Raw genomic sequence first — 176,047 nt, 5'->3', positions numbered from 1 at the left:
AACGAGGTGCATCCGCACCGCGCTTTGCGCTATCGATCACCCCGCGAGTTCATCGCGCGAACCTGCGAGGCCCTGTCAGGCCTTTAGGGGGCAACAACAGCTCGCGCCATCCATGCCAGCCTCCTGCGCCGGCAGGAATTCAGAATCAGAAAACCGCAGCGACGGGAATCCCCTTATGATTCAGCCCGGTGAGAAACCGCTCTAGCATGGCGCGCAGAGCTTGTGGATCAGATGGAAGGTCGGCCTCGGGCAGCATTGCGGAGTAGCGCAACGAGCCGCTTACGCCGCATCAACCGGGCCGTTTCGAGTCCATCGCGGCTGCCATGGACCCGACTTTAGTCTGCCCCCTCGAGCAGCGCCGCCATTTGCGCGGCCGTCAGCCGGATCACGCCGTCGTGGATACCTGGCGAAGAAAAATCGCGCTGCTCGAGCCGTTTATCATCAGTGAAAGGCCGGTGGCGTTCCACCAGCCCAGCTTTACCCGGTCCGCATTCCTTGCCTACAAGGCATAGACCACGTCCAGGAACGGGGCGGCACCGTACTAAGCCCCCACCATGCCACGAACGGGTCTGCACCATCTGCAAAGTCCACCGGCACGGTCATCACCATGAACCGAGCGTTGCCGTCGGGGCCCATCAACGCAGCACTATCAAGGCATCGATCACCGCGGGGATGGCGCTGGCATCGACATCACGTCCGATCTTCACCGCGACACCATCGATCTCCACCTCAACAATGCCATCGGCGCGCGTTTTTCAGGCATGGCGTCGGACCAATCGCTTTGGAATAGCGGTGACGAAGCTGCTCGATGACCTCGCGCACGAATTTTGGTGCTGCCGCCTCCATGGTTTTGCGGGCCTCCCGCCGCAAGGTGAACGGTTGCGATGGGCGTAGTTCGTGGCGTTAGCCACCGCGTTAACGCTCACAAGCCCCGCGTAGCTCTGCGCTATAATTTAACCCTAGGTCTTGTCTGCCCACTCCGAATGCCAGCCCGCTTTCGTAGATACCTAAAACCCGACCGGCTTAGTGCACGCATCGTCATATGACATCGTCATGGCTGTGGGCATTCCTCCCCTTTAGAGGGCAAATTCGTCCACGCTCACGCGACCATCAACAAGGTTTGGGCATACGGCGCTGAGCGCTTATTAGCTGGTGGCCCAAACAATATTCGGGTGTGTCTCGCAAGAGCGTCAAACCTTTTAGAATAACGGCGTAACCCCGAACTTATGCTGTCGTTGCTGTTACGCATTGAGCAGTTGCTGCCATAGATCGATCCAGCCTTCCGCGTATGGTGGTGCTGGAGGTGGAGTTGAAACAGGCCCCCAAGGTGCCTGACCTCGCGCGGCTTTGACGATAGCGTCACGCCAACATAGCGGCTGATCTGATGGTAGAAAGGCGACAGCGTCGTACGTTCCCACAGTTTCACGGGCATATGGCTCATCCGCGACTAGTATCGGCCGATTAAATTGCTTGGCCTCAGTAATTGGCAACCCCCAAGTTTCAACGCGAGAGGGAAACAGCAATGCATCGCACCTAGCATAGTGCCACGCCATCTCAGCACGCGATTGGCGTCCAATAAAACGCACACCCGGCACATCGCGGTAACGATCCAGAATGAAGCGAGCGTAACGGTTCTCTGTCCCGTCGATCGTCACGCAAAGCTCAGGACGGCGTGGCAGGTCGGCCGGCAAATTTTGCATAGCCTCACAGAGTAGTTCGATGTTTTTGAAGCCACGCGGAACGGTTGGATAGAATAGTGACAGTATGCCCGGATCGCGTGGTACGTCCTGGGAGATCGGTAAGTCTACAATATCCGGGTGTGCTACGATTACCCGTTGCACCCCAAACCTGCGCACGAATTCTTGGCGAAGCCATTCCTGCTGAACTACCACCGCTGCGTTGCTGTGGATGTTGAATTGGTAGAAAAAGCGGTAGGCGAGGCGGAACGCTAAGAGCGTGGGATCAAGCTGAGCGTCGCGTAGCGTCGGGCGGAAGAAGGGGATGGGATTATGGCAGTAGACAGCTTGACGCACACCTGAGAGGCGCGGGCTAACATCGTGGAGCGACAGCCAGAAATCAGGTGACAGTTCCCGTGCGAGCTTGCCGAAACCACGGTACTCTAAGTTGATCCGGCTAAGCCACGACGACTTGACCGTGGGAAACTCCAGCAAGCGAATGCCAGGCGTTTCGATCAGTGCGGCACGGTGCACCAGTGCCACGATTTCCGTCTCCGGCGGCAGCGAGGCACGCGCTGCGGCCAGGCAGTCGCGCAGCACGGTAAGTGGACCGCCTTCCGAGAAATTAACGGCTGACACGACGATCCGCATCACCGTGTTGCCTTTTCCCAGCGCGCGCTGCTCGGATCGAAGTGGCGGATGACCCTTGCCGGTACGCCCGCAACGACCGCGCCCGCCGCAACATCGCGCGTGACCACTGCTCCGCCCCCGACAATTGCGCCCTCGCCGATCGAAACGCCGGGCATGATTAAGGCGCCTTCCCCGATCCACACCCGCGCTCCTATCGTCACCGGTCGCACTGATAGCGGTCGGCGCGCGGGCGGCACGTTCGGGCCGTTGTCATGCTCTGAGCCGTCGAGGTCCCCGTGATTGTGATCGCTGATGAACACCCGACTGGCGATCAGCACGTCATCGCCAATGATCACTGAGCGAACCGCAGCGATGTGGACGTAATCGTTGATCTCAACATTGTCTCCGATACGCACCAAGGGTGTACCTTTTCCGCTCCCGAATGCGTCAATCCTGAGCCCCACGCCCACCGTTAATCGCCGCCCGAACGCCATACGGTTCCGGCCGCGCAGAGACCATGGCCGTCGGACTATACGCGCGCCGGGAAACAGCAACCGCGTTGCCAAAAGGTCAATTGCCAGTCGTGCGAGCCCGAACCATCCATAGGTAGCGAGTATACCGCCGCGCAGTGTCTCCACTGCCACCGTATCATCTGTGCTTTTCGAGATCATGAGAGCGACTTGTATTCATAGAAAGTTGCGTGAGCATAGGTGCGCTGGCGGAGGTTGCTAAGCCGTCCGGTCAGGCGCTTCACGCCCTGCTCCGCATAGGTCGCGCGGAGCAGCATGGCGGAGCAGGAGTTAAAACGTTTAATAATGCGATCGCTGACAATCACGTCGCTCTTAACGCGCAGGAACCCATTGCTTGGACCGTCAGCGGCGACCAAAATATCCATTCCTTCGACCGTCAAGAGTTGATCAACCAGCACACACGTTTCGTTCGCCCGGTTGAAGGTCACCGCTAAAACAGAGGCGGCGGGGGCATTTGCTGACGCACTCGTGGACATGGCAACCTTCTGGAATGCTACGGTCGTTTGCATTTCTGCTGCGGCATACGCGTCATCCCGGAGGCATGCAACGCGGTGTCGCCACCTAGTTACCGGTGATAGCCCTTCGCTTCTAATTGCGACAGCATACGCTGTGTTCGCACCTCCAGCGTCGCAACCTCATGGAGCCGGATGAGTGCTCGATAAGTCAGTTCCGTATAATTATCGATATTCGCCAGAATGTGCTCGATTTGGCCAGCCGGGTCGCCTTCGTCGACTGCTATAACAGGATCAAAACCAAACAGGTCGCGTAGCTCTATCGGACAACGACCAAGTAGAATGCAGCCGGACGCTATCGATTCTAGATAGCGCTGGGTCAACGTTTCTACGTTTCCCGAACGGGCCGGATGCGTAACGGATGAGGGAAAGCAGATAGATAACTTGCTGTCTGCCAGTCCAGCGACGAGCTTGGCACGCGAAGCAAAAACGATCGCTCCTCGCTCTTTTTCGAAGAGATGCACATAAGGTCGACGAGAGGAAAGGTCCCTTATCGAGGCGTGATATGCATCGTTTTTACGCCCTAGTTCCAAGACATCAATGGTTCGGTCGCGCAGCGGCTTTTGAGACGTGAAGTCAGTTGGATCAATGCCTTCCGGAGCCCAGATCGCCTGAAGCCCGGGCACGTTTTGCTCCATGTAAGCGGCAGACTGACGTGCCGAGAAGAAAGCGACCTTAGGCTCCAGACGTTGCAGCAGATCCGTCCATTTTTCGTAATCAGGCTCCCAGCAGTCGAAACAATCTGGAATAATTTCCTGCCACATGGCGCGAGGAAAAGCTCGATAAGCTGTCAATTGTGCCAACTGAACTATAGAAGCCTCACTTCCGCCGTGCATAACCTTGCGGAAAATGCCGGCCTTGTTAAGGGTCTTACCGATTATGCGTAATAAAGGCCCAGCGCCAGTGACGCGATGTATGCCCGCTGAGACAAATGAATTTTCTATTGGATGCAACCAGTCGCTCGTCAGACCTTGCTCTGGAACGTGCGTTATTGTTATCCGCTTTGAATATTTATCATTCATATACGTTCAACGACATGGCCAATATTATTAGTTATAATTAATTTCAGTTGATTGTCGGTATCTACTGACTCACGGAGGATGCTCTGTGGGCCGATGTGGACTGGTTTATACGTTCGATATCAATGTGATCGACCGACTTTGCATTAGAGTCAAAACCGTCAACGTAGCGGGCCAAAATTCGGCGCAGGGTCGGTAGGTCGCGTGCCGCAAGGGTAGTGTTGAGGTCGTTCACCGCGTTGGATACTTCGTCCCAGCTCCACATCCGCTCGCGGGCCTGGATGATCCGCTCATGTTCGGTCGGCTGATCGTTCTCGCCAATCAGCAGTTCCTCATAAAGCTTTTCACCCGGGCGCAGGCCAGTGAAGACGATTCCAATGTCGCCGTCAGGCGTCTCGTCGTCACGGACACGCGCGCCCGAAAGTTCAATCATTCGTCGTGCGAGGTCGACGATGCGAACTGGTTCGCCCATGTCCAGCAGGAACACTTCGCCTCCGCTGGCCATAGCCCCGGCCTGGAGCACGAGCTGTGCGGCCTCGGGAATGGACATGAAGTAGCGCGTAATGTCGGGATGCGTGACCGTCACCGAAACGCCAGCGGAAATCTGCGCACGGAATAGCGGGACGACGCTGCCACTGGACCCCAGCACGTTGCCAAAGCGGACCATGGTGAAAACGGTGCCGTTTCCACCCTCATGCGCGGCAAGCGCTTGCAGCACGATCTCTGCCATCCGTTTCGAAGCGCCCATGATGTTGGTCGGACGCACTGCCTTGTCGGTCGATATGAGAACGAACCGCCCCACCCCTGCCGAGCGTGCCGCCTTGGCAACGACGAGCGTGCCCAATACGTTGTTGGCGACCCCTTCAAAGGGGTTGTGCTCGACGAGCGGAACATGCTTGTATGCCGCGGCATGGTAGACGACGTTTGGTCGCCACGTTGAAAAAATGTCGCTAATGCGTGCTGCATCGCGCACGTTCGCCAAGAGGGAGATCAACTTCGTCGGCGATCCGGTACGCTCGCAGACGCCCTCCAACTCGCGATGAATCGCATAAAGCGCGTATTCGGAAAGATCGGCGAGAAGCAGTTTGGCTGGCTTAAGCGCCAGTATTTGGCGGCATAGTTCGCTTCCGATGCTGCCGCCTGCTCCAGTAACGAGAACTACGTGGTCGGTGATGTCGTGGGCTAAGCGCCCGCTGCTCGATGGTACCGGAGCGCGCCCCAACAAATCCTCGATGTCGAGTTCGCGGACTGCAAGCTCGATGTTGCCATTGGCGAGTTCGTCGACGCTTGGCACGGTGCGCACGTGCGCGCCGAACGGGCGTAGCCATTCGAGAATGTCATTGCGACGCGAACGCGATACGTTAGGCACGGCCAGCAGCACGCCGTCGATCTGTTCGTCCCGCAGCTTCTGTTCGGCTTGGATGCGCGAGAGGACGGGCAGGCCGAACACCTCGCGTCCCACTTTACGCGGATCGTCGTCGATGAATCCGTGCACGTTGGTCGCGCGGTTGAGGCGCAAAGCGGACAGGGTTTGGATTCCACTCATGCCTGCACCGTAAACCAGTACGCGTTCCGCATCGGGGCCAGCTGGTTCGCCGAAACGGGGCAGCAGCAGGAAGCCGAGGCTGCGCGCCGCCAGCACGCTCCAAGCAAACAGCGCTGGCTGGATAATTGCGACCGTGCGTGGCACGTTAGGAAAAGAAAAGGCCAGGACGCACGCGCCGAAGACGAGCCCGTAGATCGTCACCGCCCGCGCGACCGCGACTGTGGCGCCAAACGAGCTGTAGCGGAATACCGCACGGTAGAGCCCGCATCGCACGAAGATAGGCGGAACCAGTACCGCCGCCAGCGCGAAAATCGTAACCTGGCGCCAGTCGAAGAACAAGAAGACGGTGCTGAACCGCAGAGAAAAGGCAATCCACAGGGTCGCAAGCGCCAGGAAGATATCGATCAGGACGAAGGTCGCCTGCTTCTGCAAGACCGACAGGCCGGTCAGCCTTGTAAATAGCGAAGAGACGATCATGTACGCACCACACAAATTTTTAATGGGCCTGATTAGCGCACCGCCTACCGCTACGCTACCCAATCAACGGCGCGTAGATCCCGCGATAGTGTCGGCTAGACCGGCGTCGAGTGTCATCGGCGGACGCCAGCCGAGCGCAGCACGCGTGGTACTGTCATCGACCTCGAGCGAACCTAAGAGACGCGTGGCGATGGCTGCGCGACCCGCACCGCGCGCGGCAGCCGATAGCCATTGCGGGGGCAGTTTCGCCAGCCGTACTTTCTTCCCTGCCGCATACGCCATTCGCTGTAGCAGTTCGGGCGTCGAGGGACTTTCGTCGTCACGGATCAGCATGACTTTGGGCAATGGACCGGGATGAGCGACCACAGCAGCGATCATGTCGGCGAGGTTGTCCACGTGGACGAGGCTGCGCCTATTCTTTACCGCTCCCAGGGGAAGGAAGCGCAACGGCCAGCCGCGAGCGGCAAGGCGGGCGAAGCTGGCCATGTTGCCTTTCACGCCCGCACCATGAATGAGGACGGGGCGAATGGCGACGGTTTCCATGCCGTTGGCGTCGCCGATTTGTGAAAGCGCGACTTCTGCCTCGTGCTTCGAGACGCCGTAGGGATCGATCGGTGCGGGCGCGTCGTCCGGCGCGAAGGGCATTCGGTCGTCGGTGTGCTCGCCATTAACCTTGATCGAGCTGATAAAGAGAAAGCGTCTGACGCCTGCTTGCGCCGCAGCGTTTGCAAGCGCACGCGTGCCTTCAACATTTACATGGCGGAATACGGCCAGTGGATTGCGCTCGCGCTCGTGCATGACATGCACTCGCGCCGCGGCATGAACGACGATATCTGCGTTATGGACGATCGACGACCAATCGGCGTCGGGACCCAGATCGGGTGCTACGCACTGGTTCGCACCCGGGAAACAGCCAGGCTGTCGGGTTGCAGCAACGACATTGTGCCCTGCGGCCACGAGCCGCGCGACGATACGCTGCCCTACAAAGCCACTGGCGCCGGTAACGATAATCCGCATGCCGGGTGCTATCGGCGTCATTGACCGGGCTTGCAATGAGAAGATTTCATTCGCGCGGGCGGACGCAATCCTATCAGGTACAAGAAGGTAATGATGACCAAGACCGCCCTTGTGATTGGCATTACCAGACAGGTCGGCAACCTGGGTGCCAAGCGCGATTATAGCCGTCCGCGTGAATATGTGCTTGGTGAGAGGCTAATGGTTCGGCAGGACGAAGCCAATGATTACGTCTTAGCGACCGAGGTGGCGACGCCAGCTCCGTAAATGAGATCCTTTTGCCAAAGTCAGTTAGCGCCAACATGGGTAATTGATCGTCGACATCATGACCATCACATGAGTTATCTTATGTCTGATCACGCGTTTTCATCGCCTCAATCAGTTTTTTGACTTCCTGGCTGCGCCCTCGCGGCATGATTAGCACGTCATTGCCGCTGGCGACTACGATCAGATCTTCGACCCCGACCAGCGAAACGCGAATGCCGTCGCTACGCACAAAGCAACTCGTAGTATCGATCGCCAGCACAGCGCCGTCGCCGTGGCTGCGGTGCGCGTTGCCGTCGCCGTCGGTGTCGCTGATCGCGTGGAGCGCGTCCCAGCTGCCGACGTCGTTCCAGCCCATCGCGACCGGCACGACCGCGACCCGGTCGGCTTTTTCCATGACCGCGTAATCGATCGAGTCATCGGGCGAGGCGGCAAAGGCGGCCGCGTCGGGGTAGATTCGCGTGCCCTCGGTACGCGCCTTGTCCATCGCCTCCTGCGTGGCGGTCAGGATGCCCGGATCAAACTCCGCGAGGGCCTCGAGATAGGCGTCGGCGAGGAACAGGAAGATCCCGCCGTTCCAGGCGTGATCGCCGCTCGCCAGCATCGACTGCGCCTTGTCGAGCGGGGGCTTTTCGACGAACCGCGCGACACGGTTGACGCCGGGCTGGAGTTCATCGCCGATCTGGATCCAGCCGTAGCCGATCTCGGGCGCGTCGGGTGCGATGCCGAACGTGACGAGCCATCCTTTTGTGACGAGCGGCATCGCCGCCTCGATCGCTGCATGGAACGCGGCAACGTCGCCGATGACGTGGTCCGACGGCATCACCAGCAACGCGTCGCCGCCACCACCTGCAGCGATTGCTGCCAGCGCGATCGCCGGCGCCGTATTACGACCAGCGGGTTCGAGGATCAGCGCCTGCGGTGCGGCACCCGCATCCGCGAGTTGCTGCTCGACGAGGTCTGCATGGCGCGCATTGGCAACCACGATCGGCGCGGCGAAGCGCTCGCCGAACGCGCGGCCCGCGGTCAGTTGCAGCATCGTCTCGTCCGCCGTCAGCGCGAGCATCTGCTTGGGCATCTCGGGGCGCGACATCGGCCAGAGGCGCGTGCCCGAACCGCCAGACAGAATAACGGGAACGATCTTACGTAGCGACATGCTTCCTCCTGAAGAGGTCGACCTATAGTCGGCCAGCCCGACAAGCCAACTGCCGTTCCGGCTTTGGTTGTTACCCAACCCAAACGGCCTGTGTCCGATAACTGTAATTCTCGGACGTACGGGTGGCGCGCTGAGAGCGAGCATGGCACACACCCTTTAGGGTCGCTTCACACACTCTGGGACTCACGCCGGTTGATCCCGACCATGTCCAAGCGCCAGCACCGCTCGTTATTGTCGACCCGGATCAACCGATGTTGCCGGCACTCCTTCACGAAAAGATCGAGCGGGCTGCCGCGTATGCCAAGGCAGCTCGCGCCGGTGCGACCCGGCGTGCGTATGAGTCGGATTGGGCGATTTTCACCGCATGGTGCGTGCAGCACGGTCTGATATCGCTGCCGGCAACGCCGGAGGTCGTCGCTGTCTTCGCCAGCGATCAGGCGACCGCCTAGCGATTGTTCGTCATCATTCTGAGGATGCTGCCGTCTCGGCAGGCGTACCCACGTCAAATGCGCCTGCCAGATGCGACGATGACCCCAATGTTGCCCTGTGCGTATTCGCACTGCGGCAGCAGGCTATTGAAGCGTCGGTATTTTTCTCAACTCGAAACGCGCGCGTTACCGCTCACATTTCCGGCGAGAGCGATCGCAAACAGTTAGCGCTAGGAGTCCGTCGGAGTTTTCCGTGTAATAGCACGAAGTCTCCCTCGCTGGTCGTCCGGCTCATACCACAGTCCTGGGTTTTCCTAGTAAAGGAGCAGAACCGCGCGGATTTCCACGAGTTTGTATCTGAATTGCGGTGCTTCCCTGAAGATAGGCCGTCTGTACACGTTTAGCGTCGGTCTAGTCCCTCGAACGTTCGTGCTATCGCACGGAAAACCCCTTTTATCAGCATGCCGTCGTCTCGGCGCTCCGACACGCGCCACGCCTACTCCATGGCGACGCGCGTTCTCCTCGGCACTCCGCTCGAGGGAAGGCTCATGGTCGCGAGTTCCGCCTGGTCTCGCGATAGTGCGGTCCGCACGAAGGCCGCCGGTCGCCGCGGGTCCGTTGCGCCTTCCAGCCTCGCCCCATCGGAGATCGAGGAATGGCAATTTCTGCTCGAGCGTCGGCTCGTGCTGTTCTCCGAGGTCTTCGTCTGAGAGCAGGTCGCATGCGTTCGAGCCCAAGCTCCGGACCACGTCCCGCTGCGCCGTCCAACGAGCGCGCGCGCCACGGGTCGAAGAGGTTCAAGCACCCTAGGATCGCAGCAACGCACGGCACCCGTCTTCTCTCCTTCGGACCAGTGCCACACTTGTACCAACCGCTGCGATTGCGATTTCCGCCCGGGTCGCGTCCCATTCTTGACGTTGGCAGGGTCCGGCATGGCCGCCGTCAGAACGGCGATCCCCTGTGACCGCCGTTCGAACCTCCCCGAGCGATCTCTCCTGTCGAGCGGCCGGTGAAGCTGGAATCCGTCTTGCGGAATGACAGTCAAGCGATCAGACGTCTTCCATTGTAGATCATACAGGACCCTCGGCATGTCCCGCTTCCTTACATTCGCACTAGCGTGGATCGTCGCGACGCTCGGGGGCTTCTTCGTCGTCGCAGGCGGCGTGCTGGTGGCGAACAGTGGGTCGCCCTATTATCTCATCGCCGGTCTCGCGATGATCGCGAGCGGTGCGCTGATCGGCCGCGGCAATCCCGCGGGCCGCGGCGTCTTCGTCGCGATCTGGGTCGGTACGCTGATCTGGGCGGTGTGGGAGGTCGGCTTCGACTGGCTCCAGCTCGTGCCGAGGGTGGTCGCACCGACGGTCCTGCTCGTTCTCGTCCTGCTGACCGGTCTTCGACGCGGTCGCGGCTCGGTCCGTTCGCACGTGATGCCGGCCGCCGCGGCGGTCGCCGCGCTCGTGTTCGCCTGCGGCCTTCTCCTGCATGGCCAGAATGCGTCCGCGCGAGACGCGACGTCCGCCACCAGCGCCGCGCCATCGGCGACCGGAGAGGCGGACGGCGACTGGCGCGATTACGGCGGCACGCTGTCGGGTCGCCGCTATTCGGCGCTCGGCGACATCACGCCGGCCAACGTCGGCAAGCTCGAACTTGCCTGGACGCAGCGCACAGGCGACTTGCCGATGCCCGCGGAGTCCAAGGAGCATCTGCGCGAATATCATTCCGAGGCGACCCCGATCCATATCGGCGACACGCTCTACACCTGCACGCCGCACTCGTTCGTCCAGGCGATCGACGCGACGACGGGCAGGACGAAGTGGAGCTGGCACGAGAACGCCGAGGTCAAGGGCAACAACTATCTCGTGTGCCGCGGCGTCGTCTACTACGAGGCGCCCGCTGGCACGCCGTGCCCGCGTCGCATCTTCGCGCCGACCTTTAACGCCCGGCTGGTCGCGCTCGACGCCGACACGGGTCGGCCGTGCCCGAGCTTCGCCGATGGCGGATCGATCGACCTGCGAGCGAACATGGGCGTCTCGACGCCCTCCGACCAGATCGCGACCACCCCGCCGGTGGTCGTCAACAACCGCTTGATCGTCGGCGAGCGGATCGTCGACAATGTCAATCGCAACATTCCGAGCGGCGTCGTGCGCGCCTACGACCCGGTGTCGGGCCGTCCGGTCTGGGCCTGGGACGTGGGCCGCTCGCAGGACGCGATCGCGCCGCTGCCCGACGGTCAGAACTACACGCGCGGCACGCCTAATGTCTGGGGGGCGATCACCGCGGATGCCGCCAACGGGATCGTCTATCTCGGCACCGGCAATGCTTCGCCAGACTACTGGATCGGGTATCGCCGGCCGTTCGACGACCGCTTCGGCACCGCTATCGTCGCGCTGGACGTCGCTACAGGCAAGCTGCGCTGGGTGCGCCAGCTCGTCCACCACGACATGTGGGACATGGATCTGCCGATAGGGCCGTCGCTCTTTGACTATCGCGCACCCAACGGTCGCGTCATCCCCGCGCTCATCCAGACGACCAAGATGGGCCAGGTGTATTTCCTCAACCGTCTGAACGGCGCGCCGCTCGCTGCGATCGCTGAGCGCCCAGTGCGGACCGACGGCGCGACGCCGGGGGTGACGGTGTCGCCTACGCAGCCCTTCTCGATCGGAATGCCGTCGTTCACGCCGCCCGCACCGACCGAGAAGGCCACATGGGGCGCGACGCCGATAGACCAGCTGATGTGCCGCATCGACATCCGCCGATCGCAGGGCGCAGGCATCTACCAGCCGATCGGGTTGAAGCCGATCATCGGCCATCCCGCGTTCGACGGCGTCACCGACTGGGGCGGTGCGGCGGTCGATCCGGTCCGCGGCATCATGACCGTCAACACGATGGAGATGCCGTTCAAGCTGTGGCTGATGCGCCGCGACGATCCGCGCGTCGGGCCGCTGATGGCGCAGAAGAAGGGCGGAGAGAACGCGATGCAGGCGCAGCTCCAGACGCAGTACAACACGCCGTACGTGGCGGTCGTGCAGGCGTGGGTCGGCATCTTCGGCGCACCGTGCGTCGCGCCGCCTTGGGGACACCTGACCGCCGTCGACCTGAAGACGCGCAAGGTGCTGTGGCGGGAAGTGCTGGGCACCGCGCGCGATACGGGTCTGTTCGGCTCGCATCTCGGCGTCCCGATCAAGACCGGCGTGCCCAACCTGGGCGGGGCGATCATCACCGCGGGCGGCCTCGCGTTCATCGGCGCCACGACCGACCAGTATCTGCGCGCGTTCGATCTCAGGTCCGGCAAGGTGGTGTGGAAGGCACGGCTGCCAGCCGGCGCGCAGGCGACGCCGATGACCTATCGGGGGCGCGATGGGCGCCAGTATGTCGTCATCACCGCAGGCGGGCATGGTGCGCTCGGCACGCGCTACGGCGACTACACCATGGCGTTCGCACTGCCGCGGACATGAGTTCGAGCAAGATCGCGTGGCTTCGTCCTGCGGTCTGGCTGCGCGAGGAAGCGAACCCATGACTACCGCTAGCCTAGTCTCGTAGACCCCCGTCACGGGAAAGTGACGGGGGTCGGCATCCTCAACTTCGGCTCGTCGGCTGTGAAGGGGGGTGAGCGCCGATACATGTGCCGTCGCACCCCGAGGTCGCCCGTCGCGGGGAACTCCAACCGAGGGAGTGAACCGCTGCCTGCCTAGACGGAGGCTGCTGCGCGGACCACGGGTGATCGAAGCACGTGGGATCACGTCCTGACGAGACGGTTGCTGAACGCCCCCCAAGCCGCCGGTCGGGCAGCAACCCTACAGTTCGCCGCCGATCTGCTCGCGCGAAGTTCCTGCTTGCCCGAAACTGCCAGGAAGCCATCGTCCGGCTGAGCCGTCAGTTCTGGCATGCATCTTCGATGTCTCCGAGAACACGATCGGCCTCGATCAGTTCAGCGACGCGACCTTCGACACGAAGCGGGCATTCGCCTCGTCGATGGCGCGGTCCACTTCGAGCCCCGCCTGTCCTTCCGCAAAGTTCTTTTTCGCCTTGCTGCTGAAGGCGGTGGCGGGAACGCGAAGCGCCTCTGTTGGCGAATGGACGCTGCGGACCGACAGGGGCTTGCCGGCCACGTCCGCCTCGATGTCCACGACGAAGGGCGGGTTCCCGTTGGTGGTCTCCGCAGGATCGAACCAACCGTCCGGCGTCTTGTCGCGGCTGCATTTGGGCGCGGCGGCACTTCGACCGACGAAGCCCGCCCCACCGTTGACCGAAGCGACCCCGATCGAGAGCGCCTGGTCCATCTGCGCCGCCGCGGAGTTGAAGAATACCTGATACGACCTGACCACCACCGGCCGCTGCTCCAGGCGTCGCGCCGACGACGAAGCGCGGAGCGCGGCTTCCAGAGCGTCGAGCCGCTTCCGGGAGCGGCCATCGTCGCTGAGGACCCGGATGCCATAGCTGCAGGAGAAGACGCTGGCCGACAGGTTGCGCTGACGGTCCTCGCCTGCGGGACGACGATCGACGATCAGTGCCCTCGGAGCCTGTGCCGGTGCGGCGCTTGCCGAAGCGACCACCGCAAGAGCGGCGAACCTGTATGCGATCATGATGACTTCCCCTTCGTTGGCACCCTACGCCGCCCGCACCCCGTTGCAACCCGGCCGACGCATCCGGCCGCCCTGATCCTGGACGTGGTGGTGCAATCCGCTCCACAATCATGATCGGCGGTCTGCGGAAATCCGTGCCCTTTGCAGCCTGACCGGCCGACACGGACGATCGGCGCGCGTTGACGCCGCGGAAAGCCGGGATAGCTGGCGCCACGATCGTTCTTCCCTTGCGCTTGAGGTGGTGTTCCATGCTGCTTTCCGTATTGCTTCTCGCGTCCCCGGGCGCCGCGACCGCGGCTTGTCCCGTCGGCGCTCAGTGGAGCATGCGTCCCCTGGCCATGCGCCACAAGAACGTCGTCCGCATCTCCGATGGCGAACTGGCGTTCAACGGAGCGCGACTGTCGGACGATCTGCTGCGCCAGTATCTCCAGGCCGACGCTCGAACGTCGCCACGGCCAGGGCTCGTCATCGATACGACGGACATGCCGTGCGCGGTCAAGATGCGGATCGTCGCTCATGCGGAAGCGGCCGGCGGATGCACTCCCGAGACCTGCAGCGTCTTCGCGATGGGGCACGGACCCCCTCCGCCAGCGCTTCCACCTCCCGGCGGCAAATGGCCGTGACGAATCCAATCACAATCGAAACATCGTGAGCATGGGCGCGAGCATCGGGCAGTCGAACCGCAAGCGTTTGATCGATCCGCACGCTACGCACCAGATGATCCGGTCCCGCTGCGTAGCGCACGGCTCGCCTCTGGCGACAAGGGTCGAACAGTATTTGGGTGGGGTCTACGATCCGCAGACCATGAGACCCCGCCCCTTCCAGATCGTGGCGCCGACGCTTACCTTCAGATCGGCAGCCTGCTCGATCGTCTCGCCGCCTTTCCGCATTGCGCGCCCGACGGACGCGACGCTCACGGCGACGCCGTCGCCAGACCAGCGATCATGGGTGAACGGGAACAGATCGCGCGCGTCGGCGGCGGGCCGAAGCACCACGACGCCCGACGGAAGCCGAACCACCGCATGATCGTCCGCTGCGGCGAAACGTATGCGACGGTCCTTCGCCAGAGACCAGGAGCAACCCGTTCCGGACGCTTTGGCCGCCCCGATCTGCGCGGAGGTCAGCGGCAACGCGCCGGCGACCCTTTTCGCATCGGCCGCGCCGGGGGATCCGATCGCCGCCTGGGAAATGCCCGCCAGCATCGCGACGACCATGACGCTCCCCATTACGAGGCGCGCGGGCCTCGACGTGCCGATCGCGACGCTCCAGGGCTTCAAGCTATCTTCCATGCTCGACGCCATCAGAACGCACCCCGTCTGGCCGGCGGGGAAAGCCTGTCCGCCGCCGCCTTGACGGCGGCCTTGTCGGCGTCGCCGGCCTGCTGGCCGCGCGTCCCCAGAATCTGCATCGAGCTTCCCGACAGCGACGTTCTGATCGCCGGACTGGTCTCGAGTGGGCTGCAGGGCCCTGAGCACCAGGCGCCGTTCGCGGCGGTGCCCTTCGTAGGTCTGCCGTATCTGGTCTCGATCTGGCCGACCAGGGCTGCGGGATCGACCCTGTTGGTGGGGATCGAAAGCTGGAAACGGTCCACCACCGGTCCCGATGCCGTTTGCGCCATGCTGACGCGCAGGCTCTCACCCGTCGGACCGTCGCAGAACAGATCGCCGACGCCCGTCCCCTGCGGCGGAAAGCCGAGCCCCCCTCCGTGGCGCTTGGCCACTTCCAGGTCGACCAGCTGCTGGAAGGTCTGATAGCCCTTCTCGCGGCGGCACCTGTATGTCCCGGCCAGCGCGCCTTCCGCGGCCGCCAGCGACATGCCCAGATGGACGCCCGCTACGTCCATCGCCAGCGGTCCTCGTCTTGGCGGCGAAGCGATCGGCGCTGCCCGGTGGGTGGTCTGCGCCTCGGCCGCTCCTGCGCATGCCAGCGCGGTCAGGGCGAGGACGATGGTGATGGCTTGCTTCTTCATGGATGCTTCCTTTCGGCGGCGGCCTCGGCCGCGCGCGCGCGAATGTTGAACGGACCGTCGGGCTCGATCGGGGCTTCTGGCGGTCAGCGAGGCATCACCCGCCAGCCGTCGCTCTCCAGCACCAGCGGCAGCGTGGCCTCCTTCGGCTCCGCCATCCGCGCCTTGTCCTTGTCCGGCACGATGGAGAGGGGCTCCACGCCCCTGAAGCGATACGTCACCTGCGAGACCCGCCGTCCGCCAAGGTCGACCGGCTCGCTCCACCGCACGATGTCGACGAGCTCGCCTTTCGCGGCGCAGACGGCCGGAAACGACAGCATCCCGACCCCCGTCTTCCGCTCGACCGAGCGGAAGTAGGGAGCGGCTCTGTCTGTCGGCGCATACGTGACGACCGGCTGGCGCGAGGCCGGAAGCGAGACGCCGCGCTTCTTGACCGGCATCTCCGCCGCGGTCCTCTTCAGGAAGCCGGCACGGGACGCGTCGTCGAGCATGGCGACCATCGACGCGTAGGTCGTCGACCCGAACATCGGAGGCCTGGCGGGCACGGTCAGCGGAAAGACGGCGGCGTCATCGGTCCGTCCGTCGGCCAGCATGATCGGCAGATCGATCGTCTGGCAGAATGCGTCGCGGACAACCGGCTCGAGGACGGACCGAAAGTTCGCGTCGCTCACTCCCTTGTGGTCGCTGCAGCCCGACGCCAACGCGCCGATTGCGAGAAGCGCCGTAGGGACGGCTCCAGCACGCGATCGGTCCTTCGTGGTCTTCGAATTCGCGTAGAAGGGCGGCTCTTCGCCGCAGGTCATCCAACGCATCTCGTGCGCACTCCCGTTTCCGGGCGCCGCAGCTTTTCCAGCCGGCGGCACCGCCCTGTTGTCGGGGCGATGCCGGCCCGTGAGCCGGAAGTTGAGAACTCGCGATTAGACGAGCGCGAACGCCTTTAGGCCCGGAGGCCTTGGACATGCGCGTCCGCCTCCCGGCCGAAACTGGTTCGACCGGGCATACGGCTACTAATCGCGGGGTTCTCACGCCCCGGTCCGCCTGTTGGCGAACGAGAAAGGTCTACGCGGTACGGGCCGAAACAATCAATCCTGCATTCGCCGATGTGGCGACTTTGGATCTGATCCGCGGATCACTAACCGACCAGCGGCTTCTGAATGCCGTCTCAAAAGGCCTTACAGGAGACCGCACGCGATCTCTAACCCACACGGTCAGAAACCTTTTGCATCACGGGCGACAACCACAGAAGTCCTAACCATAAGGCGGGCCTAATTGCATCGGCCCGAAAGCCGGACCCCTTCGCCCAAAACTGGACGGCGTCGAAACGTTCGTCGGTGGTCGCATGGGGGATATCGATCAAAGGCCTGTTGTCACGCAAGAGCCGGCCTCCGCGCTGAACCCGGTCGTGCAGGGGTGCCGAAGCTCGGCGGGACCATTGCCGATCAGGCCAGAGCCTGTAGCCGCTCCAGACAAATTTGTTCGACAAGTCCTTGCAGCGCCCGCACTCGCTGGCCCAGCCATGCGAGTTCTTCGTCGGTAATGGCGTAATGCGGAGAATAGCGGGCGTTTACATAGGCCTGCCGCAGTAGTTCGAAGCAGCGCCGCTCGAACTTGGTCTCGCGCGGCCAAGCGGCAACCAAGCGCTGATCGACTTGTTCGCACCGCGATCGAAGGAACATCAACTTGTGCGATTTGGGGCTGTAGAGGCTCAAAACGAGGAGAACGCAGTGGTAGGCGCGCTCGGCAGCTTGATGAAATAGGAACGCTGCGTCTCGTACGACGCCGTCCGCGATACTTACCTCAGCAAGCTTTTCCGCGTGAAGAGACAATGGAAACCAGTGATCAAAATGTTTCTGCGCTTCAGCTCGCGCTTCATCTGACGGGAGTTTTGTTGGCGTAGCGAGACCGAACCCTTCAGCCTCATACAGCGCGATGCCGTCTCGAGCGATGTCGACGAAGAATGGCCGTCCACGCTCAAGCTGCTTGTTGAGGTCGGTCAGTGAATGCACGATAAAGTTCACCGGCGCGGATAACGTATGGGTGATCGTCACGTCACGAACCAGCCGGTCTTCCGCAGCTGCCCAATAGTCGACGACATCGGTCAGTTGCTCGTCGTTGACGATGACCAGGATATCATAGTCCGACCGGTACCCGCCGATAGGGTCATCTACCCAGTCGCCCCGCGCATAGGAGCCGTACAGCACGAGCTTCAGGATACGCCCGGCTTTCTTCGACGGCTTCGTGGTACCGCGCAGCCGCGCTTCGAACTCCTCGAAGAGGATGCGGACGACCGCCTGCAACTCGCGCTGTGCAGCGGGCGGGAGATCTTCGAGGGCGGAGACGGGTTTCACGCGCTTATGGTTCGCTGCAAACGGAGCGTTTGCCAACCCCTGACGGTGGGGCGAGCCCGAACGACATCAACCATCGTTACCCCATATGACCCGGCGAAGCTCGGCGCTGCCGCAGGCGATACCCGCCATGCGATCGACCGGACTGGTAAACGGCATGGGGTCGCTCGGAATCAGGCCGCTGCGGCCGAGAACCACCGCCCGGTGACGGCTGTCGTTCGGTACGAACGCCGGTGCGCGTCTGCGCATCGTCCAGAACAGCAGGTTATGGCAATGCTCGGTACGATCGATTGCGCGAAAGACGACATCGAACCGGATCGGATGCGGATCGTCCTTGCCGCGCAAACTCACCAGAAGCACATCCGCCTCCATTTCCCGTGCGACCGTATCTGCCGCGAGCAGAGCGAAGGCGATCGGGCCGTCAGCCGCGGCGAGGACGCAGTTGCCACGCGGCAGGTACAAACAGCCGGGCGGCAGGTGAGAGGTTTCGCTCGGCAACAGCACGAGCGGTGGTGGCATGTGCGGTAGCAGACCGATGAGCGCGCGTACGAGAGGTGAGACAAAGCTCAGATGGTCTAGGAGGGGATTCATGGGGAACTCGATTTTGATATGAAGGGGGAGGGGACCGCACCTGCGGCACGGTCGGCTCATCCGTGTTTCTCGAGCCAATCGCTCCAGAGATCGCCGGCCAGTGCCTTGCCGTCGGGGCCGAGCAGATCGGTCACGAAGTCGGCGCAATGCGAACCGATGATCCGCCGCGCTGAAATCAGCAGGTGACAATGCGGCTTGCTGCGCCGTCCGGCGATCTGCGGCACGTGGAATGCCGCCATCACCGGGGTCTCGCGCTCGAGTGCGAAGTGCTGGAGCGCGAAGCCACGGGCCAACTCCCAGCCGCGATGAAGCAGGCTCTGCTGGGTAAAGCGCAGCGTGATCAGCACCGCCAGATCCTGTTGCGCCGGCATGCGATGCAGGTCGATGAACCGTGCCAAGGCCTGCGGATCCTGGCAGACATCTGGTGCGTGCGGCGGAAGCAGCACATCCCAGCGTGCGCAGGTCGGTTGCCACTGATCGCGCATCGGCAAACCGAACTGCACGAGCCGGCGGTGGACGACGTCGAGCATTCTGTTCGGTCTGTCCTTGTAGCTGCAACCGATGATCCCGAAGCTGCCATCGGCATTCTGGAACGGACCCTGACTGGCGTAATCGCGCACGATGCCGGTGGCTGTAGGAGAGGGACTGGTCTCCGCGTCATCGACGATGGCAGCAAAGGGTGGAAGCTGGCTGGACGTCGCGCCTGCGGCCGAACGTGTCACCCCGATGGCGGGTTTGCGTGACATGCTCAGCACCCCCGTACGCTGCGGCGGATCATGCGGTCGGCGCGGCGAAAGCCGGCGTCGCGCTCGGGGGGTGTGCGGGGCGGTTCCTTCGCGCGGCGGACCGTGCCGCCTTCGATGCGGTACGCAGCACGGCCTGGTTCGGCCGGCAGGAATGCGCTGTTGCCTTCGGTACCGAGCCAGAGGCGGTACCCGGTATGCGACGTCGTACGTCCGCCACCGTTAGTGACGATCTCGAACACCGGACGCGGCAGGCGGCCTTCAGGTACGGCCGTCGCGACGATGCAGGCATCTCGTTTGCCGATGATGGTTCGCATCTGATCCCTCGGCAGTTCGATGTACTCGGTTGCGATCGTGAACCAGGCGTTGCCGCGGCGTTTGAATACCGAGTTGATCATCACGTTGCCGTCCCCATCGGGGGCCAGCAGCAGTTGATGGGCTGCTCGCGTATCGTGGACGAGCGCCGGCGTGATCGTGGCAATCACGGCTGCGGTCTCGGTGTAGGAATGGGGCACAGGAAAACCTCGTATTGGAGCCTGTCTCGCGCCCGGGCCTGATCCTTTTTCATCCTGCCCTTCGGAGACATCCAGCTTCCCCCAATCTCCCGTCTTCTTGCCCGTGCCTGGCGTTTCACCGATCTGGCTGCCCATCATTGCACCTCCCCCAGCGGCAGGAGGCTGGCGATGTCGGCACCGGCACGCAGGATGCCCGAAGCGCGCTCTTCCAGCGTGTGATAGGGCGGGACGAGTTCGAGGCTGCATCCCTCGAAGGTCAACGACACCGCCGGGCCGATCCCCAGGGGAACGAGCCAGGTGTCGCCGTCCGGGCCGGTCCACACGGCCAGCTCGTTCATCGACCACGGCGCGCACGGCAGCAGGCCGAGCGTCAGGTCGACAGAGAGTTCGATAACGTCGCAGGGCTTGCGCGTAACGCGGGTCAGCACAACGTCGTACTGCGCGTCCGTCGCGAGCGTCTCGACGGTGTCACGCAGCGCTGGCGCCGGTTTGCTGGTGACACTGAGAACGATCCCGCGATCTTCGACGTGGACGGTCGCCTCGGGCAGGCCGGCGGTATCGATGAAGTCGTAGCGCTGATGGACGCCAAGAGCGTGCAGCAGATAGCCAAGGACGGTGCCGGCGACGTCGGTCGTCTGCGGATAATGTGTGATCATGTGTGAAAGGCCTTGAACGTCGTTGTCGCGGACCTCGTGGTCCGGACGAGCCCTCCCTGTTTTCATCTGAACTTCGGGGCTCAAGCCCACCCCTCACTGACCTCGAATCTAGCTGTTCTACCGTTCTGCAGTCGCCCGCTCGCAGGCAGGCGAAGCTTGCGCACGGTTGTACGGAAGTCTAGCGTCATACCATGGCACGCCCGAACTCTGCCGATCCCGATGCGACCCGCGAACGCATCCTCGAGGCCGCCGTGACCCTTTCGGTCCACGACGGTTTTGGCGGCTTGTCCGCCCGGAGCGTCGCTCTGGCATCCGGCGTTTCCGCTACGACTGTGTGCGCGCTGTTTGGCGGCATGTCGGGTTTGCACGAAAAAGTGATCGAGATGGCGTTTGTACATTTGCTCAAGGCGTTCAGCGCTATCGACCATAAACCGTCGATGAGCGTGTTCACCGTAGCTACCGGACAACTGTACGAAAGCGCGATGCTCGCTGGTCTCGTGACTCAGATCGCAGCGTTTGCGGGGCTTCGCCAAGGCCGGCATCGTGCTCTTGCCGAGCAGATCGATCGATCCTGGGACGTCGTCCGAGATCATTTCGCGACCGTCGAAGTTCCGAACAGCTCGCTACGCGGCAAGGGTGACCCGTTCGTTATAGCCGAACGGATTATCGCGATCTATTTCGCTGCCGCGTTTCATCTTTCGCGCGATCCGGGCCTCGATCGCGACCGCCTGCGGGCCCTTGTCGGCGAATAGAGCCAAACGGCTCTGGCCGTTACAGGATAGTCAGCGACCCTCGCTGTGACCCTTGCCAGGCGGACCGACCGGAAATTGTGCTTCCGTGTCCGTCGGCCCTTTTGCCTTGGCCTCGTTTTCTGGCTTTTCGACATTGCTCGCGAGATCGAAAAGCCCTCCAGGTTTTGGACCGGCAACATCACGTGTGGACCTCTCTCGGGAACGCTTTCTTTCGGCGGCAGGTTCGGATGCGGCTCGTTGAGACATGCGCGGTATTGGAGGGCCGCTTTCATCAGGACCGTCAGGGCGACGTCTAGTGTTTTGCGCAGCTGGAATTGTATCTAAATCGAGATCCGTGTCTGTCGGCGGCAAGATGCTGGCAATCGCTACCGCCGAGTCCACTACCGAGACGGCTTGGTTCTTGAGGTGGTGGCTGACTTCGACCGCACGGCGCCTGACAAAGTCGGGGTCGTTCAAAACCCCGCTCAATCCGTGGGCTTTCGCCAGAGTATATACCCGTTCGCGGAAAGCAGCGCTGCCGCTAACCGACACCTTGCCATCGAAATTCCAGGCAGCCAGCCTGAGCGCGCCTAACAGTGCCGCATCATCATCGGCGATTACGTCGATGCGCGGGCCGCGATCGAGAAAGGCTGTTGGGGCTTGGGGCCCTCGCGCATACCGCATGCCATCGGCGCAAGGATAGCCCGTATAGCCTTCGATCACATGCGTAGAAACCGCGCCGGCGCGCCGTCCACCGTGTAGCGACGGGAAGCCGCTCACCCGGTGTCGATGCGGCCATCGCTCTGCCAAGACCCCTTCGCCGTGCGCATAGTAAAAGCTCTGCAGGTCAGGAGGAGGCCGCTTGACCTTGCCCGCTTTCGCCGACGCCTGTTCCCGGGCCGCCGCCCGCGCGATGGTCGTCGCGGTCACGGGCTTGCCAATCTCCGTGGTGCGCCCTGCACGGGCCTTGCGCTTGTCATCCTGAAGCTTTCGCCACTGTTCGCACGCCGCACGATATTCCTCGGCGCGCAACGCCTCTGTAAAACGGTCGTCATCAACCAATCTGGTAACGAGCGGGATCGCCGCATCACGGGGTTGGAACCCACCAAGTCGTTTTTCCAGCCGCGTGCGAGTGATGGCCCGATCTACGATCGATGCCTTTACCCGCTCATTACCGACACCGATCGTCACACCATTGGTGCCTGTCAGGTCATAGGTGGTGCCGACGCCTGCAAGCGAAGCGTGAAGCTCGGCCCAGGACCTTGCCGCCCTGATTCTCGGCAGCGCGTCATCCTGCGCGATCCGCTGCGCCGAGCGATAGCCGGTCCGATTCTCGAAAGCGGCTGCGGCCGGGCGGATCGATTCCCGACCGTCCTCGATGCGTGCAAGCGCACTTGCGGTCAGGACCGGACGGCCGTTCCCAACTTCGTATCGGGCATCTTTCTCGGCCTGCCATCCGAACCGATCGACGATGAGTGCGACCGCTTGGTGGGCTGCCTCCAGTGTAAAGCCGTCGTTTATCTCGATCATCCGACGTGTGGCGCAATCGTATCGGTTCAAGGCGAGATGAACATGACGGTTACGGGTATCGCCGTGGCAGGCGTAGATGCAGGGCTGGTCGGCAACGTCCAGATGTTCGACGAACAGCGCAACCACCGCATCAACCTGATCGGGTGTGGGGAGTTCATCCTCACGCCAACTCAGCAACCAATGGTCGACAGGGTTGGGGCTACGGCGGGCCTCCTGGGCAACGGCGATCATTTCGGCACGTTGTCCTTCGATCGTTTTGCTAACGAAACCTCTGGCGCCGATGTGGAACAGGCGTTCTGTCGACGGGTCGGCGAGTTTCTGGCTCAGCATATATTCAACCAGATGCGCCCGCTCTGCGCTTTCCTTGTCGGGCAGCCTTAGGTAATCGACCAGCCGCCGCGCATGTGTCGCGCGCTCGATGGTGGCATTCCTGCCTGCAGGCCGGGCGGGGATTTTCTTGACGATCATGACACCGTGTCATCGTCCGCATCCGCGCTGGGAATGTCCTTGGATAGCCGCGCGATGGCCGTGCGGACTTCGGTGAGCGCAGCGGCGGTCTGCCCAACGTCCATGCCAGGATGCTCGGTCAGCATCTGCAGGCGGCGCCCGATCAGATGCAGGGCGGCGATTCTGCGCAGTCCGTCGCGGCTGCGAATACCCCCGCCGAACACACGTGCCCGGACAAGCGTGGAAATACCGATGTCGCCCGCCTCGAGATGAAGCGTATCCCATTCCTCGTTGCTGACGCGGAAGACGATTTTTTTGCCGCTATCGGCGCGGCGTGCACGGCTCAAACGCGGCTTTCGCTTCGGTTGATCGGGGGTCTGATCCGCCACTCTACCCTCCTGCGACAAGCCCACGGCGCGGAGCAGGTCTGCGATAGCAGAACGTGGTGTCATACACCACCCATCCTGCTTCATCGCTATTACCTTGTCATGCCTTCCTCTTACCTTCTTTCCTCCCCCGACGGCACAGGCGTAGGCCGGAGTTGCTCCATTCTTGCTACTACCTTATGACTGCCGTTGCGCAGTTGTGTGGGTCAGGCGGTTTCCGGCGTCGCTGCTCCGGCTGTCGCTCGAATAGGCGACGATAGTGCCCGTCATCGATCGCCAGCAGACGATCGTGCGAGCCGTCCTCCACGATCCGCCCCGCTGCGAACACGAGAATTCGGTCGAGCTCGCGGACGGTGTAGAGTCGGTGCGCGATGACGATCGCGGAGCGGCCGACCATTAGCCGCTCCATCGCCTACTGGATCGCGGCCTCGGATACGGAGTCGATACTGGAAGTCGCCTCATCCAGGATCAGGATCCGGGCATTGACCAGGAAGGCATGAGCGATTGCTACCCGCTGGCGTTCACCGCCCGACAGCTTCATACCCCGTTCGCCGACAAGCGGGCGATAGGCTTCGGCAGCGCCACGATGAAATCATGTGGGTTGGCAAGCCCGGCCGCCTGCTCGATCTCCGCGTGGCTCGCGTCTGGGCGCACATAGCCGATATTCTCGGCCAGCGTGCGGTGGAACAGCACTGGCTCCTGCGGCACGATTGCGACCTGCCGACGTACCGACCCCTGCGTTGCGAGAGAACGTCCTGCCCGTCGATCGTCACGCGACCACCATCGACGTCGTAGAGCCGCTGGATCAGCTTCACCAAGCAGGTACTGCCCGGCCTGACCAAACCGACGCACTGCCCGGCCGGAATTGTGACGGTCAGATGCTGGTAGAGCGGGCGGGCTTGCCCGGCATAGCGGAAGGTCACGTCCTCGAACGGATCGCCCCCCGGGTGCCGCCACTGCTCGAAGCAGTGATCCGTGCCCCCAATGCCTGCCCGCCGCGACGGCAGAACAGGCGATGTGGGGTACGCGACGGTCCTCGGAGCCCTGTCCGTCAGACGGTCCTCTGGCGGCCAGCATGAACATGTCTGTCAACGCTGGACCTGCGATAGCGACTCGGACAAGAATACAAATCGATGGGAAAACGGACAGATCGGGACCGACCGTGGCGCTGATCGGATACGGCCCACAAACGCTCGATTTTTGAGCCAATTTCACACTGCTGGGATTACGCAGCCTGCGTTGCAGGGACGTTAATAGGCGTCCCCCGAGAAATTAAGTAAGTGCAAAACTTAGGCATTCAATTCCATCTGATCGCGCTGCCTTAATTTAGCCGCAATAGAAAAAAGAGCCAATAAAGAATATGTCGAATAGTACGGAAGAAACCTCGTGTCAGACTCTGTTGCTGCGAAAATAATATAACAAAAGACCGAAATTATTGGATATATAAAGTGCCTAGAATTTTTATTTATTGATGAAACACAAATTCCAACGGCGGTCGCAAAAAATAGAAATATCCCAACAATTCCATTATTGTACAATATCATAATGTAAGAACTATCAGAAGTAGAAGGCATTCCACTACTTTCAGCTCTTTGAACAAAAATAGGGTCTTGAGCTGCTGTCAAGCCGCCCTTTCCAAAGAATATATCTTTACCCAAATCGTCTAAAAACCACGACCAAATTCTTGCTCGCCCAGTAAAATCAATTAAACCAAGATTTACTTGGTATATAAGTGCTGAAGATATTACTATAAATGTAAACGCAAATAATATGCAGGTAACCAGCAGTGTTGTTTTTGCCTCTCCACGGCCACGCCATGACATATTTACTGCAAACAGAATGATGGCCGCAGCGCCAATAATCGCAATGGCAGCTTTCCCTTGCGACATTACAAGCATAAAAGCTGTCAAAATTAGAGTAAACAAGGAGGATATTGGAGTAAGACGCATGCCAAACATTAGAACCGGTATCGAGAAAAGGCAAAAGGAGGATAAACGGTTTTTTTGGGTAAACAGCCCGCGCCAACCATCTGCGCCGATTGAAATACGAAATACCGGATCACTGATGCAAAGTGCTAAGCTAATCAACAGAATGGCAGAAATCGACCACGAGAATGCTCTAAAAGCAGATTTAGCGTCAAGCTGTCTCAGTGCGCAATCTAAGGCATTGACATAAATAACCGCCTTTAACGTTAGAACAGCCGTTGAGCTGATAGTATTGGACCAGGCTGATGAAATAATCAGCCAACTTAAAACGGGCAATAACATCAACAATATAGGCGCGGGCTTGAATGGAAATCTCAACACTAAGACAAACGCGCAGGCAACAGATCCAATTGTGCCCAGTACAGTTAGAGGATTCGCAAGATCACTATCAGAAGCTTGGGTATACCAACCTCTATTCATAAAATCAGCGTAATTTTGCCCAGAATAATATCCAGCGGCGCTTGACGAAAAAATAATCAAGAAAATGATAATTTGCCAGACAAGCGGCGGTATGGAACCAACTATCTTGGACATTATCTCATTTCAACCCAATGCGATTTGAAAACGATTTCCGCTTCATCATGACATCGCTCAACAATCACTTATGATTGCACAATATATTTTGATATATTCCGATGTACGACGCCGCAACGTTTGTTGCTGAGAATCGCGCCTTTACATCCTCGTGCGAAGCTTTTTGTAGATCATAATAGCGTACTTGATCTGAGATAATGTCCTGTGCCGCTTGCGCAATCGACGCTGAGTCTTCAACATCACATAACACCCCAACCTCACCGATCGCATCTAATGTGCCCCCGGATTTGATACCGGCGATTGCAGGCACTCCACGCATCTTCGCCTCGGCTATAATCACGCCAAAAGTTTCAAGCCGCGAGGGGTGGATCAGAACTGTGGCATGTCTGGCCAAAAAATGCATTAACTCACGGTGCTCGACGTTACCGTGAGCTATCACGCCCCGGCGACCATGCGCGGGCATATAGCTCTCGTCTAATCCTGGTCCAAATAGATGCAACTCGGCTATAGGATTGATTTGGCGAATCACATCAAAAGCGGCAATTGCCGAAGTAATGTTCTTGATGGTGTTTGGATTACCGACCGCTACAAAAATAGGCGTATCTAGCGATTTGGGCTGCCAGTTTGCAGGACCAATCGGATTAGGTACGAGATGGGCTTTGCCACGGAATCCATACTGCCACGCCTTATTCAGCATGAACTCACCTACCACTGTTAAATTTCGGACACGTACCATTACCCGGTACTTCATTATCAGCCGCATTAGGCGGTAGGTGTCTCGAAACTTAAGTAGATAATCCCAGCCAAGATCATGCATCGTGATAAGATAGGGCTTGCCACTACGCAGCGCTGCTTCGGCATGCTCGTAAGTCCAGTGTGCGTGCACGATATCCGCATCGCTTCGCGCTATTACACTTGAAAGGTGAGCAATCTCTGCGGCGAAAAGATCTTTCATCCGATGGCGCGCTTTGAACCGAGGGGCGCCCCGCAATGGGCAAAAAGTAACACACAAACCTTCGCGCTCGAAAGATTGCACCTCGTCGATTAAGGGATCGAGCGTGACTATGTGTACGTTATGTCCGGCGGAGATCAAGGCAGCCGCCAGTGGGGCAATCGGGGTCTGCACGGTGCCTCGCGGCAAGTCAGTCAGATCGATGCCGGTGGCATCGGCAACTGCCGAGGTCATCGAGGGTCCGGAGATCAAAATCTTCATTTTTTTCGACTGCCATCTCTTACACCGCGCTGGCTGCTTACTGCGATGCAGGGCGACCTCGCTGAGTACCCAGCACTTGGAACACCATGTCTCGATCGACTACTAAGAGCGTGATTACAAGCGATACGCCGCATATAGCGACCTGACCGGTCAAAACCACAAACATCGTGTACCCCGTGAGCAGCCAACCCACAGTGCTAGCCGAAACGAAAACCACTCCCGCGGACGCAATGGAAGGCATTAGAGCGCGGCCTATCGCCTGCCAACTCGACTCGATGATTGTCCGCGACAGCCAGAGCGAAAGTCCGAAGCGAGCGAGCGCCGTCGCCGCGAGCCCATAGAGCGCTGCACTGGCACCGATCTGGCCAAATCCAACGATAGCTAGCACCGCCGCAACGTTGTCAATTAATTGGATCGCCATCTTTTCCCGAAATCGATGTGCAGCGTCTGCTAACGTCCCGGTTAGCACACACATCAAGCTGAAGGCCGAGAACAAAGCGACTGGTACAACCATGGGCCCCACAGCCAACCATTTTGATCCCAATACTACCGCGGTAAATGAAGCGGAGCTGGCAGCGATTCCGACAGCGACGGGGAAGCATATGACAGCTATCAGGCGAAGCTGGCCCAGAAACGTATTCCGCAATGCGCTCTGGTCACGGATCGATAGCGAAAAGCCTGAGATCAAAACCCGCGAGATGGAATTTGTGGCCAGTTGCAGCGGAAGGCCAATGATAGCATTGGCACGGTTGAAAAGGCCGGTCGTCACCACCCCGAACACCGAACCGAGAAGAAACGGGGGTGATTGAACCGCCATCATTTCAAGTCCCGAAACTGATCCTATCGAGCGGAACAACTTCCAAATACGACCAAATCCCTCCATCCGCCAGCAGAACAAACTTAGCGGCTGACTGCTGATAATAACCGCCGTGATTATTACTACTGAAAGAAGCTGTCCCCAAGCGAGCGAGATTGCGCCAAAGCCTAAGTAAGCCAGGAGCATTGAGAGGCAAAGCTGCCCCAGCAACTGCCCCGAAAACTCGCCAGCGACAATTCTCCCGAAACGGATATCTCTCCGAAGCATGGCCCGAGGAACAATCGCTAGTGCATTGACTGCCTGAGTCAAAATCAGCATACATGTAATAGAGAAAGATAACCCTTTGTACCCGAAACTATCCGCTAGTGTGTATCCGATTAGCGGGAGCAATGCGGCAATTGCCACGATTGATATGACCGGCGCAAACGCTCGTTCAGCATCATTGCTACTTTCAAGCAGAAGAAGGGCGCGCTCCGTAGCGGATGCTGCAAACTGCAAGGTCACCGCGTTCAACGAAAGCGAGATCGCAAAGACGCCATAGTCAGCAGGGGACAGTAAACGGGATAACACCGTAAGACCAATAACTTGAAGAATGCCGTTCGCAATAGTACCTAGGAAAGTAACCTTCGCGCTATTACGAATCTTTTGCTGAACAGTCTGATTCATAGCCAAACTGACCAACTCTTATCAACTGCAAAATAATATCCTTGGCGTGGTCGAGGACGGCTCGCGAACGGCACTCCCCCCGCTGTCGGCGTCCTCGGTTCTGCCAAAGACATTTTCTAACGCCTACGTAGCGGAGCTATGCCGTAACGAATTAGGTCGCTGCTACGTTGTTTGAGCGCTAGGCACGCCGCCAGATCTTCTAGTAAGTAATTGGGACAGATACCATCGTCTCCGATTGGAATACCGCGAAACTTCCATTTCTCTTCGGCATTTTCTGTCTGAGCAAAAAACGCGGCCGCGGCGCTGGTCAGGCTGCCTTCGGCACGTTGTAAGGGTTCACTTCCCCATACTGCGCCGACCCCGCCCAGCGGTTCCAGATGTGGTTCATACCAGCCATACCGAGCACTAGATAGAAATACTGCCCAAATGCTGAAACTCGATACCGAGCAAACTACGAAATCGCTGTAGGTCAGCGCTAGCATGTCTGATATGTCAGTCATATTTTGATATTTCGTGGTGACGACATTGCCGCTAACTGAATAAAAAATAGACAAGTCTTCTTCAGGCGCATCGGATACGATAAGAAAATGAACGTGATTGCCGAAATATTCAACTAAGTTACGCATAACCGCTAAATACCAGTCCATTGGTAAAGCCACATTGAACTTTCCCCGAACAGCCGAACCACTTTGTGGCGCGTTGAAATCCCCACGACGGACATGCATAGCAACGCGCAGGCGGTCTCTTGGAATGGCAGCATCCAGAGCGTAAAGGTTGCTGGCCGTGCTGCGCGAGGAAAGCAGGTGGGCGAGCAACGGCAGTCGGGCATTCGATAGCATATCCAGTCCGCCCCATAGGCCGTCGACCAGCAATAGGTAGTGCGATCGGCTCTCTAGTTTGTTCGTGACAGCAAATGCCTGTAACGCTTGGCCGTAGTCGCCGCCGCCATGCGCATAGTAAGCCGCTTCGTCAAAGCGCAAGGTCGGCATCACCTTTTTAAGCATCCGATAGGCAACGAAATCGAGTCGGGAAGTGCCGAAAAATCTGTGGTAGCCACGCGCATTGGCTCCCCAAGCGGGGTGAAGCGCATTGGCGTTTAGGATGTGTCCGGCAATAATACACTTAGCCCATACAATAAGTTCGTTGCCGAGACCCGCGCCGCGGCCCACCGGATCCGGCATGACAATTTTCAACGGCTTATTATCCCAACTCTAAGGGTTTGACATAATTGAATTGCGCTATTGGAATCAGTAATACCTTATCGAGGCCGCCATCCTAACGCGCGCATCACGTCCTGACGCGGAAAATTTGTCGCCGTATCGATATAGGCGTCTCCCGGACGCACAGGCGGCCATAGTGCATATGCAAAGCCTTCGCGCTGTGAACTGTGACTAACCATTTGCAACCATCGTACGACGTCAGGTAAGATCTTTTGTGTATCGGGGCTACTCTTCAGCGTCACTCCGAACTCGCCCACCAAGATTCGCCGACGAGCGATACCTTCGCTATCGGCCCATACCCCAACTTGGCTAATTCCCTGCGCGTACCATTCGGGGCTCCTATTGTCGCGCAAATAAGCTTCTAGTTCGGTTAAGGATCCCGGCATAATCTGCTTGGCTGGCATCGCAAAATATTTGGACAGGCTCGTGATCATCTTTGGCGCGAGTTTCTGTGGTGTCGCGGGAAAGGGGACTCCACGGAAAGCAGAACCGCGATAGTAGGTAGCTTGGTGCGTGAAAATGAAAGGCTCGTAGAAATGGAACGAAAAAATAACGTTGGGATCATTGCGATACTGGGCAACGTCGAGCTCCATAAGATCGTTTATGCCATCGTTGCACCCCTTGAGAATCAACGGCAGCGTGGGAGCTTCTCGCCGCAAGGCGCGGTAAATTTGCAATTGTAACTCGGGCCACTGCGTCCCATCCATGAACTTGCAGGCTGGCTCGTTCAGTAGCTCTAGCCCGATGCTTCCTGCCGGCCTGACCTGCAGCTGCGGGGCAATTTCCAACAGCGCGCGAGAAAAGCGCTCCCGCTGGCTTACGTCGTTAACCAGCGCGGCCGATTGACGGGCCGGATCGCCGGGCGGCCAAGTATGCAGGTCGACAATAACACGGAGCCCTGCGGCGCGGATCGTATCTACTACTTTTAGAATCTGCGCCGTCGAGGCTACGCGCGTACCTCGATCATCCGACAACAGGGGTATAGGATTGGTAACAAGCCGAATTAAACCGACGCGATGGATTGCAAGGCGCTTTAAGAATGCGCCACCTACTTGACCGCTTGTGACGGCATAAGAGATCGCACCGGTAGAAGACTTGGTTACGTTCACCAGTGCCGAATTTGAAACCGCCCGAGGATTAGCCATTAGCGTGTTAGCCGGCCCCACTTGCGCCGGCGCCGGGACTGGCGCGCCGCATGCGGCCGTGCCTAACATCCCGGTAACAGCTAGTCGCTTAGCGATGCTTCTGAAAAAGCTCATGCTGTGTTTTCCCAGCTAAAAGAAGTTGAGCCGCTTCGTGAGCGAATAGCGCCGCGCCGAAATTGCTCACATGGCGATAGTCGTAAAACAGCGGCAACGTCCCCCGGTTCGCTGGGCACTTATTATCCGCGCAGTATGTTAGTAGCGGATCAGCGTAAGGGATGCCGTGCGCATTCGCCATCGGCTTGAGTAGGCGGTTGATCGCTTCCGCCGAATGCAACCAATGCGATCGTACGTAGAGCTGCCGCGGCGCGCTACTGCAACAGGCTGGGCCAACAATGGCCCCGGGCACGTCGTAGCCTGGTTCGACCATAGGTCCGACTAACAACGTTGTGACACCAATCTTCTTTAATTCACCGATAGTTCGCATGAGTTGCTGCGCCATTGCCACGCGGTCATCACCATGAATCACTTGGCCTTTATTATTTGGCACAACGAAGTCATGAACAAAAACGCCAATCCAGCGGCTGTGCATAACCACGATGGTGATATGTTCTCGTTTAATGAAATCTACCACCGCCCGGTTGGTATCTTTGCAATGGAAATCGGAGCCCCGCGAAACATCGTCAATACCGAGTATCGGTGGACAGCCTCCTTCACCCACATAAGCTCCCGCAAGGTGCGTCTTGCGTCCGGCAATGTCAAACGCATTGCGTAGCGCCTCTGCGTGCGAATCTCCCCAAAGCAAGTACTGCACTTGCTTACCCGGTGCTCCCATATGACATACTCGACCTGCCTCGATATCCGCAATGGTGCGCGCTCTAGGCGAGCTGGTAGTGCCCACGAAGCAAGTCTCGCGATCTGGATTGCTCCAAGTATCTCGCTCGATCATGTGCCAGTGCTCAGAGGATCGACGCTGTGACCAGCCGCCTGATATGAAAATTACGCCAGCGCAGGCCATCAGCAGTACTACGCCCGCTGCGGTCGGCGCGAGAAGTCTCAGAGGGCGAGAAAACGAAAAACTGCGTTGCGCTCGGTCTTCGAGAAGGCGTGTCGAAATCCAAGCCACGGCGACGGATAAGCCGACCAACCCCAATCGCCCCGGCAGCGATACGTCGCCTCCCACCAAATGACGACCGAACACCAAAATTGGCCAGTGCCAGAGATATAGCGCATATGATAATCCACCAAGCCAAATGAACGGCCTGCTTGCAAGTAATCGACCAGTTGCGGTGCGCCCATGAAGATCGGCCCAGATCGTGGTAACACCACCTAGAACCGGCAATGCGGCGGTTGCTCCAGGGAAACTCATGGTAGCAGAATAAAATAGGATGGAGCCAACAATCGAGGACAGCCCCACAGCGGCGACGACCTCTCTAACACGGCGGGAAGCCGGTAGTTGAGGACCAACGATACCAACTAGACCGCCTGCTAAGAACTCCCAAGCGCGCTGAGGCATTAGGTAGAATGCCGCAGTGGGGGCATAGGCGACCGTCACGACAGCGGCGACGAAGGATGCGATTAGCAGGGCAGCCATGGCATAAGCATAGCGGCTGCCGAACATACGCCAGAGTGCCCAAACGGTAAAGGGAACGAGCATGTAAAACTGCTCTTCAATACCCAATGACCAAGCATGAAGGAGTGGTCGAGTTTCCGCCGCCGTGTCGAAATACCCTGACTTCGTATAAAAGAATATATTCGCCGCGAATAACATGGTCGCTAGCATGCTTGCGGCGAGGGTCTTCAAATCTACCGGAGAATAAATCATTACTCCCGCTAGCAAAACAAACGTCAGCATTGGCAACAAGGCAGGCATTAGTCGACGGATACGGCGAAAATAGAACGCCCTAAACCGGATGCCATCCTTTTGCAGATCCCGATCCAATCCGCTAATAATGAGAAATCCGGAAATGACGAAGAATAGATCTACGCCAACAAAACCGCCAAGTGGAAATGGAAATTGCGCATGGTAGCCAACCACAGACGCGATTGCGAGGCACCGAAGACCATCGATATGGGGAAAATATCCGCCGCGACTTCGAGAAACCTGACCCTTTATACATACCGAAGCCGCGACCATTAGAATAATACCTTTCGGTATGGTGCGAGAAAATGGATCGGTAGCCAAATGCCCGAGTAACGTCGTGTCAGCAGCCACCAGCTTTTTGGCGGGATGCCGCGATGCGAGGTCATTTTGCGCCAGCGTTCGCGTAACGGGCCTCGGTTGTAGAGGACTGGTGCATTGGCATTACACATCCCCAGTGTACCGGGAAGCACCAGAATAGGAATTCCCGCTGCTTTTGCGCGTAGACCATAGTCGATGTCACCCATTGCGTGCAGGAAGCCCGGGTCGTTGATGCCGATGCGCTTGACTGTCGCCTGACTGATAATCACGATGTTACCGTTAAAAGTCTCGGCAGCCTGTATCTTATCCGCCAGCGGCAGGCGTTCAAACTTCAGTGCAACGGGGCTGGGTATCCTGCGCTGGCCGCCGTAACTGAGGCGGCCGGCATCGTCATGCGTAGCGCCCACTAGGATAAATGGGCAGCCGGCCCCGCCCTGCGCATGCCATTGCTGCGACAGGCGCGCCATCGCATCCGCATCGAGCACAACATCGTCGTTGAGCCACAGATAGCCGTCGACCTCCAAATCAAGCGCGTAGCTCCAGGCCTTATGCATGCCCCCGTTCCAGAAGCAGGCGCCATTCCCCTCGACTACGGTCGCACCCGGCCATGCGGCGAGCGCTGCCTCAGCAGTACCGTCAGTGGAGGCATCGTCGAGCAGAACGACGGTAAGATCGAAATGGTCGGTGGCTGATCGCAACGACTCGAGCGCGCGCACGGTCATAGCACGCCGATTGTGCGCGGCAAGCAGCACCGCGATCCGGGGCAGCGGCGCGCTCGTCATGAAGCAAGAGCCTTCAACACACCGCTGGCGAAGTTCTGCGCCATCGCTTCAATCGAATAGCGCTCAGCCATAGACCGGGCTGCTGCGCGCATCCGGTCAAGCGCCGGCCGATCAAGCAGCAGCGCCGCCACTTCGGCCGCATAGGCTTCAGGATTCTCCCAATCGGCGACTTTTAAGCCACTAACGCCTGGTTCGAGATAGGCAATTTCGGGACTGTGCCATGGAAAGTCAGTCGTTGCTATAGCAAGACCTGCCGCCCCGGCGTCGAGTATTGCTAATCCTATTAGCCCGGGCATCATGAACACCTGGCCCAACAGCATGAGATCGACCTTATCTTGCCCGAAGCGCGGTCCGGTAACGTGGATCCAAGGACGATTTTCTGCAAGACTTTCTATAACCGACAAATCCGAACCGCCACCAACAACAATCATTTCAAAATCTGGAATCCGACTGCGAATGTGGTCAGCCGCGGCCGCGAGGAAGGCCATACGTTTGTCTGGATATATTCCGCCAACAAAAACTCCAACATGTTTGCCGTAAAGGCCAAGATCCTTTTGTATCGCTAAAAGTCTACTTGGGGTTGCTGTGGCGATCTGTGCGCGAAGCTCAGAGGTATCAACTGAATTATTGAAGACCGTAATTCGGTTTGCTGGGAACCCCAAATTTTCTACATGGATACGAGTTTCGTCAGTGTATGCGAACCACCAGTCGACACGTAGGGCGAGAAATCGCTTCAGTCGCTCTCCTAAGCTGTCGGGCCTGCGAGATTGAAAGTTGCGACCATGACCAAAGAATGCAACCTTCTTCAAGCTAAGCATCGAAGCAGCGTTAAAAAGATAATTTGCAAGCAGTTTGTTTTCCTGCTGCACGATCACCAGATCATGTTTTGTCGACTCGCGAAGAACATGTTGATATTCTCCACCCTTGATTCTTGTGAGTGGAACCTTTTTACCCCATTCAATATCGACAGTATCATTTTTAAAGCGATTCTTTGCGCCAAGATCTGAGTAGTAAACGACGTAATTAACGCCATTTTCCGCAAGAATCTGCCTCAGCCGTTCATGAAAAGGTGCCCTATAATGATACGAAGGCGGGTATATGAAACAGACACTTTTCATGATGGCCTCGAATTAAGGGGTGTTTAATCTTCTATAAATAGAAACTTACATTATTGGCATTCTGAGTAATTATCAGTTTATCGAAGTCAATAATATCCTGAAATAATGAAGAGAATCCTCGTTGTTTATTACTGATTGTGGTTGATTTAATTAATAGTTGATATTCAGGGAGGCCATGTTTCATTACCAAACTCGCTTATATCTTTACAACCATGATGGAGATTGGACGATGGCCGCAACCGTAGGCTTGCTGAATTGTTTAAATATCAAGGCCATCAGCGAACATCTAAATAAATAGTTCTACATCTAGTTGTTGGCTAATGATTAACGCTATATTTTAACGCAGTTTTACCGTTTCCAATGCAGGGCACTTCCTAACGTCAAAATAACGAACTTCGGAGCCAAAACCAGATACCGGCGCCACAGGCGGCGTGGCTCGCTGATCAGCCGATGTAGCCATTCCAGTCCGCTGCTGTGCATCCAACGAGGCGCGCGTTTTACGTCGCCGGCATAGAAATCGAATGCTGCTCCGATGCCGATAAGCGTCGCTCCAGGAATCCGGCCGACGTGATCGCGCATCCAATACTCCTGCTTGGGCGTCGACAGGCCTACCCACACAACGTCGGGCTGCATCGAGGATATCTCAGCAACTACTGCCTCGTCTTCCTCGGGTGTCAGTGCGCGGAAGGGCGGTGTGCTGGAGCCTATGACCTGCAGTCCGGGAAACTTCTCGGTTAGGGTGGTCGCCATGCGTTCGGCTACCCCGGGTTTCCCACCGTAAAGATAATGCCGCGTACCGACCGACACCGATGCGCGGCTCAAGGCCGCCACGAGGTCTGCGCCGCAGACACGCCCTGCATCGCGGTACCCGCGTGCCTTGAGCGTCCACGCCAGAGGCATCCCGTCCGGCGTGATCAGACCGGCACCATGATGGATCGCCATCAGCGGCGGATCTTCCTGGGCGCGCATGATCCCGTGGACGTCGCGCACGCAGACATACTGTGCATTGCGATGCTCAACCCAGTCCAGAATGGTCCGGACCGCAACGCCCATGTTAATCGTGCTGATCGGTACGCCCAGCACCCGTGTTGCCGGAACCCCCGCCACAGTGCTGGTCGCATGCGTGTCGACTTTGGAAGTCTGCGGAAACACGATACCCGTGGCTTTCATACACAAAAAAACCTCGTTCGATGCGCTTTGGGATTCAAGACTGAAGGCGGGCTGTAAAACCTGCAACTGCCCGAACACCTTCTTCAAGCCGTTGCTCGGACGTTTTGACATGATGATCGAGAAACCATTGGTAGGTTTCCAGAACACCCTCAGCGAGCGGGACCCGGGCTTTCCATCCCATAGTGTTGAGACGGCTCGAGTCCATCAACTTACGCATCGTGCCGTCTGGCTTTGAGGTGTCGAAGCTGACCCGCCCGGTAAAGCCGGTGACGTCCGCGACCAGGTGCGCGAGGTCGGCAATCGTCACGTCTTCGCCATAGCCGACGTTGATGTGGCTGAGCATGGGCTGCGTATTCTCCTCGTACGTTTCCTTGTCGAGATCGAATACGAACAGCGAGGCTTCGGCCATGTCGTCGACATGCAGGAATTCGCGGTACGGCGTGCCCGTACCCCAGATCACGACCTCTTCGGCGCCGTTCGCGGCAGCCTCGTGGAAGCGGCGGATCAAGGCCGGCATCACGTGACTGTTTTCCGGGTGAAAATTGTCGCCCGGGCCATAAAGGTTGGTCGGCATCACGCTGCGATAGTCAGTGCCGTACTGGCGATTATAGCTCTCGCACAGCTTGATCCCGGCGATCTTGGCGACCGCGTACGGTTCGTTGGTGGGCTCGAGAACGCCGGTCAGCAGCGCGTCCTCGCGCATCGGCTGTTCAACGGCGCGCGGGTAAATGCACGAGGAACCAAGGAACAGCAGGCGCTGCACCCCGGCAACGTATGCCTGATGGATGGCGTTCGCCTCGATCATCAGGTTCTCGTAGATGAAGTCCGCGGGGTAAGTGTTGTTGGCGTGAATGCCGCCCACCTTGGCAGCTGCCAGCACAACGCCGTCAGGCTTCTCGCTTACAAAGAAAGCACGCACCGCCGCCTGGTCTGTCAGGTCGAGTTCGGCGTGCGTGCGCGTGATCACCTCGGCGCCGCGCTCGCGCAGTTTGCGCGAGATCGCTCCACCGACCATCCCGCGATGGCCCGCCACATAGATGCGCATGGGATGTTGTTCCATCAGCCTTCTACCGAAACGGGAATATCGTAGCCATGGATCTTGAGAAGCGCATGGCGCTTAGCGGTGTGAAGGTCGGCTGCGACCATTTCCTGGCACATCTCCTGCACGGTAATTTCAGGGACCCAGCCGAGCCTGTCCTTGGCCCTGGTAGGATCGCCGAGGAGCGTTTCCACTTCGGCAGGGCGGAAATAGCGCGGATCGATACGAACGAGAATGTCACCCGCCTTGACCGCCGGAGCATCATCGCCCTCGACCTTGTCAACGATGCCAACCTCGTCGACGCCTTCGCCTTCGAACCGCAGCGTGATGCCGAGGTGGGCAGCCGACCAGGTGATGAATTCGCGCACTGAATACTGCACACCAGTCGCGATGACGAAATCCTCGGCCTGCTCCTGCTGCAGCATCATCCACTGCATGCGGACATAGTCCTTGGCGTGACCCCAATCGCGTAAGGAGTCGATGTTGCCCATGAAAAGGCCCGTCTCCAGGCCCTGCGCGATGTTGGCGAGACCGCGAGTGATCTTACGGGTGACGAACGTCTCGCCGCGACGCGGGCTCTCATGGTTGAACAGCACGCCGTTGCAGGCGTACATGCCATAGGCCTCACGATAGTTGACCGTAATCCAGTACGCATAAAGCTTGGCGACTGCGTAGGGCGACCGCGGATAGAACGGCGTCGTCTCCTTCTGCGGGGTTTCCTGTACGAGACCGTACAGCTCGGACGTCGAGGCCTGGTAGAAGCGCGTTGTCTTCTCCATCCCCAGGAAGCGGATCGCCTCGAGCAGGCGCAACGTGCCGATGCCATCGACGTCGGCGGTATATTCGGGCGCCTCGAAGCTGACCGCGACATGGCTCTGCGCGCCGAGGTTGTAGACCTCGTCTGGCTTCACCTCGCTCAGGATGCGCGTGAGGTTCGATGTATCCGACAGATCGCCGTAGTGCAGCTTGAGGTTAGGCTGCGGCGCATGCGGATCCTGGTAAATGTGATCGATGCGCTGCGTATTGAACAGCGAGGCCCGCCGTTTGATGCCGTGAACCTCATAGCCCTTCTCAAGCAAAAACTCAGCCAGATATGACCCGTCCTGCCCTGTGACTCCCGTAATAAGAGCTACTTTTTTATCACTCAACGTTCTTCCCCTTGGCCTAGTTTTGCGTCCGCAAAATATTAATCTGAACCAAACAAGTCGCGCGTGAAAACCTTAACTCTCACATCGTTGAGCTCGTCTGACATACGATTTGCCACTATAACGTCGCAAGTTTGTTTAAAAGCGTTGAGATCTCGAAGCACGCCGGAACCGAAAAATTCGTTATTGTCCATTGCCGGTTCGTAAATCACGACCTCAATGCCTTTGGCCTTGACCCGCTTCATGATACCCTGGATCGAAGACTGTCGGAAATTGTCGGAATCCGCCTTCATCGCTAATCGGAAAACTCCCACCTTATTGGGGTTCCTTGCAATTATCTGATCGGCCAAGAAGTCCTTGCGGGTGCGATTTGCGTCGACAATCGCGCGAATTAGGTTTTGCGGCACCTCGGAATAGTTCGCCAGCAGCTGCTTCGTATCCTTGGGCAGACAATAGCCACCATAGCCGAAGCTGGGATTGTTGTAATGCCTGCCAATGCGTGGATCGAGGCCGATGCCGTCGATAATCTGGCGCGTGTCCATAGCTCCAGCGATCGCATAGCTGTCGAGTTCGTTGAAGAAGGCGACGCGCATGGCGAGATAGGTGTTGGCGAACAGCTTGATCGCCTCCGCCTCGTTGGCATCGGTGAAGAGGATTTCGACATCTTTCTTCTGCGCGCCACTCAGAAGCAGGTTGGCAAAGATCCGGGCTCGCTCCGAACGCTCGCCGACGATGATTCGAGAGGGGTGCAGGTTGTCGTGGAGTGCCCTTCCCTCACGGAGGAATTCAGGACTGAAGATGACTTGGTCGGTGCCGAAACGCGCTCGTACGTCATTCACGAAACCGACCGGGACGGTGGATTTTATCACGATCGTCGCGTCCGGATTGGCATCGGTCGTCGTTTGGATCACGGCCTCCACCGAGGACGTGTCGAACTTATTGGTGTCTGCGTCGTAGTTTGTCGGCGTGGCGACGATCACGTAGTGGGCTCCGGCAAGTGCCGGCCGCGCATCTACCGTCGCGGTGAGGTTTAGCTGCCTGGTGGCGAGAAAATCCTCCAATTCGGCGTCGACAATCGGTGACTTACGGGCGTTGAGCATCTCGACGCGCGCAGCTGTAATGTCGACAGCAGCCACTTCGTTGTGCTGCGCCAGAAGAACGGCGTTAGAAAGTCCAACATAACCAAGACCAAAGACGGCGATCTTCATAGCGATTTGATCCGTTCGAGATCATGCCAAAATGGCGCGAATGCCCTTTGTTGTATTCCTGAGCCTTTGCGTATTCTGATCATGTGGCCCCCGCCGCGTGGTAGCGTCGTCATCTCCATTAAGTTGAGACCCGTCAACGCGTTTATGCTGCATCTGCACAATGAAACGTACGTTCGTTCTTTCCAACCGACGAAAAATAGCAGCTCGGGGAAGACGGGCATGTCAGTCGCGGCGATCGCGGCTACATCTTATAAATTTCCTTTATCAGATGTATATCGTGGATAAGTTCCTCGCACGCCACTGCACTGGCAAGCATCGGGCGTGGGCCGCGGACAGCGGCTTTCGGGCGGTGAGCCAAGGTGGCGGTGGCCCTCCCGGCACTGGATCAGTGAGTTGCTGACGGCTGACTGTAGGCTATTATGAGTCTCAATTGGTCCGACTCGCGGACCTCGGCGGCGTCGAAACGGAGTAATTTGCCTATCAAAGTATCAGGCGGTGCACGGCAGGCACCGGTGATCGGTGGGGTGAGCGGCGATCAGCGGTTCTTCCTCGCTTATGCACAGGCGTGGCAGGCGAGATTGCGCGAGGGCGTGGCCCGCGTGCGGTTGCCTACCGATCCCCACTCGCCGCCCTTCTACCGGGTCAACGGAATCGTCTGGAACGTTGACGCTTGGTACACGGCGTTCGGCATGAAGCCCGGTGATGCGCTTTATCTTGCCCCCGCCGACCGGTACATATCTGGTGAATCTGGAGGGCGCGCAGCAACTCTGCGCACCCTTTTTGGCCAGCGGTAAGCTTTAGCGATCAACCAGTCCAGCTCAGCATTCTTGTCGTTTCGGGAGAACGATGCGATCTACGTTCATAGTCTCGCTGGTGTTGATTGGTGGTCAGCAAATGGACAGCGGAGACCTAGAATGTTCACGTACGTTCGCGATATGTCCTTATGGTGCAAGGCGGCTCAAGGAGACGACACAGTAGCAAGTTCTCGTTTACACCGAGAATGTCGGCGGTTCGAGCCCGTCATCGTCCACCACCTTCTATAGCTCGCGGACTAGTCGCACCGCGACTGCGATCCAGGCGGGGTCGGCGATGGTCAGCGACTGGGTGCCGGTGTCCGGCGGGAGGACGGTAACGCCGCCGTCGCATCCGGTGAGCCGGCCGAACGCGAACCTTCCTGCCGGTTGCGGGACGAGGACGTCGCGGTTTAGGGCGGTTGCGAAATCTTCGGGTTTCAACATCGACGTCCAGATCACGTCGCCCGCGCGGTAATCGCCGGTGCCGTTCGCGACGGTGATTGCGATTTGGCCGGGTGCGACCTGAGGCGGTGGTACGGTCGTGGTTCGGCGGGGGGCATGGGTGCCGCGGCTGTCGAGTATTGCGGCGACCGGGAGGTCGGTGCGGTCCGGCAGTGTCACGAGATCGCTTGCCTCGACGCCCAGTGCCGCGGCGATCCGGTTGAGCCAGCCGATCGAGACGGTGCGCGTGCCCGTCTCCAGCCGCCCTATCGTCTGCGCGGTGGTGGGTGGATCGCAACGCCTGGCGACGTCCTCCAGCGTCAGCCCCTTGGCGCGCCGGACTTCGCGAATGGCGGTGATCATTGAAATGCGATCATCGAACGGCTCCAAACCAGATGGGTTATTCCTCTGTCCTACAACCGTGCGAATATGGCAACCGCCAAGCGCAACGGGAGATGGCGGATGCGCGAATTGGTAGAGCGGACAATCGATTCGGAGGGTGTTCCACAACCCGCCGGCATGCGTCGCGGCCGTACGGTCACCGTGAACCTAGCGGAGTCGCCGCTCGGCTGGTTGCGGTCGCGTGCGTTGATCGATGTGCCGCAGTTCGAGGCCGGGGAGCGGTTGCGTGCGGATTACGAACGCGCGTCGATCGCGCCAAGCGTGACGATGCGCTGGGTCGAGCGGGTCGATGGCGGCGGTGGTGACGGACTCGACCCGACGTCGGCGCAGATCGCGGCGAAGCGTCGGTTCGACGGGGCGCTGGCGGCGGCGGGGCCGGGGCTGGCGGATATCCTCTGGCGCGTTGTTTGCGCGGGGGAGGGGCTGCCGGTGGCGGAGAAGGCATTGCAATGGCCGGCGCGGGCGGGGCGGGTCGTGCTGACGCTCGCGCTCGATCGGTTGGCCGCGCATTACGGGATTGGTTAGGTGCTCGCATTGGTCCGCAGGCGTGACTAAGTGTCGAGCATGCGCTTCGACCTTATCAAATGCCACGGTTCCGGTAACGACTTTCCACTGATCGACGCACGCGCGTCGGCGCTTGGCGATGCGGCTTGGGCGGCCGTCGCGCGGGCGCTGGCGGATCGCGGTGGGCCGGTTGGTGGCGATGGGCTCCTGCTGCTGACCGGCGGCGGCGAGACACACGCGTTCGGCATGCGGATGTTCAATTCGGATGGTAGCGAGTCGGAGACGTGCCTCAATGGCCTGCGCTGCGTCGCGCGCGCTGGATTCGCGGCCACGGGCTCTGAAACTGCTATGGCGCTGCTGAAGACGAGCGACGCGGCCGTGAAGCGCGACGCCGATATTGGCGAGGGCGTGTTCACCGTGCGCGAGATCGCTGGCCCCGCGTCTCTGGATATCGAGGCGTGGCCGATGGCGGTCGGGACCGATCGCATCGTCGATACGCCGATCGCGCCCTTGCTGACGGATCGCGCCTTCACGGCGGTGGCAATGCCGAACCCCCATCTCGTGACGTTCGTGGATGCCGTCGACGAAGCCGAACTCGTCCGCGTCGGCGAGGCGTGCGAGGCGGCACCCGACTGGCTACCCAATCGCGCGAACGTCAGTTTCGTCGAAGTCCGTGGCCGCGATCTGTTCGTGCGGACATTCGAGCGCGGCGTCGGGCTTACCGACAGTTGCGGCAGTGCGATGGCGGCGTCGACCTATGCCGCGTGCCTGACTGGGCGGATTGCGTACGACACGCCGACCACCGTCTTCAACAAGGGCGGGCTGGTCCGCGCCGAGGCGAGCGAGGCGGCGATGGTGACGCTGTCGGGCAATGCGACGTTCGAGTGGACGGGCACAATTAAGGTCGATCTCGGCACGGCGACCGCGAGCGACCTAGTCGTCACACGGCGGCATGACGACGAGATCGCGGCTTGGGCGGGGCTGCTCGCGACGATCTGAACGCCGGCTGCGTCCTTATCCCGGCGGGCGCGTATCTCCCCGCAGTGGCGCCGCACACCGGCTCCGCACGCAGGAGAGAAGCCATGAACCACTTCATTCGTACCGCGATCGTCGCGGCCGCCGTTGCCGTCAGCGGCAGCGCCATCGTCGCAGCCCAGACCAACCCGATGGTCGGCGGCGCCGCGATGTATCCGACCAAGACCATCGTCGAGAACGCCGTCAATTCGAAGGATCACACGACGCTGGTCGCCGCGGTCAAGGCCGCCGGCCTTGTCGAGACGCTGTCGGGCCCGGGTCCGTTCACCGTGTTCGCGCCGACCAACGCCGCATTCAAGAAGCTGCCGGCCGGCACCGTCGACACGCTGCTCAAGCCCGAGAACAAGGCGCAGCTCGCCAGCGTCCTGACCTATCACGTCGTCCCCGGCACGATCACCGCCGCCGACATCGCTGCCAAGGCGAAGGCCAACGGCGGTACGGCGACCTACATGACCGTGCAGGGCGAGCCGCTGATGTTCAAGAAGGTCGGCACCGGCTGGGGCATCATGGACGGCAAGGGCCACAAGGGCCGGATCACGATCGCCAACGTCATGCAGTCGAACGGCGTGATCCACGTGATCGACACGGTGATGCTGCCGTAATCGGCGCTTCCACGAGATAGCTGCCTCGTTTTCCCCCCGCGAGGTGGTTTGCGTCGGGCCCGTTGCCGAAAGGTGGCGGGCTCGATTGCGTTTCAGCGCGCCGCGTTATCCCAGTTCCGTCATCCTGACGAAAGTCAGGATCCAGGGTAACAAACGACACCCTCGTGGCTCTGGATCCTGACTTTCGTCAGGATGACGGAGAGGGATTATCCGATCAGCAGGCCCGCGAGTGCTGCGGACATCAAGTTCGCCAAACTCCCCGCCGCCAGCGCGCGCAGGCCCAGCTTGGCGATCATAGGGCGCTGGTTCGGCGCGAGGCTGCCGGTCACCGCCATCTGGATCGCGATCGATGAGAAGTTCGCGAAGCCGCAGAGCGAGAAGGTGATGACCGCGATCGTCCGCGGGCTAAGCCCCTGTTGCGTTCCGAGCGAGATGTAGGCGACGAATTCGTTCAGCACGATCTTCTGCCCGAACAGCCCGCCGGCGATCCCCGCCTCGCTCCACGGCACGTTCAACAGGAACATGATCGGTGCAAAGACATAGCCGAGCAGCCCCTGGAAGCTCAGTCCCGGTAGCCCGATCGTGTTGCCGAGTCCGCCGAGCAGGCCATTCGCGAGCGCCACCAGCGCGACGAACGCCAGCACCATCGCGCCGACAGCGACGGCCAGGCGCACGCCGGTCTGCGCGCCCTGGGCGGCGGCCATGATCAGATTGGCGGGCTTTTCCTCGTCGTGCGTGGCTTGCGGCATCGGTTCGCCCGCCGACGATTCACCCGGCAGATCGCCGAGTGCGAGTTCGCCTTCCGGCGGCGTGACGCGGTCGGGCATGATGATCTTGGCCATCAGGATGCCGCCCGGCGCGGCCATGAAGCTTGCCGCGAGCAGATAATCGATGCGGATGCCCATCGACGCATACGCTGCGAGGATGGTGCCCGCGACGCCGGCCATGCCGCTGGTCATCACGGTGAAGAGCTGCGCTGGGGTAAGGCCCGCGAGATAGGGCCGGATGACGAGCGGCGATTCGCTCTGGCCGACGAAGATGTTCGCCGCCGCGCACAGCGATTCGACCTTCGAGACGCCGATGACCTTCTCGATCCCGCCGCCGACCCAGCGCACCACGAACTGCATGATGCCGAGATAATAGAGGATCGAGACGAGGCTGGCGAAGAAGATGATCACCGGCAGCGCGGCGATCGCGAAGCTCTGTCCGCCGATTTCGGGGGTCGCCATCTTGCCAAACAGGAATTCGGTGCCCTTCTGCGAATAGCCGAGCAGGTTGGCGACCCCGCCGGACATCTCGCCGAGCACGACCTTGCCGAAGCTCGAATACAGCACGAGGACGGCGATCCCGGCCTGCAACGCGAACGCGGCGCCGACGATACGCAAGCGGATCGCACGGCGGTCGCTCGACAACAGCACGGCGATGCCCAGGATGACGGCGATGCCCGCCAAACCGATGACTAGTCTTTCCATGGACGCCCTGCATTTTTGACTGACACGCGCCGCCCCCCGGCCGCGCAAGCGACCGACATGACACGCGAGCGGCGTCGTCGCTAGTCATTTGACGGCGCGCGCGATTTCGCTAGCGTCCCCGGCGATGGATCAGCCTCTTCCCGCGTTTCCGCGTTCGCTCTTCGTTTTTTCCGTTTTGTACGGCGGCATGGTGTGCATCGCCGGCGTGCTGGGGGTGAAGCAGGTCGCGCTCGGCCCGCTCGCGGTCGAGGCGGGGATCTTCGGTTTCCTGCTGCTGGTGGTGCTGAGCAGCGCGATCGCCGAGCTGCACGGCCAGAAGACCGCGACGTTTCTGGTCCGGCTCGGGTTCATTCCGCTGCTGGTGTCGGCGGCGCTGATCCACCTGGTGCTGGCGCTGCCGCACGATCCGGGAATGTACCCGCCCGCGGTCAACGCGTTTCCGGTCGTGGTCGGCCAGAGCTCGCGGATGATGATCGCCGGGCTGATCTCCTACGGTATCTCGCAGACGCTCAACGTGCTGATCTTCTCGAAGCTGTCGGGACAGGTCGGCAGCGGTGAGGGCAAGCTGGTGTGGCTCCGGGGTATGATCGCGAGCATCATCTCGCAGATCATCGACACGATTTTGTTCATCACCATCTCGTTCCTGGGGGAGCGGCCGATCATCGCGTTGATGGAAGGGCAGATGCTGACCAAGGTCATACTGTCGATCGTGCTGGTGCCGTTCATGATCACCTTCTTCGTGAAGCTGGGACGGCGGCTGGACCGGGCATAATGTTAGATTTTTCCGTTCGTGCCGAGTAGAGACCGAGCCTGTCGAGGGCTCGTATCGAGGTACAGGTCTCTCGATACGCCATCTCGACAAGTGCTCGATGGCTACTCGAGACGAACGGAAGTTTAGTTGACCGATCACACGCCCGATCCCGCCCTGCTCGCCAAGGCGGAAACGCTCACCGAGGCGCTGCCGTATCTGCAGCGCTACGCCGGCAAGACGTTCGTCGTGAAATACGGCGGCCACGCGATGGGCGATCCGGAATTGCAGCGCGATTTTGCCGAGGACATGGTGCTGCTCAAGGCAGTCGGCATCAACCCGGTCGTGGTTCACGGCGGCGGCCCGCAGATCGGCGCGATGTTGAAGCGGCTCGGCGTCGAGTCGCGCTTCGTCGACGGCCTGCGCGTCACCGATGCGGAGACCGCGCAGATCGCCGAGATGGTCCTGGCGGGCTCGATCAACAAGGAAATCGTCGGCTGGATCGGCCAGGCGGGCGGCCGCGCGGTCGGCATTTCGGGCAAGGACGCAGGCCTCGTCCTCGCGCAGAAAGTCGGCCACGGCCGCGAGCCCGACAAGCTTCAGGGGATCGAGCGGCACGTCGATCTCGGCTTCGTCGGCGAACCGATCGCGGTCGACCGGACGATCCTCGACACGCTGATCGCCGCCGACATCATCCCGGTGATCGCACCGATCGGCATCGGTGCGGACGGCCACACCTACAACATCAACGCCGACACGATGGCGGGCGCGATTGCGGCTGCGATGGGCGCGGCGCGGTTTTTCCTGCTGACCGACATCGTCGGCGTGCTCGACAAGGAAGGCGAACTGCTGACCGACCTCGACCCTGCGCGGATCGCCGAACTGCGCGCCGATGGCACGGTGACCGGTGGCATGATCCCGAAGCTCGACACCTGTGTCGCGGCGGTCGAATCGGGCGTCGATGCCGCGGTGATCATCGACGGCCGCGTGCCCCACGCGATGCTGCTGGAGATCTTCACCAAGCAGGGGGCCGGGACGCTGGTGAGCGCCAACGGGCGCTCGCGGTAAAGGGGGTACCTCCCACGCCCGTCATCCTGACGAAAGTCAGGACCCAGAGCCACACAGGGTAACGTTTGCGGCTCTGGATCCTGGGGCAAGCCCAGGATGACGGAGACTTGAGGGCAAGGGTGCTGCTCAAATCGTCGCGCGCAGGCCAGCGACACCACGGGGCTTCTCGTTCTCCCCCCGCCCCCTTATATCGGCAATACACCAGCGGAGACCCTTGCCTTGATCGCCCTTCTTCAGATCGTCCAGTTGCTGCTCACCGTCATCTGGTGGATCATCGTCGTGCAGGCGATCCTGTCGTGGCTGATCGCGTTCAACGTCATTAATACGCACAGCGATTTCGTCCGCACCGTGTGGACCGCGCTGCAGCGGATGACCGAGCCGATGTATCGCCCGATCCGCCGCGTGCTTCCCGATTTCGGCGCGCTCGACCTGTCGCCGCTGGTCGTGCTGCTGATCCTCTACATCCTCAGCAACATCGTCATTCCGAACATCGCGCAGAATTATCTCGTCGCGACCTATTGAGCGAGAAGGCCGCTTGGCGAGCGCTGGCTGACGGCTTGGCGATCGCCGTTCGGGTAACGCCGCGTGGGGGTCGCGATGCGCTGACCGCCGGGACTGAAGAGCATTTCGTCGCGAGGTTGGCGGCGGCGCCGGTGGACGGTGCCGCGAATGCTGGGTTGGTGGCGCTCGTCGCGAAAACCTTCGGCGTACCCAAGCGTGCCGTGACGATCGTCGCCGGCGAAACCGCTCGCCTGAAGCGTCTGCACATTGCCGGCGACGCCACTACGCTGGCGGAAATCGCGTCCGCGCTCTATGGGCCGCGGGCATGAGCGCGACCATCATCGACGGCAAGGCCTTCGCCGCCGGCCTCCGGGCCCGTATCGCAGACGGCGTCACCGCCTTTCGTGCACAGGCAGGCCGCTCGCCAGGCTTGGCTGTGGTGCTGGTCGGCGAGGATCCCGCCTCCAACGTCTATGTCCGCTCGAAGGGCAAGGCGACGCGCGAAGCCGGGATGGAAAGCATCGAGCACCGGCTCCCTGCCGACGTGCCAGCCGAAGAGCTGCTTGCGCTGGTCGCTACGCTCAACGCCGATCCGACGATCGACGGCATTCTGGTCCAGTTGCCTCTGCCAAAGCATATCGACGAGCAGGCGGTCATCTCGGCGATCGACCCGGACAAGGACGTCGATGGGTTCCATCCGATCAACGCGGGGCGGCTCGCAACCGGGTTGCCGGGGTTCGTCCCCTGCACGCCGTTCGGCTGCGTCATGCTGTTGAAGAGCGTGTTGCCGAGCTTGAGCGGGCTCGAGGCGGTCGTCGTCGGCCGCTCGAACATCGTCGGCAAGCCGATGGCGCAGTTGCTGCTCCGTGAGAGCTGCACCGTGACCGTCGTGCATAGCCGCACCAAAGACGTTCCCGCGCACATTGGTCGCGCGGACATCGTCGTCGCGGCGGTCGGCATCCCGCAGATGATCAAGGGCGACTGGCTCAAGCCCGGCGCGACCGTCATCGACGTCGGCATCAACCGCACCGATGCCGGCCTTGTCGGCGACGTCGATTTCGCCAGCGCGGTCGAGGTGGCGGGTGCGATCACGCCGGTGCCGGGGGGTGTCGGGCCGATGACCATCGCCTGCCTGCTCCGCAACACCTTGGTCTCGGCAGGTCGCCGCGAAGGCGTCGCGATCGAGGAGTCGAGCCTGTGATCGAACTCTATATCTCCTCGCTGATCACCTTCTTCGTGGTCATCGATCCACCCGGCTGCGCGCCGATCTATGCCGGGCTGTCGGCGAGCGCCTCGCCGCTCCAAAAGCGGGCGATGGCGATCCGCGCGGTCGGCGTATCCGCGCTGATCCTGTTCGTGTTCGCGCTGTTCGGCGAGGCGTTGCTCAAGGGGCTCGGGATCAGTCTGGCCAGCTTCCGGATCGCCGGCGGCATCATGCTGTTCTTGATCGCGCTCGAAATGGTGTTCGAAAAGCGCACCGAACGCCGCGAGGACCGTGCCGCCAAGGTGGCGAGCGATCCCGAGGTGGAGGACGTCTCGATCTTCCCGATGGCGATGCCGATGATCGCCGGCCCAGGCTCGATCGCGTCGGTGATGCTGTTGATGAGCCGCAACAGCGGGATCGAGCGCTCGCTGGTGGTGCTGGGCGCGATGGTGACGATCCTGCTGCTGACGCTCGTCGCACTGCTCGCGGCGGGGCCGATCATGCGGATTCTCGGCGCGAAGATCGAGGCCGTGATCACGCGATTGCTCGGCGTGCTGCTGGCTGCGCTGGCGGTGCAGTTCGTCCTCGACGGCCTGTCGGTCGTGCTGCGCTGAACCCCAGAATATTAGCCGTCATCCCCGCCTCCGCGGGGATGACGGCGGTGTGGTTCAATCCACCTTGAACAACCGTAGCGGAGACCTCGCGGGCAGCGGTAGCGGGGTCAGCCACGTCGGCACCTCGTTCTTCGCCAGCTCGGAATAGAACCCCTTCGGACTGCGCGCTTTGTAGTTGGTCGATTCCGCCGCGTTCGGACACAGCAGCAGCATCGTCGCGCCGTGGCGCTTGATGATCGCATGGGCTTCGTCCGCAGACCGCCCGAACGCATGCTGGACGTCGAGGATCGCGTCGCCGTTGCGGTGATACGGGCCCGCAATCGCGTCGTGATGCGTGATCGTGATGAGCCGCGGTCCCATGTCGACGAAGGTGAAGATCGTTTGCGCGGGATATTTGTTCAGCGCGAGCAGCACCGTCGTGCGCAGGCAGTCGCCGGTCGCCATGTTGACGCGTTTTTCATACGGCTTCGGCCGGTCGATCGGCAGGTATTTGAGCACCATCCCGGCGAACATGCCCGAGACGATCAGGAACGCAGCAGCCGTGCCCAGCACGCGCACCAGCACCGATTGGTTGCCGAGCAACCGCGGGATGATCAGCCAGGCCAGCGCGGTCGCTCCCGGGATCGCCAGCATCTGCGCGGCGGGTCCGGCGCGGACCTGCCACAACAGCATCGCGCAGGCGAAGGCGGTGAACAGAGCGACCGCCGCCCAACCGACCGCGCTCGGATCACGACGCGCACGCCAGGCTGCGATCGCCGCCCCGATCAAGCCGATGATCGGCAGCGTCGCCAGCGCGAACCCGACGCGGAAACTATGCTTGTAGATCGGCTTGGCCTCGCGGACATTGTTCAGCCAGTTGCGCTGCAGCTCGGGTGAGATGCCCTCGGGTCGGCCCAGGCACTGCGGGAAGACGAGGGCAAAGCCGGCGACGATCGCCGCCCCGGCCGCGACCGCGAGCACCAGTCGCATTCCTCGCGACGCCGGTCCGAACCGCGCGAGCAGGAACAGCAGCATCCCCGCCGCGATCATCACGCTCAACCACACCGGCGTCAGCGCATCGCAGCGCATCGCCTGGTTGGCGTTCGACGCGAACAGTGCGAACCCGAGCGTGCTGCCGCCACCCAGCGTCAGCGCATAGATCGACAGCCGATCGGCCTCCGACCGATCCCATACCCAACGCAGCGCGATGATCGCCCCTGCCATCGCCGCATACGGCAACAGTTCGAGCCCGATCGACAGCGACACCGCGCTCGCGATCCCGACCATCGCACCGCCACGACGCCCGTTCGCATCGCACAGCCCCGCCACCGTGAGGCTCAGCATGGCGAGCTGCCAGCCATGATGATCGATCCGCTCGGGCATGAACATCAGCATCGTGCCGGTCGCACCAACCATGAACACCACCGCCAACGGCCAAGCGTAAGGGCTGATCAGCCGTCGCACGGTCGCGCCGATGCCGAGCATCGCGATCGACAGCGGCAGCAACGGCGCGATCCCGCACGCCAGCCGCTCCGCCCAGCTGTTGCTGGTGAACAGCCGGAAGAACAGGATCAGCCCGGCGATCGGCAGGTCGACGATCCGGCTCCAGTGGATGTCGAACCCGACCGGCGGGTTCATCCGGTAGTTGCGCAGATCGTACCAGCCCTGCCCGTCGAGCAGCGCACGGACCTGCATCAGGCGCATGTTGTCATCGGTATCGCCGAGCGACAGCCAGCGGATCTGGCCCCAGCGATCGACCATCGACCACGCCGCCACCGCCACCCAGGCGAGCAGCGTCAGCGCGATCCAATGCCGATCGAGTTCGTCCAGCAACGTCCGCCGCTGAAGTGGTGCCTGATCCAAAACGCTTTCCTCCGGCCCGCACGCGCTCTAGATGCGCGGGCTTGTCTTCGCGGCCGCTCTATCGCGGTGCGGGTAAAGAACAAGGCGGGCATGCAGGCGATTTGGCGACAGGTGGAGCAGATGCGGGCGAGCGGCGTGCTCGGCCAGCTCGTGCGCTTCGGCATCGCCGGCGGGATTTCCAGCGTCGTGTATTCGCTCGTCTACCTGCCGCTGACCGCGTACGCGTTTCCACCACGCCAGGCGGTGGCGGCGGTGCCGTTCGCGTTTGCCGTCGCGGTGGTGGTCGGGTTCTTCCTGCACAGCCGCTGGAGCTTCAAGGGGCATGCGAAAGAACCGGGGGCGGGGCGGCATGTGAAGTTCGTGATCGTCCAGGGCTCGGGGCTCGCGCTCAATGCGGTCATCACCTGGATCGGTACCGCGCTGCTCCATCTGCATCCTTGGATCCCGCTGATCCCCGCCGTCTTTCTTGCCGCGATCGTGACGTTCGTGCTCAACCGTTTTTGGGTTTTCAACTGACATGAATTTCAACCGCAGGGCCGACACTTAATGGACCGCATCGTCTACGACCGGATGGCCGCGCATGATTCCACCCACTGGTGGTACCGCGCCCGCCGCGACATCCTGGCGGATTACCTGACACGCTACGGCGCTTTGCCGAAGGATGCGAAGATCCTCGAGATCGGCTGCGGTACCGGGCATAATTTGCCGATGCTGGCGGAGTTCGGCGAGATCGATGCGATCGAGATCGACCCGGCCGCGCGAGAGATCGCCAGCGAGCGGCTCGGCAAGCCGGTCGGCGCGGCCCCCTTGCCCGAACTCCCCGGCGTACCCCGCGCGCACTACGATCTGATCGCGGTGCTCGATGTGGTCGAGCATATCGAGGACGACGTCGCGGCGTTGAAGGCTATGGCCGATTGCCTTGCTCCGGGGGGCAAGATCCTGATCGCGGTCCCGGCGCATGCGTGGCTGTGGAGCGCGCACGACGTCGTGAACCATCACCATCGCCGGTATTCGAAGGCGACGTTGCAGTCGGCGATCGAGACTGCCGGGTTGAAGCCGGAGAAGCTGGGGTATTTCAACTCGCTGCTGTTCCCGCTGGCGGCGGCGGCGCGGATTGCCGGGCGGATGACGGGGCGCGACGACAGCGATGATTCGCCACCGCCGAAGCTGGTGAATGCGCTGTTCGAGAAGATCTTCCGGCTTGAGCGGCATCTGGTCGGGCGTGTGCCGATGACGCCGGGGGTTTCGATCGTGACGCTGGCGGTGCCGCGGTAAGCCTGCCTCGTGATCTTCCCCGTTCCCTAACCCGTTCGTCCTGAGCGAAGTCGAAGGGCAGGCCTCGCGCGCAGGTGCTTCGACTTCGCTCAGCACGAACGGAGGGGGGATCTTAGGCGCATCTCCAACCACCACCCCGGCGAAGGCCGGGGCCCAGTTGGGGAACGTTGCTGACGTCGGGCGCGCTTCGTCACTGCGACCTTGCCAACTGAGCCCCGGCCTTCGCCGGGGTGGTGTTGTGATCGGCAGGCGCGTTCGTTATTCGGGGTGGGAGGGAAGGGACGCGTTAGGCAACCGCACCACGTCCACCGGTTCCGCACGAAACCCCAAGGTCGCCTTGCCCTGGATCGGCCCCGCAACGTCGGCGACGATATACAGCGGCCGGCGTTTCGACTCGACGTACAGTCGTCCGAGATACTCGCCGATCATCCCCAGCACGAACATCTGCACCGCGCCGAGGAACACGGTGACGAGCATCGTCGAGGTCCAGCCCTGCACCGCGCTCCCCGATAGCCAACCAATCGCGATATAGACGAACAGCAGCAGCGACACGCCGGTCAGCGCGAGCCCGGCGTGACTGGCGAAGCGCAACGGCGCGGTCGAGAAGCCGGTGACTGCGTCGAACGCGAGTCGGATCATCTTCGCCAGCGGGTAGCTCGTCTCGCCCGCCAATCGCTCCGCGCGGTCGTAGGGAAAGGGGACCTGCTTGAAGCCGATCCAGGCGACCATGCCGCGGATGAAGCGTGCTTGTTCGGGGAGCGACAGGAACGCATCCAGCGCGCGTCGGCTCATCAGGCGGAAGTCGCCGGTGTCGAGCGGGATCGGCGTTTCGGTCATCCGGGTTAGCAGGCGATAGAAGGCGGCAGCGGTGGCTTTCTTGAACACCGTCTCGCCCGCCCGCTGGCGGCGGACGGCGTAGACGACGTCCGCTTGGCTCGCCGCCATCGCCGCGCGCATGTCGGACAGGAGTTCGGGTGGATCCTGGAGGTCCGCGTCGATGATCAGGATCTGCTCGCCGGCGCAGAGATCGAGCCCGGCGGTCAGCGCCAGCTGGTGGCCGTGGTTGCGGGACAAATTGATCGCGACCAGCCGCGGATCGGCGGCGGCGAGGCGCTGCATCACCGGCCAGCTGTCGTCGCGCGAGCCGTCGTTGATCAGGACAATTTCGTAATCGTCCCCGACCGCGACCTTTGCCGCGCCGGAAATGCGTGCGTGCAGGATGTCGAGGCACGCCGCCTCGTTATAGCAGGGGACGACGATCGAAAGGGACGGACGGTTCATCTGCCCCGTCTAGCGTCCGTCGCGCCCGCCGTCATCGTCGGATGTTTCTAGACCCGCTCCACGGTATGCACCGCATCCGCCGCGCGCAGGCCCGCCATCAGCCGCATCAGCTGCTGCACGTCGTGGACCTCGACGTCGATCTCGTTGGTGTGGAAGCTCTTGTCGCGCGTATCGAGCCGCAGGTTGATGATGTTCGCCTTGTGCCCGCCGATGATCGACGAGACGATACCGAGCGAGCCGGGCTCGTTCTTCACCATCACCGATATGCGTGCGACGGCGCCCTCGGTCTCATCACCCCAGGCGACGTCGACCCAGTCGGTCTCGTTCTCGGAACGCTCGGCGAGCTCTCCCAGCACGCGGCAGTCGATCGCGTGGACCTCGATCCCCGCATCGGGCCGACGCAAGCCGACGATCCGGTCGCCCGGCACGGGATGGCAGCACGTCGCCAAGTCGTAGGCGACTCCGGGGGTCAGGCCCTTGATCGAGATCGCGCTCGATTGCGGCGCCAGCGCATGCGTGACGTCGGCGCCGGCCGAACCCGGCATCAGCGCCTCCATTACAGCAGCATCGGACAGCGTCCGCCGCGCGATCGCGACCATCAGCGACGAATCGTCGGGCAGCTTCAGCCGCTTCAGCGCGTGGCTAAGCGCATCGGTGCCGATCTGCGCGGGCAGGCGGGTGACGATGTCGTCGTACAGCGTGCGGCCGAGCGCTATCTGCTCGACGCGCTCCTTCTGGCGCAGGTGCCGGCGGATCGCGGCGAGCGCCTTGCCAGTGGTCGCGACGTTGAGCCATTGCGGCTGCGGCGACTGGCCCTTCGAGCGCAGGATCTGCACTTGGTCGCCATTCTCGATCACCGTCGACAGCGGCACGACGCGACCGTTGACCTTCGCGCCGACCGCCTGGTCGCCGAGATCGGTGTGCACCGCATACGCAAAGTCGATCGAGGTCGCGCCCTTGGGCAGCTGGATCAGTTCGCCCTTCGGCGTGAACGCGAAGATGCGATCGGTGTACATCGCCATCCGCGTGTGTTCGAGCAGTTCTTCCGGGCTCTCGGCGGTGTCGAGGATCTCGACCAAGTCGCGGATCCAGCTGACCTGCCGGTCGCTGCCGTTGATCTGTTGCTTGTACGCCCAGTGCGCCGCCAGCCCGAACTCGGCCTGTGCGTGCATGTCGGCGGTACGGATCTGGATCTCGATCCGCGCGCTGTCGGCGTGGATCACCGAGGTGTGCAACGAGCGATAGCCGTTGCGCTTGGGCGTCGAGATGTAATCCTTGAACCGGCCCGGCACCATCGGCCAGCGCTGGTGGATGATCCCGAGCACGCGGTAGCAATCCTCCTCGGTCGGCACGATCGCGCGGAACGCCATGACGTCGGACAGCTGTTCGAAGCTGATGTGGCGCTCCGACATCTTCCGGAAGATCGAATAGGGATGCTTCTCGCGCCCCGAGATTTCCGCTTCGACGCCGGCGCGCGACAGGACCAGCTTGAGGCCGGAGGCGATCTTGGCGATCCGGTCGCCATCGCCCTTCTTCAGCTGTTCGAGGCGGCGGTTGATCGATTCGGACGCTTCGGGTTCGAGCTGTTCGAACGCCAGCGACTGCATCTCGCGCATGAACTCGTACATGCCGATCCGCTCCGCGAGCGGCGCGTAGATGTCCATCGTCTCCTTGGCGATGCGACGGCGCTTCTCGGGCTTGGCGATATGGTGGAGGGTCCGCATGTTGTGCAGCCGGTCGGCGAGCTTGACCAGCAACACGCGGATGTCGTCCGACATCGCGAGGAGGAATTTGCGCAGGTTCTCCGCCGCGCGCTCGTTCTCGGTCTGCGCCTCGATCTTGCTGAGCTTCGTCACGCCGTCGACGAGACGCGCGACCGAGGCGCCGAACAGTCGCTCGATCTCCTCGGGCGTGGCGACCGTGTCCTCGATCGTGTCGTGGAGGATCGCGGTGGCGATCGTCTCGGCATCGAGATGGAGGTCGGTCAGGATCCCGGCCACCTCGATCGGATGGCTGAAATACGGATCGCCGCTCGCGCGCTTCTGCGACCCGTGCGCCTGCATCGAGAAGACATAGGCGCGGTTCAGCAGCGCCTCATCGGCATCGGGATCGTAGTCGAGGACGCGATCGACCAGTTCATATTGGCGCAACACGGCTTATAGATGGGGCCGGGTTGCGATGCATTGCAACAAATTCCTCGTTATTTCGCGTGGTTGTTGCACGTGGCGAGCGCGTCGGCGTCATAGGCCTTGCCCGCGACCGTGAAACTGGCGAGCGGCCCGACGCGCTTGGCGACCGCGGCGCAGAGGATCACGTCGCGCTGCGGTGCCTTGCTGGAGACGAATGCCGCATTCTCCCAGCGCCACGGCGTGCCGTTGGTGATCAGCCGGGTGGAAGTGGGCGCGGCGGCAGGGACGGCTACATAATAATTGATGGGGGTCTGGGCCGATGCCGGTGTCGCGACCAGTGTGGCGAACCCCGTCGTCAGGGCGGGAACGGCGGTCAGAAGGGCGCGGGTGATGACGGACATCGGTAGACTCCTAAAAGGTTTCTAATCGAGACCTATTCCGATTAGTTGCGAGTTGCAACTGAAATCGGAGGACCATTTCGCTTCGGCCTTTTATGCGGTACCGTTGCTGTCCAATAAGGAAGACGCCGTGGGAAAATTGCGCGAACCCCTGCTCGAATGCAGCCTGCCCGCCGCGCTGGAGGCGATGGGCGAGCGCTGGTCGTTCCTGATCCTGCGCGCGTCGTTCAATGGTCTGCATCATTTCGAGGAGTTCCAGTCGGAGCTGGGCATTGCGCGCAATATCCTCGCGAACCGGCTGGCGCGGCTGGTCGAGCACGGGATCCTGGAGCGGCAACCTATCCCGGAGGATCGACGCAAGATCGCCTACGGTCTGACCGACAAGGGTTTCGCATTGCTGCCGACGATGATCGCGCTGCGGCAATGGGGCGAGCGGTGGGAGACGTGCGTGCCGGCGTTCCCGATCTTGGTCGACGCGCGCGATCGGCGGCCGTTGCAGCCGGTGTCGGTGCGGTCGCATGACGGGCGCGTGCTGGGAAAGGGGGACCTGATCTGGGCGCTTCCGGGCGAGGTCGCTGGGGATGGGGTAGAGGCCGAAGCTCAGGCGGGGGAGTAGGCCTCCTTCTGCTCCCCTCCCTGGAAGGGAGGGGCTGGGGGTGGGTCGGCTTGGGGCTGGTGCTATTGCTCGCCAACGGGCCGACCCACCCCCTACCCCTCCCTTCCAGGGAGGGGGGGGTGTTGCGTTAGCGGGTAGGTAGCGCTTCCAGCACCGTGCGGATCGCATTTGGGAGTGCCACCGGGCGGCCGGTCTCCAGGTCGACGTGCACGCTGACCATCGTGATCACCGTGTGCAATTCCCCCGTCTCCGCATGTGCAAGTTCGAACCGCTTCGTCAGGCTCGTCGTGCCGATCTTCTCGATCCGCACGAACGCCTCGACCGTATCCCCAAGGCGGAACGGCTTGAGGTAGTCGATCTCGGTCCGGCGGACGTTGAACTCGGTGGTCGGCCAGACATCGGGCAGCGCCTCGGCGATCCCGGTCCATTCCCAGAACTCGGTGACCGCGACGTCGGCATATTCGAGATAGCGCGAGTTGAAGACGATGCGCTGTCCGTCGATCTCGGCATAGCGGACGCGGAACCTAGTCGAGAAGGCGAACCCCGGCCGCATGTCAGAAGATCAGCTTCACGCCGATCAACGCCAGCACGGTCGCGAGTACTGGGACCAGCACCCGGTCGGAGACGCGCGTCGCGATCAGGCTGCCGACGATGATGCCCGGTATCGACCCGATCAGCAGCGACACGAGCAGGTCGACGTCGACCGAGCCGAGGATCCAGTGACCGATCCCGCCGAGCAGCGTCAGCGGCACCGCGTGGGCGATGTCCGATCCGACCAGCCGGTTGATCGGCAGCGTCGGGTACAGGATCAACAACGCGGTCATGCCCAGCGCGCCAGCGCCGACCGAGGTGAGCGAGACGAGCACGCCGAGGACTGCGCCGAGCAGGATCGTCAGCATCGCCTGCCGCTCGCCGCCGACCGTGCCGATCCGCGGGGTAAGCCACGCGACGATCTTACCGCGGAAGAAGGTCGCGACTGCCGACAGGATCAGCGTGACGCCAAGCACCACGGTGATCGCGTGGCCGGTGTCGGACGATTTCTCGCCGAGATGGTTGAGCACGAGCAACGTCGCGATCGCGGCGGGGACGCTGCCGGTCGCGAGCCGACGTACGACCTTCCAGTCGACCGTGCCGCGCCAGCCATGCACCGTCGTCCCGACCGTCTTGGTCGCGGACGCGTAGAGCAGGTCGGTACCGACCGCGGTGGCGGGGTGGAAGCCGAAGACGAGCACCAGCAGCGGCGTCATCAGCGACCCGCCGCCGACACCCGTCAGCCCGACGATGAGGCCGACGAGCACGCCGGCCACCGAATATAACGGATTGATATCCACGCTGGCGGGTTAGCCGGCGCCACGCGCGGGCGTGTTGACGCCCATCGACTGGAGATATTTCTTCACGTTGCGCGCCGCCTGGCGGAGCCGCTGTTCGTTCTCGACCATCGCGATCCTCACATAGCCCTCGCCGTTTTCGCCGTAGCCCACGCCTGGAGCAACGGCGACGTGCGCGTGAGTCAGCAATTGTTTGGTGAACTCAAGGCTACCTAAATGCGCGAGCGCGGGCGGCAATGGCGCCCAGGCGAACATCGACGCGCGAGGGGAGGGAATGTCCCAGCCGGCCCGGCCGAAGCTCTCGACCATGACGTCGCGGCGCTTGTGATACAGTAGGCGATTGCGCTCGACGATGTCCTGCGGACCGTTCAATGCGGCACAGGCGGCAGCCTGGATCGGCGTGAATGCGCCGTAGTCGAGGTACGACTTCACGCGCGACATTGCAGCGATCAGCGTCTTGTTGCCGACCGCGAAGCCGATCCGCCAGCCTGCCATCGAATAGGTCTTGCTGAGCGACGTGAACTCGATCGCGATTTCCTTCGCGCCCGGCACCTGCAGGATCGAGGGGGTCGGGTTGCCGTCGTAATACAGCTCCGAATAGGCGAGGTCGGAGATGATCCAGACCTGGTTCTCCTTCGCCCACGCGACGAGGCGCTCGTAGAAGGCAAGATCGACCGCCTCTGCCGTCGGGTTGGACGGATAGTTGACGACCAGGATCGACGGGCGCGGGACGGTGAACGCCATCGCGCGCTCGAGGCTTTCGAAATACGCCTCGTCGGGGGTCGTCGGCACCGCGCGGATCGTCGCGCCGGCGATGATGAAGCCGAACGTGTGGATCGGATAGGACGGGTTGGGCGCGAGCACGACGTCGCCGGGCGCGGTGATGGCGGTGGCCAGACTCGCGAGGCCCTCCTTCGAGCCCATCGTGACGACGACCTCGGTCTCGGGATCGACGTCGACGCCGAACCGCCGGCCGTAGTAATTCGCCTGGGCTTTCCGCAGGCCGGGAATGCCCTTCGACTGCGAATAGCCGTGCGCACCGGGTTTGCGTGCGACTTCGACGAGCTTCTCGATGACGTGCTCGGGCGGCGGCAGGTCGGGATTGCCCATGCCGAGATCGATGATGTCCTCCCCGCCCGCGCGCGCCGCCGCCCGCATCGCGTTCACTTCGGCGATGACATAAGGGGGCAGGCGTTTGATGCGGTAGAAATCTTCGGACATGATCAGCCTCAAGCTGGAGGAGCAGGTGCTGTACCGCAGGTAAGGGGAAGCGTCACCCACTCCGTCATTCCGGGCATCGAAGCTGTCGTCATCCCCCGTAGTCGCTACCGTGACCAACCCCGTCGCGGCGTTGCGACCGTCACGCTGAGACGGCCGTGACGTCCGTCATCGCGTCATGCCCGTCACCACCGACCGCCGTCGCGCTCAACCCCCGTCGCCTGATCCCCGTCACCACCAACCCCGTCACCACCAACCCCGTCACCACCAACCCCGGTCACCATCAACCCTCGTCGCCACCAACCCTCGTCACCCAACTTCCGTCACCCAACTTCCGTCACCCCAGCGAAAGCTGGGGTATCCCGGTTCGGGTCGCACCCTTCGACAACGGGGATACCCCAGCTTTCGCTGGGGTGACGGGGGGTGGGGTTGGTGAGGGACGGAGTCAGGGCAGATGACGGGCTCGTCGCAGACGACAGAATCGCGGCAGACGGGAATCGTGACGGTACGTCGTACAGGGCAGTTAGCTTCCGCTAGCCGCGCGACTGCGTTAAGCAACCGAAAAAGCAGAGGATGCCATGGCCGATACGCCTTCCGACGCCCCGACCCTTCCCGATCTCCAGCACTGGACCTGGGTGATGGGCCGCGCGCAGCAGTTGATGATGGAGCAGGGCCTCGCCGCGATGCAGGCTAAGCCTGACGGCCTCCCCGCAATCCCCGGCTTCACCGATCCCGCCACCCTGGAGCGCGCCCGCGACTTCTGGACCGAGAGCCTGACGCTGTGGCAGCGCTTCCTCGATCCAACCAAGGCGCCCGGACCCGCGCCGATAACCGATAAGCGCTTCAAGGCGCCGCAGTGGCGGGAGCCCGTGTTCGACCTGATCCGCCAGAGCTACGAACTGATCGGCGACCACATGCTCCGCGGCGTCGAGGCGGTGGACGGGCTCGACCCCAAGCAGAAGGAGCAGTTGCGGTTCGCGACCAAGGGGTTCGTCGATGCGATGAGCCCGACCAATTTCGCGCTGACCAACCCGCAGGTGATCGAGAAGACGATCGAGACCCGCGGCGAGAATCTGCTGAAGGGCTTGCAGAACATGATGGCGGATCTTGCCCGCGGGCAGGTGACGCACACGCCCGACGGCGCGTTCGAGCTCGGGCGCAACTTGGCGATGACGCCGGGCAAGGTGGTGAAACGTACGCCGCTCTACGAGCTGATCCAGTATAGTCCGACCACCGAGAGCGTGCTGGCGACGCCGCTCGTCATCTTTCCGCCGTGGATCAACCGGTTCTACATCCTCGACCTGACGCCGGAGAAGAGCTTCATCCGCTGGGCGGTCGAACAGGGCATCACCGTGTTCATGGTGTCGTGGAAATCCGCCGATTCGAGCATGAAGGACGTCGTCTGGGACGATTATGTCGGTGCGCAGGTCGAGGCGATCGACACGGTGCGCGCCGCGATCGACGTGCCGGCGGTGCATACGATCGGATATTGCGTGGCGGGGACGACGCTGGCTGCGACGCTGGCGCTGCTGGCGGCGCGGGGGGAGGCCGCGAAGGTGGCTAGCGCGACGTTCTTTACCGCGCAGGTCGATTTCGCGCAGGCCGGCGAGCTGCAGCATTTCATCGACGACGAGCAGCTGAAGATGGTCGCGTCGCTGTCGCCCGAGGGGTTCCTCGACGGGCGCTACATGGCGACGACGTTCAACCTGTTGCGCGGGCGCGACCTGATTTGGAACTACGTCACGCAGAATTACCTGCTGGGGCAGGATTACGTGCCGTTCGACTTGCTCCACTGGAACGGCGACACGACCAACCTGCCCGCGAAATGGCATCTGAGCTATCTGACCGACCTGTACCGCGACAATTTGCTGGTGACCGGCACGATGACGGTGGACGGTACGCCGATCGACCTCACCAAGGTCTCCACGCCGAGCTATGTCCAGGCGGGGCGCGAGGATCATATCGCGCCGGCCGAAAGCGTCTGGAAACTCACGCACTTGTTTGCCGGGCCGCTGAAGTTCGTGCTCGCGGGCTCGGGGCATATCGCGGGCGTGGTCAACCCGCCGGCTGCGGGGAAGTATCAATACTGGACCAATCCGGGCGCGCACACGACGCTCGAGGACTTCGTTGCCGGCGCGACCGAGACGAAGGGTAGCTGGTGGCCGGACTGGGTCGAATGGTTGCGTGCACTTGGCGTCGAGACGGTCGCGGCGGACGGCGCGCGGCTGCCGGGCAAGGGGGCGCTGAAGGCGCTCGGTGAGGCGCCGGGCGAGTATGTAAAGAGCCGATAGCGCCACCTTACGTGCGCGTCATGGTGCAGTGCACAATTTTATTGTGCGGCGCGAGAATTGGTGTATGAAGACCGCGACATAACTCCGAAGAGAGGTGCGTGGATGGTGGATATCGTGAAACGGACGGCCAAGGCCGGTTCGAAGCCTGCCGCCATCGCGAAGGCTCCTCGGACCGTCGCCAAGCCGGCGAAACCGGCATTCGAGCCGATCGCCAAGACGCCGGCACCTCAACCTCTCGCGGCTGCTTTTGTATCGCCGCACACGGACATTCCCGCCCCGATTCAGGCCGTTGCGCCAACGGGGATCCCTGCCAGCGAAACAAAGGACGCCATAATGGACACGATCCAGAGCATCACCGAGAAGACCAAGGCCCTCTTCAGCGGCGCGAACACTGCCGAATTCAACGAGCAGGCCAAGGGCGCGATGGAGAAGTCGGCGAAGATGGCGGAAGATTTCGTCGCATTCGGCAAGGGCAACGTCGAGGCGCTCGTCGAGTCGTCGAAGATCGCCGCGAAGAACGTCGAGGCGCTCGGCCAGGAAGCTGCCGACTACGCCAAGACCTCGTTCGAGAGCGCGACCGAAGCCGCCAAGACGCTCGCCGCCGCCAAGTCGCCAACCGAGTTCATGAAGCTCCAGGGCGATTATGCGCGCACCGCGTTCGACACGATGATCGCCGAGGGCTCGCGCTCGACCGAGCGGATGCTGAAGATGTTCGGCGAGTTCGCACAGCCGATCTCGAACCGCGTTGCGGTCGCGACCGACAAGATGAAGATCTCGGCCTAAGTCGACAGCGCGCCACCTTCGGGCAGTGCGTTACGAAAGGGGCGGCCGTCACGCGACGGTCGCCCCTTTTGCGTTTGCGGTTTTCGCGCGACGTGTGCCGGCGCCCCCTTGCCCTTGCCCCCCGGCATGCCATATTTTGGCAGCATGCTTTTGACCCCTGAAATGACGACTCCCCAGCGGACGGGCGAGCAGATGGCCGAGCGCCGCGACGATAATGGCGAGGACGGCCATGATGGCACCGGGGGCGGTACCGGCGCCGGCATCGCGACCAAGACGCGCGCGAAGACCAAACAGCCGACGCCGTACCGCGTGCTGATGCTCAACGACGACTATACGCCGATGGAATTCGTCGTGCTGTGTCTCCAGCGCTTCTTCCGCATGGACATGGAGGCCGCGACTCGCGTGATGCTGCATGTTCACCAGAAGGGCGTCGGGGTGTGTGGTACGTTCAGCTACGAGGTGGCGGAGACCAAGGTGTCGCAGGTGATGGATTTCGCCAAGCAGAACCAGCACCCGCTACAGTGCACGCTGGAGAAGGCTTGACCTGATCTCTCCTACCCTCTGACGGGGTAGGATCGAGGTTCACCGCGCTGGCGGCAACCAGCGCAGGTCGAGCCCTTCGAAGCGGTCGATGTAGTTCGCCGCCTGCGCCAGTTGCACCTCGTTGAGCAGCGTGACGCGGCCCATCTCGCGGCGGATCAGGCCGTCCTCTTCGAGCTGGCGCAGCATGCGGTTGACGTGGACCGCCGTGAGGCCGGTGGCGTCGCCGATCTCCTCCTGCGTCAGACCGAGCGTGAAGCTGTTGCCCATAGCGCGATCGCGCATCCGGAGGCGGTTACGCATCTCAAGTAGCAACGCCGCGATCCGCGCCTTAGCCGAGCGCGGCGAGCCGGTCGGTCAGCGCGACCTTCTCCATCTGGTTCATGACCATGATGAGCGCCGACAGCCGTGGATGATCGGTGACCAGCCCGGTCATCGCCGAGCGATCGAATGAGCACACCGTGCAGTCGGTCAGCGCGACCACCGTCTCGGGCGAATCGCGGTAGACCAGCGCGGAGACCGCCAGCATGTCGCCGGCATAGAGAAAGCGGAGAATCTGGCGGCTGCCGTCGTCGAGCAGCACATAACTCATCGCCATGCCGCGCTGCAGGATGAAGAGTTCGGCCTGCGGATCATTCTCGCGCACGAGGACGGCACCGCGACGCAAGTCTCGCGGGCGCTCCTCCAACCGCGCTAACGCAGCCTTCTCGTTCATCGACAGGTCGATGAGATCGCCGACGCGGTCGGCGAAGCAGCTGTCCGGCACTCTGTAATGGTCCCCAATGTTCGAGAACCACAGAGCAAAGCTAGGATTTCCGCGCATTAAAGTCGATCAAGCGGGGTGTGTTAGCGCTTCGGATGGCGCGCCCGGTCCCGACGCGGGACTCGACCCCCGGCCAGCATCCGCCTGTCGCCCGATCGATGCGCGGCCCTTGCGCAGAACGCCAGCCGCGATAGACACCCGGGATGGACCGTATTCTCATTCGCGGCGGCAATCGCCTGTCCGGGCGCTTGCCCATCTCCGGCGCGAAGAACGCCGCGCTCACGCTGATGCCGTGCGCGCTGCTGACCGAAGAGCCGCTGACGCTGCGTAATTTGCCGCGGCTGGCGGATGTCGACGGCTTCGGCCACCTGCTCAACCAGCTTGGCGCGTCGACCGCGATCCAGGGCACGCGGCCGGAGGATTTCGGCCGGGTGATGACGATCCGCGCGGGAAACCTCACCTCGACCGAGGCGCCGTACGACATCGTCCGGAAGATGCGTGCATCGATCCTGGTGCTCGGGCCGCTGCTTGGGCGCGGTGGCGAGGCGACGGTGTCGCTGCCGGGCGGCTGTGCGATCGGCAATCGCCCGATCGACCTCCACCTGCGCGCACTTGAGGCGATCGGTGCCGAGCTCGAGATGGCGGCGGGTTATGTGAAGGCGATCGCGCCGGGCGGACGTCTGCCGGGCGGACGTTATCGCTTCCCGATCGTGTCGGTCGGCGCGACCGAGAACGTCGTGATGGCGGCGGTGCTCGCCAAGGGAACGTCGGTGATCGAGAACGCCGCGCGCGAGCCGGAGATCGTCGACCTGTGCAACTGCCTAGTCGCGATGGGCGCGTCGATCGACGGGATCGGCACCGAGACGCTGACGATCGAAGGCCGCGATCGGCTCCACGGCGCGACCTATGCGGTGATGCCCGACCGGATCGAGGCGGGCAGCTATGCGTGCGCGGCGGCGATCACCGGCGGCGACCTGGAGCTGGTCGGCGTGTCGATCCCGGATATGGGCGCGACGATCGATGCCCTGGTGGAGGCGGGCGTGTCGGTGACGCCGACCAAGGACGGCGTGCGCGTGGCCTCGGACGGCGGGCTGCAACCCCTGACCCTCTCGACCGCGCCGTACCCCGGGTTCGCGACCGACATGCAGGCCCAATTTATGGCAATGCTTTGTATGGCCGACGGCGCCAGCATGCTGACCGAGACGATCTTCGAGAACCGCTACATGCACGTACCCGAACTGGCACGAATGGGCGCGGACATTCAGGTCCATGGCCGTACCGCGATGGTCCGCGGCGTCGACAAGCTGGTCGGGGCGCAGGTTATGGCGACCGACCTGCGGGCTTCGATGAGCTTGATCTTGGCGGGGTTGGCGGCGGATGGCGAGACGTCTGTGGGCCGGGTGTATCACCTCGACCGTGGGTATGAGCGTCTTGAGGAGAAGCTGAGCGCGGTGGGTGCGGATATCGAGCGCGCCAGCGACGGATGATTGGGGCTGGGGCGTCGGTTGAGCCGGGGTAGCCTCTCCCCTCCGGGGAGAGGGTTGGGTGAGGGGTAGCCAAGCAATGCTGCGCTTGGAACAGCCCCTCACCCCGACCCTCTCCCCGGAGGGGAGAGGGAGTAGGTTGCCGAGCGCTTCGTTGGCTTCCTTGCTCGCCGCGGACGCTGTGGCGTTCGGTGTAAGCAGCGCTACTCGTTCCCCCGCGAAGGCGGAGCCCCAGGATCAAGCAATACTGTGCTTGGTAATCCGGTAGACATCTATTCAGCGCCGCCGGCAAAGCCGTCGTCGGACGGGTTCGGTGAACCGACCCGCCGGCCGTGCCGGGCGCTGCCCGCTTCGCTTTTGCTCGCGGGCATCGGCTGCGCTTTGTGCTGCCTGCGCCCGTCAGTACATGTGCTGCCCGCCATTGATGCTCAACGTCGACCCGGTGACGAACCCGCCCTCCTCCGAGCACAGGAACGCGACACCGCGGGCGATCTCGGTCGCCTGGCCCAGCCGCCCGACCGGGATCTTCGCGACGATCTTCTCCAGCACGTCGGCCGGCACTGCCGCCACCATGTCCGTATCGATATACCCAGGCGCGATTGCGTTGACGGTTACGCCCGCACGCGCACCCTCTTGCGCTAACGCTTTCGTAAAGCCGTGGATGCCGGACTTGGCCGCAGCATAGTTCACCTGGCCGTACTGCCCGGCCTGCCCGTTGATCGAGCCGATGTTGACGATCCGTCCCCATTTGCGCGTGCGCATGCCGGGGAATACGGCCTTGGCCATGTTGAAACACCCGCCTAGATTGGTGTCCATCACCTCTTTCCAATCCTGGTATGTCATCTTCAGGATGGTGCCGTCACGGGTGATGCCCGCGTTGTTCACGACGATATCGACATCGCCCAGATCGGCGGCGACCTGCGCGCAGCCGGCCTGGCACGCGTCGTAGTCGGCGACGTCCCACTTGTACGCCTTGATCCCGGTGCGCTCGGTGAATTCGCGGGCGCGGTCATCGTTGCCGGCATAGGTGGCCGCTACGGTCAGGCCCATGTCCTGTAGCGCGAGACTGATCGCTTCGCCGATTCCGCGCGTACCACCGGTTACAATTGCGACGCGTGCCATCAGTCTCTCTCCTCAGTGTTTTGCCGAAAGCTAGCCAGCCCGCACCCATCCTTCAAGCTCGCGTGCCAAAATGCTGCGCAACATTTCCACGCCGACCGGGCTGTCGTTGAGGCAGGGGAGATAGGCGAAGTGCGTGCCGCCGGCTTCCTCGAAGCTCTCGCGGCCTCGGATCGACAATTCCTCCAGCGTCTCCAGGCAATCGGCGGAGAAGCCCGGCGCGAAGATCGCCACCTTGGTCTTGCCCGCCTTGGCCAGCGCAACGAGCGTCTCGTCGGTTGCCGGCCCCAGCCACTTCTGCGGCCCGAACCGCGACTGGAACGCGATCGTCAGCTCGCGCCCCATCCGCTCGCCGAGCAACCGCGCGGTCTTCTGGCAGTGGCAGTGATACGGATCGCCCTGCTGCAACGTGCGCTTCGGCATCCCGTGGAAGCTGGCCACGATCGCGTCGGGCGTGAAATCGAGCGCGGAGAGCGCCTCTTCGAGCGAGTCCGTCAGCGCGTCGATATAGAGCGTGTCGTCATAGTAAGGCGGCAGCGTGCGGATCGCCGGCTGCCAGCGCAAACCGGCGAGATGCTTGAACGCCTTGTCGTTCGCCGTCGCAGTCGTTGCTGCGCAATATTGCGGGTAGAGCGGCGCGAGCAGGATGCGTTCGCAGCCCGCCGCCTTCATCGCCGTCAGCCGGTCCGACATCGACGGATTGCCGTAGCGCATCGCCCAGTCGACCAGCACGTCCGGCCCGAACGAATCTTTCAACGCGGCGGCCTGCAACCGCGTGATCGCGGCGAGCGGCGAGCCATCCTCGCGCCAGACCTGCGAATAAGCGTGCGCGGACTTTTTCGGGCGCGTGTTGAGGATGATGCCGCGCAGGATCGGCTGCCACGCGATCTGCGGGATTTCGACGACGCGCGAATCGGACAGGAACTCGCCGAGATAGCGCTTTACCGATTTCGCATCGGGGCCATCGGGCGTGCCGAGGTTCATCAGCAACACGCCGATCTTGGGCTTCGGAATCGGGGGATGATCGGGGGGCAGGGTCATGGCGCTGGTCTTAAAGGCAAATTGCGGATGCGGAAGCCCGTTGACGCATAGAGCGCGTTGGCGATCGCCGGTGCGACCGCGGGGACGCCGAGTTCGCCGACGCCGCCGGGGGCTTCGTCGCTGCGGATGACCTCGACGGTGATGTCGGGCGTGTCGGCGAGCCTTGGCAGGCCGATCGTGTCGAACCCGCGCGCGTCGGCGAGACCGCGGGTGAAGCCGGTCGAGGCGCCGAGTGCGGACGCCATGCCGAAGATCAGCCCGCCCTCGATCTGCTGACGGACGATGTCGGGATTGATCTGCGCACCGCAATCGACCGCGGCGACAAGGCGGTCGACCACCGGGCGCTGGTCCGCGCCTAAATGCGCCTCCGCCATGACGGCGATGTAGCTACCGCGGAAGGCGTGGGCGGCGATGCCCTGGCCGCTGCCGGCGACGCCGCCATCCCAGCCGCCGAGCGCCGCGGCGGTCGAGAGGCAGCGCGCGAGTCGCGGTTCGCCGCCGAGCATGGCAATGCGGAACGACATCGGTTCGGACTGGGCGGTACGCGCGAGTTCGTCGAGAAAGCATTCGGTGAAGAACGCGGTGTAGCCATGCGCGCCGCCGCGGAGGTGGCCGGTCGGGATACCGATCTCGGCGGGGTGATGCTCGACCGTATAGGCGGGGATGCGATAGACCGGCGTCGCGCCCGCAACGGCGTAGCGGTCGCCTTTGACGCCGATCAGCGCGGCTTCGGTCGCGAGGCCCGGCATCATCCGGCGTACCATCTCGGCGCCGGTGGATGGGGCTGCGATGTTCGCGCTCCAGCCCATGATCGCGCCGTTGGGGGCGAGCCGTGCGGCCATCTTCGCGACGGCGGGCGCCCGGTAGTGGTCGTGGAGCGAGTCTTCCCCGCGCGACCAGACTAGGCTGACCGGGCGGCGGAGTTTGATCGCGAGCACCGCCGCCTGTTCGGCGACGTCGTGTTCAAGCGCGGCGCCGAACGATCCGCCGATCAGCATCGGGTGGACGACGACGGCATCCTCGCTGAGGTCCGCCGCGTGCGCCGCTGCCGATCGTGCGAGCCCCGGCGCTTGCGTTGCCAGCCAGAGTTCGAGGCGGCCGTTGGAGAAGGAGGCGGTTGCGCTGCGGGTCTCGATCGCTGCGTGCAGGCCGAGGCCGGCGCGGTAGGTCGCGGTGACGAGCTTGGCACCCTGGAAGGTTGCGGCGACATCTCCCGCGGAGGCCATCTGCGTGCCGGGACGGGCTAGCGCGACGTCGAGTGCTGCGTCGATCGACCTGGTATCGGGGAGGGGCGCGTCGTTCTCGAATCGCGGGGCGAGGGCGTCGAGCGCCTTTTGTGCGGCCCACCCTGTTGTCGCCACGGTCGCGACCCAGCGCGGGTTCTCGACCACCGACAGAACGCCGCGGATGCGGTCGGCGGCGGCGCGGTCGACCCTTGTCAGGCGACCGCCGACGGGGCCTTGGCGGATTGCGGCGTGGACCATGTCGGCAAGGCGGACATCGCCTGCGAAGTTGGCCGAGCCGTCGACTTTCGAGGGCGTATCTAGGCGTGGGACCGACTTGCCGACCAGCTTGCCTGCGCCTTGGATGCCGAGCGGGAGGGGATCGGGGAAGGTGAACTTTGCGGCCTCTTCGGCGAGTTCGGCGAAGCGGATACGCTTGGCGCCGTACGTGCAGAAGCCGGCGTCGACGTTTACTCGGGTCCAGTCGGCGTCCCAGCGTTTGGCCGCGGCCATGCAGAGCAGCGCGCGGGCGCCTGCGCCGGCTTCGCGGCAAGCGTGCTCGAACATCCGGATCGAGCTCGATCCGCCGGTGAGCATTGGTTGTTCGAGGCTGTTTGGGAGGCGGTCGAACAGGCCTTCGAACAGGTCGTGTGTGCCGATTGGGTTGGCGTAGAGCGGGTTAAGCGGGGCGGGCTCGACGCCGATCGTGCGCCAGTCCGCGCCGAGCTCGTCCGCGACGATCTGGGGGAGGGTCGTGTAGACGCCCTGACCATGCTCGACCTGCGGGACGGCGACGGTGACATGGCCGTCGGTGCCGATCTTCAGCCACGCGCCGAACGGGGTTTCGCCTGGGTTGGCGACGAGATTGGGGGCGTAGCTGCGTGGCCAGAGACCCCACGCGACGACGAGGCCGATCCCCGCGCCGCCGCCGACGAGTATGCTGCGCCTGTTGATCATCGGTGCGCTCTAATCCTTCTCCCCCACGGGGAGAAGGTGGCGCGGAGCGTCGGATGAGGGGAAGTGGGTCTCCGGGGCCGTGCCGGGAGTCTCACTGCCCCTCTCCCTTCCGTCGCCAATTGGCTCCTCCCTCCCTCTCCCCGGAGGGGCGAGGGAATTTAGGCCAGCGCTCGATACGTGGCCTTGAGCGACACCTTGTCGATCTTCTCCGTCCCCAGTCTTGGCAGCGGCTCTTCCGAAATCCAGATGCGCTGCGGTATCTTGAACGCGGCGATGTGCTGGTGGAGGAACGCGGTCAGGTCGTCCGGGGTCAGCGTCTCGCCGTCCTGCGGGACCACTACTGCGCCGGGGACTTCGCCGAAGCGTTCGTCAGCCAACCCGAAGACCGCCGCCTCCGCGACGGCTGGGTGCTCGTACAACGCCGCTTCCACCTCCTGGCACGAGATGTTCTCGCCGCCGCGGATGATGATGTCCTTCTTGCGGTCGACGATGAACAGATAGCCGTCCTCGTCGAGGTAACCGATGTCGCCGGTGCGGAAATAGCCATCCGCGGTGAACGCCGCGGCGGTCGCATCCGGACGGTTCCAATATTCCTTGAAGTTGCAGATCGTGCGGATGCAGACCTCGCCGCGTTGGCCCTGGTCGAGCGGGTGGCCGGCATCGTCGAGGATCGCGAGATCGACCAACGGCGCGCCGGGGCGGCCGGCGGAATTGGGCTTGGCGAGGTAATTGCCGCGCCAGTTGCCGGTGCCGACCGCGTTGGTCTCGGTCAGGCCGTAGCCGATCAGCGGTGCGCTTCCGCCCATCTCCTCGTCTATGCGGCGGACGTGATCGACCGGGCGGGGTGCGCCCCCCGCGGCGAAATCGGTGACGGTCGACAGGTCGTAGTTCGCGCGATCGGGGTGGTTGAGGATCTCGAAGCTCATCAGCGGCACGCCGACGAAGTAGGTGACCCCCTCCGCCTCGATCAGCCGCATCGCCTCGCCTGCATCCCATTTTGGCATGAGCACGAGCTTGCGCCCCATCGCAAAGCTCTGGAGGAAGACCGGCACTTCCCCGGTGATGTGGAACAGCGGGATCGTCAGCAGTGTGACCGGTTGGCCGACCGGCGGATTGCCTTGCGCGGTGGCGATGCCGACCATCATCATCGCCTGGCCGAGATAGTTGAAGATGCCCTGCACGACCGAGCGGTGTTCGGACAGCGCACCCTTCGACTGGCCGGTCGAGCCCGAGGTGAACAGGATCGTCGCGTGATCTTCAGGCCCGAGCAGCGGCAGGTCGGCGGTGTGATCGTCCTTTGCAAACACCGGCGCGAGCGCAGCGTCGAGGACGCGCGAATCGTCGATCTCGACTACCGGTGCGGTCAGCCCGGCGATCTGCGCCAGACGCTTCACCCGGGGCGGGTCGGCGAACACGAGCGCGCAGTCGACCTCGCCGATCGCCGCCTCCAGTTCCTCGGACTGCCACCAGCCGTTGAGCAACGTCGCGACGCCGCCGGCGATGATGATTCCCATGTAGAGCACGATCCACGACGGCGAGTTGCGCATCGCGATGCCGACGCGGTCGCCCTTCGCGATCCCGTACCCGCCGACCCCGTGACTGCCGACGAGGGCCCGCGCGGTGCGTTCGGCCGCCGCGTAGACTTCGCCGAACGTCAGTCGCTCGTTCCCTGAGACGAGGAAGACGGTGTCGCGGTGCTCGTTGGAATAGTGCGCGAAATAGTAGCTGAGCGCGGGCGGGGCGGCGGCGATCGTCGGCAGCGTGACGCCGAACCGCTCGGCCGATCCGAGCGCGAGCATGCCGTCGGGCGCGGTCAGCGCGGCCATCGTCGAATCCATAGCCAGGTCCAGCTCGGTCCGCATATCGCTCTCCTACTTGGTCTTATCGTTATCGGTCTTTATGCAGGGGCGAACGCGTGGGGAAAAGCCTTTGATCCTGTCGACCATCACCGCCGCTGCGGGTGCCGTAGCGCCTGCCGTCGGCAATCACGTCCGCTTCGAGGATTTGGGGCTGCACCCCGACGTCTTCTCGATCGGCTTCTTTACGCTGCGCTGGTACAGCCTTGCCTATATCGGCGGGATCCTGCTCGGCTGGTGGTATCTGCTGAAGCTGCTCGCCCAGCCCGGCGCACCGATGGCGCGGCGGCATGCCGACGACCTGGTGTTCTACGCGACGCTCGGGATCATCCTCGGCGGGCGGCTCGGCTATGTGATCTTCTACGCGCCCGAAATGTTCCTGCATCCGCTGCGGATCTTCCGCCTCTGGGACGGCGGCATGTCGTTCCACGGCGGCGTCATCGGCACGTCGATCGGTCTGATCCTGTTTGCGCGCAAGCACCAGCTCAACTGGTTGCGCGTGCACGATTATATCGCGTGCTGTGTGCCGTTCGGGCTGTTCTTCGGACGGCTGGCGAACTTCGTGAATGGCGAGCTGTGGGGCAAGCCGACCGACGTCGCGTGGGGGATCATCTTCGAGCGCACCGTGCCGTTCGGGATGGTCGAGCCGGCGCGGCATCCGAGCCAGCTGTACGAGGCGGGTCTTGAGGGCATCGTCCTGTTCGCGCTGCTGTGGTTCGCGTTCTGGAAGACCAAGGCGCGGTACGATCCGGGCAAGCTCGTCGGGTTGTTCGTGCTCGGCTACGGGATCGCGCGGTTCACCGTCGAGTTCTTCCGCGAGCCGGATTCGCAGCTGCGCGCGTTTGCCGAGCATACCGGGCTGCACATGGGGCAGTGGCTGTGCGTGCCGATGATCGTCGGCGGCGCGTATCTGGTGGCGACGTCGGCCAAGCGGCGGGTGCGGGTCGAGTCGATCGCGGGGACGGCGAGCGTCGCTTAAGCTAAGTTTTTGATTAGAAGCACCACCCCGGCGGAGGCCGGGGCCCAAGTGGAACGTCCGTAGTGACATGCGTTGCGCGTCGTTACATCGACCTTCCCAATTGGGCCCCGGCCTCCGCCGGGGTGGTAGAGAGTTTTAGATGACCGACACAGCCCTTCCCGAACGTCTCGCCCGCGCGATTGCGCTCGCGGGTCCGATCCCCGTTGCGCAGTATATGGCGGCGGCGAACGCGCAGTATTATGCGACGCGCGATCCGCTGGGGGCGGGGGGGGACTTCACCACCGCGCCCGAGATCAGCCAGATGTTCGGTGAGCTTGTCGGGCTGTGGTGTGCCGATCTTTGGGACCGCGCGGGGCGGCCGGATGTGGCGTGGGTCGAGCTCGGGCCGGGTCGCGGGACGCTGGCCGCCGATGCCGCGCGGGCGATGGCGAAGGCTGGGCTGGAGCCGCCGGTGCATTTCGTCGAGACCAGCCCGGCGTTGCGGAAGGCTCAGGCCGAGCGTGTGCCGGCGGCGACCTCGCACGACGCGATCGACACGCTGCCGACCGATCGTCCGCTGATCGTCGTCGCCAACGAGTTCTTCGACGCGCTGCCGATCCGGCAGTTGGTGAAGCGCGAGCAGTGGCACGAACGCCTCGTCGCAGCGCAGGACCTGCTGTTCCTGCCGATCGCCGGCAAGCCGCTCCCGGATGCCGTCATCCCCGAGCCGTTTCGGGACGCCCCTGCTGGCTCGATCCTTGAAACCTCGCCAGCCGCCGTGACGATCATTCGCGGTCTCGCCAAGCGGATCGCGGCGCAGGGCGGTGCGCTGATCGCGATCGACTATGGCTATGAGGGGCCGGCGCTCGGCGACACGTTGCAGGCGGTGCGCGGGCATGCGTTCGCCAATCCGTTCGAGGCGCCCGGCGAGCACGACCTGACCACGCATGTCGACTTCACCACGCTCGCTGCGGCCGCCCAAACGGAGGGCGCAGTCGCGTGGGGACCGGTGACGCAGCGCGACCTGCTCGGTGCGCTCGGGATCGATTCGCGGACGTCGGCGCTCGCCAAGGCGTCGCCTGCGCGAGCGGAGGCACTGGCAGCGGATCGGAGGAGGTTGATGGACGATATGGGTACGCTTTTCAAAGCGCTCGCGATCACCGCGCCGAATTGGCCGACACCGGCGGCGTTTGCGGGCTTTGGTGCATGATCGCCTATCGCAACGCCGTGGCCGCTGATGGCGCAGACCTCGCTGCGATGGCGAAGCGGTCGTTTACCGACACGTTCGGGACGCTGTATCGCCCTAAAGATCTTGCCGCGTTTCTCGAACAAACGTTCGGCGAGGCGGGGCTGCCGGCGCAACTGTCCGATCCTGCCTTCACGGTGCGCGTCGCGGTGGACGAATCGGGTGAGATCGTCGGGTTTGCCAAGATCGGACCCGTCGCATTCCCTGGCGACTGGCCGGCGACGGCGATCGAGCTTCACCAGCTTTACGTGCGGGGCGACCAGCATGGTGCGGGTGTCGGGCCGGCGTTGATGGACTGGGCGATCGATGTCGCACGTGTTGGGGGGCGGACGGAGATGATCCTCAGCGTCTATGTGGACAACCACCGGGCGCACCGGTTCTATCAGCGTTACGGCTTCGTCGAGATCGGGCGGTATGTGTTCATGGTCGGTGAGCAGCCTGATGATGACCGAATCATGCGGCTTGAGCTGTAATGCTTGATGCCTCCAGAGATATCGTAGCGAAAGGCCACCACCCCGGCGGAGGCCGGGGCCCAATTGGAAAGGTCGCAGTAACGATGCGCAGTCCCCTGTCAGCAACATCCCCCAATTGGGCCCCGGCCTTCGCCGGGGTGGAGCTATGGGAAGGCCGGTCGCTATGACCATCGATCCAATCCGCGCGAAGGCGCTTGGCGACATTCAACATGGTTTTCTCGGCCGGCGTGGCGGCGTCTCGACCGGCGCGTATGCGAGCCTCAATGTCGGCATCGGGTCCGACGACGACCCCGCCGCCATCGCGGAGAACCGCCGCCGCGCCACCGAAGCCGTTCTACCCGGTGCGACACTCGTCGGTCTGTACCAGGTCCATTCCGCCGACGCGGTCACCGTGATCGAGCCGTTCGACGACGCGATCCGTCCGCATGCCGATGCGCTGGTCACCAACCGCCCCGGCCTTGCGCTCGGTATTCTTACCGCGGACTGCGCGCCCGTATTGTTCGCTGACCGTGAAGCCGGCGTCGTCGCTGCCGCGCATGCCGGCTGGAATGGCGCGCTCGGCGGCGTCACCGATGCGACGATCCTCGCGATGGAGGCGATCGGCGCGCATCGCGATCGGATCGTCGCTGCAGTCGGGCCGTGCATCGCGCGCGCCAGTTACGAGGTCGACGACGGCTTCATCCGCCGGTTCTGCGAGGCCGATCCGGAGAACGAACGCTTCTTCGCAGACGGTCGCGCCGTCGAGAACAGGGGCGATCATTACCAGTTCGACCTGGAGGCCTATGTCGTCAGCCGGCTCGCGGTCGCCGGGATTGGCCGGATCGAGGCGCTCGGGCTCGACACCTATGCCGATGAGGCACGCTTTTTCAGCTATCGGCGCGCGACCCATCGTGGCGAGCCCTCCTATGGGCGCCAGATCAGCATCATCGGCCTGTAACGGGAGGCCGTAACGGCTCCCAAAGCCCTTGCCGGTCGTTTAGGCTCCGCACATCGGCTCGCATAAGACGGGCCGCGCAGGAGCATATTGATGTCCGATACCCCCGAAAACGCCGGCGCAGTCCCCGCCGAAACCGAAGCGGACCTGACCGGCGTCGCCGCGCGCGTCGCGCCCAAGCCCGAGGTCGAGAAGATCGGCGGGCGCAAGCTGAAGCCGTCGACGCTGATGATGGGCCACGGTTACGACCCCGCGCTGTCGGAAGGCTCGCTGAAGCCGCCGATCTTCCTCACCTCGACCTTCGTGTTCCCCAATGCGGCGGCGGGCAAGCGTCACTTCGAGGGCGTTACCGGCAAGCGTCCGGGCGGGGCCGAGGGCCTCGTCTATTCGCGCTTCAACGGGCCGAACCAGGAGATCCTCGAGGATCGCCTCGGCGTGTGGGAAGAGGCGGAGGACGCGCTCGCCTTCTCGTCGGGCATGTCGGCGATCGCGACGCTGTTCCTGGCGATGGTCAAGCCGGGCGACACGATCGTCCATTCGGGGCCGTTATACGCGGCGACCGAGACGCTGATCGGCCGCGTGCTCGGCAAGTTCGGGGTCAAGTGGCTCGACTTTCCGGCGGGTGCGACGCGCGAGGAAATCGACGCGGTGATGACCGAGGCGGCGACCGGTAACGTCGCGCTGATCTATCTCGAAAGTCCAGCGAACCCGACCAACGCGCTGGTCGACGTCGAGGCGGTCGCGGCCAGCCGTGACGCAATCTTCAAGGGTGAGAAGCCACCGATCGCGATCGACAACACGTTCCTCGGGCCGCTGTGGTTCCAGCCGCTCAAGCATGGTGCGGATATCGTCGTCTACTCGCTGACCAAATATGTCGGCGGGCATTCGGATCTGGTCGCGGGCGGCGTGCTGGGGTCGAAGGAGCATATCAATACGATCCGGACGATGCGGAACACGATCGGGACGATCACCGATCCGAATACCGCCTGGATGTTGCTGCGATCGCTGGAGACTCTGGAACTGCGGATGAGCCGTGCGGGCGAGAATGCGGCCAAGGTCTGCGGATTCCTGCGGCATCATCCGAAGGTCGAGCGGGTCGCGTATCTCGGCTTCCTCGAGGACGAGCCGGGCATGGAGCGGCAAGCGGACATCTATCGTCGCCATTGCACGGGCGGCGGCTCGACGTTCTCGCTGTATCTCAAGGGCGGCGAGCGTGAGAGCTTCGCGTTCCTCGATGCGCTGAAGATCGCTAAGCTGGCTGTGTCGCTGGGTGGGACCGAGACGTTGGCTAGCCATCCTGCGGGCATGACGCATCTGTCGGTGCCGGACGCGCGCAAGCAGGCGCTGGGGATTACGGATAACCTCGTGCGAATTTCGATCGGTGTGGAGGATCCGGACGATCTGATCGCCGATTTCGAGCAGGCGCTGGATACGATCTAAGCTGCTAGGATAATGTCCGCTTCTTGTTCTCCCGCGAAGGCGGGAGCCCAGACTAGGTCCCCGCCTTCGCGGGGAAACAAGATGGTGATGCGGCGGGTTTTGGGTGAAGTCTTCGCCCTGACCCGCTAGCATCCGACCGATGCCGATCTTTACCCCTATTCGACAGCACGAGTTCGTCGCTGCCGTGCACATCCTCGCCGCCAAGCTCGTCGAGGATACCGAGTGGAAACCCGACTACATTATCGGCATCGGCCGTGGCGGGCTCGTGCCGGCGGTTTTCCTCAGCCATGCGATCGGGTTGCCGACGCTGTCGGTCGATTATTCGAGCCAGGTGAAGGACTTTGCCGACGAACCGCTGGTGAAGCTTGCCGCGCGGACGCGAGGGGGCGAGCGGCTGCTGTTTGTTGACGACATCAATGATTCGGGGCGGACGATCACGCATCTGCGGCGTGCGCTGGCGGCGGCGGGTGCTGTCGAGGGATCGGTGCGGTTTGCGATGTTGATCGACAATGTCAGTTCGGCGGAGCGGATCGAGTATTGCGCGTGGACGATCGACCGGGCGGTGACGAAGGACTGGTTCGTGTTTCCGTGGGAGGCGGTGGCGCCTGATGCGGCGATTGCCGAGGACGCCGCGGAAGTGCCGGAGCGGACCGCGTAATTTCTTGTTCTCCTGCGAACGCAGGAGCCCAGGGTTGCGGGCGCTGGGTTGAGTAAACCTGGATTCCTGCGTTCGCAGGAAAGCGATAGATGAACAAAGGGCCGGCTCCCGTACGGGAAGCCGGCCCTCGCCCTCGATACGCTACGCGAGGGAACTGGGAAACTGGTGTGGCCTAAGCCGGGCGCGACGTCGGCAAAGCCGTCGTCGGTCGGGTTAGGCGATGCCTGCCCGCCGTCCGTGCCGGTGCTCGCTTTAGCGAGCACCGGCACGGGCTTTGCCGGGCTTACCGCCGGCAATACCCGGGGTTATCCGACTTATCGATCGCGTTGCCCGCCAGGCCACCACCGGCCGCGCCCAGGACTGCGCCGAGCGTCCGGTCACCACGACCGGCGATGGTGTGACCGAGCAGGCCGCCGGCGAGGGCGCCGATGATCGTGCCACCGGTGTTGTCGCACCCGCGACGGCTGCGGGCGTTGTAGCGGCGGTCGTTGCCGCGATACTCGCGGTAGTCGCCACGATAGCCACGATCGTAGCCATTGTCGCGGTAGCCGCCACCCTGGTAGCCGTCGTAACCACGCTCGTAGCGCGAGCCCCAGCGCTGCGCATCGGCGGCGGCGGGAACGAGGGCGGTCGCACCCAATGCGAGGGCACTGGCGGCGAGAGTAAAAGTCTTGAACATCGTGCGTCTCCCGTTGGGGATTTCGGCGGCGGCGTATGCCGTGCTTCCATCCTCGATGAGACGCTTATGGGTGATTCGCATTGAGCTAAGCCTGAATGCGTCCGTTATCCGCTGTTCATGCTTCCGCGGATCGTCGGACACCCTATGAGGGACGCGATGCGGCGCCTGATCACTGTCCTGTTCGTCGCCGTGAGCGTCTGCGCGATCGTGCCGACCTGGTCGGGCGAAGCGCGGCTCGACCTGCTCGGCACGCGTGCCCAGCTGACCGCGACGCGCGTGATGCTCGACCGGAGCAATCCGCGACACGTTCGTGTCGGCGGCCTCACCTATCTGGGCGGGGTGGCGCTCGCCAGTCGCGATCCCGCGTTCGGAGGATTCTCGTCGCTCGACGTCACGCCAGCCGCGACCGGGAATCGCTTCACGATGCTCAGCGACGGCGGCAACATCGTCCAGTTCGACATGGGTCCCGACTGGCTCCCGCACCGTGTCGTGTTCAAGAATCTGCCTGCGGGGCCCGGCATCGGCTGGGAAAAGCGCGACCGCGACAGCGAATCGATGGCGATCGATCCGGTCACGGGAAAGATCTGGGTCGGCTTCGAAGATGACAATTCGATCTGGCGCTATACCGCGGGGTTCGCGCGGTACGAGGCGCGGGTGATGCCGGAGTCGATGCGGAAATGGCCGTCGAATGGCGGACCCGAATCGATGGCGCGGCTGCCCGATGGGCGATTCGTCGTGATCAGCGAGGAGGCGCATGTGCGTCGGCCGGACTGGTCTGGGTCGGACGAGGAACGGTTGCACACGCGGCAGGCGCTGATCTTCGCGGGCGATCCGACCGGAGCAGGGGGGCCGGAGCGATTCGCGTACGAACCGTTCGGGCGTTATGATCCGTCGGACGTCAATGCGCTGCCGAATGGCGACCTGCTGGTGCTCGATCGTGGTTTCCGGCTGCCGTTCACGTTTTCGGCGCGGATATCACGGGTCGCGGCGCGCGACGTGGCGGCGGGGCGAATCGCACGCGGCCGGCTGATCGCGACGATCGATGCGCCGCTGATCCACGATAATTTCGAGGGGATCGACACGACGGTCGAGAACGGCGCGACGATCGTGTGGATCGTGTCGGACGACAACCAGATGTTTCTCCAGCGCACGCTGCTGCTGAAGTTCAGGCTGGACCGCTAACCCCACAAACGCCGACGGCCCGCCCTGCGAGGTGCAGGGCGGGCCGCGGTGATCGCAATACGACGTCGCTGTTAGGCGGCGACGGCCGATTCTGCGATCTTCTTGACGACTTCGCGCTTCAGGCGACGAACGCGGAGCGACAGCTTGTCGTCCGAGACCTTCACCAGCCAGTTGTCGAGGCCACCGTTATGCTCGACGGTACGCAGGCCGTGCGTCGAGACGCGCAGCTTGACGCCCTTCTCGAGCGAATCGGAGAGCAGCGTGACGTTCTGCAGGTTCGGCAGGAACGTGCGCTTGGTCTTGTTGTTGGCGTGGGAGACGTTGTTCCCGACCATCCGGCCCTTGCCGGTCAGTTCGCAGATGCGCGACATGTGATTACCTATTCAAGTGTCGGGAGGAACCCCGGAAAGGCGCGCGGATAGCTGGCACGCCGGCTTTCGTCAACCGATTCACGTCAAACGTGCCCGCGGTTGTTCGCAATGGGCATTGTGCAACCCACAGCGATCGACGACGTTGTTACGCTATCGAACTGTTCAATAAAAGGGGATGTCCCATGCGTACGCTCTTGTCTCTCGTCGCAATCGCCGTGCTGGTCGTGGTCGGCCTGATGTATTTCGGGATCATCAACATCGACCAGACCCGCCAGGGCGTCGTTCAGGCGCCGAAGTTCCAGGCGGACGTCGCCAAGGTCACGCTCGGCACCGAGAACAAGACCGTGGCGGTGCCAACGATCAACGTCGAGAAGCCGGGCAACAGCCAGGCACCGAACTGATCTTTACGCGGGTGTTTACGCGGGGCGGGCGGCGGGGCAGGGCCTGAGGCCATGTTCCCCGTTCCCGAACCAATGCGCCGTGCGCTCTACGCGGCACGCGATGCGGCGTTGGCTGGGGAAGTCCCGGTTGGCGCCGTTGTCGTTAAGGACGGCGTTATTATCGCGACGGGGGCGAATGCGCCGCGGGCGTTGTGCGATCCGACTGCGCATGCCGAGATCCAGGCGATTCGCGCTGCTGCATTGGTTCTGGGTAGCGACCGGCTCGAGGGGTGCGATCTCTGGGTGACACTGGAGCCGTGTGCGATGTGTGCCGGGGCGATCGCGCATGCCCGGATCGCGCGGCTCTATTATGGGGCGGCGGATGCCAAGGGCGGGGCGGTCGAGCATGGGCCGCGGTTTTTCGGGCAGCCGACGTGTCATCATCGGCCTGAGGTTTATGCCGGGATTGCAGAGACCGAGGCGGCGGGGATCCTGCGGGAGTTCTTTGCCGCGCGCAGGTAGGGGCAGCGCGTTTCTGTGATCCTCCCCCGCAAGGGGGAGGTGGCGCCGAAGGCGACGGAGGGGGGGACGCCGCAATAGCGGTAATCACTTTCCTCCCCCTCCGTCCGGCAAGTGCCAGACACCTCCCCCTGGCGGGGGAGGATCAGATCGGTTCAGCCTTCGAGGCTCTTCGACGCCTGCTCGAACACATCCTTCGACAGCCCCGGCGTCCGCACGATCCGCTCCAGTTCCGCGCGCATCAACCCTGCGCGCGCCGCGTCGAACCTGCGCCATCGCCCGAGCGGCGGGAGAAGCTTCGCAGCGGTCTGTGGGTTCAACCGGTCGAGCGCGATCAGCTGGTCCGCGAGGAACCGGTATCCACTCCCGTCGGCAGTGTTGAAAGCCCGCTGGTTCGCCCCGAACGCGCCGATCAGCGATCGCGCGCGGTTGGGGTTGGTCAGCGTGAAGTCGGCATGCTCGGCGAGCCCCGCGACGATCGCGCCGGTATCGTCGCGCGACGACTGCGCCTGCGCCTGGAACCACTTGTCGAGCACCAGCGGATTGTCGCAATATTGGCTGTAGAAGATGTCGAGCGCGGTGGTGCAGATCTCGGACTCGCTGCTGACCAGCGTCGTCAGCGCGCCCATCCGGTCGGTCATGTTGTCGGCCAAATCGAACTGCGCGAAGGCGAGGTCCGCAGCATCCGTAGCGCCACTTGCCGCTATATAGCCGAGTGCGACGGTTCGCAGGCGACGCAGGCCCTTGCCCTCCGGCGTATAGGCGTAGGGCTGACCCTCGCCCCCCGCATACGCCTGCCGCCATTGCGCCTCCAGCCGCGTACCGAGATCGCGGCGCAGTGCTTCGCGGGCACGGAAGATCGCGTCGGGATCGACGACGGCCATCTGGTCGCCGATGAAGCTCTCCGACGGCAGCAACACCGCCTCGGCGACGAACGCCAGATCGAGATCGGTATTGGCGAGCGTGTTCGCGACCGCGGCGATCACGGCCTCGTGATCCGCATGCCCGCCCGCCGACGCGACCAGCGTGTCGAGCATCAGCTGCTGCATCGCCTCGTAGCGTGCGAACGGATCGTCGTCGTGCGCGCTGAGGAAGGCGAGGTCGGCGGCGGTGCGGTCGCTTTCGACCACCACGGGGGCGGAGAAGCCGCGGTTGATCGACAGCACCGGGCGTTCGGTGAGGCCTTCGAATTCGATCGTGTCGAGCGTGTCGTCGAACAGGACGAGGCGCTCGTCGGTTAGCGCCGCACCCGATTCGGCACCGAACAGCTTCACCCGCAGCGGCAGCACCATCGGCGACTTCACCGGCTGGCCGGGCGTTGCGGGTACCTGCTGGGCGAGCCGCAAGGTCGCACGGTCTCCCTCATGCGACAGGCTTGCCGAGACGCGCGGCGTGCCCGCCTGCGAATACCAGAGGCGAAACTGGGTGAGGTCGACCTTGCCGCCTTCCTCCATCGACGTGACGAAATCCTCACAGGTCGCCGCAGTCCCGTCGTAGCGGTCGAAATACAGGTCGGTGCCGGCGCGGAAGCCCTGCGGTCCGAGGATCGCGGCCATCATCCGGATCAGCTCGGCGCCCTTGTTGTAGATCGTCGCGGTGTAGAAGTTCGAGATCTCCTGGTAGGATTCTGGCCGCACGGGGTGCGCGAGCGGGCCCGAATCCTCGGGGAATTGCGACGCGCGCAGGCCGCGGACGTCCTCGATCCGCTTGACCGCGCGCGAGCCCTGGTCGGCGGAGAAGCCCTGGTCGCGGTAAACCGTGAAGCCTTCCTTCAACGACAGCTGGAACCAGTCGCGGCAGGTGATCCGGTTGCCCGACCAATTGTGGAAATACTCGTGCGCGACGACTGCGGCGATCGCGTCATAGTCGTAATCGGTCGCGGTATCCGGGTCGGCCAGGATGTAGCGCGAGTTGAAGATGTTGAGGCCCTTGTTCTCCATCGCGCCGAAGTTGAAATCGTCGACCGCGACGATGTTGAACACGTCGAGATCGTACTCGCGGCCATAGGTCGTCTCGTCCCACGCCATCGCGAGTTCGAGTGCCTTGAGTGCGTGGTCGGTCTTGGGGAGGTCGGCCTCGCGCACCCAAATGCCGAGCGACACCTCGCGCCCCGACATCGTCGTGAAGCTGCTGCGGTTCACCGCGAGATCGCCCGCGACCAGCGCGAACAGGTAGGAGGGTTTCGGGAAAGGGTCGTGCCACGTCGCCCAGTGGCGGCCGTCATCCGAGTCGCCTTGTTCGACCGGGTCGCCGTTCGCGAGCAGCACCGGGAAGTGCTTCTTGTCGGCGGTCATCCGGACCGAATAGACGCTGAGGACGTCGGGCCGATCGGGGAAATAGGTGATGCGACGGAAGCCCTCGGCCTCGCACTGCGTGCAGAGATTGCCGCCCGAGGCATAGAGCCCCATCAACTGCGTGTTGCGATCGGGCGCGATCTCGACCTGCGTCTCGACGACGTGGGCGGCGCCGGCGAGCGGGATGACGAGCTGTTCGCCGGCGATCCGCCAGTCGTTGATCGCGACGCCGTCGACCGTGACCGACAGCGGCTTCTGCCCCGCGCCGTCGAGCCGTAGCGGTGCGGCGTGATCGCCGTTGCGCTGGACCGACAGCGTTGCCGTTACGCGGGTGGTGGAGGGATCGAGGTCGAACGCCAGTTTCGTCTCGGGGACCAGCCACTCGGGCGGGGTATAGTCCTCGCGGCGAATGACGAGCGGGTGGGCGAGACTGTTCTGGATGTCGAGCATATGTTTGCGAATATAGGGCCGCGCCCGCCTATCGCCAGCCAAAGCTTGCGCGGGTGACGGTGGATGCTACGCCGCTGCAACACGTTCCCTTTGCAAGGATTTCCGGATGTATCGTCCTATCGGCGCGCTCGCGTTGCTCGCGCTTTCTACCTCTGCGCTTGCACAGACTATGCCCGTTGCGGCTCCGAATACTGCCGAGTTGAACGCCAAGCTCGCCGCGCCGCTGCCGGCGGATCAGGCGGCGATGAAGGCGCACGTGCTGTTTCTCGCGTCGGATGCGATGAAGGGTCGCGAGGCTGGCAGCCCCGAGTTCGATATCGCCGCGCAATATGTCGCCGCGCAATTCTATGCGGCAGGTCTGCGGCCGGGTGGCGATCAGGGCGGGTATCTCCAGACCGTGCCGCTCGTGTCGTACAAGGCGGCGAGCAAGGGCGATTTCGTCTGGACCGGTCGCGGGCCTGCGCAGCCGCTCGTGTTCGGTCAGGACTATGTGCCCGCGGCGAACGGCGCGAAGGCGGAGACCAGCGTTTCAGCGCCCGTCGTGTTCGTCGGCTACGGCATCGACGCGCCGCAATATGGCCAGGACGATTACAAGGGCGTCGACGTGCGCGGCAAGATCGTCGCGTATTTCGGCGGCTCGCCTGCGCGGTTCGGCGGCGAGGAGCGCGCGTTCTTCGGCTCGGGCGGGACCAAGGCTGCGATCGCGCAGGCGAAGGGCGCAGTCGGCGTGATCACGCTGGAGAGCCCGCGCTCGGCGAAGGTACGGACGTTCGCCAAGCTGGCGGACTCCTACGCGACGCCGCGGATGACGTGGGCGAACCCCGACGGCACCGGCAAGGTCGATGCGCCCGGCGCGCCGTCGCTCGGCACGGTCAGCATGGCCGGCGCGGCCAAGCTGTTCGCCGGTGCGAAGACGCCTTGGAGTCGGATCGTCAAGCAGGCGGACAGCGACAACGCAAAGTTCAAGTCGATGCCGCTGGTCGGCTCGCTGACGGTCGCGACCAAGACGAGCTTCGTGCCTGCCGCGAGCAGCAACGTCGTCGGCGTGATCCCGGGTAGCGATCCGGTGGTCGGCAAGGAGGTCGTCGTGCTCTCCGCGCATCTCGATCACATCGGCATCACCAAGCCCGTGAAGGGCGATGCGCTCAACAACGGCGCGCTCGACAATGCGATCGGCATCGCCAGCCTCATCGAGGAGGCCAAGCGCTTCACGGCCAGCGGGCAGGCGCCCAAGCGCACGATCATGTTCCTCGCCGTCACTGGTGAAGAAAAGGGGCTGGTCGGCAGCGATTACTTCACCAACCACCCGACCGTGCCGCTGACCTCGATCGTCGCGGATGTGAACCTCGACATGCCGATCCTGACCTACAAGTTCGAGGACATGGTGGTGTTCGGCGCCGAGCGCTCGACGATCGGTCCCATCGTCCAGAAGGCGGTGGCGGCGATCGGCGTCGGCCTGTCGCCCGATCCGATGCCGGAAGAGGGTATCTTCGTCCGCTCGGATCACTTCCGCTTCGTCCAGAAGGGTATCCCGTCGGTGTTCCTGTGGCCGGGTCAGAAGGGGCCGGGCAAGGCCGCGGTCGCGTATTTCATGGCGAACAATTATCACAAGCCGTCGGACGACCTGACTCAGCCGATCCTGTGGGATCAGGGCGTGCGATTCGTCGACGCGAACTACCGGATCGCGCGCGAGATCGCCGATGGCGCGCAGCGGCCGGTGTGGAATGCGGGCGACTATTTCGGGACGCTCTACAAGGGGCCGATGGCTGGCGCGGCGGTGGCGCCATGAGCCGGCTGCTGGTCTTCGGTCTCGGCTACACCGCGTCGCGGCTTGCCGAGCGGCTCGCGGCGGACGGCTGGCATGTCGTCGGTACGACGCGGGATGGACGCAATGGTACGCTCCGGTTCGACGATGTGGACGCGGTGACGGCGGAGATCGCGGCGGCGACGCACATCCTGTCGTCGGTGCCGCCCGAGCATGAGGCGGACCCCGTGCTCGGGCGCTACGGTTCGCTGTTGCTGCGGACGCGCGCTTGGATCGGGTATCTGTCGTCGACGGGCGTGTACGGCGATGCGCAAGGCGCGTGGGTGGACGAGACGGCACCGATCGGTGGCGGTCGTCGGAGTGCGCGGGCGGCGGCGGATGCGGACTGGCTGGCCATTGGTGCGCGGACGTTTCGGTTGCCGGGAATCTATGGTCCCGGCCGATCGCCGCTGGACCGGGTGCGGCAGGGCAAGGCGCACAGGATCGAGCAACCCGGGCAGGTGTTCAGCCGCGCGCATGTCGACGATATCGTGTCGGGCGTCATTGCCGGGTTCGATGCGCCGGCGGGGGCGTATAATCTCGCGGACGACGTGCCCGCGTCGCAGAACGACGTGGTGGCGTTCGCGGCGATGCTGCTCGGGATGCCCGCGCCGCCGTTCGTGACGCTCGAGGAGCTGTCGGCGATGGGGCGCGGGTTTTATAACGAAAACCGGCGGGTCGCTAACGGCAAGGCGAAGCGCTTGCTTGGCTGGACGCCTGCTTGGCCTGACTACCGCGCCGGCCTGCGCGCGCTGAGTGCGATGACGAGCCCGATGCCCGACAGGATCGCGCCGGCGACGGCCAGCGTCGACCAGTGATAGCGCTCGAAGATCGTCGATAGCAGCATCGCGATCACCGGCACGATGACGCCCGAATAGGCAGCCTTGGCTGGACCGATCGCGCGGATGACGTTGAAATAGAGCGGGAAGGCGAGCGCGGAGGCGAACACGCCGAGATAGAGGATGCCGGCGACATAGCCGAAGCGCGGCTCGAACACCGGTGGCCCGGTGGTGATCCAGGCGAACGCCGCGTCGAGGGTCGCGCCGATCAGCATCGCCATCGCGAGCGTCGGCGCCATCGGATAGCGCTTGGCGAACGCGCTGCCCTGGATGACGTTGGCGACCGAGGCGGCCATCACGCCGCACAGCGTCAGCACGATGCCGATCGTCGCCGAGCGCGGCCCGTGCGGATCGACCCGCGCCTCGTTGACGAACAGCAGCGCGACCCCCGCCATTGCGACGGCACACCCGACCATCAGCTGCCGCCCGAGGCGTTGCTTGAGGAAAATGCGGCCGAAGATCGCGTTGGGGACGAGCAGGAGTGCGAACACCACTGCGACGAGGCCCGAGGTCACGTAATGCTCGGCGCGGTAGACGAAGTTGAAGTTGAACGTGAACAGCGCGACGCCGATGACGGCCGCGAAGGCGTAGCCGCGGGCATCGAATTTGAAGCTCTCGCGCTTGATGCCTGCGTAGATCGCCATCGCGATGCCGGCGACGAGGAAGCGGTAGCTGATCGACCAGCTCGGCGGCACCACCGCGATCTGGTCGCGGATGACGAGCCAGGTCGAGCCCCAGATCAGCGTGACGATGCCAAACGGGATCAGTACGGCCGCACGGGTCGACTGTGGTGGGTCGGTTGGGCCGGTCACAGCTCGCTAATGGCGTCGGCGAGGAGGCCGACTGCGTCCGCAGGGCTGTCCCATGCGGTGACGAGGCGTATTTCGCCGGCGGCCCAGTCGTAGAAGTCGAAACCTTTTGCTCGCAGCGCTGCGGCTTCTTCGGGGGTGGCGCGGAGGAAGACTTCGTTCGCCTCGACCGGGTGAACCAAGCGGTTGCTGGCCGCCGCGGCGAGCTTGGCGGCTGCGTCGTTGGCGGCCTTGGCATTGGCGAGCCAGAGATCGTCGTCGAGCATCGCAAGAATCTGCGCGGCGAGATACCGCCCCTTCGACAACAACAGCCCGGCGCGTTTGCGGCGATATTGCGTGACGGCGGCGAGATCGGGCTTGAAGAAGACCAGCGCCTCCGCGCTCATCGCGCCGTTCTTGACGAAGCCGAAGCTCAGCGCGTCGACACCCGCGCGCCACGTCATGTCGGCGGGCGAGCAGCCGGCGCGTGCCATCGCGTTGGCGAAGCGTGCGCCGTCCATGTGGAAGCCGAGCCCGCGCTCCTTTGCCAGCGCGCCGATCTCCGCGACTTCGTGCGGCTGGTACACGCGGCCATATTCGGTGGCGTTGGTGATCGAGATCGCGTGCGGCTGGACGCGGTGGACGTCGTCAGGGATCGCGTCGATCACGGTGCGGATGGTGTCTGGGGTCAGCTTTGCGCCGTTGCCGTCGGCGAGGAACAGCTTAGCGCCGTGCGTGTAGAATTCGGGTGCGCCGCCCTCGTCGTTCTGGATGTGCGCGTCGCGGTGGCAGACGATGCCGCCGTGGGGCGGGCAGAGCGCCGCGAGTGCGAGGCAGTTGGCGGCGGTGCCGGTGGGGACCCAGAGGACTGCGACGTCGGTCTCGAACAGGTCGGACAAGCGACCGTCGAGCTGCTGGCTCCACGCATCTCCGGCATAGGCGGTGTCAAGCGTGTCGGCGGCGGCGATCGCGGCCATGACCTGCGGGTGGATCGTGGCGGCATTGTCGGAGAAGAAGCGCATGGGTGAGACATGCTGCGATGCGGTGGTGAGGTCAACGGGGGTGAGGCTTGCCCTCAACGCGGGAGCATCGCAATTCGCCACATATCCGTCATCCCCGCGCAGGCGGGGATCCATATTCTCGAACGTCAGCGATCTCTTGGGTACGCCAGCCAGTCTGGATCCCCGCCTGCGCGGGGATGACGGAGTTGGTAAGGAGCGTCGCGAACATAATCCGAGTGACGGAAGGTTACTGCCCCTCGTCGAACCCCGGTTCTTCCTCCGGCGGCCGGCGATCGTCGCGCGGGGGCGGGCCTTCCTGGCGGTCGCGGCGGGAGGGGCCGACCGAGATGGTGCCGTCTTCGCCCATCTTCAGGTTGAAGCCCATTCCTTCGATCTCCCCGCCTAGCGGCAGAATGGAATTGTCCTGCTCGTCCACCGGCAGCGCGTCCGGATCGACTTCCTCGACCGCGGGAGGAGGCGCGGCGATCGGTGCGATTCCCAGCGCGCTCTGCATGAAGTCGCGCCAGATGCGCGCGGGAATGCCGCCGCCCGACAGGCCGGGGTTCGACGAATTGTCGTCGTTACCGACCCACACGCCGACCACCAGATCGCGCGCGAAGCCGACGAACAGCGCGTCCTTGTTGTCCGACGTCGTGCCGGTCTTTCCGAACGCGTCGACCGTCAGGTTCGCACCGCGGCCGGTGCCGGTGCGGATCGAGGCCGCCAACAGATCGAGCATCTCGTCGTGGATCTTGCTCGGCATCTCGGTCGCGCCGCCGGTCAGCGACTGGTACCAGCCCTTCTCGCGCACGTCGGCAAGGCCGCGCGGCTGGACCGGATATTGCTCGCGCGCGATCGCGGCATAGGCGGCGGTCAGTTCGAGCAGCGACACGGTCGAGGTGCCGAGCCCGATGGTGGCCTCGCTCGGGATCGGCGTCGAGATGCCGAGGTCGCGCGCCGCCTTGATCACCGCCTTGACGCCGACCTGTTGCGTGAGCCGCGCCGCCGCCACGTTGGACGAGCGCGCGAACGCCTGGCGCAGCGTGATCGTCCCCTGATAGCGGCCGTCGCTGTTCTTCGGGGTCCAGTCGCCGATCGTCACCGGGCGGTCCTCGATCGTCGAATCGGGGGTGAGGCCCTGGCGCATCGCGGCGAGGTAGACGAACAGCTTGAAGGTCGAGCCGGGCTGGCGGCGGGCCTGCGTCGCGCGGTTGAACGGGCTTTTCGCGTAGTTCTTGCCGCCGATCATCGCGACGACGCGGCCATCGGGACGCATCGCCACCAGCGCGACCTGTGCCTGACGCAGACCCGCGCGCGCGACGGTGCGTTCTGCGGCGCGTTGCAGGCGCGGATCGAGCGTGGTCTGGACGGTCGCCTCGGTCTTGATCTCGCCGGCCTGGTCGCGGGCTTCGGGGAGGATCCAGTCGGCGAAATAGGTGCCGTTGGGGAGCTGCGACGGGCGGCTGCCGAGCACGCGCTGGGGCTGGACCGCGTCGCCCTCCGCCTTGGTGAGGAAGCCCGCGTCGACCATCGCGCCGACCACGACGGCCTCCCGCTTGCGCGCACCTTCGAGGTTGGAAGTGGGGGCGAGGCGCGATGGCGCCTTGACCAGCCCGGCGAGCATCGCCGCCTGGCCGACGTTGAGCTTGTCGGGGGTGCGGCCGAAATAATGCTTGGCGGCCGCGCTGATCCCGTAGGTGTTGTCGCCGAAATAGACGTTCGAGAGATAGCGCGAGAGGATCTCGTTCTTCGACAGCCACGCCTCGAGCCAGAAGGCGATCATCGCCTCGCGGATCTTTCGCGTCGCGGTGCGGTCCGAATCGAGGAACGCGTTCTTTGCGAGCTGCTGCGTGATCGTCGAGCCGCCCTGGCGCACGCCGCCCGAGCCCATGTTCGCCCATGCCGCACGCGCGATGCCGCGCGGATCGACGCCCCAGTGCGAATAGAAGCGCCGGTCCTCGATCGCGAGGAACGCCTGCGTGACGTGCGGCGGGAGCTTCGAGGCATCGACCGACTTGCCGATGATCGCGCCGCGTCGCGCGATCGGTGTGCCGTCGTCCGCGGTGAGTGTGATCGAGGGCGGCGTCGGCGGCTGGAGCGACTTCGACAGCGGCGCGGTGATCGCCAGCCAGATGATCGCGATGACCAGCAAGACAATGCCGATCCCCGCCCCGCGCAGGATCCAGCGACCGATCGGACGCTTGCGTCGCGGCGCGCTGGGGGTGGCGTAGGCCGCGCCGAAGTCCCGATCATAGGGCTCCGGGTCGCTGCCGTCCCGCTCGGCCTCGTATTTCTGGCGCAGGCGTTCGCGCTCAGTGATCAGCCGCTCGCGCTCATAGGCGTAGGGCTCGCGGTCGCCGCTGGAGCTGGAACGGTTGGTGTCGAAGGGATCGGGGCGCATCGGTCGTTCCAGCGGGTCGGCCAAGCGGCGGACGTCAGGTGTATTATCGTTCTATGACAGCTCGGGCAAGTCTGTGCTTACGCCGTCCGTTCCTGCGCATGCTTAACGTGTACAGGGGCTTAGCGACAGCGGCACGACGTCCGCGTGATGAGAACCGACCGAAGCTGTTGTCATCGCGCGACGAAACGGGAAAGAGCATCGCATGACGTTCGAACAGGATAAAACCGTGGCCGCTTCCGACACTCCTCCCGCCGTCCTGCCGCTGGTCGTCGGCATCGGCGGCACCATCGGCGGCGTCTCGTCGACCGAGCGTGCGCTGCGGATCGCGCTCGATGCGGTCGAGAAGCAAGGGTATCGCACGCAGATGTTCGGCGGCGCCGACATGGCGCGGCTGCCGCTGTACGATCCGAAGGCGACCACGCGGACAGCGGACGAGCAGGCGTTCGTGGAAGCCGTACGTGGTGCATCGGCGGTGATCATCGCAAGCCCGGGCTATCACGGCAGCATCTCGGGCGTGGTCAAGAACGCGCTCGACCTGCTGGAGGAGACGTCGCGCGACGAACGCCCGTATCTGGCGGACATGCCGGTCGGACTGATCGCCACGGCGTACGGCTGGCAGGCGACGGGGAGCACGATCGCGGCGTTGCGCTCGATCGTCCATGCGTTGCGCGGGTGGCCGACGCCGTTTGCCGCCGCGATCAATACGCAGGTGACGAAGTTCGACGATGAGGGCGGGGCGAGCGATCCTGCGGTGCTCGAACAGTTGCGGCTGGTCGGGCGGCAGGTGGCACGGTTCGCGCCGTTGTCCGAGCCGGCGAACTAGAACCTTCTCGCCCCTCCCTGAAAGGGAGGGGTTCGGGGTGGGTCGGTTTCGATCTGTCCCGACGTCGCGACACAAGCGGGCCTACCCACCCCCAGCCCCTCCCTTCCAGGGAGGGGGGCAGTTCATGTCGTTGGAAGCGGGCCTTACTTCAGGCCACCGCCGAGCGAGCGGTAGAGCTCGACCGCGTTGCTGTCGCGGACGAGGCGCGTGGCGAGCAGGCTCTGCTGGGCAGTGTAGAGCGCGCGCTGCGAATCGAGCGTGTTGAGGAACGGGTCGATCCCGGCGCGGAAGCGGAGCTGCGATAGGTTATACGCGCCGGCCGCGTTGTCCCGCAGCGACGTCTGCGCCTCGAGCTGGCTGTTGATCGTGCCGCGACGTGCCAGCGCATCGGCGACCTCGCGGAAGCCGGTCTGGATGCTCCGTTCATACGTCGCCAGCATCGCGTCGCGCGTTGCCTTGGCGTATTGCAGATTGCCCTTGTTGCGGCCGAAATCGAAGATCGGCTGCGTGATCGACGGGGCGACCGACCATTGCTGGCTGCCGCTGCCGAACAGGTTCGACAGGCCGAGGCTGAGCGTGCCGAACGCCGCGGTCAGCGAGATGTTCGGGAAGAACGCCGCGCGCGCCGCGCCGATGTTCGCGTTGGCGGCGATCAGATTATGCTCGGCGGCGGCGACGTCCGGACGGCGCAACAGCACCTCCGACGACAGGTTGGCGGGCAGATTCTCCAGCGTCGGCGTCTTCTCCGGCATCCGCGCGGGGAGCAGGTCCTGCGTCACGGTCGTCCCGGCGAGCAGGTTGAGCGCGTTCTGGTCCTGCGCAATTAGCGTGGTCGCGTCGGCAATGTCCGAGCGCGCCTGATCATAAGTGGTGCGCGCCTGACGCACTTCGAGTTCGGACGCGATGCCGATCCGGAAGCGATCCTGCGTGAGCTTCAGCGTCTGGCCGAACGCGCGCTCGGTATCCTGCGCGATCTTGAGGCGGTCCTGGTCGGCGGCCATCGTCAGCCACGCGGTCGCGGTCTCCGAGATGAGCGACACCTGGGCTGCGTTGCGGTTCTCTTCCGCTGCGAAATAGGCCTCCTGCTGCGCCTGCGTCAGGTTGCGGATGCGGCCAAAGAGGTCGATTTCCCAAGCCGAGATACCGACATTGGCCGAATAGATGTCGGCGCGCCCGCTGCCGGTGACGGCAGTGCCCGCACCGCCGGTACCACCACCGGTGCCGCCACCCGTTCCGGTACCGCCACCGACGCCGCCCGTGCCACCACCAGTGCCGCCGCCGACACCGCCTACGCCGCCACCAACCGCACCGAACGGCGACTTCTGGTAGGTCGCGCTGCCGGTTGCGCCGATCGTCGGGAACAGGTCCGCGCGCTGCACGCGGTATTGCGCGCGAGCCTGTGCGACGTTGGCGACCGCGATGCGGACGTCGCGGTTATTGTCGAGCGCGAGGCGGATCACGCCGCGCAGGCGGTCATCCGTGAAGAACGCTTCCCATGCGGTGTCCGCCAGCGAGATCGCGTTCGCGGCGTTGCCGGCCGAATAGGCTGGCCCGGTCGGTCCGCTCGGCGCGACGGGAAGCTCCGGGCGGACGTATTTAGGGGCGAGGTTGCACCCGGCGAGCGTGAGCCCGGCGGCGAACGTGAGCGCGGTGCGGCTGGAGATCTTGGTCGAGAACATCTGGATCAGGCCTCCTGCGGCCGCTGGTCGTGGGGCGGATGGCCGCCGTCACGGTTGTCGTCACGGTTGCCGTCGTGGTCGGGCACCTGATCGCGGTCCTGCCCCGAGCCGGCCTTGTCCTGCTTGAAGACGCGCTTCACGAGCAGGAAGAACAGCGGCACGAAGAAGATCGCGAGGACGGTCGCGGACAGCATGCCGCCGACCACCGCCCAGCCGATTGCGTTCTGGCCGCCGGCGCCGGCACCGCTCGACAAGGCGAGCGGCAACACGCCGAAGATGAACGCGAACGACGTCATCAGGATCGGGCGAAGGCGAAGCTTGGCCGCCTCGACCGCGGCATCGGCCGCGTTCATCCCGTCGCCCATCTTCTCCTCGGCGAACTCCACGATCAGGATCGCGTTCTTCGCCGCCACGCCGATCGTCGTGATGAGCCCGACCTGGAGGTAGATGTCGTTGTTCAGCCCGAAGATCATCGCCGCGCCGACCGCGCCGAGGACGCCGAGCGGCACCACCAGCAGGACGGCGATCGGGATCGACCAGCTCTCGTACAGCGCCGCGAGGCAGAGGAACACGATCAGCAGCGACAGCGCATAGACCGTGGTCGACTGGCCGCCCGACAGGTTTTCCTCGTAGCTGAGCCCGGTCCACTCATAGCCGATACCAGGTGGCAGCTTGGCCGCCATCTCCTCCATCGCCTTGATCGCGGTGCCGCTGCTGACGCCTGGCGCCGGCGAGCCCATGATCTCGAACGAGGCTACGCCGTTGTACCGTTCGAGGCGTGACGGGCCGTAGTTCCAGCTCGTCGTCGAGAAGGACGAGAACGGCGCCATCGCGTTGCTGGTCGTGCCGCGGACGTAGAAGTTGCCGAGGTCGGCGGGCGTCGTGCGGAACGGTGCGTCGGCCTGCACGAACACCTTCTTCACGCGACCGCGGTCGATGAAATCGTTGATGTACGCGCCACCGAACGCGGTGCTGACGGTGGTGTTGATGTCCTGCTGGCTGAGGCCGAGTGCCCCTGCCTGCGCCTGGTCGACGTTCAGTTTCAGCTGAGGCGCATCCTCCAGGCCGTTCGGGCGGACCTGCATCAGGCGCTTGTCCTGGCTGGCCATGCCGAGCAGCATGTTGCGGGCCTCGAGCAGTTTCTCGTGACCGACGCCGGCATTGTCCTTCAGCATGAAGTCGAAGCCGTTGGCGTTGCCCAGTTCCTGCACGGCGGGCGGCACGAAGCCGATCACCATGCCGGCACGGATTCCAGCGAGCGCCTGGTTGGCACGGGCGGCGACCGCCGCGACGCTGTTCTCCTTGCCGCTACGATCTTCCCAGGGCTTCAGCTGGATGAAGGCGATGCCGACATTCTGGCCCTGGCCGACGAAGCCGAAGCCGCTGATCGTGAAGATACCCGCGGTGTTGGCCTTCTCGTCGATCATGAAGTGATCGCGGACCTTGTCCATCGTCCGGGCGGTCTCCTCCATCGGCGTACCCGACGGCATCGAGACCTGCGCGAACATCACGCCTTGGTCTTCCTCGGGGAGGAAGCCCGATGGCAGGCGGACGAAGATGAAGGCCATCGCGACGACGATCACGGCATAGACCAGCATCGTGCGGACCCAGCCCTTCTCGACGCGGCGCAGGCCGTTGCCGTACTTGCTGACGCCCTTGTCGAAAGTCCGGTTGAACCAGCCGAAGAAGCCCTTCTTCTCGCCGTGACCTTCCTTGGCGGGCTTCAGGATCGTCGCGCAGAGCGCGGGCGTCAGGATCAACGCGACCAGCACCGAAAGCGCCATCGACGACACGATGGTGATCGAGAACTGCCGGAAGATCACGCCGGTCGAACCGCTGAAGAACGCCATCGGCAGGAACACCGCCGACAGCACGAGGCCGATGCCGACCAGCGCGCCGCTGATCTCGTCCATCGACTTCTTGGCGGCTTCCTTCGGGGAGAGCCCTTCCTCCTGGATCAGGCGCTCGACGTTCTCGACGACGACGATCGCATCATCGACGAGCAGGCCGATCGCCAGCACCATGCCGAACAAGGTCAGCGTGTTGATCGTGAACCCCGCGACCTGGAGCACGGCGAGCGAGCCGAGCAACACGACCGGGACCGCGATCGTCGGGATCAGCGTGGCGCGGAAGTTCTGGAGGAACAGGAACATCACGAGGAAGACGAGGACGATCGCCTCGATCAGCGTGTGGATGACCTGCTCGACCGACAGCCGCACGAACGTCGAGTTGTCGATCGGGAACGCGACCTTCACGTCGGGCGGGAACTGCTTGGCGATCCGGTTGACCTCGGCCTTGACCAGCTTGACGGTATCGAGCGCGTTCGCACCCGGTGCCAGCTTCACGCCGAAACCTGCCGCCTGCTTGCCGTTATAGCGTGCCTGGAAGCTGTAATTCTCTGAACCCATTTCGACGCGGGCGACGTCCGACAGGCGCACGGTCGCGCCGCTGGTTGCCGAGCGGACGATGATCGCGCGGAACTGTTCCGGCGTCTGGAGGCGCGACTGTGCGGTCACGGTCGCGTTGAGCGACTGGCCCTTGACGGCAGGCAGACTGCCGACCTGGCCGGCCGAAACCTGTGCGTTCTGCGCGGTCAGCGCCGACGTGATGTCGGTGACGGTGACGCCGAGGTTCGACATCTTGAAGGGGTCGACCCAGATCCGCATCGAATATTGCGCGCCGAACACCTGCGTGTCGCCAACGCCCTTGATGCGGCTGAGCGGATCCTGGAGCTTCGAGGCGATCATGTCGCCGAGATCGACCTGGTCGTGATCGCCGTTTTCCGAATAGGCGGCGATGATGAGCAGGAAGTTGGCGGTCGCCTTGGTCACGCGCAGACCGGCCTGCTGCACTTCCTGCGGCAGGAGCGGAGTCGCCTGTTGCAGCTTGTTCTGCACCTGGACCTGCGCGATGTCGGGATCGGTGCCCTGCTCGAAGGTGAGCGTGATCGCGAGGTTGCCCGAGCCGTCCGAGGTCGAGGCAAAGTAGCGAAGGTTGTCGATGCCCTTCATCTGCTGCTCGATGATCTGGGTCGTCGTGTTCTCGAGCGTCTGCGCGTCGGCGCCCGGATAGGACGTCGCGACCGTCACCTTTGGGGCGGCGATCTCAGGGAACTGCGCGATCGGCAGCGACCGGATCGCGAGGATGCCGGCCAGCATCAGGATGATGGCGATGACCCACGCGAAGATGGGTCGATCGATGAAATAGCGTGACATGGGCGGTTACTTCCCGGCCTGCGCGGAACTGTTGCTGGTCGCACCGGACGCGTCGCCGCCTCCGGGTGCAGCGCCGGGCCCGCCAGCGGGCTTGGCGACCTGCTGCGGGGCGGCAGGCTTGACGGTCGCGCCGGGACGCAGGTTGAGGAGCCCCTCGACGATCAGCTTGTCGCCGGGCTTCAGGCCGCTGGTGACGATCCACTTGTCGCCGATCACGCGGTCGGTGGTGACATTACGCTGCTCGACCTTGTTCTGCGCGTTGACGACCAGAGCGGTCGCACCGCCGCGCGGATCGCGCGTGATGCCGGCGGTCGGCGCCATGATCGCTTGGCGACGCGTTCCCTCGACCAGCTTGGCGCGGACGTACATGCCGGGCAGCAACAGGCCGTTGGGGTTCGGGAAGCTTGCGCGCAGCGTCACCGCGCCGGTGGTCTGGTCGACCGTGACTTCGGCGAACTGCAAACGGCCCTCGATCGGATAGGTCGTGCCGTTCGGAAGAATCAGCTGGACGCGCGCGCTGCCGTCGCCGCGGGTCACGCCGCCGCTCGCCATCGCCTGCTTGAGATCGAGCAGCTGCGCCGCCGACTGGACGACGTCGACATAGACGGTGTTGGTGCGCTGGATCGTTGCGAGCGGATCGGTCTGTCCGGTCTGGACGAGCGCGCCGACAGTCACGAGCGACCGGCCGATGCGGCCCGAGATCGGTGCCTTGATGCGCGTGAAGCCGAGGTTGACGCGCGCCGACTGGACCGCTGCCTGCTGCGCTGCAACATTGGCGCGGGCCTGTTGTGCGGAGGCATTTGCGTTGTCCGCCTCCTGCTTGCTGACCGCGTTCAACTGCACGAGCTGGCCGTATCGTTGCGCCTGGAGCCGGGTCGCGTTGATCTGCGACTGGGCCGCGCCGAGCTGGCCCTGCGCGCTGGCGAGCGCCGCGCGGTAGGGGGCGTCCTCGATCGCGTAGAGCACCTGACCCTTGCTGACCATCGCACCCTCGGTGAACAGGCGATCGCGGACCACGCCGCTGACCTGCGGACGGACCTCCGAGGTCTCCACCGCGGCGATACGACCGGGAAGCTCGGAGGTAAGGACCACCGCTTCCTCGCCGACGGTGACGACGCCGACGGTCGGTGTGGGCGGAGGCGGCGGAGCCTGCTCCTTGCCGCAAGCCGACAGGAGGGCGAGCGCGAAGAGCGCCACCGATCCCTTGAGGTTCAATTGCTGCATGTTAAGCATCCCGACGTCCGTGCAGATTAGGTTCACCGGAATGAACGTTCATTCCGCTTGCTTGCCCGCTAGGATTGTGCGAGCGGCCGGTCAACCTAAAAACGCGTTGGGAACATGATTTTGAGTGCAGTGCAGCATGAAATGGGAAGTCGGGAGCGTATCGTCTCGTCGGCCCGTCATCTGTTTGCGACACAAGGGTTTCATCAAACCCCGATGTCCGAACTGGCAGTAGCGGCGGGCGTTTCCGTCGGCCAGATATATCGCCTGTTCACCGGCAAGAACGCGGTGATCCAGGCGATCGTAATGGAGGATGCGGCGGCCAAGATGGGCGAGCTGCAGACGATGAACGACTCGGTCAAATCGGAACGATTCTCGATCGAGGAAGGGTTCGTCGAACTGGCGCGGCGTGCCCTGTCGAAGGGTGACGAGGCGCTGTCGTTCGAGATCATGGCGGAGGCGCACCGCAACGCAGATGTCGCCGACACGATCGCCGACCTGTGCCGCGATTTCCGCCGGATGATCCGCGAACTCGCGTGCGTCGCCAATCCGGACTTGCAGGAGAACGAACTGGAGGGCGCAGAGGAGTTGATCCTCGCCTTCATGTTCGGGCTTGGCCACCGGACCTTGTCGCGGCCGCGGTTGTCGGAGGATGAGACGGCGCGATTGACGGGGCGGATGATTCTGGCGGCGGTCCGCGCGATCTGAGATAATCCTCCCCGCCAGGGGGAGGTGGCTGGCACTTGCCAGACGGAGGGGGAGGAGGCGACAACGTCGTTCCGTGTGCCTACCCCCCGTCACCTTCGGCGCCACCTCCCCCTGGCGGGGGAGGATTGATCCGCTACCGTACCGCGGCGCGGAGGGTGGCGCGGACGCCGGTGTGGGTCGGGTCGTATTCGACGATCGTTTGCAGGCTTTGTGCCATCGCGCGGATCAGCTTCGTGCCGAGACCGGTGCCGCGCGGGACGGCGTCTTCGGGGATGCCGCAGCCATCGTCCTCGACCGCGAGAAGGAAGACGTCGTCGTCGACCCGGCGGAGCGCCACGCGGACTTCGCCGCCGCTGTTGGGATAGGCGTATTTGCACGCGTTGGTGACGAGTTCGGTGACGATCACGCCGAGCGACACCGCGCGGTCGGTGGGCAGGCGGATCGGTTCGGCGGCGAGGCTCAAGGCGCGGGGCAGCGCCTCGGTCGACCAGGTCTCGGCGAGTTCGTCGACCAGCGCGCCGAGATATTCCTGCATGTCGACGCTCTCGACGTCGTTGCTGGTGTAGAGCCGGCGGTGGACCTGCGCGATCGCCTGAATGCGGCGCTGCGTATCTTCGAGCGCTTCGCGTGCGGACGGATCGGTCAGCGCGGTCGCCTGGAGACGGACCATCGCCGAGACGAGTTGCAGCGAGTTGGCGACGCGGTGGTTGACCTCGCCGAGCAACGCCTCGAGCCGGGCGTTGCTGGCGCGCAGATCGGCTTCGGCAGCGGCCTTTTCGTGCTTCAGCAATGCCCGTGCGCGCACCTGTTCGAACGAGGCGGCGAGCAGGTCGAAGAAATCGTCGCCGACCGTCTTCACGACGTAATCTGCGGCACCGGCCTTCAGCGCGGCGACCGCGATGCGGCCTTCCTCGGAGCCGGTGACGTACACCACGGGAGGCGGATCGGGCAGGCGGCGGAGCGCTTCGAGGGTTTCGAGGCCGTCCATGCCGGGCATGTAATGGTCGACCGCGATCAGGTCGAAGCGTTCGGCGGCGGCTTTCACGACACCCTCGGCCCCCGTCTCGGCAACGGTCATCCGGTAGCCGCGGCGTTCGAGCGCACGCGCCGCCAGCCGCCGGATCCCGGCGTCGTCGTCGATGTAGAGGACGCGCGTTTCGCTCACTCGGCTTCGGGGACCTGGATCACCGACAGGAACAGCCCGAGCTGGCGGATCGCCTGTGCGAAACTCTCATAGTTGACGGGCTTGGTGATGTAGACGTTGCAGCCGAGATCGTAGCAGCGCTCGATCTCGACCTTGTCGTCGGTGGTGGTGAGCACGACGACCGGCGTACGCTTGAGCGGGCTTCCCTCCGCCTTGATCCGGGCGAGGATGTCGGTGCCGCTCATGTCGGGGAGGTTCAAGTCCAGCAGGATCATCGCAGGACCGCTCTTCGCGGGGCCGTCCGCGGCGTTGAACAGGAAGTCGAGCGCGGTGGTGCCGTCGGTGAAGTGACGGATATCGTTCAGGATACCGGCGCGGCGGATGTTCTTCTCGATGAGGCGGGCATGACCCTCGTCATCCTCGATCATCACGATACCGACGGTCTTGTGATCGTTCATGCTGCGTCCTGAATAGTCATGTGGGTCGGCAGGTTGAGCCGGAAGGTCGCGCCGTCGCCGAGCGTCGACTGCACGTCGATCGTGCCGCCGAGACGATAGGCGAGTGCGCGGACATGCGCGAGTCCGATGCCTTCGCCCGGCTGGTCCTGCGCGCCCGAGCGGCGGAACAGGTCGAACACGCGCTGGTGATCGCGCGGATCGATGCCGCGGCCATTGTCGACCACCGACAGGATCACGCGCCCGCGTTCGGTATGGCCTTTCACGACGATCTCACCCGGGCGGCCGGGCTTCAGATACTTGGTCGCGTTCTCGATCAGGTTCGACAGGATCTGTTCGAGCGCGAGACGATCGGTGACGATCGTGGGCATGGGCCGCTCGACGCGGACCACCGCCCCGCGATCGTCGACGATGTGCTGCATCGCGCCGACGATCGTGTCGACCAGTTGCGCGGGGTCGATATGCTCGGGCGCGATCGTCCGGCGGCCTTCGCGCGCGAGTTTCAGGATGGCGTTGATCAGCCGGTCCATCTTCTGCGTCGAGGTGCGGATGAAGCCGATCGCCTCGGGCAGGTCCTCATGCGCCGCCAGTCGCGCGTCTTCCGTGAGGATGTGCGGTGCCTCGGCTTCGGCGCGATCGACCAGCTCGGCGAGCGGCACTGCGGCGGCGGCGAGTTCGGCGGTGAAGCCCATCACGTTGACGAGCGGCGAGCGCAGATCGTGGCTGACGATATAGGCGAAGCGCTGGATCTCCTCGTTCGCGCGGCTGAGGTCGGCGGTGCGTTCCACGACCTGCTCCTCGAGCGTCTCGTTGAGGGTGCGCAGGCTGTCGCGCGAGGCGGCGAGGTCGGCGGTGTAGCGGCGGATCAGCAGGACCGCGAGGATCGCGACGATCAGCAGCAACGCCGCGGCCAGTCCGGCAACCGAGAGGAACAGCGCGCTGGTGCGTTCCTGGCGCTCGGTCCGGATACCGAGCAGGCGAACCTCGTCGGCGGCCATTGCCTGGGTGCGGTAGCGGATGCCACGCATCAACGGGACGCTGGCGTCGACCGCGAACCGGCGCTGCGCTTCGGCGATCCGACCTGAGGCGACCAGGGTCATCGATTGCGTCCGGAGCGCGCGCAACTGGACGAAGCGCGGCTCGATCAGGTCGAGGCGGGCACCCTGCCGCGGATTGTCGCGGGTCAGGTGGCGCAGCTTGCGGATCGAGGGCACGAGATTACCCGCGGTTCGTGCGTAGGCGGTGGCGAACAGCGGTTTGCCGGCGAGGATATAGCCGCGCCGCGCCGTCTCGGATTGCTCCATCTGGATCTGGAGCGTTGCGATCGCTTGGCGGACGTCCTGCGTGTGGAGGATCTCGGCGGTATAAGTGCGATTGCGGACCGTGATCCAGCCGATTGCGATCGCCGCGGCGGCCAGCGCGATGAAGCCGAGCGTCATGAACGCGACCAGCCAACGTGCGACTCGCCCTTCCGAAGAGGGCAGTTTCAGGCGTACGCGAACCATAGGACGGGCGGTGTAGGCTGGCGGATGTCGTTACGCCAGCGATACTGCCGCGTCCGCCAGCGCAACGATATTGATTTAGAGCAGCAGGTCCTGTGCGCTGGCCTTGCCGACACGGCCGCCACCGCTGCGCCGGTCCATCTCGTGGTTGGCGGTGAACCGGATGTCGGGATCGCGGTCGGTCATGAACGCCATCAGCGTCTCGTGATCGAGCTCGGACCATTCCTTGCCGCGATCGGGGCCGTAGCGGACACGGGGGATGAGCCCCGGATCACGCGACCATTCGAGCAGCTGCGCAAGGCTCGCCTCGTTCAGCATGTCGCGGAGGTGGAAAGCGGTGACGTAGGCGTCGGGGAACGCGCGGTGTGCGGGCAGGCCGCGCTCGTGCTCCATGCCGTGCGGTTTGCGCCAATAGCGCAGCACCTGGTTCGAAAAGCTCGGCGAGTCGGGCCAGAGCCGCAGCGCGCATTTCCACGTGCAGATCCACTCGGCGTCGCGGGTCAGGGCCGGGGTGCAGAATTTCTGCTCGAAATCGGCGCGGTGCGCGGCGAGCGCCAAGCGACGCGGCCACGGATCGAGCACCTGTCGCGCACAGTCATGCCAGTACGGTGCGTCGGCGACATGCTCGTCGAGGATGTGGTGGATCGCCTGTGTCACCGGCGGGATCAGCCGGCCGGGATTGACGAGCAGGCTGCCGCCTTCGCCGTAGATCTCCCAGCGGCCATCCTCGCCGAGCGCGACGTCCTGCCAGCCGATCTCGCAGACGCCGTGCGCGGGCGGGGCCGAGCCGGTCGTCTCGAGGTCGACGACCCGGATCATCTGCGGTTGGGGTTTGGGCTTGGGATAGGGGGGCGCCATGCCCGCCATGTGGGGACAAAAGCGCGCTTAATCCAGCGCGTATGCGTCGTCCACGTCGAGTTCGCGGACGCCGCGGCGCTGGCGGGCGCGGTCGACCAGCTTGCGCAGGCCTTCGCGACGGTCCCGCGCCATCGGGATATCGCGGAGGGTGAACTCGCCGCCGCTGGTGGTGCGGTCGCTGGAGGTGAGGATGATCGTGCCGATGTCGGTCATCTGGTTGAGCAGGGAGTAGCCGAGGCGGACGTCCTTGATCCGGTAGAGTTCGATCTCGTCGATCGTCTTGAACAGGATGCCGCGCTTGATGATCAGGCGCTGGTCGGTGATCTCGTAGCTGGCGCTGCGGTTCTTGAGCCAGCGGACGCCGATGAGGACGAAGCCCACGCCGGCGAGACAGGTGAGCAGCGTGCCCCAACCGGCAAAGCTGCCGAGCAGCCAGCGCCGCGTGCTGGAGCGGAATTCGTCGACTGGGCGCTCCACTGGGGGACTCCTTGGGGTGGTGGTCGGGACGGTAGGCTGGGGGGATGGCGTGTCAATCATGTGTGGCTGCGGTCCGTCTACTGCCGCCACTCGCCACGTCGTCGTCATTCCCGCGACGGCGGGGATCCATATCCTCCGGACGGTTGCGATCCATTGGGAGGCCAGCCAGTCTGGGTTCCCGCCTTCGCGGGAATGACGGGGGAGTGGGCGGCACTGCACTGCTCGCCGCGAAGTGCTCGTCTAATTTTGGGAGCGCCCTCTCCATCAGCACCACCCCGGCGGAGGCCGGGGCCCAATTGGGGGAGGTTGCTGACGGAAGACAGCGCGCCGTTACTTCTACCTTTCCACTTGGGCCCCGGCCTTCGCCGGGGTGGTGCAAGTCTCACGGTTAGCGTCGCGTTACAGCGCTTGCCGACAGGTGCGCGTCGACCTCGGCCAGCAGCGCATCGAGCGCCGCCTGGTCCGTCGCCTCGGCACGTACCGTCAGCATTGCCTGCGTGTTCGAGGCTCGCAGCAGCCACCACCCGTCGGCGGTCGTCACCCTCGCCCCATCGGTGAGGTCCATCTCCGCCCCCTCCGCCTTCAACCGAGCGATCACCTCGTCCACCACCGCGAACTTCCGTCCATCCTCGACTGAAAACCGCAGGTCGGGCGTCGCCACCAGCGCCGGCATCGCGTCGCGCAACTCGGTCAGCGAACGCCCAGACAGATGCACCGCGCGGATCAGCCGCACCGCCGCATAGTGCGCGTCGTCGAAGCCGTAATATTCGCCCGCGAAGAACAGGTGTCCGCTCAGTTCCCCGCCGATCGGCGCGCCGGTGCGGGTCATCGCGGTCTTCATCAGGCTGTGGCCGGTCGGGGCCATCACCGACTCGCCGCCCAGTTCGGCGATTCGGTCGAACAACGCCTGCGAGGACTTCACGTCGGCGACGATCGGCGCGCCGGGGTGTTCGCGCAGCGCGGGTTCGACCAATATGGAGAGAATCTGGTCGCCCCAGATCACGCGGCCCAGGCCGTCGACCGCACCGATCCGGTCGCCGTCGCCGTCGAAGGCCAGTCCGAAATCGAGGTTCTTCTCGGCGACCAGGCGTTTGAGATCGGCGAGGTTCGACTCTTCGGTAGGATCGGGATGATGGTTGGGAAAATTGCCGTCGACATCGGCGAAGATCACATGATGCTCACCCGGCAGGAGCTGGACCAGCTTCTCGATCACCGGGCCGGCGGCGCCGTTGCCCGTGTCCCAGCCGATCCGGTACGCGCCGCCCGCATAGCCATCCATCAGCCGGTCCACATAAGCGTCGAGCACATCGGCGGTCGTCACTTCGCCCGCGCCCTCGCTCCAGGCTCCCGACGCGGCGAGCGTGGCGAGGTCCTGGATGTCGTCGCCGAAAAATGGCGCGTGGGCGTGCACCATCTTGAAGCCGTTATATTCGGGGGGATTGTGGCTGCCGGTTACCTGGATGCCGCCGTCCACTTCTAGCGTCGCCTCGGCGTAATACAGCATCGGCGAGGTGCTGAGGCCGATGCGGATGACGTCGACGCCGCCTGCGACGAGGCCGGAGACGAGCGCGGCTTCGAGTTCGGGCGAGGAGGTGCGGCCGTCATAGCCGACCGCCACCCGGTGGCCGCCCGCGGCGCGGATGCGGGTGGCGAAGCCTCGGCCGATCGCGGTGGCGTCGGCGGGGCCGAGCGCTTTGCCGACGATCCCGCGGATGTCGTATTCGCGGAGCGAGGTCGGGTCGAACTGGTGGGTCATTGGCCTCTCGACGATTATGTCTCACTACTGTTCCCCCGCGAAAGCGGGGGTCCAGGAGCCAATAGCGATAGCGCTCGTAATCCTGGGCTCCTGCATCCGCAGGAGAACGGTTACCGGGAGCGCTTCAGCAGCAGGTCGCGCGCGGCGTTTACGCGGCGAGTCAGGTCGGTCGAGCCGCCGCGATCCGGGTGGACCGAAGCGATCAGGCGGCGGTGCGCGCTGCGGATCGCGTCGGCGTTCGCGTTGCTGTCGATGCCCAGGATCGAGCGTGCTTCGGCTTCATCCGTCACCACGCGCTGCTTCGGCTTCGGGCGGAGGTAATGCCATGCCAGCCAGATGAAGACCGCGGCGACGATCCACTTCACGCAGCGACGTCCGGCGCTTGCTCGACAACTTCGGGCAACTGCAACGCCGCCATCATCTCGCGCAGTTCCTGGCGCGCCGCGACATGGCCGAGGCCCATGCTGCCGAACGCCTTCGCATCGATCATGGTCAGGCCAGCGGGGAACATCTCGCGGTAGATCACGCGCTCGCCGAGCCCCGGGATGATCCGGAAGCCGACGCGCTTCGCCAGTTGCGCGAGCGCGTCCGATACGCGGCGCATGTTGCGCGCCTCGATATGCTGGAGGCGGTTGCGCAGTACGACCCAGTCGATCGTCGTGCCGTCAGCGCGCGCGCGCTGTTTCCGGGCGTCCCAGATCAGTTCGGAATAGAAGCTCGGGCGGGTCACCTGGTAGGTCTCGGGATCGACCTGGCCGATCAGGTCGAAGTCGACGAAGCTGTCGTTCATCGGCGTGACCAGCGTGTTCGACAGCGCCGCGGCGGTGCGCGCGAACGGATCGTCGCGGCCCGGCGTGTCGACGACGAGGAAATCCGAGCCCTCGCACAGCGAGTGCCACAAATCCTCGAACTGGTCGTCGCTCTGGTCGGACAGTGTCGCATGGCGCGGCATCGGCAGGACCGAGCCGTTGCGCTTCATCGTCTCGGCGCGGTTGTCGAGATAGCGGCCGACGGTGCGCTGGCGGTGGTCCAGATCGAGACACGCGACGCGCGCACCCTTGGCGGCAAGCGCGATCGCGACGTGCACCGCGGTCGTCGACTTGCCGGTGCCGCCCTTCTCGTTGGCGAACACGATGACGTGCGTCGATACCGACGGGGGGACATGCGTCGAAGCGGGGGTCTGTTCGGGGCCCGTGGCCAACGCGCGTTTCCTTATTGATCGTAACAGTCACCCTTCATAGAAGCCGCGACCGCACTTATCGAGTAGGAGTTTCACGTGGACACCGTCCGGGACCTTAATGCGTTGCGCGACAGCGTCGCCGCCTTCCGTGCGGCGGGGCAGCGCGTCGCGCTCGTCCCGACGATGGGCGCGCTCCACGCCGGCCATGTCGCGCTGATCGAAGCGGCGAAGCGGCCTGGGACGAAGGTTGTTGCGTCGATCTTCGTCAACCCGACGCAGTTCGGGCCGAACGAGGATTTGTCGCGCTACCCGCGGCGCGAGATGGCGGATATCCGGATGCTCAACGAGGCCGGGTGCGACCTGCTCTGGCTGCCGTCGGTCGAGACGATGTATCCCGATGGGTTCGCGACGTCGGTGCGCGTGTCGGGCGTCAGCGACGGCTTCGACGGCGCCTCGCGGCCTAGCCATTTCGACGGCGTCGCGACGGTCGTGTCGAAGCTGTTCAACCAGGTTGGGCCCGATGCGGCGTATTTCGGCGAGAAGGATTACCAGCAGCTCGCCGTCGTCCGGCGGTTCGTGGCGGATCTCGATTTCGCGATCGATATCGTCGGGGTGCCGACGCAGCGCGACGACGACGGGTTGGCGATGTCGTCGCGCAACATCTATCTCGACGATGAGCAGCGCAAGCAGGCCGTGGCCTTGCCGCGAGCACTCGGCGTCGCGGCGCGGGCGATCGCGAAGGGCGAGGACGTCGAGTCGGTGCTCGACGATGCGCGGACGACGTTGGTCGGGGCGGGGTTCACGATCGATTACGTCGCGCTGGCCGATGCCGAGACGCTCGCGGAGAACCCGGCAGCGGACCGTCCGCGGCGGTTGCTGGCGGCGGCGCGGATGGGTGCGACGCGGTTGATCGACAATATCGCGATAGATTTGTAAAAAACGAGCGTTAACCCATTAACCATTTCGTAGTCGGAATCGCCGCAGTCTGTCCTCAAGAACATTGGGGGCAAGACCATGGGCAGCAGTTTCAAGAACGCGAATATCGGAATCGAACGCCGTCTGGCGGATGCCGCGCGCGGCGACGGCCGGGCGTGTTACGAACTCGGGATGGTGTATTCGACGGGTACGTCGGGCGTCGTCCTCGACCTGATCGAGGCGCACAAGTGGTTCAACCTGGCTGCGGTGTCGGGGAACGTCGCGGCGCAGGAATGTCGCGCGGAGATCGCCGAGGACATGACCGCGCGGGAGATCTCGGTGGCGCAGCGCGCGGCGCGGGACTGGATGCAGTTGACGCAACGCCGGGCTGCTTAATCCTCCCCGGAACGGGGAGGGGGACCGTTCGCCGCTTGGCGAAGGGTGGAGGGGGAGTGCCGCGAGCGTAGCGTTCGTGGGTCTCACCTTACGCAGCGGTACGTTTGGGGAAGCCCCCCTCCACCATCCTTCGGATGGTCCCCCTCCCCTTGCAGGGGAGGATTAGGCTTCGGCTTTCTTCTTTGGAGCGGCTTTCTTGGCGGGCGCCTTTTTAGCCGGCGCCTTCTTTGCCGGAGCCTTCGCTTCAGCCTCGTCCTTGGCCACTGCTGTCTTGGCCGGAGCCTTTTTCGCCGCCGGCTTCTTGGCTGGTGCTTTCTTCTTCTTAGTTGCCGGTGCTGCGGCAGCCCGCGCGTCAATGAGCGACGCCGCTTCCTCGAGCGTCAGCTGGTCCTTCTCGATCGACTTGGGCAGCGTCGCGTTAGTGGTGCCGTCGGTGACGTAGGCGCCGTAACGGCCTTCCATCAGCTTGATCTCGGCCTCGGTGCGCGGATGGTTGCCGAGCACCTTGAGCGGCGCCTGAGCCCCGCGGGCGGTGCGTCCGCCGCCGGCTGCCGCTTCGGCGAGCTTCACCACCGCGGCGTTCATGCCCGTCTCGAACACGTCCGCCGTCGTCTGGAGCCGCGCGTATTTGCCCGCGTGCTTCAGATACGGCCCGAACTTGCCGATCGTCGAGATGATCGGTTCGCCGGTCTCGGGGTGGTTGCCGACCGTGCGTGGCAAGGACAGCAGCTTGACCGCCCATTCCAGATTGAGCTCGCCGATGTCCTTCGGGATCGACGCCATCTTGCGGTCTTCGCCTTCGCCGATCTGCAGATACGGGCCGAAGCGTCCCGACTTGCGCTCGATCGGCTGCCCAGTGTCGGGGTGCGTACCGAGCGTCGAAGGACCCGCATCCGCCTCGGCGTCGCCACCGGGCTGTGCGAAACGACGCGTGTATTTGCACTCGGGATAGTTCGAGCACGCGATGAACGCGCCGAACTTGCCGCCGCGAAGCGCCAGCTGGCCCTCGCCGCAGTTCGGGCAGAGACGCGGATCGCCGCCGTCAGCCTTTGCCGGGAACAGGTAGGGCGCGAGGAAGATGTCGAGTTCCGCGGTGATCGCCGAGGGCTGCTGCTCCATCACCTCGTTGGTACGCGGCTTGAAATCGCGCCAGAACGCGTCGAGCACCGACTGCCACTGCGCGCGGCCGCCGGAGACGTCGTCGAGCTCTTCCTCCAGCTCGGCGGTGTAGTCGTAGCCGACGTATTTCTCGAAGAAGCGCTCTAGGAACGCCGTCACCAGGCGCCCGCTTTCCTCAGCGAAGAAGCGGTTCTTCTCGATCCGGACGTAGGCGCGGTCCTTCAGCGTCTTGATGATTGACGCATAGGTGGACGGGCGGCCGATGCCGAGTTCTTCCATCCGCTTGACCAGCGAGGCTTCCGAAAAGCGCGGTGGCGGCTGGGTGAAATGCTGCTCGGCGTCGACCTTCTTCTTCGCCGGCGCGTCGCCTTCGCGCATCCGCGGCAGGCGACGCGCGTCCTCGTCGGCGGAATCGTCCGAGCCTTCCTCGTACAGCGCGAGATAGCCGGGGAATAGGACGACCTGACCAGTGGCGCGCAGGATGTTGCGGCCGGTGCCGTCGGCCATCTCGACCGTCGTGCGCTCCATCCGCGCGGACGCCATCTGGCTCGCCAGCGCGCGCTTGAAGATCAGGTCGTAGAGGCGCGCGTGATCGCCGCCGCCGGCCTTGTCCTTGCCGAAATCGGTCGGGCGGATCGCCTCGTGCGCTTCCTGCGCGTTCTTCGCCTTCGACTGATATTGGCGAGGCTTGTCGGGGACATAGCTCGCGTCGAAGCGGTTCGCGACGGCGAGGCGCGCGGCGCTGATCGCGCTCGAATCCATCTGCACGCCGTCGGTACGCATGTAGGTGATCGTGCCGTCCTCGTAGAGGCCCTGCGCGATCCGCATCGTGTGATCAGCCGAGAAACCGAGTTTCCGCGATGCTTCCTGCTGCAACGTCGACGTCGTGAACGGCGGCGGCGGGTTACGCGTGGCGGGCTTAGTCTCGACCGACTGGACCGAGAAATTGCCGTCGAGCACGGCCTGCTTGGCGCGCAGCGCATCGCCTTCGTTGCCGATCGAGAGGCGGTCGAGCTTGTTGCCCTCGAACTGCGTCAGGCGCGATGTGAACGCGGTGCCGTCATGCTCCATCTCGGCGGTGACCGACCAGTATTCCTGCGGCTTGAAGACATCGATCTCGCGCTCGCGCTGGACGATCAGGCGCAACGACACCGACTGGACGCGGCCGGCGGACTTGGCGCCGGGCAGCTTGCGCCACAGCACCGGCGAGAGCGTGAAGCCGACGAGGTAATCGAGCGCGCGGCGGGCGCGGTAGGCGTCGATCAGATCGTCGTCGAGTTCGCGCGGGTTCTTCATCGCCTCGGTGACGGTGGCCTTGGTGATCGCGTTGAAGGTGACGCGCTCGACCTCCTTGGGGAGCGCCTTCCTTGCGCGCAGCACTTCGCGGACGTGCCACGAGATTGCCTCGCCCTCGCGATCGGGATCGGTCGCGAGGATCAGGCGGTCGGCGACCTTGGCGAGATCGGTGATCGCCTTCAGCTGCTTCGACTTGTCGGCATAATTCTCCCACGTCATCGCGAACGCGTCGTCGGGATCGACCGAGCCGTCCTTGGGCGGCAGGTCGCGGACATGGCCGTAGCTGGCCAGGACGCGGTAATCGCTGCCCAGATACTTCTCGATGGTTTTGGCCTTGGCGGGCGATTCGACGATGACAAGCTGCATGGGGAAACCGGGGTCCTTACGTGTACGCGTACGAGGGTGGGGACGAAGGGGCGGTGCCGTCAACCCGGGGTGGGTATGAGCGAAGTACGCAGATGAGGACGCAGGCGCTGCTTTTCGAGAGGGGTTCCTGGGGGCGGGGTATTTCCCGGATTATGCCGGCGCTGCTGGCACAATATCCGTGTCGGTATGATGACAGTAGACCAATGCCTTTCGTTGCATCCGATCAGATCAGGCGCAGAGATCGTTACAATTGACGGTCCTCAGTCATCCCGTTCACCGGCCGCTATATCTGCTCGCCCACATAATTTCCGCCCGGCGACCTGGTTTCCGCAACCAGATACCTCATTTCGCCAAGGACTTGCAGTTCGACGTAATCATGATGGGTTGCTGCTGGAAGGCACAAGCCGATGTTCTGCACTGGACCGGGAGGATAGAGCGTGACCCGACATGACCTCGCGATCGCGAAATGGAAGTGTTCGTTCCTTGCCAAAAACATCGTCATCCTTCGCCAGTCGGATCCGGAGCCTCATGTCCTCAACCTGATCGCCTCGCACCAGCACGAACTAGACCTGCTGCTTTCGGCCATCGCGAAGACGCATGAAGCAAAGGATTGGGCTGCGGCTTGGATGGCGAACTCGCAGACTGAGGGTAGTGTGGCCTTGGCGGCGTCCTGAACCAGGACGATCAGCGCAGGCTGGCTCGGCCGCCCGCATGACGTTCCAGATGGCCGCCGAGTTCGAGTTCGAGCAGCACGGTTTGGACGACCGCCGGGCTCAGGTGCGACTGGCGGATGAGTTCGTCGATCGTCACCGGTACGGGGCCGAGCAGGTCGGTGATCCTGCGGCGGTCGGTATCGGTCGCGTCTTCCGGGGGCGAGGCGGCGTAGGCATCGATCGGCGAGCGCACGGATCGCGGGTCGAACGGCCGGATCTGTTCGAGGATGTCGGCCGCGGATTGCACCAAGGTGGCGCCTTCGCGGATGAGCAGGTTGCAGCCTGCGCGCGGGGATCTAGCGGGCTGCCGGGGACGGCCATGACTTCGCGGCCGGACTCGTTGGCGAGCCGGGCGGTGATGAGCGAGCCCGACTTGGGAACAGCCTCGACCACCACCGTGCCGATCGCGAGGCCGGCGATAATGCGGTTGCGTGAGGGGAAGTTGCGCGCCTTGGGCTCGGTGCCGGGGGGCTGTTCGGCGAGCAGCAGGCCGTCGGTGGCGATTCGCTCTTGCAACGCGGTGTTGTCGGGCGGGTAGGCGATGTCGATGCCGCTGGCGATGACGCCGATCGTGGTGCCGCTCGAACCGCCGCCGAGCGCGCCGATGTGCGCGGCGGTGTCTATGCCACGGGCCAGGCCGGAAACGATGGTGGCGCCCTCCTCGGCGAGTTGCAGCGCGAGCTGACGGGCGAAGCGGCAGGCGGCGGCGGAGGCGTTGCGCGCGCCGACCATGGCGATGCAGGGGCGGCTGGCGTGGGCGATGTCGCCGCGCAGGATGAGGGCCGGGGGGGCGGTCTCGATTTCGGCGAGCAGGCGGGGATAGTCGGGGTCGTCGAGGAAGAGGTAGCGGGCGCCGAGCTTGACGGTGGCGGCCATTTCGCGCTCGGCCAGCGCAGCGTCGGCAATCCTGGGGGCACGCCCGCCGCCGCGCTGGGCGAGCATGGGGAGCGCTTCGATGGCGGCGTCGGCGCTGCCGAAGCGGGCGATGAGTTGGCGATAGGTGACCGGTCCGATCCCGGTCGTGCGGATAAGCCGAAGTCTTGAGACCGTCGGGTCAGTCACCCGGTGGTCGTTTAGAGCGGCCGATGCGTGGCTCGGTGCCGGAGAACAGGCGATCGACGTTCTCGCGGTGCTTCCACAGGACGATCAGCGCGAGTGCGAGGAGCAGCAAAACGAGATCGAAGCGACCGAACAGGGCCGCGGCAAATGGCGCGCTGAGGGCTGCGGCCATGCCGGCGACCGAGGAGATGCGCAGGCCAGCGAGCAGGCCGAGCCAGACGACCGCGTAGACCAGCCCGAGCGGCCAGTGGAGCGCGACGACGATGCCCATGAGCGTGGCGACGCCCTTGCCGCCCTTGAACTTCAGCCAGACGGGGTAGCAATGACCGATGAACGCGCCGGCCGCCGCGAGCAGCGCATTGCCGGGGAACAGGTGCGCCACCAGCAGCACGGCGACCGCACCCTTGGCCATGTCGAGCAGCAGCGTGGCGGCGGCGAGTCCCTTCCGTCCGGTGCGCAGGACGTTGGTCGCGCCGATATTGCCTGAGCCGATCGTCCGCAGATCACCCGCGCCGCCGAGCCGAGTCAGGATGACGCCGAACGGGATCGAGCCGAGCAGATAGCTCAGCACGAGCGATAGCGTGGGCGCGACCCAGAGAATTTCCGTCTGCAACTATGTCCCCCGTTCTGGACGGGCTTATAGGCTACGCGGGGCTGACGGCAAATGGCGCCGTTGGGCATCGATCTCCAAACCATCCGTCATTCTGACGAAAGTCAGGACCGAGAGCCACGAAGGACGACGCTCGCTACCCTGGGTCCTGACTTTCGTCAGGATGACGAGGCGGGGCGGGGGCGACGGGGACTGGTTTGCACGGGCCGATCCGGCCTAAGGACCGCGCATGGACACGCGCCCCATCCTGTTTTTCGATTCCGGTGTCGGCGGGTTGTCGATCGTTGGGCCGGCGCGTGCCGCGCTACCCGACGCGCCGTTCGTCTACGCCGCCGACTCGGCCGGGTTTCCCTACGGGACCAAGAGCGAGGCGGAGATCGCGGCGCGGGTGCCGGTGTTGCTCGGGCGGTTGGCGGAGCGGTATCGGCCGCGGCTGATCGTGATCGCGTGCAATACGGCCTCGACGATCGCGCTGCCGGTGGTGCGCGCGGCGCTCGACCTGCCGGTAGTGGGGACGGTGCCGGCGATCAAGCCGGCCGCGCTGCTTTCGAAGACGCGGACGATCGGCGTGCTGGGGACCGAGGCAACGGTGCGGCAGGCGTATGTCGATGATCTGGCGGCGAAGTTTGCGGGCGATTGTACGGTGCTGCGTTACGGCTCGGCGGCTCTGGTCGAGATGGCCGAGGCGAAATTGCACGGCCGAGTCGTCGCGCCGGAACGTTATGCAGCGGTGCTAGACGGCTTGTTTTCGCAACCCGGTGGCCATTCGATCGACGTGATCGTCAATGCCTGCACGCATTTTCCACTGGTGGAGGCGGAGCTTGCAGCCGCTGCTCCGGGTGTGCGCTTCGTCGATGGTGGACCGGGGATCGCGCGGCGGATCGTGCATCTCATGCAGGGCGAATCATGGTCGGGAGCTGGGGAGGGCGTTGCCGTCTTCACCCGGTTGGGCGACGAGGAGCGCGCGCTCGGACCGGCGTTGGCGGCGCGCGGGTTTGGCAGGATCGAGCAGCTTTAAGCGCTGACCTGGGACAATGTGCCACCTTGCGTCGCGGCCGCATCGTGGCAATGTGCAGCCAGGATGAGGAAAGCGATCACCGTAAGAGCGGTATTGCGCTGGAAACGAGTGAAAGCGAGGCGTAGTGCCCAAGGCCATGATTAGCGACGGCATTCCGGCAACGGATTCGATCAAGGGTCCGCGAGTCGATTATTCGCGCGTTTTCACGCAGGCGATCGACCGATTGCATGCCGAAGGGCGCTACCGCGTGTTCATCGACATCCTCCGCAACAAGGGCGCGTTTCCGAACGCACGCTGCTTTGCCGGGCATAACGGTCCGAAGCCGATCACGGTGTGGTGCTCGAACGATTATCTCGCGATGGGCCAGCACCCCAAGGTGATCGCGGCGATGGAAGAGGCGTTGCACGACGTCGGCGCGGGCTCGGGCGGCACGCGCAACATCGGCGGCAACACGCATTACCATGTCGATCTGGAAGGCGAACTCGCCGACCTGCACGGCAAGGAAGCGGCTTTGCTGTTCACGAGTGGCTACGTTTCGAACGAGGCTACGCTGGCAACGTTGGCGAAGGTGCTGCCGGGCTGCATCATCTTTTCCGACGAACTGAACCACGCGTCGATGATCGCGGGCATACGCAATTCGGGCTGCGAGAAGCGGGTATTCCGCCACAACGACCTCGCGCATCTCGAAGAGCTGCTCGCGGCCGAAGATCCGGCGGCGCCGAAGCTGATCGCGTTCGAGAGCGTGTATTCGATGGAGGGCGATATCGCGCCGATCTCGGCGGTGTGCGACCTTGCCGACCGTTACAACGCGCTGACCTATTGCGACGAAGTCCACGCGGTCGGGATGTATGGCGCGCGCGGCGGCGGCATTTCGGAGCGGGACGAGGTCGCGCACCGGATCACGATCCTTGAGGGGACGCTGGGCAAGGCGTTTGGCGTGATGGGGGGCTATATCGCTGCCGATCGCACGATCGTCGACGTGATCCGTTCGTATGCGCCTGGGTTCATTTTTACGACGTCGTTGTCGCCGGTACTGGTCGCGGGCGTGCTCGCGAGCGTGCGGCATCTGAAGAGCTCGAGCGTGGAGCGCGAGGGGCAGCAGGCTTCGGCGGCGATGCTGAAGGCGATGCTGAAGGACGCCGGGCTGCCGGTGATGATCGGCGACACGCATATCGTGCCGCTGATGGTCGGCGATCCGGTCAAGGCGAAGAAGATCAGCGACGTGCTGCTCGCCGAATACGGCGTGTACGTGCAGCCGATCAACTATCCGACAGTGCCGCGCGGTACCGAGCGCCTGCGATTCACGCCGGGACCTGCGCATACCGAGGCGATGATGCGTGAGCTGACCGATGCGCTGGTGGAAATCTGGAGCCGGCTGGACCTGCGCAAGGCGGCTTGAGGCTGGCCCCGCTCATTGCGGGGCGGCACTGGTTAGTCGATCGTGATCGCGCCATCAGTACCGGGCACGTCTAGCGTTTCGCCGAAACCTACCGAATGGAACCGCGTGTAATCGCCTTCCAAAGGGTTGGCGTAGACATGGACAACGCGCCGAATGCCATCGACTACCCAGTAGTGCGGAATGCGGCCGCGCGCGTAGGCGAAGCGCTTCATCGTGGTGTCGCGAGCTACCGACGTTTCTGCGACCTCGATCACGAGCAGAAGGTCGTCGGCGATGAGCAGGCGATTGCCTTCCACGGGTTCGCGCAACACGGCCACGTCGCAGCCTATTACGGTGGCGTCGTCGAGATCGATGCCAACCCCACCCGTTATCCGCGTCTCCGGTAGCAACCGCGAAAGACGGATGCCGATCTTGGCTTGTCGCGCGGCGTGCCCCGCCAGCGGCAAGTCCATCCGTTCGAGTTTCCCACCGACCAGTTCGATCTTCATGCCGTCGAATGCGCCGGACTCACCCATGCGCAAGAACTCGGCGGTCGTAAAACGCGCCTTGGCTTGTCGGTCGGGACAGAGACTTCTGGCCGATGAGTTCATGCCCAATTCGTACCACGAACCAGCTGCCCATACGACTCGCGAGCGGGATTAAAGCGCCGCGGCCAGCATCGTCAGAACGCCCAGGCCGAGCGACAAGGGCATGCGCAATTTCATCCAGCCGGGCGGCGCGATGCCGGCTTTGACGAGCGCACGGTCGACGAGCAGCGCGGCGATCAGGCTGATGCCGAGCACGACCAGCGAGGGACCGGGCCAGCGCAGGCCGACCATCCAGGGCCAGGCGGTGGCCAAGGCGATGAGCGACGGCGCGACGCTCGCGAACCAGAGCCAGCGCGGTGGCGAGTCGGTGCGCGCGGCGAGACCCCACCAGAGGCCTCCGAGGAAGCTCAGGATGATCGCGGCATAGGCGTAAGCGATCGCCAGCGCGGAGAACCGGCTTTGCGGATCGCCGCTCAGCAGCAGCGCGACCGCCGCGAGTTGCGGTAGGAGTCCGCTCAGCCCGAGCAGGCGCGCGATTGGCGGAATGCCGCCAGTCGCGGCGGGTCGCTTGGTCATCAGACGCGCGCGACCACGCCGGTGGCGACGACCGGGCCGGTCGGCAGGCCGGTCGGCGAGCCGCCGAGCGGCTCGACCGAGATCGCCAGCGTCGCGCCGGGGGTTATGCGACCGCGGTCGACGCCCTTGGGTGCCAGCGAGGTCGGGCGGCCCGAGAGCAAGCCGAGCGAATGGGGTACGCCGTCGCCGCCGATCACCCAGAGCTGCGCGACACGGGCGTCCGGAACGCCGGGGCCTGCCGCGACGCGGAGCGCGCCGTTTGCGGGATCGTAGACTGCGGCGACGGGCGACTTCGCATCGCCTAGCATCGCGACGAGCACGCTGGTCGGCCGCGCGACGGGGATCGGTTGCGAGACGGGCACGGTCGGTTCGGGGCGGACCATGACGAACAGCAACAGCGATGCGGCGATCGCGCTGGTGGCTGCGGCGAGCGCGGGCCATGCGAAGCGGCGCGTTTGCGCGGGGGCTGGCGTTCCATCGAGGCTGGCTTCGATCCGGGCGGCGAGATGCGGCGGCGCGGCGTGTTCGGGCCAGAGGTAGAACAAGACAGCGAGGCGCGACCGCCACCATTCGACCTGCGCGGCGAAACCGGGCTCGGCGAGCACGCGGCGCAGCGCTGCCCCGCGCTCCTCGCCTTCGAGCAGGCCGAGTGCGAGTTCGGCGGCCGCCACATCCTCAGGCACACCGGTATCGGGGGTCGGATCAACCATCGAGGCAATCCTTCAGGCGGGCGAGGCCGCGGCGGACCCAGCTCTTCATTGTGCCCAGCGGCACGGCCCGCTTGATCGCGAGTTCGGCGTAGGTGATGCCGTCGAAGAACGCGGTGCGGATCGCATCGCGTTGCTGTGGCTCCAGGCCTTCGAGGCACTCGATCAGTTCGCGCGACGACTCGCTGGCCAGCATGCCAGCCTCGGCGCCCTCGCCGGGGTCGGCTACGTCGGGCGCGTCGTCGAGCGGACTGGCGCGGCGGACGCCCTGCGCGCGCTGCCAGTCGATGGCGCGGTTGCGCGCGATCGTCGCCAACCAGGTTATCGGGCTCGCGCGGCCGGGTTCCCAGGCGCCGGCGCGTTTCCAGATCGTGAGATAGACCTCGTGCAGCACATCCTCCGCGGCTTGGGCGTTGCCACAGATACGGTGGGTGATCCCGAAAAGCTTCGCGCTGGTCAGCGTATAGAGTTCGCGAAACGCGTCGCGGTCCTCCTGGCCGGTGCGCAGCAGCACTTCGGAAAGGTGTGCGCGGGCGGCGTCGGCGTTGGCATGTGCGATAGTCACGGGCGGGAACCTAGCGGCTAAGTCCGTCGCGGCAATAGCCTTCGCCGGGCTTGACGGTAAGGCAATCGGTTTTGCGAGCGAGGTATTTGAGCCCGGTCGCGTCGCCGTTGGTCGGGCGCAGCGTTTCTCGGACGCCCCCACGATCGAACGCTATCGTATCGCCGGTCGCGATGCCGTCGAACTTGCCCTTGTTGTCGAGGTCCCACTGCATGGTCAGTGCGTAGTGGCCGGCGGTGGCGGTCGGGGCGACGTCGAGGACCATGCCTTCGACGCCGATCCAGCGACCGGTGTAGTCGGGCGTCGGTTTAGCCTTGGGAGCGGCGACCTTGCGTTCGACCGATCCGGCGGACGTCATGTTGCCGTCGCTCCTGGTATCGGGGGCCGGGCCGGAACATGCGGTCAGCGCGGCGGTGGCAAGCAGAGTGAGGGCCTTCATTAATGTCTCCTTCACGGTCTCGTTCGACGTCATTCCCGACCTTAACGCGTCATCCTGACGAAAGCGCCCGCGAACAGGTGTGGCAAATTCCGGCCCGGGGGGGTAGGGGGCTGGGCACTCGATCCCCCGTCACAGGATTACGCCAGGTGCGCATCGCCATCGCGTCCGATCACGCCGCCGTTTCGTTGAAAGCGGTGCTCGCCGCTTGGCTGCGCGAGGCAGGGTATGACGTGCTCGATCTCGGTCCCGAAGGCACCGACAGCGTCGATTATCCCGATTACGGGTTCAAGCTCGCGTCGGCGATTGCCGATGGTAGCGCCGAGCGCGGCATCGCGCTGTGCGGCTCCGGGATCGGCATTTCGATTGCCGCCAACCGCAATCCCGCCTGCCGCTGCGCACTCGTCTCCGAACCGCTGTCGGCGAGCCTTGCGCGCATCCATAACGACGCCAACGCCATCGCGATGGGGGCGCGCCTGATCGGCGAGGAAATGGCCAAGGCGTGCGTCGAAGCTTTCCTGTTCGCCGATTTCGCCGGCGGCCGTCATCAACTCCGTGTCGATAAACTTTCCACAAAGGTCCCCGCATGAGCACTCAGCCCCGCGAACTCCACGACGTCCAGCCCGACGGCTTTTTCACGCGCGGCCTCGCCGATGCGGACGCTGCCGTATTCGCCGGCGTCGCTGCCGAACTGGAACGCGAGCAGACACAGATCGAGCTGATCGCGTCGGAGAACATCGTCTCGAAGGCGGTGCTCGAGGCGCAGGGCTCGGTGTTTACGAACAAATACGCCGAGGGCTATCCGGGCAAGCGCTATTACCAGGGCTGCGCGCCGTCGGACGTTGTCGAGACGCTCGCGATCGAGCGCGCCAAGCAGATTTTTGGCTGCGGGTTCGTCAACGTGCAGCCGCATTCGGGTGCGCAGGCGAACGGCGCGGTGATGCTGGCGCTGGTCAAGCCGGGCGATACGATTCTCGGCATGAGCCTCGATGCGGGCGGTCACCTGACGCATGGCGCGAAGCCGGCAATGTCGGGCAAGTGGTTCAACGCCATTCAGTACGGCGTTGACGCGACCACGCACCTGATCGACTATGACCAGGTCGAGGCGCTGGCGATCGAGCATCAGCCGAAACTGATCATCGCGGGTGGTTCGGCCTATCCCCGCGTCATCGACTTCGCGAAGTTCCGTGCGATCGCGGACAAGGTCGGCGCGTATTTCATGGTCGACATGGCGCATTTCGCCGGGATCGTCGCGGCAGGTCTGCACCCGACGCCGTTCGGCCACGCGCATGTCGTGACCACCACCACGCACAAGACATTGCGAGGCCCGCGCGGCGGCATGATCATGACCAATGACGAGGCGATCGCGAAGAAGATCAGCTCGGCGGTGTTCCCGGGGCTGCAGGGCGGGCCGCTAATGCACGTGATCGCGGCGAAGGCGGTCGCGTTCGGCGAGGCGCTGCAGCCCGACTTCAAGAGCTACATCGCCGCCGTGGTCGAGAACGCGAAGGCGCTCGCGGCGACGCTCAAGGAGCGCGGTTCGGACGTCGTCTCGGGCGGCACCGACACGCATCTCGCGCTGATTGATCTCACCCCGCTGGGGATCACCGGGCGCGATGCGGACGAGGCGCTCGAGCGCGCGGGGATCACCTGCAACAAGAACGGCATCCCCAACGATCCGCTGCCGCCGGTGAAGACGAGCGGCATCCGTGTCGGCTCGCCCGCGGGTACGACGCGTGGGTTCGGCCCGGCGGAGTTCCGCGAGATCGGTAACATGGTCGCCGACGTGCTGGACGGCCTTGCGAAAAAGGGCGAGCATGGGGACCCGGAGGTCGAGGCGGACGTTCGGACGCGTGTTCGTGCACTGTGCGCGCGCTTTCCGATCTATCAAGGATAAACAGCATGTCGAAGTTCGACGACGTCCAGAACGACATCAAGGCAACCCCGGGCCTCGGCAAGAGCATGGCCAAGTGGAGCGCACTCGGCGCGGTCGTGGCGATCCCGGTGCCGATCGTGGGCCCGATCTTCGGCGCACTCGCGGGCGCGGGCTACGCGTACTACAAGGGCAAGAAGAAGGTCTGAATGCGCTGCCCCTTCTGCGGACATGAAGACAGCCAGGTAAAGGACAGTCGCCCCACTGAAGACGGGGCGGCGATCCGCCGTCGGCGCCAGTGCGAAGGGTGCGCCGCGCGTTTCACGACGTTCGAGCGGATCCAGTTGCGCGAGCTGTTCGTGTTGAAGAGTGAGGGGCGGAGAGAGCCGTTCGACCGGGAGAAGCTGCTCCGGTCGTTATCGATTGCGACGCGAAAGCGGGCGATCGAGCCGGGGCGGATCGAGAAGCTGGTGAGTGGTATCCAGCGTCGGCTGGAGACTCTTGGCGAGAACGACGTCACGTCGAAGCGGATCGGGGAAATGGTGATGGACGGGCTCAAGGGGCTCGATTCCGTGGCGTATATCCGGTTTGCGAGCGTGTATCGGGACTTTAGCGAGGCCAAGGACTTCGAGGCTTTTGCCGGGAGTGTGGAGGAGGTTGGGCGGGCGGAGTGATGCGCTCCCTTATTTGTCCTTCGATACGGACCGATGGCAGCATCGTAAACTTTACCTTATCGACGGTTCCTCATCCCTCTTCCGTTCGTCCTGAGTAGGGACTGAGCACGGCGAAGGCCCGTATCGAAGGACAGGTTGCATGAGCTTTTACGCCTACATGCTCCGCTGTTCCGACGGCAGTTACTATATCGGCCACACCGACTCGCTCGAGCGCCGGATCGCGCAACATCAGCACGGCGAGCTTCCTGGATACACGCACAAACGGCGCCCGGTGACGCTGATGTGGTCGCAGGATTTTCCAAGCCGCATCGAGGCATTGGAGGCCGAGCGTCAGTTGAAAGGCTGGACGCGGGTGAAGAAGGAAGCGCTGGCAGCGGGGGATTGGGACGCGGTACGCTTACTCTCGCGCAAATCCTTCGATACGGGTCTTCGGCTTCGCTCAGCCCCTACTCAGGACGAACGGGGTTGGGTGGATGAGCGGGATGGTTTGGATGTGCACGATGGATTGGCCGAGCCGGACGACTTTGGTGAGCTTGGCGAGATTGGTGGATTTGGCGACGTGATTGACGAAAACATGATTGGTACGGACGCGGCTGGGGACAGCGATGTGCTTGCGGATGGCGATGGGGCGGTTGGAGCTCCACCCCCCGTCATCGTCCTAGTCCGCCCCCAACTCGGCGAGAACATCGGCAAGGCCGCGCGCGCCATGCTGAACTTCGGGCTCGCCGAAATGCGCTTAGTCTCCCCCAGAGACGGCTGGCCCAACCCCTCCGCCGGCCCAGCCGCCAGCGGCGCCGACATCGTCCTCCAGAACGCCAAGGTCTACGACAGCGTCGCCGCCGCCACCGCCGACTGCGCGCAAGTGTTCGCCACCACGGTGCGGAAACGCGGCGTGACCAAGCCGGTCGTCACCCCAGAACAGGCGTCGACCGAGATCCACGCCGCCCCCGGCCGTTCCGCGATCCTGTTCGGGCCCGAGCGCTCCGGCCTCGAAACCGACGACGTCGCGGTAGCGCGGACGATCATCACGGTGCCGATCAACCCGGAGTTCGGCTCGCTCAACCTTGCCCAGGCGGTGATCCTGGTCGCGTATGAATGGTCGAAGGGGCTGACCGCCGAGCGCGAGCTGTCGCAGCCGTCGATCAACCCAATCATGCCGCCTGCGCCGCAGGAGGAGCTCGACGGGATGATCGGGCAGCTCGATGCGATGCTGATGGGGGCGGGGTTCTTCCATCTGCCCGACAAGATGCAGTCGACGCGGCGGACGCTGCGGACGCTGCTGACAAAGCCGGGCTGGTCGAGCCAAGAGATACGGACTCTCCGCGGGGTGCTGTCGTCGTTGGGGGGGAAGAAGCCGCGGGTCTAAGTTTCCGACTGACCCACCAGCCTCCGTTCGCCCCTCTTTCCGTTCGCCCCTTTTTCCGTTCGTCCTGAGCGAAGTCGAAGGGTGTGCCCCAAGCAAAGGTGCTTCGACTTGGCTCAGCACGAACGGGTGGGGTTAGCGGCGGTCGAACGCAGCTAGCTCATACGCGATCGAGGCTTCGACCAGCGTCTCCCACAGGTCCGCAACCACCGCGTCCGGCAGGCCGAGCTTCACCGCCTCGGCGCGCGCGTTCTCGATCACCTGCGTCTTCCGCGCCTCATCCCGCACATGCCCCCGCTCCGGCTTGATGCGCGCGGCGGCGTCCATATAGGCGAAGCGCTTGGCGAGCAGCGCGACCAGGTCGCGGTCGAGCGCGTCGACGCCGGCGCGGACCTCAGTCATGGTGGTGCAGTCGGGTCCGGATAGAATGGTCATGCGCCGCCTCTTGCCCAGCCGTCCGCAGCCTGTCCAGCTTGACTCGCGACCCCTCTCCGTCTAGGCGCCCGCCTTCGCAATGGCCCTGCACCCCGGTGAAGCGGTGGCCCTGCCTTGTCCGGACCTTGTGTCTCACGACGACCAGCAGAGCGATACCGGGACCAACGTTGTTTGCATTTGCAAAGGTTATACTATGTCGAAGCGTCAAAGCGCGAAGTACAAGCTCGATCGCCGTATGGGCGAGAACATCTGGGGTCGTCCCAAGTCGCCCGTCAACAAGCGCGAATATGGCCCGGGCCAGCACGGCCAGCGCCGCAAGGGCAAGGTCAGCGATTTCGGTATCCAGCTGCGCGCCAAGCAGAAGCTCAAGGGCTATTATGGCGACGTGACCGAGAAGCAGTTCCGTGCGTGCTACCACGAGGCTGCGCGTCTGAAGGGCGATACCTCGCAGAACCTGATCGGCCTGCTTGAGCAGCGCCTCGACATGATCGTCTACCGCGCCAAGTTCGCGCCGACGATTTTCGCGGCCCGCCAGATCGTCTCGCACGGCCACATCCGCGTCAACGGCGTGAAGTGCAACATCGCCTCGCGTCGGTGCTTCGTCGGCGACGAGATCACGCTGGGTTCGAAGGCGCAGGAAATGGCGCTGGTGATGGAAGCCCAGAGCCTCGCCGAGCGCGAGATCCCCGACTATGTCGCCACCGACGGCGCGGCCAAGGTCACCTTCACGCGCGTCCCGACGCTCGACGAAGTGCCCTACCCGGTGAAGATGGAACCGAACCTCGTCGTCGAATTCTACTCGCGCTGATCTTTCGGTACGATCGTTATACGAAAAAGGGCGGTCCTGCGAGGCCGCCCTTTTTTCGTTCTACATCCCCAGCGACGTCCGCAGGAACGCATCGGCCTTGGTCAGCATAGCGGTACGCGCGACATCGTCGTCGAGCTGGTGATCGAGACCGGAGAACTCGACCAGTTCGACCTTGCCACCCGCGCCCCGCAGCTTGGCCGCCATCAATCGCGATTCACCGATTCCGACGTTGCGATCCCGATCGCCGTGGAACAGCAGTACGGGCACCTTGATCTTGTCGGCGTTGCGCGCGGGCGATCCCGCCTGTATATGCGCACCATGCCCGATGAACGTGTCGACCTGGGCGAAGGCCGTAAAGCCCCGCGACTCCTCGCGCAACGCGTCCAGATCTGTCACCGGCGCAATGCCGATGACCGCCTTGAACAGGCCAGGATCGAGCACCGCCGATTGTAGCGCTGCATAGCCGCCATAGGACCAGCCGACGATCGCAAGCTTGTCCGGCGCCGCAATCCCTTGCGACATCAGCCAGCGTCCGGCATCGTTGACGTCGCCGATCGCAGTCCGCCACGACTGGAAGCCGTTTTTCTGGAACCATGCCGACCCATAGCCGGTCGAACCCCGGAAGTTTGGCTGCAGCACAGCAAAACCGCGCGCCGCGAAATATTGCGAGAGCCAGTCGAACCCCCATTCGTCGCGTGAGCCCGGCCCGCCGTGCGGCATGACGATCGCGGGCAACCCCTTGCCAGTACCGCCAATGGGCAAAGTCAGATAACCGGGAATCATCGTGCCATCCGCGGCGCGAAAGGTGATCGACTGGACGCTGGCGAGTGTCGTCTTCCCCAACTCCGGACGTGACGGCGCAACTTCGCCCATCTTGTTGGTCGTCCGATCCAACAGATAATAGCGGCCCGGATCGACGTCGCTGCCGGCGAACAGCAACAGCTTGGTCTCGTTCGCGTTCGCGTCGACGAACGTGATCAGCGGCCTGCCGGGCAAGGCCTTGCGTAACGACGTGGCGAGCTTTTGCAGCGTAGGATCAAAGAATTCGACTTCGCGGCGGTCGGTTGCGTAGGCAGCACCCACCACCCGGTTCTGTCGACCCAACCGGATCAACTGGTCGACGTCGACATCCGGGCGTGCAAGTACGAGATCGCGCTTGAGGCTGCCGTCTAGCGCGATTTTGTACAGCGCTTGCCGGCCGTCCCTGTCGTCGAAGCCGTATGCGACGTTCAGCGCGGGATCGATGGCGTAGGGATCGAACCCGCTCTTGCCACCACTGACAGTACTGGCGACCTGACTTAACGGCTGCCAAGCGCGATCACCGGCCTTGCGGTATGAATAGATCACCTTCGCACCGTCATAGCCTCCACTGGTCATGGCCCGCGAGCCAACGATCCGGACGGAACCCTGGCCGTCGCTGATATATTCAATGGCATTCGCACGGGCCGGCTCGACGACCCGTCTTGTCAGCGTGACGGTGTCGATCCGCTCGACGCCCAAGCCAACCGCCGAACGGGCCAGGAGCGTGCCGATCATCGCCTCGGGTACGAACTTGCGGGTCATCAGCACGGCACCCTCCGCGCCGTCTGCAGTCCAGTCGATGACGTTGCCGCCGTCTTGCATGATACCAAGCGAGCGTTCGTTCGTGCGTGCGCTCAGGATCTTTCTGTTGCCGCCATTGCTGTCGATGGCGAGCGCCCGGCTGAAGGCAAGCAGATCGGTTCCGGTATGTGCGGTAGTGATGAACCGGCAGACGAGGCGCGTATTGGTCGACCAGCGGCAATCCCTCAGGCTTTCGGGGTCGCCGGAGGACGACAGGATCGGGTCGGCGATCTTCCCTCCGACCATGTCGGCGATGCGCAGCATGGCGCCGCGACCCTTCATCGGCACGATCATGGCGATGTGCGTACCGTCGGGCGAGAGGCTCAACTGCTGGATTTCACGAGCGCCGAACGCTGCTTCTGTCGAAATGACCGCCGCGGCATCCTGCGCTGCCGCGGCTACCGGCAGCGCCAAGACGGCCGGTAGCGTCATCATTTTCCAGACCGAACTGCTCGCGCGCAACCCGCCAAGATATCGCATCCTCGTCGCTCCCCAAAGCCCCTGCCCCACATCCTATCGAAGCCGGACAGCACGGCAAGCGATGCTTGCGCGGTGCCGGCGCCGCTGCCAAAACGTGCGGCATCTCTTTGGGGGAATGACCTTGCGCGCTGCCATCCTGCCTCTCCTGCTGCTTGGGACCGCTGCGTCCGCGCAGATGTCTCCCGCGATTTCGGTCGAGACGTTGAAGACCGTCACGCAGGTGCTGGCGTCGGACGCGTATGAAGGCCGCGCGCCGACCACGCCTGCGGAGGCCAAGACGGTTGCGTATATCGTCGAGCGGATGAAGGCGGCGGGGCTGAAGCCCGGCAACAAGGGGTCGTGGACGCAGGACGTGCCGATGGTGGAGATCACCGCGGGCAACGTCGCACCGTTCACCTTCACCGGTGGCAAGGCACCCGTCAGCCTCGCCTATCGCACCGACATGGTCGCGGGCACCTATCGCGTGGCGCCCAAGTCCGCGGTGGCTAACAGCGACGTGGTATTCGTCGGCTACGGCATCACCGCGCCCGAAAAGGGTTGGGACGATTATGCCGGCACCGACGTGAAGGGGAAGACGGTGGTCATCCTCATCAACGATGCCGACTGGCAGACGATGTCGCGCGAGGGGCCGTTCGAGGGCCGCGCGATGACGTGGTACGGGCGCTGGCCGTACAAGTTCGAGAACGCGGCCAGGCACGGCGCGGCGGCGGCGATCATCGTTCATGATACCGAACCGGCGGCGTATCCGTGGGCGGTGGTCCAGTCCTCCTGGACCGGGCCGCAGCTCGAACTGGACGAGAAGGGCGATCATCTCGACCAGTCGCAGATCGTCGGCTGGATGCAGAAGCCGGCGGCGGAGCGCGTGTTCGCGAGCGCGGGCAAGGATTACGCGACGCTGGCGGCGGCGGCGAAGGTAAAGGGGTTCAAGGCGGTACCGCTCGGGCTGAAGTTCGGCGGCGGGTTCGACAACACGATTCGGCGTCAGGCATCGAAGAACGTCATCGGCGTGCTGCCGGGGACGGCGGCGCCGAACGATTACGTGATGTATTCGGCGCATTGGGATCATCTCGGGCGCTGCGACGCGGTCGATGGCGACGACATCTGCAACGGTGCTTTGGACAACGCGAGCGGCGTTGCCGGATTGGTGGCGCTGGCGGAGGCTCAGGTGAAGGCAGGACCAGCCAAGCGTTCGATTGCGTTCCTGGCAGTGACGGCGGAAGAGTCCGGACTGCTGGGGTCGCGCTATTATGCCGAGCATCCGATCTATCCGCTGGCGCATACCGTCGGTGGCGTGAACATGGACGGCTTGAACATCGGTGGGCGCGCGAAAGACTTCGTCCTCGTCGGTGCGGGCAAGTCTGAGATCGAGGACCTCGTGAAGCCGTTCGTCGCTGCCGAGGGGCGCGTGATCGGGACCGAGGCGAATCCCGAGCGCGGCAGCTATTACCGGTCCGATCATTTCAGTTTCGCCAAGCTGGGCGTGCCGATGCTCGATGGCGGTAGCGGCGAGGACCTCGTCGTCGGTGGCACGGCGGCGGGGCATGCGGCGCGCGAGGATTATGTCGCGCATCGCTATCACAAGCCGGCGGACGAATATGACGCCAAGTGGGACTGGTCGGGTGCCGTCGAGGACCTGACGATCTATTACGGGCTTGGGCGGAAACTCGCGGACGATACCAGTCTGTGGCCGAACTGGTATAAGACCGCCGAATTCCGCGGCATCCGTGACCGCGATCGCGCAGGAGCCAAGTAAGTGACCCCGACGACTACCGCAGTCTCTACCCCCGCCGAATGGGCGCGCCACAAGGCCGTCTGGATCGGCTTTCCGAGCCATGCGGACCTGTGGCTTGAGGATCTCGAGCCCGCGCGGGACGAGGTCGTCGCGTTTGCCAAGACGGTGCACGCCGGCGGCAATGGCGAGACGGTGATCCTGGTCGCGGCCGATGTCGGATCGGCGACCACCGCCAAGAAGCTGGCCCCGTTCGCGGACGTGGTGGTCGAGCCGTTCGGCGATATCTGGCTGCGCGATACCGCGCCGATCATCGTCGGCGACGGCAGCGCGCGGGACTTCCGGTTCAACGGCTGGGGCGGGAAGTACGACCTGCCCGGCGACGACACGATCGGGCTGCGGCTGGCGGAAAGCCGGCACACGCGGGTCGAGGCGTGCGACTGGGTGCTGGAAGGCGGCGCGATCGATGGCGATGGTACCGGGACGGTCGTCACGACGCAGCAGTGCCTGCTCAACCGCAACCGCAATCCGTCGCTGAGCAAAGCGGAGATCGAGGCGCGGCTGGCGTCCGATCTCGGCTACACCCGCGTGGTGTGGCTGGGGGACGGGCTGGTCAACGATCACACCGACGGCCATGTCGACAATCTGGCGCGGTTCGTCGGTGAGGGGCGCGTGGCGATCCCGAAGGCGACCGACAACGATCCGAACTGGCAGGTGTACCAGAACGCCGCGCGAGACGCCGAGGCGGCCGGGCTGGAGGTCGTGACGATTCCGTCGCCGGGGCGCGTGCTGCGCGACGAGGAGGTCGTGCCGGCGAGCTACATGAACTTCTACATTGGCAATGCCGCGGTCGTGGTGCCGTTGTATGGGGCCGAGAACGACCAGGCGGCGGTGGTGGCGATCCAGGCGCTGTTCCCGGACCGTGAGGTGGTTGGCCAGCGTGCGGATCATATTTTGACGGGCGGCGGGAGCTTCCACTGCATCTCCCAGCAGATTCCGGGGTGATACTGCTCCCCTCCCTGAAGGGAGGGGCTTGGGGTGGGGCAGTTTGAGGCGGGTGTCTGCGCCAGCCAATCGGCCGACCCACCCCTAACCCCTCCCTTCCAGGGAGGGGGATGCCTGTATCAGCGGCTCCAGCGGGCCCAGATTGCCGTCGGCAATACCAGGCCGCGGGCCTCTTCGCGGACGCCGAGTTCGCCGACTTCGATCTTGCCGGGGAGGTCTGCAAACACTTGGTTCAGCAGTCCGCCGATCGCCAGAGCGGACATCCGCACCGCGTAGACCGTCAGGAACAGGAAGCGGGAGTTCTCGTCGAGCAGCTTGCGGCAGTCGGCGATCAGCTTCGGCAGATCCTCCTCGAGCCGCCAGACCTCACCTTCCGGCCCACGCCCGTATTTCGGCGGATCGAGCAGGATTCCGTCATACCGCCGCCCACGGCGAACCTCCCGCGCGACGAACTTCGCCGCATCATCCGTCATCCAGCGGATCGGCGCGTCGGCCATGCCAGACAGTTTCGCGTTCGCCTTGGCTGCCTCGACCGACTTCTTCGACGCATCGACATGCACCATGCGGACGCCCTTGGTCGCCATCGCCAGCGTGCCGACGCCGGTATAGCCGAACAGGTTCATGCATTCGGGCGAGTCGAGCCCCGCGACGCGCTCGCGCATCCAGCTCCACACCGGCGCCATGTCGGGGAAGAAACCGAGGTGGCGGAACGGGGTGGTTTGCGCGGTGTAGGACACCTCGTTCCACTTGAGCGTCCAGCCTTCGCGGGGGACGGGCTCGGAGAATTCCCAGCGGCCGCCGCCGTCCTCGTCCGAGCCGGGGACGAATACGCCCTGCGCCTGCCAGTCGGTCGAGGCAGGCGCCCACATCGCCTGCGGCTCGGGGCGGATGAAGCGGAAGCGGCCATAGCGCTCGAGCTTCTTGCCGTGACCCGAGTCGATCAGGCCGTAATCCGCCCAGGGTTCGCCGATAAGGGTATGCAGCTTCATGCCGACGGCTTCGCGCGCTCGGTGATGTAGGCGGTGATCGCCTCGAACGTCGCCGGCAGCGTGGCGTAGCGCTCCTCGCGGTCGAACAGGTCGCCGACGCGGGTGGGCAGCGAGGGGCGGACGCCGGTGGCGCGCTCGACCGCGTCGCCGAACTTGGCGGGGTGCGCGGTGGCGAGCGTCACTATGGGGACGCCGGCGGGGACTTCGGTGCGCAGCGCTGCGGCGAGGCCGATCGCGGTGTGCGGATCGATCACCTGGCCCGCGTGCTCGTGTGCCCAGCGCATCGCCAAGGTCATGTCGTCGAGGTCGATGCGCTCGCTCTGGAAGAGGGCGGAGGCACCCTGCGACTGCGCGTTGGTAAGGCGCATCGCACCCGAGGATTCGAAGCCGGCCATCTGTGCGGCAAGCGCGGCACCGTCGCGGTCGCCGAGGTCGAACAACAGGCGTTCGAAGTTCGAGCTGACCTGGATGTCCATCGACGGCGTCGGAGTCTGCTGGACGCCGCCCTTCGAATAATCACCGGTGCTGAGCGCGCGGTGGAGGATGTCGTTGACGTTGGTCGAAACGACCAGCTTCGCGACGGGGAGGCCCATCTTCGCTGCGACATAGCCGGCGAACACGTCGCCGAAATTGCCGGTCGGGACCGCGAACGCGACCTCGCGGTCAGGTGCGCCCAGGCGGACGGCAGAGTAGAAGAAATACACCACCTGCGCCATCAGGCGGGCCCAGTTGATCGAGTTGACCGCCGATAGTGCGAACTTGGTCGAGAAGGCGCGGTCGTTGAACATTGCCTTCACCAGCGCCTGCGCATCGTCGAAGCTGCCTTCGATGGCGATGTTGTAGACGTTGGGGCTGAGCACCGTGGTCATCTGGCGGCGCTGGACGTCGGAGATCCGGCCGACCGGGTGGAGCATGAAGATGTCGATCCCCTCGCGCCCTGCGACCGCGTCGATCGCCGCCGAGCCGGTGTCGCCGCTGGTCGCGCCGACGATCGTCAGGCGCTTGTCGGTGCCGGTGAGGAAGCGCTCGAAGAAGAGGCCAAGCAGCTGGAGCGCGACGTCCTTGAACGCCAGCGTCGGGCCGTGGAACAGCTCGAGGAGCCACTGGTCGTGGTCGAGCTGCACCAGCGGTGTCACGGCTGCGTGCGAGAACCGGCCATAGGCCTGTTCGCAGAGCGACTTCAGTTCCTCGCGCGGGATCGCGTCGCCGACGAACGGGGCCATCACGGCGACCGCGGTGTCGACGTACGACAGGCCCGCGAGTGCGGCGATCTCGTCGCGGGTCATCGTCGGCCACGCGTGGGGGAGGTAGAGGCCGCCATCGGAGGCGAGGCCGGCGAGCGTCGCCGCTTCGAAATCGAGGATGGGCGCCGAGCCGCGGGTGCTGATGTAACGCATGGCCAAGCGGTTAGCGAATGGGCGGTGAGGCGACAAGCTGCCCGCGCTTTCCGTTTTCCTGCGAACGCAGGAATCCAGGGTTACGGAGGAATGCGCGCGGTACCCTGGACTCTTGCGTTCGCAGGAGAACGGCTAGCGAGGCTGTCGGCGGAGCGCGAGCGTGTAGATGATCGCGGCGATGGCGGCGAAGAAGAACCATTGGCCGGCATAGGCGAGGTGATTGTTCGGGACCGACGCGATGTCGGGCTTGCCGTTCGGGTTGAGACCCGCCTGTGGGGTATCAGCGACCAGCATCAAGCGCTGCGGGGTGTGATCGAACAGCGATCCGATCAGCGAGCGGCCGTCGGGCGCGTGGCTGATGTAGCCGGAGACTTCGCCGCCGGACCAGTTCACCTTGGCCATTGGGTCGCGCGTAGTGCCGAGTTGGACGATCATGCCAGGGCCTTCCGCGCCCGTGCGGCACTCGGCGATCGCGCGGAAGCCGGATTTGCCGGCGCCGGCAAGCTTGATGTCGGTTGGCTGGAGGCAGAGGCCGGAGGCGCGGCGGAACAGGAGCGTCTCGTCGGGGAAGCGCGGAAACGCCATTGGCGGCTTGGCGGGGTTGGCGGCGAGCTGCACGAGGAACGCTTCCTTTTTGGGGAGGCGATCGAGCAGTTGCCACAGGCCGAGGCCGATCATCGCTGCGATCGCGAGCGTGACGAGGATGGTCGGGATGACGGGTATGCGTCGTGCGGTGCGGGTCACGGGTTGATTCGGCCTTCGCGGGCTGCGTTGCGGTATTCGGCGGACATGAGCGCGCCCTTCGCTGCTCTTAGGGACAGCACGACTCCGCCGGCGGTGAAGGGGATCCAGATCAGCATGTGCAGCCAGAGCGGCGGGTGGGCTTTGAGTTCGAGCGTGATCGCGAGCGCGACGACTAGCGCGCCGAGGATCAGAGTGAGAAACGCGGCGGGGCCATCGCCGACGTTGAACTTGCTGAAGTCGAGCCCGCAGTTCGGGCAGCGGTCGGCGAAGTTGGACCATTTGGCGAAGAGCGTGGGCTTGCCGCAGCGGGGGCAGAGGCCTTTCAGCGCGACCTGCGCGATCGTGGGGGCGGTGGCGAGGGGGTATTGGTCTTCGGTCACGCCGTCAGGTCCTCCATACCTTGTATCCCCGCGAAGGCGGGGATCCAGACTGGGCTCCCGCCTTCGCGGGAGAACAAGGTTGGAGTGCGAGCGTCGACTTGCAGCAGTGCATTACCAGCAAACGCCACCCCGGCGGAGGCCGGGGCCCAGTTGGGGGACGGTTCTAACCGAGGACAGCGCTTAGTTACTGCGACCTTGCCAACTGGGCCCCGGCCTTCGCCGGGGTGGTGCCTGCCGGGGTGGTGGCTCACCCCAAAACTAGCAAAGCTCAACCGCCGTGGACGGGGGCGCCCCAGCCGCCCCAGACGTAGACGGTGACGAACAGGAACAGCCACACGACGTCGACGAAATGCCAGTACCACGCCGCCGCCTCGAAGCCGAAGTGCTGGCGCGGGGTGAAGTCGCCGCGGTACGCGCGGACCAGGCAGACGATCAGGAAGATCGTGCCGATCAGGACGTGGAAGCCGTGGAAGCCGGTCGCCATGAAGAACGCTGCGCCGTAGTTGATGCCCTTGAACGGGAACGGTGCGTGAACGTACTCGTACGCCTGGATCGAACTGAACAGCGCGCCGAGTATCACCGTCAGCCACAGGCCCTTGAGCACGCCGTCGCGGTTACCGACGCCGATCAGGCCCCACAGCCCGGTCTTCTCGCCGCCGCGCTGGTTGTGGATCAACGCATGATGCGCCCACGTCACGGTGGTGCCCGAGGTCAGCAGGATCAGCGTGTTGAGCAGCGGGAGTTCAAACGGGTTGATGACCGTCAGGCCCTTCGGAGGCCACTGCGCGACGATCGCCGCGCCGCCCTCGACTGCGCGGGTGACCGTGCCGTCGGCAAAGGTCATCGCGGTCGGGAACAGCGAGAAGTCGAAGAACGCCCAGAACCAGCCGACGAAGAACATCACTTCGGAGGCGATGAACAGGATCATGCCGTAGCGGAAATGGAGCTGGACGACGGGGGTGTGGTCGCCCGCATGCGCTTCCTTGATGACCTGCGCCCACCAGCTGTAGAAGGTGAAGAGCAGCCCGGTCAGGCCGATGAAGAAGATCCAGCCGCCGCCATTGGGCTTGTCGACATGGCCGCCGTGCATCCACATGATGCCGCCGACCGCCATGATCAGCGCCGAGAACGAGCCGACCAGCGGCCAGATGCTCGGCGGCAGGATGTGGTAATCATGGTTCTTGGCGCCGGCCATCGGTACTCCCCTATTTTCTTTGGCGACGTTCTAGCTGGCTGTTTTCGCAGAATCCACCGGGTAAAACGTATAGCTGAGCGTGATCGTCTGGATATCGGCCGCATCCGGGTCCGTCAGGATCTTCGGATCGACAAAGAAGATCACCGGCATCCGCGCGGTCTCGCCGGGTTTCAGCGTCTGCTGCGTGAAGCAGAAGCATTGGATCTTGGTGAAATACTTGCCGGCCTGCGCGGGCTGGACGTTGAACGTCGCGGTGCCGGTGAGCGGCTTGTTCGACCTGTTCGTGGCGGTGAAAAACGCCATGTCGCGCGCGCCGATATCGACCGTGTCCGAGCGGTTCTCGGGCGTGAACTTCCACGGCAGCTTGGGGCTGACGTTGGTGTCGAAGTCTATCGTGATCTTGTGGTCGACCGCGCCGGGGGCGGCCAGCCCGCGGTTGGTAGTGCCGTTGAGCCCGGTCGCGGCGCAGAACAGCCGATAGAGCGGCACGCTGGCCCAGGCGAGCCCGGTCATGAAACAGATGAAGAGCACCGCGAGTGCCGCGGTACGGTTGGTGCGCGACATGGCCTTCCAGCCAGCCATTAGTGCGGCATCCCCGCGCGGATCTTGGCGATCGAGATCGCGAAGACGAGGATGACGAACGCCCCAAGCAGTATGGCCATGACGCGCGCGCGACCGCGTTGACGGCTGCGGATGAGATCTTCCTCGCGGATGGGATCGGGAATGCTCATGCGAACCACCGGTCGACGACCAGCGCGCCGAACATCACGAACAGATACAGGATCGAGTATTTGAACAAGGCCTTCTCCGGTTTCATCGCATCGTCGGCATGCGTGGTGCGCTTCGCGACGCGGACCGCGAGCAGCGCGAACCAGCCGGTAAGCAGCACCGCGGCGATGCCGTAGATCGGCCCCGTCAGCCCGAGCGGCCAGGGCAGAATCGCGACCGCCGCCATCGGGATCGTGTAAAGCCCGATCTGCGTCCGCGTGGTGCGCTCGCCCGACACGACCGGGAGCATCGGCACGCCCGCGGCGGCATAATCGCTCTTCATGAACAGCGCGAGCGCCCAGAAATGGGGTGGCGTCCAGAGGAAGACGAACAGGAACAGCAGGACGGGGAGCAGCGCGATGTCACCGGTCGCCGCGGCCCAGCCGATCAGTGGCGGGAACGCGCCGGCGGCACCACCAATGACGATGTTCTGCGGCGTGCGGCGCTTCAGCCAGACGGTGTAGACGAGGACGTAGAACAGGATCGAAACGGTCAGGATCGCCGCGGCAACGATGTTGACCGCGACGCCCATGAACAGGACCGAGAACGCGCCGAGACCTACGCCGAAATGGAGCGCCGCCTGACGGTCCATCCGGCCGTCGGGGAGCGGTCGCTTCTGCGTGCGCCGCATGACCGCGTCGATGTCCGACTCGTACCATTGGTTGAGCGCGCCCGCCGCGCCGGCGCCGAGCGCGATGCAGAGGATGGCTGTGAAGCCGATCACCGGATGCACCGACGTTGGCGCGGCAAGCATGCCGCATAGCCCGGTGAAGACGACGAGCGTCATCACGCGCGGCTTGGTCAGCGCAAGGAAATCGCGCCAATGCGCCGGTGGCAGGAGGGGGGGGGCAGGAGTCATGGTTCGGGTACGCTATACGCGTTGCGGCGGAGGTCGGAAAGCCTTCGTGATGGTTCAGCGGTTTGCCCGGTGCGTGGGTACGGCTTGGTGAATGACCGCGGTATCGTCCGCGTAGATCCGCCGCCAAGCGGGGTCATGGTCGAGCAGGCGGACCAGTGGCGAGCGCGGCGGCAGGATGGTCCAGCCGAAATGCCACTTCGCATTCGCTGCATGCCAGCGATCTGCGTCGCCGCGGGCAATCGCAAAATAGTCGAGCGTGAAGGCGTCGCCGTACATGTCGGTCCGTCCATCGATATAAGGACGGATGCCCGCGAGGATCAGCGATCCGCCGAAGCCGTATTCGTTGAAGACTCGCTGGTGACGCAGCGCGGGCGGCAGATGCGCGAGCGCGCGGACGGGAATACCCCTGGTTTCCGTGCGGACGACCGGCACTGCGACGCGGTAGGCTGTGAGACTGATTGCAAGCGCGGATACCAGAAAGGCTACGATCAGTCGCTCTGAGCCATGGGGAAGGGGTTTCGAAAAGCTGGTATCGCGGTAGCGCCACGCGCGGCCGAGCGGCTTGGCCAGCACTAGAATGCCGACGGTCACCAGGATGATCTCGTGGCGGGTGTGCTGCAGCGTCATGTGGAGCATGCCGAGTACCAGCAGCAGGCGGATCGGTGGGATACGGATCGGCCGCGCCAGCAGGAACGCGAGGCTAGCGAGCAAGATCGTCTCGAAGCCGGAAAAGGTTCTGAAGTCGGACGGCTGCCATTCGTTGATCTGACCGAGCGCTTTCAGGTCGTTCAGATAAAACGGAAACGTCAGGCCGTGCACGCCCCACGGTGTGACGGCTGCGGCTATCGTCGCGCTAATTCCGAATAGGCCCCAGCGCTGGATCACGGTGCGGCGGTCGGAGGGCTTGGCGGCCAGCAACGCCTCGAGCGCGAATACGCCGACCAGCGCCAGTCCGAAGACGTAGCTGCCATGCGCATTCGCCCAGATCAGCATCGCCGCCGCCATCGGCAGTGGTGGAGCTCGGTCGTGTTCGCGCGCACGCAACAGCGCGATCGTCCAGCCGGCAAGGATCGGCAGCACCAGCATATGCGGCCTTGCGACCAGCGACGGGAGTAGCCCGGTGGCGAGCAGCAGCAGCGCGATGATGCTCGCGCGCGCGCTCATCCAGCGGCGGAGTTCAGCCGCTACCAGCGCGAACAGCGCCGCCATTGCCACGCCGACCAGGACGATCACGCCGCTCCAACCGCCCGCGCGGTAACTCGCGTACATTGCTACTTCGGAGAGCCATTCGTGTGCGACCCAGGGACGGCCGACGACGCTGAACGAGAACGGATCGGTGGTCGGCACAGCCCCATGCGCGACGATCCAGGCGCCTGCGACGAGATGCCAGCCGGTGTCGCCGTCGCGCAGCATGGTGGGGACGATGATCGTGAACGCAAACACCGCAAAGGAAGATAGCAGGGCGAAGGTCGAATAGGCGATGCCGGTTGGCGCGTCGGGGCGGACTGGGGGTGGCGCGCTGGGCATGACGCGGGATTAGCGCGATTGTCCTGTGGAATGATGAATGTGAGTTGCCCGGGGTGGGATTTGGCCAACCCTATCTCGTCATCCGAGCGAAAACTGGGTCTCGCTCATGACGCGCGAATGGAAGCACAGGGTGCAATCCCAACCCCGCTGGGGAGGACGTATGCGGGGGATGACGTCCTGTGGGTGCTCCCTTCCTTCGTTTTCCTGTGGAGGCGGGAGCCTAAGGTGGGTCCCGCCTTTGCGCGGAAACATCGTGGGACTGGGGACGGCCATTTAACGAAAACGCCCCGGATTTCCCCGAGGCGTCTTCCTTTTTGGCTGGCCCCGACACGGGAGTAAATCCCGTGTCGTCGGACGCGGCGTTGCCGCGCCGGCCGGTCGGATGCGTGCGGCTGGGCCGCACCGGCGCGTAGCTGGCGCTACGCGGCCTCGCATCCTAATCGATCCGCGGCAGCGTCTCGAACTGGTGGTACGGCGGCGGCGAGGAGATCGTCCACTCCAGCGTCGTCGCGCCGTCGCCCCAGGGGTTGTCGCCCGCCTTCTTGCCGGCCGCCAGCGACCAGATCAGGTTTACGAAGAACACCACCATGCCCGCCGCCATGATCATGTAGCCGACCGAGGCGACCGTGTTCCAATGCTCGTACTGCGGCGTGTAGTCCGGGATACGGCGCGGCATGCCCTGGAGACCCAGGAAGTGCATCGGGAAGAACATCACGTTCACGCCGACGAAGAACACCCAGAAATGCAGCTGACCGAGGAACTCGTTGTACATCTTGCCGGTCATCTTTGGGAACCAGTAGTAGAACCCCGCGAACAGCGAGAAGACGGCACCAAGGCTCAGCACGTAGTGGAAATGCGCCACCACGTAATAGGTATCCTGCATGTAATCGTCGATGCCGCCATTGGCGAGCACCACGCCGGTCACGCCGCCGACCGTGAACATGAAGATGAATCCGATCGACCACACCATCGGCGTCTTGAAGGTCAGCGAGCCGCCCCACATCGTCGCGATCCACGAGAAGATCTTGATGCCGGTCGGGACCGCGATGACCATCGTCGCCGCGGTGAAGTACATCTTGGTGTTCACGCTGAGGCCGGTGGTGAACATGTGGTGCGCCCACACGACGAACCCGACCACGCCGATCGCGACCATCGCATACGCCATGCCGAGATAGCCGAAGACGGGCTTGCGGCTGAACGTCGAGATGATCTGGCTGACGATGCCGAAGCCCGGCAGGATCATGATGTAGACTTCGGGATGGCCGAAGAACCAGAACAGATGCTGGTACAGGACGGGATCGCCGCCGCCGGCCGGATCGAAGAAGGTCGTGCCAAAGTTGCGATCGGTCAGCAGCATCGTGATTGCCGCAGCTAGCACCGGCAGCGCGAGCAGCAGCAGGAACGCGGTGACGAGCATCGACCACACGAACAGCGGCATCTTGTGCAGCGTCATGCCGGGCGCGCGCATGTTGAAGATCGTCGTGATGAAGTTGATCGCGCCGAGGATCGACGATGCGCCTGCGAGATGGAGCGCGAGGATCGCCATGTCGGTCGACGGCCCGGGCTCGCCGTACGTCGAGAGCGGCGCGTAGAGCGTCCAGCCGTTACCCGCGCCACCGAAGAACGGCGACGCCAGCAGCAGCGTAAAGGCGGGGATCAGCAGCCAGAACGACACGTTGTTCATGCGCGGGAACGCCATGTCCGGCGCGCCGATCATGATCGGCACGAACCAGTTGCCGAAGCCACCAACCATCGCCGGCATGACCATGAAGAACACCATGATCAGGCCGTGCGCCGTGATCAGCACGTTCCAGAGATGGAGCGATTCGTCGAGGCTGGCGGGACCGCCATGGAGCATGCTCGCCCAGCCCTGCAGATACTGGATGCCGGGATGCGCGAGCTCGGCGCGCATGAGGCCCGAGACCGAGCCGCCGATGATCCCCGCGACGATCGCGAAGATCAGGTAGAGCGTGCCGATATCCTTGTGGTTGGTCGACATGAACCAGCGCGCGAAGAAGCCCGGCTTGTGATCGGTATCGTGGTGATGGTCGTGCGCTTCGTGAGACACGAAGGCCGACGGGGTGAGAGCGGTGTCGGTCATCTTACTGTCCCGCGTTGCCGGCGCCGGCCGGATTTGAGGTGGCGCCCTGCGATGTCGCAGGAGCTGCGGTTGTTACGTTCTCGACCGGGCCAGTGGCGTTGGCGGTTTCCGCCGCCTCCGCGACCTTCGCCGCGGAACCGTCGGCGCCGGGCTGCGGGATGACCTTGTCGGACGCCTTGCCGGGGGTCGGCATAGTGCCGCCCTTGGCGCGGACCCACGCCGCGTATTCGGCGGGCGGAACCGCCTCGACCGCGATCGGCATATAGCCATGGCGGGCGCCGCAGAGTTCCGAACACTGGCCGAAGTACAGGCCGGGCTTCTCGATCGTGAAGCTGGTCTCGTTCAGGCGGCCGGGGATCGCGTCGAGCTTGATCCAGAAGGCGGGGACCGCCCAGCTGTGGATCACGTCGTTCGACGTCGTGATCAGACGGATCGGCACGCCGACCGGGAGGACGATGCGGTTGTCGGTGGCGAGCAGCTTGGGGCCGTCGGCATCGGTACGACCACGCTCGCCGGCGGCGACGTCAGCCTTTTCCTTCAGCATGTTGGCGGTGATCTCGAACCCGCCATTGTCGGGATACTGGTAGGTCCAATACCATTGGTTGCCGATCGCCTTCAGCGTCACGGCACCGGAAGGCGCCGGCTTGAACTGGGCCTGCAGCAGGCCGATCGAGGGAACCGCGATTAGGACGAGGATCACGACCGGCGCGAGCGTCCAGATGATCTCGATGAAAGTGTTGTGGCTGGTCTTCGACGCGACCGGGTTGCGCGCCTTGCGATAGCGGAACGACACCCAGAAGAGCAGTGCGAGGACGAACAGCGAGATGATCGTGATCGTCGGCACCAGGATCGAATTGTGCATCCAGTGCGCGAACTGGCCGTTCTTGGTGACCTGCGGCTGCAGGCCGAACAGGCCGTCCGTGGGCTGGCCGATCATCGGCTTGACCGTCATCGCGGGCGCACCGTCCATCGCAAGCTCGGGGCTGGACGGGTTGGCGGTCGGCGTCGCTGCGGCGGTCGTCGGCGCGGTGTTCGACACGCCCCCCGGAGCTGCGGCGGCCTGCGGCGCAGGCGTCGCTGCTGGCGTGCTCGCAGGCTGGGCCGCGTGCCCGGCGACACCACCGAGACTCGCCAGTGCGAGCCCCGCTGCCATCGCAAATCCTCTCATCCCCATCTTGCGCATCGTTTTTCTTGACCCCGGTTTATAGCGAACCCGATTTCGGACGCGCGGATGTCTGCTTATGATTTGGGAAGAGCTATACCCAGCGGGGGGGCTTGCCTCAAGTCTTGTCTGGCATGTGCTCTTCAGGCGCCCTTACTAACTGCCCGTCATCCTGACGAAAGTCAGGACCCAGGATCACGAACGCCGTCCCCTGTGGCTCTGGGTCCTGACTTTCGTCAGGATGACGGGGTAGATGGCGTCTGATGCTTGAAGCGCCGGTTCTCGTTGCACGTGGTTTCGTGCGCTCGTATCAGCGCGGGCAGACCATTTGGAGCGATGACCCGCGATGACCGAAGACGACGTGCTCGCCGAATTCCGCGCTGCCGAAGCGTTGCTCGAAGGGCATTTTATCCTGTCCTCGGGGCTGCGCAGTTCGCGCTACCTGCAATGCGCGCGGGTGTTGATGGATCCCGCCCGTGGCGCGCGTTTGTCGGAAGCGCTGGTCGCGTCGATCCCGGCCGAGTTGCGTGCGCAGATCGATATCGTGGTCTCGCCGGCGATGGGCGGCGTGATCGCCGGCCACGAGATGGGCCGCGCGCTGGGTGTCGAGGCGGTATTCCTCGAACGCCCCGACGGCGTGTTCGAGCTGCGCCGCGGGTTCCGGCTCGCGCCGGGCCAGCGCGTGCTGATGATGGAGGACGTCGTCACCACCGGGCTGTCGTCGCGCGAGGCGATCGCGGCGATCGGGCGTGCGGGCGGCGTGACGGTCGCAGCGGCGGCCTTGGTCGATCGCTCGAACGGAACGGCGGACCTGGGCGTGCCGTTCTTTCCCCTGATCCGGCTCGACGTGCCGACCTATCCGGCGGACGCGTTGCCGCGTGAACTGGCCGCGATTCCGGCGATCAAGCCCGGCAGCAGGGCTGCGGCATGAGCCGGGACCTGCGTTTAGGCGTCAACATCGATCACGTCGCGACGGTGCGGAATGCGCGCGGGGCGGGGTATCCCGATCCGGTGCGTGCAGCGCTGGTTGCGGCGGCAGCGGGTGCGGACGGGATCACCGCGCATCTGCGGGAGGATCGCCGGCACATCACCGACGACGACATCGCGCGGTTGTCCGCCGAGCTGACGATCCCGCTCAACCTGGAGATGGCAGCGACCGACGAGATGCTGGGCATCGCGCTGCGCCACAAGCCGCACGCGGCTTGCATCGTACCGGAGAAGCGTGAGGAACTGACGACCGAGGGTGGGCTCGACGTCGCCGGGCATTACGACCGGATGGCGCGGCTGGTGGATGCGCTGGCGGGGGCGGGCATCCGCGTATCGCTGTTCATCGAGCCGGATGCGCGCCAGATCGAGGCGGCGGTCCGGCTCAAGGTGCCGGTGATCGAACTCCACACCGGGCTGTATGCGGAACTGTCGGGCGAGGCGCGGACGGTGGAGTTGCGGCGGCTGACGGATGCGGCGGCGCTGGCGGCGAAGAACGGCATCGAGGTGCATGCGGGCCACGGGCTGACTTACGACAACGTCGCACCGATCGCGGCTATCCGGCAGGTTCGGGAGCTGAACATCGGGCATTTCCTTGTCGGCGAGGCGCTGTTCGTCGGGCTTGGTGAAGCGGTTCGGCTGATGCGTGAGGCTATGGATGCGGCGCGATAGCTTTCAGAATTTGTTCACGCCAAGGCGCAAAGGCGCGAAGAGGAAGGAGAGAGCCCATAGTTCGCTTCCCTTCTTGTTCTCTTCGCGCCTTAGCGCCTTCGCGAGAATCAAATCTGTCTTCCGACTCCAGGCCGTGTCGTGATTATCGGGCTCGGGTCCGACCTGTGCAATATCGAGCGGATTGCGGCGTCGGTCGAGCGGTTCGGCGAGCGGTTCGAGCAGCGGGTGTTTACCGATGTCGAGCGGGCGAAGGCGGCGCGGCGGCCTTTCACGAAAGCGGGGACGCTGGCGAAGCGGTTTGCTGCCAAGGAGGCGTTTTCGAAGGCGGTGGGGACCGGGTTTCGCGCGGGCGTGTTTATGCGCGATATCGGCGTGGTCAACGCACCGAGCGGCGCGCCGACGCTGGCGCTGACCGGGGGCGCCAAAGCGAGGCTTGACGCGTTGACCCCCGAAGGCCACGCCGCGCGCGTGCATTTGACGATGACCGATGATCATCCGTGGGCGCAGGCCTTCGTGATCATCGAAGCTATACCTCTGATATCCCCGGACATGCGCCAGGATACGAATCGATGAAGGACGCGGCGTTGGACGGCAACGAGTTCCCCGAAAAGCCCCTCGCGCAGGCCCCCCTAGCGCAGACGAGCGCGGTCGATCCCGCGCCCTCGGCCACCACTACACCGGAAACGACACGCCGCCGCGGCACCGACTGGTGGGGCGAGGTGAAGGGCATATTCTGGCTGATCCTGGTCGTGCTCGGGTTCCACAGTTTCATCGCCAAGCCCTTCTATATCCCCAGCGAATCGATGCTGCCGGGCTTGCGCATCGGTGACCGGCTGGTGGTGACCAAGTTCGCCTATGGCTGGTCGTTCGTGTCGCCGACGATCCCCAACCCGGTCGCGATCTTCAAGGGCGTGGTGCTGCGCCAGCAGGAAGACAGCTGGAGCGTGTCGCTGCCGTTCATCCATGGCCGTCTGTTCGGATCGCTGCCGACGCGCGGCGACGTGGTGATCGTGACGCCGCCGGGCACGCACAACGACTATATCAAGCGCGTCATCGGCCTGCCCGGCGACAAGCTCGCCGTGCGCGGCGGGATCGTGTTCCTGAACGGCGTCGCGGTGAAGCGCGGCCCGCTGCACGACACGCTGATCCCGGTCGACACCAACAGCCCGTGCAGCGAGATCGACTATCCCGGCGCACGCGAGACGCTGCCCGACGGGCGCGAGATGTGCCGCCTGCCGACCTATACCGAGACGCTGCCCAACGGTCGCCGCTATGAGACGATCGATCTGGAATCGGACAGCCAGGGCGATAATTTTGCGGAGATCACGATTCCGGCGAACCACGTCTTCCTGATGGGCGACAACCGCGATCGCTCGGCCGACAGCCGGTTCGCGCTGAGCCAGCTCGGACTTGGCGGGCCCGTGCCGTACGAGAATCTCGGCGGCCGTGCGGAGTTCATTACCTTCAGCCTCGACGGCGATGCGACGTTCAATCCGCTGAGTTGGTGGAGTTCGCTGCGCCCGGATCGCGCGGGCACCTCGTTGCATCCCGCCAAGGTGAACTGAGATGGCCGAGACCAAAACCGTCGACGAGCTCAGCCCGGTCGAGATGCGCGATCCGTTCCTGCGCAAGGAACTGAAGCGCGCGGCGATCTGGCTCGGGCTCGCCTGCGTGATCGCGCTGCTGATCGTGCTGGTTCAGCCGTTGCTAATCATCTTTGCGGGCGTGGTGTTCGCGGCACTGCTCGATGGCGGTGTGCGGTTGCTCGGGCGGGTGCTGCCGATCGGGCGTGGCTGGCGGTTGCTGATCGTCGTGCTGCTGACCTTCGCGTTCCTGGTGGGCACGTTCATTTTGACCGGCGTTCAGGTCACCGAGCAGGTGACGCAGTTGCGGTCGACCCTGGAATCGCAGGCCAATCGCTTCACCGGCTATCTGACCTCGCAGGGGCTGATGCCGGGTGCGTCGGACGTCAACGGGATCGTCAAGCAGGCGCTCGGCTCGGTCGGGCGCGTGACGTCGTGGGTGGGCAGCGCGATCGGCGCGATCACCAGCATGTTCATGATCCTGATCCTCGGATTGTTCATCGCGATGGACCCGGGGACGTACTCGCGCGGGCTCCAGTGGATAGTGCCACTCGATCTCCGCCCCGAGTTCGCCAGGACTTTGGTCAAGATGGGCGCGACGTTGCGGCGGCTGCTCGCCGGACGGTTGCTCGGGATGGCGGTCGAGGGTGTCGCGAGCGGCATCGCCTTGGCGGTCGGCGGCGTGCCGATGGCGATGCTGCTCGGCATCATCGCGGGGATCTTGGCGTTCATTCCGAACGTCGGCGCGATCGTGACCGGCGTGCTGATGGTCGCGGTCGGGTTCAGCGCGGGCGTCGATACGGGGTATTGGGCGATCGGCACGTATCTCGTGGTGCAGACGATCGACGGGTATGTGATTGTGCCGATGGTGGCGAAGCGGACTGTGGATCTGCCGCCGGCGTTGACGTTAGGCGCACAGATCCTGGCGAGCGCGCTGTTCGGGATTTTGGGGCTGGCGCTGGCCGATCCGATGACCGCGATGTTGAAGACCGCGCTGGAGCGACGGTCCGAGCGGGAAGAGGAAAAGGCGGAGGCGTGTGAGGGTGTGGCTACGGCCTGATCTGATTTGGCGCCGCCTCTCACGTAATGCGGGTTCAAGCTCACCACCCGTCATCCCCGCGGACGCGGGGACCCATATCCTCCGAGGTTTGCCAGTATGGGTCCCCGCGTCCGCGGGGATGACGGAAGGTGGGGGCGGAAACCGACAATGGGTCGGGGACAAGAAAGGCTAGGACGCTAGCACCTTACCAATCGGTCGAAGATCGCGAGGTAGCGGTCAGCCGAATCCGCACCGGGTTGCGGGACCGGCTCCGGCCGTTGCCCAGATGGCGTGAGCCATGCGTCCAACGCTGCAACCAGTGCCGCCGCATCGTCCCGCGCGACGATCGTACCGCGCTCGGGACGATCGATGATCTCTGCGACCGCCGTGCTCGAATCCGTGGAGATCACCGGCGTGCCGACCGACAGCGCCTCGCGCAACACGCCGGGTACGCCTTCATAGTCCGAGGTCAGCACGACCACTTCCGTGCGGGCCATGATCGGCAGCGGGTCGCTGCTGTGGCCCAGCAGACGGACGCGGTCTCCCAAACCCAGCGCGCGGATCTGCGTTTCGATCGCGCCCCGCTCGTCGCCTTCGCCGAGGATGATCAGCGGGATGCTCTGGTCCGCGAGGCGCGGCAGCGCAGCGATCAGGCGGTCCCAGCGTTTCTGCGGTTCGAGCCGGCCGACGCCGAGAAGGAAGCGCGCCGGCAGATCGGGCAGCGTGCCGGGGATGGGCACCGCCGGCGGGTTCGGGATGACGCTCGTCCGCCCAGTCATTCGGGTCGCCAACGCCGCCTCGTCCGCGGTCGCCAGCGTCATCGCGACGAGGTGATCGAGGAACCCGCCATGGCGCGCTAGCCAGATCTGGTGCGCGGCGTGCATCAGGCGGCCGTGATCGGCGCGTGCGGGGGCGTTGGACATCTTGGCGACGATCGGCGGGCACGTCCTGCCGAGTCGCAGCCGGGTCCATGCCGCGATGCCGGAGTAGAAGTTGCCAGGGCAGAATATGATGTCCGGCGCGAGACGTCGCACGACATTCGGCAGCGCGAGCAACCGCGAGGGCGTGACGATCTCCAGACCTTCCGGGAGTTCCGCCGCCAGCGGCCCGGCAATATCCTCGATCGCCAGCGTCACGCGCCGCCCCGCCGCGAGCCAGCCGCGTGCGAGGCGCAGTTGCGCGCGCTCGACCCCGCCACCGCGTAGATCCTCGGCATAGGTCAGGATGTGCTGGGCGATCGGTGGCTTGCTCACGAGTGACATATGGGGGTCATCATACTGCGCGATGGATAAAGCGGAGATCGCGACCGAATGAAACCGACTTTGCGTGCATGCGCGACGGCGGGCGGCTATTAGGCCGCGCTTCGGAGGGCGGGCAACGGGCGGCGGAACGGCTTGAGGACAATGGTTTGAGGACCGGCGAGTGAATTTCCGTACGAAAACTGCCGATCGCGAAGGCTATGCGGATATCGCGCGCGCCGGGCTCGAGCCGCTGAAGGCGCTCGGCAACCGTTGGCCCGCGATCATCGGTGCGGTGCTGACGCTGGCGATGATCGTCGGGCTGGGGCGCGAACTGCTCGGCCACGGCCTTGCCGGGCTGTCGCGCTCGGTGCCGCAGGATCCGCGCTTCTACCTGTGCTTCAGCCTGCTCTACATGTCGCCGCCGACCGGGGATTACGTCATCTTCCGGCGGCTCTGGGGTATCCCGCTCGGCGGCCTCGTCGCGCTGATCAAGAAGCGGATCGCGAACGAAGTCGTGTTCGGATACTCCGGCGACGCCTATTTCTACGCCTGGGCGCGGGCGAAGGCGCGGATGGTGGCGTCGCCGTTCGGCGCGGTGAAGGACGTGTCGATCCTGTCGGCGATCGCGGGCAATGCGGTCACGCTGCTGCTGGTGGCGATCGCGTTGCCGCTCGGCCGGCATCTGCTGACGCACGACCAGTTCCGCACCGTGCTGGCATCGGCAGGCGTGACGCTGGCGATCTCGCTGCCGTTCCTGATCTTCTCGCGCCGCGTGTTCTCCCTGCCGCGCGCGAAACTGTGGTGGGTGTTCGGGGTCCACTGCATCCGGTTGCTGTGCGGATCGGTGCTGATCGCGTTCGCGTGGCATTATGCGTTGCCCGGGGTTCCGGTCGGGATGTGGCTGTTCCTTGCCGCCGGGCGCCTGCTGGTGTCGCGCCTGCCGCTGGTGCCGAACAAGGATCTTCTGTTCGCCAACGCCGCGATCCTGCTGATCGGGCAGGACCAGGCCTTGTCGGAGCTGATCGCGTTCACCGCCGCGCTGACGTTGCTGGTGCATGTCGCGCTGATCATCCTGTTCGGCATCCACGCCGGGCTCACTCGGTTGCGCGCATGATCCGCGCCTGTGTCGCGCTGGCCGCGATCGCTGCGCTTACGGGACCGGCCGGGGCGCAGGTGCTCGGCAGCGATGCGGCGGCGTGTCGACCGGGCGAGGGGCCGGCGATCGCGGTCGAGGTCACCGGGCTGAAGGATCGTACGGGCGAGTTGAAGCTCGAACTCTATCCGGATGACGAAGCTGGCTTTCTCAAGGACGACCACGTGCTGATCGCGGCGGGGAAGACGTTCCGGCGGGTGGTGGTGCCGACGCCGCCGAGCGGGGCGCCGATGCTCTGCATCCGGGTGCCGCGGCCGGGCCGCTATGCGCTGTTGCTGACGCATAATCGCGACGGGAAGAACAAGTTCAGCTTCTGGACCGATGGCGCCGGGTTCGCGAGCAACGCGAAGCTCGGGCGGTCGCGGCCGAAGGTCGAGCAGGCGCTGGTCGAGGTCGGCGCGGGCGTGACGACGGTGCGGATCACCGTGCAGTATCTGCGCGGGCTCGGCGGGTTCGGGCCAGTCACGCCATGAGAATCGTCCCATGAGGATCGTCGACGTTAACGAGTTCTACTCGCCGACCGGTGGTGGCGTGCGGACCTATGTCGATCGGAAAATGGGCATCATGTCGGACATGGGCCATGAGTTGATCGTCGTCGCGCCGGGCAAGGAAGACCGCGTCGAGGAGCGGCCGGGCGGCGGGCGGATCATCTACCTTAAGTCGCCGGGGATGCCGTTCGACCGCAACTATGGGCTGTTCTGGGATGAGGGTGCGATCCACCGCGTGCTCGACGATCTCGATCCGGACGTGGTCGAATGCTGCTCGCCGTGGCGGCCGGCATGGTTCGTCGGCGACTGGCAAGGACGGGCGGTGAAGTCGTTCTTCATGCACAACGACAATATTGCGGCCTACGCGCAGCGCTGGTTCGCGGGCGTCGCGAGCCACGATCAGATCGAGCGCGGGTTCGCCTGGTACAGCCGGTACATGCGGCGTTTCCTCGAGAAATACGATGTCGTCGTCACCAACGGCCCGGCGCTTGAAAAGCGTTTGCGCGCGCGGGGTCTGCGGATCGACGCGGCGATGCCGCTGGGGATCGAGCGCGGACATTTCTCGCCGGACCTGCGTGACATGCGGTTGCGCGCGGCGTTGCTGCGGCAATGCGGGTTGCCCGAGGACGGGATGCTGCTGCTCGGGCTTGGGCGGCATCACGGTGAGAAGCGCTGGCCGCTGGTCGTCGATGCGGTGGCGCGTGCGGGAGCGACTCTGCCGGTCGGGCTGGTCCTGATCGGTGCGGGGGCGCAGACCAAGGCGATCCAGCGGCGGATCGGCGGGTCGCCGCATATCCGGATGTTCGCGCCGGTCTATGATCGCGAGCGGCTCGCGCGGATCATGGCGAGTTGCGATGCGCTGATCCACGGGTCGGAGGCGGAGCCGTTCGGGTTGGTCGCGTCGGAGGCGATGGCGTCGGGCCTGCCGCTGATCGTGCCGGATACGGGCGGGTGCGCGGAAGTCGCGGACCGCCATGCGAGCGAGCTCTACGCGGCGCGCGATGCGGAGAGCGCGGCGGTGGCAATCGGGCGGTTGTTCGCGCGCGATCCGGCGTTGCTCCGGCGAGCGGCGGCGGTGGCGGCCCGGCATGTCCGCAGCGACCGCGAGCATGCGGTCGAGCTTATGGACTATTATGCGGGGCTGATCGCGGCGAAGCATGGCGTGCGACGTACAGCGTGAAGCGCGTGTCGGGGACGGGGACCGCTCGATAGCCTTCGCGAATCGCGTAGGTGGCGAGCGCTGCGTCGATCCGGTCGTCGCCACTGCTCCACGCGCCTTCGCCGCCGGTCAGGATCACGGGCGGTTGGCCGAGCAGGGCGATCCGTGCGTGCGAGACTAGGCGGAGTTGGCGTTCCTGATCCGCGTTCAGGAGCGCGGTGCTGCGGAAATAGAAGGGGCCGGTAGCGAAGCGTGGGTCGATCGCTCTGCCGGGGAGGAATTGCGGGGAGAGCGTCGCAACCGGGCCGGTGACGTGTTCGCGGTCCAGGATCTCGCGTACCACGGCGGCGTCTCGCATCGCATCGAGCATCGGGATGCGGCCGCTCGCGACGGCCTCGACGGTGGGGGCGAGTCCGGCGCAGGCGAAAGCGACGGCCGCAATCCGCATCGCCTTGCCGGGTGGATGCGCGTGCCAGACCAACGCGAGCCGCACGAACAGTGCAGGGAGCATCGGCAGCAGATATTGCCGCCACGTCGGTACCGGCGCGAGCGCGGCGATGAGCCCAGCGAGGATCAGCAGGTCGAGGATCCTGTGCCAGCGATCGCGTTTGCCTGCGGTGGCGACGATCGCGAGCAGGGCTGGGCCGAGTGCGAGGAACTTGAGGATGTCGATGATCTTGGCGGTGTTTGACAGCTTCCAAGGATGGGCCTGGTACCATTCGGTGGGTGCTTGACCGGGGAAGCTGATGACGCCGAACAGGAAACCTTCGGGGGCCTGGATCAATAGGGCTGTGGTCAGGGCGACGAACGGGAGCGTGCCCAGCAGGGTCCACCACGGGCGGCGGTCGGCGCGGAACAGTGTCCAGATGCCGTAGGTCAGGGCGGGGAGTGCATAGGAGATTTTCGCGGTCGCGGCGGCGGCGAGCAGTGCGCCGATCAGGATCGCGTCGCGGCGGCTTGCCTGGTCCCGCGCGGTTCTGACGATCGCGGGGAGGGCTAGCGCGAGGCAGGCGGCGGGGAACGCGTCGTTGCGGGCCGTGCCGATGCTGAAGAGGAGGATGTCGGAGGTGGCGAACAGCGCGGCGGCGAAGGTGGCGGCGCGGGTGCTGGCACCACCGATACGGGCGGCGTGGTGGACGGCGGCGATGGTGGCTGCGCCGAGGAGGGCGTTGGTTATGCGGAGGGCTGGCCAGGTCCAGGTGCCGCCTAGGGCTGCGATCGGGGCGAAGAGATAGGGCTGGAGTGGGGTCTGGAGGTAGGCGAAGTCTTTGTACGGGAGCAGGCCTTGCGCAGTGAGGATGGCGGCGGCGACGTATTGGCTCTCGTCGTGGTCGACGGGGCGGAGGAGGGCGAGGGTCATGAGGATCATTGCCAGCGCCGCAAACGCCAAAAGCATGTTCACCCGCGAAGGCGGGTGCCCAGTCTGGGCACCCGCCTTTGCGGGTGAACAGGGTTGGGGAGCGGTATGCTCCATTACTCAGTCCTACCCCGCTCGCGACCACCCCGGCGGAGGCCGGGGCCCAATTGGGGGACGGTTATGGTTGAGGATGGCGCCCCATCAAGCCGGTCTTCCCAATTGGGCCCCGGCCTCCGCCGGGGGGGAGGGGAAAACCGGGACGGCGAGGGGGGCAAGGTCAGGCTTTTACCGCGGTCAGGAAGTAGTCGAGGTTCGTCGAACCGCTCAGTGCAAACCCAGTCGCGGGGGAAAAACTCAACCCCCGCGTGTCCGTCACGCGAAGCCCCGCGTCCTTCAGCAACGCGGTCAGTTCCTCAGGCGTGAGGAACTTGTTCCAGTCGTGCGTGCCCTTGGGGATGACCCCAGCACCCTCAGCCACGGTGATCATCGCCAACCGCGACAACGGTGTCCGGTTAGGCGTCGAAAGAATCAGCAACCCGCCCTCCGCCAACGTCCGCGCCAAACCGCGCACGAAGCCGGCAGGGTCGCTGACATGCTCGATCACCTCCAGGCTGGTGACGAGATCGAATTGCCCGACCAGCCCCTCGACTCCCCCGACCCGGTAGTCTATCGCAAGACCGCTCCGTGCCGCATGAATCTCTGCCACCGCGATATTTTCGGGCGCCGCATCGATCCCAGTCACCGCCGCACCAAGCCGCGCTAACGGCTCACACAGCAACCCCGCGCCGCAGCCGACGTCGAGCGCAGTCTTCCCTTCAAGCGGCGTGAAGGTCGAACCGTCGCCACCCCAATGCGCGTCAACCTGCTCGCGGATATAGCGCAACCGCGGCGGATTGAGCTTGTGGAGCGGCGCTGACGAGCCCTTCGGATCCCACCAGTCCTTCGCCATGGTGCCGAAATGCGCGGCCTCGCGCGGATCGATTGTTGCGTTCGTTACGGTGTCGCTTGCCAGTATCATGCGCGCTACCTATCAGGGCCGCCGCTTCGACCCAAAGGGATTTGCGCTGCCAATGGCCCGTATCGTGATGAAATTCGGCGGGACGTCGATGGCTGGGATCGAGCGTATCCGCAACGTCGCCGCGCGCGTGAAGCGCGAAGTCGACGCCGGCAACCAGGTCGCCGTCGTCGTCTCCGCGATGGCGGGCGAGACCGACCGGCTGGTCGGCTTCTGCCGCGAGGCGTCGTCGCTGTACGACGCGAAGGAATATGACGTCGTCGTCTCGGCCGGCGAGCAGATCACGAGTGGATTGCTTGCGATCGCGCTCCAGGCGGCCGGCTGCAAGGCGCGGAGCTGGCTTGGCTGGCAGTTGCCGATCAACACGTCGGACGCGCACGGATCGGCCCGCATCGGCGAGATCGACACGGCCGCGCTCGACGCGAGCCTCGCGGACGGCGTCGTCGCCGTAATCCCCGGTTTCCAGGGCGTCGCGGACGGCCAGCGCGTCACGACGCTCGGGCGCGGCGGCTCGGATACGTCGGCGGTGGCGATGGCGGCGGCGATGAAGGCCGATCGCTGCGACATCTATACCGACGTCGACGGCGTCTACACGACCGACCCCAGGATCGTGCCGCGCGCGCGGAAGCTGAGCAAGGTCACGTACGAAGAGATGCTGGAACTCGCCAGCGTCGGTGCCAAGGTGTTGCAGACGCGGTCTGTCGGCCTGGCGATGAAAGAGAATGTGCGTGTGCGCGTATTGTCCTCGTTCGAGGATGGCGACACCAATGACGGACACCGCGGCACGTTGATCGTGGGCGAAGAGGAAATCGACGATATGGAACGCCAGCTCATCACCGGCATCGCGCACGACAAGAACGAGGCGAAGATCACGTTGACGCAGGTCAGCGATCGGCCGGGCTCGGTCGCGGCGATCTTCGCGCCGCTCGCCGATGCGGGGATCAACGTCGACATGATCGTGCAGAACGTAGCGCATTCGACCGGCTCCACCGACGTGACGTTCACGGTGCCGGCGGCGGATCTCGCGCGCTCGCTCGACGTGCTCGACAAGGCGAAGGACGCGATCGGCTATGCGACGATCGTCCACGACACGCGAGTCGCCAAGGTGTCCGTCGTTGGTGTCGGCATGCGTAGCCACGCGGGTGTCGCCTCGACGATGTTCACGACGCTCGGCGAGCGCGGCATCAACATCCAGGCGATCGCGACATCGGAGATCAAGGTCAGCGTGCTGATCGAAGAGGATTATACCGAGCTCGCCGTGCGCGTGCTGCACACCGCGTACGGTCTCGATGCCGAGGATGCGGCTTGAGACGGCAGCCGCCAACATCTCACAGGCCGATCATAACGTTCCCTTGCGACGTTTGCGGCGCTGCCACCGACGCCTCCGGTGGCAGCTATACTGGGCGCATGCTAAGCGGTTACGATATTTGGGCCTGCCGCCCTTGTGATGAAGGTAATCACGATGGTTGGGGTCCGCATCATGAACCCAAAATCCTAGTGATTCTGGCGGCAAAGGGAATTCCTGTGCCCGCACGAAATGCAAAGGGTTGGTTGCCGAGAGAGTTTTATGTCCGATAGGTTGAAGCGCCGGATGGCGCGTGGCGCCGCGTTCCTCGGGTCGGAGGTCGCTATTCTAGGCGGTGCGATGTCCTGGGTGAGCGAGCGTCACCTCGTGTCGGCGATCTCGAACGCGGGCGGGTTCGGCGTGATCGCGTGCGGCGCGATGACGCCCGCGCTGCTCGATACCGAGATCGCCGCGACCAAGGCTCTCACGACCAAGCCGTTCGGCGTGAACCTGATCACCATGCACCCCAATTTGTTCGAGCTGATTGCGGTTTGCGCCAAGCATAAGGTCGGCCACGTCGTGCTCGCCGGTGGCCTGCCGCCAAAGGGCAGCATCGAGGCGATCAAGGAGACGGGCGCCAAGCTAATCGCGTTCTCGCCTGCGCTGGCGCTGGCGAAGAAGCTGATCCGCAGCGGCGTCGATGCGCTGGTGATCGAGGGGATGGAGGCCGGTGGCCATATCGGTCCGGTCTCGACCAGCGTGCTCGCGCAGGAGATGCTGCCCGAGATCGCCGAGCAGGTGCCGGTGTTCGTCGCGGGCGGGATCGGTCGCGGCGAGGCAATCGCGGGCTATCTCGACATGGGAGCGGCGGGGGTGCAGCTCGGCACGCTGTTCGTGTGCGCGACCGAGTCGATCGCGCATGCCAATTTCAAGAAGGCGTTCATCCGCGCGTCGGCGCGCGATGCCATCGCCAGCGTGCAGATCGATGCGCGGCTTCCGGTGATCCCGGTCCGCGCGCTGAAGAACGCGTCGAGCGAGTTGTTCACGGCGAAGCAGCGCGAGGTTGCCGGGCATCTCGATGGTGGCCGCGTGGAAATGGCCGAGGCGCAATTGCAGATCGAGCATTACTGGGCGGGTGCGCTGCGTCGCGCGGTGATCGACGGCGATGTCGAGCATGGCTCGGTGATGGCGGGCCAATCGGTCGGCATGGTCAAGCGCGAGGAGCCGGTCGCGGACATCATCGCCGGGCTGATGGCGCAGGCCGCGGCCGCGCTGGAAGCACGTGCGGTTTAAGGCACCTCTCGATCCTCCCCCGCCAGGGGGAGGTGGCAGGCACTTGCCTGACGGAGGGGGCGGTTAGCGCCGACGTCCGTTCCGTGTCCTCCCCCTCCGTCGTCTGCGGCGCCACCTCCCCCTTGCGGTGGAGGATCGAGAGGGCGGCCGTTTTCTGGTGAATCCGTCGGTTTGCATTCACCACCACCTCGGCGAAGGCCGGGGCCCAATTGGGGCGCGTTACTGATTCACGCTGCGCCCCGTTACTGCGACCTTTCCAATTGGGCCCCGGCCTCCGCCGGGGTGGTGGAGTGGGGGGTGAGTATAACGCCGCACACCGCCCAACCCCAACCCCAACCCCAACCCCAACCCCATCCCCATCCCCAACCCCCAACCCCTCTCCACTCGCCGCAAAGCGCGTACGGCTTACGTCTCGTTAACCTAACCCATGCATAGAATGTCCCGTCGGGGGACGTTACGAGGTGGTTGCGATGAGTCGTCGGTTTGCTTTGCTGTCCGTTACCGCACTGGGCCTGCTGGCCGGCTGCGCTCAGAAACCACGGACCGTGGCTGCCGTTGCGCCGCCCGTCATCATGGTACCGGTGCCTGCGCCGGTAATGCCGAAGGGCGCGTCGCCCACCATCGTCATCCCGGTCGCGCTCGCCGACGGCACCTATCCGACGCCGAATCGCAACCTGACGACGTCCGCCAAGGTCTGGCACCTCCGCGCCGCGCTGAACGTCGCCGCACTGGCATGTCGCGGGCCGCAGGAAGTCGTAATCGTCGCGGGCTACAACGCGCTGCTGTCGGCGCAGAAGCCGGTGCTCGCCAAGGCCGAGGCGACCTACGCCAGCGAATACAAGTCGGGCGGCGGCGACTGGCAGGATCGCTACGACGATTCGATGACGCGTCTGTACAACTTCTTCTCGCAGTCGCCCGCACGCGATGACTTCTGCTCCGCGGCGCAGACGGTTCTCGCGCAGAGCGCCGGGCTGACGGCCGAGGCCTTGCCTGCCTTCGCCGCACAGAATCTCCCCGTGCTCGAGCGGCCGTTCACCGATTTCTACCGTGCGGTCGACGCGTGGCGCGGTCGCACCGTGCGTCCGGTCCAGCCGCAGCTGATCGTCTCGCGCCAATATGCGTCGAACATGCCGGTGCAGACGGTGACGCAAGCCCGGCTCCAGCCGATCTCGCAGCCGGTTCCGCCCGCTCAGCCGCGCCTGAAGCTGGATCCCAGCGTTTTTCAGTAGGCTGATCAGGCCTTGATGGGCGATCCGACCGACCAGCTATGGCCGAACGGATCGCGTATCTGGCCATAGCGATCGCCCCAGAACTGGTCGGCGACGGGCATCGTCACGACCGCTCCCGCCGTCACCGCACGATCTACCCAGGCGTCGGTGTCGTCGACCCTGAGATGCAGGGTTATGCCGGCGGGTTCGGGCTCGGCATGACCACGCCATTCGGGAAACTCGTCGGACAGCATCAGCCAGGCGTCTTTGATTCGCAAGCTGGCCTGCATCAGCCGAACACCGTCGTCCGCGAAGTTCGTCTCGACGAGGGTCGCGGCAAACGCAGCCTCGTAGAACGCGAGCGCCTCGCGTCCTCTTTGGTCGCGAATGACGAGGAACGGTGTGATTCCGCTGGTGGGACGATCGGCCATGCGAGTCTCCTGCGTTGAACCCTGCCAGCGTACGCCGCTCGCTTGTCCCCGGCCAGTGCCGACATGATGAAGGCAAAGCTTGGCTTACCTGCAAAGACTGGGTTAACAGCCGCCGGAATGGCTGAGGTTTCAGATCGTCCGGCGGAAGGCCGCTTCGAAGGGCGCGAGCACCGGTTTCCGGTGCGCGTGTATTTCGAGGACACCGATCTGTCGGGCGCGGTCTATCACGCCAATTATCTGCGCTACATGGAGCGCGCGCGGTCCGACATGCTGCGCGTCGGCGGGATCGACCAGCGCGCGACGTTCGAGGCGGGCGAGGGCTCCTACGCGATCGCCAGCGTCGCCATCCGCTACGCCGCGCCGGCGAAGCTCGAAGACGCCTTGCTGGTCGTCTCGCGGATACGCCGTGTCCGCTCGGCCGGGGTCACCATTCATCAAAGGGTCATGCGCGACGGGCTTGTCTTGGCCGAGGCGGACGTGGTGGCGGCATTGGTCGCTCCCAATGGCCGCCCACGCCGCCAGCCGCGCGCCTGGATCGATATCTACGAACGCCTTGTCTGGCAGGGGGAAGCATGAATCCGGTGTTGACTATGGATAGCGCGACGCTGTCGCCGATCCACTTGTTCCTCCAGGCCGACTGGGTGGTGAAGGGCGTGATGATCGGGCTGTTGCTCGCCAGCATCTGGACCTGGGCGCTGATCGTCGCGTTCTGGCGGCGGATCGGCAAGACGCGCAAGGGCATGACCCGGTTCGAGCGCGATTTCTGGAAGGCCGAGGACATTGACGTCTTCTACAAGGCGGAGGGCGAGAACGACCTGCCGTCGGCGCGGGTGTTCGCCGCGGGCGTGACCGAGTGGCGGCGCTCCACCGCGGGTGGCACGATCGACAAGAGCGGCACGCGCGAGCGGCTGGCGACGACGATGGGTGCTGCGGTCGCGGGCGAGATCGACAAGCTGTCGGACCGGCTGAACGTGCTGGCGACGGTCGGCTCGGTCGCGCCGTTCGTCGGGCTGTTCGGCACGGTGTGGGGGATCATGCGGAGCTTCACCAGCATCGCGGCGGCGCAAAACACGTCGCTGGCGGTGGTCGCGCCGGGGATCGCGGAGGCACTGTTCGCGACCGCGATCGGCCTGTTCGCGGCGATCCCCGCGGTGATCGCGTACAACCGGTTTTCGCACGGCATCAACCGGATCGAGGCGAGCCTGAACCGGTTCGCCGACGGCTTCCACACAACCTTGAGCCGCCAGCTGGACGGCTCGCGATGAGCGCGACGCAAATCCTCCCCGGCACGGGGAGGGGGACCGCGACGCGCAGCGGCGTGGTGGAGGGGGTTCTCCACGCAGAGCAGCGGTTGTGGAACGAGATACTCTCCGCAGCGCAGCGTTTGACGCACGCCCCCACCACCAGCTTCGCTGGTCCCCCTCCCCGCGTGCGGGGAGGATTTTAGGTGGCGATGAACCTTCCTTCTTCCCGCGGCCGCGGTCGCCGCGCGCCAATGGCGGATATCAACGTCACGCCGCTGGTCGACGTGATGCTGGTGCTGCTGATCATCTTCATGGTGACCGCGCCGCTGATGACCGCGGGCGTGCCGGTGAACCTCCCCGACGCGCGCGCGAAGGCGCTCGACCAGGAGCAGAAGCCCGTCGAGATCTCGATGGACGGCACCGGCGCGCTGTTCATCGACAAGGATCAGGTTACGGATGATGCGCTGCCGGTGCGACTTGCCGTGATCGCCGCCAGCCGTGCGGTCGGCGACGAACCGCAGGTGCTGCTCCGCGCGGATCGGAAGCTCGATTACGGCCGCGTGATGCGCGTGATGGGCGAACTCAACCGCGCCGGGCTCAACCGTGTTGCGCTGGTGACCGTTGAGGGTAACCAGAACTGATGGCGCTCGGCTGATGGATCGTTCGGAGAAGATCGGCCTTGGCGTCGCGGTCGTCGGGCACGTCCTGCTGTTCGGCGCGCTGTCGCTCGGGTTTCTCGGCGCGCCCGAACTGCCGAAGAAGATCGAGCAGCAGCCGATCGACGTGAGCCTCGTGCCCGACGTCGCGCTGGAAGCGACCGCGCCGCAATCGGTAGAGACGCCGGCCGAGTCGGTCGCGCCGGACGAAGGCGCGCCCGAGGATGCCGCGCCGCCGGCTCCGGAAGAGGCCGAGCCCGAGCCGCAGCCCGATCCCGTGCCACCTGCACCGCAGCCCAAGCCCGCGCCGCCGAAGCCTGCGCCCAAGCCGCAACCGGCGCCGGAACCGAAGCCTCAACCCAAACCCAAGCCCGCGCCGCCCAAACCCGTCGCAAAGCCCGCGCCGGTCCCTAAGCCCGTCGTGAAGCCACAGCCCAAGGCCGAGAAGGCGCCACCCGCCAAGGCCGCGCCCGCGAAGTCCGCGCCGACCAAGGCTGCGGCGAAACCGAGCGCCACGCCGGCGAAGACGTCGTCTTCCGCGTCGTCGGCCAAGCCCGCCAAGCCGTCCTCGACCAAGGGCAGCGGCTCGACCGCCGAGGCGAAGGCGTCGCGGCCGCGCGGTTCGCGGCTCGGCGACAATTTCCTGAAAGGTCTGTCGGCCGATCCGTCGCCGAGCAAGTCGGAAGCGCCCAAGGCGGCCAAGCTCGGTGCGCAGGCGGCGGCGAATATCGGTTCGGCGATTTTGCGCCAGGTACAGCCCTGCGCAAATCGCCAGGTCACGCCGGGGCCCGGTGCGGAGCGGATCCGCGTGACGATCAACCTGAAGCTAAACCGCGACGGCACGCTGAAGTCGCGGCCGACGATCAGCGGTCATGCCGGCGTCGACGACGACAACCGGCGCTATGTCGACCGCGTCGACGATCTGGCGATCGCGACCTTCGTCGGGTGTTCGCCGCTACGCGGTTTGCCCGACGACCTGTATGACGTGCAGAACGGCTGGAGCAATTTCAGCCTGCGCTACAAACTTCCCGGCTGAGGATGTCCGTTATGACTCGATCGATCCTGGGGTTTTTCCCTTCGCGCCAGCAGCCTTCCGTTGAGAAACACCACCCCGGCGAAGGCCGGGGCCCAATTGCGAAGGTCGATGTAATGATGCGCAACGCTCCCTCAGCGGCGTCCCCCAATTGGGCCCCGGCCTCCGCCGGGGTGGAGGCTGTGTTGGGTGGGCGTAGGGCTCGATCGGTTCTGGCTTCGGTCGGGCTGCTTGCGTTCGTCTCGGGTGGCGCAGCGTTCGCGCAGGACGCGCCCGCTCCCGCTCCCGCTTCAGCACCCCAGCAAACGCCCGCTGACCCCGCCGCCCCCGCCCCGGCAGGCGATCAGTCCGGCGGACTCGTCGTCGACGTCACCGGCGGTATCTCCGCGCCGATGCCGATCGCGATCCCCGTCATGCCTACCGCAGCGGTCGTCTCGACACCCGCCGGCCAGACCGACGTTCTCGGCCGCCAGCTCGCCGACATCGTCACCAACGACCTCCGCAACTCCGGCCTGTTCACGCCACTCTCACCCGGCCAGCTCCGCCCGATCACCTTCCCAGAAGTCACCGCACCCGGGTTCGATTACTGGGGCAGCACCGGCGCGCAGGCGCTCGTGCAGGGCTTCATCCGCGCGAACGGCGACGGCAATCTGACGGTCGGCTGCTACCTCTACGACGTGTCTTCGAAGGCCGAGCTGACCCGCACCGGCTTCGTCGTGTCGCCGTCGGACTGGCGTCGCGCAGGGCATAAATGCGCCGACATGGTCTACACTCGTCTCACCGGCGAGGGCGCGTATTTCGACAGTCGTGTCGTCTACGTATCCGAGACCGGGCCCAAGGGCCGCCGAATCAAGCGGCTTGCGATCATGGATCAGGACGGGGCGAACCATCGCTTCCTGACCAATGGCCAGTCGATCGTGCTGACGCCGCGGTTCGCGCCGAACCAGCAGTCGATCGTCTATATGAGCTATCTCAACAATCGCCCGGCGATCTATGTCTACGACATCGGTTCGGGCAAGCAGCGGCTGGTGGTGGCGAACGCGAACCTGACGTTTGCGCCGCGCTTCTCGCCCGATGGTCGCAACATCCTGTTCTCGATGGCGCAGGGCGGCAATACCGACGTGTACCGTGTGTCGTCGCAGGGCGGCACGCCGCAGCGGCTGACCAACTCTCCCGGGATCGATACCGGCGGCAGCTATTCGCCCGACGGCTCGAAGATCGTGTTCGAGAGCGATCGTTCGGGCGGGCAGCAGATCTACGTGATGAACGCGGACGGCTCGAACCAGCAGCGGATCAGCTTCGGCGGCGGGCGGTATGCGACGCCGGTGTGGAGCCCGCGTGGCGACCTGATCGCGTTCACCAAGCTCGGCGGCGGCTTCCGCATCGGCATTATGAGCCCGAGCGGCGGCGGCGAGAAGCTGCTCACCAACGACTGGCAGGACGAGGGGCCGAGCTGGTCGCCGAACGGTCGCGTGATCAACTTCTATCGCTCGGGACGCGGCAGCGGCGGCAAGGCCGATCTCTGGTCGGTCGACCTGACCGGCGTCAACGAGCGCAAGATCCCGACGCCGCTCGACGGCTCCGATCCGGCATGGGGCCCCCTGCGGCCCTGAACCTGCTATGGGGGCATAACGGGGAAACGTGATTTTCTACGGGAGACTATCTATGTCGAAGCTTTCCAACATCTTGCTTGCGTGTACCGCGCTGATCGCCGTTTCGGGTTGCGCGAAGAAGCGTCCCGCCGTGCTGCCGCCCGCACCGGTCGACAACAACGCTGCGGTCGATCCCAATGCGGGGATGAACGGCGGCAATGTCGGCGGGGCGATCGTGCCGGGGTCGGATGCCGATTTCCAGCGCTCGGTCAGCTCGAACACGGTGAATTTCGGGCTCGACATGTACGACATCGATCCGACCGCGCGCGCGATCCTCGACAGCCAAGCGCAGTGGCTGGCGAAGTTCCCGAACCAGCGCATCACGATCGAAGGCCATGCCGACGAGCGCGGCACGCGCGAATACAACCTCGCGCTCGGTGATCGTCGAGCGAACGCGACCAAGAACTATCTGGCTGCGAAGGGCGTGTCGTCGTCGCGGATGACGACGATCAGCTATGGCAAGGAGCGGCCGTTGGCGATGGGCTCGGACGACCAGAGCTGGGCGGCGAACCGTCGTGCGGTCACGGTGGTGCTGAACTAAGATTTGTTGCGGCAGTCCCTCTCCCCTCCGGGGAGAGGGAAGGAAGAGCCGCTTGGCGACGGGAGGGTGAGGGGCTGTTGGGATCCGCGTCCCGAGCCTCAAGCCCCTCACCCTCCCACGTGCAAGAGCCCGCGGGCCCCTCCCTCTCCCCGGAGGGGAGAGGGGTTTTAGCCCAACGCCTTGTCGAGCAGTTTGGCCAACCGGATACCCCCGCGGCGGACCTCTTCGCGCGACACCGGCACCATCTTCGCAATCGTCGCGTCGTCCATCTTCACGCGCGCTGGAACCGTTCCGCACGCGTCGCCGCCCAGCGCCGCCGCATACGCCGTATGCGAGGCTTCCCATGATTCCCGGCTCCAGTCGGTAACTGTCCCAGCCCCAATCTTCGCGCGCTCAGCCGCCGGATACCGCCTTACCAGCGACGGCGGCGTCGAGATCGCGCGTTCGGCCAGCGGGCCATCCCAGATCGAATGCAGGTTGAACCGCGCGGGGCCGTATATGCCGTAATCCGCCTTCACGTCGTTGCCTCCCTTGTCGTTACGATCGCCCGCATGAAGCGGCTGGTGCAGATCGCCGACGAAGTGGATCAGGAACGCGAGCGCTTGCACCCGGTCCTTCGGCGACGTGGCGCGATCCCGCAACAGCTTCACGTCGCGCTCGATCTGCGCCGAGACGCAATTGCCGTCCTTGCATGCGGGCGTCAGGTCGAACGGCGCGCACACGTCGGCATCCTGGAAGTGCCACGTGTAGGCGAACCCGAAGCGCGACTTACCGTCGGCGGTCTTCAGCGGCTTGATGCAGTCCGCCCAGACGCTCGCCTCCTCGATCGTGCCGGCGGGGCATTCGGGAGTATCGAGCAACGCCTGTTGCGCGAGTAACTTCCGGATCGCCGCCTTGGTCTTCGGCGTGACGTTGGCATAGGCGATCTGCGCGACGGTCTGGTGACCATACTCCCAGAACGCGGTGGCGGGGGAGGCGAGGCCGAGCGTGGCGATCGCGGCGAGGAGATAGCGCTTCATGCCGGCTCGTTAGCGTAGATCGCGACGGTCCGGCTACCCTCGGACGACGCGCGTCCGCGGTACATGCCGACGGTGTTGAACCCCCAGGCCATGTCGCCGTCCGGCCCCGCAACGATGACGCCGCCGGTGCCGCCGAGTGCCTTCACTTCGGCAAGGACGGCGTCGGCCGCGACCTGCAGCGACTCGTCCGACAGGCGGACGCGCGCGGCGATCTCGTGGCCGACGCCGACGCGAAGGAAGAACTCGCCAGAGCCGGTGCACGAGACGGCACAGGCGCGATCGTCGGCGAAGGTGCCCGCGCCAATCACGGGCGTATCGCCGATCCGGCCCCAGCGCTTGCCGGTGACGCCGCCGGTCGAGGTCGCGGCGGCGACATGGCCGTGCGTATCGCACGCCACCGCACCGACCGTGCCGTACTTCATGTCGACGTCGAACCCGCCGCCATCGGCCTGGAACTCGGCGAATTGCCGGCGGCGTTCGTCGGTCGCGAACCAGTCCGCATCGGCCTGGGGAAGGTCGCGTTCGAGCGAGAACGCATCCGCCCCCTTGCCGGCGAGGAAGACGTGGCGCCCGTCGTCGAGGATCGCGCGGGCGAGACCTACCGGGTTGCGGGTCGCCGTGGCTGCGGCAACGGCGCCAGCGGCACGCGTGCGCCCGTCCATGATCGCGGCGTCGAGCTCCAGCGTGCCGTCATGCGTGAAGACCGCGCCGCGCCCCGAATTGAAGTGCGGGTCGTCCTCCAGCACGCGCACCGCCGCTTCGACCGCATCCAGCGCATCGCCGCCGTCCGCCAGCACCTTGGACCCCGCGTCTAGCGCACGCGACAAGCCGGCCCGCGCGCCTGCATCCTGCTCGGGCGAGACCATCTCGCTGTCGAGTTTGCCGGCGCCGCCGTGAATGACGAGGGTCCAGGTCATGCTAGATCTTTCAGAGGATGGAGGGCGTTGGGCGCCCATGAGAAGAGGGGGGATGGAGCCGCAACCCGATCAACGGACGCAGCGGCGCGATCGCGCGACCGACACGGTAGAAGATGACACACCCGGCAACAGTCGCGACCAGCAGGCACACGAACTCCGCCCAGCCGGGCAGCCCGGCGGGCAGCAGCGCGTACATCACCAGGACGATGATCGTCTGGTGGATCAGGTAGAACGGGAACACCGCCTCGGTCAGCGTCCGGCGCCAGCGGTGGTCGCGGTTCCAGTGGCGTTCCGCAATGCCGATCAACGCGACGATCGCGCCCCATTGCTCCAGCGCGTGCGCGACGCCGTAGCCCGGGTAGATCCACCTGGGCGCAACGATGTTGCCGGGCCACTCCAACTCGACGGCGAGGATCGCGGTGTAGCCGAGCAGGAAGGCGACCGCACCGGCTTTCCACCAGCGCGTGATCGCCGCCATCGCCGGCTCGGACCGGGCGAGGCCGAAGCCGAACAGGAACGCCGGGAAATAGGTGACGTGCGCGACCCAGTCGCCGAACAGGGCTTGCGATTCCGCGGCCATCTGGAACCACCAGGCGTGGACGAACACGAGCCACGCGACCGGCAGGACGAGCACCGCCCAGCTGCCGAAGACCAAGTCGAACGCGCGTTGCAGCCAGTCGCCGCGGACGACGATCAGCCCGAGCGTCAAAACGCTCGTGTAGACCCAGAGATAGACAACGAACCAGAGGTGGTTCCAGGTCGGGAGCGACAACCCGGCGAGCTTGCCGAACCGGAAATAGTCATGCGTCCAGAACGTCCAGTAGCTGCCTGCATAGGCGTGCTTGGTGACCAGCTCGACCCAGGGTTGCGGCGGCACGATCACCGCCATGCCGAACGCGAGTGGCACGAGCAGGCGGTAGCAGCGGTTGGCGAAGAACCCGCCTGTGCTGCTCGACCGGTTGAGCAGCGCGCGGCTGGCATAGCCCGAGACGACGAACAGCAGCGTCAGCCGCCACGCGTTGCTGGCGAGCATCGGCAGCCGCACCCAGTCTTCGACATGGAGCGACTTCACATGGAAGTTCCACGGCACGAAGACCATGCCGATATGGTAGAGGATCAGCAGCGCGAACGCACCGATCCGCAGCCAGTCCATGCCGAAATGCCGCGTCATCGCGCGGCCCTACGGGGCGGGGGCCGGTGCCGCAAGCGTGCGAGGGCTGAGGCGTTCCCCGCGCCGGTTCACGCCTTCATGCGCGGCGTCCCCATGAAGTCGCGCTTGCCGATCGGCACGCCCTGCGCGCGGAGGATCGCGTAGGCGGTGCTGGCGTGGAAGTAGAAGTTGGGCTGCGAGAACGAGAGCAGGAAGTTCGCGCCGGTGAACGGCATGACGAACGTCCCGAACTCGAAGGTGGTGTCGTTGTCGGCGAGCGCGTCGAACGTCTCCCGGTCGATCCCCTCCAGCGTGGCGATCGCATCGCGTATCACGCTGTGGAGACCCGCGAAGTCGGTCGGCCAGGCCGATCGATCGGGCGCGAAAGTGCCGGCGCGAACGCCTTCGATCCCCCCTACCGAATGTCCGGCACACGCCTTCACCTGATAGCCGAAGGGCAGCATGTCGTCGGCGAGCTTGGCGTCGATCAGCGTCGCGGGTTCGATACCGCGCTCGGCCGCGAACGCTTCCGCCTTGTCGAGCAGCGCGTCGACCGCGCGGAGAATCTGGAGGTTCGAGGGAATCGTCGCATCGTACAGGGACAGGGTCATCGCGTTCGCTCCTAAAGCCGTGCGCCGCTATGGCCGACGATCGCTACTCCGGCCAGCGATGTTCCGTTCCAGCGTGCAAGTCGCTATATAGGTCTCGAACTCCCGAGGAATCTCCATGTCCCTTCGTCCCTGGCGCGATATCACCCGCCGCAAGAGCCGCCAGATCATGGTCGGCAACGTCCCCGTCGGCGGCGATGCGCCGGTCACGGTGCAGACGATGACCAACACGCCGACCGACGACGTGCGCGCGACGGTCGACCAGATCCGCCGCTGCGAAGACGCGGGCGTCGACATCATCCGCGTGAGCTGCCCCGACGTCGAATCGACCACCGCGCTCAAGCAGATCGTCCGCGCCAGCCGCGTGCCGATCGTCGCCGACATCCATTTTCACTACAAGCGCGCACTCGAAGCGGCGGACGCGGGCGCGGCGTGCCTGCGGATCAACCCGGGTAACATCGGCTCGGCGGCGCGCGTGAAGGAGGTCGTCGACGCGGCCAAGTCCAATGGCTGCGCGATCCGGATCGGCGTCAACGGCGGCTCGCTTGAGCGGCACCTGCTCGAGAAATACGGCGAGCCTTGTCCCGATGCGCTGGTCGAGTCGGCGCTTGATCACATCAAGCTGTTGCAGGACCACGACTTTCACGAGTTCAAGGTGGCCGTGAAGGCGTCCGACCTGTTCCTCGCGGTGGCAGCGTATCAACAACTCGCCGAGCAGGTCGATTGCCCGCTGCATCTCGGCATCACCGAGGCGGGCGGGTTCGTCGGCGGCACGGTCAAGTCCGCGATCGGGATGGGGAGTTTGCTCTGGTACGGGATCGGCGACACCATTCGTGTTTCGCTGTCGGCGGAGCCCGAGGAGGAAGTCCGCGTCGGCTTCGAGATCCTGAAGTCGCTCGGCATCCGCAACCGCGGCGTCCGCGTCGTGTCGTGTCCCTCGTGCGCGCGGCAGGGGTTCGACGTGATCCGCACCGTGCAGGCGCTGGAGGAGCGGTTGCAGCACATCCGCACGCCGATGTCGCTTTCGGTGCTTGGCTGCGTGGTGAACGGTCCCGGTGAGGCGCGTGAAACCGACATCGGCATCACCGGCGGCGGCAACGGCAAGCACATGGTGTACCTGTCGGGCGTCACCGACCACCACGTCCAAGACGCCGACATGGTCGACCACATTGTCCGGCTGGTCGAGGCGAAAGCCGCGGAAATCGACGCGGCGGATGCGGCTATCGCGGCCTTGGTACCGGAGATGGCGGCGGAATAGGTCTCAGCGGTCAGCTGCTTACGCGCGCCGTTCCCTAACTCTGACTTCTGTCAGGATGAAGGCGTGAAGCGCGCATCCTCCTGCCGTTCTCCCGCGAAAGCGGGAGTCCAGGGTTACCGGCGATAGCGTTCGTGGTCCTGGACCCCCGCGTTCGCGGGGGAACAGCACCTTGGACACCGCTTTATCAAACCGTCGACGTCCGCAACGGCGTTTCCCGCGCCGACGATAGCGTAGCGATGGGATGCCGGTTAAGCGGATTGCATGCGGATGATCCAAACATAGATCGTTCGTGATACGGTCTGGTCCGATGACACCCCGCACCGTTTCTCCCGCTCTGGCCTTCGCGATTGCCGCGCTCGGGATCGGCCTGTTTTCCATGATGGATGCGGTGATGAAGTCGCTCGTCTTGGCGATCGGCGTCTATAACGCATTGCTCTGGCGGCAGATGATCAGCGTCGGGCTGGGTGCTGTCGCGTGGAAGATGGGGAACAGCGGGCGGGCGAGCGGGCGGGCGCTGAAGCTGCATCTGGCGCGCGGGCTGGTGACGACGGCGATGGCGGTGTTGTTCTTCTGGGGGCTCGCGCGCGTGCCGATGGCGCAGGCGATTTCGCTGACCTACATCGCGCCGATCCTCGCCTTGCTGCTCGCCGCGGTCACGCTGGGCGAACGCGTCGGGTGGAAGACGTTCGTCGCCTCGATCGCCGCGCTGAGTGGCGTGCTGGTGGTGATGATTGGGCAGGGGCGCGAGGTGCCTGGACCCGAGACGTTTCATGGGACGCTCGCGATCCTCGGCTCGGCGGTACTCTATGCGGTCAACCTCGTAATCGCACGGCTGCAGAGCCAGGCGGCGCGGCCGGGGGAGATCGCGTTCTTCCAGGCGCTCGTCATCACTGCGACGCTGGCGCTCGCCGCGCCGTGGCTGGCGGTGGTGCCCGAAGCGGCGCAATGGCCCAAGCTCATACTCGCCGCCGGGCTCGCGACCGCGTCGTTGTGGCTGCTCGGCTGGGCCTATGCGCACGGCGATACCGGGTTCCTGGCGACCACCGAATATACCTCGTTCGTCAATGCCGCCGGCTTGGGTTTCCTGGTGTTCGGCGAGCGGGTATCGGCGTTCACGCTGGCAGGCGCGGCGATCATCGTCGTCGCGTGCCTGTACGCGGCGCGGCGGCGTGACATCGCGCAGACATCGATCGAGGCCACTGTATGACCGTCATCCGTTCCGCTACCGTTGCCGATGTCGGCACGATCCTGCGCTTCGTCCGCGAACTCGCCGCGTTCGAGCGCGAGCCGGATGCGGTCGAGGCGACCGAGCCGATGCTCCAAGAGGCGCTGTTCGGGGAGAAGCCGGCGGCGGAGGCCTTGATCGCAGAGAACGCCGAGGGGCCTCTCGGGTTCGCGCTGTTCTTCCACAATTTCTCGACCTGGACCGGCAAGCGCGGGCTGTACCTCGAGGATCTGTACGTGACGCCGGACGCGCGCGGGCAGGGGGTCGGCGGCGCGTTGCTGGCGCATCTGGCGGGCATGGCGCTCGATCGCGGCTGCGCGCGGTTCGAATGGTCGGTGCTCGACTGGAATGCCGATGCGATCGCGTTCTACCGGAAGGTCGGTGCGGTCGGGATGGAGGATTGGACAATCCAGCGGATGTCGGGGGCCGCGCTGGTCAGGCTGGCCGGGCGGTAAGTCGGGGCGCCGTCCCGCTCCCCTCCCTGGAAGGGAGGGGTTGGGGGGTGGGTTGGCCAGTTTAGCCACTCACCCACCAAGGTCGGAAATGCGGAAGCCGACCCACCCCCGACCCCTCCCTTCCAGGGAGGGGAGAAGGTCAGGGTGTCGCCAACGGGGGGCCTAGCCTCTCACGTCGATGTTCATCGCGATCGAGATGCGGTCGCCTGTTCCCAAGTGCGGGCGGACGCCGTGGCGGAGCCAGGCGGGGAACAGGACCAGGTCGCCCGCCTCGGTTGGCAGGCGACGCTCGACCGGTTGGGGCTGGCCGTCGATCCCGACGAGCCGAAACCCAGGCAGCCGCATGAACGGCACCGGAAAGCGCGGGTCCTCGAAGAACAGTTCGCCGCCTGCCTCACCGGACGCCGGTGCTACGCCCATGTCGACGTAATAGACTGCGGCCCATAGCACCCCGGGATGCGCGTGGCTCATGTTGAGCGCGCCGGGCGGCGACACGTTCGCCCACATCTTGACGGTCCACTCGACCGTCGCCGCATCGCACCCATCGAAATGCGAGGCGCGCTTCGCCATCTTCACCGCGGTATCGGCGAGCGCGACCGCCGCCGGGCCGCCCCAGTCGAGCATGTCGGTAGCGGAATGCCAGCCCCCGACATTCGATCGAGCCAAGCTCGGCGAGGCGGCGTAGCGATCAAGGATCGCGGTGCGCAATGCCGCGGTCAGGGCGGCGGCATCGGCCAGCCGTCCATGCAGGATCGGCGTCTCGTACAGTCCGATCTGCGCCGCGCGGACGCGGATGCCGTCGAACGGACGAGACGCCGTGGTCATGCTATCAGCGTCCTGCGGTGTCGTCCGCGTTCATCGGCTCTTCGCCCTTGGCCTTCTCGGCGTTGTAGCGCTCGATCGCCTCGATCGTGACGCGCTTGGCTTCTTCGGCGTCGCCCCACTTGCCGACCCGGACCCACTTCGTCTTCTCGAGGTCCTTGTAGTGGGTGAAGAAATGCTCGATCTGCTCGAACACGATCTCGGGCATGTCGCCGCGCTCGCCGATGTTGGCGTAGTACGGGAACACCGCGTCGACCGGCACGCAGACGAGCTTCTCGTCACCGCCGGCTTCGTCTTCCAAATTCAGCACCGCGATCGGCCGCGCGCGGACGACGCAGCCCGGGATGAACGGCGAGCGTGCGATCACCAGCGCGTCCAACGGATCGCCGTCTGGGCTGAGCGTGTGCGGCACGAAGCCGTAGTTCGCGGGGTAGCGCATCGGCGTGTGCAGGATGCGATCGACGAACAGCGCGCCCGATGCCTTGTCGAACTCGTACTTCACGGGCTCGCCGCCGGTCGGCACTTCGATGATGACGTTCAGATCCTCGGGCGGGTTCTTGCCGGTCGGAATGAGGTCGATACGCATGGCGGTCCTTTCGATATGACGATGCCGGCGCTCCTCGTCTGGGGAGCGGCCGGCACCACGTTAGTTTAGTCTCTGGTCAGCGCGGCGTCAGCAGCTTGTCCAGTCCGCCGTCACCTGTACCCACCTTCTGTAGCCGCGGATAGCGCGGGCCGTCATGGTAATCGAGCAAGATGTCGCGGAATCGGTCGTTGTTTTTCACAGTAAGACGGATCGGCACCTTCGTCCCCTTCGCGGCCAGGATCGCCGCCTTGATCCGGTCCGACGAATAGGCCTCGCTGTTCACCGCCTCGATTTCCGTGCCCACATCGAGCCCCGCCTTGAACGCCGGGCTGTCCCAGATCGACGAGGTGACCACGCCCTCCTTGTTGATCACCATGCCGAGCGAGTAGCTGACGTCGGTGCCGCGGCTCTTCTCGGCCTGCTTCAGATACGGGCTCTGCTCGGGGCCGTAGACCAGCTTGTAGCCGTTCATCGCGAAGCCGTTGATCGGGGCTGGCTTGCCAGTCTCGGTCAGGCGGGTGTTGAGGAACGTCGCCCAGTCATAGGGGACGATGCCGTTGAGCGTCTTCGCGACGTCGGCGAAGGTGTAGGTGAGCTCACCGTAGTCGCCATCACGGACGCCGAAGAAGGCTCGCGCGAAATCGTCGATCGACTTGGTGCCGTTCGACTTCTGGCGGAGCATCGCGTCGACCTCCATCCAGACCATCAAGCCCTCATTGTAGTAATCCTCCGAGCGCTGCCAGCTGGTCCAGCCCTTCGGTTTCCGCGCGGAGATCACGGGATCGTTCGTGGTGTCGATCAGCGGGCGCCACTGGCGGCCCGGCGCGGTATCGTAATTGCCGAGGATCGAGGCGTAGCCGTCGAGCGTGTCCTGCTTGCTGACCAGCCCCGACCGCGCCTGGAGCACATAGCCCCAGAACTGCGTCTGGCCTTCGTAGACCCACAGCAGCGAATCGCGCATCGGCGTGCGGAAGTCGGGCGTCCACAGGTCGGCACCGCGACGGAACTTGCCGTCCCAGCTATGCGTGAACTCGTGCGGCAACAGGTTCCGCGCGGCGGCACCGGTTTCCCATTCGGTGAAATAGCCGGGGCGGACGCCGTTCTCGGAGCTGCGATGATGCTCCAGGCCGATTCCGCCGAGCTGGTCGGTAATCGAGAGCAGGAATTCATAGCGATCGTAATGCTGCGCGCCGAACGTCTTCACCGCCTGGTCGACGAGGCGCTTGTGCGCATCGATCTGCTCGGGCTTGGCGGCGAGCTGGTCGGGGCTGTCGGCGAAGACGTTGAGATCGACGCGGGGGGAGAGCGGCCAGACCTTGCCGTACTTGCCTGCCAGCGTCGGCGAATCGACGAGGATCTCGTAGTTGGTCGTGTCGTAGCTGTAGGTCGAGCCCGACACCTTGGCCGGCACCGCACCCGCCGCAGTCCAGCCGGCCGGGTAGGTGACGGTCATCTTGATCGGGATCTGGCGCGTGAAATAGCCCGCCGGGTAGAGGCTGACGAGGTTCGGCTGGAGGCTGACCATCGTCGGCGTCATCACGATGCGGCCCTGGTCGCCCTTGGTCGCGGAAATGAACTGGAATTCGGCGACGACGGTCTTCGCGCCGGTCGGCACGTCGATGTGGAACGCGAAGACGTCGACCGGATCGCGCGTCCAGGGGAGGATCTTGCCATTGGCGCGGATCACGAGGCCGGCGAGCTTCTCGATCTCGCCGCGCGGGGAGTGCGCGCCGGGCAGCCACTTCGGATACAGCAGCGCCATCGGCCCGGACTTCGCGACCGGGATGGTCTGCTTGACGCGGAAGATGCCGCGCTCGGTATCGGTCGCATCGACGTCGAGGAGGAGCGTACCGGGATAGGGCGTGTCGACCGCGTCGGGGATCGTGTCGACGAACGGCACCGGCTGTGGTGCGGTGTTGCCTGCTGGAATCTGCGCTACCGCAGGAATAGCGGACGCGAGCAGGGATGCGACGATAAGCTTGCGGATCAAGGAAGGGCCTTCCGGCTGAGAGACGATGACCCGAGGTGTAATCGCGATAAAGGGCAGCCGTCCAGTCCTTTACCCGGTATCCTCAGCCAGCACTCCCGAGCACGTTGATCGTGAACGCCAGCACGCCGATGTTGAACACGAACGCCGCCATGCATTGGCCGAGCGCGGCTTTCCGCACCCGGCGCGAGGTGATCTGCACGTCGGACGTCTGGAACGTCATCCCCAGCGTGAACGCGAAATAGGCGAAGTCCCAGTAATCGGGCTCGTCGCAACTCGGGAAGTCGAGCCCTTTGGCGTCCTTCCCGTCCGGATCGTCGACGTAATAGATATGCGCATAATGCAGTGTGTAGATCATGTTCGAGAACAGCCATGCGAGCGCCAGCGTCGAGATCGTCAGCGCGATCCCGACCGCGTCGTTCTTGCCCTGCAATTCCTTCGCCACCGCGACCAGGATGACCAGCATGATCGTGCCGCTGAACCCGAGCAGTACCGCGCGGTTGGCGTCGTTCTCTTCCGCCGCGCGGCGCATCCGGGCGGCGGTGGCGTTGCGGAACAAGGTCGAGACCGCGATCAGGAACACGACCGCGGCAACGTCGAATGCGGCCATGGTGCCGCGGCCCCACCCGAACTGCGGGATCATCGCGACCAGCCCGATCGCGAAAACCAGTACGAACAGGATGAACCGCGGCGGGGCGACTCGTTGGCCGAGACCCCAATATCTGGCTTTTTCAGTCATGCCACAGCGCTAGCGCTTCGTGGGCACGTCGCCTAGATACGCGCGCATCATGGCCAAGACAGAAACCCCGCGCCGCATCCGTGGCACCCAGGACATTTTCGGTGAGGAGCAGCGCCGGTTCGCTCACGTCCTCGCCACGTTCGAGCGGGTGCGGGCGCTGTATTGCTTCCAGCGCGTCGATATCCCGGTGTTCGAGTCGACGGCGGTGTTCGCGCGCTCGCTCGGCGAGACGACCGATGTCGTGTCGAAGGAGATGTACACGTTCGAGGATCGCGGCGGGGATTCGCTCACGCTCCGTCCCGAGTTCACTGCCGGTATTGCGCGGGCGTACCTGACCGAAGGCTGGCAGCAGTTCGCGCCGCTGAAGCTCACCACCAGCGGCCCGGTGTTCCGCTACGAGCGCCCGCAAAAGGGGCGGTTCCGGCAGTTCCACCAGATCGACGCCGAGGTGATCGGTGCGGCCGAGCCGGCGGCGGACGTCGAGCTGCTCGTGCTGGCGGACCAGTTGCTGCGCGAGCTCGGGATTTCCGAGGGCGTGACGTTGCAGCTCAACACGCTGGGCGACGCGGCGACGCGCGATGCGTGGCGCGAGGCGCTGGTCGCGCATTTCGAGGCGCACCGCGGCGAACTGTCCGAGGACAGCCTGACCCGGCTTGAAAAAAACCCGATGCGGATACTCGACTCGAAGGACCCGCGCGACCGCCCGATCGCCGACAGCGCGCCAGACATCGACGCGTATCTGACCGACGAGGCGCGCGCGTTCTTCGAAGCGGTCACCGCCGGGCTCGATGCCGCGGGTGTCGCGTGGGAGCGCAATGCGCGGCTGGTCCGCGGGCTCGACTACTACCGCCACACCGCGTTCGAGTTCGTGACCGACCGGTTGGGCTCGCAGGGGACTGTGCTGGCTGGTGGCCGGTATGACGGGTTGATTGGCTCGCTCGGCGGCCCCGAGACGGCGGGCGTTGGCTGGGCCGCTGGTGTCGAGCGATTGGCTATGTTGCTGGAGGAACAACCGGCCGCGGCCACGATCGACGCGGTTATGGTGCCGATGGGCGCCGAGGCCGAAACGCGCGCGACTGGTATCGTTGCCGATCTGCGGCGCGCGGGCGTGGCGGTCGAAATGGCGTACAAGGGCAAGATGAAAGCCCGGATGGCGAAGGCGGACGCGCTGGGTGCCAGGTTCGCAATCATTATCGGCGAAGACGAACTCGCCAAGGGGGTGGCCGCCGTGAAAACGCTCGGCGCGGGCACGCAGGCCGAGGTCGCGTTCGCCGATCTCGCGGAGGCGCTGCGATGACCCTCAGCCGTTTCCCCGCGAACGCGGGGATCCAGGGCCATGAGCGCTTCGCCCTGTTATCCTGGACCCCCGCGTTCGCGAGGGAACAGAAGTGACCCAGATCTCCCCCGACCGCATCCGCGCGATCGAGGCGCGGCGTGACGAGCTGCAAGCCCTGATGTCGACCGGCGATCTCCCGTCGGACCGCTTCGTCGCGGTGTCGAAGGAATATGCCGAGCTCGAACCCGTCGCACAGGCCGCCACCGAGGTGCGCCGGTTGCGGCAGGAGGCGGAGAGCCTCGCGTTCATGGCGGACGATGCCGACGACGAACTCCGGGCGATGGCGTCGGAGGAACTGCACGAGAACCGCACGCTGCTCGAAACCGCCGACCGCAAGCTCGCGCTCGCGCTGTTGCCGCGCGATGCCGCCGACGAGCGCGCGGCGATGCTCGAGATCCGCGCTGGCACCGGCGGCGACGAAGCGGCGCTGTTCGCGGGCGACCTGTTTCGGATGTACCAGCGCTATGCCGAATCGCAGGGCTGGCGGGTCGAGATGATCTCCGGTTCGTCGTCCGACGCGGGCGGCTTCAAGGAAGTCGTTGCCAGCGTCACCGGGCAGGGCGTGTTCGCCAAACTCAAGTTCGAGAGCGGCGTCCACCGCGTCCAGCGCGTGCCCACCACCGAGGCGGGCGGCCGGATCCACACCTCGGCGGCGACCGTCGCGGTGCTGCCCGAGGCGGAGGAGGTCGACGTCAAGATCGACGACAAGGACCTCCGCATCGACGTCTATCGCTCGTCGGGGCCGGGCGGACAGTCGGTCAATACGACGGACTCCGCCGTGCGGATCGTGCATATCCCGACCGGGCTGACGGTCATCCAGCAGGACGAAAAGTCGCAGCACAAGAACAAGGCCAAGGCTTTGCGCGTGCTGCGGACCCGGTTGTACGAGGCGGAGCGCGACCGGCTGCATGCCGAGCGGGCTGGCGCGCGGAAGTCGATGGTCGGCTCGGGCGATCGCTCGGAGCGGATTCGTACGTATAATTTCCCGCAAGGCCGCGTCACCGATCACCGTATCAACCTGACGCTGCACCGGCTGCCGGAGATCGTCGCGGGCGAGATGGACGAACTGATCGGCGCACTAGTCGCGCAGGATGAAGCGGACCGCCTGGCGCAGCTGGATGGCTGAGCCCTCCTACTTCCCCCCCTCCCGCAAGCGGGAGTGGGGGTAAGTGCAGCGATCGCCACCGCCGCCGCGCAGTTCGCGTTCTCCGCCACCCCCCGCCTCGACGCGGAACTGCTGATGGCGCACGCGCTCGGCGTCGAGCGCAACGCGATCCTCCTCGACCCGGATCGCTACGCCGTCCCCGCGACCTTCGCCGCGCTCGTCGAACGCCGCCTCGACCACGAGCCGATCGCCTACATCACCGGCACCCGCGGCTTCTGGTCGATCGACCTCGCCGTCGGCCCCGGCGCGCTCGTCCCCCGCGCCGACAGCGAAACGCTCCTGATCGCCGCCCAGGCGCATTTCGCCGGCCGCGCCCCCGCAACAATACTCGACCTCGGCACCGGCCCCGGCACATTGCTCCTCGCCGCGCTCGACGAATGGCCCGCGCAAGGCCTCGGCGTAGACTATTCCCCTCAGGCGCTCGCCTACGCCCGCGCCAACGCCGCAACCCTGGGCATGGCCGACCGCGCGCACCTCATCCGCGGCAGCTGGGCCAGCGCCATCGTCGGCCAGTTCGACCTGATCCTCGCCAACCCGCCCTACATTGCCACCGACGAGCAACTCCCGTCCGAAGTCCACGAACACGAACCCCACGCAGCGCTCTTTGCCGGCGCAGACGGGCTCGACGACTACCGCATCCTCGCCGAACAGCTCCCCGCGCTGATCGCCCCCGGTGGCGCGGCGGTGATCGAGATCGGCTCAACGCAGGCCGCCCCCGTCACCGCGTTGCTCAAGGCGCAAGGTCTGCACGTCGCGCTTCACCACGACTATGGCGGCAACGCGCGCGCGCTGGTCGCGACCCACGCCCCCGCGACTTGAACAATATGGCGCTAAACCTCACATTTCGCTTGTAGTAGGTCCCTTGCGGACGCTATCACGCGGGCAGGGGCACGCACTCTCGACGATTGGTCGGTTTAGAGCGATGACCCGCATCCTTCGCTTTGAGGTCGCTGCAGTCCGGCGGCCCTGGCAAGTTCGACGCACCGATCTCTCCTAGATCGTCGGTGCGCGACGGGGGTTTGCACCGCATTTCGGAGCACGACCAGATTTTGGTTCGACGACTGAGGACACAAGCTTGATCAACAACCGGCAAGCCGGCCGCCGTCGCGGTCGTGGCAACAATAATAATGGCGGCGGCGGTAGTGGTGGCGGTCAACGCCAGGGTGGCGGCGGCGGCCAGGGTGGTCGCGATACCGGCAACCGCATCGACAGCCGCGCGCGCGGCAACGCGAGCCAGCTGTACGAGAAGTACAAGAACCTCGCGCGCGACGCGCAGCAGCAGGGCGACCGCGTCAACATCGAATATTACCTCCAGTTCGCGGACCATTATTTCCGCGTCCTGAGCGAAACCCGCGCCCGCTTCGAAGAGAGCCAGCCACAAGCGCAGCAGCAGCCACGCCGCCAGCAGCCGTTCGATCTCGACGGCGACGACGATTACGGCGACGAGGGCGAACCGATCCGCTCCGGCGAGCAGCAGGGTACGCCCGAGCAGGCTCGTGGTGAGCAGAATGGCGGCCAGCAGAATGGCCAGTACCAGAACGCGCCCCGTCAGAATCGTGAGGGCCAGGCTCGCGATAACCAGAACCGCGAGGACCGCCCTCAGCGTGACGATCGTCCGCAGCGCGAAGAGCGCCCGCGGTACGAGAACAACCGCTACGAGGGTCAGCGTAATGAGGGGCAGCGTAACGACGGCCCCCGTAACGAAGGCCAGCGCGAAGATCGCGTCCGTGGCGACAACCCGCGCAACCAGCGCAACGCCCAGCCGCGTGATGCTCAGCCCCGCGACGACCGCAACGGCGAAGAGCAGGATCAGGCCCGTGAGGCCCAGTCGCGCGACGAGCAGGTCCGCGAGCCCCGCAGCGATTACCGCGATGCGCCGCAGCGCGAGACGATCCGCCGCACGCCCCGCGTGAGCGCACCGGTCGCCAACGCCAACCAGGACTCCGAAGCCGATGCGGTCCGCTCGGTAACCGAAGCCCCCGAGCAGGCGGCTCAGCCGGTCGAGACCGTCGCGCCCGTCGCAGCGACCGAGGAGCAGCCCCGCCGTCGCGGTCGCCCGCGCCGCGATCGCAGCCTCGACGCACCTGTCGTGCAGGACGACGCAGCACCGACCGCATTCGACGCGGATCGCCTGCCGCCATCGCTCGGCATCTCGGCAATAACGCCGGCACCAGCGCCAGCACCGGCGACGGACGCCCCCGCCGCAGATGTTGCGCCCGAAGAAAAGCCCCGCCGTCGCCGCGTTCGTGCGGTACCGGACGAGGTCGCAGGCTGAAGCCGCCATCCCGGACTTCTCCGGGATCACGCCAAGACCTGAAAAGGCCGGTGCCGCTTCACGCGACACCGGCCTTTTTCATGCCCCCTTATATCTCCCGACTATATCAGCGCCGCCCGCTCAATCGAGCCGCGTCACATCTTCATCATGCCCGCTTCCCGAACTGAGGAATGCGAGCCCCATCAACAATCCGGCCATCATCACCGATCCGCCGACCCCGCCCATCACCGCGAGCATCGTCACCAGATGCAGCGGCCCTTGCAGATGCGCCATCGCCACGATGATCGCCGCGACGCATATTGCGGCTGCCAGCACCATTCACGCCATGATCTTGCGAAACCGTGCCCATGCGAACGCAGCGTAATGCGGGTCGTCCAACCCGGCCGGCGGTTCAGGCAGTCGATCGGTCATCGCTTCACATTGCCGCGCAAACATGGTTTCCTCAAGCCAAGCGCAACAGACGCAGTTGAGGAGAGGCGAAGATGACGATCGCGGCGATCCTGAAGGACAAGGGCGACATACAGTCGCTGACCCCCGATTCTACCGTGGCCCAGGCGGTGACCCTGCTCGCTGAGAAGCGGATCGGTGCGGCGCCGGTGCTGGATGGCGGCAAGGTCGTCGGGATCTTTTCCGAACGCGACGTCATCCACTGTCTGCAATCGGATGGCGCAGCGGCGCTCGAGCGGCGGATCGGCGACGTGATGACCACCGCGGTAAAGTCGATCGGACCCAATGAATCGGCGATCGGCGCATTGTCGCTGATGACCCAGCGTCGCATCCGCCACCTACCGGTGATCGACGGCGAAACGCTGGTCGGCTTCGTCTCGATCGGCGATTTGGTCAAATACCGCATCGACCGGATCGAGGCTGATGCCGCGGCGATGCGCGAATATATCCAGTCCGCGTAACTAAGCGGCGACCGGCTGCTTCCGCGCGACCGCGATCAGTTCGCGCACGGTCGCCCGCGCAAATATCAGCATCCACGCCGCATAGACCGCCGCGCCGATCGCCACGAGCACCACCAGTCGCCAGTGAGCGTCGAGCGGTGGCAGCGCGCGATCTACCAAGCCGACGATCAGCGCCATCGCGATCGCCGCCAGTGCCGGCGATGCGACTGCGCGCGCCACGTCCCGCGCCCGCACGCCGATCACCGGCAGTGTCCGCCAGGCGCTGATCGCCAGATAGAGTGGATAGGCCGTGATCCACGCTACGCCCATGCCGGTCGGCCCCCACTGGACGCCGACCAGGAACGCCGTGGTCAGGATCAGCGCACCGACCGCGCCGTTCTGGACGCCGATTCCCGGACGGCCGCGCGCATCGGACGCCGGCGTGAACAACACCTGCAACGTCATGAAAGGCATCGCCAGCGCGAGCAGGTGGACGATCGGCGCCGTCTCGCGCCATTTGTCACCCAGCACGGTCAGTACCAGCGGCTCGGCGGTCGCGGCCAACCCCATGTAGAACGGCATCGCGACGATCATCACCATCCTGACGCCCTTCACGAACGCGCGCCCGATCGCATCGGGATCGGCCTGCATCCGCGCATAGGCCGAGAAGGCAACCTCGTTCAGCGGCGGTACGAACTTCGAGACGAAGATCTGCGTCAGGAACAGGCTGGTCGTGTAGATTCCCAAGGTATGCGCGGAGAAGCTGCGCCCGGCGATGAACACGTCGGTCTCGCTCTGCAGGAACCAGAACAGCTGCCCAGCCGCCATTACCCCGCCATAGCGCGCGATCGTTCCCGCACCGCGAAAGTCGAAACTCGGCCAGACGAGCGACCGCGCACTCCACGTCATCATCGCCCCGCGCACGCTGAACAGCACGATCGGCGCGATCACGAGCGTCCAGACGCCAAGGCCGTACAGCGCGCCACCCAAGGCAACGCTGGCGGAGGCGATCGACGCTGTGATGTTGGCCTTCGCCTGATGGCGAAAGTCCATCGACCTGGAAAGCAGCGCGTACGGCAGCGCGATGAAGGGCGTCGTAAGGTATAGCAACGCCTGTACCCGGAGCATCTCGCCGACGATCGGCTGCCGGTAATAGGCCGACGCAAGCGGCGCCAACGATACCTGTATGATCGCCAGCGTGACATTGAGCAGGATCAGCATGCCGAACAGCTGGCGAACTTCGCGCTCGGTGATTGTCTTCTGCTGGATCAATCCGCTGGCGAGGCCATAGCCGTTGAGCATCCCCATGAAGGTCAGGATGACCTGGCACATCGCGAACAGCCCGTAATCCGATGGCGCCAGGATACGAATGACGAGGAACGTGGCGCTCCATTGCACGAGCTGCGCAACGATCTGGCTTCCCGACCGCCAGATCAACGCACTGCGCACCTGCCCGGCGAGCGAACTCGGTTCGCCGGGAACGGGAGTGGCGGCGACAGGTGCGGGGCTCACGGTGTCCATCGTATCGGGCATGTAGCGGTAATGGCCTTCACAATCGCTTAAGGCGATGACGTAGAGACGATCGAGCCAAGGCGTCGGACGTGACGTGCAGCGGCAAAGGCGCTGGACGCGATCGTCAAACGTGTTGTGATCAGCGGCTTGGAAGGGGTGTGGGGCGTCCTAAACGCGCCAATCCGAGAAAATTGCCACAAATGTGAAAGATTGTGTTTGACGCGAATCGGAACCCCGCCTAGAAGGGTGTCACCGCAGCGAACGGCCACACGGTCTGGTTGGTGCGGTCGCAAAAAACCAGATGCTCCAAGCTTTCCGAGAGGGAGGTTATGCGAGTGTCGGTATTTTTGTC

The 176,047-nt window shown here is 64.5% G+C and carries 174 protein-coding genes and 1 pseudogene; 75 read left to right on the top strand and 100 right to left on the bottom strand.

Going from position 1 to position 176,047, the window contains the following annotated elements; translation table 11 throughout:
• Nucleotides 1-323: 323 nt before the first annotated feature.
• On the top strand, nucleotides 324-512 hold the full coding sequence (locus ASE82_RS17925) for a hypothetical protein (RefSeq protein WP_056066561.1): 189 nt from the start codon (nucleotides 324-326) through the stop codon (nucleotides 510-512).
• 729 nt (nucleotides 513-1,241) lie between these two features.
• On the opposite strand, the gene ASE82_RS19130 is transcribed toward ASE82_RS17925, so the two are convergent.
• From ASE82_RS19130 to ASE82_RS17905, 6 genes are all read right to left on the bottom strand, one after another.
• A complete protein-coding gene (locus tag ASE82_RS19130) occupies nucleotides 1,242-2,327 on the bottom strand; it encodes a glycosyltransferase (protein ID WP_082441706.1) in 1,086 nt (361 codons plus the stop codon).
• A complete protein-coding gene (locus tag ASE82_RS20305) occupies nucleotides 2,327-2,722 on the bottom strand; it encodes a DapH/DapD/GlmU-related protein (RefSeq protein WP_272481314.1) in 396 nt (131 codons plus the stop codon). The genes ASE82_RS19130 and ASE82_RS20305 overlap by 1 nt, the downstream gene beginning before the upstream one ends.
• A 251-nt stretch (nucleotides 2,723-2,973) precedes the next feature.
• A complete protein-coding gene (locus ASE82_RS17915; protein WP_056066558.1) occupies nucleotides 2,974-3,345 on the bottom strand; it encodes a hypothetical protein in 372 nt (123 codons plus the stop codon).
• 56 nt (nucleotides 3,346-3,401) lie between these two features.
• Complete coding sequence (locus tag ASE82_RS19600) at nucleotides 3,402-4,370, bottom strand: glycosyltransferase (RefSeq protein ID WP_156348957.1); 969 nt, start codon at nucleotides 4,368-4,370, stop codon at nucleotides 3,402-3,404.
• A gap of 61 nt (nucleotides 4,371-4,431) precedes the next feature.
• Nucleotides 4,432-6,390, bottom strand: a complete 1,959-nt coding sequence (locus ASE82_RS17910) for a polysaccharide biosynthesis protein (RefSeq protein ID WP_056066555.1) — start codon at nucleotides 6,388-6,390, stop codon at nucleotides 4,432-4,434.
• 63 nt (nucleotides 6,391-6,453) lie between these two features.
• Nucleotides 6,454-7,407, bottom strand: coding sequence for an NAD-dependent epimerase/dehydratase family protein (locus ASE82_RS17905; RefSeq protein ID WP_056066552.1), 954 nt, complete (start codon nucleotides 7,405-7,407; stop codon nucleotides 6,454-6,456).
• Nucleotides 7,408-7,500: 93 nt separating this feature from the next.
• On the opposite strand from ASE82_RS17905, the gene ASE82_RS19595 reads away from it, so the two are divergent.
• Nucleotides 7,501-7,671, top strand: a complete 171-nt coding sequence (locus ASE82_RS19595; protein WP_156348956.1) for a hypothetical protein — start codon at nucleotides 7,501-7,503, stop codon at nucleotides 7,669-7,671.
• Nucleotides 7,672-7,750: 79 nt separating this feature from the next.
• Here ASE82_RS19595 and ASE82_RS17900 read toward each other — a convergent pair whose 3' ends face one another.
• Entirely contained in the window at nucleotides 7,751-8,824 is a 1,074-nt protein-coding gene (locus tag ASE82_RS17900) for a mannose-1-phosphate guanylyltransferase/mannose-6-phosphate isomerase (protein ID WP_082441702.1), read from the bottom strand.
• A gap of 251 nt (nucleotides 8,825-9,075) precedes the next feature.
• Between ASE82_RS17900 and ASE82_RS17895 the strand changes: the two genes are divergently transcribed.
• The 3 genes from ASE82_RS17895 to ASE82_RS17885 all read left to right on the top strand — a co-directional run bounded on the left by ASE82_RS17895 (nucleotide 9,076) and on the right by ASE82_RS17885 (nucleotide 12,707).
• Nucleotides 9,076-9,273 (top strand): hypothetical protein, encoded by a 198-nt coding sequence (locus tag ASE82_RS17895; RefSeq protein ID WP_056066550.1) that lies wholly within the window; start codon nucleotides 9,076-9,078, stop codon nucleotides 9,271-9,273.
• A 482-nt stretch (nucleotides 9,274-9,755) separates the two neighbouring features.
• The gene (locus ASE82_RS17890) at nucleotides 9,756-9,962 is read left to right on the top strand and encodes a hypothetical protein (RefSeq protein WP_156348955.1); all 207 of its coding nucleotides are present in this window, start codon (nucleotides 9,756-9,758) and stop codon (nucleotides 9,960-9,962) included.
• Between the two features lie 378 nt (nucleotides 9,963-10,340).
• Nucleotides 10,341-12,707 carry a membrane-bound PQQ-dependent dehydrogenase, glucose/quinate/shikimate family gene (locus ASE82_RS17885; RefSeq protein ID WP_056066544.1) on the top strand — a complete coding sequence of 789 codons (2,367 nt, stop codon included), beginning with the start codon at nucleotides 10,341-10,343 and terminating at the stop codon, nucleotides 12,705-12,707.
• A 468-nt stretch (nucleotides 12,708-13,175) separates the two neighbouring features.
• Here the strand turns inward: ASE82_RS17885 and ASE82_RS17880 are convergent, their stop codons facing one another.
• Nucleotides 13,176-13,835 (bottom strand): hypothetical protein, encoded by a 660-nt coding sequence (locus tag ASE82_RS17880; RefSeq protein WP_056066542.1) that lies wholly within the window; start codon nucleotides 13,833-13,835, stop codon nucleotides 13,176-13,178.
• 323 nt (nucleotides 13,836-14,158) lie between these two features.
• On the opposite strand from ASE82_RS17880, the gene ASE82_RS17875 reads away from it, so the two are divergent.
• On the top strand, nucleotides 14,159-14,458 hold the full coding sequence (locus ASE82_RS17875) for a hypothetical protein (protein ID WP_156348954.1): 300 nt from the start codon (nucleotides 14,159-14,161) through the stop codon (nucleotides 14,456-14,458).
• A 165-nt stretch (nucleotides 14,459-14,623) separates the two neighbouring features.
• Here the strand turns inward: ASE82_RS17875 and ASE82_RS17870 are convergent, their stop codons facing one another.
• From ASE82_RS17870 to ASE82_RS17835, 8 genes are all read right to left on the bottom strand, one after another.
• Nucleotides 14,624-15,124, bottom strand: coding sequence for a hypothetical protein (locus ASE82_RS17870; RefSeq protein ID WP_162236765.1), 501 nt, complete (start codon nucleotides 15,122-15,124; stop codon nucleotides 14,624-14,626).
• 11 nt (nucleotides 15,125-15,135) lie between these two features.
• Nucleotides 15,136-15,804, bottom strand: coding sequence for a hypothetical protein (locus tag ASE82_RS17865; protein ID WP_056066534.1), 669 nt, complete (start codon nucleotides 15,802-15,804; stop codon nucleotides 15,136-15,138).
• Nucleotides 15,805-15,887: 83 nt separating this feature from the next.
• Nucleotides 15,888-16,613 (bottom strand): hypothetical protein, encoded by a 726-nt coding sequence (locus ASE82_RS17860; protein WP_056066530.1) that lies wholly within the window; start codon nucleotides 16,611-16,613, stop codon nucleotides 15,888-15,890.
• A gap of 627 nt (nucleotides 16,614-17,240) precedes the next feature.
• Nucleotides 17,241-18,149 (bottom strand): HEPN domain-containing protein, encoded by a 909-nt coding sequence (locus tag ASE82_RS17855; RefSeq protein ID WP_056066527.1) that lies wholly within the window; start codon nucleotides 18,147-18,149, stop codon nucleotides 17,241-17,243.
• A gap of 66 nt (nucleotides 18,150-18,215) precedes the next feature.
• A complete protein-coding gene (locus tag ASE82_RS17850; protein ID WP_156348952.1) occupies nucleotides 18,216-18,665 on the bottom strand; it encodes a hypothetical protein in 450 nt (149 codons plus the stop codon).
• 128 nt (nucleotides 18,666-18,793) lie between these two features.
• A complete protein-coding gene (locus ASE82_RS17845; protein WP_056066520.1) occupies nucleotides 18,794-19,483 on the bottom strand; it encodes a hypothetical protein in 690 nt (229 codons plus the stop codon).
• Between the two features lie 2 nt (nucleotides 19,484-19,485).
• Nucleotides 19,486-20,130, bottom strand: coding sequence for a hypothetical protein (locus tag ASE82_RS17840; protein WP_156348951.1), 645 nt, complete (start codon nucleotides 20,128-20,130; stop codon nucleotides 19,486-19,488).
• On the bottom strand, nucleotides 20,130-20,651 hold the full coding sequence (locus tag ASE82_RS17835) for a hypothetical protein (protein WP_056066514.1): 522 nt from the start codon (nucleotides 20,649-20,651) through the stop codon (nucleotides 20,130-20,132). The genes ASE82_RS17840 and ASE82_RS17835 overlap by 1 nt, the downstream gene beginning before the upstream one ends.
• Before the next feature lie 191 nt (nucleotides 20,652-20,842).
• Between ASE82_RS17835 and ASE82_RS17830 the strand changes: the two genes are divergently transcribed.
• Nucleotides 20,843-21,403, top strand: coding sequence for a TetR/AcrR family transcriptional regulator (locus tag ASE82_RS17830; RefSeq protein ID WP_056066512.1), 561 nt, complete (start codon nucleotides 20,843-20,845; stop codon nucleotides 21,401-21,403).
• A gap of 30 nt (nucleotides 21,404-21,433) precedes the next feature.
• Here the strand turns inward: ASE82_RS17830 and ASE82_RS17825 are convergent, their stop codons facing one another.
• From ASE82_RS17825 to ASE82_RS17755, 17 genes are all read right to left on the bottom strand, one after another.
• The gene (locus tag ASE82_RS17825) at nucleotides 21,434-23,380 is read right to left on the bottom strand and encodes a relaxase/mobilization nuclease domain-containing protein (protein WP_082441701.1); all 1,947 of its coding nucleotides are present in this window, start codon (nucleotides 23,378-23,380) and stop codon (nucleotides 21,434-21,436) included.
• Nucleotides 23,377-23,748, bottom strand: coding sequence for a hypothetical protein (locus ASE82_RS17815; RefSeq protein ID WP_156348950.1), 372 nt, complete (start codon nucleotides 23,746-23,748; stop codon nucleotides 23,377-23,379). The genes ASE82_RS17825 and ASE82_RS17815 overlap by 4 nt, the downstream gene beginning before the upstream one ends.
• A 169-nt stretch (nucleotides 23,749-23,917) precedes the next feature.
• A complete protein-coding gene (locus tag ASE82_RS20195; protein ID WP_056066501.1) occupies nucleotides 23,918-24,142 on the bottom strand; it encodes a hypothetical protein in 225 nt (74 codons plus the stop codon).
• A 15-nt stretch (nucleotides 24,143-24,157) separates the two neighbouring features.
• Complete coding sequence (locus ASE82_RS20190) at nucleotides 24,158-24,286, bottom strand: ATP-binding cassette domain-containing protein (protein ID WP_235524786.1); 129 nt, start codon at nucleotides 24,284-24,286, stop codon at nucleotides 24,158-24,160.
• Nucleotides 24,283-24,453: a hypothetical protein gene (locus ASE82_RS20185; protein WP_235524785.1), complete on the bottom strand. Its 171-nt coding sequence runs from the start codon at nucleotides 24,451-24,453 to the stop codon at nucleotides 24,283-24,285. Before ASE82_RS20185 ends, ASE82_RS20190 begins: the two co-directional genes overlap by 4 nt.
• Before the next feature lie 581 nt (nucleotides 24,454-25,034).
• The gene (locus ASE82_RS19590) at nucleotides 25,035-26,264 is read right to left on the bottom strand and encodes an O-antigen ligase family protein (protein ID WP_156348949.1); all 1,230 of its coding nucleotides are present in this window, start codon (nucleotides 26,262-26,264) and stop codon (nucleotides 25,035-25,037) included.
• Between the two features lie 64 nt (nucleotides 26,265-26,328).
• Complete coding sequence (locus ASE82_RS19120; RefSeq protein WP_082441699.1) at nucleotides 26,329-27,477, bottom strand: glycosyltransferase family 4 protein; 1,149 nt, start codon at nucleotides 27,475-27,477, stop codon at nucleotides 26,329-26,331.
• Between the two features lie 37 nt (nucleotides 27,478-27,514).
• Complete coding sequence (locus tag ASE82_RS17805; RefSeq protein WP_156348948.1) at nucleotides 27,515-28,960, bottom strand: oligosaccharide flippase family protein; 1,446 nt, start codon at nucleotides 28,958-28,960, stop codon at nucleotides 27,515-27,517.
• 116 nt (nucleotides 28,961-29,076) lie between these two features.
• A complete protein-coding gene (locus ASE82_RS19585; protein WP_156348947.1) occupies nucleotides 29,077-30,153 on the bottom strand; it encodes a hypothetical protein in 1,077 nt (358 codons plus the stop codon).
• Nucleotides 30,154-30,218: 65 nt separating this feature from the next.
• Nucleotides 30,219-31,289 (bottom strand): glycoside hydrolase family 5 protein, encoded by a 1,071-nt coding sequence (locus ASE82_RS19115; RefSeq protein WP_162236763.1) that lies wholly within the window; start codon nucleotides 31,287-31,289, stop codon nucleotides 30,219-30,221.
• Between the two features lie 124 nt (nucleotides 31,290-31,413).
• On the bottom strand, nucleotides 31,414-33,537 hold the full coding sequence (locus ASE82_RS19110) for an acyltransferase family protein (protein ID WP_156348946.1): 2,124 nt from the start codon (nucleotides 33,535-33,537) through the stop codon (nucleotides 31,414-31,416).
• Nucleotides 33,459-34,286 carry a glycosyltransferase family 2 protein gene (locus ASE82_RS17790; protein ID WP_056066489.1) on the bottom strand — a complete coding sequence of 276 codons (828 nt, stop codon included), beginning with the start codon at nucleotides 34,284-34,286 and terminating at the stop codon, nucleotides 33,459-33,461. The genes ASE82_RS19110 and ASE82_RS17790 overlap by 79 nt, the downstream gene beginning before the upstream one ends.
• Nucleotides 34,283-35,404: a glycosyltransferase family 4 protein gene (locus ASE82_RS19105; protein WP_082441693.1), complete on the bottom strand. Its 1,122-nt coding sequence runs from the start codon at nucleotides 35,402-35,404 to the stop codon at nucleotides 34,283-34,285. Before ASE82_RS19105 ends, ASE82_RS17790 begins: the two co-directional genes overlap by 4 nt.
• A gap of 348 nt (nucleotides 35,405-35,752) precedes the next feature.
• Complete coding sequence (locus tag ASE82_RS17770; RefSeq protein WP_235524790.1) at nucleotides 35,753-36,652, bottom strand: WecB/TagA/CpsF family glycosyltransferase; 900 nt, start codon at nucleotides 36,650-36,652, stop codon at nucleotides 35,753-35,755.
• Nucleotides 36,609-37,619, bottom strand: a complete 1,011-nt coding sequence (fcl, locus tag ASE82_RS17765) for a GDP-L-fucose synthase (RefSeq protein ID WP_082441689.1) — start codon at nucleotides 37,617-37,619, stop codon at nucleotides 36,609-36,611. Before fcl ends, ASE82_RS17770 begins: the two co-directional genes overlap by 44 nt.
• A gap of 14 nt (nucleotides 37,620-37,633) precedes the next feature.
• Nucleotides 37,634-38,761: a GDP-mannose 4,6-dehydratase gene (gmd, locus tag ASE82_RS17760; protein ID WP_056066478.1), complete on the bottom strand. Its 1,128-nt coding sequence runs from the start codon at nucleotides 38,759-38,761 to the stop codon at nucleotides 37,634-37,636.
• Between the two features lie 38 nt (nucleotides 38,762-38,799).
• Nucleotides 38,800-39,966: a nucleotide sugar dehydrogenase gene (locus ASE82_RS17755; protein ID WP_056066475.1), complete on the bottom strand. Its 1,167-nt coding sequence runs from the start codon at nucleotides 39,964-39,966 to the stop codon at nucleotides 38,800-38,802.
• Between the two features lie 473 nt (nucleotides 39,967-40,439).
• On the opposite strand from ASE82_RS17755, the gene ASE82_RS17750 reads away from it, so the two are divergent.
• A complete protein-coding gene (locus ASE82_RS17750; RefSeq protein ID WP_235524784.1) occupies nucleotides 40,440-40,760 on the top strand; it encodes a M13-type metalloendopeptidase in 321 nt (106 codons plus the stop codon).
• 243 nt (nucleotides 40,761-41,003) lie between these two features.
• Here the strand turns inward: ASE82_RS17750 and ASE82_RS17745 are convergent, their stop codons facing one another.
• A complete protein-coding gene (locus ASE82_RS17745; protein WP_056066608.1) occupies nucleotides 41,004-41,564 on the bottom strand; it encodes a helix-turn-helix domain-containing protein in 561 nt (186 codons plus the stop codon).
• A 99-nt stretch (nucleotides 41,565-41,663) separates the two neighbouring features.
• Between ASE82_RS17745 and ASE82_RS17740 the strand changes: the two genes are divergently transcribed.
• From ASE82_RS17740 to ASE82_RS17730, 3 genes are all read left to right on the top strand, one after another.
• The gene (locus ASE82_RS17740; protein ID WP_056066469.1) at nucleotides 41,664-42,128 is read left to right on the top strand and encodes a DUF6456 domain-containing protein; all 465 of its coding nucleotides are present in this window, start codon (nucleotides 41,664-41,666) and stop codon (nucleotides 42,126-42,128) included.
• Nucleotides 42,129-42,167: 39 nt separating this feature from the next.
• Complete coding sequence (gene dapF, locus ASE82_RS17735) at nucleotides 42,168-43,106, top strand: diaminopimelate epimerase (protein ID WP_056066466.1); 939 nt, start codon at nucleotides 42,168-42,170, stop codon at nucleotides 43,104-43,106.
• Nucleotides 43,107-43,189: 83 nt separating this feature from the next.
• A complete protein-coding gene (locus tag ASE82_RS17730) occupies nucleotides 43,190-43,744 on the top strand; it encodes a fasciclin domain-containing protein (RefSeq protein WP_056066463.1) in 555 nt (184 codons plus the stop codon).
• 206 nt (nucleotides 43,745-43,950) lie between these two features.
• Here ASE82_RS17730 and ASE82_RS17725 read toward each other — a convergent pair whose 3' ends face one another.
• On the bottom strand, nucleotides 43,951-45,216 hold the full coding sequence (locus ASE82_RS17725) for a NupC/NupG family nucleoside CNT transporter (RefSeq protein ID WP_056066461.1): 1,266 nt from the start codon (nucleotides 45,214-45,216) through the stop codon (nucleotides 43,951-43,953).
• 124 nt (nucleotides 45,217-45,340) lie between these two features.
• On the opposite strand from ASE82_RS17725, the gene ASE82_RS17720 reads away from it, so the two are divergent.
• From ASE82_RS17720 to ASE82_RS17695, 6 genes are all read left to right on the top strand, one after another.
• Complete coding sequence (locus ASE82_RS17720) at nucleotides 45,341-45,988, top strand: queuosine precursor transporter (RefSeq protein WP_056066458.1); 648 nt, start codon at nucleotides 45,341-45,343, stop codon at nucleotides 45,986-45,988.
• A 126-nt stretch (nucleotides 45,989-46,114) separates the two neighbouring features.
• Nucleotides 46,115-47,032 carry an acetylglutamate kinase gene (gene argB, locus ASE82_RS17715; RefSeq protein WP_056053472.1) on the top strand — a complete coding sequence of 306 codons (918 nt, stop codon included), beginning with the start codon at nucleotides 46,115-46,117 and terminating at the stop codon, nucleotides 47,030-47,032.
• Between the two features lie 219 nt (nucleotides 47,033-47,251).
• A complete protein-coding gene (locus ASE82_RS17710; protein ID WP_056066456.1) occupies nucleotides 47,252-47,554 on the top strand; it encodes a YggT family protein in 303 nt (100 codons plus the stop codon).
• A gap of 35 nt (nucleotides 47,555-47,589) precedes the next feature.
• Nucleotides 47,590-47,862 (top strand): DUF167 domain-containing protein, encoded by a 273-nt coding sequence (locus ASE82_RS17705; RefSeq protein WP_235524783.1) that lies wholly within the window; start codon nucleotides 47,590-47,592, stop codon nucleotides 47,860-47,862.
• Nucleotides 47,859-48,734, top strand: a complete 876-nt coding sequence (gene folD, locus ASE82_RS17700; RefSeq protein WP_056066449.1) for a bifunctional methylenetetrahydrofolate dehydrogenase/methenyltetrahydrofolate cyclohydrolase FolD — start codon at nucleotides 47,859-47,861, stop codon at nucleotides 48,732-48,734. The genes ASE82_RS17705 and folD overlap by 4 nt, the downstream gene beginning before the upstream one ends.
• On the top strand, nucleotides 48,731-49,351 hold the full coding sequence (locus tag ASE82_RS17695) for a MarC family protein (RefSeq protein ID WP_056066446.1): 621 nt from the start codon (nucleotides 48,731-48,733) through the stop codon (nucleotides 49,349-49,351). Before folD ends, ASE82_RS17695 begins: the two co-directional genes overlap by 4 nt.
• A gap of 54 nt (nucleotides 49,352-49,405) precedes the next feature.
• Here ASE82_RS17695 and ASE82_RS17690 read toward each other — a convergent pair whose 3' ends face one another.
• The gene (locus tag ASE82_RS17690; RefSeq protein ID WP_056066443.1) at nucleotides 49,406-51,193 is read right to left on the bottom strand and encodes a hypothetical protein; all 1,788 of its coding nucleotides are present in this window, start codon (nucleotides 51,191-51,193) and stop codon (nucleotides 49,406-49,408) included.
• 66 nt (nucleotides 51,194-51,259) lie between these two features.
• Here ASE82_RS17690 and ASE82_RS17685 point away from each other — a divergent pair, with 66 nt between their 5' ends.
• Both ASE82_RS17685 and ASE82_RS17680 read left to right on the top strand, forming a co-directional pair.
• Entirely contained in the window at nucleotides 51,260-51,709 is a 450-nt protein-coding gene (locus ASE82_RS17685) for a GtrA family protein (protein WP_443025118.1), read from the top strand.
• 30 nt (nucleotides 51,710-51,739) lie between these two features.
• Entirely contained in the window at nucleotides 51,740-52,468 is a 729-nt protein-coding gene (locus tag ASE82_RS17680) for a class I SAM-dependent methyltransferase (protein WP_056066439.1), read from the top strand.
• Between the two features lie 258 nt (nucleotides 52,469-52,726).
• Here ASE82_RS17680 and ASE82_RS17675 read toward each other — a convergent pair whose 3' ends face one another.
• Genes ASE82_RS17675 through ASE82_RS17665 form a run of 3 tightly spaced genes read right to left on the bottom strand, consistent with a single transcriptional unit; the run spans nucleotide 52,727 to nucleotide 56,279 of the window.
• Nucleotides 52,727-53,749: a glycosyltransferase family 2 protein gene (locus ASE82_RS17675; protein WP_056066436.1), complete on the bottom strand. Its 1,023-nt coding sequence runs from the start codon at nucleotides 53,747-53,749 to the stop codon at nucleotides 52,727-52,729.
• Nucleotides 53,750-53,796: 47 nt separating this feature from the next.
• A complete protein-coding gene (locus ASE82_RS17670; protein WP_056066433.1) occupies nucleotides 53,797-55,902 on the bottom strand; it encodes a RelA/SpoT family protein in 2,106 nt (701 codons plus the stop codon).
• Between the two features lie 47 nt (nucleotides 55,903-55,949).
• Nucleotides 55,950-56,279, bottom strand: a complete 330-nt coding sequence (locus ASE82_RS17665) for a CC_3452 family protein (protein ID WP_056066431.1) — start codon at nucleotides 56,277-56,279, stop codon at nucleotides 55,950-55,952.
• A gap of 184 nt (nucleotides 56,280-56,463) precedes the next feature.
• On the opposite strand from ASE82_RS17665, the gene ASE82_RS17660 reads away from it, so the two are divergent.
• The gene (locus tag ASE82_RS17660) at nucleotides 56,464-56,892 is read left to right on the top strand and encodes a winged helix-turn-helix transcriptional regulator (protein WP_056066603.1); all 429 of its coding nucleotides are present in this window, start codon (nucleotides 56,464-56,466) and stop codon (nucleotides 56,890-56,892) included.
• A gap of 127 nt (nucleotides 56,893-57,019) precedes the next feature.
• Here the strand turns inward: ASE82_RS17660 and ASE82_RS17655 are convergent, their stop codons facing one another.
• The 3 genes from ASE82_RS17655 to ASE82_RS17645 are packed head-to-tail and all read right to left on the bottom strand — an operon-like array spanning nucleotide 57,020 to nucleotide 59,441.
• Nucleotides 57,020-57,445 carry an acyl-CoA thioesterase gene (locus ASE82_RS17655; RefSeq protein WP_056066428.1) on the bottom strand — a complete coding sequence of 142 codons (426 nt, stop codon included), beginning with the start codon at nucleotides 57,443-57,445 and terminating at the stop codon, nucleotides 57,020-57,022.
• A 1-nt stretch (nucleotide 57,446) separates the two neighbouring features.
• Nucleotides 57,447-58,223 carry a sulfite exporter TauE/SafE family protein gene (locus tag ASE82_RS17650; protein ID WP_056066425.1) on the bottom strand — a complete coding sequence of 259 codons (777 nt, stop codon included), beginning with the start codon at nucleotides 58,221-58,223 and terminating at the stop codon, nucleotides 57,447-57,449.
• Between the two features lie 9 nt (nucleotides 58,224-58,232).
• Nucleotides 58,233-59,441 carry an LL-diaminopimelate aminotransferase gene (locus ASE82_RS17645; RefSeq protein WP_056066422.1) on the bottom strand — a complete coding sequence of 403 codons (1,209 nt, stop codon included), beginning with the start codon at nucleotides 59,439-59,441 and terminating at the stop codon, nucleotides 58,233-58,235.
• Between the two features lie 575 nt (nucleotides 59,442-60,016).
• Between ASE82_RS17645 and ASE82_RS17640 the strand changes: the two genes are divergently transcribed.
• The 3 genes from ASE82_RS17640 to clpS all read left to right on the top strand — a co-directional run bounded on the left by ASE82_RS17640 (nucleotide 60,017) and on the right by clpS (nucleotide 63,055).
• A complete protein-coding gene (locus ASE82_RS17640; protein WP_056066420.1) occupies nucleotides 60,017-61,729 on the top strand; it encodes a PHA/PHB synthase family protein in 1,713 nt (570 codons plus the stop codon).
• Nucleotides 61,730-62,062: 333 nt separating this feature from the next.
• Nucleotides 62,063-62,512: a phasin family protein gene (locus ASE82_RS17635; RefSeq protein ID WP_162236761.1), complete on the top strand. Its 450-nt coding sequence runs from the start codon at nucleotides 62,063-62,065 to the stop codon at nucleotides 62,510-62,512.
• A 192-nt stretch (nucleotides 62,513-62,704) separates the two neighbouring features.
• Entirely contained in the window at nucleotides 62,705-63,055 is a 351-nt protein-coding gene (gene clpS / locus ASE82_RS17630; RefSeq protein ID WP_056066412.1) for an ATP-dependent Clp protease adapter ClpS, read from the top strand.
• 39 nt (nucleotides 63,056-63,094) lie between these two features.
• Here the strand turns inward: clpS and ASE82_RS20335 are convergent, their stop codons facing one another.
• Both ASE82_RS20335 and ASE82_RS20330 read right to left on the bottom strand, forming a co-directional pair.
• A complete protein-coding gene (locus ASE82_RS20335; protein ID WP_335337816.1) occupies nucleotides 63,095-63,355 on the bottom strand; it encodes a helix-turn-helix domain-containing protein in 261 nt (86 codons plus the stop codon).
• A gap of 28 nt (nucleotides 63,356-63,383) precedes the next feature.
• Nucleotides 63,384-63,818, bottom strand: coding sequence for a Crp/Fnr family transcriptional regulator (locus ASE82_RS20330; protein WP_335337815.1), 435 nt, complete (start codon nucleotides 63,816-63,818; stop codon nucleotides 63,384-63,386).
• Nucleotides 63,819-64,018: 200 nt separating this feature from the next.
• Here ASE82_RS20330 and murA point away from each other — a divergent pair, with 200 nt between their 5' ends.
• Nucleotides 64,019-65,302 (top strand): UDP-N-acetylglucosamine 1-carboxyvinyltransferase, encoded by a 1,284-nt coding sequence (murA, locus tag ASE82_RS17620; RefSeq protein WP_056066409.1) that lies wholly within the window; start codon nucleotides 64,019-64,021, stop codon nucleotides 65,300-65,302.
• A 396-nt stretch (nucleotides 65,303-65,698) separates the two neighbouring features.
• Here the strand turns inward: murA and phbB are convergent, their stop codons facing one another.
• The 4 genes from phbB to ASE82_RS17595 form a co-directional block, all read right to left on the bottom strand.
• The gene (gene phbB / locus ASE82_RS17610; RefSeq protein ID WP_056066403.1) at nucleotides 65,699-66,421 is read right to left on the bottom strand and encodes an acetoacetyl-CoA reductase; all 723 of its coding nucleotides are present in this window, start codon (nucleotides 66,419-66,421) and stop codon (nucleotides 65,699-65,701) included.
• A gap of 30 nt (nucleotides 66,422-66,451) precedes the next feature.
• Complete coding sequence (gene hemH / locus ASE82_RS17605) at nucleotides 66,452-67,459, bottom strand: ferrochelatase (RefSeq protein ID WP_056066400.1); 1,008 nt, start codon at nucleotides 67,457-67,459, stop codon at nucleotides 66,452-66,454.
• On the bottom strand, nucleotides 67,456-69,639 hold the full coding sequence (locus ASE82_RS17600) for a xanthine dehydrogenase family protein molybdopterin-binding subunit (protein WP_056066397.1): 2,184 nt from the start codon (nucleotides 69,637-69,639) through the stop codon (nucleotides 67,456-67,458). The genes hemH and ASE82_RS17600 overlap by 4 nt, the downstream gene beginning before the upstream one ends.
• Before the next feature lie 158 nt (nucleotides 69,640-69,797).
• The gene (locus ASE82_RS17595; RefSeq protein ID WP_200910746.1) at nucleotides 69,798-71,501 is read right to left on the bottom strand and encodes a class I adenylate-forming enzyme family protein; all 1,704 of its coding nucleotides are present in this window, start codon (nucleotides 71,499-71,501) and stop codon (nucleotides 69,798-69,800) included.
• A 37-nt stretch (nucleotides 71,502-71,538) separates the two neighbouring features.
• Between ASE82_RS17595 and lgt the strand changes: the two genes are divergently transcribed.
• The 6 genes from lgt to ASE82_RS17565 all read left to right on the top strand — a co-directional run bounded on the left by lgt (nucleotide 71,539) and on the right by ASE82_RS17565 (nucleotide 77,204).
• The gene (gene lgt, locus ASE82_RS17590; RefSeq protein ID WP_082441687.1) at nucleotides 71,539-72,474 is read left to right on the top strand and encodes a prolipoprotein diacylglyceryl transferase; all 936 of its coding nucleotides are present in this window, start codon (nucleotides 71,539-71,541) and stop codon (nucleotides 72,472-72,474) included.
• A gap of 139 nt (nucleotides 72,475-72,613) precedes the next feature.
• Nucleotides 72,614-73,663, top strand: a complete 1,050-nt coding sequence (locus tag ASE82_RS17585) for a class I SAM-dependent methyltransferase (RefSeq protein WP_056066391.1) — start codon at nucleotides 72,614-72,616, stop codon at nucleotides 73,661-73,663.
• Nucleotides 73,660-74,172: a GNAT family N-acetyltransferase gene (locus tag ASE82_RS17580; protein WP_056066388.1), complete on the top strand. Its 513-nt coding sequence runs from the start codon at nucleotides 73,660-73,662 to the stop codon at nucleotides 74,170-74,172. Before ASE82_RS17585 ends, ASE82_RS17580 begins: the two co-directional genes overlap by 4 nt.
• A 163-nt stretch (nucleotides 74,173-74,335) precedes the next feature.
• Nucleotides 74,336-75,109: a peptidoglycan editing factor PgeF gene (gene pgeF, locus ASE82_RS17575; RefSeq protein WP_082441685.1), complete on the top strand. Its 774-nt coding sequence runs from the start codon at nucleotides 74,336-74,338 to the stop codon at nucleotides 75,107-75,109.
• Between the two features lie 90 nt (nucleotides 75,110-75,199).
• Nucleotides 75,200-76,546, top strand: a complete 1,347-nt coding sequence (locus ASE82_RS17570) for a cystathionine gamma-synthase family protein (protein WP_056066382.1) — start codon at nucleotides 75,200-75,202, stop codon at nucleotides 76,544-76,546.
• A 139-nt stretch (nucleotides 76,547-76,685) separates the two neighbouring features.
• Nucleotides 76,686-77,204, top strand: a complete 519-nt coding sequence (locus ASE82_RS17565) for a phosphoribosyltransferase (protein ID WP_056066379.1) — start codon at nucleotides 76,686-76,688, stop codon at nucleotides 77,202-77,204.
• A 283-nt stretch (nucleotides 77,205-77,487) separates the two neighbouring features.
• On the opposite strand, the gene ASE82_RS17560 is transcribed toward ASE82_RS17565, so the two are convergent.
• Nucleotides 77,488-77,883 (bottom strand): glycine zipper 2TM domain-containing protein, encoded by a 396-nt coding sequence (locus ASE82_RS17560; RefSeq protein ID WP_056066597.1) that lies wholly within the window; start codon nucleotides 77,881-77,883, stop codon nucleotides 77,488-77,490.
• A gap of 156 nt (nucleotides 77,884-78,039) precedes the next feature.
• Between ASE82_RS17560 and ASE82_RS17555 the strand changes: the two genes are divergently transcribed.
• Nucleotides 78,040-79,065, top strand: a complete 1,026-nt coding sequence (locus tag ASE82_RS17555; RefSeq protein WP_200910745.1) for an esterase-like activity of phytase family protein — start codon at nucleotides 78,040-78,042, stop codon at nucleotides 79,063-79,065.
• 71 nt (nucleotides 79,066-79,136) lie between these two features.
• Here ASE82_RS17555 and rpmB read toward each other — a convergent pair whose 3' ends face one another.
• Complete coding sequence (gene rpmB / locus ASE82_RS17550; RefSeq protein WP_056066376.1) at nucleotides 79,137-79,436, bottom strand: 50S ribosomal protein L28; 300 nt, start codon at nucleotides 79,434-79,436, stop codon at nucleotides 79,137-79,139.
• Nucleotides 79,437-79,618: 182 nt separating this feature from the next.
• On the opposite strand from rpmB, the gene ASE82_RS17545 reads away from it, so the two are divergent.
• Entirely contained in the window at nucleotides 79,619-79,837 is a 219-nt protein-coding gene (locus ASE82_RS17545; protein ID WP_056066373.1) for a hypothetical protein, read from the top strand.
• Between the two features lie 51 nt (nucleotides 79,838-79,888).
• On the top strand, nucleotides 79,889-80,338 hold the full coding sequence (locus tag ASE82_RS17540; RefSeq protein WP_235524782.1) for a nucleoside deaminase: 450 nt from the start codon (nucleotides 79,889-79,891) through the stop codon (nucleotides 80,336-80,338).
• 152 nt (nucleotides 80,339-80,490) lie between these two features.
• Here the strand turns inward: ASE82_RS17540 and pepN are convergent, their stop codons facing one another.
• Nucleotides 80,491-83,079 carry an aminopeptidase N gene (pepN, locus tag ASE82_RS17535; RefSeq protein ID WP_056066367.1) on the bottom strand — a complete coding sequence of 863 codons (2,589 nt, stop codon included), beginning with the start codon at nucleotides 83,077-83,079 and terminating at the stop codon, nucleotides 80,491-80,493.
• A 106-nt stretch (nucleotides 83,080-83,185) separates the two neighbouring features.
• Between pepN and ASE82_RS17530 the strand changes: the two genes are divergently transcribed.
• Nucleotides 83,186-84,868 carry a M28 family metallopeptidase gene (locus ASE82_RS17530; protein WP_056066364.1) on the top strand — a complete coding sequence of 561 codons (1,683 nt, stop codon included), beginning with the start codon at nucleotides 83,186-83,188 and terminating at the stop codon, nucleotides 84,866-84,868.
• Complete coding sequence (locus ASE82_RS17525; protein ID WP_056066361.1) at nucleotides 84,865-85,701, top strand: hypothetical protein; 837 nt, start codon at nucleotides 84,865-84,867, stop codon at nucleotides 85,699-85,701. Before ASE82_RS17530 ends, ASE82_RS17525 begins: the two co-directional genes overlap by 4 nt.
• On the opposite strand, the gene ASE82_RS17520 is transcribed toward ASE82_RS17525, so the two are convergent.
• The 3 genes from ASE82_RS17520 to ASE82_RS17510 form a co-directional block, all read right to left on the bottom strand.
• Nucleotides 85,614-86,534, bottom strand: a complete 921-nt coding sequence (locus ASE82_RS17520; protein WP_056066358.1) for a DMT family transporter — start codon at nucleotides 86,532-86,534, stop codon at nucleotides 85,614-85,616. The genes ASE82_RS17525 and ASE82_RS17520 overlap by 88 nt on opposite strands.
• Entirely contained in the window at nucleotides 86,531-87,532 is a 1,002-nt protein-coding gene (locus ASE82_RS17515; protein ID WP_056066356.1) for a threonine aldolase family protein, read from the bottom strand. The genes ASE82_RS17520 and ASE82_RS17515 overlap by 4 nt, the downstream gene beginning before the upstream one ends.
• Nucleotides 87,533-87,758: 226 nt before the next feature.
• Nucleotides 87,759-89,912, bottom strand: a complete 2,154-nt coding sequence (locus ASE82_RS17510; protein ID WP_082441714.1) for a transglycosylase domain-containing protein — start codon at nucleotides 89,910-89,912, stop codon at nucleotides 87,759-87,761.
• A gap of 226 nt (nucleotides 89,913-90,138) precedes the next feature.
• Between ASE82_RS17510 and ASE82_RS17505 the strand changes: the two genes are divergently transcribed.
• Nucleotides 90,139-90,735 carry an NADPH-dependent FMN reductase gene (locus ASE82_RS17505; RefSeq protein WP_235524781.1) on the top strand — a complete coding sequence of 199 codons (597 nt, stop codon included), beginning with the start codon at nucleotides 90,139-90,141 and terminating at the stop codon, nucleotides 90,733-90,735.
• A gap of 143 nt (nucleotides 90,736-90,878) precedes the next feature.
• On the opposite strand, the gene ASE82_RS17500 is transcribed toward ASE82_RS17505, so the two are convergent.
• From ASE82_RS17500 to ASE82_RS17490, 3 genes are read right to left on the bottom strand one after another with little or no spacing between them, the layout of a single operon-like run.
• Complete coding sequence (locus tag ASE82_RS17500; protein ID WP_056066343.1) at nucleotides 90,879-92,414, bottom strand: efflux transporter outer membrane subunit; 1,536 nt, start codon at nucleotides 92,412-92,414, stop codon at nucleotides 90,879-90,881.
• Between the two features lie 5 nt (nucleotides 92,415-92,419).
• A complete protein-coding gene (locus tag ASE82_RS17495; RefSeq protein WP_056066340.1) occupies nucleotides 92,420-95,629 on the bottom strand; it encodes an efflux RND transporter permease subunit in 3,210 nt (1,069 codons plus the stop codon).
• Nucleotides 95,630-95,635: 6 nt separating this feature from the next.
• Nucleotides 95,636-96,853, bottom strand: coding sequence for an efflux RND transporter periplasmic adaptor subunit (locus ASE82_RS17490; protein WP_056066591.1), 1,218 nt, complete (start codon nucleotides 96,851-96,853; stop codon nucleotides 95,636-95,638).
• Between the two features lie 213 nt (nucleotides 96,854-97,066).
• On the opposite strand from ASE82_RS17490, the gene ASE82_RS17485 reads away from it, so the two are divergent.
• Nucleotides 97,067-97,558: a TetR family transcriptional regulator gene (locus ASE82_RS17485; RefSeq protein ID WP_235518722.1), complete on the top strand. Its 492-nt coding sequence runs from the start codon at nucleotides 97,067-97,069 to the stop codon at nucleotides 97,556-97,558.
• Nucleotides 97,559-97,691: 133 nt separating this feature from the next.
• Here the strand turns inward: ASE82_RS17485 and ASE82_RS17480 are convergent, their stop codons facing one another.
• The 8 genes from ASE82_RS17480 to ASE82_RS17445 all read right to left on the bottom strand — a co-directional run bounded on the left by ASE82_RS17480 (nucleotide 97,692) and on the right by ASE82_RS17445 (nucleotide 104,951).
• Nucleotides 97,692-98,723, bottom strand: coding sequence for a sensor histidine kinase (locus tag ASE82_RS17480; protein ID WP_056066337.1), 1,032 nt, complete (start codon nucleotides 98,721-98,723; stop codon nucleotides 97,692-97,694).
• Nucleotides 98,720-99,160, bottom strand: a complete 441-nt coding sequence (locus ASE82_RS17475; RefSeq protein WP_056053360.1) for a response regulator — start codon at nucleotides 99,158-99,160, stop codon at nucleotides 98,720-98,722. The genes ASE82_RS17480 and ASE82_RS17475 overlap by 4 nt, the downstream gene beginning before the upstream one ends.
• Nucleotides 99,157-100,662 (bottom strand): sensor histidine kinase, encoded by a 1,506-nt coding sequence (locus ASE82_RS17470; protein WP_056066334.1) that lies wholly within the window; start codon nucleotides 100,660-100,662, stop codon nucleotides 99,157-99,159. The genes ASE82_RS17475 and ASE82_RS17470 overlap by 4 nt, the downstream gene beginning before the upstream one ends.
• 75 nt (nucleotides 100,663-100,737) lie before the next feature.
• Nucleotides 100,738-101,517, bottom strand: a complete 780-nt coding sequence (locus tag ASE82_RS17465; RefSeq protein WP_056066586.1) for an exonuclease domain-containing protein — start codon at nucleotides 101,515-101,517, stop codon at nucleotides 100,738-100,740.
• A 27-nt stretch (nucleotides 101,518-101,544) separates the two neighbouring features.
• Nucleotides 101,545-101,994 (bottom strand): PH domain-containing protein, encoded by a 450-nt coding sequence (locus tag ASE82_RS17460; protein WP_056066332.1) that lies wholly within the window; start codon nucleotides 101,992-101,994, stop codon nucleotides 101,545-101,547.
• 388 nt (nucleotides 101,995-102,382) lie between these two features.
• A complete protein-coding gene (gene pgmG / locus ASE82_RS17455; RefSeq protein WP_056066329.1) occupies nucleotides 102,383-103,750 on the bottom strand; it encodes a phosphoglucomutase/phosphomannomutase PgmG in 1,368 nt (455 codons plus the stop codon).
• Between the two features lie 110 nt (nucleotides 103,751-103,860).
• On the bottom strand, nucleotides 103,861-104,115 hold the full coding sequence (locus tag ASE82_RS17450; RefSeq protein ID WP_056066325.1) for a DnaJ domain-containing protein: 255 nt from the start codon (nucleotides 104,113-104,115) through the stop codon (nucleotides 103,861-103,863).
• The gene (locus tag ASE82_RS17445) at nucleotides 104,112-104,951 is read right to left on the bottom strand and encodes a division plane positioning ATPase MipZ (protein ID WP_056066322.1); all 840 of its coding nucleotides are present in this window, start codon (nucleotides 104,949-104,951) and stop codon (nucleotides 104,112-104,114) included. The genes ASE82_RS17450 and ASE82_RS17445 overlap by 4 nt, the downstream gene beginning before the upstream one ends.
• A 75-nt stretch (nucleotides 104,952-105,026) precedes the next feature.
• Between ASE82_RS17445 and panC the strand changes: the two genes are divergently transcribed.
• Together panC and ASE82_RS17435 are read left to right on the top strand one after the other, a co-directional pair.
• Nucleotides 105,027-105,866 carry a pantoate--beta-alanine ligase gene (gene panC, locus ASE82_RS17440; protein ID WP_056066319.1) on the top strand — a complete coding sequence of 280 codons (840 nt, stop codon included), beginning with the start codon at nucleotides 105,027-105,029 and terminating at the stop codon, nucleotides 105,864-105,866.
• Nucleotides 105,867-105,944: 78 nt separating this feature from the next.
• Nucleotides 105,945-106,241 carry a sel1 repeat family protein gene (locus tag ASE82_RS17435; protein ID WP_056066316.1) on the top strand — a complete coding sequence of 99 codons (297 nt, stop codon included), beginning with the start codon at nucleotides 105,945-105,947 and terminating at the stop codon, nucleotides 106,239-106,241.
• Between the two features lie 162 nt (nucleotides 106,242-106,403).
• Here the strand turns inward: ASE82_RS17435 and topA are convergent, their stop codons facing one another.
• Nucleotides 106,404-109,022 (bottom strand): type I DNA topoisomerase, encoded by a 2,619-nt coding sequence (gene topA, locus ASE82_RS17430; protein ID WP_056066313.1) that lies wholly within the window; start codon nucleotides 109,020-109,022, stop codon nucleotides 106,404-106,406.
• Nucleotides 109,023-109,459: 437 nt separating this feature from the next.
• On the opposite strand from topA, the gene ASE82_RS17425 reads away from it, so the two are divergent.
• A complete protein-coding gene (locus ASE82_RS17425) occupies nucleotides 109,460-109,696 on the top strand; it encodes a hypothetical protein (protein ID WP_056066310.1) in 237 nt (78 codons plus the stop codon).
• A 10-nt stretch (nucleotides 109,697-109,706) separates the two neighbouring features.
• Here ASE82_RS17425 and dprA read toward each other — a convergent pair.
• Nucleotides 109,707-110,797: pseudogene (gene dprA / locus ASE82_RS17420) on the bottom strand (DNA-processing protein DprA).
• Nucleotides 110,790-111,407, bottom strand: coding sequence for a glycerol-3-phosphate 1-O-acyltransferase PlsY (gene plsY / locus ASE82_RS17415; RefSeq protein ID WP_056066307.1), 618 nt, complete (start codon nucleotides 111,405-111,407; stop codon nucleotides 110,790-110,792). Before plsY ends, dprA begins: the two are co-directional and overlap by 8 nt.
• Before the next feature lie 226 nt (nucleotides 111,408-111,633).
• Here plsY and murI point away from each other — a divergent pair, with 226 nt between their 5' ends.
• Both murI and hemA read left to right on the top strand, forming a co-directional pair.
• Nucleotides 111,634-112,422, top strand: a complete 789-nt coding sequence (gene murI / locus ASE82_RS17410) for a glutamate racemase (RefSeq protein WP_056066304.1) — start codon at nucleotides 111,634-111,636, stop codon at nucleotides 112,420-112,422.
• Nucleotides 112,423-112,558: 136 nt separating this feature from the next.
• Complete coding sequence (gene hemA / locus ASE82_RS17405) at nucleotides 112,559-113,821, top strand: 5-aminolevulinate synthase (RefSeq protein ID WP_056066301.1); 1,263 nt, start codon at nucleotides 112,559-112,561, stop codon at nucleotides 113,819-113,821.
• 32 nt (nucleotides 113,822-113,853) lie between these two features.
• Here hemA and ASE82_RS17400 read toward each other — a convergent pair whose 3' ends face one another.
• The 5 genes from ASE82_RS17400 to ASE82_RS17380 all read right to left on the bottom strand — a co-directional run bounded on the left by ASE82_RS17400 (nucleotide 113,854) and on the right by ASE82_RS17380 (nucleotide 116,632).
• The gene (locus ASE82_RS17400) at nucleotides 113,854-114,336 is read right to left on the bottom strand and encodes a Uma2 family endonuclease (RefSeq protein ID WP_056066300.1); all 483 of its coding nucleotides are present in this window, start codon (nucleotides 114,334-114,336) and stop codon (nucleotides 113,854-113,856) included.
• A gap of 123 nt (nucleotides 114,337-114,459) precedes the next feature.
• Nucleotides 114,460-114,924 (bottom strand): DUF3429 domain-containing protein, encoded by a 465-nt coding sequence (locus tag ASE82_RS17395; protein WP_056066297.1) that lies wholly within the window; start codon nucleotides 114,922-114,924, stop codon nucleotides 114,460-114,462.
• Nucleotides 114,924-115,634 (bottom strand): anti-sigma factor, encoded by a 711-nt coding sequence (locus ASE82_RS17390; protein WP_056066294.1) that lies wholly within the window; start codon nucleotides 115,632-115,634, stop codon nucleotides 114,924-114,926. The genes ASE82_RS17395 and ASE82_RS17390 overlap by 1 nt, the downstream gene beginning before the upstream one ends.
• Nucleotides 115,627-116,196, bottom strand: coding sequence for a sigma-70 family RNA polymerase sigma factor (locus ASE82_RS17385; protein ID WP_056066291.1), 570 nt, complete (start codon nucleotides 116,194-116,196; stop codon nucleotides 115,627-115,629). The genes ASE82_RS17390 and ASE82_RS17385 overlap by 8 nt, the downstream gene beginning before the upstream one ends.
• A gap of 10 nt (nucleotides 116,197-116,206) precedes the next feature.
• Complete coding sequence (locus tag ASE82_RS17380) at nucleotides 116,207-116,632, bottom strand: hypothetical protein (RefSeq protein WP_156348945.1); 426 nt, start codon at nucleotides 116,630-116,632, stop codon at nucleotides 116,207-116,209.
• Nucleotides 116,633-116,778: 146 nt separating this feature from the next.
• Between ASE82_RS17380 and rpiB the strand changes: the two genes are divergently transcribed.
• From rpiB to ASE82_RS19100, 5 genes are all read left to right on the top strand, one after another.
• A complete protein-coding gene (rpiB, locus tag ASE82_RS17375) occupies nucleotides 116,779-117,219 on the top strand; it encodes a ribose 5-phosphate isomerase B (protein ID WP_056066285.1) in 441 nt (146 codons plus the stop codon).
• Entirely contained in the window at nucleotides 117,216-118,526 is a 1,311-nt protein-coding gene (gene glyA / locus ASE82_RS17370) for a serine hydroxymethyltransferase (RefSeq protein ID WP_056066282.1), read from the top strand. Before rpiB ends, glyA begins: the two co-directional genes overlap by 4 nt.
• 5 nt (nucleotides 118,527-118,531) lie before the next feature.
• Nucleotides 118,532-118,711 carry a hypothetical protein gene (locus ASE82_RS17365; RefSeq protein ID WP_056066278.1) on the top strand — a complete coding sequence of 60 codons (180 nt, stop codon included), beginning with the start codon at nucleotides 118,532-118,534 and terminating at the stop codon, nucleotides 118,709-118,711.
• A complete protein-coding gene (nrdR, locus tag ASE82_RS17360; protein WP_056053297.1) occupies nucleotides 118,712-119,176 on the top strand; it encodes a transcriptional regulator NrdR in 465 nt (154 codons plus the stop codon). It abuts the gene before it with no gap.
• A 139-nt stretch (nucleotides 119,177-119,315) separates the two neighbouring features.
• Nucleotides 119,316-120,542, top strand: a complete 1,227-nt coding sequence (locus ASE82_RS19100; protein WP_082441671.1) for a TrmH family RNA methyltransferase — start codon at nucleotides 119,316-119,318, stop codon at nucleotides 120,540-120,542.
• 132 nt (nucleotides 120,543-120,674) lie between these two features.
• Here the strand turns inward: ASE82_RS19100 and ASE82_RS17350 are convergent, their stop codons facing one another.
• The gene (locus ASE82_RS17350; RefSeq protein ID WP_056066274.1) at nucleotides 120,675-120,974 is read right to left on the bottom strand and encodes a chorismate mutase; all 300 of its coding nucleotides are present in this window, start codon (nucleotides 120,972-120,974) and stop codon (nucleotides 120,675-120,677) included.
• A gap of 193 nt (nucleotides 120,975-121,167) precedes the next feature.
• On the opposite strand from ASE82_RS17350, the gene rpsD reads away from it, so the two are divergent.
• A complete protein-coding gene (rpsD, locus tag ASE82_RS17345; protein ID WP_056053294.1) occupies nucleotides 121,168-121,782 on the top strand; it encodes a 30S ribosomal protein S4 in 615 nt (204 codons plus the stop codon).
• A 60-nt stretch (nucleotides 121,783-121,842) separates the two neighbouring features.
• Here the strand turns inward: rpsD and ASE82_RS17340 are convergent, their stop codons facing one another.
• Complete coding sequence (locus ASE82_RS17340) at nucleotides 121,843-123,816, bottom strand: alpha/beta hydrolase family protein (protein WP_056066578.1); 1,974 nt, start codon at nucleotides 123,814-123,816, stop codon at nucleotides 121,843-121,845.
• Between the two features lie 223 nt (nucleotides 123,817-124,039).
• Between ASE82_RS17340 and ASE82_RS17335 the strand changes: the two genes are divergently transcribed.
• Both ASE82_RS17335 and ASE82_RS17330 read left to right on the top strand, forming a co-directional pair.
• On the top strand, nucleotides 124,040-125,617 hold the full coding sequence (locus ASE82_RS17335) for a M28 family peptidase (protein ID WP_235524788.1): 1,578 nt from the start codon (nucleotides 124,040-124,042) through the stop codon (nucleotides 125,615-125,617).
• A complete protein-coding gene (locus ASE82_RS17330) occupies nucleotides 125,618-126,598 on the top strand; it encodes an agmatine deiminase family protein (RefSeq protein ID WP_056066272.1) in 981 nt (326 codons plus the stop codon).
• Nucleotides 126,599-126,717: 119 nt separating this feature from the next.
• Here the strand turns inward: ASE82_RS17330 and ASE82_RS17325 are convergent, their stop codons facing one another.
• From ASE82_RS17325 to coxB, 11 genes are all read right to left on the bottom strand, one after another.
• Nucleotides 126,718-127,587 (bottom strand): class I SAM-dependent methyltransferase, encoded by an 870-nt coding sequence (locus ASE82_RS17325; RefSeq protein WP_056066269.1) that lies wholly within the window; start codon nucleotides 127,585-127,587, stop codon nucleotides 126,718-126,720.
• Complete coding sequence (thrC, locus tag ASE82_RS17320; protein WP_056066266.1) at nucleotides 127,584-128,984, bottom strand: threonine synthase; 1,401 nt, start codon at nucleotides 128,982-128,984, stop codon at nucleotides 127,584-127,586. The genes ASE82_RS17325 and thrC overlap by 4 nt, the downstream gene beginning before the upstream one ends.
• Before the next feature lie 132 nt (nucleotides 128,985-129,116).
• On the bottom strand, nucleotides 129,117-129,728 hold the full coding sequence (locus ASE82_RS17315; protein ID WP_335337814.1) for an SURF1 family cytochrome oxidase biogenesis protein: 612 nt from the start codon (nucleotides 129,726-129,728) through the stop codon (nucleotides 129,117-129,119).
• Nucleotides 129,725-130,108, bottom strand: a complete 384-nt coding sequence (locus tag ASE82_RS17310) for a DUF983 domain-containing protein (protein ID WP_056066263.1) — start codon at nucleotides 130,106-130,108, stop codon at nucleotides 129,725-129,727. The genes ASE82_RS17315 and ASE82_RS17310 overlap by 4 nt, the downstream gene beginning before the upstream one ends.
• 268 nt (nucleotides 130,109-130,376) lie before the next feature.
• The gene (locus ASE82_RS17305) at nucleotides 130,377-131,303 is read right to left on the bottom strand and encodes a cytochrome c oxidase subunit 3 (protein ID WP_056066260.1); all 927 of its coding nucleotides are present in this window, start codon (nucleotides 131,301-131,303) and stop codon (nucleotides 130,377-130,379) included.
• Between the two features lie 30 nt (nucleotides 131,304-131,333).
• Nucleotides 131,334-131,885 carry a cytochrome c oxidase assembly protein gene (locus ASE82_RS17300; protein ID WP_056066257.1) on the bottom strand — a complete coding sequence of 184 codons (552 nt, stop codon included), beginning with the start codon at nucleotides 131,883-131,885 and terminating at the stop codon, nucleotides 131,334-131,336.
• Entirely contained in the window at nucleotides 131,885-132,034 is a 150-nt protein-coding gene (locus ASE82_RS19900) for a hypothetical protein (RefSeq protein WP_175518304.1), read from the bottom strand. The genes ASE82_RS17300 and ASE82_RS19900 overlap by 1 nt, the downstream gene beginning before the upstream one ends.
• The gene (locus ASE82_RS17295; RefSeq protein WP_056066254.1) at nucleotides 132,031-132,930 is read right to left on the bottom strand and encodes a heme o synthase; all 900 of its coding nucleotides are present in this window, start codon (nucleotides 132,928-132,930) and stop codon (nucleotides 132,031-132,033) included. Before ASE82_RS17295 ends, ASE82_RS19900 begins: the two co-directional genes overlap by 4 nt.
• A gap of 54 nt (nucleotides 132,931-132,984) precedes the next feature.
• Nucleotides 132,985-134,457 (bottom strand): hypothetical protein, encoded by a 1,473-nt coding sequence (locus ASE82_RS17290; protein WP_056066251.1) that lies wholly within the window; start codon nucleotides 134,455-134,457, stop codon nucleotides 132,985-132,987.
• 436 nt (nucleotides 134,458-134,893) lie between these two features.
• On the bottom strand, nucleotides 134,894-136,558 hold the full coding sequence (gene ctaD / locus ASE82_RS17285) for a cytochrome c oxidase subunit I (RefSeq protein WP_056066248.1): 1,665 nt from the start codon (nucleotides 136,556-136,558) through the stop codon (nucleotides 134,894-134,896).
• A 1-nt stretch (nucleotide 136,559) separates the two neighbouring features.
• On the bottom strand, nucleotides 136,560-137,711 hold the full coding sequence (coxB, locus tag ASE82_RS17280) for a cytochrome c oxidase subunit II (protein WP_235524779.1): 1,152 nt from the start codon (nucleotides 137,709-137,711) through the stop codon (nucleotides 136,560-136,562).
• Nucleotides 137,712-138,066: 355 nt separating this feature from the next.
• Between coxB and pyrE the strand changes: the two genes are divergently transcribed.
• The 5 genes from pyrE to ASE82_RS17255 all read left to right on the top strand — a co-directional run bounded on the left by pyrE (nucleotide 138,067) and on the right by ASE82_RS17255 (nucleotide 142,019).
• Nucleotides 138,067-138,651 carry an orotate phosphoribosyltransferase gene (pyrE, locus tag ASE82_RS17275; protein WP_056066243.1) on the top strand — a complete coding sequence of 195 codons (585 nt, stop codon included), beginning with the start codon at nucleotides 138,067-138,069 and terminating at the stop codon, nucleotides 138,649-138,651.
• A complete protein-coding gene (locus ASE82_RS17270) occupies nucleotides 138,648-139,376 on the top strand; it encodes a pyridoxine 5'-phosphate synthase (protein WP_056066240.1) in 729 nt (242 codons plus the stop codon). The genes pyrE and ASE82_RS17270 overlap by 4 nt, the downstream gene beginning before the upstream one ends.
• 138 nt (nucleotides 139,377-139,514) lie before the next feature.
• Entirely contained in the window at nucleotides 139,515-139,949 is a 435-nt protein-coding gene (acpS, locus tag ASE82_RS17265; RefSeq protein WP_056066237.1) for a holo-ACP synthase, read from the top strand.
• Nucleotides 139,946-140,941 carry a signal peptidase I gene (gene lepB / locus ASE82_RS17260; RefSeq protein WP_056066234.1) on the top strand — a complete coding sequence of 332 codons (996 nt, stop codon included), beginning with the start codon at nucleotides 139,946-139,948 and terminating at the stop codon, nucleotides 140,939-140,941. Before acpS ends, lepB begins: the two co-directional genes overlap by 4 nt.
• A 1-nt stretch (nucleotide 140,942) precedes the next feature.
• Nucleotides 140,943-142,019, top strand: a complete 1,077-nt coding sequence (locus tag ASE82_RS17255; protein ID WP_056066231.1) for an AI-2E family transporter — start codon at nucleotides 140,943-140,945, stop codon at nucleotides 142,017-142,019.
• Between the two features lie 176 nt (nucleotides 142,020-142,195).
• Here the strand turns inward: ASE82_RS17255 and ASE82_RS17250 are convergent, their stop codons facing one another.
• The gene (locus ASE82_RS17250; protein WP_056066228.1) at nucleotides 142,196-143,260 is read right to left on the bottom strand and encodes a glycosyltransferase; all 1,065 of its coding nucleotides are present in this window, start codon (nucleotides 143,258-143,260) and stop codon (nucleotides 142,196-142,198) included.
• Nucleotides 143,261-143,420: 160 nt separating this feature from the next.
• On the opposite strand from ASE82_RS17250, the gene ASE82_RS17245 reads away from it, so the two are divergent.
• From ASE82_RS17245 to ASE82_RS17235, 3 genes are read left to right on the top strand one after another with little or no spacing between them, the layout of a single operon-like run.
• The gene (locus ASE82_RS17245; RefSeq protein WP_056066224.1) at nucleotides 143,421-144,353 is read left to right on the top strand and encodes a hypothetical protein; all 933 of its coding nucleotides are present in this window, start codon (nucleotides 143,421-143,423) and stop codon (nucleotides 144,351-144,353) included.
• On the top strand, nucleotides 144,350-144,865 hold the full coding sequence (locus ASE82_RS17240; RefSeq protein WP_056066223.1) for a DUF2141 domain-containing protein: 516 nt from the start codon (nucleotides 144,350-144,352) through the stop codon (nucleotides 144,863-144,865). Before ASE82_RS17245 ends, ASE82_RS17240 begins: the two co-directional genes overlap by 4 nt.
• A gap of 10 nt (nucleotides 144,866-144,875) precedes the next feature.
• Nucleotides 144,876-146,060 carry a glycosyltransferase gene (locus ASE82_RS17235; RefSeq protein WP_056066219.1) on the top strand — a complete coding sequence of 395 codons (1,185 nt, stop codon included), beginning with the start codon at nucleotides 144,876-144,878 and terminating at the stop codon, nucleotides 146,058-146,060.
• On the opposite strand, the gene ASE82_RS17230 is transcribed toward ASE82_RS17235, so the two are convergent.
• A complete protein-coding gene (locus ASE82_RS17230) occupies nucleotides 146,002-147,399 on the bottom strand; it encodes a DUF2029 domain-containing protein (protein ID WP_235524778.1) in 1,398 nt (465 codons plus the stop codon). The genes ASE82_RS17235 and ASE82_RS17230 overlap by 59 nt on opposite strands.
• Nucleotides 147,400-147,673: 274 nt before the next feature.
• Complete coding sequence (gene ubiG, locus ASE82_RS17225) at nucleotides 147,674-148,414, bottom strand: bifunctional 2-polyprenyl-6-hydroxyphenol methylase/3-demethylubiquinol 3-O-methyltransferase UbiG (RefSeq protein WP_082441670.1); 741 nt, start codon at nucleotides 148,412-148,414, stop codon at nucleotides 147,674-147,676.
• A gap of 52 nt (nucleotides 148,415-148,466) precedes the next feature.
• Here ubiG and ASE82_RS17220 point away from each other — a divergent pair, with 52 nt between their 5' ends.
• From ASE82_RS17220 to ASE82_RS17210, 3 genes are all read left to right on the top strand, one after another.
• Entirely contained in the window at nucleotides 148,467-149,720 is a 1,254-nt protein-coding gene (locus ASE82_RS17220; RefSeq protein WP_056054666.1) for an aspartate kinase, read from the top strand.
• A 258-nt stretch (nucleotides 149,721-149,978) separates the two neighbouring features.
• Entirely contained in the window at nucleotides 149,979-150,989 is a 1,011-nt protein-coding gene (locus ASE82_RS17215) for an NAD(P)H-dependent flavin oxidoreductase (protein ID WP_082441668.1), read from the top strand.
• Nucleotides 150,990-151,459: 470 nt separating this feature from the next.
• Nucleotides 151,460-152,218 carry a hypothetical protein gene (locus ASE82_RS17210; protein ID WP_056066212.1) on the top strand — a complete coding sequence of 253 codons (759 nt, stop codon included), beginning with the start codon at nucleotides 151,460-151,462 and terminating at the stop codon, nucleotides 152,216-152,218.
• 5 nt (nucleotides 152,219-152,223) lie between these two features.
• Here the strand turns inward: ASE82_RS17210 and ASE82_RS17205 are convergent, their stop codons facing one another.
• Entirely contained in the window at nucleotides 152,224-152,628 is a 405-nt protein-coding gene (locus ASE82_RS17205; protein WP_056066208.1) for a VOC family protein, read from the bottom strand.
• A gap of 117 nt (nucleotides 152,629-152,745) precedes the next feature.
• Here ASE82_RS17205 and ASE82_RS17200 point away from each other — a divergent pair, with 117 nt between their 5' ends.
• From ASE82_RS17200 to pal, 6 genes are all read left to right on the top strand, one after another.
• Complete coding sequence (locus ASE82_RS17200) at nucleotides 152,746-153,204, top strand: YbgC/FadM family acyl-CoA thioesterase (protein WP_056066205.1); 459 nt, start codon at nucleotides 152,746-152,748, stop codon at nucleotides 153,202-153,204.
• Entirely contained in the window at nucleotides 153,201-153,893 is a 693-nt protein-coding gene (tolQ, locus tag ASE82_RS17195; RefSeq protein WP_056053223.1) for a protein TolQ, read from the top strand. The genes ASE82_RS17200 and tolQ overlap by 4 nt, the downstream gene beginning before the upstream one ends.
• Before the next feature lie 182 nt (nucleotides 153,894-154,075).
• The gene (gene tolR, locus ASE82_RS17185) at nucleotides 154,076-154,513 is read left to right on the top strand and encodes a protein TolR (RefSeq protein WP_056066199.1); all 438 of its coding nucleotides are present in this window, start codon (nucleotides 154,076-154,078) and stop codon (nucleotides 154,511-154,513) included.
• Between the two features lie 13 nt (nucleotides 154,514-154,526).
• The gene (locus ASE82_RS17180) at nucleotides 154,527-155,564 is read left to right on the top strand and encodes a hypothetical protein (RefSeq protein ID WP_056066197.1); all 1,038 of its coding nucleotides are present in this window, start codon (nucleotides 154,527-154,529) and stop codon (nucleotides 155,562-155,564) included.
• A 209-nt stretch (nucleotides 155,565-155,773) separates the two neighbouring features.
• Nucleotides 155,774-157,174: a Tol-Pal system beta propeller repeat protein TolB gene (tolB, locus tag ASE82_RS17175; protein WP_235524787.1), complete on the top strand. Its 1,401-nt coding sequence runs from the start codon at nucleotides 155,774-155,776 to the stop codon at nucleotides 157,172-157,174.
• Between the two features lie 52 nt (nucleotides 157,175-157,226).
• Nucleotides 157,227-157,754 (top strand): peptidoglycan-associated lipoprotein Pal, encoded by a 528-nt coding sequence (pal, locus tag ASE82_RS17170; RefSeq protein ID WP_056066193.1) that lies wholly within the window; start codon nucleotides 157,227-157,229, stop codon nucleotides 157,752-157,754.
• A 167-nt stretch (nucleotides 157,755-157,921) separates the two neighbouring features.
• Here the strand turns inward: pal and ASE82_RS17165 are convergent, their stop codons facing one another.
• From ASE82_RS17165 to ASE82_RS17150, 4 genes are all read right to left on the bottom strand, one after another.
• A complete protein-coding gene (locus ASE82_RS17165) occupies nucleotides 157,922-158,773 on the bottom strand; it encodes a S1/P1 nuclease (RefSeq protein WP_056066190.1) in 852 nt (283 codons plus the stop codon).
• Nucleotides 158,770-159,690, bottom strand: coding sequence for an isoaspartyl peptidase/L-asparaginase family protein (locus ASE82_RS17160; protein WP_056066187.1), 921 nt, complete (start codon nucleotides 159,688-159,690; stop codon nucleotides 158,770-158,772). Before ASE82_RS17160 ends, ASE82_RS17165 begins: the two co-directional genes overlap by 4 nt.
• A 10-nt stretch (nucleotides 159,691-159,700) precedes the next feature.
• On the bottom strand, nucleotides 159,701-160,861 hold the full coding sequence (locus ASE82_RS17155) for an acyltransferase family protein (RefSeq protein WP_056066184.1): 1,161 nt from the start codon (nucleotides 160,859-160,861) through the stop codon (nucleotides 159,701-159,703).
• Between the two features lie 68 nt (nucleotides 160,862-160,929).
• On the bottom strand, nucleotides 160,930-161,451 hold the full coding sequence (locus ASE82_RS17150) for a DUF1993 domain-containing protein (protein ID WP_056066181.1): 522 nt from the start codon (nucleotides 161,449-161,451) through the stop codon (nucleotides 160,930-160,932).
• 115 nt (nucleotides 161,452-161,566) lie between these two features.
• Between ASE82_RS17150 and ispG the strand changes: the two genes are divergently transcribed.
• From ispG to ASE82_RS17135, 3 genes are all read left to right on the top strand, one after another.
• A complete protein-coding gene (ispG, locus tag ASE82_RS17145) occupies nucleotides 161,567-162,706 on the top strand; it encodes a flavodoxin-dependent (E)-4-hydroxy-3-methylbut-2-enyl-diphosphate synthase (protein ID WP_056066178.1) in 1,140 nt (379 codons plus the stop codon).
• Between the two features lie 307 nt (nucleotides 162,707-163,013).
• Nucleotides 163,014-163,913: a DMT family transporter gene (locus ASE82_RS17140; protein ID WP_056066175.1), complete on the top strand. Its 900-nt coding sequence runs from the start codon at nucleotides 163,014-163,016 to the stop codon at nucleotides 163,911-163,913.
• Complete coding sequence (locus ASE82_RS17135) at nucleotides 163,910-164,386, top strand: GNAT family N-acetyltransferase (RefSeq protein ID WP_056066171.1); 477 nt, start codon at nucleotides 163,910-163,912, stop codon at nucleotides 164,384-164,386. The genes ASE82_RS17140 and ASE82_RS17135 overlap by 4 nt, the downstream gene beginning before the upstream one ends.
• 162 nt (nucleotides 164,387-164,548) lie before the next feature.
• Here ASE82_RS17135 and ASE82_RS17130 read toward each other — a convergent pair whose 3' ends face one another.
• The 4 genes from ASE82_RS17130 to ASE82_RS17115 form a co-directional block, all read right to left on the bottom strand.
• Nucleotides 164,549-165,211, bottom strand: a complete 663-nt coding sequence (locus ASE82_RS17130; RefSeq protein WP_056066168.1) for a TIGR02466 family protein — start codon at nucleotides 165,209-165,211, stop codon at nucleotides 164,549-164,551.
• A 4-nt stretch (nucleotides 165,212-165,215) separates the two neighbouring features.
• Nucleotides 165,216-165,794 carry an inorganic diphosphatase gene (ppa, locus tag ASE82_RS17125; RefSeq protein ID WP_056066165.1) on the bottom strand — a complete coding sequence of 193 codons (579 nt, stop codon included), beginning with the start codon at nucleotides 165,792-165,794 and terminating at the stop codon, nucleotides 165,216-165,218.
• A gap of 76 nt (nucleotides 165,795-165,870) precedes the next feature.
• Complete coding sequence (locus ASE82_RS17120; RefSeq protein ID WP_056066162.1) at nucleotides 165,871-167,784, bottom strand: M61 family metallopeptidase; 1,914 nt, start codon at nucleotides 167,782-167,784, stop codon at nucleotides 165,871-165,873.
• 82 nt (nucleotides 167,785-167,866) lie between these two features.
• Nucleotides 167,867-168,520, bottom strand: a complete 654-nt coding sequence (locus tag ASE82_RS17115; protein ID WP_056066159.1) for a DUF1345 domain-containing protein — start codon at nucleotides 168,518-168,520, stop codon at nucleotides 167,867-167,869.
• Between the two features lie 49 nt (nucleotides 168,521-168,569).
• Between ASE82_RS17115 and hisS the strand changes: the two genes are divergently transcribed.
• From hisS to ASE82_RS17095, 4 genes are all read left to right on the top strand, one after another.
• Entirely contained in the window at nucleotides 168,570-169,817 is a 1,248-nt protein-coding gene (hisS, locus tag ASE82_RS17110) for a histidine--tRNA ligase (RefSeq protein WP_056066156.1), read from the top strand.
• 91 nt (nucleotides 169,818-169,908) lie between these two features.
• Nucleotides 169,909-170,982, top strand: coding sequence for a peptide chain release factor 1 (gene prfA, locus ASE82_RS17105; RefSeq protein ID WP_056066153.1), 1,074 nt, complete (start codon nucleotides 169,909-169,911; stop codon nucleotides 170,980-170,982).
• A 33-nt stretch (nucleotides 170,983-171,015) separates the two neighbouring features.
• Nucleotides 171,016-171,840: a peptide chain release factor N(5)-glutamine methyltransferase gene (prmC, locus tag ASE82_RS17100; RefSeq protein ID WP_056066150.1), complete on the top strand. Its 825-nt coding sequence runs from the start codon at nucleotides 171,016-171,018 to the stop codon at nucleotides 171,838-171,840.
• 256 nt (nucleotides 171,841-172,096) lie between these two features.
• Nucleotides 172,097-173,296, top strand: coding sequence for a DUF4167 domain-containing protein (locus ASE82_RS17095; RefSeq protein WP_056066147.1), 1,200 nt, complete (start codon nucleotides 172,097-172,099; stop codon nucleotides 173,294-173,296).
• A gap of 120 nt (nucleotides 173,297-173,416) precedes the next feature.
• Here the strand turns inward: ASE82_RS17095 and ASE82_RS17090 are convergent, their stop codons facing one another.
• Nucleotides 173,417-173,614, bottom strand: a complete 198-nt coding sequence (locus tag ASE82_RS17090) for a hypothetical protein (protein WP_235524777.1) — start codon at nucleotides 173,612-173,614, stop codon at nucleotides 173,417-173,419.
• 164 nt (nucleotides 173,615-173,778) lie between these two features.
• Here ASE82_RS17090 and ASE82_RS17085 point away from each other — a divergent pair, with 164 nt between their 5' ends.
• Nucleotides 173,779-174,204, top strand: coding sequence for a CBS domain-containing protein (locus ASE82_RS17085; RefSeq protein ID WP_056066144.1), 426 nt, complete (start codon nucleotides 173,779-173,781; stop codon nucleotides 174,202-174,204).
• Here ASE82_RS17085 and ASE82_RS17080 read toward each other — a convergent pair whose 3' ends face one another.
• On the bottom strand, nucleotides 174,205-175,704 hold the full coding sequence (locus ASE82_RS17080; RefSeq protein WP_082441708.1) for a lipopolysaccharide biosynthesis protein: 1,500 nt from the start codon (nucleotides 175,702-175,704) through the stop codon (nucleotides 174,205-174,207).
• Between the last annotated feature and the right edge of the window lie 343 nt (nucleotides 175,705-176,047).

Source organism: Sphingomonas sp. Leaf230 (genome assembly GCF_001421745.1).
Lineage (GTDB): Bacteria > Pseudomonadota > Alphaproteobacteria > Sphingomonadales > Sphingomonadaceae > Sphingomonas.
This window is presented reverse-complemented; position numbering and strand designations above follow the sequence as displayed.

Bases quoted from the DNA above. Each gene is read 5' to 3' on its own strand.
- ASE82_RS17885 (WP_056066544.1), top strand. From the start codon at position 10,341: ATGTCCCGCTTCCTTACATTCGCACTAGCGTGGATCGTCGCGACGCTC.
- ASE82_RS17565 (WP_056066379.1), top strand. From the start codon at position 76,686: ATGCCGATCTTTACCCCTATTCGACAGCACGAGTTCGTCGCTGCCGTG.
- dapF (WP_056066466.1), top strand. From the start codon at position 42,168: ATGCGCTTCGACCTTATCAAATGCCACGGTTCCGGTAACGACTTTCCA.
- ASE82_RS17335 (WP_235524788.1), top strand. From the start codon at position 124,040: ATGTCTCCCGCGATTTCGGTCGAGACGTTGAAGACCGTCACGCAGGTG.
- ASE82_RS17925 (WP_056066561.1), top strand. From the start codon at position 324: ATGGACCCGACTTTAGTCTGCCCCCTCGAGCAGCGCCGCCATTTGCGC.
- ASE82_RS17530 (WP_056066364.1), top strand. From the start codon at position 83,186: ATGTATCGTCCTATCGGCGCGCTCGCGTTGCTCGCGCTTTCTACCTCT.
- ASE82_RS17295 (WP_056066254.1), bottom strand. From the start codon at position 132,930: ATGACTCCTGCCCCCCCCCTCCTGCCACCGGCGCATTGGCGCGATTTC.
- ASE82_RS17790 (WP_056066489.1), bottom strand. From the start codon at position 34,286: ATGACGAGCGCGCCGCTGCCCCGGATCGCGGTGCTGCTTGCCGCGCAC.
- ASE82_RS17595 (WP_200910746.1), bottom strand. From the start codon at position 71,501: ATGCGGACCGAGCTGGACCTGGCTATGGATTCGACGATGGCCGCGCTG.
- ASE82_RS17660 (WP_056066603.1), top strand. From the start codon at position 56,464: ATGGGCGAGCGCTGGTCGTTCCTGATCCTGCGCGCGTCGTTCAATGGT.
- ASE82_RS17230 (WP_235524778.1), bottom strand. From the start codon at position 147,399: ATGACCCTCGCCCTCCTCCGCCCCGTCGACCACGACGAGAGCCAATAC.
- ASE82_RS19900 (WP_175518304.1), bottom strand. From the start codon at position 132,034: ATGAGCATTCCCGATCCCATCCGCGAGGAAGATCTCATCCGCAGCCGT.
- ASE82_RS17890 (WP_156348955.1), top strand. From the start codon at position 9,756: ATGGCGACGCGCGTTCTCCTCGGCACTCCGCTCGAGGGAAGGCTCATG.
- ASE82_RS17600 (WP_056066397.1), bottom strand. From the start codon at position 69,639: ATGATCAACAGGCGCAGCATACTCGTCGGCGGCGGCGCGGGGATCGGC.
- tolQ (WP_056053223.1), top strand. From the start codon at position 153,201: ATGAATCCGGTGTTGACTATGGATAGCGCGACGCTGTCGCCGATCCAC.
- ASE82_RS17080 (WP_082441708.1), bottom strand. From the start codon at position 175,704: ATGGACACCGTGAGCCCCGCACCTGTCGCCGCCACTCCCGTTCCCGGC.
- ASE82_RS17400 (WP_056066300.1), bottom strand. From the start codon at position 114,336: ATGGGTGAGTCCGGCGCATTCGACGGCATGAAGATCGAACTGGTCGGT.
- ASE82_RS17240 (WP_056066223.1), top strand. From the start codon at position 144,350: ATGATCCGCGCCTGTGTCGCGCTGGCCGCGATCGCTGCGCTTACGGGA.
- ASE82_RS17655 (WP_056066428.1), bottom strand. From the start codon at position 57,445: ATGCGGCCGGGGTTCGCCTTCTCGACTAGGTTCCGCGTCCGCTATGCC.
- ASE82_RS17340 (WP_056066578.1), bottom strand. From the start codon at position 123,816: ATGACGCTACCGGCCGTCTTGGCGCTGCCGGTAGCCGCGGCAGCGCAG.
- ASE82_RS20195 (WP_056066501.1), bottom strand. From the start codon at position 24,142: ATGGTCGGCCGCTCCGCGATCGTCATCGCGCACCGACTCTACACCGTC.
- ASE82_RS17640 (WP_056066420.1), top strand. From the start codon at position 60,017: ATGGCCGATACGCCTTCCGACGCCCCGACCCTTCCCGATCTCCAGCAC.
- ASE82_RS17880 (WP_056066542.1), bottom strand. From the start codon at position 13,835: ATGATCGCATACAGGTTCGCCGCTCTTGCGGTGGTCGCTTCGGCAAGC.
- phbB (WP_056066403.1), bottom strand. From the start codon at position 66,421: ATGGCACGCGTCGCAATTGTAACCGGTGGTACGCGCGGAATCGGCGAA.
- ASE82_RS20335 (WP_335337816.1), bottom strand. From the start codon at position 63,355: ATGCGTAACCGCCTCCGGATGCGCGATCGCGCTATGGGCAACAGCTTC.
- pepN (WP_056066367.1), bottom strand. From the start codon at position 83,079: ATGCTCGACATCCAGAACAGTCTCGCCCACCCGCTCGTCATTCGCCGC.
- ASE82_RS17745 (WP_056066608.1), bottom strand. From the start codon at position 41,564: ATGATCACCGCCATTCGCGAAGTCCGGCGCGCCAAGGGGCTGACGCTG.
- ASE82_RS17720 (WP_056066458.1), top strand. From the start codon at position 45,341: ATGGATCAGCCTCTTCCCGCGTTTCCGCGTTCGCTCTTCGTTTTTTCC.
- ASE82_RS17250 (WP_056066228.1), bottom strand. From the start codon at position 143,260: ATGTCACTCGTGAGCAAGCCACCGATCGCCCAGCACATCCTGACCTAT.
- pgeF (WP_082441685.1), top strand. From the start codon at position 74,336: ATGACCATCGATCCAATCCGCGCGAAGGCGCTTGGCGACATTCAACAT.
- hemH (WP_056066400.1), bottom strand. From the start codon at position 67,459: ATGACCCTGCCCCCCGATCATCCCCCGATTCCGAAGCCCAAGATCGGC.
- rpsD (WP_056053294.1), top strand. From the start codon at position 121,168: ATGTCGAAGCGTCAAAGCGCGAAGTACAAGCTCGATCGCCGTATGGGC.
- ASE82_RS17585 (WP_056066391.1), top strand. From the start codon at position 72,614: ATGACCGACACAGCCCTTCCCGAACGTCTCGCCCGCGCGATTGCGCTC.
- ASE82_RS17235 (WP_056066219.1), top strand. From the start codon at position 144,876: ATGAGGATCGTCGACGTTAACGAGTTCTACTCGCCGACCGGTGGTGGC.
- ASE82_RS17900 (WP_082441702.1), bottom strand. From the start codon at position 8,824: ATGTCGCTACGTAAGATCGTTCCCGTTATTCTGTCTGGCGGTTCGGGC.
- ASE82_RS17325 (WP_056066269.1), bottom strand. From the start codon at position 127,587: ATGAAGCTGCATACCCTTATCGGCGAACCCTGGGCGGATTACGGCCTG.
- ASE82_RS17845 (WP_056066520.1), bottom strand. From the start codon at position 19,483: ATGTCACGCAAACCCGCCATCGGGGTGACACGTTCGGCCGCAGGCGCG.
- ASE82_RS17645 (WP_056066422.1), bottom strand. From the start codon at position 59,441: ATGTCCGAAGATTTCTACCGCATCAAACGCCTGCCCCCTTATGTCATC.
- ASE82_RS20190 (WP_235524786.1), bottom strand. From the start codon at position 24,286: ATGAAGCTGTCGGGCGGTGAACGCCAGCGGGTAGCAATCGCTCATGCC.
- pyrE (WP_056066243.1), top strand. From the start codon at position 138,067: ATGACCGAAGACGACGTGCTCGCCGAATTCCGCGCTGCCGAAGCGTTG.
- ASE82_RS17470 (WP_056066334.1), bottom strand. From the start codon at position 100,662: ATGGTTCGCGTACGCCTGAAACTGCCCTCTTCGGAAGGGCGAGTCGCA.
- ASE82_RS17140 (WP_056066175.1), top strand. From the start codon at position 163,014: ATGACACCCCGCACCGTTTCTCCCGCTCTGGCCTTCGCGATTGCCGCG.
- ASE82_RS17570 (WP_056066382.1), top strand. From the start codon at position 75,200: ATGTCCGATACCCCCGAAAACGCCGGCGCAGTCCCCGCCGAAACCGAA.
- ASE82_RS17905 (WP_056066552.1), bottom strand. From the start codon at position 7,407: ATGCGGATTATCGTTACCGGCGCCAGTGGCTTTGTAGGGCAGCGTATC.
- clpS (WP_056066412.1), top strand. From the start codon at position 62,705: ATGGCCGAGCGCCGCGACGATAATGGCGAGGACGGCCATGATGGCACC.
- ASE82_RS17490 (WP_056066591.1), bottom strand. From the start codon at position 96,853: ATGCAGCAATTGAACCTCAAGGGATCGGTGGCGCTCTTCGCGCTCGCC.
- ASE82_RS17365 (WP_056066278.1), top strand. From the start codon at position 118,532: ATGTCGAAGTTCGACGACGTCCAGAACGACATCAAGGCAACCCCGGGC.
- hisS (WP_056066156.1), top strand. From the start codon at position 168,570: ATGGCCAAGACAGAAACCCCGCGCCGCATCCGTGGCACCCAGGACATT.
- ASE82_RS17680 (WP_056066439.1), top strand. From the start codon at position 51,740: ATGGACCGCATCGTCTACGACCGGATGGCCGCGCATGATTCCACCCAC.
- ASE82_RS17870 (WP_162236765.1), bottom strand. From the start codon at position 15,124: ATGGAAGATAGCTTGAAGCCCTGGAGCGTCGCGATCGGCACGTCGAGG.
- ASE82_RS17665 (WP_056066431.1), bottom strand. From the start codon at position 56,279: ATGTCCGTCATCACCCGCGCCCTTCTGACCGCCGTTCCCGCCCTGACG.
- murI (WP_056066304.1), top strand. From the start codon at position 111,634: ATGGACACGCGCCCCATCCTGTTTTTCGATTCCGGTGTCGGCGGGTTG.
- ASE82_RS17130 (WP_056066168.1), bottom strand. From the start codon at position 165,211: ATGACCACGGCGTCTCGTCCGTTCGACGGCATCCGCGTCCGCGCGGCG.
- ASE82_RS17555 (WP_200910745.1), top strand. From the start codon at position 78,040: ATGCGGCGCCTGATCACTGTCCTGTTCGTCGCCGTGAGCGTCTGCGCG.
- ASE82_RS17380 (WP_156348945.1), bottom strand. From the start codon at position 116,632: ATGAAGGCCCTCACTCTGCTTGCCACCGCCGCGCTGACCGCATGTTCC.
- ASE82_RS17830 (WP_056066512.1), top strand. From the start codon at position 20,843: ATGGCACGCCCGAACTCTGCCGATCCCGATGCGACCCGCGAACGCATC.
- ASE82_RS17910 (WP_056066555.1), bottom strand. From the start codon at position 6,390: ATGATCGTCTCTTCGCTATTTACAAGGCTGACCGGCCTGTCGGTCTTG.
- thrC (WP_056066266.1), bottom strand. From the start codon at position 128,984: ATGCGTTACATCAGCACCCGCGGCTCGGCGCCCATCCTCGATTTCGAA.
- ASE82_RS17545 (WP_056066373.1), top strand. From the start codon at position 79,619: ATGCGTACGCTCTTGTCTCTCGTCGCAATCGCCGTGCTGGTCGTGGTC.
- ASE82_RS17740 (WP_056066469.1), top strand. From the start codon at position 41,664: ATGCGCGAATTGGTAGAGCGGACAATCGATTCGGAGGGTGTTCCACAA.
- ASE82_RS17510 (WP_082441714.1), bottom strand. From the start codon at position 89,912: ATGCGCCCCGATCCCTTCGACACCAACCGTTCCAGCTCCAGCGGCGAC.
- ASE82_RS17255 (WP_056066231.1), top strand. From the start codon at position 140,943: ATGGCCGAGACCAAAACCGTCGACGAGCTCAGCCCGGTCGAGATGCGC.
- ASE82_RS19130 (WP_082441706.1), bottom strand. From the start codon at position 2,327: ATGCGGATCGTCGTGTCAGCCGTTAATTTCTCGGAAGGCGGTCCACTT.
- ASE82_RS17730 (WP_056066463.1), top strand. From the start codon at position 43,190: ATGAACCACTTCATTCGTACCGCGATCGTCGCGGCCGCCGTTGCCGTC.
- ASE82_RS17155 (WP_056066184.1), bottom strand. From the start codon at position 160,861: ATGACGCGGCATTTCGGCATGGACTGGCTGCGGATCGGTGCGTTCGCG.
- pal (WP_056066193.1), top strand. From the start codon at position 157,227: ATGTCGAAGCTTTCCAACATCTTGCTTGCGTGTACCGCGCTGATCGCC.
- ASE82_RS17850 (WP_156348952.1), bottom strand. From the start codon at position 18,665: ATGCCACCACCGCTCGTGCTGTTGCCGAGCGAAACCTCTCACCTGCCG.
- ASE82_RS17825 (WP_082441701.1), bottom strand. From the start codon at position 23,380: ATGATCGTCAAGAAAATCCCCGCCCGGCCTGCAGGCAGGAATGCCACC.
- ASE82_RS17635 (WP_162236761.1), top strand. From the start codon at position 62,063: ATGGACACGATCCAGAGCATCACCGAGAAGACCAAGGCCCTCTTCAGC.
- ASE82_RS17755 (WP_056066475.1), bottom strand. From the start codon at position 39,966: ATGAAGATCGCCGTCTTTGGTCTTGGTTATGTTGGACTTTCTAACGCC.
- ASE82_RS17200 (WP_056066205.1), top strand. From the start codon at position 152,746: ATGGCTGAGGTTTCAGATCGTCCGGCGGAAGGCCGCTTCGAAGGGCGC.
- ASE82_RS17540 (WP_235524782.1), top strand. From the start codon at position 79,889: ATGTTCCCCGTTCCCGAACCAATGCGCCGTGCGCTCTACGCGGCACGC.
- ASE82_RS17840 (WP_156348951.1), bottom strand. From the start codon at position 20,130: ATGGGCAGCCAGATCGGTGAAACGCCAGGCACGGGCAAGAAGACGGGA.
- ASE82_RS17305 (WP_056066260.1), bottom strand. From the start codon at position 131,303: ATGGCCGGCGCCAAGAACCATGATTACCACATCCTGCCGCCGAGCATC.
- ASE82_RS17915 (WP_056066558.1), bottom strand. From the start codon at position 3,345: ATGCAAACGACCGTAGCATTCCAGAAGGTTGCCATGTCCACGAGTGCG.
- ASE82_RS17210 (WP_056066212.1), top strand. From the start codon at position 151,460: ATGAGTCGTCGGTTTGCTTTGCTGTCCGTTACCGCACTGGGCCTGCTG.
- ASE82_RS17495 (WP_056066340.1), bottom strand. From the start codon at position 95,629: ATGTCACGCTATTTCATCGATCGACCCATCTTCGCGTGGGTCATCGCC.
- ASE82_RS17865 (WP_056066534.1), bottom strand. From the start codon at position 15,804: ATGAAGAAGCAAGCCATCACCATCGTCCTCGCCCTGACCGCGCTGGCA.
- ASE82_RS17500 (WP_056066343.1), bottom strand. From the start codon at position 92,414: ATGTTCTCGACCAAGATCTCCAGCCGCACCGCGCTCACGTTCGCCGCC.
- ASE82_RS17115 (WP_056066159.1), bottom strand. From the start codon at position 168,520: ATGACTGAAAAAGCCAGATATTGGGGTCTCGGCCAACGAGTCGCCCCG.
- ASE82_RS17725 (WP_056066461.1), bottom strand. From the start codon at position 45,216: ATGGAAAGACTAGTCATCGGTTTGGCGGGCATCGCCGTCATCCTGGGC.
- ASE82_RS17090 (WP_235524777.1), bottom strand. From the start codon at position 173,614: ATGGTGCTGGCAGCCGCAATATGCGTCGCGGCGATCATCGTGGCGATG.
- ASE82_RS19105 (WP_082441693.1), bottom strand. From the start codon at position 35,404: ATGAAAAGTGTCTGTTTCATATACCCGCCTTCGTATCATTATAGGGCA.
- ubiG (WP_082441670.1), bottom strand. From the start codon at position 148,414: ATGATACTGGCAAGCGACACCGTAACGAACGCAACAATCGATCCGCGC.
- ASE82_RS17150 (WP_056066181.1), bottom strand. From the start codon at position 161,451: ATGACCCTGTCCCTGTACGATGCGACGATTCCCTCGAACCTCCAGATT.
- ASE82_RS17860 (WP_056066530.1), bottom strand. From the start codon at position 16,613: ATGCGTTGGATGACCTGCGGCGAAGAGCCGCCCTTCTACGCGAATTCG.
- ASE82_RS17135 (WP_056066171.1), top strand. From the start codon at position 163,910: ATGACCGTCATCCGTTCCGCTACCGTTGCCGATGTCGGCACGATCCTG.
- ASE82_RS19600 (WP_156348957.1), bottom strand. From the start codon at position 4,370: ATGAATGATAAATATTCAAAGCGGATAACAATAACGCACGTTCCAGAG.
- pgmG (WP_056066329.1), bottom strand. From the start codon at position 103,750: ATGACCCACCAGTTCGACCCGACCTCGCTCCGCGAATACGACATCCGC.
- ASE82_RS17475 (WP_056053360.1), bottom strand. From the start codon at position 99,160: ATGAACGATCACAAGACCGTCGGTATCGTGATGATCGAGGATGACGAG.
- ASE82_RS17515 (WP_056066356.1), bottom strand. From the start codon at position 87,532: ATGCGCTTCTTCTCCGACAATGCCGCCACGATCCACCCGCAGGTCATG.
- ASE82_RS17215 (WP_082441668.1), top strand. From the start codon at position 149,979: ATGTCCGATAGGTTGAAGCGCCGGATGGCGCGTGGCGCCGCGTTCCTC.
- ASE82_RS17435 (WP_056066316.1), top strand. From the start codon at position 105,945: ATGGGCAGCAGTTTCAAGAACGCGAATATCGGAATCGAACGCCGTCTG.
- ASE82_RS17300 (WP_056066257.1), bottom strand. From the start codon at position 131,885: ATGGCTGGCTGGAAGGCCATGTCGCGCACCAACCGTACCGCGGCACTC.
- coxB (WP_235524779.1), bottom strand. From the start codon at position 137,711: ATGGCAGCGGGGCTCGCACTGGCGAGTCTCGGTGGTGTCGCCGGGCAC.
- ASE82_RS17290 (WP_056066251.1), bottom strand. From the start codon at position 134,457: ATGCCCAGCGCGCCACCCCCAGTCCGCCCCGACGCGCCAACCGGCATC.
- ASE82_RS17835 (WP_056066514.1), bottom strand. From the start codon at position 20,651: ATGATCACACATTATCCGCAGACGACCGACGTCGCCGGCACCGTCCTT.
- murA (WP_056066409.1), top strand. From the start codon at position 64,019: ATGGACCGTATTCTCATTCGCGGCGGCAATCGCCTGTCCGGGCGCTTG.
- ASE82_RS19120 (WP_082441699.1), bottom strand. From the start codon at position 27,477: ATGAAGATTTTGATCTCCGGACCCTCGATGACCTCGGCAGTTGCCGAT.
- lepB (WP_056066234.1), top strand. From the start codon at position 139,946: ATGAAGGACGCGGCGTTGGACGGCAACGAGTTCCCCGAAAAGCCCCTC.
- ASE82_RS17270 (WP_056066240.1), top strand. From the start codon at position 138,648: ATGAGCCGGGACCTGCGTTTAGGCGTCAACATCGATCACGTCGCGACG.
- ASE82_RS17875 (WP_156348954.1), top strand. From the start codon at position 14,159: ATGCGTCCCCTGGCCATGCGCCACAAGAACGTCGTCCGCATCTCCGAT.
- ASE82_RS17160 (WP_056066187.1), bottom strand. From the start codon at position 159,690: ATGACCTGGACCCTCGTCATTCACGGCGGCGCCGGCAAACTCGACAGC.
- ASE82_RS17525 (WP_056066361.1), top strand. From the start codon at position 84,865: ATGAGCCGGCTGCTGGTCTTCGGTCTCGGCTACACCGCGTCGCGGCTT.
- ASE82_RS17395 (WP_056066297.1), bottom strand. From the start codon at position 114,924: ATGACCAAGCGACCCGCCGCGACTGGCGGCATTCCGCCAATCGCGCGC.
- ASE82_RS17350 (WP_056066274.1), bottom strand. From the start codon at position 120,974: ATGACCATTCTATCCGGACCCGACTGCACCACCATGACTGAGGTCCGC.
- topA (WP_056066313.1), bottom strand. From the start codon at position 109,022: ATGCAGCTTGTCATCGTCGAATCGCCCGCCAAGGCCAAAACCATCGAG.
- ASE82_RS17465 (WP_056066586.1), bottom strand. From the start codon at position 101,517: ATGGCGCCCCCCTATCCCAAGCCCAAACCCCAACCGCAGATGATCCGG.
- ASE82_RS17205 (WP_056066208.1), bottom strand. From the start codon at position 152,628: ATGGCCGATCGTCCCACCAGCGGAATCACACCGTTCCTCGTCATTCGC.
- glyA (WP_056066282.1), top strand. From the start codon at position 117,216: ATGAGCACTCAGCCCCGCGAACTCCACGACGTCCAGCCCGACGGCTTT.
- ispG (WP_056066178.1), top strand. From the start codon at position 161,567: ATGTCCCTTCGTCCCTGGCGCGATATCACCCGCCGCAAGAGCCGCCAG.
- ppa (WP_056066165.1), bottom strand. From the start codon at position 165,794: ATGCGTATCGACCTCATTCCGACCGGCAAGAACCCGCCCGAGGATCTG.
- ASE82_RS17805 (WP_156348948.1), bottom strand. From the start codon at position 28,960: ATGAATCAGACTGTTCAGCAAAAGATTCGTAATAGCGCGAAGGTTACT.
- ASE82_RS17085 (WP_056066144.1), top strand. From the start codon at position 173,779: ATGACGATCGCGGCGATCCTGAAGGACAAGGGCGACATACAGTCGCTG.
- ASE82_RS17220 (WP_056054666.1), top strand. From the start codon at position 148,467: ATGGCCCGTATCGTGATGAAATTCGGCGGGACGTCGATGGCTGGGATC.
- folD (WP_056066449.1), top strand. From the start codon at position 47,859: ATGAGCGCGACCATCATCGACGGCAAGGCCTTCGCCGCCGGCCTCCGG.
- nrdR (WP_056053297.1), top strand. From the start codon at position 118,712: ATGCGCTGCCCCTTCTGCGGACATGAAGACAGCCAGGTAAAGGACAGT.
- lgt (WP_082441687.1), top strand. From the start codon at position 71,539: ATGCAGGGGCGAACGCGTGGGGAAAAGCCTTTGATCCTGTCGACCATC.
- fcl (WP_082441689.1), bottom strand. From the start codon at position 37,619: ATGCGCATCTATGTGGCGGGCCATCGCGGGATGGTCGGTGGAGCGATC.
- ASE82_RS17165 (WP_056066190.1), bottom strand. From the start codon at position 158,773: ATGAAGCGCTATCTCCTCGCCGCGATCGCCACGCTCGGCCTCGCCTCC.
- rpmB (WP_056066376.1), bottom strand. From the start codon at position 79,436: ATGTCGCGCATCTGCGAACTGACCGGCAAGGGCCGGATGGTCGGGAAC.
- ctaD (WP_056066248.1), bottom strand. From the start codon at position 136,558: ATGACCGACACCGCTCTCACCCCGTCGGCCTTCGTGTCTCACGAAGCG.
- ASE82_RS17675 (WP_056066436.1), bottom strand. From the start codon at position 53,749: ATGAACCGTCCGTCCCTTTCGATCGTCGTCCCCTGCTATAACGAGGCG.
- ASE82_RS17895 (WP_056066550.1), top strand. From the start codon at position 9,076: ATGTTGCCGGCACTCCTTCACGAAAAGATCGAGCGGGCTGCCGCGTAT.
- hemA (WP_056066301.1), top strand. From the start codon at position 112,559: ATGATTAGCGACGGCATTCCGGCAACGGATTCGATCAAGGGTCCGCGA.
- ASE82_RS19590 (WP_156348949.1), bottom strand. From the start codon at position 26,264: ATGTCCAAGATAGTTGGTTCCATACCGCCGCTTGTCTGGCAAATTATC.
- ASE82_RS17390 (WP_056066294.1), bottom strand. From the start codon at position 115,634: ATGGTTGATCCGACCCCCGATACCGGTGTGCCTGAGGATGTGGCGGCC.
- ASE82_RS17560 (WP_056066597.1), bottom strand. From the start codon at position 77,883: ATGTTCAAGACTTTTACTCTCGCCGCCAGTGCCCTCGCATTGGGTGCG.
- ASE82_RS17485 (WP_235518722.1), top strand. From the start codon at position 97,067: ATGTCCGAACTGGCAGTAGCGGCGGGCGTTTCCGTCGGCCAGATATAT.
- ASE82_RS19100 (WP_082441671.1), top strand. From the start codon at position 119,316: ATGAGCTTTTACGCCTACATGCTCCGCTGTTCCGACGGCAGTTACTAT.
- ASE82_RS17180 (WP_056066197.1), top strand. From the start codon at position 154,527: ATGGATCGTTCGGAGAAGATCGGCCTTGGCGTCGCGGTCGTCGGGCAC.
- ASE82_RS19595 (WP_156348956.1), top strand. From the start codon at position 7,501: ATGACCAAGACCGCCCTTGTGATTGGCATTACCAGACAGGTCGGCAAC.
- ASE82_RS17580 (WP_056066388.1), top strand. From the start codon at position 73,660: ATGATCGCCTATCGCAACGCCGTGGCCGCTGATGGCGCAGACCTCGCT.